Annotated in this window: 213 protein-coding genes, 2 tRNA genes and 4 pseudogenes (2 of these 219 running past the window's edge); 138 read left to right on the top strand and 81 right to left on the bottom strand. The window is 65.2% G+C overall.

The window, feature by feature from the left end; translation table 11 throughout:
* Both LKE06_RS31620 and LKE06_RS31615 read right to left on the bottom strand, forming a co-directional pair.
* Positions 1-698 carry the 5' portion of an LppP/LprE family lipoprotein gene (locus LKE06_RS31620; RefSeq protein WP_228003106.1) on the bottom strand. The gene continues 52 nt to the left of window position 1, outside the view, so the window shows 698 of its 750 coding nt (coding positions 1-698); it begins with the start codon at positions 696-698; its stop codon lies beyond the left edge, outside the window.
* 286 nt (positions 699-984) lie between these two features.
* Positions 985-1,494: a L,D-transpeptidase gene (locus LKE06_RS31615; protein ID WP_228003105.1), complete on the bottom strand. Its 510-nt coding sequence runs from the start codon at positions 1,492-1,494 to the stop codon at positions 985-987.
* A gap of 463 nt (positions 1,495-1,957) precedes the next feature.
* On the opposite strand from LKE06_RS31615, the gene LKE06_RS31610 reads away from it, so the two are divergent.
* The 11 genes from LKE06_RS31610 to LKE06_RS31560 all read left to right on the top strand — a co-directional run bounded on the left by LKE06_RS31610 (position 1,958) and on the right by LKE06_RS31560 (position 13,334).
* Positions 1,958-2,281, top strand: a complete 324-nt coding sequence (locus LKE06_RS31610; protein ID WP_228003104.1) for a hypothetical protein — start codon at positions 1,958-1,960, stop codon at positions 2,279-2,281.
* Entirely contained in the window at positions 2,278-3,633 is a 1,356-nt protein-coding gene (locus tag LKE06_RS31605; protein WP_228003103.1) for a hypothetical protein, read from the top strand. The genes LKE06_RS31610 and LKE06_RS31605 overlap by 4 nt, the downstream gene beginning before the upstream one ends.
* Before the next feature lie 142 nt (positions 3,634-3,775).
* Positions 3,776-4,696, top strand: a complete 921-nt coding sequence (locus tag LKE06_RS31600) for a DUF8176 domain-containing protein (RefSeq protein ID WP_228003102.1) — start codon at positions 3,776-3,778, stop codon at positions 4,694-4,696.
* Positions 4,697-4,903: 207 nt separating this feature from the next.
* Positions 4,904-6,421, top strand: a complete 1,518-nt coding sequence (locus LKE06_RS31595) for a hypothetical protein (RefSeq protein ID WP_228003101.1) — start codon at positions 4,904-4,906, stop codon at positions 6,419-6,421.
* A 174-nt stretch (positions 6,422-6,595) separates the two neighbouring features.
* Positions 6,596-7,081: a hypothetical protein gene (locus LKE06_RS31590; protein WP_228003100.1), complete on the top strand. Its 486-nt coding sequence runs from the start codon at positions 6,596-6,598 to the stop codon at positions 7,079-7,081.
* A gap of 129 nt (positions 7,082-7,210) precedes the next feature.
* A complete protein-coding gene (locus LKE06_RS31585; RefSeq protein ID WP_228003099.1) occupies positions 7,211-8,389 on the top strand; it encodes a cytochrome P450 in 1,179 nt (392 codons plus the stop codon).
* Between the two features lie 458 nt (positions 8,390-8,847).
* Positions 8,848-10,212 carry a glutamine synthetase family protein gene (locus tag LKE06_RS31580; protein WP_228003098.1) on the top strand — a complete coding sequence of 455 codons (1,365 nt, stop codon included), beginning with the start codon at positions 8,848-8,850 and terminating at the stop codon, positions 10,210-10,212.
* Entirely contained in the window at positions 10,193-10,969 is a 777-nt protein-coding gene (locus tag LKE06_RS31575; protein ID WP_228003097.1) for a gamma-glutamyl-gamma-aminobutyrate hydrolase family protein, read from the top strand. The genes LKE06_RS31580 and LKE06_RS31575 overlap by 20 nt, the downstream gene beginning before the upstream one ends.
* 4 nt (positions 10,970-10,973) lie before the next feature.
* Positions 10,974-12,335, top strand: a complete 1,362-nt coding sequence (locus LKE06_RS31570) for an aldehyde dehydrogenase family protein (RefSeq protein WP_228003096.1) — start codon at positions 10,974-10,976, stop codon at positions 12,333-12,335.
* Positions 12,336-12,347: 12 nt separating this feature from the next.
* Positions 12,348-13,112, top strand: coding sequence for a 3-oxoacyl-ACP reductase (locus LKE06_RS31565; RefSeq protein ID WP_228003095.1), 765 nt, complete (start codon positions 12,348-12,350; stop codon positions 13,110-13,112).
* 57 nt (positions 13,113-13,169) lie between these two features.
* The gene (locus LKE06_RS31560) at positions 13,170-13,334 is read left to right on the top strand and encodes a hypothetical protein (RefSeq protein WP_228003094.1); all 165 of its coding nucleotides are present in this window, start codon (positions 13,170-13,172) and stop codon (positions 13,332-13,334) included.
* Between the two features lie 23 nt (positions 13,335-13,357).
* Here LKE06_RS31560 and LKE06_RS31555 read toward each other — a convergent pair whose 3' ends face one another.
* Positions 13,358-13,747, bottom strand: coding sequence for an ankyrin repeat domain-containing protein (locus LKE06_RS31555; RefSeq protein WP_228003093.1), 390 nt, complete (start codon positions 13,745-13,747; stop codon positions 13,358-13,360).
* A gap of 523 nt (positions 13,748-14,270) precedes the next feature.
* Here LKE06_RS31555 and LKE06_RS31550 point away from each other — a divergent pair.
* The gene (locus LKE06_RS31550) at positions 14,271-15,542 is read left to right on the top strand and encodes an MFS transporter (RefSeq protein ID WP_228003291.1); all 1,272 of its coding nucleotides are present in this window, start codon (positions 14,271-14,273) and stop codon (positions 15,540-15,542) included.
* A gap of 7 nt (positions 15,543-15,549) precedes the next feature.
* Here LKE06_RS31550 and LKE06_RS31545 read toward each other — a convergent pair whose 3' ends face one another.
* The 4 genes and pseudogenes from LKE06_RS31545 to LKE06_RS31530 form a co-directional block, all read right to left on the bottom strand.
* Entirely contained in the window at positions 15,550-15,915 is a 366-nt protein-coding gene (locus LKE06_RS31545; RefSeq protein ID WP_228003092.1) for an SUKH-4 family immunity protein, read from the bottom strand.
* A 471-nt stretch (positions 15,916-16,386) separates the two neighbouring features.
* A pseudogene (locus LKE06_RS31540) lies at positions 16,387-17,487 on the bottom strand (transcription termination factor Rho, short form); the annotation flags it as partial.
* A 674-nt stretch (positions 17,488-18,161) separates the two neighbouring features.
* The gene (locus tag LKE06_RS31535; RefSeq protein WP_228003091.1) at positions 18,162-18,914 is read right to left on the bottom strand and encodes an SDR family oxidoreductase; all 753 of its coding nucleotides are present in this window, start codon (positions 18,912-18,914) and stop codon (positions 18,162-18,164) included.
* 82 nt (positions 18,915-18,996) lie between these two features.
* Positions 18,997-19,368 (bottom strand): Rv1352/Rv1906c domain-containing protein, encoded by a 372-nt coding sequence (locus tag LKE06_RS31530; protein ID WP_228003090.1) that lies wholly within the window; start codon positions 19,366-19,368, stop codon positions 18,997-18,999.
* A gap of 205 nt (positions 19,369-19,573) precedes the next feature.
* Between LKE06_RS31530 and LKE06_RS31525 the strand changes: the two genes are divergently transcribed.
* The 5 genes from LKE06_RS31525 to LKE06_RS31505 all read left to right on the top strand — a co-directional run bounded on the left by LKE06_RS31525 (position 19,574) and on the right by LKE06_RS31505 (position 24,708).
* Positions 19,574-20,149, top strand: a complete 576-nt coding sequence (locus tag LKE06_RS31525; protein ID WP_228003089.1) for a sigma-70 family RNA polymerase sigma factor — start codon at positions 19,574-19,576, stop codon at positions 20,147-20,149.
* A gap of 197 nt (positions 20,150-20,346) precedes the next feature.
* Complete coding sequence (locus LKE06_RS31520; RefSeq protein ID WP_228003088.1) at positions 20,347-21,660, top strand: N-acetylmuramoyl-L-alanine amidase; 1,314 nt, start codon at positions 20,347-20,349, stop codon at positions 21,658-21,660.
* 131 nt (positions 21,661-21,791) lie between these two features.
* Positions 21,792-23,114, top strand: a complete 1,323-nt coding sequence (locus LKE06_RS31515) for a serine hydrolase domain-containing protein (RefSeq protein WP_228003087.1) — start codon at positions 21,792-21,794, stop codon at positions 23,112-23,114.
* A 178-nt stretch (positions 23,115-23,292) separates the two neighbouring features.
* Complete coding sequence (locus LKE06_RS31510; RefSeq protein WP_228003086.1) at positions 23,293-24,318, top strand: CobW family GTP-binding protein; 1,026 nt, start codon at positions 23,293-23,295, stop codon at positions 24,316-24,318.
* 198 nt (positions 24,319-24,516) lie between these two features.
* Complete coding sequence (locus LKE06_RS31505; protein WP_228003085.1) at positions 24,517-24,708, top strand: hypothetical protein; 192 nt, start codon at positions 24,517-24,519, stop codon at positions 24,706-24,708.
* A gap of 6 nt (positions 24,709-24,714) precedes the next feature.
* Here LKE06_RS31505 and LKE06_RS31500 read toward each other — a convergent pair whose 3' ends face one another.
* The 4 genes from LKE06_RS31500 to LKE06_RS31485 form a co-directional block, all read right to left on the bottom strand.
* Complete coding sequence (locus LKE06_RS31500) at positions 24,715-25,716, bottom strand: AraC family transcriptional regulator ligand-binding domain-containing protein (RefSeq protein ID WP_228003084.1); 1,002 nt, start codon at positions 25,714-25,716, stop codon at positions 24,715-24,717.
* 114 nt (positions 25,717-25,830) lie between these two features.
* Positions 25,831-26,262, bottom strand: coding sequence for a molybdenum cofactor biosynthesis protein MoaE (locus LKE06_RS31495; RefSeq protein ID WP_228003083.1), 432 nt, complete (start codon positions 26,260-26,262; stop codon positions 25,831-25,833).
* Positions 26,255-27,316, bottom strand: a complete 1,062-nt coding sequence (moaCB, locus tag LKE06_RS31490) for a bifunctional molybdenum cofactor biosynthesis protein MoaC/MoaB (RefSeq protein WP_228003082.1) — start codon at positions 27,314-27,316, stop codon at positions 26,255-26,257. Before moaCB ends, LKE06_RS31495 begins: the two co-directional genes overlap by 8 nt.
* 100 nt (positions 27,317-27,416) lie before the next feature.
* A complete protein-coding gene (locus LKE06_RS31485) occupies positions 27,417-28,640 on the bottom strand; it encodes a molybdopterin molybdotransferase MoeA (protein WP_228003081.1) in 1,224 nt (407 codons plus the stop codon).
* A gap of 145 nt (positions 28,641-28,785) precedes the next feature.
* Between LKE06_RS31485 and moaA the strand changes: the two genes are divergently transcribed.
* Positions 28,786-29,844, top strand: coding sequence for a GTP 3',8-cyclase MoaA (gene moaA / locus LKE06_RS31480; RefSeq protein WP_228003080.1), 1,059 nt, complete (start codon positions 28,786-28,788; stop codon positions 29,842-29,844).
* Positions 29,837-30,079 carry a MoaD/ThiS family protein gene (locus tag LKE06_RS31475; protein WP_228003079.1) on the top strand — a complete coding sequence of 81 codons (243 nt, stop codon included), beginning with the start codon at positions 29,837-29,839 and terminating at the stop codon, positions 30,077-30,079. The genes moaA and LKE06_RS31475 overlap by 8 nt, the downstream gene beginning before the upstream one ends.
* Positions 30,080-30,115: 36 nt before the next feature.
* Here LKE06_RS31475 and nadE read toward each other — a convergent pair whose 3' ends face one another.
* Together nadE and LKE06_RS31465 are read right to left on the bottom strand one after the other, a co-directional pair.
* The gene (gene nadE, locus LKE06_RS31470) at positions 30,116-30,940 is read right to left on the bottom strand and encodes an NAD(+) synthase (protein ID WP_228003078.1); all 825 of its coding nucleotides are present in this window, start codon (positions 30,938-30,940) and stop codon (positions 30,116-30,118) included.
* Between the two features lie 6 nt (positions 30,941-30,946).
* Positions 30,947-31,582 carry a TetR/AcrR family transcriptional regulator gene (locus LKE06_RS31465; protein WP_228003290.1) on the bottom strand — a complete coding sequence of 212 codons (636 nt, stop codon included), beginning with the start codon at positions 31,580-31,582 and terminating at the stop codon, positions 30,947-30,949.
* A 129-nt stretch (positions 31,583-31,711) separates the two neighbouring features.
* Here LKE06_RS31465 and LKE06_RS31460 point away from each other — a divergent pair, with 129 nt between their 5' ends.
* From LKE06_RS31460 to mgtE, 6 genes are all read left to right on the top strand, one after another.
* Positions 31,712-32,281 (top strand): NAD(P)H-dependent oxidoreductase, encoded by a 570-nt coding sequence (locus tag LKE06_RS31460; protein ID WP_228003077.1) that lies wholly within the window; start codon positions 31,712-31,714, stop codon positions 32,279-32,281.
* A 446-nt stretch (positions 32,282-32,727) separates the two neighbouring features.
* Positions 32,728-32,961 carry a glutaredoxin-like protein NrdH gene (gene nrdH, locus LKE06_RS31455; RefSeq protein ID WP_228003076.1) on the top strand — a complete coding sequence of 78 codons (234 nt, stop codon included), beginning with the start codon at positions 32,728-32,730 and terminating at the stop codon, positions 32,959-32,961.
* A 51-nt stretch (positions 32,962-33,012) separates the two neighbouring features.
* On the top strand, positions 33,013-33,474 hold the full coding sequence (gene nrdI, locus LKE06_RS31450) for a class Ib ribonucleoside-diphosphate reductase assembly flavoprotein NrdI (protein WP_228003075.1): 462 nt from the start codon (positions 33,013-33,015) through the stop codon (positions 33,472-33,474).
* A 38-nt stretch (positions 33,475-33,512) separates the two neighbouring features.
* Positions 33,513-35,618 carry a class 1b ribonucleoside-diphosphate reductase subunit alpha gene (nrdE, locus tag LKE06_RS31445; RefSeq protein WP_228003074.1) on the top strand — a complete coding sequence of 702 codons (2,106 nt, stop codon included), beginning with the start codon at positions 33,513-33,515 and terminating at the stop codon, positions 35,616-35,618.
* A gap of 433 nt (positions 35,619-36,051) precedes the next feature.
* Entirely contained in the window at positions 36,052-36,225 is a 174-nt protein-coding gene (locus LKE06_RS31435) for a hypothetical protein (protein WP_228003073.1), read from the top strand.
* Between the two features lie 344 nt (positions 36,226-36,569).
* Positions 36,570-38,012, top strand: a complete 1,443-nt coding sequence (gene mgtE, locus LKE06_RS31430; RefSeq protein ID WP_228003072.1) for a magnesium transporter — start codon at positions 36,570-36,572, stop codon at positions 38,010-38,012.
* A 204-nt stretch (positions 38,013-38,216) separates the two neighbouring features.
* Here the strand turns inward: mgtE and nrdF are convergent, their stop codons facing one another.
* From nrdF to LKE06_RS31395, 7 genes and pseudogenes are all read right to left on the bottom strand, one after another.
* Positions 38,217-39,179, bottom strand: a complete 963-nt coding sequence (gene nrdF, locus LKE06_RS31425) for a class 1b ribonucleoside-diphosphate reductase subunit beta (protein ID WP_228003071.1) — start codon at positions 39,177-39,179, stop codon at positions 38,217-38,219.
* A gap of 324 nt (positions 39,180-39,503) precedes the next feature.
* Positions 39,504-39,629, bottom strand: a pseudogene (locus LKE06_RS31420) (transposase); the annotation flags it as partial.
* Between the two features lie 599 nt (positions 39,630-40,228).
* Positions 40,229-40,825 carry a hypothetical protein gene (locus LKE06_RS31415; RefSeq protein ID WP_228003070.1) on the bottom strand — a complete coding sequence of 199 codons (597 nt, stop codon included), beginning with the start codon at positions 40,823-40,825 and terminating at the stop codon, positions 40,229-40,231.
* Positions 40,826-41,184: 359 nt separating this feature from the next.
* Positions 41,185-41,898, bottom strand: a complete 714-nt coding sequence (locus tag LKE06_RS31410; RefSeq protein ID WP_228003069.1) for a helix-turn-helix transcriptional regulator — start codon at positions 41,896-41,898, stop codon at positions 41,185-41,187.
* A 72-nt stretch (positions 41,899-41,970) separates the two neighbouring features.
* Complete coding sequence (locus LKE06_RS31405) at positions 41,971-42,162, bottom strand: hypothetical protein (RefSeq protein ID WP_228003068.1); 192 nt, start codon at positions 42,160-42,162, stop codon at positions 41,971-41,973.
* A 378-nt stretch (positions 42,163-42,540) separates the two neighbouring features.
* Complete coding sequence (locus tag LKE06_RS31400) at positions 42,541-42,861, bottom strand: hypothetical protein (RefSeq protein WP_228003067.1); 321 nt, start codon at positions 42,859-42,861, stop codon at positions 42,541-42,543.
* Positions 42,861-43,109 (bottom strand): hypothetical protein, encoded by a 249-nt coding sequence (locus LKE06_RS31395; RefSeq protein ID WP_228003066.1) that lies wholly within the window; start codon positions 43,107-43,109, stop codon positions 42,861-42,863. The genes LKE06_RS31400 and LKE06_RS31395 overlap by 1 nt, the downstream gene beginning before the upstream one ends.
* Before the next feature lie 154 nt (positions 43,110-43,263).
* On the opposite strand from LKE06_RS31395, the gene LKE06_RS31390 reads away from it, so the two are divergent.
* Both LKE06_RS31390 and LKE06_RS31385 read left to right on the top strand, forming a co-directional pair.
* Entirely contained in the window at positions 43,264-44,169 is a 906-nt protein-coding gene (locus tag LKE06_RS31390; protein ID WP_228003065.1) for a helix-turn-helix domain-containing protein, read from the top strand.
* Positions 44,159-44,365 carry a DUF397 domain-containing protein gene (locus LKE06_RS31385; protein WP_228003289.1) on the top strand — a complete coding sequence of 69 codons (207 nt, stop codon included), beginning with the start codon at positions 44,159-44,161 and terminating at the stop codon, positions 44,363-44,365. The genes LKE06_RS31390 and LKE06_RS31385 overlap by 11 nt, the downstream gene beginning before the upstream one ends.
* Before the next feature lie 87 nt (positions 44,366-44,452).
* On the opposite strand, the gene LKE06_RS31380 is transcribed toward LKE06_RS31385, so the two are convergent.
* Together LKE06_RS31380 and LKE06_RS31375 are read right to left on the bottom strand one after the other, a co-directional pair.
* A complete protein-coding gene (locus LKE06_RS31380) occupies positions 44,453-45,499 on the bottom strand; it encodes an ABC transporter substrate-binding protein (RefSeq protein WP_228003288.1) in 1,047 nt (348 codons plus the stop codon).
* Between the two features lie 178 nt (positions 45,500-45,677).
* Entirely contained in the window at positions 45,678-46,484 is an 807-nt protein-coding gene (locus tag LKE06_RS31375) for a VOC family protein (protein ID WP_228003064.1), read from the bottom strand.
* 235 nt (positions 46,485-46,719) lie between these two features.
* On the opposite strand from LKE06_RS31375, the gene ctaD reads away from it, so the two are divergent.
* From ctaD to LKE06_RS31335, 8 genes are all read left to right on the top strand, one after another.
* The gene (ctaD, locus tag LKE06_RS31370) at positions 46,720-48,462 is read left to right on the top strand and encodes an aa3-type cytochrome oxidase subunit I (RefSeq protein ID WP_228003063.1); all 1,743 of its coding nucleotides are present in this window, start codon (positions 46,720-46,722) and stop codon (positions 48,460-48,462) included.
* Positions 48,463-48,726: 264 nt separating this feature from the next.
* The gene (gene serB, locus LKE06_RS31365) at positions 48,727-49,950 is read left to right on the top strand and encodes a phosphoserine phosphatase SerB (protein ID WP_372477453.1); all 1,224 of its coding nucleotides are present in this window, start codon (positions 48,727-48,729) and stop codon (positions 49,948-49,950) included.
* Between the two features lie 173 nt (positions 49,951-50,123).
* On the top strand, positions 50,124-50,891 hold the full coding sequence (locus LKE06_RS31360) for an aminoacyl-tRNA hydrolase (protein WP_228003062.1): 768 nt from the start codon (positions 50,124-50,126) through the stop codon (positions 50,889-50,891).
* Positions 50,892-51,133: 242 nt separating this feature from the next.
* Entirely contained in the window at positions 51,134-51,967 is an 834-nt protein-coding gene (locus LKE06_RS31355; RefSeq protein ID WP_228003061.1) for an ABC transporter ATP-binding protein, read from the top strand.
* A 219-nt stretch (positions 51,968-52,186) separates the two neighbouring features.
* Positions 52,187-52,957, top strand: coding sequence for an NUDIX hydrolase (locus tag LKE06_RS31350; protein ID WP_228003286.1), 771 nt, complete (start codon positions 52,187-52,189; stop codon positions 52,955-52,957).
* Between the two features lie 34 nt (positions 52,958-52,991).
* Positions 52,992-53,768 (top strand): enoyl-CoA hydratase-related protein, encoded by a 777-nt coding sequence (locus tag LKE06_RS31345; protein ID WP_228003060.1) that lies wholly within the window; start codon positions 52,992-52,994, stop codon positions 53,766-53,768.
* Positions 53,769-53,805: 37 nt separating this feature from the next.
* Complete coding sequence (locus tag LKE06_RS31340; RefSeq protein WP_228003059.1) at positions 53,806-54,783, top strand: class I SAM-dependent methyltransferase; 978 nt, start codon at positions 53,806-53,808, stop codon at positions 54,781-54,783.
* A complete protein-coding gene (locus tag LKE06_RS31335) occupies positions 54,783-55,949 on the top strand; it encodes a THUMP-like domain-containing protein (RefSeq protein ID WP_228003058.1) in 1,167 nt (388 codons plus the stop codon). Before LKE06_RS31340 ends, LKE06_RS31335 begins: the two co-directional genes overlap by 1 nt.
* Before the next feature lie 18 nt (positions 55,950-55,967).
* On the opposite strand, the gene LKE06_RS31330 is transcribed toward LKE06_RS31335, so the two are convergent.
* Positions 55,968-57,242 carry an outer membrane protein assembly factor BamB family protein gene (locus LKE06_RS31330; protein WP_228003057.1) on the bottom strand — a complete coding sequence of 425 codons (1,275 nt, stop codon included), beginning with the start codon at positions 57,240-57,242 and terminating at the stop codon, positions 55,968-55,970.
* A gap of 363 nt (positions 57,243-57,605) precedes the next feature.
* Here LKE06_RS31330 and LKE06_RS31325 point away from each other — a divergent pair, with 363 nt between their 5' ends.
* Both LKE06_RS31325 and LKE06_RS31320 read left to right on the top strand, forming a co-directional pair.
* Positions 57,606-58,355, top strand: coding sequence for an acyltransferase (locus LKE06_RS31325; protein WP_228003056.1), 750 nt, complete (start codon positions 57,606-57,608; stop codon positions 58,353-58,355).
* Positions 58,356-58,431: 76 nt separating this feature from the next.
* Positions 58,432-58,974, top strand: a complete 543-nt coding sequence (locus LKE06_RS31320) for a DUF1697 domain-containing protein (protein WP_228003055.1) — start codon at positions 58,432-58,434, stop codon at positions 58,972-58,974.
* Positions 58,975-58,979: 5 nt separating this feature from the next.
* Here LKE06_RS31320 and LKE06_RS31315 read toward each other — a convergent pair whose 3' ends face one another.
* From LKE06_RS31315 to LKE06_RS31305, 3 genes are read right to left on the bottom strand one after another with little or no spacing between them, the layout of a single operon-like run.
* Positions 58,980-60,242 (bottom strand): glycosyltransferase family 4 protein, encoded by a 1,263-nt coding sequence (locus LKE06_RS31315; RefSeq protein WP_228003054.1) that lies wholly within the window; start codon positions 60,240-60,242, stop codon positions 58,980-58,982.
* A complete protein-coding gene (locus tag LKE06_RS31310) occupies positions 60,239-61,843 on the bottom strand; it encodes a 1,4-alpha-glucan branching protein domain-containing protein (protein WP_228003053.1) in 1,605 nt (534 codons plus the stop codon). Before LKE06_RS31310 ends, LKE06_RS31315 begins: the two co-directional genes overlap by 4 nt.
* Entirely contained in the window at positions 61,836-62,654 is an 819-nt protein-coding gene (locus LKE06_RS31305; protein ID WP_228003052.1) for a class I SAM-dependent methyltransferase, read from the bottom strand. The genes LKE06_RS31310 and LKE06_RS31305 overlap by 8 nt, the downstream gene beginning before the upstream one ends.
* A gap of 216 nt (positions 62,655-62,870) precedes the next feature.
* Between LKE06_RS31305 and LKE06_RS31300 the strand changes: the two genes are divergently transcribed.
* Together LKE06_RS31300 and LKE06_RS31295 are read left to right on the top strand one after the other, a co-directional pair.
* Positions 62,871-63,656: an electron transfer flavoprotein subunit beta/FixA family protein gene (locus tag LKE06_RS31300; protein WP_228003051.1), complete on the top strand. Its 786-nt coding sequence runs from the start codon at positions 62,871-62,873 to the stop codon at positions 63,654-63,656.
* A gap of 108 nt (positions 63,657-63,764) precedes the next feature.
* Positions 63,765-64,721 (top strand): electron transfer flavoprotein subunit alpha/FixB family protein, encoded by a 957-nt coding sequence (locus tag LKE06_RS31295; RefSeq protein WP_228003050.1) that lies wholly within the window; start codon positions 63,765-63,767, stop codon positions 64,719-64,721.
* A gap of 280 nt (positions 64,722-65,001) precedes the next feature.
* Here the strand turns inward: LKE06_RS31295 and LKE06_RS31290 are convergent, their stop codons facing one another.
* On the bottom strand, positions 65,002-65,859 hold the full coding sequence (locus tag LKE06_RS31290) for a LysR family transcriptional regulator (protein WP_228003049.1): 858 nt from the start codon (positions 65,857-65,859) through the stop codon (positions 65,002-65,004).
* Between the two features lie 111 nt (positions 65,860-65,970).
* Here LKE06_RS31290 and LKE06_RS31285 point away from each other — a divergent pair, with 111 nt between their 5' ends.
* From LKE06_RS31285 to LKE06_RS31275, 3 genes are all read left to right on the top strand, one after another.
* Positions 65,971-67,242 (top strand): NAD(P)/FAD-dependent oxidoreductase, encoded by a 1,272-nt coding sequence (locus tag LKE06_RS31285; RefSeq protein WP_228003048.1) that lies wholly within the window; start codon positions 65,971-65,973, stop codon positions 67,240-67,242.
* A gap of 227 nt (positions 67,243-67,469) precedes the next feature.
* Entirely contained in the window at positions 67,470-68,297 is an 828-nt protein-coding gene (locus LKE06_RS31280) for a GNAT family N-acetyltransferase (protein WP_228003047.1), read from the top strand.
* A 5-nt stretch (positions 68,298-68,302) separates the two neighbouring features.
* Positions 68,303-69,319: a lysophospholipid acyltransferase family protein gene (locus tag LKE06_RS31275; protein ID WP_228003046.1), complete on the top strand. Its 1,017-nt coding sequence runs from the start codon at positions 68,303-68,305 to the stop codon at positions 69,317-69,319.
* Between the two features lie 202 nt (positions 69,320-69,521).
* Here the strand turns inward: LKE06_RS31275 and LKE06_RS31270 are convergent, their stop codons facing one another.
* From LKE06_RS31270 to LKE06_RS31245, 6 genes are all read right to left on the bottom strand, one after another.
* The gene (locus tag LKE06_RS31270; RefSeq protein WP_228003045.1) at positions 69,522-70,505 is read right to left on the bottom strand and encodes an NADPH:quinone oxidoreductase family protein; all 984 of its coding nucleotides are present in this window, start codon (positions 70,503-70,505) and stop codon (positions 69,522-69,524) included.
* A 203-nt stretch (positions 70,506-70,708) separates the two neighbouring features.
* Entirely contained in the window at positions 70,709-72,043 is a 1,335-nt protein-coding gene (locus LKE06_RS31265; RefSeq protein ID WP_228003044.1) for an MFS transporter, read from the bottom strand.
* A gap of 100 nt (positions 72,044-72,143) precedes the next feature.
* On the bottom strand, positions 72,144-72,365 hold the full coding sequence (locus LKE06_RS31260; protein ID WP_228003043.1) for an acyl-CoA carboxylase biotin carboxyl carrier protein subunit: 222 nt from the start codon (positions 72,363-72,365) through the stop codon (positions 72,144-72,146).
* A 5-nt stretch (positions 72,366-72,370) separates the two neighbouring features.
* The gene (locus LKE06_RS31255; RefSeq protein WP_228003042.1) at positions 72,371-73,747 is read right to left on the bottom strand and encodes an acetyl-CoA carboxylase biotin carboxylase subunit; all 1,377 of its coding nucleotides are present in this window, start codon (positions 73,745-73,747) and stop codon (positions 72,371-72,373) included.
* Positions 73,748-73,756: 9 nt separating this feature from the next.
* Positions 73,757-75,310, bottom strand: coding sequence for an acyl-CoA carboxylase subunit beta (locus LKE06_RS31250; protein ID WP_228003041.1), 1,554 nt, complete (start codon positions 75,308-75,310; stop codon positions 73,757-73,759).
* 50 nt (positions 75,311-75,360) lie between these two features.
* Positions 75,361-77,583, bottom strand: coding sequence for an acetate--CoA ligase family protein (locus tag LKE06_RS31245; RefSeq protein WP_228003040.1), 2,223 nt, complete (start codon positions 77,581-77,583; stop codon positions 75,361-75,363).
* 46 nt (positions 77,584-77,629) lie between these two features.
* Here LKE06_RS31245 and LKE06_RS31240 point away from each other — a divergent pair, with 46 nt between their 5' ends.
* From LKE06_RS31240 to LKE06_RS31225, 4 genes are all read left to right on the top strand, one after another.
* Complete coding sequence (locus LKE06_RS31240) at positions 77,630-78,763, top strand: SDR family NAD(P)-dependent oxidoreductase (protein WP_228003039.1); 1,134 nt, start codon at positions 77,630-77,632, stop codon at positions 78,761-78,763.
* A 316-nt stretch (positions 78,764-79,079) separates the two neighbouring features.
* Positions 79,080-80,306: a cytochrome P450 gene (locus LKE06_RS31235; protein WP_228003038.1), complete on the top strand. Its 1,227-nt coding sequence runs from the start codon at positions 79,080-79,082 to the stop codon at positions 80,304-80,306.
* Positions 80,307-80,388: 82 nt separating this feature from the next.
* Positions 80,389-80,589, top strand: a complete 201-nt coding sequence (locus LKE06_RS31230; protein ID WP_228003037.1) for a ferredoxin — start codon at positions 80,389-80,391, stop codon at positions 80,587-80,589.
* Between the two features lie 37 nt (positions 80,590-80,626).
* Positions 80,627-81,592 carry a PDR/VanB family oxidoreductase gene (locus LKE06_RS31225; protein WP_228003036.1) on the top strand — a complete coding sequence of 322 codons (966 nt, stop codon included), beginning with the start codon at positions 80,627-80,629 and terminating at the stop codon, positions 81,590-81,592.
* A 65-nt stretch (positions 81,593-81,657) separates the two neighbouring features.
* Here LKE06_RS31225 and LKE06_RS31220 read toward each other — a convergent pair whose 3' ends face one another.
* From LKE06_RS31220 to LKE06_RS31205, 4 genes are all read right to left on the bottom strand, one after another.
* On the bottom strand, positions 81,658-82,551 hold the full coding sequence (locus LKE06_RS31220) for a LysR family transcriptional regulator (protein ID WP_228003035.1): 894 nt from the start codon (positions 82,549-82,551) through the stop codon (positions 81,658-81,660).
* 192 nt (positions 82,552-82,743) lie between these two features.
* Positions 82,744-83,442: an SDR family NAD(P)-dependent oxidoreductase gene (locus LKE06_RS31215; protein WP_228003034.1), complete on the bottom strand. Its 699-nt coding sequence runs from the start codon at positions 83,440-83,442 to the stop codon at positions 82,744-82,746.
* Between the two features lie 12 nt (positions 83,443-83,454).
* On the bottom strand, positions 83,455-84,285 hold the full coding sequence (locus LKE06_RS31210; protein WP_228003033.1) for an ABC transporter permease: 831 nt from the start codon (positions 84,283-84,285) through the stop codon (positions 83,455-83,457).
* 110 nt (positions 84,286-84,395) lie between these two features.
* Positions 84,396-85,220, bottom strand: coding sequence for an SDR family NAD(P)-dependent oxidoreductase (locus LKE06_RS31205; protein ID WP_228003032.1), 825 nt, complete (start codon positions 85,218-85,220; stop codon positions 84,396-84,398).
* Between the two features lie 403 nt (positions 85,221-85,623).
* Between LKE06_RS31205 and LKE06_RS31200 the strand changes: the two genes are divergently transcribed.
* The 9 genes from LKE06_RS31200 (at position 85,624) to LKE06_RS31160 (ending at position 95,476) form a co-directional block, all read left to right on the top strand.
* Positions 85,624-86,784, top strand: coding sequence for an ABC transporter substrate-binding protein (locus LKE06_RS31200; protein ID WP_228003031.1), 1,161 nt, complete (start codon positions 85,624-85,626; stop codon positions 86,782-86,784).
* Positions 86,785-86,881: 97 nt separating this feature from the next.
* Entirely contained in the window at positions 86,882-87,667 is a 786-nt protein-coding gene (locus LKE06_RS31195) for an ABC transporter ATP-binding protein (RefSeq protein WP_228003030.1), read from the top strand.
* Between the two features lie 120 nt (positions 87,668-87,787).
* Positions 87,788-88,540 (top strand): alpha/beta fold hydrolase, encoded by a 753-nt coding sequence (locus LKE06_RS31190; protein ID WP_308188464.1) that lies wholly within the window; start codon positions 87,788-87,790, stop codon positions 88,538-88,540.
* A gap of 73 nt (positions 88,541-88,613) precedes the next feature.
* On the top strand, positions 88,614-90,572 hold the full coding sequence (locus tag LKE06_RS31185; protein WP_228003029.1) for a flavin-containing monooxygenase: 1,959 nt from the start codon (positions 88,614-88,616) through the stop codon (positions 90,570-90,572).
* Positions 90,573-90,593: 21 nt separating this feature from the next.
* Complete coding sequence (locus tag LKE06_RS31180) at positions 90,594-91,457, top strand: alpha/beta fold hydrolase (protein WP_228003028.1); 864 nt, start codon at positions 90,594-90,596, stop codon at positions 91,455-91,457.
* Positions 91,458-91,527: 70 nt separating this feature from the next.
* Entirely contained in the window at positions 91,528-92,358 is an 831-nt protein-coding gene (locus tag LKE06_RS31175; protein ID WP_228003027.1) for an SDR family NAD(P)-dependent oxidoreductase, read from the top strand.
* Between the two features lie 240 nt (positions 92,359-92,598).
* Complete coding sequence (locus LKE06_RS31170; RefSeq protein ID WP_228003284.1) at positions 92,599-93,705, top strand: Re/Si-specific NAD(P)(+) transhydrogenase subunit alpha; 1,107 nt, start codon at positions 92,599-92,601, stop codon at positions 93,703-93,705.
* Positions 93,705-94,049 carry an NAD(P) transhydrogenase subunit alpha part 2 gene (locus LKE06_RS31165; protein ID WP_228003026.1) on the top strand — a complete coding sequence of 115 codons (345 nt, stop codon included), beginning with the start codon at positions 93,705-93,707 and terminating at the stop codon, positions 94,047-94,049. Before LKE06_RS31170 ends, LKE06_RS31165 begins: the two co-directional genes overlap by 1 nt.
* A complete protein-coding gene (locus LKE06_RS31160) occupies positions 94,049-95,476 on the top strand; it encodes an NAD(P)(+) transhydrogenase (Re/Si-specific) subunit beta (protein WP_228003025.1) in 1,428 nt (475 codons plus the stop codon). Before LKE06_RS31165 ends, LKE06_RS31160 begins: the two co-directional genes overlap by 1 nt.
* Before the next feature lie 199 nt (positions 95,477-95,675).
* On the opposite strand, the gene LKE06_RS31155 is transcribed toward LKE06_RS31160, so the two are convergent.
* The 6 genes from LKE06_RS31155 to LKE06_RS31130 form a co-directional block, all read right to left on the bottom strand.
* Positions 95,676-96,698, bottom strand: a complete 1,023-nt coding sequence (locus LKE06_RS31155) for a hypothetical protein (RefSeq protein ID WP_228003024.1) — start codon at positions 96,696-96,698, stop codon at positions 95,676-95,678.
* Between the two features lie 5 nt (positions 96,699-96,703).
* The gene (locus LKE06_RS31150) at positions 96,704-98,461 is read right to left on the bottom strand and encodes a hypothetical protein (protein ID WP_228003023.1); all 1,758 of its coding nucleotides are present in this window, start codon (positions 98,459-98,461) and stop codon (positions 96,704-96,706) included.
* Positions 98,458-100,410: a type VII secretion target gene (locus LKE06_RS31145; protein ID WP_228003022.1), complete on the bottom strand. Its 1,953-nt coding sequence runs from the start codon at positions 100,408-100,410 to the stop codon at positions 98,458-98,460. The genes LKE06_RS31150 and LKE06_RS31145 overlap by 4 nt, the downstream gene beginning before the upstream one ends.
* 33 nt (positions 100,411-100,443) lie before the next feature.
* A complete protein-coding gene (locus LKE06_RS31140) occupies positions 100,444-100,833 on the bottom strand; it encodes a YbaB/EbfC family nucleoid-associated protein (protein ID WP_228003021.1) in 390 nt (129 codons plus the stop codon).
* A gap of 475 nt (positions 100,834-101,308) precedes the next feature.
* Positions 101,309-101,581, bottom strand: coding sequence for a replication-relaxation family protein (locus LKE06_RS33420; protein WP_228003283.1), 273 nt, complete (start codon positions 101,579-101,581; stop codon positions 101,309-101,311).
* Between the two features lie 39 nt (positions 101,582-101,620).
* Positions 101,621-102,532 carry an SMP-30/gluconolactonase/LRE family protein gene (locus LKE06_RS31130; RefSeq protein WP_228003020.1) on the bottom strand — a complete coding sequence of 304 codons (912 nt, stop codon included), beginning with the start codon at positions 102,530-102,532 and terminating at the stop codon, positions 101,621-101,623.
* Positions 102,533-102,671: 139 nt separating this feature from the next.
* On the opposite strand from LKE06_RS31130, the gene LKE06_RS31125 reads away from it, so the two are divergent.
* The gene (locus LKE06_RS31125; protein WP_228003019.1) at positions 102,672-103,163 is read left to right on the top strand and encodes a hypothetical protein; all 492 of its coding nucleotides are present in this window, start codon (positions 102,672-102,674) and stop codon (positions 103,161-103,163) included.
* Between the two features lie 254 nt (positions 103,164-103,417).
* Here the strand turns inward: LKE06_RS31125 and LKE06_RS31120 are convergent, their stop codons facing one another.
* Positions 103,418-104,023, bottom strand: coding sequence for a TetR/AcrR family transcriptional regulator (locus LKE06_RS31120; protein ID WP_228003018.1), 606 nt, complete (start codon positions 104,021-104,023; stop codon positions 103,418-103,420).
* 155 nt (positions 104,024-104,178) lie between these two features.
* On the opposite strand from LKE06_RS31120, the gene LKE06_RS31115 reads away from it, so the two are divergent.
* Positions 104,179-105,387 (top strand): FAD-dependent oxidoreductase, encoded by a 1,209-nt coding sequence (locus LKE06_RS31115; RefSeq protein ID WP_228003017.1) that lies wholly within the window; start codon positions 104,179-104,181, stop codon positions 105,385-105,387.
* 350 nt (positions 105,388-105,737) lie between these two features.
* Positions 105,738-106,226 carry a site-specific integrase gene (locus tag LKE06_RS31110; protein WP_228003016.1) on the top strand — a complete coding sequence of 163 codons (489 nt, stop codon included), beginning with the start codon at positions 105,738-105,740 and terminating at the stop codon, positions 106,224-106,226.
* 45 nt (positions 106,227-106,271) lie between these two features.
* On the opposite strand, the gene LKE06_RS31105 is transcribed toward LKE06_RS31110, so the two are convergent.
* Complete coding sequence (locus tag LKE06_RS31105) at positions 106,272-107,048, bottom strand: methyltransferase domain-containing protein (RefSeq protein ID WP_228003015.1); 777 nt, start codon at positions 107,046-107,048, stop codon at positions 106,272-106,274.
* 909 nt (positions 107,049-107,957) lie between these two features.
* On the opposite strand from LKE06_RS31105, the gene LKE06_RS31100 reads away from it, so the two are divergent.
* The 5 genes from LKE06_RS31100 (at position 107,958) to ligA (ending at position 113,771) form a co-directional block, all read left to right on the top strand.
* Positions 107,958-109,184: a cysteine desulfurase family protein gene (locus LKE06_RS31100; protein ID WP_228003014.1), complete on the top strand. Its 1,227-nt coding sequence runs from the start codon at positions 107,958-107,960 to the stop codon at positions 109,182-109,184.
* A gap of 1 nt (position 109,185) precedes the next feature.
* The gene (gene mnmA / locus LKE06_RS31095; protein ID WP_228003013.1) at positions 109,186-110,307 is read left to right on the top strand and encodes a tRNA 2-thiouridine(34) synthase MnmA; all 1,122 of its coding nucleotides are present in this window, start codon (positions 109,186-109,188) and stop codon (positions 110,305-110,307) included.
* Positions 110,304-110,459 (top strand): hypothetical protein, encoded by a 156-nt coding sequence (locus LKE06_RS31090; RefSeq protein ID WP_228003012.1) that lies wholly within the window; start codon positions 110,304-110,306, stop codon positions 110,457-110,459. Before mnmA ends, LKE06_RS31090 begins: the two co-directional genes overlap by 4 nt.
* On the top strand, positions 110,456-111,514 hold the full coding sequence (locus LKE06_RS31085) for a methionine synthase (RefSeq protein ID WP_228003011.1): 1,059 nt from the start codon (positions 110,456-110,458) through the stop codon (positions 111,512-111,514). Before LKE06_RS31090 ends, LKE06_RS31085 begins: the two co-directional genes overlap by 4 nt.
* Before the next feature lie 127 nt (positions 111,515-111,641).
* Entirely contained in the window at positions 111,642-113,771 is a 2,130-nt protein-coding gene (gene ligA / locus LKE06_RS31080) for an NAD-dependent DNA ligase LigA (protein ID WP_228003010.1), read from the top strand.
* Between the two features lie 41 nt (positions 113,772-113,812).
* Here ligA and LKE06_RS31075 read toward each other — a convergent pair whose 3' ends face one another.
* A complete protein-coding gene (locus LKE06_RS31075; RefSeq protein WP_228003009.1) occupies positions 113,813-114,175 on the bottom strand; it encodes a hypothetical protein in 363 nt (120 codons plus the stop codon).
* 296 nt (positions 114,176-114,471) lie between these two features.
* Between LKE06_RS31075 and LKE06_RS31070 the strand changes: the two genes are divergently transcribed.
* The 3 genes from LKE06_RS31070 (at position 114,472) to LKE06_RS31060 (ending at position 116,680) form a co-directional block, all read left to right on the top strand.
* Positions 114,472-115,698, top strand: a complete 1,227-nt coding sequence (locus LKE06_RS31070; RefSeq protein ID WP_228003008.1) for an AAA family ATPase — start codon at positions 114,472-114,474, stop codon at positions 115,696-115,698.
* Positions 115,699-115,791: 93 nt separating this feature from the next.
* A complete protein-coding gene (locus LKE06_RS31065) occupies positions 115,792-116,115 on the top strand; it encodes a hypothetical protein (RefSeq protein ID WP_228003007.1) in 324 nt (107 codons plus the stop codon).
* A gap of 58 nt (positions 116,116-116,173) precedes the next feature.
* Positions 116,174-116,680 carry a GNAT family N-acetyltransferase gene (locus LKE06_RS31060; protein ID WP_228003006.1) on the top strand — a complete coding sequence of 169 codons (507 nt, stop codon included), beginning with the start codon at positions 116,174-116,176 and terminating at the stop codon, positions 116,678-116,680.
* A gap of 20 nt (positions 116,681-116,700) precedes the next feature.
* Here the strand turns inward: LKE06_RS31060 and LKE06_RS31055 are convergent, their stop codons facing one another.
* A complete protein-coding gene (locus LKE06_RS31055; protein WP_228003005.1) occupies positions 116,701-117,351 on the bottom strand; it encodes an ACT domain-containing protein in 651 nt (216 codons plus the stop codon).
* A gap of 330 nt (positions 117,352-117,681) precedes the next feature.
* On the opposite strand from LKE06_RS31055, the gene gatC reads away from it, so the two are divergent.
* Both gatC and gatA read left to right on the top strand, forming a co-directional pair.
* Positions 117,682-117,981 (top strand): Asp-tRNA(Asn)/Glu-tRNA(Gln) amidotransferase subunit GatC, encoded by a 300-nt coding sequence (gatC, locus tag LKE06_RS31050; protein ID WP_228003004.1) that lies wholly within the window; start codon positions 117,682-117,684, stop codon positions 117,979-117,981.
* Positions 117,978-119,480 carry an Asp-tRNA(Asn)/Glu-tRNA(Gln) amidotransferase subunit GatA gene (gene gatA / locus LKE06_RS31045; RefSeq protein WP_228003003.1) on the top strand — a complete coding sequence of 501 codons (1,503 nt, stop codon included), beginning with the start codon at positions 117,978-117,980 and terminating at the stop codon, positions 119,478-119,480. Before gatC ends, gatA begins: the two co-directional genes overlap by 4 nt.
* A gap of 69 nt (positions 119,481-119,549) precedes the next feature.
* On the opposite strand, the gene LKE06_RS31040 is transcribed toward gatA, so the two are convergent.
* From LKE06_RS31040 to LKE06_RS31025, 4 genes are all read right to left on the bottom strand, one after another.
* Positions 119,550-119,777 carry a type II toxin-antitoxin system RelE family toxin gene (locus LKE06_RS31040; RefSeq protein ID WP_228003002.1) on the bottom strand — a complete coding sequence of 76 codons (228 nt, stop codon included), beginning with the start codon at positions 119,775-119,777 and terminating at the stop codon, positions 119,550-119,552.
* A gap of 74 nt (positions 119,778-119,851) precedes the next feature.
* Positions 119,852-120,295: an SRPBCC domain-containing protein gene (locus LKE06_RS31035; RefSeq protein ID WP_228003001.1), complete on the bottom strand. Its 444-nt coding sequence runs from the start codon at positions 120,293-120,295 to the stop codon at positions 119,852-119,854.
* Between the two features lie 46 nt (positions 120,296-120,341).
* The gene (locus LKE06_RS31030; protein ID WP_308188463.1) at positions 120,342-121,709 is read right to left on the bottom strand and encodes an alpha/beta-hydrolase family protein; all 1,368 of its coding nucleotides are present in this window, start codon (positions 121,707-121,709) and stop codon (positions 120,342-120,344) included.
* A 41-nt stretch (positions 121,710-121,750) separates the two neighbouring features.
* Positions 121,751-122,593: a hypothetical protein gene (locus LKE06_RS31025; protein WP_228003000.1), complete on the bottom strand. Its 843-nt coding sequence runs from the start codon at positions 122,591-122,593 to the stop codon at positions 121,751-121,753.
* A 167-nt stretch (positions 122,594-122,760) separates the two neighbouring features.
* Here LKE06_RS31025 and LKE06_RS31020 point away from each other — a divergent pair, with 167 nt between their 5' ends.
* Together LKE06_RS31020 and LKE06_RS31015 are read left to right on the top strand one after the other, a co-directional pair.
* Positions 122,761-123,975, top strand: coding sequence for a sensor histidine kinase (locus tag LKE06_RS31020; protein WP_228002999.1), 1,215 nt, complete (start codon positions 122,761-122,763; stop codon positions 123,973-123,975).
* A 29-nt stretch (positions 123,976-124,004) separates the two neighbouring features.
* Complete coding sequence (locus LKE06_RS31015; RefSeq protein ID WP_228002998.1) at positions 124,005-124,670, top strand: response regulator; 666 nt, start codon at positions 124,005-124,007, stop codon at positions 124,668-124,670.
* Between the two features lie 6 nt (positions 124,671-124,676).
* On the opposite strand, the gene LKE06_RS31010 is transcribed toward LKE06_RS31015, so the two are convergent.
* Complete coding sequence (locus tag LKE06_RS31010) at positions 124,677-125,564, bottom strand: serine hydrolase (RefSeq protein WP_228002997.1); 888 nt, start codon at positions 125,562-125,564, stop codon at positions 124,677-124,679.
* Between the two features lie 243 nt (positions 125,565-125,807).
* Here LKE06_RS31010 and LKE06_RS31005 point away from each other — a divergent pair, with 243 nt between their 5' ends.
* From LKE06_RS31005 to LKE06_RS30995, 3 genes and pseudogenes are all read left to right on the top strand, one after another.
* Positions 125,808-127,679, top strand: coding sequence for a serine/threonine-protein kinase (locus LKE06_RS31005; protein WP_228002996.1), 1,872 nt, complete (start codon positions 125,808-125,810; stop codon positions 127,677-127,679).
* Positions 127,680-127,746: 67 nt separating this feature from the next.
* Positions 127,747-127,943: pseudogene (locus LKE06_RS31000) on the top strand (response regulator transcription factor); the annotation flags it as partial.
* A gap of 73 nt (positions 127,944-128,016) precedes the next feature.
* Entirely contained in the window at positions 128,017-130,020 is a 2,004-nt protein-coding gene (locus LKE06_RS30995; protein ID WP_228002995.1) for a serine/threonine-protein kinase, read from the top strand.
* On the opposite strand, the gene LKE06_RS30990 is transcribed toward LKE06_RS30995, so the two are convergent.
* Positions 130,014-130,913: a serine/threonine-protein kinase gene (locus LKE06_RS30990; RefSeq protein WP_228002994.1), complete on the bottom strand. Its 900-nt coding sequence runs from the start codon at positions 130,911-130,913 to the stop codon at positions 130,014-130,016. The two genes, LKE06_RS30995 and LKE06_RS30990, sit on opposite strands and share 7 nt — an antisense overlap.
* 206 nt (positions 130,914-131,119) lie before the next feature.
* Here LKE06_RS30990 and LKE06_RS30985 point away from each other — a divergent pair, with 206 nt between their 5' ends.
* The 6 genes from LKE06_RS30985 to gatB all read left to right on the top strand — a co-directional run bounded on the left by LKE06_RS30985 (position 131,120) and on the right by gatB (position 138,502).
* Positions 131,120-131,749 (top strand): VOC family protein, encoded by a 630-nt coding sequence (locus tag LKE06_RS30985; protein WP_228002993.1) that lies wholly within the window; start codon positions 131,120-131,122, stop codon positions 131,747-131,749.
* A 957-nt stretch (positions 131,750-132,706) separates the two neighbouring features.
* Positions 132,707-133,630 (top strand): serine hydrolase, encoded by a 924-nt coding sequence (locus LKE06_RS30980; protein ID WP_228002992.1) that lies wholly within the window; start codon positions 132,707-132,709, stop codon positions 133,628-133,630.
* Between the two features lie 85 nt (positions 133,631-133,715).
* The gene (locus LKE06_RS30975; protein WP_228002991.1) at positions 133,716-134,750 is read left to right on the top strand and encodes an ATP-dependent 6-phosphofructokinase; all 1,035 of its coding nucleotides are present in this window, start codon (positions 133,716-133,718) and stop codon (positions 134,748-134,750) included.
* Between the two features lie 121 nt (positions 134,751-134,871).
* A complete protein-coding gene (locus tag LKE06_RS30970) occupies positions 134,872-135,309 on the top strand; it encodes a hypothetical protein (RefSeq protein WP_228002990.1) in 438 nt (145 codons plus the stop codon).
* Between the two features lie 236 nt (positions 135,310-135,545).
* Positions 135,546-136,931, top strand: a complete 1,386-nt coding sequence (locus tag LKE06_RS30965) for an alpha/beta hydrolase family protein (protein ID WP_228002989.1) — start codon at positions 135,546-135,548, stop codon at positions 136,929-136,931.
* A gap of 65 nt (positions 136,932-136,996) precedes the next feature.
* Positions 136,997-138,502, top strand: a complete 1,506-nt coding sequence (gene gatB, locus LKE06_RS30960) for an Asp-tRNA(Asn)/Glu-tRNA(Gln) amidotransferase subunit GatB (protein WP_228002988.1) — start codon at positions 136,997-136,999, stop codon at positions 138,500-138,502.
* A gap of 79 nt (positions 138,503-138,581) precedes the next feature.
* On the opposite strand, the gene LKE06_RS30955 is transcribed toward gatB, so the two are convergent.
* On the bottom strand, positions 138,582-139,691 hold the full coding sequence (locus LKE06_RS30955; protein ID WP_228002987.1) for a PQQ-dependent sugar dehydrogenase: 1,110 nt from the start codon (positions 139,689-139,691) through the stop codon (positions 138,582-138,584).
* Positions 139,692-139,999: 308 nt separating this feature from the next.
* On the opposite strand from LKE06_RS30955, the gene LKE06_RS30950 reads away from it, so the two are divergent.
* A complete protein-coding gene (locus LKE06_RS30950) occupies positions 140,000-140,719 on the top strand; it encodes a DoxX family protein (protein WP_255650036.1) in 720 nt (239 codons plus the stop codon).
* A 70-nt stretch (positions 140,720-140,789) separates the two neighbouring features.
* Here the strand turns inward: LKE06_RS30950 and ilvD are convergent, their stop codons facing one another.
* Complete coding sequence (ilvD, locus tag LKE06_RS30945) at positions 140,790-142,631, bottom strand: dihydroxy-acid dehydratase (RefSeq protein ID WP_228002985.1); 1,842 nt, start codon at positions 142,629-142,631, stop codon at positions 140,790-140,792.
* A gap of 288 nt (positions 142,632-142,919) precedes the next feature.
* The gene (locus LKE06_RS30940; RefSeq protein WP_228002984.1) at positions 142,920-143,591 is read right to left on the bottom strand and encodes a PH domain-containing protein; all 672 of its coding nucleotides are present in this window, start codon (positions 143,589-143,591) and stop codon (positions 142,920-142,922) included.
* A 337-nt stretch (positions 143,592-143,928) separates the two neighbouring features.
* Here LKE06_RS30940 and LKE06_RS30935 point away from each other — a divergent pair, with 337 nt between their 5' ends.
* The 4 genes from LKE06_RS30935 (at position 143,929) to LKE06_RS30920 (ending at position 148,636) form a co-directional block, all read left to right on the top strand.
* Positions 143,929-145,875, top strand: coding sequence for an acetolactate synthase large subunit (locus LKE06_RS30935; protein WP_228002983.1), 1,947 nt, complete (start codon positions 143,929-143,931; stop codon positions 145,873-145,875).
* Entirely contained in the window at positions 145,872-146,375 is a 504-nt protein-coding gene (gene ilvN / locus LKE06_RS30930) for an acetolactate synthase small subunit (RefSeq protein WP_228002982.1), read from the top strand. Before LKE06_RS30935 ends, ilvN begins: the two co-directional genes overlap by 4 nt.
* Positions 146,376-146,425: 50 nt before the next feature.
* Positions 146,426-147,427, top strand: coding sequence for a ketol-acid reductoisomerase (gene ilvC, locus LKE06_RS30925; RefSeq protein ID WP_228003281.1), 1,002 nt, complete (start codon positions 146,426-146,428; stop codon positions 147,425-147,427).
* Positions 147,428-147,592: 165 nt separating this feature from the next.
* Positions 147,593-148,636: an acyl-CoA thioesterase gene (locus LKE06_RS30920; protein ID WP_228002981.1), complete on the top strand. Its 1,044-nt coding sequence runs from the start codon at positions 147,593-147,595 to the stop codon at positions 148,634-148,636.
* 206 nt (positions 148,637-148,842) lie between these two features.
* Here the strand turns inward: LKE06_RS30920 and LKE06_RS30915 are convergent, their stop codons facing one another.
* The gene (locus tag LKE06_RS30915; RefSeq protein ID WP_228002980.1) at positions 148,843-149,166 is read right to left on the bottom strand and encodes a hypothetical protein; all 324 of its coding nucleotides are present in this window, start codon (positions 149,164-149,166) and stop codon (positions 148,843-148,845) included.
* Positions 149,167-149,416: 250 nt separating this feature from the next.
* On the opposite strand from LKE06_RS30915, the gene LKE06_RS32770 reads away from it, so the two are divergent.
* Together LKE06_RS32770 and LKE06_RS33415 are read left to right on the top strand one after the other, a co-directional pair.
* Complete coding sequence (locus LKE06_RS32770; RefSeq protein ID WP_255650035.1) at positions 149,417-149,542, top strand: hypothetical protein; 126 nt, start codon at positions 149,417-149,419, stop codon at positions 149,540-149,542.
* 82 nt (positions 149,543-149,624) lie between these two features.
* Entirely contained in the window at positions 149,625-149,852 is a 228-nt protein-coding gene (locus LKE06_RS33415; RefSeq protein WP_372477460.1) for a vWA domain-containing protein, read from the top strand.
* A gap of 166 nt (positions 149,853-150,018) precedes the next feature.
* Here LKE06_RS33415 and LKE06_RS30910 read toward each other — a convergent pair whose 3' ends face one another.
* Both LKE06_RS30910 and LKE06_RS33025 read right to left on the bottom strand, forming a co-directional pair.
* Positions 150,019-150,603, bottom strand: coding sequence for a TetR/AcrR family transcriptional regulator (locus LKE06_RS30910; RefSeq protein ID WP_228002979.1), 585 nt, complete (start codon positions 150,601-150,603; stop codon positions 150,019-150,021).
* Between the two features lie 207 nt (positions 150,604-150,810).
* Complete coding sequence (locus LKE06_RS33025; protein ID WP_228002978.1) at positions 150,811-151,758, bottom strand: HNH endonuclease signature motif containing protein; 948 nt, start codon at positions 151,756-151,758, stop codon at positions 150,811-150,813.
* 369 nt (positions 151,759-152,127) lie between these two features.
* Here LKE06_RS33025 and LKE06_RS30900 point away from each other — a divergent pair, with 369 nt between their 5' ends.
* Positions 152,128-154,173 carry a TerD family protein gene (locus tag LKE06_RS30900; RefSeq protein ID WP_228002977.1) on the top strand — a complete coding sequence of 682 codons (2,046 nt, stop codon included), beginning with the start codon at positions 152,128-152,130 and terminating at the stop codon, positions 154,171-154,173.
* A gap of 12 nt (positions 154,174-154,185) precedes the next feature.
* Here the strand turns inward: LKE06_RS30900 and LKE06_RS30895 are convergent, their stop codons facing one another.
* Complete coding sequence (locus tag LKE06_RS30895) at positions 154,186-154,524, bottom strand: winged helix-turn-helix transcriptional regulator (RefSeq protein WP_305082820.1); 339 nt, start codon at positions 154,522-154,524, stop codon at positions 154,186-154,188.
* A 225-nt stretch (positions 154,525-154,749) separates the two neighbouring features.
* On the opposite strand from LKE06_RS30895, the gene LKE06_RS30890 reads away from it, so the two are divergent.
* Positions 154,750-155,478 carry an SDR family NAD(P)-dependent oxidoreductase gene (locus LKE06_RS30890; protein ID WP_228002975.1) on the top strand — a complete coding sequence of 243 codons (729 nt, stop codon included), beginning with the start codon at positions 154,750-154,752 and terminating at the stop codon, positions 155,476-155,478.
* A 196-nt stretch (positions 155,479-155,674) separates the two neighbouring features.
* Here LKE06_RS30890 and LKE06_RS30885 read toward each other — a convergent pair whose 3' ends face one another.
* Together LKE06_RS30885 and LKE06_RS30880 are read right to left on the bottom strand one after the other, a co-directional pair.
* Positions 155,675-156,694 (bottom strand): Gfo/Idh/MocA family protein, encoded by a 1,020-nt coding sequence (locus LKE06_RS30885; protein ID WP_228002974.1) that lies wholly within the window; start codon positions 156,692-156,694, stop codon positions 155,675-155,677.
* A gap of 232 nt (positions 156,695-156,926) precedes the next feature.
* Positions 156,927-157,931, bottom strand: a complete 1,005-nt coding sequence (locus tag LKE06_RS30880) for a LacI family DNA-binding transcriptional regulator (RefSeq protein ID WP_228002973.1) — start codon at positions 157,929-157,931, stop codon at positions 156,927-156,929.
* A 256-nt stretch (positions 157,932-158,187) separates the two neighbouring features.
* Here LKE06_RS30880 and LKE06_RS30875 point away from each other — a divergent pair, with 256 nt between their 5' ends.
* The 8 genes from LKE06_RS30875 (at position 158,188) to iolD (ending at position 166,765) form a co-directional block, all read left to right on the top strand.
* The gene (locus LKE06_RS30875) at positions 158,188-159,141 is read left to right on the top strand and encodes a TIM barrel protein (RefSeq protein ID WP_228002972.1); all 954 of its coding nucleotides are present in this window, start codon (positions 158,188-158,190) and stop codon (positions 159,139-159,141) included.
* Positions 159,142-159,160: 19 nt separating this feature from the next.
* Positions 159,161-160,153: a sugar ABC transporter substrate-binding protein gene (locus tag LKE06_RS30870; protein ID WP_228002971.1), complete on the top strand. Its 993-nt coding sequence runs from the start codon at positions 159,161-159,163 to the stop codon at positions 160,151-160,153.
* A gap of 16 nt (positions 160,154-160,169) precedes the next feature.
* Positions 160,170-161,222, top strand: coding sequence for an ABC transporter permease (locus LKE06_RS30865; RefSeq protein ID WP_228002970.1), 1,053 nt, complete (start codon positions 160,170-160,172; stop codon positions 161,220-161,222).
* Positions 161,219-162,004 (top strand): ATP-binding cassette domain-containing protein, encoded by a 786-nt coding sequence (locus LKE06_RS30860; RefSeq protein WP_228002969.1) that lies wholly within the window; start codon positions 161,219-161,221, stop codon positions 162,002-162,004. The genes LKE06_RS30865 and LKE06_RS30860 overlap by 4 nt, the downstream gene beginning before the upstream one ends.
* On the top strand, positions 162,001-162,948 hold the full coding sequence (iolC, locus tag LKE06_RS30855; protein WP_228002968.1) for a 5-dehydro-2-deoxygluconokinase: 948 nt from the start codon (positions 162,001-162,003) through the stop codon (positions 162,946-162,948). The genes LKE06_RS30860 and iolC overlap by 4 nt, the downstream gene beginning before the upstream one ends.
* On the top strand, positions 162,939-163,832 hold the full coding sequence (locus LKE06_RS30850; RefSeq protein ID WP_228002967.1) for a Cgl0159 family (beta/alpha)8-fold protein: 894 nt from the start codon (positions 162,939-162,941) through the stop codon (positions 163,830-163,832). The genes iolC and LKE06_RS30850 overlap by 10 nt, the downstream gene beginning before the upstream one ends.
* Before the next feature lie 13 nt (positions 163,833-163,845).
* Positions 163,846-164,733 carry a 5-deoxy-glucuronate isomerase gene (gene iolB / locus LKE06_RS30845; RefSeq protein ID WP_228002966.1) on the top strand — a complete coding sequence of 296 codons (888 nt, stop codon included), beginning with the start codon at positions 163,846-163,848 and terminating at the stop codon, positions 164,731-164,733.
* Positions 164,734-164,917: 184 nt separating this feature from the next.
* Positions 164,918-166,765 (top strand): 3D-(3,5/4)-trihydroxycyclohexane-1,2-dione acylhydrolase (decyclizing), encoded by a 1,848-nt coding sequence (gene iolD, locus LKE06_RS30840; RefSeq protein WP_228002965.1) that lies wholly within the window; start codon positions 164,918-164,920, stop codon positions 166,763-166,765.
* Positions 166,766-166,972: 207 nt separating this feature from the next.
* Here iolD and LKE06_RS30835 read toward each other — a convergent pair whose 3' ends face one another.
* Positions 166,973-167,551, bottom strand: a complete 579-nt coding sequence (locus LKE06_RS30835) for a helix-turn-helix domain-containing protein (protein WP_228002964.1) — start codon at positions 167,549-167,551, stop codon at positions 166,973-166,975.
* A gap of 125 nt (positions 167,552-167,676) precedes the next feature.
* Between LKE06_RS30835 and LKE06_RS30830 the strand changes: the two genes are divergently transcribed.
* From LKE06_RS30830 to LKE06_RS30820, 3 genes are all read left to right on the top strand, one after another.
* Entirely contained in the window at positions 167,677-168,645 is a 969-nt protein-coding gene (locus LKE06_RS30830; RefSeq protein WP_228002963.1) for an NAD(P)/FAD-dependent oxidoreductase, read from the top strand.
* Positions 168,645-169,880 carry an MFS transporter gene (locus LKE06_RS30825; protein WP_228002962.1) on the top strand — a complete coding sequence of 412 codons (1,236 nt, stop codon included), beginning with the start codon at positions 168,645-168,647 and terminating at the stop codon, positions 169,878-169,880. Before LKE06_RS30830 ends, LKE06_RS30825 begins: the two co-directional genes overlap by 1 nt.
* A 265-nt stretch (positions 169,881-170,145) precedes the next feature.
* A complete protein-coding gene (locus LKE06_RS30820; RefSeq protein ID WP_040693519.1) occupies positions 170,146-170,349 on the top strand; it encodes a cold-shock protein in 204 nt (67 codons plus the stop codon).
* A 78-nt stretch (positions 170,350-170,427) separates the two neighbouring features.
* On the opposite strand, the gene LKE06_RS30815 is transcribed toward LKE06_RS30820, so the two are convergent.
* Positions 170,428-170,574 (bottom strand): hypothetical protein, encoded by a 147-nt coding sequence (locus LKE06_RS30815; RefSeq protein WP_228002961.1) that lies wholly within the window; start codon positions 170,572-170,574, stop codon positions 170,428-170,430.
* Between the two features lie 144 nt (positions 170,575-170,718).
* On the opposite strand from LKE06_RS30815, the gene LKE06_RS30810 reads away from it, so the two are divergent.
* A complete protein-coding gene (locus LKE06_RS30810; protein ID WP_228002960.1) occupies positions 170,719-171,264 on the top strand; it encodes a winged helix-turn-helix transcriptional regulator in 546 nt (181 codons plus the stop codon).
* Here LKE06_RS30810 and LKE06_RS30805 read toward each other — a convergent pair.
* Positions 171,261-171,545, bottom strand: coding sequence for a hypothetical protein (locus LKE06_RS30805; RefSeq protein WP_228002959.1), 285 nt, complete (start codon positions 171,543-171,545; stop codon positions 171,261-171,263). The genes LKE06_RS30810 and LKE06_RS30805 overlap by 4 nt on opposite strands.
* Positions 171,546-172,244: 699 nt before the next feature.
* Here LKE06_RS30805 and serA point away from each other — a divergent pair.
* Positions 172,245-173,843: a phosphoglycerate dehydrogenase gene (serA, locus tag LKE06_RS30800; protein ID WP_228002958.1), complete on the top strand. Its 1,599-nt coding sequence runs from the start codon at positions 172,245-172,247 to the stop codon at positions 173,841-173,843.
* Between the two features lie 295 nt (positions 173,844-174,138).
* The gene (locus LKE06_RS30795) at positions 174,139-175,146 is read left to right on the top strand and encodes a 3-isopropylmalate dehydrogenase (RefSeq protein ID WP_228003280.1); all 1,008 of its coding nucleotides are present in this window, start codon (positions 174,139-174,141) and stop codon (positions 175,144-175,146) included.
* A 272-nt stretch (positions 175,147-175,418) separates the two neighbouring features.
* Here LKE06_RS30795 and LKE06_RS30790 read toward each other — a convergent pair whose 3' ends face one another.
* Positions 175,419-176,561 carry an MFS transporter gene (locus LKE06_RS30790; protein WP_255650117.1) on the bottom strand — a complete coding sequence of 381 codons (1,143 nt, stop codon included), beginning with the start codon at positions 176,559-176,561 and terminating at the stop codon, positions 175,419-175,421.
* A gap of 375 nt (positions 176,562-176,936) precedes the next feature.
* On the opposite strand from LKE06_RS30790, the gene LKE06_RS30785 reads away from it, so the two are divergent.
* From LKE06_RS30785 to LKE06_RS30770, 4 genes are all read left to right on the top strand, one after another.
* Positions 176,937-177,713 carry a fumarylacetoacetate hydrolase family protein gene (locus LKE06_RS30785; protein ID WP_228002956.1) on the top strand — a complete coding sequence of 259 codons (777 nt, stop codon included), beginning with the start codon at positions 176,937-176,939 and terminating at the stop codon, positions 177,711-177,713.
* Positions 177,714-177,759: 46 nt separating this feature from the next.
* A complete protein-coding gene (gene gltX, locus LKE06_RS30780) occupies positions 177,760-179,232 on the top strand; it encodes a glutamate--tRNA ligase (protein ID WP_228002955.1) in 1,473 nt (490 codons plus the stop codon).
* 135 nt (positions 179,233-179,367) lie between these two features.
* Positions 179,368-179,439, top strand: a tRNA-Gln gene (locus tag LKE06_RS30775).
* Positions 179,440-179,604: 165 nt separating this feature from the next.
* Positions 179,605-179,677, top strand: a tRNA-Glu gene (locus tag LKE06_RS30770).
* Between the two features lie 118 nt (positions 179,678-179,795).
* On the opposite strand, the gene LKE06_RS30765 is transcribed toward LKE06_RS30770, so the two are convergent.
* The 3 genes from LKE06_RS30765 to LKE06_RS30755 form a co-directional block, all read right to left on the bottom strand.
* The gene (locus tag LKE06_RS30765) at positions 179,796-179,978 is read right to left on the bottom strand and encodes a DUF5302 domain-containing protein (protein WP_228002954.1); all 183 of its coding nucleotides are present in this window, start codon (positions 179,976-179,978) and stop codon (positions 179,796-179,798) included.
* Positions 179,979-180,151: 173 nt separating this feature from the next.
* The gene (locus LKE06_RS30760; protein ID WP_228002953.1) at positions 180,152-180,652 is read right to left on the bottom strand and encodes a PPOX class F420-dependent oxidoreductase; all 501 of its coding nucleotides are present in this window, start codon (positions 180,650-180,652) and stop codon (positions 180,152-180,154) included.
* 32 nt (positions 180,653-180,684) lie between these two features.
* Positions 180,685-181,386 carry an IclR family transcriptional regulator gene (locus tag LKE06_RS30755; protein WP_228002952.1) on the bottom strand — a complete coding sequence of 234 codons (702 nt, stop codon included), beginning with the start codon at positions 181,384-181,386 and terminating at the stop codon, positions 180,685-180,687.
* A 166-nt stretch (positions 181,387-181,552) separates the two neighbouring features.
* Here LKE06_RS30755 and leuC point away from each other — a divergent pair, with 166 nt between their 5' ends.
* The 3 genes from leuC to LKE06_RS30740 all read left to right on the top strand — a co-directional run bounded on the left by leuC (position 181,553) and on the right by LKE06_RS30740 (position 184,506).
* Positions 181,553-182,977, top strand: a complete 1,425-nt coding sequence (gene leuC / locus LKE06_RS30750; protein ID WP_228002951.1) for a 3-isopropylmalate dehydratase large subunit — start codon at positions 181,553-181,555, stop codon at positions 182,975-182,977.
* A gap of 107 nt (positions 182,978-183,084) precedes the next feature.
* The gene (gene leuD / locus LKE06_RS30745) at positions 183,085-183,693 is read left to right on the top strand and encodes a 3-isopropylmalate dehydratase small subunit (RefSeq protein ID WP_228003279.1); all 609 of its coding nucleotides are present in this window, start codon (positions 183,085-183,087) and stop codon (positions 183,691-183,693) included.
* A 156-nt stretch (positions 183,694-183,849) separates the two neighbouring features.
* Positions 183,850-184,506, top strand: coding sequence for an HU family DNA-binding protein (locus tag LKE06_RS30740; RefSeq protein WP_228002950.1), 657 nt, complete (start codon positions 183,850-183,852; stop codon positions 184,504-184,506).
* Positions 184,507-184,667: 161 nt separating this feature from the next.
* Here the strand turns inward: LKE06_RS30740 and LKE06_RS30735 are convergent, their stop codons facing one another.
* From LKE06_RS30735 to cofC, 3 genes and pseudogenes are all read right to left on the bottom strand, one after another.
* Positions 184,668-185,612 carry an NUDIX hydrolase gene (locus LKE06_RS30735; protein WP_228003278.1) on the bottom strand — a complete coding sequence of 315 codons (945 nt, stop codon included), beginning with the start codon at positions 185,610-185,612 and terminating at the stop codon, positions 184,668-184,670.
* A gap of 20 nt (positions 185,613-185,632) precedes the next feature.
* Positions 185,633-187,759 (bottom strand): annotated as a pseudogene (locus LKE06_RS30730) (RNA degradosome polyphosphate kinase); the annotation flags it as partial.
* A 162-nt stretch (positions 187,760-187,921) separates the two neighbouring features.
* On the bottom strand, positions 187,922-188,620 hold the full coding sequence (gene cofC, locus LKE06_RS30725) for a 2-phospho-L-lactate guanylyltransferase (protein ID WP_228002949.1): 699 nt from the start codon (positions 188,618-188,620) through the stop codon (positions 187,922-187,924).
* Positions 188,621-188,695: 75 nt separating this feature from the next.
* Here cofC and LKE06_RS30720 point away from each other — a divergent pair, with 75 nt between their 5' ends.
* The 3 genes from LKE06_RS30720 to LKE06_RS30710 all read left to right on the top strand — a co-directional run bounded on the left by LKE06_RS30720 (position 188,696) and on the right by LKE06_RS30710 (position 191,248).
* Positions 188,696-189,706 (top strand): NAD(P)H-dependent glycerol-3-phosphate dehydrogenase, encoded by a 1,011-nt coding sequence (locus tag LKE06_RS30720; RefSeq protein ID WP_228002948.1) that lies wholly within the window; start codon positions 188,696-188,698, stop codon positions 189,704-189,706.
* 96 nt (positions 189,707-189,802) lie between these two features.
* Positions 189,803-190,915: a D-alanine--D-alanine ligase family protein gene (locus tag LKE06_RS30715; RefSeq protein ID WP_228002947.1), complete on the top strand. Its 1,113-nt coding sequence runs from the start codon at positions 189,803-189,805 to the stop codon at positions 190,913-190,915.
* A gap of 33 nt (positions 190,916-190,948) precedes the next feature.
* A complete protein-coding gene (locus LKE06_RS30710; protein ID WP_228002946.1) occupies positions 190,949-191,248 on the top strand; it encodes a DUF6191 domain-containing protein in 300 nt (99 codons plus the stop codon).
* A 58-nt stretch (positions 191,249-191,306) separates the two neighbouring features.
* Here the strand turns inward: LKE06_RS30710 and LKE06_RS30705 are convergent, their stop codons facing one another.
* Positions 191,307-191,975 carry a DUF3515 domain-containing protein gene (locus tag LKE06_RS30705; RefSeq protein WP_228002945.1) on the bottom strand — a complete coding sequence of 223 codons (669 nt, stop codon included), beginning with the start codon at positions 191,973-191,975 and terminating at the stop codon, positions 191,307-191,309.
* 180 nt (positions 191,976-192,155) lie between these two features.
* Here LKE06_RS30705 and LKE06_RS30700 point away from each other — a divergent pair, with 180 nt between their 5' ends.
* From LKE06_RS30700 to LKE06_RS30685, 4 genes are read left to right on the top strand one after another with little or no spacing between them, the layout of a single operon-like run.
* Complete coding sequence (locus tag LKE06_RS30700) at positions 192,156-193,163, top strand: thiamine-phosphate kinase (RefSeq protein ID WP_228002944.1); 1,008 nt, start codon at positions 192,156-192,158, stop codon at positions 193,161-193,163.
* Positions 193,164-193,174: 11 nt separating this feature from the next.
* Positions 193,175-193,858 carry a uracil-DNA glycosylase gene (locus LKE06_RS30695; RefSeq protein ID WP_228002943.1) on the top strand — a complete coding sequence of 228 codons (684 nt, stop codon included), beginning with the start codon at positions 193,175-193,177 and terminating at the stop codon, positions 193,856-193,858.
* Positions 193,859-193,902: 44 nt separating this feature from the next.
* Positions 193,903-194,142, top strand: coding sequence for a hypothetical protein (locus tag LKE06_RS30690; RefSeq protein ID WP_228002942.1), 240 nt, complete (start codon positions 193,903-193,905; stop codon positions 194,140-194,142).
* 56 nt (positions 194,143-194,198) lie between these two features.
* Positions 194,199-195,065: an alpha/beta fold hydrolase gene (locus LKE06_RS30685; protein WP_228002941.1), complete on the top strand. Its 867-nt coding sequence runs from the start codon at positions 194,199-194,201 to the stop codon at positions 195,063-195,065.
* A gap of 18 nt (positions 195,066-195,083) precedes the next feature.
* Here the strand turns inward: LKE06_RS30685 and LKE06_RS30680 are convergent, their stop codons facing one another.
* The 3 genes from LKE06_RS30680 to rpmB form a co-directional block, all read right to left on the bottom strand.
* Positions 195,084-195,863, bottom strand: a complete 780-nt coding sequence (locus LKE06_RS30680) for an enoyl-CoA hydratase/isomerase family protein (RefSeq protein ID WP_228002940.1) — start codon at positions 195,861-195,863, stop codon at positions 195,084-195,086.
* Positions 195,864-195,944: 81 nt separating this feature from the next.
* Positions 195,945-196,454 (bottom strand): GNAT family N-acetyltransferase, encoded by a 510-nt coding sequence (locus tag LKE06_RS30675; protein ID WP_228002939.1) that lies wholly within the window; start codon positions 196,452-196,454, stop codon positions 195,945-195,947.
* Positions 196,455-196,529: 75 nt separating this feature from the next.
* A complete protein-coding gene (gene rpmB / locus LKE06_RS30670; protein WP_039799620.1) occupies positions 196,530-196,721 on the bottom strand; it encodes a 50S ribosomal protein L28 in 192 nt (63 codons plus the stop codon).
* 332 nt (positions 196,722-197,053) lie between these two features.
* Here rpmB and LKE06_RS30665 point away from each other — a divergent pair, with 332 nt between their 5' ends.
* Both LKE06_RS30665 and recG read left to right on the top strand, forming a co-directional pair.
* Entirely contained in the window at positions 197,054-198,886 is a 1,833-nt protein-coding gene (locus LKE06_RS30665) for a DAK2 domain-containing protein (RefSeq protein ID WP_228002938.1), read from the top strand.
* 4 nt (positions 198,887-198,890) lie between these two features.
* Positions 198,891-201,161, top strand: a complete 2,271-nt coding sequence (recG, locus tag LKE06_RS30660; protein WP_228002937.1) for an ATP-dependent DNA helicase RecG — start codon at positions 198,891-198,893, stop codon at positions 201,159-201,161.
* A 72-nt stretch (positions 201,162-201,233) separates the two neighbouring features.
* On the opposite strand, the gene LKE06_RS30655 is transcribed toward recG, so the two are convergent.
* Entirely contained in the window at positions 201,234-202,709 is a 1,476-nt protein-coding gene (locus tag LKE06_RS30655) for an MFS transporter (protein WP_308188459.1), read from the bottom strand.
* Between the two features lie 177 nt (positions 202,710-202,886).
* On the opposite strand from LKE06_RS30655, the gene sigJ reads away from it, so the two are divergent.
* Entirely contained in the window at positions 202,887-203,831 is a 945-nt protein-coding gene (gene sigJ / locus LKE06_RS30650) for an RNA polymerase sigma factor SigJ (RefSeq protein WP_228002936.1), read from the top strand.
* A 29-nt stretch (positions 203,832-203,860) separates the two neighbouring features.
* Here sigJ and LKE06_RS30645 read toward each other — a convergent pair whose 3' ends face one another.
* Positions 203,861-205,285: a short-chain fatty acyl-CoA regulator family protein gene (locus LKE06_RS30645; protein WP_228002935.1), complete on the bottom strand. Its 1,425-nt coding sequence runs from the start codon at positions 205,283-205,285 to the stop codon at positions 203,861-203,863.
* Between the two features lie 40 nt (positions 205,286-205,325).
* On the opposite strand from LKE06_RS30645, the gene LKE06_RS30640 reads away from it, so the two are divergent.
* Positions 205,326-205,574 (top strand): hypothetical protein, encoded by a 249-nt coding sequence (locus tag LKE06_RS30640; protein WP_228002934.1) that lies wholly within the window; start codon positions 205,326-205,328, stop codon positions 205,572-205,574.
* A gap of 56 nt (positions 205,575-205,630) precedes the next feature.
* Here LKE06_RS30640 and LKE06_RS30635 read toward each other — a convergent pair whose 3' ends face one another.
* Complete coding sequence (locus LKE06_RS30635; RefSeq protein ID WP_228002933.1) at positions 205,631-205,807, bottom strand: DUF1737 domain-containing protein; 177 nt, start codon at positions 205,805-205,807, stop codon at positions 205,631-205,633.
* 340 nt (positions 205,808-206,147) lie between these two features.
* Here LKE06_RS30635 and LKE06_RS30630 point away from each other — a divergent pair, with 340 nt between their 5' ends.
* Positions 206,148-206,519, top strand: coding sequence for a limonene-1,2-epoxide hydrolase family protein (locus LKE06_RS30630; RefSeq protein ID WP_228002932.1), 372 nt, complete (start codon positions 206,148-206,150; stop codon positions 206,517-206,519).
* Between the two features lie 24 nt (positions 206,520-206,543).
* On the opposite strand, the gene LKE06_RS30625 is transcribed toward LKE06_RS30630, so the two are convergent.
* Complete coding sequence (locus LKE06_RS30625) at positions 206,544-207,248, bottom strand: MerR family transcriptional regulator (RefSeq protein ID WP_228002931.1); 705 nt, start codon at positions 207,246-207,248, stop codon at positions 206,544-206,546.
* A gap of 390 nt (positions 207,249-207,638) precedes the next feature.
* Here LKE06_RS30625 and LKE06_RS30620 point away from each other — a divergent pair, with 390 nt between their 5' ends.
* The 9 genes from LKE06_RS30620 to LKE06_RS30580 all read left to right on the top strand — a co-directional run bounded on the left by LKE06_RS30620 (position 207,639) and on the right by LKE06_RS30580 (position 217,931).
* On the top strand, positions 207,639-207,971 hold the full coding sequence (locus LKE06_RS30620; protein ID WP_228002930.1) for a hypothetical protein: 333 nt from the start codon (positions 207,639-207,641) through the stop codon (positions 207,969-207,971).
* A gap of 53 nt (positions 207,972-208,024) precedes the next feature.
* On the top strand, positions 208,025-208,921 hold the full coding sequence (locus LKE06_RS30615) for an ROK family protein (protein WP_228002929.1): 897 nt from the start codon (positions 208,025-208,027) through the stop codon (positions 208,919-208,921).
* A 140-nt stretch (positions 208,922-209,061) separates the two neighbouring features.
* Positions 209,062-210,207, top strand: a complete 1,146-nt coding sequence (locus LKE06_RS30610) for a GAF domain-containing protein (protein WP_228002928.1) — start codon at positions 209,062-209,064, stop codon at positions 210,205-210,207.
* A gap of 68 nt (positions 210,208-210,275) precedes the next feature.
* A complete protein-coding gene (locus LKE06_RS30605) occupies positions 210,276-211,280 on the top strand; it encodes a conjugal transfer protein (protein ID WP_228002927.1) in 1,005 nt (334 codons plus the stop codon).
* A 19-nt stretch (positions 211,281-211,299) separates the two neighbouring features.
* Positions 211,300-211,560, top strand: a complete 261-nt coding sequence (locus tag LKE06_RS30600) for a hypothetical protein (RefSeq protein ID WP_228002926.1) — start codon at positions 211,300-211,302, stop codon at positions 211,558-211,560.
* On the top strand, positions 211,557-212,051 hold the full coding sequence (locus tag LKE06_RS30595; RefSeq protein ID WP_228002925.1) for a hypothetical protein: 495 nt from the start codon (positions 211,557-211,559) through the stop codon (positions 212,049-212,051). The genes LKE06_RS30600 and LKE06_RS30595 overlap by 4 nt, the downstream gene beginning before the upstream one ends.
* Positions 212,051-214,570: an ATP-binding protein gene (locus LKE06_RS30590; RefSeq protein WP_228002924.1), complete on the top strand. Its 2,520-nt coding sequence runs from the start codon at positions 212,051-212,053 to the stop codon at positions 214,568-214,570. Before LKE06_RS30595 ends, LKE06_RS30590 begins: the two co-directional genes overlap by 1 nt.
* A 101-nt stretch (positions 214,571-214,671) precedes the next feature.
* Complete coding sequence (locus LKE06_RS30585; protein ID WP_228002923.1) at positions 214,672-217,074, top strand: hypothetical protein; 2,403 nt, start codon at positions 214,672-214,674, stop codon at positions 217,072-217,074.
* 32 nt (positions 217,075-217,106) lie between these two features.
* Positions 217,107-217,931 carry a C40 family peptidase gene (locus tag LKE06_RS30580; protein ID WP_228002922.1) on the top strand — a complete coding sequence of 275 codons (825 nt, stop codon included), beginning with the start codon at positions 217,107-217,109 and terminating at the stop codon, positions 217,929-217,931.
* Between the two features lie 60 nt (positions 217,932-217,991).
* Here the strand turns inward: LKE06_RS30580 and LKE06_RS33020 are convergent, their stop codons facing one another.
* Positions 217,992-219,422 carry a DUF4226 domain-containing protein gene (locus tag LKE06_RS33020; protein WP_228002921.1) on the bottom strand — a complete coding sequence of 477 codons (1,431 nt, stop codon included), beginning with the start codon at positions 219,420-219,422 and terminating at the stop codon, positions 217,992-217,994.
* 923 nt (positions 219,423-220,345) lie between these two features.
* On the opposite strand from LKE06_RS33020, the gene LKE06_RS30570 reads away from it, so the two are divergent.
* From LKE06_RS30570 to LKE06_RS30535, 8 genes are all read left to right on the top strand, one after another.
* Positions 220,346-222,031 carry a hypothetical protein gene (locus LKE06_RS30570; RefSeq protein WP_228002920.1) on the top strand — a complete coding sequence of 562 codons (1,686 nt, stop codon included), beginning with the start codon at positions 220,346-220,348 and terminating at the stop codon, positions 222,029-222,031.
* Positions 222,032-222,063: 32 nt separating this feature from the next.
* A complete protein-coding gene (locus LKE06_RS30565) occupies positions 222,064-223,584 on the top strand; it encodes a PPE domain-containing protein (RefSeq protein WP_228002919.1) in 1,521 nt (506 codons plus the stop codon).
* Positions 223,581-223,922: a hypothetical protein gene (locus LKE06_RS30560; RefSeq protein WP_228002918.1), complete on the top strand. Its 342-nt coding sequence runs from the start codon at positions 223,581-223,583 to the stop codon at positions 223,920-223,922. Before LKE06_RS30565 ends, LKE06_RS30560 begins: the two co-directional genes overlap by 4 nt.
* A complete protein-coding gene (locus LKE06_RS30555) occupies positions 223,919-224,656 on the top strand; it encodes a hypothetical protein (protein ID WP_228002917.1) in 738 nt (245 codons plus the stop codon). The genes LKE06_RS30560 and LKE06_RS30555 overlap by 4 nt, the downstream gene beginning before the upstream one ends.
* Complete coding sequence (locus LKE06_RS30550) at positions 224,653-225,018, top strand: hypothetical protein (RefSeq protein ID WP_228002916.1); 366 nt, start codon at positions 224,653-224,655, stop codon at positions 225,016-225,018. The genes LKE06_RS30555 and LKE06_RS30550 overlap by 4 nt, the downstream gene beginning before the upstream one ends.
* 29 nt (positions 225,019-225,047) lie before the next feature.
* Positions 225,048-225,362: a hypothetical protein gene (locus tag LKE06_RS30545; RefSeq protein WP_228002915.1), complete on the top strand. Its 315-nt coding sequence runs from the start codon at positions 225,048-225,050 to the stop codon at positions 225,360-225,362.
* A 23-nt stretch (positions 225,363-225,385) separates the two neighbouring features.
* Positions 225,386-227,899, top strand: coding sequence for a hypothetical protein (locus tag LKE06_RS30540; RefSeq protein WP_228002914.1), 2,514 nt, complete (start codon positions 225,386-225,388; stop codon positions 227,897-227,899).
* Between the two features lie 150 nt (positions 227,900-228,049).
* A protein-coding gene (locus LKE06_RS30535) for a type VII secretion target (protein ID WP_228002913.1) crosses the window boundary here: on the top strand, positions 228,050-229,699 show its 5' portion. The gene runs 258 nt beyond the window's last position; 1,650 of the gene's 1,908 nt are visible here — the first part of the coding sequence; it begins with the start codon at positions 228,050-228,052; its stop codon lies off the right edge, out of view.

Raw genomic sequence — 229,699 nt, 5'->3', positions numbered from 1 at the left:
GTGAAGGTCACGACGCTCGGTCCCCCCTGCGGGCAGCACAGCGCGTCCTCGGGGCGCGCCCATTTGTACTGCGCGGACACCGTATTTCTGGTTTTTCCGATTACCTCGGTGTAGGCGTAGGGTTTTGCGCTCGCGGTCCCGAGATAGGTTCCGTCGGTGAAGAACAGTATGTGCGTTCCGGGATGGATTCCCGCCCATTCCACGGTCATCCACGACAGGACTCCGGAACAACCATCCGAAATCGCATCATTGCTCGCCCCTTGGATTTGCCATTGGCCGCCCCCGGGCGGCGTCCCCAAACTGGCGATCCCCGATTCGGCCAGTCCCGAATTCAAATCGAAGCACAATCCGTGCCCGCTGCCGGACGGATCCGCGACGGGCGATGGTTGCGGCTGATCGGTCGATGGGTTCGCGGGCGTCGATGCGTTCGCGGGCGCGGGTGTTTCCGGTTGCGCGGTAAGCGAATCGGATTGTGCGGTGGGCGCATCGGGCAGATTGCCACCGGCACCCGGCGGCTGTACGAACTGCGGCGCCTGGGGGTCACCCGCCGGTATCGAAGTAGCCGCGGCGCGCGACGAAGAGGGAGCCGTAGCAGTGGATGTGCCGGCGGCGTCGGACGTCGTATTCGAGCTGCACCCGGCCACGCTGATCACAACGCCTGCAGCGAGTGCGATCAAAGCCGAAGACTTGATATTCATAGTCCCCCCTTTTTGGAGTCGAAGTGGTGAGGAGCCGATCTGTCATCGTTTCCGGCGATGCGGGGATAACCGAATCCCGTGCCCGGAGCGGACGGATTGGACATCGGCGGCGATCCTGGTCGCGTTACAAGACCGCCGTCGAGGTCGACCGCCGCCACGATGGCCGCGCGGGCAGGCGCGGCCATCGCCGGTGCGCGGACGGGAATCCTTGCGGCCCAACGGGCATCGCGTTGGGTTCGGCGGCACCAACACTGCAACTATCCATGGGGGTGGACTACTTTTCAGGTCACTCCACTACTTCGAACACGTCGCCCGGCGACAGATAATCATAGGTTGCGCGGGCGCCGTCGGGTGTCATTCGGATACAGCCATGGGACTGTTCTTCGATCGGACCGATATGGGTAGCAATATCGCCGTTGAAGAAGACCGCATAACGCATCTCCGCGTTATGCATTGTGCTCCAGTGATATTCCTTTTTGAATGCGACGCGGAAGACGCCAGGCGGCGTTTCGTAGCCCGGCCGACCGTGCGAAATCGGGGTCGGGCCATAGGTGACTTTGCCGTCGTCCATGAGCCATAGTTCATTGGTCGAGAGCTGTATGCACGCCCGTGCCGCCGCCGAACACGGCGCGACGACCGGAGCTGGGGGAATAATCGCCGGAACACCCGGAATATCGGGGCCTCCCGGCCAAAGCGGTTCGGCCTGCGCCGGTGACATCGTGATCATTCCGGCTGCGGCGATACCGAAGAGTATTGCGAATCGGGCCGTCCAGTTTTGTAAACATCTGCTGCTCATAACGTTTCTGACCCCTATCCTTTGCCGGCACCCCGCGTATTCATTGTCAGGGTGATGGGACCGCATAGTGCGAATAAGCATAAGGCTCACCAGGAAGCGATAGTGATAGTTTGCCGATCTTGCTCACGGTCGTCGATTTCCGCTGAATAACCGGGTTTGCGGGCCGGTCGGGCGACGAGGTCCGCCGATGACACCGCCCGTTCGCGGTCCGCGGGCTACCGTTCCTCGGCGGCCCGCGCTCGCCGGGCAGCCTGATCGCCGCGAGGTTGGGTTCGGCGTCGTCTGTCGGTTAAGCTGCCCAAGTTCGATAGATCGCAGGTCAGACGCTCGCGTCCCCCGCAAAGGCTCTAGCTGAACAGGCTTCGTGTCGAGTAACGGGCGCGCGTCGTCCGGGCGCGAAGTAGGCTCGGTGTGTCGAATTGTGACGCGGCAGCGAAAGATTGGTTTTCCGTGAGGGGGAACAGTGGATGCGCTGAAGCTCGACCCGGCGGCGATGGCCGCCTACACCACCATCGCAGAGGCGGTGTCGCAACAGCTGGCCTCGGCGTCAGCGGTGGCGGCGGGCGCCATGAATCAAGAACAGTTGACCACTGATCTCGGGCTGATCGGCGCCGGATTCGCGGCACGGTTCACCGCGGCAGTGGCCGAACATTCGCAGGCGCTGTCCACTGCGGGGCAGCTGGTTTCCACCTATGGGCAGGTTCTGAGCGGTTACAGCGGCGAGGCGCAGCGTGTCGACGCCGACACCGCTGGTGCCGTCGGCAGGGCAGGGGAGGCGCTGGCATGAGGTCGCTCAGGACACTGACGGGTCTGCGGAGGCGAGCCGCCTCCACCCCGGCAACGACCGAAACCGTCGCTCCCGCGGCCATCGACCCGAACGTCGATCCGCCGATCGTGGCCGCCCTGGTGGCGCCGCTGCTCGAATTGCGATCCTCGCTCGGTACCGGTGTCGCGACACCGGATCGTGCGATAACCGGCGCCCTGTCCGCGGCGTCCACACAGGTGGCCGACACCGAGGGGTCGCATCGCGACGGACTGCACGCGCTGGAATCGACCTGGGAGTCCACCGGCGCCGATGCGGCGGTGCCCGCGCTGCGTACCACTCAGACCCAGATCGGCGATATCTCCGACCGCGGGCCGGCGTATCTGTCGGTGCTCGGTGACGCGCACGCCACCAGCGCCCGCGCGGCCAACAAGGTCGACCAGATCATCGCGGACTTCCGCCGGGATGCCCGCGAGATCATGGGCAACGCGTCGTCGGCACCGGATACCGACGCCGTCATCGCGCGAGGCACTCTGGCGCTGCGCGATGCCGTCACCACGGTCACCGCCGCACGCTCCGATATGGACGATCACACCCGGCGTCTGGACGAGATGGGTCCGCTCACCGTCACGACGCCCTCGGGCATCACGTCCAACCAATCCTCGTTCGGTACCAATGGCCAGTACCAGCCGGGTATCAACGGCCAGTACCCGCCGGCGGTGGCGAATCCGGGCGTCACCGGGCAACCGGTGGACCCGGTACTCGCGGCCCAGCTCCAGCTCCAGCAGCAGCTGATCTCCGCGGGGGTGAGCCTCGGTACCTCGGCCATCAGTGCCGGGGTTGACATCGGCACCCATCTGATCGACAAGATCGCCGAGGTCGGCACGCACGCCATGGATACCGTGGCCGCGTCCACCGACAAGGCCATGGACACCGCGATTCCCGAGCTCATCCACCCCGGTTCCACCACCGGAGGCGCGAATTCGGGCGGTGCGTCGGGCGGTACCTCGACCAGTCCAGGAGGATTGTTCGACTTCGGCGGCGGAACGAACAAGCCCTCGCCCCAGGGAACCGGGCCCGGTACGGTGATTCCGCCCGCTCAGAACGGTTCCGCCAACTCGGACACGCCCGATGTGCGACCGGTTCCAACACCGGCGCCCGCGCCTGCGGCCGAACCCGAACCTCCGAAACCCGCTGCGCCGCAAGCGGCGGGGCAGCCGGGCGTCACCGGTGGCATGGCGATGCCGCCGTCGGCGGGGACCGGCGAAAAGCCGCGCGGCGGTCAGCTCGGCGTGACCGTACCGACCGCGACCGAGAACCTGACCGAAACCGTTCCGGCCGCCGTCATCGGCGACTTCGGCGATGACACGCTCTGATTCCGACCGCTCCGGCCGAAACCAAGGTCAGAGCAATCCATTCGATACCGGCCTGCCCATGGTGCGGTTGCCCACCAAACCTCCGAAGCGGCGGCGACCCGGTCGCCGCTCATCGGGCCAACCCCGGGCCGTGGAGGTCGATATGCCCGAGCCACCACCGAATCTCGATGAACCGCCGAATTCCGCGCAGCCGTCCGGGGATTGGAAGCAGTGGCTCGACGCACCGAGCCCCGCGCCGGACCTGCCCACCCCCGCGGCCGCCGAGGACCATTACCCCAGCGATGACCGACTTCCGGAATTCGACGCCTACGACGAGTCCGGCCAACCGGCGCCCGAGCTCATCGACCGATCCGGTGGCAATGCCGTATCCCGGTTGCGCCAGCCACCGCGACAGCGGGATCAACCACTGCGCAACCGAACTCGCGCGAACCAATCGGGCCAGGGCAATCGTCTGGTCGCGGTGCTTATCGTGTTCGGTATCGCGGTCGCGATCGGTGCGGTCATTTTGGTCGCCGTCCGCACAACCGGCAAGCACGCGACACCGGCAGCGGACTCGCCACCCACACTGGTGCAGGTGGCTGGTCCGGCTACGTCCAGCACGTCCAGCTCGACCGCTTCGCCCAGTTCATCTGCTCCGGCGATCGATGTGCCAGGCAACGAGTTCTCAGCGGTCGCGACCCTCGACTGCGAGCAGAGCCGCACCTCGGATGTGGTGTCCGGCACCGACCCTGGCGGCACCACCGACGGCCCGTCGGCGATCCTCGCCTTCGAACGCGCCTACTACGTGCAACGTTCCGGTTTCGCGGCGCGGGCCGTGGTCGCCGACGACGCGGCTGTCCCGGCCGCCGAGCAGATCCAGCGCGGCATCGACCAGATTCCCGAGGGCACCCTCTACTGCGTACGGATCACCCGAACGGCTGTCGGCGGCGGTGACGGCCAGGGCCACTGGGAAGTCGGCCTGACCCAGCAATCTCCGGGCCGGGAACCGCAGACCTTCACCCAGTTGATCACCACCCGCACCACGGCGGTCCGGACGCTCATCACCGCTATCACCGCAGGCTGATCCGAAGGGCAAGAGCCGCACGGAAGTTGACCGTTTTGTTACATCTCGGTCCCTATCAAGGGTGTGTCGCCCGCGGCACGCCGAGATTTTCGCTGTCGTGGCGAACCAATAGTTTCGCTGGCAACGGTGTATCGACTATGAATGTGTGGTGCCGTTGCCCCGAGTGATCACTTGTCTGTCATCGAATCTCTCCCGCCAGGAGTCGAATTGACCATCGAGCATCCCATCGAGGACGAGGTCAAGCAGCTGGCGAGACGGGTCGAAAAGGCCCGTGGACGGCTTGCGTACCAGTTCGATCCCGCCCTGACCGAGGCGCTGTCCGAAGACGAGTTGCACGCCGAGCGTGACCTCGCCGAAAAAATCCGCGGACAGGAACGTGATCAGCGCTGGAAGCACGTGCAGGCCGCGGCCGCCGCATCCGATCGGGCCCGGCATACCACCGAAGCGATCGAGAAGGCCGACATCCGAGATCTATTGGTAGCCCGCAAGGCGATTGCCGCGCAGCGGCGGGAGTCCAGCCCACACGCCAAGCTGGCGTCACTGTATCGGCATAGAGCGTGGTCGCTGCGCGCGCTCGCTGCCGTGGTCGGGGCGGGCATGCTGTGGTCCGCGGTCAACGTCCAGCAGAATATCGCGCCTGGCGGGCCAGGGGATCCGCTCTACTGGTTCAGCTACCTCATCGAGTCGATGATCAGCGTGTGTCTGATCATCATCATGGTCGGCACGAACAAGGTGGCCGAGTGGGGCATCCTCGAGAGTCGCCGTCAGGTCGCGTTCGCCGAAATCGCTTTGCTGGCAGTGACAGTCAGCCTCAATACCTATCCGTATTTGCGTGACGGTAGCTGGTATGACGCGGCGGTGCACGCGGTCGCGCCGGTGATGATCGGCGTTGCCCTGCTCATCCATGACGCCGCGAGCGCGCGTTACGGGCATGCGATCGCCCAGGCCACCGAACAGGTTCGCGACCTCCCCGATCCGGCCGATCTCATTCGACGCTCGTTTCCGACGGTCGCCAGCTTTCGCGGTGCGCCGAAACCGGAATTCATGAAGGTGGGCACGCCCCCGGCCGCCCTGGAGTCCGCCAGCGGTGCCGAACAAAAACCGCTGGACGCGGAGACACACGTGACGCCGACAATCGAGCCGGTCGTGGAAAAACCGGTATCGGCCTTCGCGGTCCGGGTGAACCACTCCGAGGTCTCACCCAAGCGGGAGGAGCGATCCACGCCGTCGGTTGCGGTGGTGAAGGCATTCGATCACTCGGCCACGTCGTCCACGAGTTCCACGCGGCGTGAGGATCTCAGCATTGCCGACGCGCTCGCCTCGGTTGCCGCCAAAGCCGAGGAAGCCTCCAAAACCGACGCCGAGCTCGACACGTCGGTGACCGCCGCGAAGGCGAAGGCCGGGGCTCCAGCGTCGAATGGCTCGTCCAAAGCGACCACACGGTCGGCGGGCGCGGCGAAGGCCGAGAAGACCAGCGCGCCGGTCGATGTCGAAACTTCGAGCGCACCGTCCGTCGTGAGTGACACCAAAACCGTTAGTGCCGTTACCAAGGCGGCCAAGGAGAGCCCGGTCGTCTCATCCGAACCGGACATCGACTCCGTTGAGGTCGTTCGTGCCGGCGAGATCTACGACACCGGCCAGTTCCGCGTCGCCGAAATCCTCGAACAGGAACTCGCCGAACTGCAAGCCGAGCGGAGGCGTGCCCGCACGAGCAGGCCGCGGTGATCGCTGAAATGCCTTGCGGGATAGGCGAAATACGTGCTCACAATCCGTTCGGCGTCAGTTGTCCATAGTGGCGAACATGGTAGTGACTCTGTTGTAACCCCCCAATCGAACGCGATTGGCTTCCGCGTGTGAATATTGGTCGAAAGTCCTTGTCTTAGAAGGGAAATCGACCAAGTGGTCCAGTTTTGCAGAGCCGTCCTACTCGATGCGGGTCATACGCTGATCGGCTATCTGGACGCCTGCGTGAAGTTAAGACACCGCGCGTGGATCGGCGATGACTTCGTGCAAGGGGTCGAACGCCTGCTGTCCGTGCCGACCCGAGTGGTGTGGACCGGTCGGCAAGAACCCCTGTATGGCACGGCCGAAACTGTCGGCTCGCTGGTGGCGCCGCAGCGTGGATTCGTCGGCCAGTACCTGATCAACCACGACAAGCGCGTATACGTCGACAAGGCCACGGTGCTGGAGAACGGCGACCGCTATCGCATCCATCCGCTGCCGGTGCTCACCGCCGAAGGCCCGGTATACGGTGTGCGACTCGATGACGGACGGCTCAGTGGCAACACCGCATTGGCCGGTTCCTGGGCGCGTGACCGGATCTCGGTGAGTCCTGACGTGCCTACCGGGTTCGAGCAGCTGATATTCGATTTGGTGGCCAGCTAGCGCGGTACCGTGGCAGACGTCGGGTCCCGATTCTCGACGTCTGCGATCGTTTGTCGTCTACGGTCGATCGGGTCAGTCAGTTGTGGCACGGCGTGATGGTGACATCGCGCCGGTTCGAAAGGTCGCCCTATGCAGTTGCGTTACAGCCCCTACGATTTCGACGTTCACAACAACCCCTATCCGTACTACGCCGAACTCCGCGCGCAGGCGCCGGTCTTCCGCAATGAGACAGACGATTTCTGGGCGCTATCGCGACATGCGGATGTGCGTGCGGCGCTGCGTGATTCGGACCGATTCTCGAATCGGAACGGACTGCGAATGGAACCGGCCTTCTGGGGGCCACAGGCTGAACAGTTCTTCTCCTTCGTTGCCATGGATCCGCCCAAGCACACCCGGTTGCGTGGTTTGGTCATGCGCGCCTTCACCCCGCAGCGGGTGCAGGCGCTGCAACCGCGGCTGCGTGAGATCGCGCGCAACCTGCTCGAGCCACTCGTCGGCGCGGGTAGCTTCGATCTGATGGCCGATTTCGCGGGCCCCTTTCCGACAGAGGTGATTTCGGAGTTGGTCGGTGTGCCCGACGCCGACCGTGACATGGTCCGCAAGCTCGGTATGGAGATCATGTACTCCGACGAGGAGTCCACCGATCTGCGGCCCGAAGCGGTCCAAGCGATCGGTGCCCTGGTCGGCTATTACACCGAGCTGACCATCGAACGCGGAAAACAACGTCGCGACGACCTGCTCTCGGGTTTGCTCGACGCGGCCGACAGTGACGATCGGCTGACCCCCGAAGAGATTGTCGGCGTCCTGATCCTGCTGGTCGGTGCGGGTATCGAGACAGCGATGCTGACGCTGGGCAATACTTGGCACGCCGGATGGCAGCATCCCGAGCAGCGCAGCGCGGCCTTCGGCGGCCGGATCACCGACTGGATCGCGGAGTCGATGCGCTACGACCCGTCATCGCAGGGTTCGCTGCGGACAACGACCGAACCGGTCGAACTGCACGGCGTAACGATCCCCGCTGAGGCACGGGTATTGCTGCTGACCGGCTCGGCGAATCGTGATCCGGACGTCTTCGACAACCCGGACACCTTCGACCTGGATCGGGATACCGGCCCGTCGTTGGTTTTCGGCAGTGGCCGTCACCATTGCCTCGGCTCGAGCCTCGGACTGCTGGAATTGCGGGTCGCTCTCGAGGAGATCACCGGGCTGGTGTCCGACTACGACATCGATGCGGATCGGATACGCAGGATCCACTCGTCGAATAATCGCGGTTTCGCCGCGCTTCCGACCACCGTCGTCGCGCGCTGACGACGGGCGGGTCGCCGTCCCGTTGTTCACGGGGTCGAACAGTGAGCTGTCACACAAACAGGCTGTCCGGTTTCTCATGGGCGAGATGATCGCGGCGGCACGGATCCGTTGTCGGCCAGAGTGTTTCGAGATGAGCCGGACAGCGATGCCGACCCTGTCGCGACATTTTGTTCAAGTCAGTTGACCAATTGGCTCGATACATTGGTTATGGCCTTGGAAGAACACTTATTGAAGGAATCCGGTGAACATCATTGATTTCGGTTCGGCGGCGCTGAACCTCGCCAACGTCGTGACCTCTATCGCGTCCAACGTCACCTACCTCCTTCAGGCCTGGCACCTCATCCCCTAGCCGTCCAAGCCGTCGCAACCATTTCCCGAACGGCAGGATTGCGCGTCCGGACGCGCCGCGCCCCCTTTTCCTCTACCGTGGGCACGGATGATGCCGAGAGGGGTCGTGGATGCGTACGGGGATGTTGAGTCTGGCGCAATTGCGCGATCACGTCGAGGTGGGCGAGCTCGATACGGTGCTCGTCGTGATGACCGATATGCAGGGGCGCTTGCAGGGAAAGCGGTGCGCGGCACGGTATTTCCTGGACGAGGTCGTCGCGCATGCCACTGAGGCGTGCGACTATCTGCTCGCGGTCGATGTGGAGATGAACACCGTCGACGGTTACGCCACGTCGTCATGGGAGACCGGATACGGCGATCTGGTGCTGCGTCCCGATATGAGCACCTTGCGCCTGGTCCCATGGTTGCCGGGGACGGCGCTGGTGATCTGTGATATCGAGCAGGTGCGTCCGAAGGGCGCGCCGGTCGCGCCGTCGCCACGACAGGTACTGCGGGCACAGCTGGATCGGCTGGCCGAGCATGGGCTGCGCGCCTACGTCGGAACCGAGCTCGAATTCCTGGTCTTCGATGACAGCTACGAATCCGCGTGGCAGGCCGGGTATCGAGGTCTCACACCGGCCAATCAGTACAACGTCGACTATTCGATGCTCGGCACATCCCGAATCGAACCGCTGCTGCGGCGCATCCGCAACGAGATGTCCGGCGCGGGCCTGTACGTCGAGTCGGCGAAGGGCGAATGCAGTCCCGGGCAGCACGAAATCGCGTTCCGCTTCGACGAGGCGCTGATCACCTGCGACAACCACAGCATCTACAAAACCGGCGCCAAGGAGATCGCGGCACAGGAAGGCCGCAGCCTGTCCTTCATGGCGAAATACAATGAGCGCGAGGGTAATTCGTGTCATATCCATATCAGCCTTCGTGCCGAATCGGGTGAACCGGTATTCGCCGGTGCCGGCCAGGACGGAATCTCGTCGCTGCTGCGGCATTTCATCGCGGGGCAACTGGATTGTCTACGCGAGCTGACCTATTTTCTCGCCCCGAATATCAACTCCTACAAGCGGTTTGTCCCAGGTAGTTTCGCTCCTACCGTGCTGGCGTGGGGCCGCGACAACCGCACCTGCGCGCTTCGGCTGGTGGGGTCGGGGCCTTCGCTGCGCATGGAGAACCGGATACCTGGCGGCGATGTGAACCCCTATCTCGCAGTCGCGGCGACGATCGCCGCGGGCCTGCACGGCATCGAGCGCGGGTTGCCGTTGGAACCGGAGTTCCACGGAAACGCCTACCGGTCGCACCGTCCGCGCGTGCCCGCCACGCTGCGGGAGGCGGCCGATCTCTTCGGTGCGAGCAAACTCGCCCGGACGGCGTTCGGCGACGATGTGGTGGACCATTACCGGAATGCGGCGCGGGTCGAGTTGGAGGCTTTCGACGCCGCGGTCACCGATTGGGAACGGGTCCGTGGTTTCGAACGACTATGACGCTGTGGCGGCGAATGATGTCGGAGCTCGGCCGGTCATCGGTGTCTCGACCTATAGCGAGCCGACTCGATACGGACCGTGGCATGTGGACAGCGCGGTGCTACCGCGCAGTTACGTCGACATGGTGGAACGGGCAGGCGGGATTCCGGTGCTGCTGCCCCCGGTTGGGGCGGCCCGCCGGGAAGTCGTGGCACGACTCGACGGGTTGGTACTGGCCGGTGGCGCCGATATCGACCCGGTCCGCTATGGCGCGGCACGGGATGTCAGCACCCGCGAAACCCGTACGGAGCGCGATGAATTCGAGTTCGAACTCTTCGCGTTGGCGCGCGCCGCGGGCGTGCCGATCCTGGCGATCTGCCGTGGGCTGCAGTTGGTGAACATCGCATTCGGCGGCACGCTGATCCAGCATCTACCGGACCTACCGGGACGCGACGAGCACGTACGCGCTCCCGGGGTCTTCGGGATTACCCGGGTTTCGACCGAGCCCGGCAGTCGGGTAGCCGCGATAACGGGCCACGAACTGAAGGTGCACTGTCACCATCACCAGGCGATCGATGTACTCGGCGCCGGCTTGGTCGCGGTCGCGCACGCAGCGGACGGCACGATAGAGGCCGCCGAGACATCGTCGGGCCCGTTCCTGGTCGCGGTCCAATGGCACCCGGAGGCCGATTCGACCGATGATCGCCTGATGCGGGCGCTGGTCGAGGCGGCCGCAGCTCGTACCGAGCCGTGGAGCGCACCGAGCGAAGGGAGCTGATTCGATGACGACCGCACAGGTGGTCAACCCCGCGACCGAACAGATCGTGTCGGAGGTCGAATTATTCGGCGTGGCCGAGACCGATGCCGCGATCGAGCGCGCGCATCGAGCGGCCGCGGACTGGCGTGAGGTGGCGCCGGGGGACCGTGCCCGGTTGCTGCGCCGGTTCGCCGAGGCCGTCGACGCGAACCTGGAACGGCTGGCCCGCCTCGAGGTCGCCAATGCCGGGCACACCATCGGTAACGCCCGCTGGGAGGCGGGCAATGTCCGCGATGTGCTGCACTATGTCGCCGGCATACCGGAACGCCTGCTCGGCAGCCAGATTCCGGTGGCGGGCGGGGTGAACATCACCTTCCATGAGCCGCTCGGCGTCGTCGGCGTGATCGTGCCATGGAATTTCCCGATGCCGATCGCGGCCTGGGGTTTCGGTCCCGCGCTCGCCGCGGGAAATACGGTGGTGCTCAAGCCCGCCGAACTGACCCCGCTCACCGCGATCCGGCTCGGCGAGCTCGCGCTGGAAGCGGGACTTCCCGAGGGAGTCTTCCAGGTGCTGCCCGGAAAGGGATCGGTGGTGGGGCAGCGGTTCGTCACCCATCCCGCGGTACGGAAGGTGGTGTTCACCGGCTCCACCGAGGTCGGCAAGGCGATTATGGCGGGCTGCGCCCAGCAGGTGAAACGGGTGACGCTCGAATTGGGCGGCAAGAGCGCCAATATCGTGTTCGCCGACGCCGATGTGGAGCGCGCGGCCGCGACGGCGCCCTACGGCGTCTTCGACAATGCCGGTCAGGACTGCTGTGCTCGGTCACGAATCCTCGTGCAGCGCAGTATTTTCGACCGATTCCTGGAATTGCTGGAACCGGCCGTACGCGGGATTCGGGTGGGTGATCCCTCGGACGAGGCGACAGAGATGGGGCCGCTGATCTCGGCCGCGCACCGCGAGCGGGTTGCCGCGTTCGTGGAGCCGTCGACCGAGATCGCCTTCACCGGCACTCGTCGCGATGGTCCCGGATTTTGGTATCCGCCAACGGTTGTGCTGCCCGGCGCGCCGACCGAGCGAATACTCACCGAGGAGGTATTCGGGCCGGTGGTCGCGGTACTGCCGTTCGATGACGAGGCCGACGCGCTGCGCATCGCGAACGACTCCGAATACGGTCTGTCCGGCTCCATTTGGACCAGTGACGTCGGCCGCGCACTGCGGGTATCCCGCGGAGTCGAAGCCGGAAACCTGTCGGTGAATTCGCATTCGTCGGTACGGTATTGGACGCCGTTCGGCGGTTTCAAGCAGTCCGGTCTCGGCCGCGAGCTAGGCCCGGACGCCGCTCTCGCCTTCACCGAAACCAAGAACGTCTTCATTGCCGCGAGCTGAGGAGGAGATGCGTTGCAGCGCTTACAAGATCGGGTTGCCGTGGTCACCGGCGGCGGTAGCGGTATCGGTCTGGCCACCGTGCGCCGCTTCGCCGCGGAGGGCGCCACGGTAGTCGTCGCCGATATCGACGCCACCTCCGGCGCGGCCGCGGCCACCGAGGTCGGCGGTTTGTACGTGCAGGTCGACGTCACCGACGAGGCGCAGGTCGAGGCGCTGTTCCAGACGACTGTCGACACCTACGGTGGTCTGGACATCGCCTTCAACAATGCGGGAATCTCACCGCCGGAGGATGATTCGATCCTCACCACCGGCATCGATGCGTGGCGGCGTGTGCAGGAGGTGAACCTGACCTCGGTGTACCTGTGCAGCAAATACGCCATCGGCCACATGCTGGAGCGTGGCAAGGGCTCGGTGATCAACACGGCCTCGTTCGTCGCGGTCATGGGCGCGGCGACCTCGCAGGTGTCCTACACCGCCTCCAAAGGCGGCGTACTCGCGATGAGCCGCGAACTCGGAGTTCAGTTCGCTCGCAATGGAATTCGGGTCAACGCGCTGTGTCCCGGCCCCGTCAACACCCCGTTGTTGCAGGAGCTGTTCGCCAAGGATCCCGAGCGCGCCGCCCGCCGCCTGGTGCACATCCCGACCGGCCGATTCGCCGAACCCGATGAAATCGCCGCAGCCGTAGCGTTTCTCGCCAGCGACGACGCGTCGTTCATCACCGCCTCGCAGTTCCTGGTCGATGGCGGCATTTCCGGTGCCTACGTGACGCCGCTGTAGCGGCTGGTCGTGGCCGTAGGATTCGCTATTTGTCGTCGATGGGAGGAGGCTCGAAGAATGAGTCAGGAAGACGGGCAAGTACCCGGGCTGTTCAGTCACGACGCTGTCCAGGCGGAGGTCTCGGCCGTCGCCGAGGGAGACGGTGCGGATTTCCGCCCGGTCTTCAGTCGCTCGGACGGGTCCGGGCCGGGGGCGTACCTGCCCTCGGATGATCTGAAGTAGCGCACTTTCGCTGTTCGGCGCGCTCACGATGCGCCGAACAGCCTCAATAGTTCGGTCTTGCCGAACATTTCGGCGGCGTCGCGAGCCGACGGTGTGCCCGCGTCCGGATCCGCGCCCGCGGCAACCAGTGCCCGCACGATCTCGGTCTCGCCCTTGAACACGGCACCGGCCAATGGGGTTTGCCCCTTGTCGTTGGCCCGATCCGGTTCGGCGCCACGTGCCAGCAACGCCGCGACGGCGCCCTCATGCCCATGGTAAGCAGCCAGCATCAGCAGTGTGTCGCCCCGGTCATTGGTGAGATTCACCGGAACCCCGGCATCCACATACCCACCGAGCGCCTCCGCCTCCCCCCGCCGCGCCAACCCGAACACCTCAGCCGCCAGCTCAATAACCCGCTCATCATCATCACCCATCCACCATTCCTACTCGCTCAGGCGGTGAGTGGCACATCTTTGTGAGCTGTACCAGGCGTTTGCAGCAGTCATGTGCCACTCACCGCCGGGCGGGGTAGGTCAACATGCTCCGGTCGACGCGGCCCTCGCCCGCGAGGCCACCGAGGGCCTTGCCGCCATGCTCGCGCGACGCTGACACGTGCGATCCGAGTCGCGAACCGTCCGCAAGAGCCGTCGCCGGACCGAATATGGCGATGCGGACTCGAGCGGCGTTCAACCCCTCTCGAGGTTGGTGTGGTTAAGATCACATTGCGTTACGACGATGCAGGTGACGTCGAGCCTGTGAGTCGGGCATGGCGCGTCGTGGTTGTTTGCCTCGTGTCTCGAATGGGTAACGGTTGGTTTTATACCCTGCTTCAGGAATTTTTGGGGCAGGCGAATGGAAACGAATCGAGGGTCCGCGAACCGGGCTGGACAGGAGGCGCGTGTGTCGGATCGCAAATCGGGGTCTGTGCACTTGAAACGCTCGGTCGCCGCGTCCGCCATGGGCAATGCGACGGAGTGGTTCGACTACGGCGTCTACGCCGCGACGACCACATATCTCACCGCCGCCTTCTTTCCTGGCAGCTTCGGCACTCTCTTCACCATGCTCGGTTTCGCCGTCTCGTTCATGCTGCGCCCGCTGGGCGGCATGGTCTGGGGCCCGCTCGGTGACCGGCTGGGTCGAAAGGTCGTGCTGGCCACCACGATCCTGTTGATGGCGGCCGCCACCGGCGCCATCGGCATCCTGCCGACACATTCGCAGGTGGGCTGGCTCGCGCCGGTGCTGCTCATCGCGTTGCGAGTCGTGCAGGGCTTCTCCACCGGTGGTGAATATGGTGGCGCGGCAACATATCTGGCCGAAACCTGCTCCGACAAGAGGCGTGGTTTCTTCGGCAGCTTCCTGGAATTCGGCACTCTCGGCGGCTTCGTCGGTGGTTCGGCTGTGGTGCTGGCCTGTCAGCTCATGGTCGGTTCGGACGCGATGTACGACTGGGGCTGGCGCATTCCGTTCCTGATCGCGGTGCCGCTGGGCATGATCGGCTGGTACCTGCGCTCGCACCTCGACGAGTCCCCGGTCTTCACCGAGGTCGCCGAACACGAGCACCCCAAGGGCGGACTGCTCCAGGTGGTGACCACCTATCGGCGTGAGGTGCTTACGCTGGCCGGACTGGTCGTCGCGCTCAACGTCGTGAACTACACCCTGCTCACCTATCAGCCGACCTATCTGCAGAAGACCATCGGCATGGGAGAGTCCGCGACCACCGCCATGATGCTGATCGGTCAGGTGGTGATGATGCTCGTGCTGCCGTTCTTCGGCAGGCTGTCCGACACCGTCGGACGCCGCCCGATGTGGCTGTTCTCGCTGGTCGGTCTCGCGGTGTTCGCGCTGCCGATGTACTGGCTGATGGGTAAGGGAGCTGGGTGGGCCATTTTCGGCTTCATCGTCCTCGGCCTGCTGTATGTGCCGCAGCTGGCCACCATCAGCTCGACCTTCCCCGCGATCTTCCCCACCCATGTCCGCTATGCGGGATTCGCGTTGGGCTACAACGTCTCCACCGCGATCTTCGGTGGTACAGCCCCGCTGGTCAACGAGGCCGCGATCGAGGCGACCGGCTGGTCGCTGTTCCCCGCCGCGTATATGGTCGGCGCCTCCCTGGTAGGTCTGGTCGCCTGGCAGTACCTGCGCGAAACCGTGGGGACCTCGCTGCGCGGCACCGAGGTCCCCGACTCCAACAGTGGTGAGATCCCCGTCGTCACCAGGGCTGTGGCCTGATCGCCGGCTAGTCCTCTTCGGGCCAGTCGGGGTCGATGATCAGGCCGTCGGTGCGTAGCGCCTCGGCGTACAGCTCGGCGACCAGATCGGTGGGGTAACTGGGCCAAAAGGATACCGCCCCGGTGGCTTTGTCGATGACGTAGACAGAGCCACCGACGGTGGGCGGTGGCAGGGGCGTATGTGGATCGGTCCCGGGCGGCGGCAGGAAGATCGCGACAACCGTGAAGCCCGAGTCGAATTCGGTCAGCAGGTTCGTGATTCCCGGCTCCGCGTCGTCGGCGGTGGGCAGGTACTGGTCGGCGATGCGCTCGGCCTCGGTGAGATTCACCGGTGTGCTGGCTGCGGTGGGGTAGGCGTGGATATCCATGTCCATCAGGTGGGTCGGGGCGGCGGTTGGTCCGTCGGTTGTCTACTCGACGCGGCGTCACTGTAGTCGAGGTCAATCGAACCGGATAGTGGCAATCATCTGACGGGCCATGGGCTTCTGGGTCGGGTGTCGGACCGAAACTCGAGTTCTCCAGTGCGCATTCGCGCCGGCTCGGCGGCCTGCTCGCCTATGTCGCGTGGCTCGACTCATGGGCGCATGCCGCCGCAGTCGGGCTGGCCGCAATGTTCGCGCTGACGGCCACCGCCCATTTCCAGTCCCCGCGCCGCACCGCCCTGATCGCGATGGTGCCGGCGCGACTGCCCGGTCCGGCCGGGTGGGTCACCCTTACGGGTACATAGAACGCCCGGCGGCCCTGCCTCCCCCTCCGAAGGCAGGCCCTGCCGGGCGTGAAACAAACAATGCCTTCGACGGCTCGAGGACCCCTTAAAAGAGTCTTAAGGCCGAGATGAGCGCGGGTCAGTGGCGCGGGGTGTTGAGCGCGGCGAGGAACTCCGCGTTGGTGGGCGCTTGACGCAGGCCCTCGAGCAGTAGGTCGATGGCTTGCTGGCCATCGACCGCCGTGAGGGTCCGGCGCAGTAGGTGAGTGGCCGCCAATTCGTCTGCGGCAAGTAGCAATTCGTCCTTGCGGGTGCTGGAAGCAGCGATGTCGATGGCAGGGAAGACGCGTCGGCCCGCAGTAGCGCGATCGAGTTTGAGCTCGGCATTGCCGGTGCTCTTGTATTCCTCGAAGATCACCGTGTCGGCCAGCGATCCGGTCTCCACGAGAGCGGTGGCGACGATGGTGAGCGAGCCGCCGTTTTCGATATTGCGGGCAGCGCCGAGGAACTTCTTCGGTGGCGCGAGCGCGGCGGCGTCGACGCCACCGGAGAGCACACGGCCAGAGGACGGAGCGACGTTGTTGTACGCACGGGCCAGCCGTGTCAGTGAATCCAGCAGGACCACCACGTCGCGACCCATTTCGACCAGGCGTTTGGCGCGTTCGATGGCTAGTTCGGCCATCGCGATATGGTCGCGTGGCGGGCGGTCGAAGGTGGCGGCGGCGACGTCCGCAGGTACCGATCTGGCCAGATCGGTGACCTCCTCGGGGCGCTCGCCGACCAGCACCAGCATGAGTTCGCATTCCGGATGGTTCTTGGCGATACCGTGCGCGATCGCTTGCAGCACAGAGGTTTTGCCCGCCTTCGGCGGCGCGACGACGAGCGCGCGCTGCCCCTTGCCGATGGGCATGACGAGATCGGTGACACGGGTCGTCATAGCGTGCGGTTCGGTTTCCAGCCGCAGCCGCTGATTCGGGTAGATGGGTACGAGATCGGCGAAGTCCGGGCGAGATTTGGTGCGGCCCGGGTCCTGTCCGTTGATGCGCTCGATCTGGACCAGCGGGTCGAGCTTGTCGCCGCGTGCCGCCCGCGCGGCGGTGCCGATGATGAAATCGCCGCGCCGCAGGCCGTATTCGCGGATCAGGCGCGGTGGAACATGCGCATCGAGCGGACCGGGTAGATAGCCGTCGACGCGCAGCGTGGCGGCGCGGTTATCGGCGATGTCGAGGGTGCCGGTGACCGATCGACCGGTTTCGGATCGGTCGCCAGCTGTGGCGCTGTCGGGTGGTTGGGTAGGAAAAGTGTTGACGTTCATGGTGTTTCCTTCCAAATTTCGATATGGAGGTATGGCGAAGCGCCGAGACGAGTAGCGGCTGTGTGCGCTGCGGGCGAAGAACCCGTATTGCCTGCGGGCCGGTACATTCCGGCGGGCTGGGACTCATAGAGAAAATGGCTCCGGACGGCCGATTCGGCTGGACCAGAAGGGGGATCTCAGAATCTCTTGCGGGAGGTAGTCCTACATCCACAAGGGAGACACCAGCCAAGCTACCTGCTCGAAGGGCTGGGCGCAAGAAGGTGGTTCGCGGTGGCGGGCGCTGGAGGCCCGGCGGCGAGGTGGAGCGAATCACGCTGAATGAGGGTCGTGGGCCGAAATCGCCGGTGCCTCACGTTGGGCGCGACGCACCGGCGGTGAGGCACTGGCGATTGTGGCGCGGTCAGTTCAGAGTACGGCTTGGGTCTGAGTCACACGTGCGACGAGTTTGCCTGCGGCATCATGGATTTCGGTATCGACAACGATGAATGACCGACCGGCGTGCAACGAGCGACGACTGTGGCGAGAAGGAGTCATTATTCAGACATTTGGGTAATTCTCAGCATGGTCAAATGTGGCCCGGAACACTTCGGCGCGGAATTTCACGTGCTCATGCGTGTGACCACCGCGGCGGGCAAAAGCGGCAGCGCCAGGTCGATCAGTCGCCACGGCCATTGCGGCACGCACGCGCGGGTCTGTTCCCGCTCGATAGCGCGAACCATCGCGGTGACGCCTTTGTCCAGCGGCGCCACCATCCGCGCATCGCCTGCCTTGGCCGCCATATCGGTCGCGATGTACCCGGGCAGCAGGGTGGTAACGGCGATCGGCGACTTCGCCAGTTCCACCGCCAGCGCCTCACCCAGCGCGGCCAGTCCGGCCTTGCTCGCCGAGTACGCCGCCTTCTTTCCCGGAAGCCCGCGCACCGCGCTCATCGACGACACCAGCACCAGATGCCCGGCCCGTTTGGCGCGAAAGATCGCCAACGCCGCCTCGGCCTGCGCGAGCGCGCTGACGAAATTCGTCGTCGCCGTTGCGAGATTCGCGGCCGCGCGACCGCTGCCGATCACCGCGCCCTTGCCGATACCAGCGTTGACGATCACCCGATCGAGACCGCCGAGTTCATCGCGGAGCTCGCCGAAGGCTTCTGGGACCGCCGCGTGATCGTCGACATCCAGGCCACGGACCGCGACGGTGACCCCCGGATGTGCGGTGGCGAGTTCGTCGCGCAATGCCTCGAGCGCGTCGACCCGACGGGCGCACAACGCTAGATCTCGGCCTTTGGCCGCGAAGTCCCGCGCCATCGCCGCGCCGAGTCCGGTGCTCGCGCCGGTGATCAGAATCTTGCTTCTCGTCATGGGTGCGAACCCTATGCGCCAGATGTCAGCATCTCGTCGACACCGGGCGCTGGGCGGAAGAGTGACGGAGTGTGAAGCTGACTCAGCCGCCGAACGAACCGGTATTGGGGCGCGCCGGCGCCATCTGCCACGCTCCGCAGTTCACGGTCCTGAAGGCGACGTCGGTCGGCGCAATCTCGACGCGGACCGGAGTGTGCCGAGTGAAGTCGTTAACGATGATGTGGTGCTGGTCGGTTTCGTCGCCCTCGACTGTCCACAGCCGTCGCCAATCGCAGCCATTGGCCTGATCCGGGGTGCCAGGGGCTTCCCAGATGCCCGGCAGAATATCGACGCCGACCAGATAGAGACCGTCTTCCGGCATGGCGGTACCGGGTTGGGCGGCAGCGGCTCCCGCGCCCGCCAGGGCCACCGCGGAGGCCATGGCTCCCGCGATCATGAGCGTGCGTGCACGCATGGCGATTGCTCCTCGAATCATGCTCTCGCTGCCGGTGGGCAGCTGACCTGCGGAGATCCCCGAATCCCCGGGGAAGATCTACCAGAGTCGGCGCTGGAATTCCGCCGATTGCAGGATTTTCGTTATATCGGCAACAGGAAGTAACAATCTCGGTTATTTCGCCGTGGCTGTTGTCATCGTCCGGGGTCGCAGCGATATCCGTTGTATGAGAGGTACTCGGTCGGTTGCCGCTGTCGCCGCACGACCGCCCGCGTGCGCTGCGCGGTGCGCCGGCCTGTGCGCGGACGACGGCATCGCGAGCGTGTTCGCGGCCGATCGTGCGTTGCTGCACTGGCGTGCGCTGCGCAGGCTGGGTGATTCCGGACTGGCCGAACACGCGGTACAGGAGACATTGCTGCGGGCCTGGCGTTCGTGCGCGTCGTTCGACGAGCGCAAGGGGTCCATTCGAACCTGGCTGCTGGCAATTCAGCGCAACGTCATGACCGATATCTCGCGTGCTCGCGCCGTCCGGCCCGGTGATACCGGCTGGGACGAGGTCGCCGAACTCAGCGATATCCGCTATGCGAAGCCGGATTTCGTCGACGGCCTGATCAATGGGCTGTTGGTCGCGGATCTGCTGACCCGGCTGCCCGATTCGCAGCGCGAGGCGGTGGTCGAGGTGATCTTGCGCGATCGCGCGTATCAGGACGTGGCCGACGATATCGGCGTTCCCGTGGGCACGGTGAAGACTCGGGTGCACTACGCGCTGCGTTCCCTGCGCCGTTTGCCACTTGGTGCCTGAGTAGTCGCGGCACGTCCCCGCTGTAGTGCTGGTCAACACTTCGTTTTGTGCCTTGATCAGGCATGATCGCTCTCAATAATGATTACATTTCGGTAACGCGCCTTGCTTTGCTGATGTTCACGTTGCAAGAGTGAACTACTGGGTTTGGTGTTACTAATGGGAAGGGAGGGGTGCTCCGTTTCGGGGCGCCGACCGACATGAAGCCAAGCATCATCAGGGCCGGTTTGTGCTCCGCCGTTACGGCCGCGGCTGTAGTGACAGTCTCCGGGCTCGTCCCGGCCGCCGCGGTCCCCGATCCGGCGTCACCGGAAATGGCCACGAAGCTCGCAGGCAGGACGGTATTCCTCGACCCCGGCCATCAGGGGGCCAACCACTCCGAGAACCTGTCCCGGCAGGTGAACGACGGTCGCGGCGGCACCAAGGACTGCCAGACCACCGGTATGACCTCGCTCAACGGCGTGCCGGAGCACACCATCAACTGGAATGTCGCACAGCTGGTCAAGACCTCCTTGGAGAGTCTCGGTGCGAAGGTGGTGCTCAGCCGTGCCGACGATTCCGGCTGGGGCGGTTGCGTCGACGAGCGAGCGGAGGCCGCGAACCGCTCCGGCGCCGACGTGGCCGTGAGCATCCACGCCGATAGTGCGCCCGAGCAGTTCCGCGGGTTCCATATGATCGTGCCGCAGTTGCCGGTGCTCGATAACAAGGTCGATCAGGTTCAGTCCGGGCGGGGTCTGGTGGCCACGAAGTCGGTGCGCGACGCGTATACCAAGGAAGGCTTCCCGTCGGCGAACTACGCCGGTGTGCAGGACGGCCTGCAGACGCGGGCGGATATCGCGGGTCCGGCGCTGACTGCTGTGCCCGACGTATTCATCGAAATGGGCAACGGCGCCAATGCGGAAGACGCGGCGCAGCTCGAGAGCTCGGATGGGCAGCTGAAGCACGCGATCACGATTACCACCGGTCTGGTCGGGTATCTGCTCGGTGCGTCGTCGCCGGTCGGCCAGTCGGGCTCTGCCTCCGACCGTCCGGCCGCGGCCTTGCGGAACGACCCGCAGGTTCCGGCGGAGCCGCAGATGACCGCTGCGCCGCTGACTGTGCCGCAGGCTCAGCCGAGCCCGCAGCCGACCGTGCCGCAGGTTCAGCCGCTCCCGCAGCCGACCGCGCCGCAGGTTCAGCCGCTCCCGCAGCCGACCGCGCCGCAGGTTCAGCCGCTCCCGCAGCCGACCGCGCCGCAGGCTCAGCCGGCTCCCACCCCGAACACATCGCAGGCCGTTCCGGGTACGTCGAGTTCACCTCGGTCGCAGGCACTTCCGCAGTCGCAGACGTCGCCTCGGTCGCCGGGGCAGACGGCACCCAGCACTGAAGGCTCGTCGAGTGGCGTGGTCGGCACGGTGATGGCGATGCTGCTGCCGTTGGCGAAGTCGCTCGGCGTGGACAACACGATGATCACCTCGGAAATGATCAACCTTGCCTACACCTTGGCCAGTACGCTGCTCGGCCCGGCCAAGTAGTACCTGCACTACTGCCAATAAACGTCACCACCGTGTGCGGCGCGCCCCGATAACTTGGGGCGCGCCGTGCCGTAACCGGCGTGTGGTCGCATCCGATGTTCCGGATATATCCATCCGGAGTGGAGGGTGCTGTGCGCCGTCATCTGAAAACCTTTGCGGGGTACGCGATTACGGCCGTGGTGCTGTCAGTGGGCATCGCGATCCCCGGTGCCGCCCATGCCGAACCGGCGCACTGTGCGACCACCGACGGGCGAAAGCCGCAGACCGCGACCCCGGCGGAAGTGGGGCTCGACGCACCCGCACTGGATCAGGCGATGGCGCTGGCATCAGACCCGAGCCGACTCAATGTTCAGGTGTTTCGGAACAATTGCTTGATCGCCACCGGTCCGAGGAACGAGCAGACCGGCGGCGTCGCGTGGAATCTGTGGAGCGGCACCAAGAGTGTCGTATCAATGGTCGCGGGGATCGCGGTCGATGAAGGGCTACTGGATCTCGACAAGCCGATCGACGCCTATCTTCCGGCCGGGCTCGGTGACGCCGCGCATCGCTCGATCACCGTCCGGAATCTGCTCACCGAGTCATCCGGACTGCGGGTCGCGGTCGCGTCGGAGGGAATTACCGGACTGGTGCAATTCGACCCGAACGTGGTGGCGCAGGCGCTGGCCATGCCGATCGAAGCGCCGCAGGGCACCAATTGGCGCTACAGCCAGCGAGTGGTGGATCTCGTCGTCTACGTCGTGCAGCAGGCCGTCGGCGATGACTTCCAGTCATACACCCAGCGGAAGCTGTTCGACCCGTTGGGGATACCGCGAACCGACTACCACTGGGCCCGTGACAGAAGCGGCAACACCTATGGACACGCGCACCTGGTGCTGCCGCCGGACGATTTCGCCAAGCTCGGACTGTTGGTCGCCAACCACGGCAGCTGGAACGGAAACACAATCATCTCGACCGAATACCTCGCACAGGCGACCCGGCCGTCGGCGACCAATCCGTGTTACGGATTCCTCTTCGTGGTCAACGGGCCCGATTGCGCTTCGGAATTCCCCGGCCTGCCGTCGGACGCGGTGAGAATTTCGGGAATGATGCGCCAGGACAGCTTCATCGTGCCGAGCCTCGGATTGGTGGTCAATTGGACCGGCGTGACGGTTCCTGGCAGCGCCCCGAGCTTCCCACACGACGTGCTACGCGCCATCACCGCCGCCTTCCGCGACCCGACGCAACCCGACGCGGGCCCCTACGTGCCGCAATCCGATGTCAGCCTGGCCGATCCGATGATCTCGAATCCCGATGCCACCCTCGGTGCTCTCGGCTTCGGCCCGTGGGCTTACCCCGGCTGCGACGCGCTCGCCTGCCTCGGCAGGCCCATGGCGCCTCCATTCGGAAATTGGCCACCGGGCTGCTTCATCGTGGGATGTCTCGGCCCGGATCCCGCGACACCAGGCATCCGCTAACCGGACACTGTGCACAGCACTTCGGTAGCAGGTCCGGTCCAGAGCAGGGTGACGGCCTGTCGGGCACGCGATCTCGTGACGGACATCGGAAGGGGCGGACGAGGCTGACCCACTCACTCGAAAGTGGGCGAGGAGGGGGCGCGAATACCCGCCGTAGTAGGCGCGGCAAAATGGCACGGTGGCCGACCGGATTCCAGTTCTGATCGTCGCCGGGTTTCTCGGGTCCGGGAAGACGACGTTGCTCAATCACCTGCTGCGCAACAGTCGCGGTACGCGCGTCGGCGTGGTTGTCAACGATTTCGGGGCCATCAATATCGATTCGATGCTGGTAGCCGGGCAGGTCGACGCGATGGTGTCACTCGGCAATGGCTGTGTGTGCTGTGCGGTGGACGTCACCGAGTTGGATGAGTTGTTCGATCGGCTCGCCGACCCGCGCGCGCGGATCGACGTCATTGTGGTGGAGGCCAGTGGCCTCGCCGAACCGCGCAACCTGATTCGGATGGTGGTAGGCAGCGATAATCCGCGCATCCGCTACGGCGGTCTGGTCGAGGTGGTCGACGCCGAGCTGTTCCCGGCCAGCCGCGAACGACATCCCGAGCTGGCCACGCATTTGCGGATGGCGGATCTGGTGGTGCTCAACAAGGTTGATCGAGCGCCGTCTGCGGACCTGGACCGCTTGCGCCGAGAAATCACCGAGCTGATCGGGCAGGTACCGGTTTACGCGACCACGCACGGGCGCATCGACCCGGGACTGCTGTTCGATGAGCCGCTGCGCGAAAAGCCAAGGGTCGCCGAGCAATTGAGTTTCGATGTGCTACTGCTCGACCATGATCACCACGATCATCACCACCTGCACGATGATTACACCACCGTCTCCTTCACCAGCGAACAGGAGTTGGATCCACGGCTGCTGATCGGATTTCTGGAAGACCCGCCACCCGGACTGTTCCGCGCCAAAGGGTTCGCGGCCTTCGGTGTCGCGGAGGAACGCCGGAAGTTCGTGCTGCATATGGTCGGCCACCACATCGCATTCGAACCCCGTGCGTGGCGGCGCGGCGAACCACGCACCACCCAGCTGGTTCTCATCGGCGCCGGACTTCCCATCGACTCGGCACTACAACGCCTGCATGCCGCGGTGCACACGGAAACCGAACCGCTCGATCCCAAAACCATGCTCGGTGTCTGGCGCTACATCCCGCACTGACGAAAAGAAGTTGGCGCGTTCGCCACGAAGCTGGCGCGTTCGGTCCTTGCCGGTAGCGGTCCGCCGACGCGAGACTGGCTGATGTGCCAGCCGCGTCGGCACCCGTATGCATTGGAGCGAGACGGCCCGCGCGGCGTCGGTTCGACTGCAGCGGAACGTAATCGACCGTATCGCCTCTGCGACCGATTGGAGAGTTCGGTGTTCGAGACTCTGGAGAGTGCTACCGCATACGTAATCGCCGCGCTGGAGGCCAAGGGCACCGCGACGCGTGAGGACTTCGACGTACCCGCCATCGTGGCCGCGTCTCACAATATCGTTGGCAGCTGGGACTTCCGTGCGATCGAGAACGAGACGTTCTGGCGCATCGCCGCCAGCTACCTCAAGGCATAGACCGCCTTACGCGGGCTGGTCGGAGCGATGCATATTCGATGTGACAGACCAGCGGCGAGCCGCCCTGCGCATCGACGCCGCGTCCGCGTAGCCGAGAAGTTCGGCCTGCCGCGATCTACTCAACGTGCCCTCGACCTGAGCAAGCCGAGCGTTGCGCGCCCGAGTCAACTCCTGCCGCCACGTCGTGCCCGATTCCATCAGCCTGCGCTGCAGCGTCCGCGAACTGGTGGCCAGCCTGCGTGCCACTCGATCCAGCGACACCTCGCCGTCGGACAGTGCCTCGGCCACGGCTGCCGCGACCCGATCGGGCCAGGCGTTCGCGAGCGGTGGTGGGGGTTGGAGTGCCTCGGCCAGTGGCCGCAATACTCCGGCGAGTACCGGGTCGCTGCTGGTCAGGGGCAGGTCCATATCGGAAGCGCGGAACGTTATCGCGTCCACCGGGCAGTCGAATTCGATTGCGGCGGTGCCGAATACCTCACGGAATGCGTGCAGCTCGCGCGGCGCCCGCTGTCGCAGCGATACCCGCAGCGGGACCACCGGATGGTCGATGACCCGGCGTGCCCGGCTGAGCACCGCGCACAACCCCCACAACTGCGTCAGGTCCCGGCCGCGTCCCTCACCGGTGATCATGTCGAGGTAGAGGGTGACTTCCGCGTCGTTCTCCGTGATGAGTTCGAAGCGATGATTGGTGGTGACGGCGCTGACGTAGGGGCCGCAGGTCGCCAGGCCCGCCCCCAGTGTCGGTGCGGTGGAGAACAGGTAGTCGTAGAGGCCGAGGCTGGTCATTTGGTAGCGCCGCGCCACATTGAGCGCGACATTCGGATCGGCGAGCCCGTGTTCACCGAGTTCCCAAAGCCGCGTAAAGGTGGAACTCGGCAGATGCACGTCATCGACCGCCATCGTCCATTCGGGCACACCCGTCTCGCGAATCAACCGATCCCGATCCAGCCCGGCCGCGGCGAGCTGGGAGATCACGAATCTGTGCAGCAATACCTGATCGGTGCCCATGGTGTCCTCCTATCGCTTGGGTGGACGAGTTTCGTTGCGCCAGAACGCTATAGCGCCGAGGTGTTGATTCGCTATCGGAACCACGTGACGATGCGATAAACGCCGGGCGCGGTGTCAGCCGCAGGCATTCACCCATTCGGAAGGCCCGTCGGTGAACAGTTGCCGCTTCCAGATCGGGACCTCATGTTTTATCCGGTCCACCAACTCCGCGCAGGCCGCGAAGGCTTCGGCGCGGTGCGGGGCGGCGACCGCGACGACGATGGCGAGATCGCCGATGGTCAACGGTCCTATACGGTGCACAGCCGCGACCGGCAATCCCGACACGGCGGCTGACTCGGCGCAACATGTGCGCAGAAACTGCTCGGCTCTAGGATGCGCCGAGTACTCCAACGCGGAAACCGCCTGCCCACCGTCGTGATTGCGCACCTTGCCGGTGAACACCACGACCGCGCCGTGCTCTGGGCCACTCACCGCGGCCTCGACTTCGGCCGGATCCAGGGGCTGGTCGCTGATTCGCGCCAGCCGCACGATCGCCTCATCACTCATGGTTGCCGCCTCCGGCTACTTGCGCGAGCAGATGATCCAGGAGCGGTTCGAGGACGGTCATGCCGTCCTTCACCCCACCGGGAGAACCGGGCAGGTTCACGATCACCGTTCGGCCCGCCAAACCCGCGACACCACGACTGAGTGCGGCGAGCGGGAACTTCGCGGTGCCACGTTGCCGGACCGCCTCGGCGACCCCGGGGAGTTCGCGATCGATGACGGCCAGTGTTGCTTCCGGGGTCGAGTCGGTGGGGGACGCGCCGGTACCCCCGGTCGTGATGATCAATGCGGGTGCTAGGCGAAGCGCATCGGCCAAACCGATGGCGATCTCGGCGTCGGCGTACACCAGCGGGCCACGCACGGCGAAGCCGAGTCCGCCGAGCCAGTCCGCGAGAACAGGTCCGGTGGTGTCGGTCCTGGTGCCCGCCGCCGCGCCGGTCGAGGCGACCAGCACCACGCCCGATTTTGTTTGCGTGTCCGAAACGTGCTGCTGCGCTGAATATTTCGCGTCGTCTTGCACGGTTTCGGTGACATCGTCCGAGGTGTCGGCACTCGAAGCCGCGGTGATCGCGTCGGCGGATCCGGTCGCGGGGCGCTCCCAATGTCCGTGCTTTCCACCATCTTTGGTGAGCAAACGCACGCCGTTCAGCGTCGCGGCGGGGTCGACGGCCTTCACCATGTCGTGCAAGGTGAGTCCGGCGACGGCGACCGCGGTGAGCGCTTCCATCTCGACACCGGTGGGGCCCTTGGTTTTCGCGGTGGCCGCGATGATGATGGCGGTACCGGTGAAATCGAACTCCACCCGCACCGACGACAGCGCGAGTTGATGGCAGAGTGGAATGAGTTCCGAGGTCTTCTTCGCGCCTGCGATGCCCGCGATCCTCGCGGTGGACAGCACATCGGCCTTCGGCATGCCATCGGCGCGTACCAGTGCGACTACCTCGGCGGTGGTCTGCAGTTCCCCGGTCGCGACGGCGATCCGGGTGGTGTCTGCCTTCGCGCTCACATCGACCATGCGGGCACGACCCTCGTGGTCGACATGGGACAAATCACTCATGATGTCCACACTCGCACAGCCGTGTCCGAGCCGGTGCGCCAGACCTCCATGGACTCGAGCGCAGGCGGGCGGCGGTCGACATCGGCTGGAACACCGTGGTTCATCGGCTCGGCGCCGCGGATAGGGAACGGACGAGAACGGTCGCACCCGCCGGGATGGCGGTGCTCGTGGCGGGAAGGTCGATCAGTACATCGGCCCACGCCATCCCGGCAATCAGGTGTGAACCCGGGCCGGACGCCGCCGTCACGCCCGCGTGGGTGACCCGGCCACGCAGGAACTGGCGTCGACCGGCCGGTGACTTCACCGGCTCCAGCAGCGGCAACTCCCAAGTCTCGATCTCGGGCAGTCCGGCGAGGCGGCGCAGCAGCGGCCGGGCGAATACCTCGAACGACACGATGGTGCTGACCGGGTTGCCGGGAAAGCTCAGCACCGGAACTCCGTCGACAACGGTCAGGCCCTGTGGCCCGCCGGGTTGCACCGCGACCGAGCCGAACTGCCCGCCCAGCGGTTGTAATACCTCCTTGACCACCTCGAAGTCGCCCTTGGACACGCCACCGGAGGTGAAGACGACATCGGCGGATTCCGTTGCCGCATGGAGCAATCGGTGGAATTCGCCGGGATCGTCGGTGCTGTGCTCGACCCCGGCGACCAGCACACCGTTCGCGGTGAGTGCTGCGGCCAGCGCGATGCCGTTCGAGTTGTAGATCTGTCCCGGCCGTAGCGTCGAGCCCGCGGGAACGAGTTCGTCGCCGGTGGTGAGGATGGCCGCACGAATGGGTCGTGATACCGGTACTTCGGCCACCCCGACCGCGGCGAGTGCGGCGATGTGCCGGGGCGCGAGCCGGGTTCCGGCCGAAACCAGCAACTCACCCGTGCGCACGTCGGTCCCCGCTTCGCGCACGAATTCGCCTGCGCTACGGCCACGTTCGATCGTCACCGCGACGCTGTCGGAATGCGCGTCCTCCACCGGCACTACACAATCCGCGCCAGGCGGTATCGGTGCGCCCGTCATGACCTTCATCGCGGCGCCATCCGGCAGCGGTGTCGTCCCCGGGTTGCCCGCCGCGACAACACCGGCCAGTGGCAGCGTCACCGGGGCGACCACCACGGAGGCGGCGCGCACCGCGTACCCGTCCATGGCGGAGTTACGGAAGACCGGCAGATCGACCGGTGCGTGGACGTCTTCGGCGAGTTGCCTGCCGAGCGCGGCGGGTACCGCGGCGGATTCGGCCGGACGTGCCGCCAACGGCCGCAGCAGCTGTTGGATTGCGTCCCGGTGGTCGTCGACGGACCGAACCTGGGATGTGGCGGGCCGAGAGGTCATGCGGCCAGCCTAATAGCCGTGCTGCCACGGTTGGCTCGGACGAAGGTACGGCTCGCGACCGGCAAAGCGTGTCGGTTGTTGTCGATGGCGACGAGGACTGATGGCGACGAGGACTCATGCGGCGGCAACTTGTCATAATGGATCCGTGACGCTGGTCCAGATGGGGATTCCCGCCGTGCGGTCTGGGCGCCCATCGCTCGATGGACGCCCCGATACGCCGTTCTTGGTGGACCGATTCGGCCGCACGGCCCGTGATCTGCGCGTGTCGATAACCGAGAAATGTTCGTTGCGCTGCACCTATTGCATGCCCGAGGAGGGGCTGCCCGCGATCCCCACGCAGGAGTTGCTGACCGTCGATGAGATCGTGCGGCTCGTCGTGCTCGCGGTGCGCGAACTCGGGGTGCGCGAGGTGCGCTTCACCGGTGGCGAGCCGTTGCTACGGCGTGATCTGGAACGGATCATCGCGGGCTGTCATGAGCACGTGCCCGAGGTGCCGCTGGCCATGACGACCAACGGCGTCGGCCTCGCCCATCGCGCCCGTGGCCTCGCCGCGGCCGGGCTGAGCCGGGTCAACGTGTCGCTCGACACCGTGGATCGACTCGGCTTCGCACACCTGACTCGCCGTGATCGCCTCGACTCGGTCTTCGCGGGCATTCGCGCCGCGCGCGACGCCGGCTTGGCGCCGATGAAGGTGAACGCCGTGCTGATGCGCGAAACCCTGTCCGGCGCAGCCGATCTGCTGCGCTGGTGTCTGGACGAGGACTGCGAGTTGCGGTTCATCGAAGAGATGCCGCTCGACGCCGACCACGAATGGGCGCGCGCGAACATGGTCACCGCGGCCGAATTGCTCGAGGTGCTAGGCGCGCGTTTCGAACTCACCGAGGCCGGTCGACCGGACCCATCGGCCCCCGCCGAGACCTGGCTGGTTGACAGTGGCCCGGCGACGGTCGGCATCATCGCCACCGTCACCCGAAAATTCTGTGACAGCTGTGATCGCACCCGCCTGACCGCCGATGGCATGCTCCGTTCGTGCCTGTTCAGCGATCAGGAATTCGATGTACGCCAGGCGCTGCGCTCGGGCGCGGACGACGCGGATATCGCCGATATCTGGCGTGGCGCCATGTGGAATAAGTGGGCGGGTCACGGCATCGACGCCGCGGGCTTCGTCCCGCCGGAGCGGTCAATGGGAGCAATCGGTGGTTGAGATCCGCTACTTCGCCGCGATTGCCGACGCAGTCGGCAAGGACCGCGAGTCCCTGGACCTGCCCGCCGGCGCCACTGTCGCGGACCTGCGCACCACGCTCGCCGAATCCTACGGCCCCGACCTGGAGAAAATGCTGGCCGTCTGCGCCTACCTGATCGGCGACGAACTCACCCGCGACCCGACCGCGACCCTCACTGCGCGAGTGGACGTGCTGCCACCCTTCGCGGGCGGCTGACCTACCCGCGGCAGTGCGTGGAGAGCCGAAAAGCGTTCAGCTCCACCAAGTGTCGAGAGGAGTGACCGGCACCGCACGCTTGTGCCGCGTGTTCCGGTAGGTGGCCTCCAACTTCGTGGTGACCTCCGGCGTGACGTCCTTGCCTTCCAGGTAGTCATCGATCTCGCTGTAGCGCAGGCCGAGGGCTTCTTCGTCCGGTAGGGCCGGGCGGTCGTCCTCCAGGTCGGCGGTGGGAACCTTGGACCAGATACTGGACGGCGCACCGAGTTCCTGTAGTAGGGCCGCGCCCTGGCGCTTGGTCAGGCCGGTGAGTGGGGTGAGGTCGACGCCACCGTCGCCGTATTTGGTGAAGAATCCGGTTACCGCCTCCGCGGCGTGATCGGTGCCGACGACGAGCAGGTTTTCCTGCCCAGCGATGGCGTACTGGATCACCATGCGCTCGCGAGCCTTGATATTGCCGCGAACGAAGTCGCGCAGATCCGGCACATCGAGGCTGCGCGCGGTCTCGGCGGCAACCGCGTTGGCGCCCGGCCGGACGTTCACCGCCACCGAGCGGTCGGGTTGTACGAACTTCATCGCGATCCTGGCATCGACCTCGTCTGCCTGCACACCATAGGGCAGGCGCACCGCGATGAACTTGGCGTCGGTATTCTCGGCGCGCAGTTCCTCGGCGGCCAACTGACACAGTCGCCCGGCGAGCGCACTGTCCTGGCCGCCGCTGATCCCGAGGACGAATCCGGTTGCGGGAGTGGCGCGCAGGTAGTCCTTGAGGAACTCGACGCGGCGGCGCACCTCGAGCTTCGGTTCGATACTGGGTTGAACGCCGAGTTCGGCAATGATCTGTTCACGCAAGGACTGCATGGCAACTCACTGTACTGGCGAAGTCGGCGTGACTACACGCCGAACGAGAGCCTCCCAGTTGTCGCCGATTTGCTCACGGCGGTATCCGAGTACGTGCATCTGGTGCATGACCAACGCCGCCCCGAGCGCGGCCAGCAGGGTATCGGCGACAAGCGGAATCTCGCCGGTCACCTCCGCCTGCCGCAGCAGCATCGATACGTGCGTCTTCAGCAGCAGGTAGGGAGGTTCGGCGTAGCGGTCCCTGGCGGTGCCGATCTCGGCGGCGCGATGCAGTTCGCCCTCGACCTCGATATCGAGCAGCCTGGCCCGGCCGAAGGCGACCAGGCGTTGTACCGGCGGTGCGCCCGGCCCCAGCGGCGGCGGCCCGAACATAAAGCCCTCTTGGTACTTGTGTTCGGAATGGTCGAGCAGCGCTGTCAGCAGCCCGGCCCGGCTGCCGAACCGGCGGAATACAGTGCCTTTCCCGACACCGGCTCGCTTGGCCAGCGCGTCCATGGTGAGACCGTCGACGCCTTGTTCGCGCACCAATTGTTGCGCCGCGTCCAGCAGTAATCGCCGGTTGCGCGCGGCGTCAGCGCGTTCGGCGGGTTCGACGAATCCGGGCAGTGGCGCGCCGACGCCGAGCAGCGATCGTTTGGGCAGCGGTTCGTCCGACCGGGTCGTGTCGTAGCTCACAGGGATCTCGCCGTCTCGGGGAATTAAATCGGACCTTAGTCCGGTTGGTGTGTCATGGAAGTTCGGGACACCACATTCAGTACACCAGGAGTCGTTATGAGTCAGACCCGCATCCTCGCGCTCGTCGGTAGCCTTCGGGCCGCGTCCATTAATCGCCAGCTCGCCGAGGCCGCGGCGCAGACCGCGCCCGAAGGTGTCGAGGTCGCCATTTATGAGGGCCTCGGCGAGATTCCGTTCTACAACGAAGATCTCGACATTCCCGGTGCGGTGCCGGCCGCGGCTCAGGCGTTGCGTGACGCGGTCGCGGCGTCCGATGGCCTGCTGCTGGTGACCCCGGAATACAACGGAACCCTGTCGGCCGTGCTCAAGAACGCCATCGACTGGACATCCCGTCCGTATGGCACCGGTGCGCTGCAGGACCGACCGGTCGCGGTGGTGAGCGGTTCGATCAGTGCGAACGCGGCGCAGTGGGCGCACGGTGACGCGGTCAAGGCGCTGGGTGTCGCGGGCGCCAAGGTTGTCGAATCCGCACACCTGCACTTCGGCACGTTCGGTCAGCGTTTCGGTGAGGTGCATCCGCGTGAGGATGTCGAGGCGCTGACCCAGCTGGCTGCCACAGTGCACAAGCTGGTCGAGGCATCGCGCGGCGAATTGGTGTCGGCGTGAGCTCGACGCGCTGACCGGTGACCGTCCGACGGGCCGTCCGCACTCTGCTCGATCGGAGTGCGGACGGCCCGTTTTTGTGTGCGTCGCGGGGTTTGCTGGAAGAGAGCCGCTGCGCGAAATTGTGATCCATGACACGGTCGTGTCGGCTTGCGAATCGAGCGTCCTGGTACTTACCGCGTCGGAATTTCATCTTTGTGGTTCGCAACATGTCGTGTTGTATGAATCTGTCGGCCACTAGGTGTAGTGTCTGTCGTACTGGAAGACGATCTGAAGCTCGAGGCGAAACGCATCGGTGCGAACCGGCTGAGCAGGGCATTCGGGATCGGATCCAGGAGTTTGCGCAGCGTACGTCGGAGCATGCATCGCAAGCGACTGCTCACAGTCGCTCGAAACAACACTGCATACGGATCACAGGCTGTGGATCAGGCATAGGAGAGAGGGACTCAATGACCATCACCGTGTACACCAAGCCCGCTTGCGTCCAGTGCAACGCGACCTACAAGGCCCTCGACAAGGTCGGGGTCGATTACGAGGTCATCGATATCTCCGAGAACGACGAGGCGCGTGACTATGTCATGGCGCTGGGCTACCTGCAGGCGCCGGTTATCGTGGCCGGCGAGGATCACTGGTCCGGCTTCCGGCCCGACCGCATCAAGTCGCTCGCCACTGTCGCGGCCTGAGCCGCGTAGTTCGTTTCCGTTCATCCGAATGATGGAAGAAGGGAGCCGGCCATGTCCGAAACGGCAGCGCTGGTTTACTTCTCCAGCGCCTCGGAGAACACGCATCGCTTCGTCGAGAAGCTGGGTATCCCGGCGACTCGCATACCACTGCACTCCGCCGATTCGCTGCGCGTAGACGAGCCCTACGTGCTGATCGTCCCCACCTACGGGGGCGGTCGGCACGTTCTGGGTGGAAATAGATCCGACAAGGATTTCGTGCCTCGGCAAGTCGCCAAGTTCCTCAACGATCCGCACAATCGCGCCCTGCTGCGCGGTGTCGTCGCGGCGGGCAACACGAACTTCGGCGATACGTACTGCTATGCGGGAGAGGTGATCTCGCGCAAATGCGGGGTGCCGTACCTATATCGCTTCGAACTCATGGGAACTGCTGAGGACGTCGAGCGCGTCCGAGAGGGATTGGGATTGTTTTGGCAACAGCAACGACAGCACCGACCGGTAAAACGGCTCGCCTAGAGCAAACCACGGTTCGCGGAGCCGAGGCAGGCGAGGTCATGGACTATCACGCCCTCAACGCGATGCTGAACTTGTACGGTCCGAACGGCGAGATCCAGTTCGACAAGGACCGCGAGGCCGCACACCAATACTTCCTGCAGCACGTCAACCAGAACACGGTCTTCTTCCACAACCTGGACGAGAAGCTGGACTACCTGGTCAACGAAAACTATTACGAGGCCGAGGTTCTCGACCAGTACGGCCGCGGGTTCATCAAGCAGCTGTTCCAGCAGGCCTACGCTAAGAAGTTCCGTTTCCCCACCTTCCTCGGCGCGTTCAAGTACTACACCTCCTACACCCTCAAGACCTTCGACGGGAAGCGTTACCTGGAGCGGTTCGAGGACCGGGTCTGCATGGTGGCGCTGACTCTCGCGGCCGGAGACGAGGTACTCGCGAGCAAGCTGGTTGACGAGATCATCGACGGCCGCTTCCAGCCGGCCACCCCGACCTTTCTGAACTCGGGCAAGAAGCAGCGCGGCGAGCCGGTGTCATGCTTCCTTTTACGCATCGAGGACAATATGGAGTCCATCGGGCGGTCCATCAATTCCGCGCTGCAGTTGTCCAAGCGTGGTGGCGGAGTCGCGTTGCTGCTCAGCAACATTCGTGAGCACGGTGCGCCGATCAAGAAGATCGAGAACCAGTCCTCGGGTGTCATTCCGATCATGAAGCTGCTGGAGGATTCGTTCTCCTATGCCAACCAGCTCGGTGCGCGTCAGGGTGCGGGCGCGGTGTATCTGCACGCGCACCATCCCGATATTTACCGGTTCCTGGATACCAAGCGGGAGAACGCGGACGAGAAGATCCGCATCAAGACCCTCTCACTGGGTGTGGTGATCCCGGACATCACCTTCGAGCTGGCGAAGAAGAACGAGGACATGTACCTGTTCTCGCCGTACGACGTGGAACGCATCTACGGCAAGTCCTTCGCCGATATCGACGTCACCGAGAAGTACTACGAGATGGTCGACGACAAGCGGATCCGCAAGTCGAAGATCAAGGCGCGCGAGTTCTTCCAGACCGTCGCCGAGCTGCAGTTCGAATCCGGCTACCCCTACATCATGTTCGAGGACACGGTGAACCGGGCCAACCCGATCGCGGGCAAGATCACCCACTCGAACCTGTGCTCGGAGATCCTGCAGGTTTCCACGCCGTCGCTGTTCAACGATGATCTGTCCTATGCCAAGGTGGGCAAGGATATTTCGTGCAACCTCGGCTCGCTGAACATCGCCAAGACGATGGATTCACCCGATTTCGCGCAGACCATCGAGACCTCGATCCGGGCGCTGACCGCGGTGTCGGATCAGACGCACATCTACTCGGTGCCATCGATCGAGCAGGGCAACAACGAGTCTCACGCCATCGGCCTCGGCCAGATGAACCTGCACGGGTATCTGGCCCGCGAGCGGGTTCACTACGGTTCCGACGAGGGCGTCGACTTCACCAACATCTACTTCTATACGGTTGTCTACCATGCGATTCGGGCATCGAACCTGATCGCGAAAGAGCGCGGCAGCTACTTCGGTGGCTTCCCTGAATCCAAGTACGCCAGCGGCGAGTACTTCGACAAGTACACCGAGCAGGTGTGGGAGCCGAAAACCGAACGCGTGGCGCGGATCTTCGCCGATGCGGGCGTGCACATTCCGACCCAGGACGATTGGCGTGAGCTGAAATCCTCGGTGATGGAGCATGGCATCTACAACCAGAACCTGCAGGCGGTGCCGCCAACCGGTTCGATCTCCTACATCAACCACTCCACCAGTTCCATCCACCCGGTGGCGTCGAAGATCGAGATCCGCAAGGAAGGCAAGATCGGCCGCGTCTACTACCCGGCGCCCTACCTCGACAACGACAACCTCGAGTACTACGACGACGCGTACGAGATCGGTTACGAGAAGATCATCGACACCTACGCCGCGGCCACCCAGCATGTGGACCAGGGCCTGTCGCTGACGCTGTTCTTCAAGGACACGGCCTCCACCCGTGACCTGAACCGTGCGCAGATCTACGCCTGGCGCAAGGGCATCAAGACGCTCTACTACATCCGCCTGCGCCAAATGGCTTTGGAGGGAACCGAAGTCGAGGGTTGCGTTTCCTGCATGCTGTAGGCATGTTGCCGAGGGCGGTCTCCGTTGCGGAGGCCGCCCTTTTGCCGCGGTAACCAGGCTCCGATCGTCAGATCATCGCTGCGACCCGAAAGGGGATGTCCGGCGCGACGGAAGGCTGGTTATCGAGGGTTGTCAGTTCGATGCCGGAGGTGTCGTAGGCCGGCTCCGGAAATTGAAGATTGCGTAGCTCAGGCCGAGATCGCGGACCCGCGAGAGCTTTTCGCTGATCTGCTCGGGGGTGCCGACGGCGGCGCTGGTGCCGAAGAGGTCGCGTCCGCACCGCCGGGGTAATAGCTCGATGCCACGTGCGTCCAGCTGAGGTCACTGGGTGCCAGGTGGGCGGTGGTGCGGTTGTCCAGCCCGAGGCGACGAATGGCCGGCTGACGGCCGTGCGGACAAGGCGATCCACTGCGCCGAGCTAGGGATCACGCACATGATCGATGATCGGCTGGAGGTGCACCGCGGACTGCGCGGGCTCGTCTCGCACCTGTATCTGTTCGGCGTTCAATCCGAACCTGTCCCGTCATGGGTGGATCACGTACCCACTTGGAGCGATACGGAATTCGCCATAACCGCCATGCTGCCGGGCGAACCAGGGGAGCGGTAGACCGAGTCGGGGCACGCGGGGCATTGCCTTTGTTCCGCCAGGCGCGATCTCCGAGGTGCAACGCCCGTTGCGTGGATCGCGTCTGGTCGGCTGTGGCACCAAATGCGTGTATCCTACACAGGGACGCAATCGTGTCCGTATCCGTTTTCTGCAGTGGCGTGGATGCCTGGATCCGCGGCAGCGACCATGAGGAGGTGGGGTTGCGATGCGCAGCGAACCTCCGAGTCGAAGGCCGCGCGGCGCCGCCCTCTCGCCCTCTTAGCTAGTTCGCGACAGCAGAGGCCGGCGCCCGCGGTGTGAATCACGCACTTTCTCATTCACTCCCGCTCTGCTGAGGATCTCCCATGTCGCAGACCGAAGTTATCGAAGCGCGTCCAACGCTGCCCGAGGCGTGCCCGGATGTACCTATGTCGGATGCTCCCATGCCCGAAGTATCGGCCCTGCCCGAGACTTCGACACCCGAGCTCTCGTTGCCGGAGGCGATCGACGCCCACCGCGTCGACGTCGCGCTCGAATGGCTCGACAATCACCCACCGCACGTGATCGCCGATCAACTCGCCAGGATGGATGCCGTCCAGGCCGGGCTGGCCTTCCGGCTGCTCGACAAGGATCTGGCGCTGGCGGTATTCGAGGAACTCGAGCCCGTGGACCAGCAGCAGATCCTGCAAGGTCTGCGCGACCACACCTTTCGTGAACTCGTCGAGGAAATGGCTCCCGACGACCGTGCCAGAATGCTGCGCGAGGCACCGGCCAAGGTCGCAAAGAAGGTACTCGCCGGGCTGAGCCCCCGCGAACGGCGGATGACCGCCGCATTGCTCGGCTACCCCGAGGGCTCGGTCGGGCTGTATATGACGCCGGAAGTTGTTGCGCTGCCACGCAATCTGACCGTCGCTGCCGCGCTCCAGACAGTGCGAACCAAGGGCGCAAATGCCGAAACCGTCTACACACTGCCCGTGGTCGACGCGGGCAGGCGACTCACCGGCATTGTGGAACTGCGAGAACTGGTATTGAGCCGGCCGGACACGATGGTCGCCGAACTCGTTGTCACCGAACCGGCTTTCGTGCGCGCCACCGACTCGGCGGAAAAGGCCGCCCGGCTGATGCGCGAGACCAACGACCTCAACCTGCCGGTCGTCGACAGCGAGGACCGCCTGGTCGGGCTGCTCACCATAGACGACGCGGTCGAGGTCATCGAGGCCGCCGACAGCGAGGATGTGGCCAAGCAGGCCGGCTCCGCACCATGGGCCGGGCACTATATGGCCGCCGGGGTGATCCAGCTCGCCCGCTACCGCGCACTGTGGTTGCTGCTGTTGCTGTTCGCGGCGACTCTGACCGTCAGCGTCACCGACTTCTTCGAAGGCACGCTCCAGCAGGCGGCGAACCTGGCACTGTTCATTCCGCTGCTGATCGGGGCGGGTGGCAATGCGGGCGCTCAGGCGGCCACCGCGTGTGTGCGCGCTCTCGCCGTTGGTGAGGTGCGCGGGTCGGATCTGTTGAAGGTGATCTGGCGTGAATGTCGCGTCGGCCTGGTCCTCGGCGCGATGCTCGCCACCGCGGGAGTGATCATCGGCGCACTGTTCGTCGACCCGGGCACAGCCCTGGTCGTCGGCATCACACTCGTGCTGATCTGTGGCTGGGCGGCAACCATCGGCGGCACAATGCCCTTGCTGGCCAAGCGTTTCCGCATCGATCCCGCAGTGGTTTCGGCACCCATGGTTACCACCCTCGTCGACGCCACCGGCCTGATCATCTACTTCACCACGGCCAAACTGGTTCTCGGCATCTGAACATCGAATCTGCTGTTGCCCAAGGGATCCCGTACCGCAGGACATTGAGCCAACCCGGTCGAGACGGCTAATCGCATTGCCTGGATCGGGGCGCCGGATCGGAGTTGCGGATTCTGCAAAAGACCAACGGGGACAATTAGTTTCGCAGTGTGATGGAGCATGCGTTCCTGCCGCCACCGGAAATGGTGGCGGCAGGATGTGCGATCAGAACTCCCAGTCTTCGTCTTCGGTATTGACCGCCTTGCCGATGACGTAGCTGGAGCCCGAGCCGGAGAAGAAGTCGTGGTTCTCGTCGGCGTTGGGGGACAGGGCCGAGAGGATGGCCGGGTTCACGTCGGTCTCGTCCTTGGGGAACAGGCTCTCGTAGCCGAGGTTCATCAGCGCCTTGTTGGCGTTGTAGCGCAGGAACTTCTTGACGTCCTCGGTGAGGCCGACCTCGTCGTAGAGGTCCTGGGTGTAGTCGACCTCGTTGTCGTAGAGCTCGAAGAGCAGCTCGAAGGTGTAGTTCTTCAGCTCGTCGCGCTCGGCCTGGCTGACCAGTTCCAGGCCCTTCTGGTACTTGTAGCCGATGTAGTAGCCGTGCACGGCTTCGTCGCGGATGATCAGCCGGATCAGGTCGGCGGTGTTGGTGAGCTTGGCCCGGGAGGACCAATACATCGGCAGGTAGAAGCCGGAGTAGAACAGGAAGCTCTCCAGCAGGGTGGAGGCCACCTTGCGCTTGAGCGGATCTTCGCCGTTGTAGTAGCCGAGCACGATCTCGGCTTTGCGCTGCAGGTTGCGGTTCTCCTCCGACCACCGGAACGCGTCGTCGATCTCGCGGGTGGAACACAGTGTGGAGAAGATGGAGCTGTAGCTCTTGGCGTGCACCGACTCCATGAACGCGATGTTGGTGTATACCGCCTCTTCGTGCGGGGTCAGCGCGTCCGGGATCAGGCTGACCGCGCCGACGGTGCCCTGTATGGTGTCCAGCAGCGTCAAGCCGGTGAACACCCGCATGGTCAATTGCTTCTCGTCGGCGGTGAGGGTGTTCCATGACGGAATGTCATTGGACACCGGTACCTTTTCGGGCAGCCAGAAGTTGCCGGTCAGTCGGTCCCAAACCTCGGCATCCTTCTCGTCGGGCACCCGATTCCAGTTGATCGCCGACACCCGATCGATCAGTTTCATTCTGCCTCCACGCCCTTCCCGAGCACGCTGCCGTCACGGAATCGCTACCTACTGAACACTACTCCTTGTGGGTAACAACTCCAGCCAGCACAACACCTTGTGTTGCAGCGGTGTATATCACCTTGGCGCAGATACGCCTATGACCACCGCGTGCGCGCCCCATTCTCCGTCATACGTCTCAGGACCGGCGCAGCGGTCCCAGCGCGTGTCGTTCGATCGCCGAGGGTTTGCCCACGGCCGGGTGCGATCGACGTCGTGGTCGACCGGGGCGAGACCGATGGGGGCGAAAAGCCGGCTCTGGCCCACTTTCGATGATTTCGTGGGTCAGTCCGCCAGGAGCACGCGGGCGCGCAGGAGGTCGAAGTTGGCTCGGCCGTACCCGGTTCGCTTGATCATCTTGATGCGGTTGACGTTGCCTTCGACCGCGCCGCTGCTCCAGTCGAGGGTGAGTCAGTGTTTGTCGAGGATGCTGCCGCGTTTGCCGACCTCGGTCAGCAACTGCTCGGCGGTGGCGGCTCTGGCTTGGCGGCGCACAGTCGTGCGGGTGAGGTGCAGCGTCCGGCTGATCGCGCACTACCCACGACCACGACCCGGGTCTATAGCCGGAGATGCTGTGCCCCAACGGGATCGACACGCCCAAGATCATCGAAAGGGCTGCCGCTGTATGAGCAGAGCAGCCCTCGCCGCTCGATACCCTGTGGATACGCGCTGCTCAACCGCAGTCTTCCGGTGTGTCACCAGTGGGCCGAGACGCGCAGGTACAGGATGGACATCCGGATCTCAGCTGGATGCGCAACAGCCTCTGACCTGGGCAAAACGGTGTCGGCCGAACAGCTGAGTACGCCGCCGGGGTCACTCAACCGGATCCATTGTTTGCGCCCGTTTCGAGGTCCACGTCTTTGTGGACCGCTATCGGCGTCGTTGCCGGGCGGCTCAGGCGTCAAGCGCCTAAACCTCGATCGGGCAATCCGGTCGGAACATGGACAGTGTGCAGTCCGGACCGACCTCTCGCGGGGCAAGGCCTGAATGTCTTCGCGGCTATGCCCCGGTCATCCGATTCCTCGCCACCCCAAAGGCAATTGGAGGTGACGATTTCGGATTTGGTCCACCATTTCGGCGTAGCCTTCACGGGCTTCACTCAGGTGAAACCATGCTTGGTGCCGCTTTTCCTCTTCCTTTGCATGCAGCACTGTCCACCATGCCTCGGCGTAGGTCATTGCGATGCGGCTGATCACCTCACCCAGCGAGTGCGTATGCTTGCGGGCGCTTTTCGTACGCGGTATGTGACGTACCGCCCACGCATTGATCTGAGTAATAACCTCATCGATTCCTGCGTGAACGTGCTCGCAAGGATTGCTTCGTGGCGACAGCTCCGGGTCGAGCTTGAAAGGTATCAATTCGGCGTGCAGATCGCCGAGCGTTCGCGCCCAACCAACAAGTGGCGTTCTATCGGTAGAGCGGCCCGAGATCGCCTGAATCAGATGTCCGGGCTCCAATAAAGGCACCGCCTTGTGCAAAGGCTGCACGGCCAGTTGCGGCTGAGCCGCTGGCAACGCATCGGCACCATCAGTGCGCCCAAAGTCGAGTACCAATGGCGAGGCTGGAGGTGCCGATGAGCCGACAGGGTCGTGTGAAACCCAGGTCATTGTGGCCTCTTCGGACTCGATAGTGAATGGACAGTGCACTCAGCATGCCAGCCGTACCGCAGCTACCGGAATCGGTAAGTTGACCGATATGTGCGCCAACGGGTGCACCGAGGTGCGGAATGTGGCACGCCCGTGTTCATCCGCGCTCGGTAGCCGCCGATCGGGGCGGTTCGGGGCGCGTGGTTTGCGTGCACCGCGCGGCCGACCAGTCAGCACCCGACGATCCGGCGGGCGTGATGGCAGTGGCGCGTTGGGATCCGCGGAAATCCAGCCGATCTTCTTTACGGACACGGCCACGATATGCCGGGCCGGCAGCTGCCGATGACCGGTGCGGTACCCGGCTCGGCTTGCCGCCGGATCTATGGAGCGGGTTCGCCGTCCGGTAAGCGCCACTCCGGATTGACCAGGCCGAAGCTCACCGCTTGAAGCGCAGCCCGCACGCGGTTGCTCACACCCAGCTTGCTCAAGATATGTTCGACATGGGTCGCGACGGTACGCCGACTGACGAAAAGCTGTTCGGCGATCTCGGCGTTGCTCAGACCGGCGGCCAGGTGCCGAAGGATTTCGGTCTCCCTGGGTGAGAGGGATGCCAAGATCAGTTTGCGTTGAGCGCTGACTATGCCCGCGCAGACAGTGCGAACCTGGGGAAGCAGGTCGAGTGCGTCGCCAGGAAGGCGGTCGTCCTCGAGGCTGACGTGCAGTGTTCCAATGCCTATGCCGGACGTGTCGAGAAGAGCCATCGACGTACCCTGCTTGAATCCGTGAGGAAGCAGGAATTCCTGCGCGGTCACAGTGGAGCGAAAGTCCGGCGTGTTGTCCCAGTGGAACACTGTCGACGTATAGCTGGGAATCGTTAGAAAGGCCGGATCCGCCGGAATGAATTGCTCCAATGCATGTTGGACTACGGCATCCGGGTATTGGGAGTTGAGGAAAAGTAGTTCCTTACCGCTGTGTGGGTGTTGGTATGTGACCAGCGCGGCAGCGTATGGCATGCGGCGCTGTAAACGGCCCAACACCACCTCGGCGCGCTCGGAAGGAGAGATCGGCTCGGCCAAGAAGACGGAGTCCTCCATTCTTTCCACCTCCTCGATACGGCTACGACTACCCCGTCAGGGATCGCGCATACCATAATGATATTGATATTGTCAATCTCTTCTGGGGGTGCTCAACATGCTGCGGTTGAACATCGGCTGTCGGCCCAACTGGGGCAGCGTGAATCCGGCCGATTCGGCGGCGACTGCAAGTTCACCGCAGGCCACCAGCTGGCAGCCTGCCGCGGTCGCCAGGCTGTGCACTCGCGCGAATGTCACGTGCCGCGCCGACTCGGTGGTGGACATCAGCTCGGTGCACAGCGTCAGCAGCTCGCGTACCCCAAGAGATGCATGACCAAAGCACGGCAAGGTCCCACCGAGGGCGTGAACACGAAAACTAAAATGCTGAAACGGCAAATATTCGGCAGAGCCGGCATCGACCCCCTTACACCGCCGCGTCCTGCTCACCGAATAGCGCACCCGTCACCGAAAGTGCGCCAGAGCCGAAAACCCTTGGCAGTTTCGAGGAACGCGGCGAACTGCTACGTATGCACGCAGCTGAGGCCATCGCCAAGTATCTGAACGACAACATCCCGCATTACCGACTGGCGACCGGCCAATATTATTGCGACGACTATGATTCCGCGATCGTCAGTATCGATGGCAGCGCGACGATGTCGGACATCAGTGCCTGCGCGAGGATGCTGGGAGGTCCGAAGCATCCAGTAGGGCGGCCCAAAGGTCCTCGCGCAGTGCGTCCCACAGATCGAGGTGGCCGGGGAAGGCTTCGCGAACTGTTGCGAGATCCGGTGGTGTCGCGTCGTCGAATAGCACCACATCCGGCGCGGTGGCCGGCAGTACTTTTCTGTCCGGCCAGCGGTAGGCGGGTGTGGCGTCGGCGCGATTCTGGATGCGCAGAATGTGTGCGCCGCTGCGCAGCAGTCGCCAGATGGCTACTTTGCGGCCATCGGGAGATTCGGTGGTGCGCAAACGGTCTCGGCGCATTACTGTGCCTCCTGGTTGGTGCGCCCGGTGCCGGGGGAGTGGGCACCCCGGCACCGAGACGGTTCGGTGGGCGCGGGTTGGTGCGCCCATTCGTGTATGGCGTGGGCGTAGCGTTCGACGATGTCGGCCGGTGGCCCGACGTAGGCGGTTGGTGGACCGGTATTCGGGTTTCGTTGCGGCAGTTCCAGTTCCACTGCTGGCGGTGTGTCGGCAGTCTGCGCCTGGTGGAGTCGGATGTCCGATGGCATGGAGTAAGGGTGTGCCGAGTGCCTACGTTCGGCGGGGCAACATGATGACCCAGGGAAACTTGTGTGAATCCCCTGATCGTGTTGTGCAACGCCCTATATAGTCGGCGCATTCTGCAACATGCAAGAACCTCAGAATGCAACGGGAGGGGAGCGCGTGATTGACAACAACGAACCGGTGGGCGCGGGCAGTACGTTGCCTCGTCGGCAGCTCGGCCGATACCTGAAGGAAGCACGCGAGGGTGCGGGACTCACTCTGGAACAGGCCGCCTCGCTCATGGAATGGAACAAGTCCACCCTGAGCCGCTTGGAGCGCGGCCTGACCGAAAAGGTCAGGGTCCGAGATGCTTTGGCGCTGTGCGAGAACTACGGTCTCGACCAGGAAAAGGCTGTTGCGATCAAAGAGTTGGCTGCACAGGCCCCGGCTCGATCGTGGTGGCGAAGCTATGGGGATGTTATTGCGGCGAAGTTCAATACATACGTTGGATTGGAAGGTGGTGCCAGCGAACTGGCGATCTTTCAGCCCTTGATCGTTCCCGGCATCTTGCAAACCGCTGACTACGCGAGAACCCTTGATAGGCAGTACTTTCCGAATGAGTCCCCCGAAGAGCTGGAACGTCGCGTAGCTCTCCGAATACAACGGCAACATAGTGCTACCCGCCAACGCCGGCCTGTCCGTCTCTCGGTCGTGTTGCACGAAGCCGTGTTGCGCACGGTTGTCGGCGGGCGGTGCGTCATGGCTGCCCAGTTGCGTCACATTGCCGATTTGAGCACTCGCGAGAACGTTCAGGTTCGCATCCTGCCATTCCGCGCAGGATTTCCTACCGGCATCGTGGTGTCACAGTTCATCGTCATGACGTTTCCCAAGGACAGCAGGGGTAAGCCTGTCGAACCAACCATCGTGTTTGCCGAGAGCTTCACCGGGGACGTCTATCTTGAAGAGCCAGAGGACGTGCGCCGATGTCAACAGACGTTCCAAACGCTACTGGCCGCGACGCTGGACCGTCGCCCAAGCCGTGACCTGATCAGAGAGATAGCAAGGGAGTATGACTGTGAACGTTGACTGGACCGGGGCGCAGTGGTACAAATCCAGCCACAGTTCCGGGGGGAGCGAATGCGTCGAGGTCGCGTTCCTTGCCGGCGGCATGGTCGGTGTTCGGGATTCGAAGAATCCGACCGGCCCCGCGTTGGTGTTCACTGCCGGCGAGTGGGATGCCTTCACTGTCGGAGTGAACGGCAGCGAGTTCGAGCGGGGCTAGTTTCGGCGGGTATGCCGAAACCCCCTGACATTCAGGGGGTTTCGGGTTGCGGTGGGTGATCGATCCGCATTGTCGGCGGAGCGTGGCTCAGTCGGTGACGAAACCGTTGAGGGTGTTGCGGATGTCGGTGAGTAGGGCGCGGGCGGCGGTGAGGCCGTTGCCGTGCCAGATGGAGTCTTCGACGGCGAAGACTCGGTGGTCGGTGGCGGCGCCGAGATCTTTCCATTCGTCGGTGCGCAGCGTGGATTCGCCCTGCTTCTTGCCTGCTTCGCCGGCGAAGATGACGTAGATCAGGTCGCCTTCGGCCTTGGTGAGGTCGGCGGAAGTGATATCGAAGGATGTGCCGCGTTGGACGGTGGGGCGCTGGACGCCCGCGTCGCCGAGTACCTGACCGGCGAAGGTGTCGCTGCCCTGCGCCTGGATTTGGTCGGCGGTGAAACGGACGACCGAGGCCTGAGTTTGGTTGGCGGCGACCGTGTCACCGGTTTCGCGAGCCTCGGTGCGGTAGTTCTCCAAAGCGGTGGCGGCGGCGTTGCGGCGGCCGAGACCTGCTGCGAGACCGGTGAATTCGGCCTGCCAGCCGCTGCTGGTTCCGGCCAGGACGGTGGGGGCGATCGCTTGCAACGCCTCGAAACTCGCATTGCCCGCGGGCATGTCACCGATGATCACATCGGGGTGCAGCTCGGCGATCTTGGCGAGATCCGGTGCTGTGGCGCTGCCGATGTCGGGGATCTTGTTGACGCCGTAACCGAGATAGGCGGGGTGGGGAGCCGGTCCGTCGTCGGAGGTCGCGCCGACGACGCGCTCCCACAAACCCACGGCGCAGACGGCGTCGAGCGCCGAGGTGGTCAGCACGACGATGCGCTGCGGGTCGGCGGGCACCTGGGAAACGCCCGCCGCGTGGGTGACACTCTGGGGGCCGGTCGCCGAATCCGGCGCGCTCGGTAGCGGGCACGCCGTCGAGGTGTCACGTTCCAGTCCGACCACGCCCGCGCCCGCGATGTTCGTCGTGGTGCGCACGATCGAGCTCGCGTCGTCGGACTTGTTGGCGCAGCCCGCCACGAGGACGGCGGCGCACAGGGTGGCGACCGCAGCGCCGCGACGACCGCGCGCGGCGTATCGAGTGGAGCTCATGAGGTTTCGGGTGCGAACAAGGGCGCTCACCGGCATGCGGGTGAGGGTACATGCGCGGCCGGTAGTCGGGCAGCCCGGCCGGGAGGCGGAGTGATCGCGGTTCACCGCGACAGACATCCGCGCGGTTGGAGTGACCGCGCGGATGTGCTCTAGCCGTTTCGCCATGCGTGGACCGTGTTCAGACGGTATCTCCGCCGATGCTGAATCGGGCGCCCATCGGATCGGCGACCGAGACCATCCGGCCGTACGGCGAATTCATGGCGGGAACCAGAATCGTGCCACCCAACTCGGTGACCTTCGCGGCGGCCGCATCGACATCGTCGGCGCCGAAATACACCGTCCAGCCCGCAGGTGCGTCTTCGGGCAGGTGTGCGGAGGCGTCCATGACACCGCCGAGCATCGGACTGGTCGAGTGGATGGTGGTGTAGCGGAACTCCGGTGTGTCCGAGATCGTGAACGGGTCCTGCCAGCCGAATACGTCGCGATAGAAGGCCAGCGACTCGTCGTATTCGCGGGTGTGCAGCTCGAACCAGGATGGGATGCCCGCATGGTCGCTCCACTTACCACCCTCGACGATGCCGAGAGTTTCACAGCCGCCGAAGGTGCCGGACTGCCAGATGCCGACGCCCGCGCCGCCCACGTCGGCGAGGACCGCCATCGTGCCAAGATCGCCGACGTCCATGGGGGCTACGACCACCGCGCCGCCATGGGGCACGGCGGCGTCCGCGGTCGCCTTGGCGTCGTCGGAGGCGAGATAGACCGTCCACTGGTCGGGGCCATCGACGCCGCCGCCCGCCTTGCCCATCCCACCCGCGACGGGCTTGCCGTCCTTGCGGAAGATGATGTAGCCGCCGAACTCCTCACCCGCTCGCTCGGCGGTCCACCCGAAAAGCTCGCCGTAGAAGGCGATGGCGCGATCGGGGTCGGCGGTATAGAGGTCGACCCAGCGCGGATCGCCGGGCTTGATCGTCGTGTTGTCTGTCATGGTGGTCTCCTGGCTGAGGGTGGAAAACCTGTCACCGATACAGACGGGTGTCGCATGAAAGAATCATCGGTGCCGACCAACGAAATACGACACAGAGTAGGACCCGCGCGGACCGCCGCGGCAGCACGGTTTACGATTTCAGAAGCGCAAGCGAACCGTCGTCTGTCTCGGCACCGAGATCGATGCATGAAGCGGAGCCTGCGGAGCGACCTAAAGGCACCTTTCAGGAGGATCAGTGACTGCCGTAGAGCCAAAGCCAGTCCCTCAGTTGGAAGCGACTCGGCCGTATCCGGCTCGGACTGGGCCGAAGGGCTCGTTCCTCCACAAGATGGTCACCACCACCGACCCCAAGGTTCTCGGCACCATGTACCTGGTGACCGCGATGAGCTTCTTCCTCATCGGCGGTCTGATGGCGTTGCTGATGCGTGGCGAGCTGGCGCGGCCGGGCCTGCAGTTCCTGTCGCCGGAGCAGTTCAACCAGCTGTTCACCATGCACGGCACGATCATGCTGCTGTTCTACGCGACCGCGATCGTGTTCGGCTTCGCGAATATCGTGCTGCCGCTGCAGATCGGTGCCCCCGACGTCGCCTTCCCACGCCTCAACGCGTTCAGCTACTGGCTGTACCTGTTCGGCGGCACGATGGCGACCGCGGGCTTCATCACCCCCGGTGGCGCCGCGGACTTCGGCTGGACGGCGTACGTGCCACTGAGTGACATCCTGCATTCGCCGGGTGTGGGCTCCGACCTGTGGATCCTCGGCCTCGCCATATCCGGTCTCGGCACCATCCTCGGTGGCGTCAACATGCTGACCACCGTCGTCTGCCTGCGCGCGCCCGGTATGACCATGTTCCGGATGCCGATCTTCACCTGGAACATCGCCGTCACCAGCATCCTTATCCTGCTTGCCTTCCCGCTGCTTACCGCCGCGCTGTTCGGCCTTGCCTACGACCGTCACCTCGGCGGCCACATCTACGACCCGGCCACCGGCGGCATCCTGCTCTACCAACACTTGTTCTGGTTCTTCGGGCATCCCGAGGTGTACATCGTCGCGCTGCCGTTCTTCGGCATCGTCTCGGAGATCTTCCCGGTGTTCTCGCGTAAGCCGATCTTCGGCTACACCACGCTGGTCTACGCGACGCTGGGTATCGCGGCGTTGTCCATCGCGGTGTGGGCGCACCACATGTACGCGACCGGCGCCGTGCTGCTGCCGTACTTCTCGTTCATGACCTTCCTGATCGCGGTCCCGACCGGTGTGAAGTTCTTCAACTGGATCGGCACCATGTGGCGTGGTCAGCTGACATTCGAGACGCCGATGCTGTGGTCGGTCGGCTTCCTGGTGACGTTCCTCTTCGGTGGTCTTTCGGGTGTCATCCTGGCCAGCCCGCCACTGGACTTCCACGTCACCGACTCGTACTTCGTTGTCGCGCACTTCCACTACGTGCTCTTCGGCACCATCGTGTTCGCCACCTTCGCGGGTATCTACTTCTGGTTCCCGAAGATCACCGGCCGCATGATGGACGAGCGTCTCGGCAAGTGGCACTTCTGGACCACGCTCATCGGCTTCCACACCACCTTCCTGGTGCAGCACTGGCTGGGTGCCGAGGGCATGCCGCGTCGCTACGCCGACTACCTGCCGAGCGACGGTTTCACCATGCTGAACACGATCTCCACGATCGGCGCGTTCATCCTCGGCGCATCGATGCTGCCGTTCGTCTGGAACGTCTTCAAGAGCTTCCGCTACGGCGAGGTCGTCACCGTGGACGATCCGTGGGGCTACGGCAATTCGCTGGAATGGGCGACCTCCTGCCCGCCGCCGCGGCACAACTTCTACGAACTGCCGCGCATCCGGTCCGAGCGTCCCGCGTTCGAGCTGCACTACCCGCACATGGTGGAGCGGATGCGGGCCGAGGCGCACGTCGGCTGGGGTTCGGGCAAACACGCCACCGAGGTTCACGAAGGCGCCCTCACCAACAAGTAGGCGCCGCAACAACGTGGCAGCAACGAAGTAGCATTTGCGATGCGGAGTGTGCACCTGCTGGTGACCAGCGGGTGCACACTCGTTTGTGCAGACCATCCCGCACCAGCGGCGATGCACCCGGTAAGCGACAATGCGGTCAGCGCGACAACGTGGTCCCCAGCAGCGATGGCAGGGCCCGCGGCGCGAGCGACGGGCACGGAGACGGCGGCGGTGTGGACCATGGCGGGTCTGCCTCCGATCAGATACAGACTTGGAGCACATCAGTTGGCTGACACCACAGTCCTCGTCACCGTCACCGGCCCCGACCGGCCCGGTGTGACGTCCGTGCTGCTCGCGGCGATGTCGCGCCACCGGGTGAGCCTGCTGGACGTGGAGCAGGTCGTCATACGTGGCCGCTTGACGCTAGGGGTGCTCATCTCCTGCCCGAGTGACCCCGAGGCGCTGCAGGACGAGCTGGAAGAGGCGATGACCACTGTCGGCATGAATGTCGATGTGGAGGTCGACGCCGAGATCGGCAGGCAGCCGATGTCGACGCACGCGGTGGTGATCCTGGGGAGCCCGGTTACCGCGCGCGCGTTCAGCTCGGTGTCGCGGCAGCTCGCCACCATCGACGCCAATATCGACACCATCCGTGGTATCGCGGACTATCCGGTGACCGGTATGGAGCTTCTGGTGACCGCACCCGATACCGGCGCCGATACCGACTCGCGATTGCGGACGGCACTGGCCGAGGTCGCGGTGGCCGAGCAGGTCGATATCGCGGTGGAACGGGCGGGACTGGCGCGCCGCGCCAAGCGACTGATCGTGTTCGATGTCGACTCGACCCTCATCCAGGGCGAGGTGATCGAGATGCTCGCCGCGCATGCTGGCGTCGAGGACGAGGTACGCAAGGTGACCGAGGCCGCGATGCGTGGTGAGATCGACTTCGCGGAATCGCTGCGCCAACGGGTGGCGACACTCGAAGGGTTGGACGAATCGGTGATCGACGAGGTTGCCGACCGAATCGAGCTGACACCAGGGGCGCGCACCACCATTCGGACTTTGCGCCGCATCGGCTACCGCTGCGGCGTGGTCTCCGGCGGATTCCGTCAGGTCATCGAACCGCTCGCGCATGAGCTGGAACTCGATTTCGTGCAGGCCAACACCCTCGAGATCGAGAATGGCAAACTCACCGGCCGGGTGGTCGGTGAGATCGTCGACCGGGCCTTCAAAGCCACGGCGCTGCGCAAGTTCGCTGCCGAGGCCGGGGTGCCGATGGAGCAGACCGTGGCCGTCGGCGACGGTGCCAATGACATCGATATGCTCAACGCCGCCGGACTCGGTGTCGCCTTCAACGCCAAACCCGCGCTGCGTGAGGTGGCCGATACCGCGCTCTCGCAGCCCTATCTGGACGCGGTGCTGTTCATCCTCGGTGTCACCCGTGACGAGGTGGAGGCCGCCGACGCCCGTGACGGTGGCGTGCGGCGGGTGCCCCTCGTCGGACGCTGACGCGCCGCGGGCTCGTCAGCGACTCGCCTCGCGTATCGCATTCGTCTCGGTAGGCTGGCGGAGTTGATCTTTCGGCGATCGAGAGGCTGCTCGGCTGACGCTCGAATTCGCCCGGAGATAGGAGCCGGGCATCGAATCTGTGCGGAAGTTTTCGTCGACGCTCGAGGTGAATGATGACCGACACTCGCGATGACAGCGAAATAGTCCCGGATACGGCCGGATTCCAAGCCAGGCACGTGGAGCTCGCCGCTGGTTACGGCGGACTCGGCGACCCCGATGATCCCGCCATGGTGCAGGCCATGCAGATGGTGCTGCATATCCCGAAGCTCGACCCGCCGCGTCGCAGCGCACTACTCGAGGCGGCCGCCGCTGCGGCGGTCGCGTTGTGCCTTGACGAGCGAGTGGGCCCCGGCGGTGAGTGGGAACAGCGGTTCCTGACGTGGAAGCGTTCGCGGATCCGAAAGGTCGCACGCCGGGCGCGCGGCGCGCAATGGCTGGCCGCGAACGACGTGGACGGGGTGACTGTCGAGGTGGACGGTGCGCGGGCGCGTGCTTTCGTGCCGGGGCCGGTGGGTGCGATCGATCCACGGATCAAGCGCCTGCAAATCGGTGGCACCGATCTCGAGTATGACGATCCGGGGCAACCAGACCCCGATCTGCCTGTGCTGTGGGTGAATTCGGCGCTCGGTATGACGCTCGGCAAGGCCGCCGCTCAGGTGGGGCACGCGAGTATGTTGCTTGCGGGCGCGCTCTCGACGGAGCACGCCTATCGATGGTCGCGGTGCGAGTTCCGCTGTGCGGTACGGGAATCCGATTCGCAGCGGTGGGCCGGGCTGGTCGATCGGGTGACTCACGGCAGCGCGGTCGCGGTACGCGATGCCGGTTTCACCGAGGTGACACCGGGCTCGATGACCGTGATCGCGGTGCCGGGCCAAGAGTGAGTTCGTGCGGCGCCCGGACGATCCTCGGAGTTCGCTCGCTGATTGCCGATATCGGGCGCGATCCGTGCGGCGGCAGGTGATTCGCGCTCCGATATTCCGGTCGCCGGTCGACCTGACGCAAGATTGTCTGCGAGTGATTCGGTCGACCGTCGAAGTTACCGCCGGGTGTTGCCTTCGGAAGATTGCCAGGTCGTCGAAGCCGGTGTGGGGCGGTCGTACGAGCGCGGCGGTTTTGGGCAAAGATGGAGCCCGTGCCACAACCAGATCCCGATCTGCTCATCGATTTCACCGACGTGACCATCCGACGTTCGGGTCACACCCTCGTCGGTCCAGTCACCTGGCAGGTCGAGCTCGACGAACGCTGGGTTGTCCTCGGGCCCAACGGCGCGGGTAAGACCTCACTGTTGCGAATGGCCGCCGCCGAGGTGCATCCCACCTCGGGCATCGCTCACCTGCTCGGTGAGGTGATCGGCAAAACGAATGTCAGCGAGTTGCGCCCGCGCATCGGGTTGTCCTCGGCCGCGGTGGCCAGCCGCATCCCGCGCGACGAAAAGGTCAGCGACCTGGTGGTGTCCGCGGGCTATGCCGTGCTCGGCCGCTGGCGTGAACGCTACGAAGACCGCGACACCGATCGCGCCATCGACATGCTCGAAAGCCTCGGCGCGGAACATCTTTCCGATCGCACCTACAGCACGCTCTCCGAGGGCGAACGCAAACGGGTCCTCATCGCCCGAGCGTTGATGACCGACCCGGAGTTGCTGCTGCTCGATGAACCCGGTGCGGGGCTGGATCTCGGCGGCCGTGAGGAACTGGTGGAACGCCTGGGCGACCTGGCCGCCGACCCGGACGCACCCGCCATGGTGCTGGTCACCCATCACGTCGAGGAGATTCCTCCCGGCTTCACTCATGGTCTGCTGCTGAACGAGGGGTCGGTTGTCGCGCAGGGTTTGCTGCCGGATGTGCTGACCTCCGACAATCTGAGTAAGGCCTTCAGTCAATCGATTGCGCTCAATCGGGTTGACGGACGGTACTTTGCTCGTCGTTCTCGCAGGTTGGGTAGGCATCGATCTCGGTAGTGGGTGTATTCGGCCGCTGGCGTGGCGTGTCCGCGTGCGCGAACGTTCAGTGTTCGGTCGCGCCTCGCTTGGAAACTGGTGTCGTGGCGAGTGGGCGTGTGCATGGGGACGTGTGGCAGGCGGGGTTGGGGTGCAATTAGGGTGCAGAGTGTGAGTGAGATAAATGTGCCGGCCGACTCTCAGTCGCGAGTTCCGGTGGTCAAAGATGCCTCGACGGTCATGGTGGTGCGCGACAGTGCCGCTGGGCCCGAGGTGTTTTTGCAGCGCAGAGTTGGGGCGATGGCGTTCGCCGCTGGTATGACGGTCTTTCCCGGCGGCGGTGTCGATCCGTCCGATGGCACGGCCGATATCGACTGGGCTGGGCCCGAGCCGGCGTGGTGGGCCGCGAAATTCGGGACCACCGAGGTTCGTGCCAAGGCGTTGGTGGCCGCCGCGGTGCGTGAGACGTTCGAGGAATGCGGCGTGCTGCTGGCGGGGCCGACCGCTGACAGCGTTGTCTCCGATACGACCGGATATCGCGATGCCAGGGGTGCGCTGGAGCGCCGCGATGTGTCGCTCGCGGCTTTCTTGGCTGCGGAGAAGCTGGTGTTGCGCGCGGATCTGCTTCGGCCGTGGGCGAATTGGATCACCCCGGTCATCGAGCCGCGCCGTTACGACACCCGGTTCTTCGTCGCGGTCCTGCCCGAAGGACAGCTGGCCGACGGCGCGACCTCCGAGGCCGACGAGGTGCAGTGGCGTACTCCGGTCGAAGCGCTGGATCGGTGGCGCGCGGGCACCGACATCCTGCTGCCGCCGACGTGGTCGCAGCTGGTGGCGCTCGGCGAGTTCGCCAGCACCGCCGAGGTTCTCGCGGCCGAGGTGCGGATCGATCCGATCATGCCGGTGCTTTCGGATGGCGGGGGACGCCAGGTGCTGATGTTCCCGGACAATCAGCGCTACTTCGCCGATCTGCCGGATCAGGGTCGGCTGAAGGGATCCGTCCGCGAGTGAGGACGTCGACGGCGACCCGGTAGCGTGGCCTCCCATGGCCGAATTCGTGACCCTGGATCTGCCCGAGGGGGATGCCGCGCGCGGCGTGGCCGTCCTGCGGATCACCCGCCCGCCGATGAATCAACTCAACGTGCAGCTGGTGCGGGAACTGGCCGAGGCCGCCGATGTGGTCGCCGCTGATACGAGGGTCGCGGCGTTGATCGTCTACGGCGACGAGCGGGTGTTCTCGGCGGGCGACGATTTCGCCGAGCTGTCGGCGCTGGACGCGGACCAGGCGAGCGCGATGGCGGGTGACCTACAGGCGGCGCTCGGCTGCCTGGCCAGGGTGCCGCAACCGACTGTTGCCGCGATCAGCGGCTATTGCCTCGGCGGTGGGCTCGAGCTCGCGCTCGGGGCCGACCACCGCATCATCGGCGACAATGTCAAGCTCGGTCTACCGCAGATCAAGGCCGGGCTCATCCCGTTGGCGGGCATTCGCAGGCTGACGTTGCTCATCGGTCCCAGCGCGGCTAAGGATCTCGTGTACACCGGCCGTTTCGTGGAACCGGACGAGGCGCTGGCGCTCGGATTGGTCGACGAGGTGGTCGCACCGGACGATGTCTATGTCGCCGCGATGCGCTGGACGGGTCGGTTCACCAACGGTCCGGCGCGGGCGCTCGCGGCGGCGAAAGCGGTGTTCGAGGCGGGACCGCACGGCCTCGATCGCGCGAGGACCGAGTGGTCTGATTTATTCACTACCGAGGATCGCCTGATAGGAACAGGTTCTTATCAGGACAACGGTCCAGGGTCGGCCGAATTCGTGGGTCGATAGCTCGCCTCATCTGGGGATTTATGTAGGCTTGCCCACCATGACCGCACGTCCAGACGACCCCGCGCCGAACCCGCACGCCACCGAGGCCGAGGTCGAAGCAGCGCTCAAGGATACGAAGCTCGCCCAGGTGCTCTACCACGACTGGGAAGCCGAGACCTACGACGACAAATGGTCCATTTCCTATGACGAGCGCTGCATCGAATATGCGCGCGGTCGCTTCGACGCCGCTGTCGGCTCAGCCCCGCTGCCGTACGAGCGCGCTCTGGAATTGGGTTGTGGCACCGGCTTCTTCCTACTGAACCTCATGCAGTCGGGCGTCGCGAAATCGGGCTCGGTCACCGATCTGTCTCCTGGCATGGTGAAGGTCGCGCTGCGCAACGCCGAGCACCTCGGACTCGATGTAGACGGTCGCGTCGCCGACGCCGAGACCATCCCCTACGACGACGACACCTTCGATCTGGTGGTCGGGCACGCGGTGCTGCACCACATCCCCGATGTCGAACTCGCACTGAAGGAATGCCTGCGGGTACTCAAGCCGGGCGGGCGTTTGGTCTTCGCGGGCGAGCCGACCACCGCGGGCAACTTCTACGCTCGCTGGCTCGGTCGGATCACCTGGAAGGCCACCACCACCGTCACCAAGATTCCCGCGCTGGCAGGCTGGCGGCGTCCGCAGGCCGAGCTGGACGAGTCCTCACGCGCCGCGGCGCTGGAGGCGGTCGTCGATCTGCACACCTTCGATCCGCGTCAGCTGGAGGCCATGGCCTCCTCGGCGGGCGCCGTCGACGTGCAGGCGACCACCGAGGAATTCGCGGCCGCGCTGTGGGGCTGGCCGGTGCGTACCTTCGAGGCCGCGGTGCCAGAGGAGAAGCTCACCATGGGCTACCGGCTCGCGATGTACAAGGCATGGTTGCGGCTGAGCTGGTTGGACGAGAACGTTATGCGCCGCGTGGTGCCGCGTCAGTTCTTCTACAACGCCATGATCACCGGCGTGAAGCCGGGCGCCTCCGCCAAGTAGTGGGATACAGCTTCGGCCGTGACGATGTCGCCTTCCTCGGCAGCACTGCGGGCCATGCCGCGCTGACCGAGGTGGACCGGCTGGAGCTGACCTCCGCGACGCACCTACGCGATCTCGACCGGGTGCGTCGCGCGTATGGTGACCGCGCGGCGGCACTGGTCGAGACCGTGCGGCTGCGTCGCCGGGCGCGCGCCAAACTGGCCGACGCCAACGGGTGGCTGTTCACCGACGACGCACTGCAGCAGGCGACACCGACCCTGGTGGCACGCCATCGCGCCGCCCGCCTGGCCGGTCGCGCCGTGCACGACGTGACCTGCTCGATCGGCGCCGAACTCGGCGAACTGGCTCGGGTGAGTCCCGCCGTGATCGGTAGTGACCTGGACGACGTGCGGCTGTCGATGGCCGCGCACAATCTGGCCGGAACCCGGAATGTGTTGCTGGCCAAGGCAGATGCGCTGGTCTCATGTAGCACGGGCACGGTGGTGATCGCCGATCCCGCCCGGCGGGCGGATGGCCGCCGCACCCACGATCCGGCGAAACTGCAACCGCCGCTACCCGATCTGCTCGCCGCCTATCCTGGCCGCGATCTCGCCGTAAAGTGCGCTCCCGGACTGGATTTCGACCGACTCGACTGGGCCGGTGAGATCGAGGTGGTGTCGTTGGACGGTGCCGTTCGCGAGGCGTGCCTGTGGTCGCCCGGGCTGGCCGGAGGCGTCACCCGGCGTGCGACGGTGCTCAGCGGTAGCGGCGAATCCTGGAGTCTTACCGACACCGATCCGGCCGAGATCCCCGAACGGGATCCGGGGGAGTGGATCATCGACCCGGACGGCGCGGTGGTGCGGGCGGGGCTGGTGCGGCATTACGCCGCGAAACACGGTCTGTGGCAACTGGACCCGCGCATCGCCTATCTCACCGGTGACCGGGTGCCTGCCGGGCAGCGTGGCTTCCGTATCGTCGAGCGGCTCGAGTTCCGCGAGAAGAGCCTTCGCGCGCAACTGCGCAAGCACGACTGTGGAGCACTGGAGATTCTGGTGCGTGGCGTCGATATCGATCCGGACCAATTACGGCGCAAGCTGAAACCGAACGGCTCCCAGCCCTATTCGCTGGTTATCACCCGAATCGGGCGCACCGCAGCGGTATTCCTGTGCACCGCGCATATCGGATAGCTGCGGCGCTCGCGCCGACTACCGTTCAGGCTTGAACGTGAATACCTCGCCGATGCGAGTTGCCACGACGACCTCACCCTTGGCTCCGACGGACGTGCCGGTGGTGGTCCCCTCGGCGTCGGGCAGCACGTCGGAATCGACCGTCGCGCCCGTTTTGGTGTCGAAGGTGATGAGATTCAAGCCCTCGCCGATCGCGGCCGCGGTGTAGCCGGTGTCGCCCGCAGTCTGAACCGGAGTGCCACGCAGCACGAGATCCTTACGCTCCCAGACGGATTCGACGGAGTCGCCGTTATCGCGCAAGGCCAGCAGGTACCCTTCGTCGCCCGCGGGGATGATGAGGCCGTCGCTGTCGACCGAAATGCCGCCGCGCGGAGTCCATTCGAGCGCGTGCGTCCATTTCGTGTGGCCGTCGCCGGTGTCGAGCGCGATGAGCCTGCGGCTGTTGTCGCCGACGTAGACGGTGGCGCCGTCGGCGGACAGGGCCGGGCTCGTCGCGCTGCCGTCGGTGAGGATCTCCGCCCGCCACAGCTGCTCGATCTTCTTGTCGCCGTAGCGCAATGCGACCAGCGCGGAATTCCGCTCACCTGGCCTGCGTACCGTGACGAAGAAGCGGCCGGTCGACTCGTCGACGGCCGCGATATTCGCGACCGCGCACTGCGGTCCGCCGGTGACACAATCGTCGAGGCCTTCTTCGGAGGCCGGTCGGGTGAGGTTCGGGTTCTCCAGGAAATCCGGCTCGCCGAGCAGCTGCATGGTCGCGACCACCCGGTCACCGGTCTGGCGCGACAGCACGTCCAGCTGACCGGATTGGGTTACCGTCAGCACATTCCCGTCGCCGGTGAACTGCACCGACACCGGAACCCCGGCTACCGGTGTGCGCCAGCGCGGTTGTCCGAGATAGTTGAACGAGTTCACCGCGCCGTCGTCACCGAAGTACACGTTGGTACCGCCGTCGACGAGCGTCGGTGCCGAGATCGCGCTCGGGCCGGTCGGATTGCAGAAGCGCTTGCGGCCGCTGGACATCTGGAAGGAGAAAACCGTACAGGACGAGGTCCGGCCGGTGAGGAACATCTGTCCCTCGACGCCGATGGTCACCGGCTGCGCGATCGGACCGCCGATCGGCCGCGCCCAGTCCAGAGCCAGCTTGCGCGATCCGGTCACCGGGCTGGTTCCGCTGTTGCCACCATCGTGATAGGCGCCAGGCCATCCCGTGCCCGCGCCGACGGTGATGTCGTCGACATCGGTGCCACAACCGGCCAACGTCAGCGCGCCGACAGCGGCCAGCGATAGCATTGCTCGCCGCCGGACGGGTCGCCACCTGGAACTAGCCAGTACGCCGCCGCTTCGCACCTGCTGCTCTCCTGTCGTTTGGCCGGACGCACAAGACTGAAAGCGCGTCGAACCTCGCCCCGCTCAACACCCGGTCCGGGTGTCCGCGTACGGGTTCGGAGTCACTGTACGGGAGGGCCGCCGCCGGGTGTACGAGTCCCGGGCGGTCACCGCTTCCATCGACGGTGCAGGCAGATCGGTGGCCGGGCTCGCACTCGCTTGGCCTGGTACGGGCTCTGCGCGGCCCGGCTCTGACCGCGCCCGTTAGGCTCTATCTGTCGCGGCCGGGTCGGGCGGCGACCCGGAGGACCACGAAGGAGACCGTTCGTGACGAGCATGTGGGGCTCACCGTTGCGCTCGCGGTGGCGTGGATCGCGCCGCCGGGATCCGTTGCAGGCGCGATTTCTGACCCTGGCATCGCTGCGCTGGGTGCTCGCCAACCGGGCGTACACGCCCTGGTATCTGGTGCGCTACTACCGGCTGCTCAAATTCCGGCTGGCGAACCCGCACATCATATTGCGCGGCATGGTGTTCCTCGGCCGTGGTGTCGAGGTGCACGCGACACCCGAACTGGGCCGGATGGAAATCGGTCGCTGGGTGCACATCGGTGACGGCAACGCGATCCGCTGCCATGAGGGTTCGTTGCGCATCGGTGACAAGGTGGTCTTCGGTAAGGACAACGTCGTCAACACCTACCTCGATATCGAGATCGGTGAGTCGACGCTGGTCGCGGACTGGTGCTACATCTGCGACTTCGACCACCGCATGGACGACATCAATATGCCGATCAAGGATCAGGGCATCGTGAAGAGCCCGGTCCGTATCGGCCCCGATACCTGGATTGCCGCCAAGGTGACCGTGCTGCGCGAAACCCGGGTCGGGCGTGGCTGCGTTCTCGGCGCGCACGCCGTCGTCAAGGGCGAGATCCCCGACTACAGCATCGCCGTCGGCGCACCCGCCAAGGTCGTCAAGAACCGTAAGGACACCTGGGAGGCCGGTGCCGAGGAGCGTGCGAAATACGTTGCCGCGCTGGAAGATATCGAGCGTAAGAAGAACGGCGCCACCCAATCGGCGTGAGGTTCGCACCGACTTGCGCTCGACGTAGGGCCGGGCGAGCCGGTACCGGTAGGACGCGATCGGTACGGTCGGCCATATGAACAGGTACGCGGCGCTGCTGCGCGGGATCATGCCGGCCAACCCGAACATGAAGAACGACAAACTGCGTGCGGTGTTCGAGGGGCTCGGGTTCGCGAAGGTGGCGTCGGTGCTGTCGAGCGGTAACGTGGTTTTCCACAGCGCGGATACCGATGTTCCGAACCTGGAAGACCGCATTCAGGAAGCGCTGAACCGCGAGCTCGGAATACCCGGCGGCACCATCATCCGCGGCTACGAACAGCTGGTCGACCTGATCGATGCCGATCCGTTCGCCGACCTTACGCATTGCCGCGAAACCTATTTGACCGCGACCTTCCTCAAGCAGGTACCGCCGGACCTCACCGAAGACCTACTCCAGCACGCCGAAGCGGGTGTCCGCATCGTCGGCTATGACGCCGCGGCCCGCGTGGTTCTCTCGGTCATCGACAACCGCGAGCCGCGCACCCCGAACTTCATGGCCTGGATGGAGAAGACCTACAGCAAGGACATCACCACGCGCACGTGGCTGACGGTCCAGAAGGTCGTCAAGAAATTGGAGTGATCGGTTCAGACCGGCTGATTCGGATCGCGTTCGGGCAGTGGGCGTTCCACGATCGTGGGGCGGCCCATCGGATTGCGGACGCGACGCTTCGCGGACTGGTACACACCGATCGTCTCCGCGGCGACGACATCCCAGGCGAAGTCGGCGGTGAGCCGCTCGCGCGCGGCATAGGCGCGCTCCTGGGCGGCGGGGGGATCGTCGAGGACCGCGCGCACCGCCTCAACGAGGCCGTCGACGTCGGCGGGGGCGAAGGACGCGCCGGTTACGCCATCGACCACCAGTTCGCCAAGACCGCCCGCGGTCGAGGTGACCAGTGGGATGCCCGCCGCGGCCGCTTCGAGCGCGACGATGCCGAATGGTTCATAGCGGCTCGGCAGCACGATCGCGTCGGCGCCGTGCAACCAGCCGAGCAGTTCCTCATGGTCGAGCTGGCCGGCGAAGCTCACCGCGCGCGCCACCCGGTGCACCCGGGCCCGCTCCCGCAACCACTCGAACTGGGTACCGATGCCGGCGACGGTGAGTGTGGTACCGGGATGGGCGCGCCGAATCCGGGGCAGCGCCGCGATCGCGTCCTGCACGCCCTTCTCGTATTCCAGTCGCCCCACATACAGCAGCCGCGGCGGGCCGGTGCGCGGTGCGCGCGGACGGAATGTCCAGGCGCCGACGTCGATACCGTTGCGGATCACCCGCAGCGGAATTCGCTCGGGTCCATACAGCCGTTCGACCTCGTCCTGCATCGAGGCGGAACACGTGATGAGCGCGTCGGATTCGTTGGCCAGCCACCACTCGACCGAATGCACCTGCTTGTTGACCCGGCCGGAGACCCAGCCGCTGTGCCTGCCCGCCTCCGTAGCGTGCAGCGTCGTGACCAGCGGTACGTCGTAGTACTCGGCCAGCGCGATCGCGGGGTGGGCCACCAGCCAGTCGTGTGCGTGCACGACATCGGGCACCCAGCCGTCACCGATGCCCGGTTTACCGAGGCCGACACCAGCTCGCACCATCGCATGACCCATGGCCAGGGTCCAGGCGAGCATGTCGTCGCCGAAGTCGAAGCACGGCGGGTCCTCCGCGACCGCGACCACCAGTACGCCCTCGGCGATGAAGGAATGGGTGGGGTGGGTCGAGGAGTCGGTGCCGGTGGGACGGCGCGCAAGTACCACGACTTCGTTGCCCGCCGTGGCCAGCTCGGTCGCTAGGTGATGCACATGTCTGCCCAACCCGCCGACCACAACCGGCGGGTACTCCCACGACACCATCAAGATCTTCATGCATGCCCTTCTAAGGCCGAGCCTTCTGGAGCGGAGCCTTCGTCCGCGCGAGGTGGCGCCTCGGCGGGACCGCCGCCGGTCGCGAGCCGTCGGGCGTCCAAGCCGGGGAAGAGTCCGTCAGCCGCATCCCATCCTGCCGCCAATTGCCGTGCTTTGGCGACATGACCCGCGCCGACGGCGGCCGCGATCTCGCGCACGGCATGCGCGTGCTGGTGTGCGCGGTCGCGGGCGTAGCCCTCGGCGGAGTCCTTGCTGACCATGAATGCCCAGTCGCTGGACACCGTGAGGATGGCCTCCCGCAGCAACTGGTCGGCGACCTGGTCACGCACCGAATTCGTATCGGGGGCGGCCCGCATTTTATCGACGGTATCGAGCGTGAGCCGCACCACGTCGTCATTGAGTTCCACCAGGTCACGTACCTGATCTCCGGCCCAGACCCGCCAGTCCTTACCGGAGCCCCAGGACGAATCCGCCAGTGGAACCGGCTCGCCGACGAAGCCGCGCGCCATGGCATCGGCAAGCGTGCCGACATCGACGCCCGCCTCCGGCAACGCACGCAGTACCTGCTCGAGCCATTGCGGCCCCTCGTGCCACCAGTGGCCGAACAATTCGGTGTCGAAAGCCGCGACGACCAGGGCCGGGCGACCGATTCGCTCGTATTCACCGATGAGCCGTTCCCGCACCGTCCGCACGAAATCGTCAACATCGCCGGCCACGGCCGCGGCCGCCAGCCGCGGGTCATATGGGGCTTTGTCCGGGCCGGACACCGTCTTGCCGGTGACGCGGGACGGCTTGAGACCCGTCGCATGGTCATAGTGATGAAAGTCACGGTACGCGCCGTGTCCTGGGTAGCCGGACTTCGGTGACCAAACCCGGTAGCTCACTTGGAGATCGCGTCCGAAGGCCACCACATCGGATTCGCGAACCGGCCGTCCGAGGGTGGTGTCGCCGCGCAGCGCGGGCCCGTCGACCATGAAATGTGTCACACCGGCGGCGGCGTATCCGGTCTCCATGCCGGGGGTGTAGCCGCACTCCGGCGCCCAGATTCCGGTCGGTGTGTGGCCCCAGCGCCGGTGCGCGTCGGTCAGGCCCTCGTCGAGTTGGAAGGCACGCAGCCGTGGATCGAGCAGCGGTTGGAAAGGGTGGGCGAGCGGGCCGCCGAGTAGTTCTATCGTGCCTGCGTCGATGAACTCGCGCCAGACCGGGGAGCCGCCGTGTCGCCAGCGCTGCTCGAAGTCCGCGAGCGCCGCGGTCGCCAATTGGTGTTCGTGCTTTCCGAGCGCGATATTGCCCGCCATCGCGGCCTCGTCCGCGCGCAGCTGCCAATTGCCGAGCCAATGATGCATTCCGGCCAGACAGTGCGGATCGTCGAGCTGGGCCGCGAGGACCGGCGTTATGCCGAGGCTCAGCAGATGTGAACGGCCTTCGGCGGCAAGGTTTCTCAGTACTCGGGCGACGGGAAGGTAAGAGGCGGCCCAGGATTGGTAGAGCCATTCCTCGCCGACCGGCCAGCGGCCGTGGTGCGCCAGCCAGGGCAGATGTGAATGCAGGACCAGGGTGAACTGGCCCGGTACCGAACTTGCGGAGCGCCGATCAGACAATGGGTTTCACCGCGATGGCGACCAGGTCGAGGCTCGTGTCGATATCCGCCTCGATGAGCGCGAAATCGTCGATGCCGACGTCGGCGACGTCGGCGGTCAGCTCCGCGGGCCACGGCTCACCGGCCAGCGCCCGTTCGATCTGGGCGTCGATGAACGAGCCACCGTGCTTGGCGTCCAACGCTTTCAGGCTCGCGCCGTGCTGCACGCCGGTCATCAGTGTGACCTCGAATCCGGCGTCGACCAGCAGTTCGGTGAGTTCGGCCGCGTTGAGTTCCCTGGTGTGGAACGGGTTGAGCGGGGTGTCGCGACCAGGGGAGAACGTGATCCGATTGGGCGTGCTGATCAGCAGTTCGCCGCCGGGGCGCAGCACCCGCAGGCCTTCCCGGATGAACTGGCTCTGGTCCCAAAGATGTTCGATCACTTGGAAATTCACCACCACATCGACCGACTCGTCGTCGAGCGGGAGGGCGGCGAGATTGCCTTGGATCATCTCGACGCGCGGGTAGCGGGCGCGCACGTGCGCGACCGCGCCGGCGTCGTAGTCGAGGCCGATCACCTTGGTGGCCACTGCGGCGATCATGTTCGCGCCGTAGCCTTCGCCGGATCCGGCCTCCAGCACGGTCTTTCCCGCGCAGCGTTCCAGCAGGCGCGAGTACACGATCTCATGCCTGCGGAACCAGTAGTTCTCCTCGGCGATGCCGGGTACCGTGCGCTCGCCGGTCAACGGTAGCGGTTCGAGGGCGCTGGTGGCCGATTCGGGAGAAATGCTAGGTGGGTTGCCCACTGCGGGAGGGATCACAGCCTCGCTCATCGTACCGACGTTACTGGTAAGGAAATCGGGGTGATGCCTGCACCCTCGGCCCGGCGCACTGGGGTGCCCGGATGGGCTCGGCGAGAGGGCGCGCTTAAGTTACCTGCGAGTAACTTAATGTAAGGTAGTGTCACGCCCTGAGCTAATCAATGGACGTACGGCCCGCTCGTGCGACCACCACACCGTGCCCCCAGAACAGGAGGTCGACGAAGACCAATGCCGAATATCGTCGTACTCATCAAGCAGGTTCCCGACACCTGGTCCGAGCGCAAGCTGACCGATGGTGACTTCACGCTCGACCGCGAGGCCGCCGACGCCGTCCTCGACGAGATCAACGAGCGCGCCGTCGAAGAGGCGCTGCTGATCAAGGAGGCCCAGGGCGGCGAGGTCACCGTGCTGGCCGCCGGTCCGGACCGGGCTACCGAAGCTATCCGCAAGGCGCTGTCCATGGGTGCCGACAAGGCCATCCACGTCAACGACCCGGCCATCCACGGCTCCGACGCCGTGCAGACCGCCTATGTGCTGGCCGCCGCGCTTGGCCAGGTCGAGGGCGTCGAGTTGGTTATCGCCGGTAACGAGGCGACCGACGGTCGCGCCGGAGCCGTGCCCGCGATCATCGCGGAGTACATCGGTATCCCGCAGCTGACGCACTTGCGCAAGCTGGTCGTCGATGGCGAGCGGATCACCGGCGAGCGCGAGACCGACGAGGGCGTCTTCAAGCTGGAGGCCACCCTCCCGGCGATCGTCAGCGTCACCGAGAAGATCAACGAACCGCGCTTCCCCTCCTTCAAGGGCATCATGGCCGCGAAGAAGAAGGAAGTACAGACCCTCACGCTGGCCGACCTCGGCGTCGACCCGGCGACCGTCGGTGTCGCGAACGCGGGCACCGCCGTCACTGCGGCAACCCCGAAGCCGCCGCGCACCGCGGGCGAGAAGATCGCGGACGAGGGCGACGGCGGCACCAAGATCGCCCAGTACCTCGTCGGTCAGAAGATCATCTGATCCCGCTGCGCCAGTGCGGGACACCCGCACCCGGTGGGCGGAATGAGCCGCTACACGATTGTCGCTCATCCCGCCCTCCAGGCTGAGACTGCTTAGGAGAGAACACAAATGGCAGAAGTACTTGTGCTCGTCGAGCACGCCGACGGTGCGATCAAGAAGGTCAGCACCGAACTGCTCACCGCCGCCCGCGCCCTGGGTGAGCCGGCCGCCGTCGTGCTCGGCCCGGCCGGTACCGGCGAGAAACTGGCCGACGCGCTCGCCGCGGGCGGCGCCGCGAAGATTTACATCGCCGAATCCGACGATGTCGACAACTTCCTGGTGACCCCGAAGGTCGACGTGCTCGCCGCGCTGTCGGAGTCGGCCTCCCCGGCCGCCGTCATCGTCGCCGCCACCGCCGAGGGCAAGGAGGTGTCGGGTCGTCTTGCCGCCCGCATCGGCTCCGGCCTGCTGGTCGACGCCATCGATGTCAAGGCCGACGGCGCGGTCGTGCATTCCATCTTCGGTGGCGCGTTCACCGTCGACGCCAAGGCCACCGGCGACGTTCCGGTGATCTCGGTGCGCCCGGGTGCCATCGAGGCATCCGCGCAGGCCGGCGCGGGCGAGAAGGTGACCGTCGAGGTGCCGGCGCAGGAAGAGGGCGTTGTGCGCGTCGTCTCCCGGGAGCCGGTCGTCGGTGGCGACCGTCCGGAACTCACCGAGGCGAGCATCGTCGTTTCCGGTGGCCGTGGTGTCGGTTCCGCCGACAACTTCTCGGTCGTCGAGGCGCTCGCGGACTCGCTGGGTGCCGCCGTCGGCGCCTCGCGTGCCGCGGTCGACTCGGGCTACTACCCGGGCCAGTTCCAGGTCGGTCAGACCGGTAAGACGGTCTCCCCGCAGCTGTATGTCGCCCTCGGTATCTCCGGTGCGATCCAGCACCGTGCGGGCATGCAGACCTCGAAGACCATCGTCGCGGTCAACAAGGACGAAGAGGCCCCGATCTTCGAGATCGCGGACTACGGCATCGTGGGCGATCTGTTCAATGTCGCCCCGCAGCTGACCGAGGCGGTCAAGACGCACAAGGGTTAATTCCCTGCGCTGAGTGTGCGAACGGCCCCGGGCATGCCCGGGGCCGTTCGTGTTCCGGAAACTCTTGTCCCGCTTGCTGATGCGTCGACGCGGGCGGGATTTCTCGGTGTGGTGTGCCTTGCGGCGATCCTCCCGTTGCCGCTCTTGCTTGCCTGCCGTGGGTGTCTGGGGAGTGACGCAAAGGCTCCGGCCGAACAGTCGCTCACCCTGCGGACCGATATCGAGGGCGTCGCGGTCATTTGTCGTTTGTGCGCCGAATTCCGCAGGGACGCCGCCGATCTCAGCAGCGATGCAGACCCGACAGCAGGGTGCTGAGGATCGGAGAGCGGCGGGTGTCGCTGCGTAGCACGGCCGAGACGGGAATGCGTAGTCGATGCTCGGCGAGGCTCAGTGCGACCAAACCTTCGGTCGGGCTGTCGGCATACAGCACGGTCCAGGCTTCGGGGCGGTTGATCAGCTCCATGGTCGCGGTGTGATCCGGCGGAATCGGCGGCCCGTAGGTGGGACCGGCGGCCAGATCGGCGAACGCGGCCCGAATAACGTTGTGCAACAACACCTGTTCCTGCTCGGGCGGGAGTAGCAGGGGGTAGGCGCTGAGGTCGGCCAGCGTCACCTCCTCGCGCGTCGCCAGCGGATGGGCCGCAGAGGTGGCGATGACGAGATCCTCGACCCAGAGCTTTTCGACGGCGAGCCCCGGCTCGTCGACGCTGCCGCGAATGAGCGCGAGATCGCAGTCTCCGTCGGCCACCGCGGTGATGCGCTGGCGGAACGGCTTGATCACGAACTCGATCTCGGCGTCAGGGTGGGTGGCTCTCGCGCCCGCGATCGCCGACAGCGAGCGGGTGGCGAAGGACATGTTCGCCGCCAGCCGGATGCGGTGCCCGGAGGTGCGCACGGTGGCCCGAATCGCGGACTCCAGGCTGAGCATCTGTTTAGCCAGCGGCAGTAGCCGCATGGTCGCGTCGGTCGGCACGACAGCTCTGGTCGACCGTTCGAACAGTGGCACGCCGAGGTCACGTTCCAATCGGGCGATCTGATGACTGATCGCCGATTGGGAGATGTAACAGCGAACCGCCGCCCTGCTGAAACTCAGTTCCTCGCAGACGGCGACGAAGTAGGTGAGCTGGCGAAGCTCCACGTCATCTCCAATTCATGAGCAATCAAGATAAGAGTCATATGCATTATGCGCCTGAACACCTGAAATATCTTCGTTCCGAATAACGGTTGTTCATGACAGAAGGAGGAAGTCATGGAACAAGCAGACGTAGTCGTCGTTGGATCGGGATTCGGGGGGTTGGCCGCCGCTAAGCAACTGGCCAAATCGGGCATCAGCTACGTACTCATCTCGAGCACGCCGGAACATCTGTTTCAACCGCTGCTCTATCAGGTCGCGACCGGTGTGCTGGCCTCCGAGGAGATCGCGCCGCCGATCGCTACCGTGCTGCGGCGGCACAAGGAGGCCGACGTCCGGCTCGGCAAGGTGGTCGGCATCGAGCCTGACACGGCCGTACTCACCTACGAACACGAAGGGGTGCGCAGCCAGATCCGCTACGGGTCGTTGATCGCCGCCACCGGTGCCTCGCAGTCCTACTTCGGCCGCGACGATTTCGCCGACAAGACTTTCTCGCTCAAGACCATCGATGACGCGAAAGTGCTTCGCGCGCAGATCGAGCGCGTCTTCACCGAGGCTGCGGCGGCCGACGAGGAGACCCGCAACAGGCTGCTGAGCTTTGTGGTGGTCGGTGCGGGCGCGACCGGCGTCGAGGTTGCCGGTCAGCTGAAGGAACTCGCGAAAAGGCATTACCACCAGGAGGTTTCGGTGACCCTGGTGGAGGGCGCCGGTGCGGTGCTTCCGCCCTTCGGCGGCGGGCTGTCGGAGTATGCGAAGAAGTCGTTGACCGGCAGCGGTGTCGAGGTGCTGCTCAGCACGTTCGTCACCGATATCGAGCTCGGCAAGGTGACGGTCAAGGACAGCGATGGCGTCGAACGCGGCATCGCCGCGGAAACCGTCGTCTGGTCGGCAGGTGTGCAGGTGGGCGGATTCGCACAGCTGCTGGCCGAGGCAACCGGCTGCGAAACCGACCGGGCCGGAAGGCTTTTGATCAACCCCGACCTCACCGTCGGTGGCCACGCCGATATCTACGCCATCGGCGATATGACCTCGCTCAACGGCTACCCAGGACAGTCGCCGGTCGCCATGCAGGAGGGCAGGCACGCCGCCGACATCATCCGGCGCAAGAAGCGGCCCGGCACCCCGTTCAAATACTGGGACAAGGGCAGCATGGCGGTGATCAGCCGGTTCAGCGCGGTGGTCAAACTCAATGACCGCGTCACTTTCCGTGGCGTGATCGCCTGGTCGATGTGGCTCGCGGTGCATCTGATGTACCTGGTCGGCTTCCGCAACCGGTTCGCGGCGGTGGCATCGTGGTTGGTCGCGTTCATCGGCACCGGTCGTCCTGGTTTCGACGAGGTCGAGAAGGTTCCGGCTCCGGTATCGGCTGCCGAACGCGTGGCCGCCTGAACCGGCGGTGGCAGGGGCGTGCGCGGTGTCGCGCGCCCCGCAGCGTATTTCGGTCCGGTCGCGAGGTCGACAGACAGGCAAAAAGCGCGATTGGGATGCGGGGGCGGGAACGGGATTCGACAGGCCGGTGAACGTCAGGTGTGACGCTCATCTCGTTCATCGAACCGGCATATCCGCGACACTTCGAGGTTGCTCCTGCGCGGTTTCGGGCTGGCTTCATCAGCGATATGACTATTTCGTCCGTGTTGACAGCCCCGGCTCGACCGACGGACTCCGGGGTGGAACGGTCTCGGTATTCGTTGGTGGTCTCGTCCGATTCCGAGCACCGCACGGCGGCGCAGCGACTGCGCTACGAGGTGTTCGCCAACGAACCGGGATTCCGGATCCCCGACAACGGCACCGGTCTGGATGCCGACCGGTTCGACGACCACTGTGATCACCTGCTTGTCCGCGACGACGCGACGAGGGAATTCGTCGGCTGCTACCGAATGCTGCCGCCGGACAGGGTGATCGCGGCCGGTGGGTACTACACGTCCACCGAATTCGATCTCGCCCAACTGGATCCGGTGGGCAATCGGATCGTGGAAATGGGTCGCGCCTGTGTGGAGCCCGATCATCGCAACGGCTCGGTGCTCACCCTCATGTGGGCGGGCATCCTGCACTACATCCAGCTCACCGGATACAAATGGGTGATGGGCTGCGTGTCGGTGCCCATGCAGGACAGCGCCGCCGACCCGGCCGGGGTGAATGTGCGTGGCGTGCGAGACATGCTGCTCGGCGGGCACGGATCCGATCCCGAACGGCGGGCGCATCCGCACCGCCCGGTGATCGTCGACGGGCTGACGCTGGATGAGATGACACCGCCCGCGCGCCCGCAGCTGCCGCCGCTGCTGCGCGGGTATCTACGTCTCGGTGCGGAGATCTGTGGTGAACCCGCGCACGACCCCGATTTCGCGGTCGCCGACTTCGTCGCGCTGCTCGGTCTGGACACCATCAATACCCGCTACCTCAACCGGCTGCGCGATGCCGCGGCGACCTTCGACACAGGACGGTGAGGTTCATGGTCTTCGATGCTCCGCCCGCGCGGGCTGCCACACACGCGTGGATGCCGTCGAGTCCGTGCGGACCCGGCTGCATCGAGCCGATCGACGAGGTCGGCACGGCCAGGGTGGTCGGCCGACTGTTCGGCGTCGCCGGACTGCTGCTCAGCTTCCCGGTGGTCAATCTGGTCACCCCGCGCGGTAAACGTGAACTGCTACATCGTAGGTACGCGCGCACTCTGCTCAATTGCCTCGGGATGCGGCTGCGCGTCATCGACAACCGGGGCATCGACAACCGAACGATCGGCCGGAACGGTGTTGCCAGTGAGGGCGATACCGTCCCTGCCGGCTACGGCAACTCGGGTCGGTCCGGCATGCCGGGCGAGGGCGTGCTGGTCGTGGCGGGCCACGTCGGATGGACGGATATCGTCGCGCTGGCCGCGGTGCAGCCGCTCGGTTTCGTCGCGCGCGCGGACATGGTCGACTGGCCGGTGCTCGGCGCGCTGGCCCGGCTGATGCGGGTGATCCCGATCGAGCGGGAGCGGCTGCGTGAACTGCCCGACGTGGTGGCGCAACTCGGTGACCGGCTCGCGGGGGGCGAACGGATCGGTGTATTCCCCGAGGGCACCACCTGGTGTGGTCGCGCGTACGGCCGTATGCGTCCCGCGCTGTTCCAGGCGGCGGTCGACACCGGCACACCGGTCCAGCCGGTCCGGTTGCGGTACCTGGACCGGCATGGCGCGCAGTGCACGGTGCCCGGGTTCGTCGGGGTGGATACCTTCGAATCGTCCGCGGCACGGGTGCTGCGCGCACGCGGCATGATCGCCGAGGTGGTGCTCGAGCAGGTGCTGCAGCCCGGCCCGGATCGACGAGAGCTGGCCCGCCGCTGTGAGGCCGCGGTGCGCGGTACGGAGAGGTCGCGCCACGGCGCGCTCGACGCCACGCAGTGGATCGAGGCGGGGAATACGCGAGTGCGGGACCCATCGGTCGTTTCGGATCAGCCGAAGACGGTGCGGCGGCGCCCGATGCCCAGGTGAAAACAACAGCCATGCCTGCCCGCTACCCAGCGGGAAGGCGGAACGACTACACAGCGCCTGCGGTGAACGAATTCGTCACCGCAGGCGCTGTGTCCCTCACGCGATTGGTGCGACGACCCCTGGAATCCGCCAAGAGACGGTGGGACGCTTGCCAGGGAAGCGATTCGGTGACTGCTACTCGTTCACCGGACGTTCTGCGGGTTCAGGGATGGAATACCACCCGCCCGATGCTCACCCCGTCACCGAGTCTTGCGACACCGTCCGCGACATCGGCGAGAGCGAGGCGTTCGGTGATCAAAGGCTTGATCGCGCCGGCATCCGCCATCTTGGTCAACTCGTCGTGGCAGTCGTAGATCGCTTGCTGGTTGTATCGCTGGTACAACCCCCAGTGCAGCCCGATGATCGAGTAGTTCTTGATGAGGGCGTGGTTGAGGCCGGGCGTCGGGATCGTTCCACTGGCGAACCCGATCGTCAGGATCCGTCCCTCGAATGCGATGCACTTCGTCGACTTCGCGTAGGCGTCGCCGCCGACCGGATCGTAGATGACGTCGGCGCCGCGCCCGTCGGTGTATTCCTTGACGATCGCCACGAAGTCCTCGCTTCGGCGGTCGACCACCAGGTCGGCTCCCAGTTCTCGGCAGTACTCGGCCTTCTCGGGGCCGCCGACGACGCCGATCACCTTGGCACCTGCGGCCTTACCGAGTTGGACTGCGGTGCTGCCCACGCCGCCGGCCGCGGCGTGGACCAGCAGCGTCTCCCCGGGCCGCAACTGTGTCCGCCGATGAAGCGCGAACCAGCTCGTCTGATACCCGATGCTGAGCGCTGAGGCCTCGGCGTCGTCCAGCGAGTCCGGAGCGGGGTAGGCGTTCGCCTCGTCCATAACCGTCAGCTCCGCGAACGAGCCGTGGGGGAGTACCGGGTTGCCCACGACGCGGTCACCGACCGCGAATCGCGTGACGCTGTCCCCGGTCGCGACAATCTCGCCGCACAACTCGACGCCGGGCGTGAAAGGGAGCGGGGGCTTGATCTGGTACTCGCCGCGGCAGAGCAGGACGTCGGGGAAGTTCGCCGGCGCCGCGAGCACCCTCACCAACAGCTGTCCGGGACCGGCCGTCGGGTCCGCGACTTCATCGAGTCGTAGCACTTCCCTCGGATCGCCGAGTTCGTTGACACGCCATGCCTTCATTGTGTTTTCAGTCCTTTCCAAAAGATGCCGCGCGACTGACTTGTCGGCGAGCGTTAGATCCCTGCTTCATCGGATAGCGCTGCGGCCGGTACCTGATCGCGGTATTTGCGCAGTTCCTGCCCTGCGATCGGGCGCTTGTGCGCCTAGTCAGCAGGGGGCCGGGAAGTGGCGCGCGCGTCATCCGGGTACAACGTGTCGGTCGCTCAACGGTCGGTCCGATCCGCAGTCGCCCCGTCGAGAGCAGCGAGCTTGCGGAGACTAGCCGGGTAGCGGCGGCGTCCGATCGACAGGCATATGATGGCCGCGACGTAGACCAGCGGCGCCAACCGCAGCGCTCCCAAGAGTCCTACGCTGTCCGCAATCGCACCGATAGCGAACGGGCCCAATGCCATTCCGATCAAACTGTAGGCCAGCGTGAGGGTGCCGAACCCGGAGGCCCGAACCGACGGATGGGTGAGGTTGGCGACCATGGCTGTCATTGCTCCGGACGAGCCGGCTGCGAAGAAGGCGCCGATGCCGAGCAGGATCATCTGAGGTGCTCCGGGGGCCAACTGAAATCCCAGGAGCAGGGTGGCGACCGAAACCATGCAGTAAGCGATTGCGGACGTCCACTTTCGCGACGGATGCCGTCGACTCGAGCGGTCGGTGATGATTCCGCAGCAGATCATCCCGATGGCGATCAACAGCGAGAAGATCGATGCAGTCACCCCGGCCTTGCCCAGGTCCATGTCGTGGTATCGGTTGAAGTAGCTGGGCAGCCACGCCAACAGCACTGCGGCGACGAACATCTGGAGGCCACCGGTGAGGTAGGCGCAGATGACGGACGGGTTGGCGAACAGTGTCCGGAACGGGGCCTTGTATCCGTCCGCCGCCCCGCCGGATTCGAGGGATTCTTCCGTGTCATCCTTTCGATGACGGGTCATCCGCTTCTCGGTGACCAGGACCGAGAACATGGCAGCCAGGAGCAACCCGAGGATTGCCATGGCGGCGAAGGACCACCGCCACCCGAGATGAAGTGCGATGTAACCACCCAGTGCAACACCGATCACCGAACCGAAGGAGCCTGCGGCCTGGAAGGCCCCGCTGAGAGACGCTCGCATGTGTGGCGCGAACACGCTGAGGAGTACCGCGAGACCGACACTGCCGTATGCGGCCTCGCCGACACCGACGAGGAAACGCGCTGCAAGCATCTGGCCGTAGTTCATCGCTGCTGCGGACAGTAACGTCGCTATGCTCCAGAAGACCGCCATCAGCGTGACGCTCTTGATCCGACCCCAACGGTCCGCCAGGAGCGAAAGCGGCAGGGTCAGCACACCGACCATCACCGCGACTGCGCTGTTGAGTGAGGCGAGACGGGTATCGGACAAGTCCCATTCGGATTTGAGCAGTGGGAATATCGCGCTCAGAACCTGTCGAGACATGTAGTCCGACAACAACAATGCGAACACCATGGCGAAAACGATCCATGGGTAGATCCGTGACGCCCGGGACGACTTGGGGGACAGGGCATGAGGGGCCACAGTGGAATGCAGTGACACAGGCTTCTCCTCGGGTTTCGGATTCCGGTGCGACGCGATCACCAATTGACCAGACCCGGTGAGGGACTCGTCGTGCCCCGGAGGTGCGCGCGCTATCGATTCACTCCGAGGTGACGTCGATCAGCGGTTGCCCGAGTCCGACGTTGTCGCCCTCCTCCACATGAAGCGCGACAACCGTGCCGGCCTCGCCGTGGATGACGGGAATCTCCATCTTCATGGACTCGAGGATCATCAGTGGTTCGTCCGGGACGACCAGGTCGCCGACTGCGACGAGGATCTTCCACACATTTGCACTCATATCGGCCTGAACCGTCTCGGTCATGATGTTCACACTCCTGCTTGAACTTTCGAGTTTTCTCGACTGGCAATGGTGGCAACGATCGATGTGTCGTATCGCCCGGACGCGAACTCCTCAGAACGGACGAGTTTGCGCAGGAACGGCAGGTTGGTCACGATTCCGGTGACCTCGAACGCGTCCAGCGCCTGCTCCGCCGACATGACGGCCTCGGCGCGGTTCGGCGCTGTGACGCAGAGTTTGGCGAGCAGCGGGTCGAAGTGCGACGTCACGATCTGATCGGGCCCGTACCCGCTGTCGACTCGAATTCCCGGTCCCGATGGCGGCTGCCACTTCTCGATCGTTCCCGGTGCGGGGAAGAAACGGACCGGATCCTCGGCGCAGATGCGGAACTCGATCGAGTGGCCGCGTGGCGACACGTTCAGGTCTGCCGTGGTGCGGCCGGTCGCCGCGATGCTCAGCTGCTGCTCGACGAGGTCGATGTCGTAGGTCAGTTCGGTGACCGGGTGCTCGACCTGGATGCGGGTGTTCATCTCGAGGAAGACGAATTCTCCTGTGCTGGTGTCCAGCAAGAACTCGACCGTGCCGGCGTTCTCGTAACCCACGGCCTCCGCCGCGCGAACAGCAGCGTCACTGATTTGTGCCCGCACCATCTCGTCGAGGTGCGGCGCGGGGCATTCCTCGGCAACCTTCTGATGGCGTCGCTGCACCGAACAGTCCCGCTCGCCCAGGGCGATCACCCTGCCGTCCGACAGGCCGAGCACCTGAACCTCTACGTGTCGTGCCGAAGCGACGTACTTCTCCAGGAAGACCTTTCCGGAGCCGAAGCTGCGCTCTGCCATCGACTGGGTTCCGGCGAACATCTTGCGTAGCTGCTCGGCGTCCTGCGCGACGACCATCCCGATCCCGCCGCCGCCTGCTGCGGCCTTGAGCATGACCGGGAAGCCGATGGACCGGGCCTGGGTGACGGCATCGTCGACGGACGACAGGCCGTCGGCGGTGCCTCCACTGACCGGAACGTCGGCCGCAGCGACAGCATGGCGAGCTCGGACCTTGTCTCCCATGACCTCGATGACCTCGGGGGCCGGTCCGATCCAGAGCAGCCCGGCATCGACGACGGCCCTGGCGAACTGTGCGTTCTCGGCCAGGAACCCGTATCCGGGGTGAACCGCGGCCGCACCTGTCGCGAGCGCGGTCTCGATGATTCGTGCGCCATCGAGATAGGTCTCGAGCGGCTTTCCGCCCTCGAGACAGATCGCCCTGTCGGCCTCTCGAACGAAGGGAAGTTCTGCGTCGACGGGGTGGTACACGGCCACCGTCTCGACTCCGAGTCGGCGTGCGGTCTTGATGATCCTGCGGGCGATCTCGCCGCGATTGGCGATCAGCACGCTTGGTGGGTACTGCGTCATGTCATCACCTCAGTAGCTGGTCGGCCAGTTGCTCAACAGATGTTCACCGACACCGTTCGTGCGGTGGCGGAAGTTCGCGCGTAGCGCGTGGAGGACGAATTCGCGCGTGTCCACCGGATCGATCACTTCATGGACGCCATACACGCGTGCGATGTCGTACGCGGTGGACTCGCGGGCCATCTCCTCGTACCGTGCCTGGAACGTCTCGGGGTCGGATTCCGCGTCCACCCCGTAGACCACGCCGACCGCCGACCGAGGATCCATGAAACTGACCTCTGCGCTCCACCAGGCGGCAACCGCGTCAGCCGTTTCCGAGCCGCCCATATTCACGAAGGCCTGTCCGTAGTTCTTGCGGAGCATCACGGTGAATTTCGGGACGGTGACGAGGGAGAGGGCATTCATCCAGTTGATGACCTTGCCGGCGATCTTGTTCCGTTCCGCCTCCAGGCCGATGAGGAACCCCGGCTGGTCGACCAGGAACAGAATGGGGATGTTGTACGAGTCGCACAGCACCAGAAAGCTCGTGGCCTTGTCGCAGGCATCGGCGTCGATTGCACCGCCCTTGAACATCGGATTGTTCGCGATCACGCCGACGGTTCGGCCGCCGAAGCGGGTCAGTCCGGTGATCAGGCTCTTGCCGTACTGAGACTTCAACTCGAACAGGCTGTCGTCGTCCGCGATGCAGGAAATGACCTTCCGCATGTCGTAGACCTTCGACGGTGACGTCGGTACCAGCGTTCGCAACTCGTCCACACGCGAGCCGGACCCTGCGGGCACCGGAGCGAGCGGGGGAGCCTCTTGATTGTTCGCGGGCAGGTAGGACAGGAACTTCCGAACCAACCCGATCGCTTCTTCGTCGGTGTCAGCGACCGCGTCCGCGATACCGGTGATCTGGGCGTGCGTCTTCCAGCCGCCAAGTTCTTGCGCGTCTACGTCCTGGCCGGTTGCCCGGCTGACGAGACCCGGACTCGACACCGCCATGACCGCACCCTTGCGGAAGACCACGAAATCCGACGACACCGAGTGCCACGCGGCCGATCCGAACGAGTAACCGAAAACCGCAGACACCCAGGGGTTTTCGCGCCTTCTCAGGAACCGGGTGCGGTCGTTTCCGCTGCCCATTCCCATGCCGCCCATGACGTCCGGCATCCGGACGCCGGTCGACTCGGCCAGGTAGACGGCGGGTACGCCGGTGCGCAGCGCCAGGTCCTTCATGTGCTGCATCTTCTTGTTGCTCACCGAGCTGCTGGACGCACCCTTGACAGTGAAGTCGTAGGCGATGACGGCCGCTGGCCGACCCGAGATGTCACCGGTGCCGGTGATCTTGCCGTCGGCAGGAGTTCGATTGTGATCGGCGGGAACAGCCGACGTGGCGAACAGCCCCGACTCGCGGAACGTGCCGACGTCGAACAGCAACGCCACCCGCTCCCGCGCATTCAGCTGACCCGCATCCACGCGCTGCTTCAGCTTCTTCGGCCCGCCCATCGCGAGCGCGGCGTTGCGGCGCTCAGCGTGTCGTTCCTCGAGGGTGCTCGACTCCGCACCCACGCTGTCAATTGTCATGGTGTTGCCCTTTCCGGCCGATCGATAGGCATCCGAGCCTTGTTGCGAATTCACTGCGCGGCCGTGAGGCGGCGATGCCGCAGCAGAGCCCGCGCTGCGGACGCGGCGGCCTCGAGTTCGCGGTATGTCGGGATTCCGGCCTTCCGCGCCTCCTTCTCGTAAAGCGTGATCTGTGCATCTGTGTCGGGTTTGCCGTCCGACTTGAGAACCAGGATGTGGTGGCATCGGCGTGCGGCCGCGTCCCGCGCCCGCACGATCGCAGCGATGATCGCGGCCGGCACGTCTCCGTGCGTGGCGGCGAGATTTCTGACGATGATGCCGACGTTGAAGTGGGAAATCATCACCGAAGGATCGCTGTGGGCGAGGATGGTTCCCACGATCTTCTCCGCGATGGCCCCGCCCTCCACGGCGAGAGTGCCGGCCGGTGCGTCGATCGGGTTCGCCAGCCCGTTACCGGGAGGCAGACCGAGACCGTTGAGCTCGTCGATCGCGATCTGTGGTAGCGGCGGCGTCGCCAGGCCGACACGATCGAGGGCGTCTGCGGCGAGCACACTTGCACCACCGCCGTTTCCGAACAGCACCACGTCGCCGGCCGTTGCCTGCAACGATGGATCGGACAGGTCGAAGACGTGGAGCGCATCGACGAACTCGTTGAGCGTGTCGACGAGGACGGCACCTGCCTGCCTGGCGAGTGCGGGCCACAGCCGGTGATTGCCACTGAGCGCGCCGGTATGACTGTTCGCAGCACGTGCGCCGTCCGCCGTCCGTCCCCCTGCCAACAGGACAACCGGCTTGTCGGTAGCGCTGCCGTTCAGCACCTCGAGGATTTCCCTTCCAGCGGACAGGGATTCGAGATACAACCCGATGACCTTCGTTTCCGGATCGGCGAGAAAGTACTCGACCAGTTCCGCCGCCGACACGTCGGCACCGTTTCCGATGCTGATGACGCTGCGGAGTCCGACTCCGCGGGCCTCACCCAACCGCAGAATGTCGACGCTCAGCCCGCCGCTTTGCGACACCACCGATACGGAACCCGCAGCGGTCGGCGCCTCCGGAATGAAAGACAGTCGTCCCGGCGTGGAGTGGGTGCCCAGGCAGTTGGGGCCGATCACCCGAGTTCCCACCCTGCGCGCGGTGGCGACGAGTTCTCGTTCGAGTTCCACGCCCTCGTCGGTCTCGCCGAATCCACTCGAAACCACCTGCGCGAAGGCGACTCGGCCACCTCCTTCGGCCAGGGCCGGTGCGACGGAGGCGGCAGGCAGTGCGATGTACGCGTAGTCGACATCGCACTCGAGATCCGCTAATGACGGGATCGCCGGCAATCCCTCGATCGTGTCGGCGCTCGGATGGACTGGAATGATCTCACCCTCGAATCCGAACTGACGAAGGTTGCGGATGAAGAGATTCCCGCCGTTCGAACCCCGCCCGCTCGCGCCCAGCACAGCCACGGTGCGCGGCGCCAGCAGAGCTTCGAATCCCTTGCCGAACTGCCGAACTCCGGATACCGGCACCGATTCGTCGGCGCGAGCCGTGGCGGCAGCCGAAGACACGGGCCCCAGAACTAAGCGTGCGTCGACTGCCGCGGCGCCCGTCGGCGACACGATGATCGGATTGAGATCGATCTCGACCACGTCGTCGGGCATCGCGTCCAGGAGCCCGCCGGGCCCGGCCATGGCGTGCACAACGTCCACGAGGGCTTGGATGTCGGCGCGCTCGCCGCCCCGGGCGCCCTCCAGGAGCGCCTTTCCACGCAACTCCTCGAGCATGGCGCGGATCTGACGGCGTGTAAGCGGCGCGAGCCCGAACGAGACGTCCTCGAGGACCTCGACGAAGACACCTCCGAGACCCACCATCACAGCCCAACCGAGCCCCTCGGAACGAACAGCGCCGAGCACGACCTCTATGCCCTTCGGCACCATTTCCTCGACCAGGTAGCCGGTCGTGGTGTGGCCGAGTTCCGCAAGTCGACGCCGCATGTCCTCAGCGGCTTCGCCGAGTTCGTGAGCGTGCAAACCGAGCCGCACACCGCCGGCGTCGGACTTGTGGACGAGGGTCGGCGACACCGCCTTCAACACGAGCGGAGGGTTCAGGTCCGGCGGTACGGACGCAAGGTCCTCAGTACTGACACCACGGGGAACATTCACTCCGAATTGCCGAAGAAGGTTCTTCGCGGTCGCTTCGGGAAGAACCACGCCTCCCGCTGCGCGGGCCTCACCGATCGCCGCCAGGATCTGCGCGGCGATTGAAGTGGACTGCACCGAATCGACTGACAAGGAGGGCTCCCTTGCTCGAAAGATATGGACCGCGAGTGCCACGAATTTGGACCCGCACTCGCGTGAACCCAGTGTTGACCGAGATCACACTCCCAGGAAGCCCGAAGAACCTAACCCTGTGATATCCACTGCCTATCGGCTCCTCGAATACCCTTGCAGCCGAAGGAATCCGGATACCTCGATCACCATCGAACCGGAGCTTCCAGTGCGAGCAGCGCAAGAGCGCGGCAACTATCACAGTGATAGGAAGCCCGCGCAGCGCGACTTATTGACCGGCTCACTCGTCGGCACGACTATCGACGAGACCGTCGCCACACGATCGCGGAAGACGACGGCGGGCAGATCGTTCGATCCGACGAGGAGCAAGAACCGTCCGACGAACGCGGGAATTGATACCCAGCAAAGGACTTTCGACATGAGCAGTCGAGCAAGAACCACGCAGGACACGTTCGAACTTGCGGACAAGGTAGCGATCGTGACCGGGGGCGGTCGGGGAATCGGCCGCGCATGCGCGCTCGAGCTGGCCGGCGCGGGCGCACACATCGTCTTGATCTCGAGGACCACAACAGAATTGGACGCCGTCGCCGGTGAAGTGGAGGCGCTCGGCTCGAAGGCGCTCGCTCTCCCCTGTGACATCTCCGACTACGACGCGTGCAATGACATTGTCCACGAAGCCGTTTCCGCCTTCGGCCGCATCGATGTGCTCGTCAACAACGCCGGCACGGGCGCTCCGACCCCTGTCATGGATTCCGACCCTGCCGACTGGGCCGGCGTAATCGCCGTCAATTTGATCGGCCCGTACAACATGTCTCGTGCGGTCCTCCCGCATATGGTTGATACGGGTGGCGGTCGAATCATCATGATCGGGTCGGGTATGGGACATAGTCCCGCGGCCGGATTTTCCGCCTATGGGTCGTCCAAGGCCGGACTGAGCTACTTGATGAAGACTATTTCCGAAGAAGTGTGGGCGCACGGAATCGATGTGAACGAAGTTGTTCCCGGGCCTGTCGCCACCCGGCTCACAGCGGCCCTCGTCCAGGTGGGTGCAGCCCCTGAAGGTCTGCCGAGTGAGCGCGTGAAGTCGCCGACCGAAGTGGCGGAACTGGTTGGCTGGCTGGCGCGGCAACGCGTCGGCGGGCCTACGGGCCAGATCTTCAGCCTCGCACGTCGCGCGCTGTAACAGGCCAGGGTCTTGCCGCCTGCTATACCGCGACAAGTCCACCGCCAGGATCACGCTACCCACGAAAGATCGCGTGAGCTTCAACGGTGATAGCGAACAACTGTCTCCTGAATTCGATGAAACACGTTCCCGGAGAACGAATCCGGCGACGCGTGGTAGGCCTGCCCGCAGGTCGCCCGCCGCCGGCAGGGCAAGAGTGCGGAAGCTATCACTGCGATATGCGACTCCGCCCAGGAAGCGCCTTGACCGGATCACTCACCGACGCAAGTATCGAAGAGACCGTCGTCACACCAATCCCTGTCCGTGGAGGTAAGACATGACGTCATCCATTCCGGCCCCCGATTTTCCGGCATCCGAGCTCCCCAAGTATCCGATGCGGCGGCGTTGCCCCTTCCAGGTGCCCGCGGAGTACGAGGAACTGCGCAATACCAATCCCGTTGCTCAGGTTCGATTGTGGGACAACAGATCTGCGTCCCTCCTCACACGCTATGAAGACATCCGGGCGGTCCTGCGTTCCCCGGCAATCAGCTCGGATCCGAAACGACCGAACTTTCCCTTCCTCTCGGAGGCCGAGCGTGTCGGCAAGACGCAGGACGGGTCGTTCCAGCGGATGGACGGAGCGGAGCACAGTCGGCATCGTCGACTGATCATCCCGTTCTTCACGGTGCGTCGGATGGAGAACCTGCGCCCCATGGTGCGGGAACTGGTGCGGCAACTGCTCGAGGAGCTTGTCACCAAGCCCTCGCCGGTCGACTTCTTCCACGAGTTCGCGCTTGTCGTGTCCTCGACGGTGGCTTGCATGCTGTTGGGCGTCCCGTATCGAGATCATGAGTTCTTCCAGGTGCAGAGTGCCGTACGGATCGACCACACGGCGTCTACCGCGGAGGTCGAGGAAGCTACCGAGAAGTTGCTCGACTATCTCGGGGATCTGCTCGACGAGCGAACAGCGGACCCGCGAGACGACGTGATGAGCTTCATGGCCGAACAGGTGGCCAGCGGCGAGTTGACTCGCGACGAAGCCGTGATGGATGCGAATCTCCTCCTTCTCGGTGGTCACGAGACCACCGCGAACATGATCACGCTGGGAACGCTGGTCCTGCTCGAGAACCCGGAACAGTTGGCGCGCATGACTTCCAAGGAAGTGTCCGTCACCAACGCGGTCGAAGAACTACTCCGTTTCACCTCGATCACGCAGAGCAACGCGTCGCGCATCGCAACCGAGGACATTGAAGTAGGCGGTCACACGATTCCGGCCGGCGAAGGTGTCATCGCGGCGGTGTCCGCCGCAAACTGGGACGGGACGATCTTTCCCGAACCCGAGGTGCTGGACCTCGGCCGTAAGGAGGCCCGCCAGCACATGACGTTCGGTTACGGAGTGCATCAGTGCGTCGGTCAGGCGCTCGCCCGAATGGAGTTGGAGGTGGTGTTCGAGACCCTGTTCGACGTCATCCCGGGACTCCGGGTGGCCGCACCGGTGGATGAACTTCGGTTCAAGCACGACTCGGCGTTCTACGGACTCCACGAACTCCCGGTGACGTGGTAGCGGGCGAAACCGCAGGGGGTACGCGGCATTACTGATGAGGGAACGCCGCGAACAGTAGACATGATCAAAGAGCGGAGCAGTAGTGATTCGAGTTGTGGCCGATAAGAAGAAGTGCGTTGCGGCAGGGTTGTGTGTCGGCCGGGAGCCGGCAATATTCGACCAGGGTGCAGACGACGGTCTGGTGCTCGTTCTCCGGGACGATGTCACGGCGGAGGAACTCGAGGGAGTGGTCGAATCGGCGAGTATCTGCCCGTCCGGTGCGATCACGGTAATCGAGGACTGAGACGGAGCAGCCGAGCGTATGCGGGAAACAGACTTCGATGCGAAACCCATCTGAACTGAACGAGTCCATGGTGATCGTGCACCGCCGGACCGTACTGACCGACGAGATCGTCGAACTCGAACTTCGTAGGGCCGACGGCGTGGACCTACCGTGCTGGGACCCCGGATCGCATATCGAGGTCGTTTTGTCCGAGGACATGATTCGTCAGTACTCGCTCTGTGGCGACCCCGACGACCGGAGCTGCTGGAAGATCGCGGTTCTTCGTGAGGACGACGGCCGGGGAGGGTCGCGGCGGATCCACGAGGAGTGGCACGAGGGCATACACGTGGTGGTGCGAGGTCCTCGCAATCTCTTCCCTTTCCAACCGGCGCCGAACTACGTCTTCATTGCTGGCGGCATCGGTATCACGCCGATGTTGCCGATGATCTCGGCCGCGGTGAAGTCCGGATCGCAGTGGTCCCTGCACTACGGGGGCCGCTCCCTGTCGTCGATGGCATTCACCGATCGGGTCCTGGACATCGGCAGTGCCGACGCATGGCTCTACCCGCAAGATGAAGTGGGGCTCATCGATCTGGATTCGGCGCTGGCCGCGCCGGAATCGGAGACATTGGTCTACTGCTGCGGGCCCGAACCCCTGCTGACCGCAGTGGAAGACAGGTGCCGATCGTACTGGCCGTCCGACGCGCTGCACGTTGAACGCTTCGCACCGAAGGACACGGTCGAGAGCGCGAACGACGAGGCGTTCGAGGTCGAGCTCATCCAGAGCGGGGTGACAGTTACCGTCAATCCGGGTGAGAGCGTACTTTCCGCGGTCGAGGCCGTGGGCGTGCCGGTTCTGGCGTCGTGCTTGGAGGGCACGTGTGCTACGTGTGAGGTCACCGTCGTGGAAGGGGTTCCGGATCATCGGGATTCGGTGCTCAGTGAACGTGAGAGGGAAGCCAACAATACGATGATGATCTGCGTTTCGCGCTCCGTGAGTTCGCGTTTAGTGCTGGACCTCTAGCGGTCTTGCCCGGCCGTCGGCCACGAAAATCTCCGGTCTGAAGGCCTGCGGGGCGGTCACGAATGTCAGGTACCGGCTACCTGTTGGCGCATCAGTTTCAACAGCGTTTGGACGACAGGGCTGCGCATCTCGCCCTTGCGCACGACCACCGCCAGACGCGTCTCGGCCCACTCGGCCGAGACCGGCGACAGCATGACACCGTCACCACTGACGGTCGAGGGAGCCAAGCTGTTTGCGATCGCGATGCCCACTCCCGCCTTGACCATGCGGATGGAGGTCTCGGCGCTGTCGGTGAAGTAGACGGGACGAGTCTCGATGCCTTCGAGTAGTCGCTCGAACGCCGCGCGCAGGATGCTGTCCTTCGAGAAGAAGATCAGCGGTTGGCCGGCGAGGTCGGATGCCTGAACGGACTGCTGCGCGGCCAGTGGGCTCTCCTCCGGAATCACGAGGACGAGCCTGCCGGTGAGCAGATCGATGTACTGCAGGCTGTCGGCATCGCGATCGTCGTTCTTGAGTGTGCTCAGCAGACCCATGTCGAAGTGCCCGGTCGAGACCCCTTCTCGGACCGTGTCCGACCCGCCTTCGGTGACCTCGAAGCGGATGTTCGGGTGCTCGCGGTGCAGCAGCTTCACGACATTGGGAAGTACGGTCAGGCTGGCTGTGGATACCGCGGCCAGTCGGATGCTTCCGATCTTCAGATTGTCGATCGCACTGGCTTCCTGGCGTAGTGCGTTCTCTGCCCGAATCACCGCACGGGCGTGCGGGAGGATCCGTTCGGCCGCGTAGGTCGCCCGCACCCCGTGAGCTCCGCGGAGCACAAGAACGACACCCAGGTCCTCCTCCAGGCGTTGAACCTGGGTGGTGATCGTAGGCTGCGTGACGCCGACCTCCTTCGCAGCCTGTCGGAACGATCCGGTGCGCACCGCTGCCTCGAGATACCGTAACTGCTCGAATCTCATGGGAAGTGCCTCGTGTCATTCGCTGTGGTGGAAGGCCGTAATGCTGCGCCGACCCTGCCTGTGTGTCGTGGCACACAGTGGCGGGGCTGGCGTCAGGTTAGCGCCTGCCATATCGAAGCCGGCATCCGGGTGACGTCGACATCCAGTTGGTTGCTTGTTCAGATCGTTTGTGCGGTAGTCGGATGCGGGTGCTCAGCCGCGAATCGAGCCGCCGTCCACCACCAGGGTCTGGCCCGTCACGAACGACGCGCCATCGGAGAGCAGGAAGCGAACGGGCTCGACGAAATCGGAGGTGGAGGAGGCCCGTTTGATCGCCCGCGTGCTGATGTTGCTCTCCTCGGTCTGTGCGATAGAGGTGACGAGTGGCGTGATGACGAGCCCGGGTGCGATCACGTTGACCGTGATCTCCCGTTCCCCGAGTTCCTCGGCCAGGCACCGGGCGAACCCGATGACACCGGCCTTCGATGCGGCGTAGACCGCGGCGGCACCCGGACCCTTGAAGACGGTTCCGGAGGAGAAGAGGACGATCCGCCCGCTGTCCATGAGCAGCGGGAGCAAGGCCTGGGTGACGGCGAGGGTGCCATGCAGATTGACCTGGAGAAGGTGCTCCCAGGATGCACGGGGAGTCTGGGCGAAAGGCTCGAAGTGTGCGACGGCGGCACAGTGGACCAGTCCGCGGATGCGGGTGATCCCCTGTCCCCGCAGCTGCTCGGTGATCGCGTCGATGCCGTCGACGGTGGCGAGATCACCGAGCAGGTATGTCACACCGGGCGTCGGCCGGCTGGGGGTCTGTCGGTCGATCACGACGATCGGGTGCGTGCCGGCGAAGGCGTCGCACAGGGTGGAACCGATTCCGCTCGCGCCGCCGGTGATCACGATGGGTGGATTCATGGTCGCTACCCCTCACGCGCGCTTCTCGACGACCTTCTGGAACAGCGAGATTCCAGCGTCGAGCAGCATCGACATCAACCCCATGGCGAGGATCACGGCGAACGACTCCGCCACTTGGAAGTTGTTCGTCAGCGTCACCAGGCGCTGCCCCAATCCGGTGTAGGCGCCGACCATCTCGGAGAGCACCGCGCCGAGCACCGAGTACACCGCCGCGAGCCGTAGGCCGCCGACAATCGCCGGCAGCGCGCTCGGGAACTCGATCTTGACGAATCGCTGCCAGGGTGACATCGACATCGAGCGGGACAGCTGATCGATGTCGTGGTCGATGCCGCGCAGGGCGCTCGTCGTGTTGGTCAGCAGCACGAAGTACACCATGCTGGCGGCCACCAGCGCCTTCGGGACCATGCCCAGTCCGAACCACAGGATGAAGATGGGAGCGAGTGCAGGGCGGGGAAGGCTGTTGAGCAGGGTCACGAACGGCGCGACGGCGCGGTTCAACACCTCGCTCCGGGAGAGGATCACACCACTGAGCACACCGAGCGAGGCGCCGACCAGCAGGCCGAGCATGGCGCCGCTGATGGTGCTCTGCACGTCGACCCAGAAGGCGCGGTCGGTGAGTTGGTCGACGAACGCGCGTCCGACGTCCTCCGGGGACGAGATGAACAGCGGGTCGATGATGCCGCGGTGCGACGCGAGCGACCAGACACCGAGGAACAGGGCCAGCCAGAACACGCGCAGCGCCCAGATCGAGAAGAGTGCCTTGTGGCGGTCGCGGCGTTGTTCGGCGAAAATCCCGCGTTCCATGTCGAGGATTTCGGGCCTCGAATCTTGCGTAGTGGTCATCGTCATCTCCCTGGACTGAGAGTGGTAGTTCGCATCCCGTCCTCCGGGTGCGATCGGGCGAAACCGGCCGCAGCCCCGGGCTGCCGCCGACCGGGGTGGGAGTACGGGGGTCAGGCGTGCTCGGGCGCGTAGCGCGGAGGCATTTCGGACGGCGACGACGCCAGCGGACCGCCGGCGACGGTGAGGACCTCGCCGGTGATGTACGACGCGGCATCGGAGCATAGGAACATGCAGGCGTCGGCGATGTCTTTCGGAGTGCCGAGGCGGCCGAGCGGGATGTACGCCGCGACCTTGTCGGCGGTGTCCGCGGCCGCGAAGCGAGAGGCGTCGGTCAGAATTGCTCCCGGCGCGACACAGTTGACGCGGATGTTCTGCCCCGCCCACTCCCAGGCCATCGTCTGCGTCAGGGATACGATCCCTGCCTTTGCTGCCGCGTAGGCGCCGCGCTGGGGATGAGCATAGAAGCTCGACACCGAGCCGACGTTGACGATGACGCCCCCGTTCTGCGCGGCGAAGACCGGCCAGCACGCTTTCGCGCACTGAAATGCGCCGCCGAGGTTGGTCTCGATCGTTGCGTTCCAGGCGTTCGTGGAGAGCTCCTCCAGTCGCTTGGCGAAGTTGCCGCCGGCATTGTTGACCAGGATGTCGATGCGGCCGAACGCGTCCATCGCCGCTGCTGCGAGCTCCTGCGCGGTCTCCTCGGAGCGGATGTTGCCTGTGACGGTCACCGCCTCGCCGCCTAGAGCGCGGACCTGGTCTGCGACCGACTGGAGGCTCTCCGTGTCACGACCGTGCAGAACCACCTTGGCGCCCGCCCCGGCGAACGCCAGCGCAACGTGGGCGCCGATGCCACGGGAGGCGCCGGTGACGATGGCGATGCGGTCGGAGAAATCGTAACGGAGGGTGCCGGCGGGGGAGGTTGAGGACTGGGACATGGATGATCGTTCCTTCACTGATCCGACTGGTGGTCAGCCGTTCCCGCGGCCTCGCGCAATTTCGTCTGCGTCGCGCTCGGTGTGAGGGTTCCGCTCCGGCGGGGTGTGTCTCCCGAACCGAATCGACTGCTCCAAAAAGGCTGGGGCGCGTGTGGTCTGGAGCACAAGGGGTAGGCGCTTATCGGGGTGATAGCAGCCGCAACGCTCGAAATTCCTTGACGGACCTCCCGTGTCGCGTGAATATTCATGTAACGGAGGTCACATGCCGGTCGGGCCGGTACCGGCTCGCATGCCGACGGCAGCATCACCCGAACCTGTACTCCGGCAGTCTTTCTCATCAGATGATCCGTCATTCGCCGTGTTGTCGTCGATCGTCCCGTATTCCGAATCAGGAGCCACGGACATGAAGTTCCCCTTCGAACTGCCTCGATCCGCATATAGGTCCCCGGCGTCTGTCGGCGCCGGGAGGAGCCGCCGAGAGTTCCTGTCGATAGCCGGCGTCGGACTGGCGGCCGTCGGTGCCGGCGCATTCCTCGCGGGCTGTGCTGACAGCTCGGGGTCGACCCCGGCTCCTGGTGGATCCGGTGGTCTGGCGCCGGACGCCCTCGCGAACTCGACGAGATTCGTCGTGGCGACGGCTCCAGGCGACAACTTCCTCATCGACCAGGTGAACAAGGAACAGGGCCAGTTCGCCAGATACAACCTCGATGTACCGAAGCTGCTCGTCCCTTCGAGTGCGGTACAGGCCAATCAGCTGCTCGCGTCTGGTGCGATGGGCGGCTGCATGACCGACATCACGGTGGCGATCAGCGCTTTCGCCAACTCCACGCCGGGTCAGCGACCCGTCGTGGTGGGGTTGCGTGTTCCGGTGAACACCTACTCGGTCGTCGTAGGGAAGGGCTCGTGGCCTGGCGACAACGCATCCTTCCCAGAGAAGATGAATGCCCTGCGTGGTAAGCGAATCGGTGTAACCGCACTCGGTGCGGGCGCCGATCAGCAGCTTCTCATGGCGCTCGGCGCGGTGGGATTGTCGGAGCGGGACGTGACGAGAATTGGTGTCGGGCAGATCTCGCCGGCCATTGCCCAGCTCAAAGCCGATCGGATCGACGCGTATCTCAGCTACACCCGTGGCGCGAGTCTGGCGGTCGCGCATCAATCGGGCGGTGGCCTGTTCGTGAACTTCAGCGACGCGGACGTGCCGGAGGTGCTCAATCGGCAGCCGGTCGGGGCGATCGTGGTGCGGGAGGACTTCGCGACGTCCAGCCAGGACGTGGTGAGGGCCTGGCTCGCCGCGCAGGCGGACGGCATGACGTGGATCGCCGATCATGCGGACGACGCTGCCGCGCTTCTGAACAAGACCAGTTTCGACGGGAAGATGTCGGAGGTTGCCGTCGAGTCGGTCCGGTTCCTCAACGACACGGTTGGCCCCAGCACGAAGCCGATGTTCCAGGTGTCGCGCGAGCCGATCGAGCTGATGGTGAGCATCGCCGAGAAGCAGGGGCACATCACCCCGGGTGCGGTGCGTTACGAGGACCTGGTTCCGGACTACGCCCGGGCCAGGTGAGGCACTGCACCGCCGCCCGTCGCACACTCACGAGTCGAATGAGGAACTTCTCATGGCAACACTCACCAAATCTGTTGAAAACAATACTGATACGGGATTGTCCGTAGAGTTCGAGAACATCCATCACAGCTTCATCCATGGAGATCGTCCGGTACGGGCCCTGGAGAACTTCAACCTCTCCGTCCCTCCGTCCGAGTTCGTCAGCATCGTCGGCCCCTCGGGGTGCGGGAAGACCACGGCATTGTCGATGACAGGGGGTCTGGTTCGACCTCGGACCGGGGCCGTACGGCTCGACGGGGCCGAGATCACCTCCGTTCCCGAGGATGTCACCTTTCTTTTTGCCCGGGATGCCCTGCTGCCGTGGCGCAATGTGCGTGCCAACGTGGAACTCGGACTCGAGGTCCGCGGGATGGGGCGTGCGGAGCGTCGGAAACGTAGCGACGAGTGGCTGCATCGCGTCCGCCTCGAGGAGTTCGCCGACTCCGACATCACGCATCTGTCGCAAGGGATGCGACAGCGGGTGGCCATCGCGCGCACGCTCGCGCAGAGTCCGCGGGTGGTGCTCATGGACGAGCCGTTCGCTGCGCTGGATGCCCAGACCCGGGCCATCCAGCAGGAGGAGTTCCTCCGGCTGTGGGAGGCGGAACGACCCACGGTGCTCTTCGTGACGCACGACCTGGAGGAGGCGATCCTGCTGAGCGACCGGGTGCTACTGATGGCGAGTCGGCCCGGTCGGGTCGTGGCCGACATCCGAATCGAGCTGGAACGCCCACGGACACAGGAGATGCGGATCAGCTCCGACCTGTTTCACGGTTACTACCACCAGCTCTCCGGCCTTCTGAAGGACGCGGTGCGCGCCGCGGAGGAAGAGCGGGCTCGTTAGTGCCAGATGTGTATCTGCACAGTAGTTTTGGAAGGAGAACGACTGGTGATTCGCGGTCGAGTTCATACGGTTGACGGCACGCTGCTCAACTACAGGATGTTCGGACACGGAAGGCGTGTCGTGACGTGCCTGCATCCCCTCGCTCTCGACGGGTCTTGGTACGAGGAGTTGGCCGGCGAACTCGGCAACGGCAGACGTTACCTGTGCCCGGATTTTCGTGGACACGGTGGAACCGAGTACGGCGCAACCGAGATCACCCTCGACCTGCTCGCCGAAGATGTTGCTGCGCTGTGGCATCAGCTCGGGATCGAAACGAGCGCTGTTCTCGGCGTCTCCCTCGGCGGGATGGTGGCACAAGCGCTGGCCACGAGACATCGTGACAGTGTCGAGTCGCTGGTCTTGATGGGTACGACAGCGGCATTCGACGCGCAGGGCCGACAGCACACTGCGCACCGTGCCGCTGTTGCGCGCGGCGACGGCGGCATGGCGCAGCTCGTGGAGCCCACTCTGCAACGCTGGTTCGACGAGGACACAATTCGGGCGAACGGGCTGCTCGTCGAGCGGGCCCGGGCTTGTCTGAGGGCAACCGACGGGGGTGTGCACGGATCCGTCCTCGATGCGATGTGCGACCTCGACTATATTCAGTCCTCCTCTGAATGGAAGTCCCCCCCAACAACATTGGTGATCGGGGGCGAGGGTGATACCAGTGCGACTCCAGAGGTGATCAAGGCTCTGGCTGCCGCTGTTCCCGGGGCAGAGCTCCGGATGGTCGAGGGGGGCCATATGGCGGCGTTCGAGAATGTCGGACCGGTTGCCGGCGTGGTGAACGAATTCTATGAACGCCGACTGGGCGGGACCGAGCAGTCCAGCTGAAGGGAATTCCGCCTTCTAGTGTCGCGCGGCGAACCTGCGGCAGATGGTTGATAAAAGAAATCGGGAGATCGAGATGGACGAGAGTGCTGTAACTCTTCCCAGTGTTGAACAATTGCGAGAATTCATCGAGTATGCCGAGACCCCGGCACTACTCATGGTGGTTGCACATCTGACCGACGACACCGGAGTTCTGCGCGACGAGTGGCGACCCGACGCGACTCTTCTGCCTCAGGGGAATCTGGATGCTGAGACGGAAGTCGCTGTGCGACAGTACTGTCTGACACGACTCGAAGAGTTGGCGGCCAACGGAGCTTCGGTGCCGGCGCGCCCGAGTCGGCGCGTGCTCGACGCCATCGGCGCCTGGGGGCTCGGGGGTCTGGACGACGAGGTCGCCGCGCTACTCGACCAGGCACTCGTTCCCGACTACGAGGACCGACGCGCGCCCGACTGGACGCTCGAAAGTTTGTCCCCTGAAAGAGAATTTCGGGTTGCGATCATCGGAGCGGGAATCTCGGGCCTGCTCGCGGGGCTGCGGATGAAGCAGGCGAACATCCCCTTCGTCATCTACGAGAAGGGCGACGACGTTGGTGGGACCTGGTCCGAGAACACCTACCCCGACTGTCGGACGGATGTGCACAGCCACATCTATACCTACTCGATCTTCCCCTACGACTGGCCGTCCTACTTCTGCCGGCAGAGCGTGATCCTCGACTATCTGAGGGCTTTCGCACAGCACTTCGGCATCGACGAGCACATCAGCTTCGGCGTGGAGGTCACCGGCGCACACTGGGACGACGCGGCGAAGCACTGGGACGTCACGACGAAGGACGCGCACGGCGCGACGGACACCGGCGAATTCCAGTCGGTGATCAGTGCGGTGGGACAGCTCAACCATCCCAGCATCCCGAACATCCCGGGGATCGAGACCTTCGAGGGCCCGGCATTCCACTCTGCGGAATGGGACCACTCGGTTGACCTGACCGGCAAGCGCGTCATCGTGGTCGGTACTGGCGCCAGCGCACTCCAGTTCGGTCCGGCGGCAGCACAGGTCGCCGAGCAGGTGACGATTGTGCAGCGGACCCCGCCGTGGCTCATGCCGACCCCGGAACTGCGCCGCGACATCGACGAGGGGGAGCGGTGGTTGCTCCGGCGCCTTCCGTTGTATCGGGCGTACTACCGCTTCACGATCTTCCTGCCCCGGGTCATCGGCCAACTCGACGCCGCGACCGTCGATCCGCAGTTCCCGCCCACCGAGCGGGCCGTCTCCGGGCCCGGTGAGGAGATCCGCGAACAGCTGACGGCATATCTTCTCGACCAGATCGGTGAGGACGAGGCGCTCGTCGAGCACGTCGTGCCGAACTACCCCCCGGGTGCCAAGCGGATCATTCGGGACGACGGGACCTGGATCCGAACCCTCGAGCGGGACAACGTGAACATCGTCAAGGGTGGCGTGACCCGCGCCGACGCGAAGGGGATCTGGACCGACGCCGGCGACTACATCGAGGCGGACGTGATCCTCTTCGGGACCGGCTTCGCCGCGTCGGACTTCCTGAGCACGATCTCGGTGTCAGGTTCCGGTGGACGGGATCTGCACGAGACGTGGGACGGCGCCGCGGGCGCCTTCATGGGCCTCACGGTCCCCGGATTCCCCAACTTCTTCATGATGTACGGCCCGAACACCAACCTCGTCGTCCACGGAAACCTGGTCTTCTTCCTGGAGTGTCAGGCCGCATACCTCGTCAGTGCGATGAAGACGCTACTCGAAGGCGAACACGCCGCCATGGACCTTCGGCCCGAGGTCTACGACCGCTACCAGCGTGCGATGGACCAGGCGAACCGTCTCCGCGCCTGGGGATGGTCGGGGGTCAGCAGTTGGTACAAGGACGCCAAGGGGCGATCACCGATCATGTGGCCGTTCACCACCCGGGAGTACTGGGAGGGAACCAGCGAAGTGCGGCCGGAACACTACACATTCGAACCCAATACCCCGGACGTCAGGACCAGAGCCGAACTGTCGATACACGGTTCGTAAGTCATCAAACGAGAGGTTGACATGACAATCGAGAACATTGTCACGGTGGACGGCGCGGCTACGCGCTACCTGTCCGCGGGCACCCCGGGTAAGCCGGTAGTGGTGTTCCTGCACGACGGGGCGTGGGGTGGCAGCGCCGATGTGACGTGGGGTGACGTGATTCCCCTTGCCGCTGCCGACTATCACGTGATCGCCCCTGACCTGCTCGGGTTCGGCGGTACGGCGAAGACCGTGGCGCTGGACACCTCGCCGTTCGCCTTCCGGACCTCCCACCTGTTCCGGCTTCTCGACGAACTGGGCATCGATTCCCCGGTCCACCTTGTCGGGAACTCGTTCGGTGGTTCGATCGCGCTGCGCGCACTGACCGACTCGAAGTTCGTCGACCGCATCGCATCGGTGACGACCGTCAACGGAACCGGGGGACCGTGGAAGACCGAGACCATGGCGCAGCTCGGGGCCTTCGATGGCACCGTCGAGGACGTCCGCCGTCTCGTCGGACTGCTCTGTGACCCCTTCGACGAGTTCGAGGCGCAGGTCGCGCTGCGACACAAGTGGGCGACCCAGCCCGGGCACTACCAGTGCATGTTCGCACCGCACATCCCGGTGCCCGAGGCAGCACAGGTGGCTCGGCCGGCGGATCCCTACCCGGCGAACCTCACCGGCACGACCACGCCGGTCCTGCTCCTCGAGGGGGAGAACGACGTCCTGGTCGAAAGTGGTTGGGCCGCACGCATTGCCGAGTTCGCGCCGCACGCCCGTGTCGTGACGATGGCGGCCATGCACGCGCCGAACATCACTCATCCTGAACAGACGTGGCAGATCCTCGGCAGCTTCCTTGCCGAGGCTGTCTCGGCACCCGATCTGGTGGCCTCGCCGACGGCCTGACGACCGTGTAGCCCGCCCAGCAGATCTCGTCGGGCGTTTACGTAGAGCCGATCTCGAAAAGGGAATGATGATGTCCGAAGCATTTCGTGCCGATGAACCTCTGGCCGCATCCGAAGTCGCATACGACAGCCTGTTCCGGCTGGACGGAAAGCGGATCGTCGTGATCGGCGCGGGCGGCGGTATCGGTGAGTACACCAGCCGGGTGTTGGCCTCCATGGGAGCCGAGCTGGCGTGTGTCGACGTGGACGCGACGAGCGTGAAGTCGATCGGTGCGGCACTGAACGCTCCGTCGCTGTGTGCCGACGTGACGACTGAGTCCGGGGTCGCGGAGGTCGTGGCGTTCGTCGAGCGAGAGTTCGGCGACATCGACGGGTTTGTCGACGTGATCGGCAAGACGACGGCGAAGCCGTTGGCGGAGTTCACACTCGCGGACTGGGAGGACGATTTCCGGGTCAACACCCGGCACGCCTTCCTACTCGGCCAGCAGCTCGCGCCACTGGTCGCACACAACGGCGGTGGGTCCATCGTCTTCATCTCGAGCGTGTGGTCCCAGTACGCGAGCAAGGCGGCCCCGGGATACGGTCCGGCGAAAGCGGCCCTGAACATATGGGTCAAGCAGCTCGCAGAGCAGTACGGCCCGGCCGGCGTGCGGGTCAACTGCGTCGCGCCCGGATTCTTCCTGACAACGCGGATGGTCGAGAACCTCGATGCGGTCGGGGCCGACGCGGCGCGATCGATCACTCGGCAGCCGTTGCTCGAGCGGTTGGGGCAACCCTTCGAGGTGGCGGGAACTGTCGCGTTCCTGCTGACGCCGGCGGCCGGCTACATCACGGGAAGCATGATCCCGGTCGAGGGCGGTGCAACATCGCGAGATCCCTTGGGATTCGCTCAGGTGACCTGAGATCGGGCGACGGGTGATGTCCGCGAGCTGAATCCGGCCGCGACACCCCGCGTGGATGTTGCCACGCAGCGCACCGTCGTCGTCGATCGACGATGACGGTGCGCCGTATTTTGCCGTCTCGAGGAGAAAGACCACTTCGATCGTTGGGCTGACCGAATCTGATCGTTGACTCGGAAGTCTTTGTCCCCCATTGAATGTAGAGGTGCGAATGTGTGTTCAGACGATTCGTCGACAGATGTCGTGATTGCTAGTCGACCAGATGCGGTCCGTGTTGGTGTCGTTCGGGAGACGAACGACGGCGAGCGGCGGGTGGCGTTGGTGCCGAAGGTTGTGGCGTCGTTGTCCGCCAAAGGCGTCGACGTCGTGGTGGAGCTGGGGGCCGGCCTGGCTGCCCGGATTCCTGACGAGTTGTACGTCGAGGCGGGCGCCACCATCGGTGACGCGTGGTCCGCGGACATCGTGGCGAAGGTGGCCGCGCCGTCGATGGAGGAGATCGCGAAGCTGCGCCCGGGTTCGACTCTGATCGGCTTCCTGGCGCCCCGCAATGCGGACAACCGGATCGCGGACCTGCGGGCAGCCGGCGTGCGGGCCTTCGCGGTCGAGGCGATTCCGCGTATCTCGCGAGCACAGGTGATGGATGCGCTCTCGTCGCAGGCGAACGTGGCAGGTTACAAGGCTGTCCTGGTGGCGGCATCGGAGTCGACGCGGTATTTCCCGATGATGACCACCGCGGCGGGCACCGTGAAGCCGGCGAGCGTGCTGGTCCTCGGTGCCGGAGTCGCCGGTCTGCAGGCGCTGGCGACGGCCAGGCGTCTCGGTGGCCGCGTCACCGGTTACGACGTGCGTCCCGAGGTCGCGGATCAGGTTCGCTCCGTCGGTGCGCAGTGGCTTGACCTCGGCATCGACGCCGCGGGTGCGGGCGGGTATGCCCGCGAGCTGACCGAGGCCGAGCAGGCCGAGCAGCAGCGGGCGCTCGAGGACGCGATCAAGGGCTTCGACGTGGTCATCACGACGGCGCTGGTGCCGGGCCGTCCGGCGCCGCGCCTGGTGACCGCCGCCGCCGTGCAGGGCATGAAGCCAGGCAGTGTGGTCGTTGACCTGGCGGGCGAGACGGGCGGCAACTGCGAGCTGACCGAGCCCGGCCGCACCGTCGTCAAGCACGGTGTGACGATCTGCAGCCCGTTGAACCTGCCGGCGACGATGCCCGGGCACGCGTCCGAGCTGTATTCGAAGAACCTGCAGGCCGTTATCGAGCTGATGCTCGACGACAACGGCGCCCTAGCGCCGGACTTCGACGACGAGATCCTCGCCGCCGCCTGCGTCATCCGTGAGGAGGTGAACGCCTGATGTACACCGAACTGCTGGCGAACATCGCGATCCTGGTTCTGGCCGGGTTCGTGGGCTTCGCCGTCATCTCCAAGGTCCCTAATACGCTGCACACGCCGCTGATGTCGGGCACCAACGCCATCCACGGCATCGTTGTCCTCGGCGCGCTGGTCGTGCTCGGTCATCTACCCGGTGATGCCCCCTGGTCGATCAAGGTCATCCTGTTCGTCGCACTGGTGTTCGGCACCTTGAACGTCATCGGCGGCTTCGTCGTCACCGACCGCATGCTCGCGATGTTCAAGCCGAAGAAGGATGCCACTCGGCCCACCAAGCAGGCGGCCGAGACGAAAGGGGCTGACGCCTGATGGGTTACATCGTCTCGATCCTCTACATCGTCGCGTTCGCGATGTTCATCTACGGTCTGTCGGGTCTGACCGGCCCGAGGACCGCGGTCCGCGGCAACTACATCGCTTCTGTCGGCATGCTGATCGCCGTGGTCGCCGTTCTGATTGATGTCCGCGACACCGACAACTGGATCCTCATCGTCGCCGGTCTCGCGGTCGGTGTCGTCCTCGGTGTCCCGCCGGCGCTGTGCACGAAGATGACGTCGATGCCGCAGCTGGTGGCACTGTTCAACGGCGTCGGTGGCGGCACCGTCGCGCTCATCGCATGGGCCGAGTTCCTCAACTCCGACGGCTTCACCGCGGTCCAGACGGTGCCGTCGGCGCCGTTCATCGTCGGCTCGTTGTTCGCCGCGATTATCGGCTCGGTCTCGTTCTGGGGCTCACTGGTGGCGTTCGCGAAGCTACAGGAGTTGCTGAACAAGAACCTCGAGAAGAAGGTCGTTGCCTCGGCGAAGGCGTTCCAGCTGGCGAACATCATCCTCGCGATGGTCTCGATCGGCCTGGCCGTCTACATCGGTGTCAACGCCGACGGAGACCCGCAGTCGCCGTGGCTGATCGTCGGGCTGCTCGTCGCGGCCGGTGTCATGGGCCTGTTCGTGGTCCTGCCGATCGGCGGCGCCGACATGCCCGTGGTGATCTCGCTGCTCAACGCCCTGACCGGCCTCTCGGCCGCCGCGGCGGGTCTGGCGCTCAACAATCAGGCGATGATCGTCGCCGGCATGATCGTCGGCGCCTCGGGGTCGATCCTGACCAACCTGATGGCCAAGGCGATGAACCGGTCGATCCCGGCCATCATCTTCGGTTCCTTCGGCGGCGGTGACGCCGACGGCGGCACCGCCGCCGCATCGAGTGGTGGCACCGTCAAGGCCACCTCCGCGTCGGATGCGGCGATCCAGATGGCGTACGCGAACCAGATCATCGTCGTGCCCGGCTATGGTCTGGCGGTAGCGCAGGCCCAGCATGCGGTCAAGGAGATGGCGGCGCTGCTCGAGGACAATGGTGTCGAGGTCAAGTATGCGATCCACCCGGTTGCCGGTCGTATGCCCGGCCACATGAATGTCCTGCTCGCCGAGGCGGATGTCGAGTACGACGCGATGAAAGAAATGGACGACATCAACGGCGAGTTCTCGCGCACCGACGTCACCGTCGTCATCGGTGCCAACGACGTCACCAACCCCGCCGCCCGCGAGGACTCCGCCAGCCCGATCTACGGTATGCCGATCCTCAACGTCGACCAGTCCAAGTCCGTCATCGTCCTCAAGCGGTCGATGTCCTCCGGGTACGCCGGCATCGAAAACCCGCTGTTCACCGCCGACCAAACCTCCATGCTGTTCGGCGACGCGAAGAAGATGGTCTCCGAGATCACCGAGGAACTCAAGGCTCTGTAAGCCGTGTACCGGAACGATTTTGGCTTCTCCCGTTACCTTCTACGGCGTCCCGCATCGCGGGGCTGCGGTCGCCTCGTTCGGGATGACTTCCTGATGGCATTGCGGTCGTTGTCGCGTCAGCGGTCGTCGTCGTGACGGCCGCGATCGTGGCGCCCGTGGGTTCTGCCGGCGGGTGATCGAGCATCCGGTGGTGCCAGTGCTATGCGGCATCCCAGGTGGGTGCGCCGTAGACGTTGAGTTTGCCGATGCCGGTTTCGGGCGAAAAGCCGAGTCCGAGCGCCGAATAGGTCAATCTCGCCCCGCACGATTGCGCGGCATGGGCGAGGGCGTCAACGGCATGAGTGGTGCCGTGATGACGGGTCGCGAGTTCGCGTACCACCTCGGTCAGGTCATTGTTCGGGGTCGCGACCAGGGAGAGTGAGAATTCTGTTGTGCCCGCGCCGCGCGCACAACAGATCATGACGTCGTGCTGGTAGAGGGTGGCCGCGTCGACCCCACACCGAACGAACTCCGACAGCAATTCCCATGCCGCGTCGCCGAAATAGCGGACCAGTTTCATCGGCAGGGCGACGTCGTTGTACCTGGCCCTCGAGTAGATCTTGTGGTTCACCTCGCCGCGCGCGTTCACCTCGATCGCGGCAATAGCCGGCTTGAAGAGTGTGTCGTGGTCGGGTACGGCGGCCAATTCCGCGAATCCGGGCCATGCGCTGCGCAACCGGTGCAACGCCCCCGGCACGATCGTTGGATCGCCGTACAGCTTGAGACGGGCCGCATGATGTGGCGTTTCGGCGGGATGGACCAGCCCCAGCCATGTGGCGAACCCATGCCGCGCCGGAACTTTCGCCGGATCGGGATACAGCGTCTCGACGAAGGACTGGAACATGTCGGCGACATTGTCATCGCCGTTCGGCAACCAGGCGACGAGGTCCCGGATCGCGGCGATCTGAGCGGTGATGCGCGAGCCGAACTCCATCTCCTGCGTCGCGGTCTCCGTCGCATAGCGAAGCGTAGGCGAGAACTGCCCGCCGCGGCCGCTCACACTGGCTTCGAACGGAATACCGGAGACGGTCAGCGTGCTGGCCCGGCGTCCATCCGGCGCGTGCGAGTCGAGCTGTCGGCCACAGGCACGATCCAGTACGGCGCGGATGGTCCCGGGATCGCAGCACACCGTCAACCGCTCGGCCAGGTCGACGAGGAACTTCCCGGCCGCTGCGGTTGTCACCATCGTCAGACTTGCCCGGTGGCGGGGGCCGGGACTGCGGGCGGTGCGGGCGGGACGGACAGCTTCGGGATGGGGAGGGTGGGCAGTGCCGGCGGCGCTGCCTGGGGCGGTTCGGTTGCCGTCGGACCGCCGTTGGCGGGATCCGCCTGGGCGTCGCTGTTGTTGTCGGTGTTGACGGCAGGCGGGGCACCGGCGGGGGCAGGCGCGCTGACAGCGGGAGGCTGACCGGGGACGGCGGCCTGCTGAGCATCGACCGCAGGCGGTTGTTGTTGCTCCGCCTTTTCCTGCTTTTCCTGTTCGCGCTCTTCGCGCTCTTCCTTCGAGCGCTTTTCGTCATCCTGCTGCTGCTTGATTGCCTGAGCTACCGTGGGGATCACGGTTCCCGCCGCCATGATCAACGGCATCACCATGCCCATGATGTCCAAGCCCCCGCCTCCGCCCGCGGCAGAGCCTTGCCGCGCCCCGCCGCCGGGGTTCGTATTCTGTCCCGGGTCGCTGGACGTAGGGTCGGGTGTACTGGGTTTCGAGGGCTTATCGCCCAGGCTGTCCAGCGGGTCAGGGGGAGTGCTTGTCGTCGGAGTCTGATTACCCTCCGGGGCGCCGGAACCCTTGGGGGCGCCGGAACCTTGCGGGGCGCCAGAACCCTTGGGGGCGCCGGAACCTTTCGGGGCGCCGGAACCCTTGGGGTCGCCGGAACCTTTCGGTTTGCCGGAACCCTTGGGGTCGCCGGGATCACGCTTGTCGATTTTCCCGGCATTTTCCAGCAGTTCTTTTTCAGCTAGGTTGAACGCCTTTTCCCAGCTGGCCGTAGCGCTATTGATGTACTTGACGTAGTACTGCTGTTCGGTTTCGTCGGTCAGAACGAATGTGCCCGTCTTCTTGTCCTTCTCGTAGAGGACCGTCGCGGGGGCGCCGCCACTGCTGGTGCGCTGATAGTTGTCGTCCATGAGCTTGTCGCCGACACGGTTGGTGACGGCGAGATCGAGCTTGAACTTGAGGTGTTCGTTGAGCTCATCCTTGATGCGCAGGAATTTCTTGACCGTATCGGCACCCAGTAGCTTGGAGTCGTACGTATCGCTCTTGACGTCCTTGTTTTCTTCATCGTGTTTTTTCTTCTGGGCGGTCAGTCTGTCTTTTAGTTCCCCGTGCTTTTCTCGCACGGCGGACCAGCCGTCTACGTCACTGACCGAATCGCTCTCGATCAGATTGCTGAAATCGGGAGCGGCCTTCGGATTACCGGCGCCGAGCGTGTCCAGCTGCCACTGCATGGTGTACTCGGTATCCCTGATCAGAAGCTTCAGCGCCTCGCTTGCACCCTTTGGTTCCCATAAGTCGATAACCTTGAAGTGCTTTCCGTCCTCATCTTGCTCGCCGTTCCAGCCGAAACGTCCGTACTTCGGCTTTTCGGCCGCTTCCTCTTGCTTCCTTTTGGCCTCAATATAATCGTCCGGTTTGCCGGACTTGAATGCGTCGATGATGCCTTTGTATTTTTCTTTGTCGGCCTCCTTCATCTCGTCGGCTTTGTCTGTGAGCATATCGCTCAAATATTGTTTATTTTGGACGTTACCCTTACCGCCGGCGGCGGTGCTATGGCTGATGTCCTTGAGTTGTTTGAACGCATCCTCGAATTCCTTCGATCTCAATTTGGACAGCGCATTCAGCGAATCTTTGGCCTGGTCGTCCTGGAAGCCGAAGCCGCCGTTCCAGCTCCCCGGCTCGAAGTGTTTTTTGACCTTGCCGACGGCGTCGTCTACATCGCTCATCGTGCTCTCCTCTGCTCACTGAAGCGCTCGGACTCCGCCGGACCTCTCAATAACTCGGTGATGGACGGCGGCGGCCCGCCGAGAGCGTCGGAACTGACGCTGACGGCGGCGGTGCCGCGCCCACTGTCGACGTTCGAGACCGCCCGACCGGTGCCGGTCGCCTCGGCCGTTCGCATCGCCACCGCGCGTGCTGCCGGTGGGAACAGTGGGTGATCAACTATCTGGCCATAGTCGTAGAGCGCGTCACGCAGCGTCTGCCGGTCGGGTTCGCCACCGGCGAATAACAGCAGCAGTGCATCCGCGCGGCGCTGGAAAACCTTGTCGCGCAAGGCTTCCGTGGTCGGTGTGTCCGGGTGGGCATCGACGGAAACATACGACACATTCACCCGTCGTGACCGCAGTGCCGCCGCGGCCGTGTCATCGGCGGCGCGTAGCTGGCCCCACCAACCCGCCGGGATGGGCCGGCCGGAGTGCAGCGCATCGAGGATTTGCCGCCGCAGGGCGCGGTGGATGGCGGTCTCCCGATCGACGTCGGAGACGGCGGCTTGGACCCCCATATCCGCGGCCTGGGCCAGCTGGAGGCATTTGGCCCGAATATCGGTTTCGGGCACCGTCGACGCCTGCTGTAGCAACTCGTCCGAGCCGGCCAGCGCGAGTCGGTCGACCAGCCCGGTACCGGGCACGGTGAGGTCGACGGCGGACTCGGCGGCGGGCACCCAGTCCTCGATGGCGACATCGTGACCGAGGGTTGCGCGCAGACTGTCGGGGATGGCCGCGGACGACACCAGGGCGCTCAGCCGGACCTGATCGTTCCTGCTCCCCTTCGAGCCGAACTCGGCGAGCATCCGCGCCGGGTCGGTGGTGCCTTCCAATGCCGCGATGGCCTCCAGTGCCGCGGTGCCGATGTCCGGGTTCCACCGCCACGGCAGGGCGACCTCCGACGGCAGCAACAGCCCGGGGGGAATCCAGCCGCGTCCCTCGGTGGAGGTCAGGAAAATAACGGGTCCGAAGGATGTCCGCCACACCGCCACCGCCCATTCCGGACCGGGTGCCGAATCGGCAACGGCGACAAGGATTGCGGCGAGCAGCGTGCGGGCGAGTACCAGGTCGTCTTCGAGTCGATCGCCTACCACGAGCGGTGGTAGCGACCGCCTGTTCTCCGCCGCATGGACGGCTGCCACAAATGGGCCTGCCGACAGTGGTGCCGATGGTGCCGTGCCCGCGCCACCGGCCGCGACCGCCGCCGGGGCCAGGGCCGGGCCGGTCGGCAGTGGCGCGGCCATCATCCCATCGGTCACACCGGCGGCACTGTTCGTGTCGGCGCCGGTGGCTGTTGGCTCCGATATACCGAGGTCGGTCGGGTACTCGGACGCCGGGGTGGCTCCGGAGGGCGAGGTGTCGGAGAGGTGTGGCATCGACAGGACCGGCGGCGGTGCCGACGCGGCAGGGGGTAGTGGAACTTGGTCGGGGCGGCCGGTCCCGTCGGTTCTGCCCGTGGAGGGGTCCGGTGTGGTGGCGGCAGGCTGCCTCGGTTGGGGGTCGTTCGCGATCGGCGTATCCGGGCCGCCGGTATACACCGGCGCCACGGGATTCGCTGGTGCGGCGGGTGCGGGACTACCCGGCGGGGCCGTCTGGCCGAAATTACCGGTCTGCGTGATGTCGTGCCCGCCGTCGTCGTCCGAGCGCGCGAGTTCCGCTGCCGCCTTGATCAATTGGTCTCGCGCCCGCTCATGGGCGATGGCCTGGCGCTCCGCGCTGTCGTGACGCCTGTTGTAGTAATCCACCAGAGCCGACCGCACCGGCTCGGCAAGCGTGCCGTAGGTAGGTTCGAATTCGGCGAGCCAGGTATGCGGGATTTCACCCCACTTCCGGATTTTCGCGGCGGCCTCGTCGTGCTGCTCGGCGACTTTGAGCAGCTGAGGCGGCTCGAGATCCAGGTAGTTGGGCATGTTCTGTCGGTCCTCCCGCCGTTTATCCGGGAATTATTCTTCCGCCTTCCCAAAATTGGGGACCTGCCGGTTCGGTTCGGTCCTCGCCTGCCATTCCCGCATGGTCTCCTCGATCGGCCGCGGCAGATTGTCGGGGTCGTTCATGGCGATGTGGTACTGCCGCCGCGCGTCCGCGGTGCTCTCGGTGATGGCGGCCATGATGTCGGCGGCCAGTTCCTGATTGTCGAACCGATCACAGGTGCCGGGCGCCAGATAAAGGTCCCGCAGCCGGCCCTTCGCGTCGACCTCGGGGATAACCAGACCGCTCGGAGATGGGCGACGCGCGACGATCCCATCGGCCCGTTCCTGCACAGTGGCGATGCGGTGTTTCAACTCCCGCATCATGGCGTGTGCGGCTTTTACGTTCGGGTGGGGCTCTCTCATTCGTCCTCGTTCACTACGTCGGCAACGCCGTTTACGAGTGTGCGGCTGCGTCGAATGCCATGTGCCCTATCTCCTGCGACATCCTCGACCTCCGAACAACGTCGCCAGATCCTACTGGCGCGATGGCCGCGGCCGCGCTGATCGCGGTTTCCATGGTGGGGAAGGCCGGGCGAGCGCTCATCGCGGGACGCTTCGCCGCGCGGGCCACGGGAATACCGGAGGGTGGCCGGTGGGTTGCAAATCGTGGAAAGCGGGGGATACCCCGGCCTGGATTCCGTCGTTGACCTACGGAACCCGAAAAAACCCGTTTGTGCAGGTAGATCGATTCTGGTCGTCCTATGGCGGCTCGCCGTGTCCCATCATTTCCCAGCGTGACTCGGCGCTAAATCGTAGAAAAATCGTAAATCTGGGTCGGGCTGTTGTGTGTCCGGCAACGCAGCAGTCGATGATGCCAGCCGGAGCGTCGCCGGTCACATCACACGCTCAGCTCGTCCGTGACCGCCCAATGTCGCGATTCGAGGCCCTGGCCGGGGCCGGGCGGTGGTGCCGTGTCCGGTGGGTCGAGGCGGCCGTAGCCGTCGGGGCGGGCCAGATCTCCCCACAGTCGCGCGCAGCGGGTCGGGGACCACCAGGCGGTCAGGGTGCCCGGCCTGGGACGGGTGGCGAGGGTGGTGAACCAGTCGCCGACGCCGATGTCGTGGTCGAGGTGGAGGCTGTGCGCGAGGCGAGGGCGCGATCGTGGCGCCAGCGCAGCTCACTTGGTGAGACACCCGGGGTGGCAAGCGGCTCAGAAGCCCTGAACGGGAGCCAAGTCCATATCGGCCAGCGGGCGCAACCGACGAAGCGTGCCGTCGAAGGACGTGACATACAGGGCCGACCGGTCACCGTCTTCCGCGATGCGTACCGAGCTGGGCCCCGGCCAACCGGCGGGCAGTGCGGCGGTGATGGCGCAGCTTGCTCCTGTCTCCGGATCGACGCGGTGGATCGCACCGGCGAGGTGGGCGGCGACGTAAAGGTCGCCGTCCGCGCTTGCGGTCAGATCGTCGGGTCCGGCCAAGAGCCCGGGCAGCGTCGTCACCACGGTCCACCGATCCGGTGCATCCAGCGGAATCCGATAAACCTGTCCGGTGAACAGATCATCGGTATACACCACCCGATGATCCGGACTCAGCGCCAGCCCCTCCCCTCGCGGCACCGGCGACCAATTCGCGACGACTTCACCGGTGTCACGGTCATAGCGCGACACACCTCGCGACGGGCCGCCCTCGGTGCCCACCCATGTGGTCAGGAAATCCCCGTCGGGCAACCGCAGGAGTCCGTTCCCGGGAAAGTCGGACAACAGCGAAAATTCACCAGAATCGGTATCCAGCTGCCACAGTTTGCCGTCTGTGCGGGTGAGGACGTACAGGATTGTTCCGTCGAGCTGCAAACCGCCCGGAGCGGCCAGGTTTTCCAGAACGGTCCGCACCTGCCCGGAACCGTCGATGTGATAGACCTTCGTGTCTCCCGACACATAGAAGCCGCCCCGCCCATCGGGCTCGAGGTTCTCCAACTGCTCCAGACCCGAAGCGACAGTGTCGACTTGCCACTCGCCGCAATCCGTCAACGGTGAAGAAAACGCTGGAGCAGCGGAAGCAACTCCGGCCGCGGTCACCACCGCGAAGCACAACGCCCCAATACGCGTACGCGATATCCTCATCCCGGAAGCCTACGACGCTGCAGGGCCACGACGCTGGCCCCCAAAAACAAGGTCCTGCCGCGCCGAAAACGAACGCAAGGAATACACGCCGCGGCCCTCGAAGCTGGAGCCGTTCAAGCCGATCATCGATGCGATCCTGTTGGCGGATCTGGACGCCCCGCGTAAGCAACGCCACACCCTGACCCGGCTTTTTCAGCGGTTGATCGACGAGCACGGCATGTCCGAGGTGTCCTATCCGGTGGTGGGACGCTATGTGAGGCAACGCCGTCCGCAGATTCTTGCGGAGACCGGCCGCGCCCCGTCGAAGGTGTTCATCCCGCAAACCCACCGGCCAGGCGACGAGGCCGAGGTCGACTTCGGTGACGTCATGATCCGACTGCGCGGTGAGCTGGTCATCTGCTATTTGTTCTGTTTCCGGATGTCGTTTTCCGGCAAGGCAATTCATCGCGCGTCGCTGTCGGCGGGGCAAGGAGCGTTCTTCGAGGGACACCTACATGCGGTGCTGCGCCTCGGCGGAGTCCCGACCGGGAAAGTCCGCTACGACAACCTGCGCGCGGTGGTCGCTCAAGTTCTCGGGTTCACCCGCGCGAGGGTATCGACACCAAACTTGCCTGAGGGACTACATCGGTGAATCCCGACCCCTCGTCTTGCCACCCAGCAAGCAGGAAGACCTTGTTGGTCAACCGATTCGGACGGTTAACCAACACGCGATATGCGGCATGTGAGTGCATTTCAGCTGGCCTCATGATGACTGGAACGCCGCGCCGATAGCGCGCGATCGTTGCGCGGATCGAATGACCATTCGCCATCCGTCCGCTGGGGACGTGACCCTCGGCTGTGATGTCCTGAACGACACCGGGAATCGCGAGCGGTTCGGTGGTGTGGTCAGGCGCCGCCGTGCCTTGTGGAGTGCTTCGTCGTGTCTGTCCATCCGGCGTCGAGGAGGGCGAAGATTCGGTCGAGTGCCGACTCGGCGTCGTCTCGTCCGTAGACGAGGGTGACCGCTTCGAGGGCGAAGTGGGCCAGCGCCTGGCAGGCGGGGTCGTTCTCGGGTAGCCCGGTGTCGGCGTTGATCGCCGTTGTCAGGGCGTTCTCGTGGCGCAGCCACATGCGGCGAGCGTATTCGCGCAATGCCGGCGTGGTGTCGATCAGGCGACGGAAATCGGCGAAGCGCGGGTCTTCGCGGGCCTGTCGGGAGCGCTCGTCCCGCAGCAGCTGGCACAGTGCCTGCGGGATGGAGTGGCCGGTGGGACGCTCGCGGACAGCGGCGACGAGCGCTGTCTCACGCCCGGCGTCCTGATCAAAGACCAGTGCTTCCTTGCCGCCGGGGAAGTGCTTGAACAGCGTGGCCACCGAGACGTCGGCGGCGTCGGCGATTTCCCGCACGCCGACCGCGTCGTAGCCGCGCTCGAGGAACAGCCGCAGCGCCGCGTCGGCCAGGGCTTGGCGGTTCGCGGCCTTCTTGCGCTCGCGGCGCCCCGTCTCGGTCACGCCCCCAACCTAGCACTCGGGTAGAACAGACTTAAAAACAGAACCGATATACTTTTCGAACAGTTTCATCTACTCTGAGCGGGGTGAGGCCGTCCGGCCTACGCCCCTCGGTGAGAAGCACACCGCCCCAGCATGAGTAAAAAGGATTCACCCTCATGACCCCACCTCGCATCGCCATCGTCGGCGGCGGCCCCGCTGGCTTGATGTGCGCTCATATCCTGCAGGGATATGGCATGGAGCCAGCGGTGTACGACACGGACGCCGCCGTGGACGCCCGCGACCCGGGAGGGACACTGGATCTGCACGCCGACTCCGGCCAGATCGCGTTGGAGGACGCCGGGCTGATGGACGCGTTCCGGGCGTTGGCCCGGGTCGAGGGCCAAGCCAAAAGTCGCCGGGACCATCACGGCACCGTCTTGGCCGAGTTCACTCCCACCGAGGGTGACGAGGCGGCTCCCGAGATCGACCGCGGCCAACTGCGGACCATGCTCTACAAGCACCTGCGGCCCGGCACGGTCCGCTGGGGACACAAACTCGTGCACGCGACTCCGGTCGGCGGCGGGACGCACCGACTGGAGTTCGCCAACGGCGTCGGAACGGAAGCCGACCTCGTCATCGGAGCCGACGGCGCGTGGTCTCCGGTTCGTCGGCTGCTCACCGACGCGGTGCCGCGCTACCTCGGCGTCTGCTTTCTCGATGCCCGATTCGACGACGTGGACACCCACCACCCCGAGATCGCCGCGATCGTGGGTGAGGGCCACATGTTCTCCACCGACGGCAACGGCCGCGCGGTGATCGTCCAGCGCAACAGCAACGGCGTGGTCCGCGGCTACGTGGCCTTCCGTGCCGAACTCGACTGGCCTGTCAGGTCCGGCGTGGACCTCACCGACCGCAAGGCCGTCCGCTCCTACCTGTTGCGGGAGTTCAGCGGATGGTCCGCGGTCATGCGCCCGCTGATCACCGACAACGACGGCGACTACGTGCCGCGCAGCTTCTGGGCTCTGCCCGCTCCGCTGACCTGGGACCACATCCCCGGCGTGACTCTGATCGGTGACGCGGCCCACCTGATGGCGCCCTTCGGTGGTCACGGCACGAATCTCGCATTGCTCGATGGCGCGGAACTCGCACACGCCATCGAGAAGGGGAACAGTCTCGACGACGCGATCGCACGCTATGAGGCAGCGATGTTCCCGCGATCCGGGGAACTCGCCGTGAACTCGAACACCGCCCTCACGCGGTTTTTCGCCACGACGCCCCCGGACGTGCCGCACCTTCCCCCGGACCACGCGCGGGAACACCAGAACTACCAGACCAGGGCGGCGGAATACCGACGACAGCGAGCCGAAGACGAGCGGAGAAGTTAGGCCCTGTCTTGAAAGTGTTTGAGGGCGGGCGGGTGCCCGTCCGCGCCCGTGTCGGCCTGAGTGCCTGATGATGGGCTCGCGGACGTTGCCACACTGCAACGTCGAGCGGCTGCCTCGTGTGAGCCCGGTGACGAGATGGAACTGTTCCACGAGACCATCGCCGAGTACATGTGGGCTCGCGATGTCGCCGGTTTAACACCGGCGACGCTGCAGGCTGCCGTACGTCCGATGCTGGAGGTATGTGGGCACTACGGTTGCGCGCCGTGGCGGCTGACATCGCGGCGGCTGGACCAGTACTTCGCCGGCCCGGGCAAGCGCGGCCATGCGACGATGCGAAAGAAGATCGCCGCGTGGACCGGTATTTCGCGTTCCTCGAGCAGCGTTACGGCGGTGAGATCGCACGCCGGTTCGGGGTTGCGGTCGAGTCACCAGTCGACGCGTTCAACCGGCCGCGCCACCGCGGTGACTTCACCGTGCGGATCCCACCCTCACGGCGCGCGCTGACGGAGTTCTTCGGGATCTGGCGCGCGGAGTTACCGCGGGCCCGGAAGTATCCGGTCGCGGCCCGGGACTACGTGATGGCCAAGATCGCGTATCTGTCCGGGGTGCGGGCGAGCGAGTTGTGCTCGGTCGGCATGGGCGATGTGCATTGGGAGCGTGGCCAGTGGGGGCGGTTCGTCGTGGCGGGCAAAGGAGCTCATGGCTCGGGCCCGCGGGATCGGGAGGCGTTTCTGTTCGAGGAGGGCAGGGAGTTGCTGTGGTGGTATGTCGAGCAGGTACGGGGTGAGTTCGCCGACTCCACGCCCTCGGCGTCGACGAACTGCGCCACCTCCAGGTGATGCTCGGCTCGCATGTCTGTTGTCGGCCGGTGATGAACTGTGGGCTCACGGCTTTCGGGTGGCGGTTACGATGAACAGCGTCACCGATGCGAAAAACGGTTCGACGGCGAGTCCGCGGGTCCAGCTGTCGGCCTGTTGCTGTGTCAGGTGGCCGGCGTCGACGGCACGCTTACAGACTCGTTCGAAGCCGAGGACTCGGTCTGCGGTGCGGAGGTCGCGAAAGACGGTCGTGATCGGAAGTACGTCATTGATGTCGAAGCCGGATCGCAGGGCCAGGGCGGGCAGCTGCCGGCCGATCGTGCCGTTACGGACGGCGATGTCGGCGACGAAGCGGGTGTAGGCGCGCGACAGTTGCCGGTCGTGGTGGTCGACGACCAGGGTGTCCCAGTCCGGTTCGGCAAAGACGGCAGTGGCGTCAGGCCGCAGAATCCGGCGCGCCTCGTGTAACACCATCGCGGGTTCTGCCACATGCTGGAGCACACGATCCGTGCGCGCGCGGTCGGCGCTGCCATCGGCCAGGGCGAGCGCGTGAATATCGCCGTGGCACAGCTCGATTCGGGAGTCGGCTGAATGATCGGCGGATGCCTCGTCGAGGGCTGCGGCTTCGATGTCTATCCCGATGACGTGCCCGTCCGATCCGACCGCATCCGCGAGGACTGCCAGATCGGCACCCGGTCCGCATCCAAGGTCGACGACGGTATCGCCCGCTCGAACTCCGAGTTGTTCCAGTGCGATCGCCTTGTAGTGACGTCCGATATCAGAGTCGGCGAGACGGCGTAGGTAATCGTTCGGGCGACGGGTCTCGAACACGGCATCTTTCACCGGATCGAGACTACGCGCGGTGTAGTGCCGACAAACTTGTTCGCCACCAAACCCTTACAACAACACCACAGTATCCTCACATGTCGCATATCGGTCGTTTCAGGGCGCCGCGACCCGATATGCGCTGTGGTTGTTGAGACCGAACCCGTTGCCGCGAAGTGGATTACGGACACCTTCGCAGACGAGTTACTTCCCGCAGCATTACGAGAATCTGGGAACCCACCCGTTTCCGTCCCATTTCATTTCGATGGCCCAGCGGCCAGGCTCGTCCCGTGGCAGTCCTGCGCCGACCAGCATCGGCGCCGGCGCTGGCAACACAAGTTCAGCATATGTTCAGCGATCTGACAGCCATCTCCGATGTGCACCAGGCATGCACCCGTGATCAGCATCGGTGACCACCGTGTGGTCGGGGCCCGGAACGAAGTTCAGTTCGGTCGACGGTCCGATACGGATGCTCGACGGGAGCAGCTCGATGATTTGTCCGCGTTGTTCCTGGGCATGGTCGATCGATGCATCTGACCGGGAAGAGCAACGCCGTCGTGGTGATCTGCTCGGGCGCTGGGGGCCTCCACCGACCTGACTCGAACACGCAATGTTCACGCAACCCTCGAACTGGGCATCGGCCGATGCCGATCCATGGGTCGTGGTCGGACAGTGGCGCCGCTGGGTGGGCGCATCCAGCCCTGGGCGGTCCTGCGCCGCGACGTTCCGCTGCCGCGCGACCGTCGCATCTCCTGCCAGCGGGAGCCGCCCTTTTGCGCCGACGTCGGACCGGCTGCTCGGTAGTCAATCGACCGAATCCGGGAATGCGATAGGTGATACACGTGTTAGGAATCGTAGAGAAATCGTAGAAAGCAGGGGTGTACCCGCAAGATGCCCAGGTCAGCGGTGGGATAGGCTTTGTCGGTCATGAAGTCGGCTTATGCGGGTCCGTTCAACGGTGTGCCCAAGACGGTCTACCTCGATCATGCGGCGACCACACCGATGCTGCCCGCCGCCATCGAGGCGATGACGGCTGTCCTCGGCCTGACGGGTAATGCGTCGTCGCTGCACGGATCAGGGCGCGCGGCGCGGCGGATGCTGGAGGAGGCGCGCGAGTCGATCGCCACCGACCTGGGCGCCCGGCCTTCCGAGGTGATTTTCACGTCGGGCGGTACGGAGAGCGACAACCTGGCGATCAAGGGCATTTATTGGGCGCGTCGTGACGCCGATCCGCGGCGGACGCGGATCATCGCGGGTTCGACCGAACATCACGCGGTCATCGACACCGCCGAATGGCTCGAGCAGCACGAGGGCGCACAGGTGACCTGGCTTCCGGTGGACGCCGACGGTGTGGTGTCGCCGCGCGCGCTGCGTGCGGCGCTGGCCGAACACGTCGACGAGGTCGCGCTGGTGAGCATCATGTGGGCCAATAACGAGGTCGGCGCCATCCAGCCGATTCGTGAATTGAGCGCCGTGGCACAGGAATTCGGTGTGCCCATGCACAGTGACGCGATTCAGGCCGCGGCCCAGCTGCCGATCGACTTCGGTGCCAGCGGACTATCGGCGGCGAGCTTCGCTGGACACAAGGTGGGCGGCCCGCACGGTGTGGGGGTGCTGCTGCTCGGCAGGCAGGTGTCGTGCGTGCCGCTGTCGCACGGCGGCGGGCACGAGCGGGACCTGCGCTCCGGCACCTCCGACACCGCGTCGGCGGTGGGACTGGCCACCGCGCTGCGTCAGACCGTAACCGAATTGCCTACGCGCACCGCCGAATTGACCCGTTTGCGGGACGATCTGATCGAGGGTATCCGTGCTGTTGTGCCGCATTCCGTGCTCAACGGACCCGAGGACGAGCACCGGCTGCCGGGCAACGTGCACGTCACTTTCGCCGGTTGCGAAGGTGATTCGCTGCTGATGCTGCTGGACGCGGCCGGGATCGAGTGTTCGACCGGCTCGGCCTGTACCGCGGGCGTGGCGACGCCGAGTCATGTACTCATCGCCATGGGGGTCGAGCCGTGGCAGGCGCGCGGTTCACTGCGTTTTTCCATGGGGCACACCTCGACCCGCGCCGACGTCGACGCGTTGCTACAGGTTTTGCCCCAGGTTGTCGAGCGGGCCAGGGCCGCGGGCCTGGCCGGTGCGAAGGGAGGTGTCTGATATGCGAGTACTCGCCGCGATGAGTGGTGGCGTGGATTCGGCCGTAGCGGCGGCACGTGCCGTCGACGCTGGTCACGAGGTGGTCGGCGTGCATCTGGCGCTGTCGGCTACGCCGGGCACATTGCGCACCGGATCGCGTGGCTGTTGCTCGAAGGAGGACGCCGGTGACGCCCGGCGAGCCGCCGATGTGCTCGGAATCCCGTTCTATGTATGGGATTTCGCCGATCGCTTCAAGGAAGATGTGATCGACGATTTCGTGGCCGCCTACGCGGCGGGCGAGACGCCGAATCCGTGCCTGCGCTGCAACGAGAAGATCAAATTCTCCGCACTCGCCGACCGCGCGGTTGCCCTCGGCTTCGATGCCGTGGCCACCGGGCACTACGCCAGGCTCGATGACGGGGTGCTGCGCCGCGCCGTCGATGCCGACAAGGACCAGTCCTATGTGCTGGCCGTGCTGACCGCCCAACAGCTTTCGCGCGCGATGTTCCCGGTGGGCGACACCCCCAAGCCGCGGATTCGCGAAGAGGCCGCCGAGCGCGGCCTCGCGGTGGCGAACAAGCCTGACAGCCATGACATCTGCTTCATTCCCTCGGGTGACACCCGTGCCTTCCTCGGCGCGAAGATCGGCATCCGGCCCGGCGCACTCGTCGATGGCGAGGGGCAAGTGCTCGGGAACCATGAAGGCGTGCACGGGTTTACGATCGGACAGCGCAAGGGACTCGGGTTGCCGGGACCGGCCGCCGACGGCAAACCACGCTATGTCACCGACATCGATCCTGACTCCGGCACCGTTCGGGTCGGCTCGGCCGAGGACCTCGAGGTCTGGGGTGTGCGGGCCGATCGCGCCATCTGGACCTCCGGTGAAACGCCGAACGCGCCGATGGAGTGCGTCGTGCAGGTGCGTGCCCACGGTGGCCTGGCACCGGCGGTCTCCGAGGCGGTCGGTGCGGGGCTGACGGTGCGTCTGCGCGAACCGCTGACGGGTGTCGCGCGTGGCCAGGCCGTGGTGTTGTATCAGCCGGATGCCGAGGGCGACAAAGTGATCGGCAGCGGCACCATCAACGGGACGACGAGCGAGGTGCCGGAATCCGTGCGCGGCGCGGGTACAGGCGCCACCCGGTGACCGACGCCGTGCTCGCCGCGGCGGCAGCCCGGGTCTCGCCCGATCGGTTCGTGTGCGCTCCAGTGGTGATCGACTACCGTTCTATCGTCTCGGCCGATGCCGAGGTGCGGCGAATCAGCGGGCGCGAACCCGGTACGGGGGAGACAGCGTGAGTGAGACCGACCAGACCGACGTTGATCGGGCGGTGCGGATCCCCGGTGGCGTCGCTACAGCCGTCGGCTCCTGGCCCGGAACCGATCCGCGTGAGGCGGCGGCCACCATTGTCGGTGAGCTGCCGGGGCTCGCGCATTTGGTCGAATTGCCCGGGCGGGGTACGGGTTCGGACGTGATCGGCCGGGTATCGGCACTGCTGATCGACATGCGTTTCGATACGACAACGCGGGGTTATCGGCTGGCGTCGCGGCCGGGCGCGGTGTCGCGTCGGGCCCGGGATCTGCTGCGGGTGGATCTCGATGCGCTCGAAGAGGCTTGGGAAACATCGGGTTCGGCGGGCACGGGACGCATCGTCAAGGTGCAGGCCGCCGGTCCGCTGACGCTCGCCGCACAGGTGGAGCTGCCCGGCGGGCATCGAATCCTCACCGATTCCGGTGCGGTACGCGATGTTTCGGAATCACTCGCCGAGGGACTTGCCCAGCATGTGGCCGAGGTCAGGAGACGACTGGGCGCGGAAGTGGTTGTGCAGCTGGACGAACCGTCGCTGACTGCGGTACTGGACGGTGCGTTGCAAGGACCGAGCATTCTGAACACCATTCGCGCTATGCCGGAACCGGAGGCGCTCGCCGTGCTGGACGCCGTGGTCACCGCGCAGTCCGCGCCGGTACTCGTTCACAGCTGCGCAGAGCCGCCCGCGCTGGAGTTCCTTCGTAGTAGCACCGCCGCCGCGATCGGTTTCGACCTGGCCACCATCGGCACCCGCGAACTCGACAGCGTCGGCGAAATGCTCGACGCAGGAAAGCAATTGGTACTCGGCCTGGTCCCGGCCACACCGCGGGCGAAACCGGTAACCTGGCGCGACATCGCCGAGCCCGGCGTCCGCCTCATGGACCGCCTCGGCTTCCCCCGCACCACACTCGCCACCCAGATCCTGGTGGCACCCGCCTGCGGCCTGTCCGGTGCCGCACTGGAGTGGGCCCGCCAAGCCCTCCGCCTGTCCGCAGAGGTCGCCCGCGCCTACGCCGAAGAACCCGAATCCCTCACCTTCTCCTGACCACGCCGCGATTGACAGCCTGTGCACCGACGGTCGAGCCGATCACTCCCGACTAGTCGCCGGTACGGGCGGCGACGTGCGGGAATGTGGCGCTGGGATGTCGGTGGGCTGGACTAATGTGCGTTGGGTGAGTGACAGCGAGAGTGTGGCGGTCCCGGCTGCGGCGCAGCAGCGGGTGGAGTGGCAACAGCTGGCGGACGAGGTCCGTGAGCATCAGTTCCGCTACTACGTGCGCGATGCGCCGATCATTTCCGACGGCGAGTTCGACGCGTTGTTGCGGCAGCTACAGGCGCTGGAGGAGCGGCATCCGGATCTGCGGACGTCCGATTCGCCGACGCAGCTGGTCGGTGGCGGGTTCGCGACCGACTTCACCGCCGTCGACCATCTCGAGCGGATGCTGTCGCTGGACAATGTGTTCGATTTCGACGAGTTGCGTGTCTGGGCCGGCCGGGTCGAGGCCGAGACCGGGCCGGACCTGCACTACCTGTGCGAGGTGAAGATCGACGGTGTCGCGTTGAACCTCGTGTACGAAAAGGGCCGCCTGGTGCGTGGCGCGACCCGTGGTGACGGGCACACCGGCGAGGATGTCACTCTCAATGCCCGCACCATAGAGGACATCCCCGGTGAGTTGACGCCGAGCGACGAATTCCCGATCCCCGATCTGCTCGAAGTGCGGGGCGAGGTGTACTTCCGGCTCGAGGATTTCGAGACCCTCAACGCCGCCATCGTCGCGGAAGGTAAACCGCCGTACGCGAATCCGCGCAATACCGCGGCGGGCTCGCTGCGTCAGAAGGATCCGGCGGTGACCGCGCGCCGCAGGCTGCGGATGATTTGTCACGGCTTCGGGCGCATCGACGGATACACCCCGTCATCGCAGTACGAGGCGTACCGCGCGCTCGTGGCGTGGGGTCTGCCGGTGTCCGAGCACACCAAGCGGGTGCAGGGGATCGACGCGGTCATCGAGCGCGTCGTCTACTGGGGCGAGCACCGGCACGACATCGAGCACGAGATCGACGGACAGGTGATCAAGGTCGACGAGATGGCGTTGCAGCGCCGCCTCGGGTCGACATCGCGGGCGCCGCGCTGGGCGATCGCCTACAAATACCCGCCGGAAGAAGCCACGACAAAGCTGCTGAATGTCGAGGTGAACGTCGGTCGTACCGGTCGGGTCACCCCGTTCGCGGTGATGGAGCCGGTGTTCATCGCGGGTTCCACGGTCGCGATGGCGACGCTGCACAATGCTTCGGAAGTGAAGCGCAAGGGCGTGCTGATCGGCGATACCGTCACCATCCGCAAGGCCGGCGACGTGATCCCCGAGGTGCTCGGGCCTGTCGTGGACGCGCGGACCGGGGCGGAACGCGAATTCGTCATGCCGACGCATTGCCCGGAATGCGGAACCGAGCTGGCGCCCGCGAAGGAGGGCGACGCCGATATTCGCTGCCCGAATCAACAGTTCTGTCCGGCGCAACTGCGTGAGCGGGTGTTTCATGTTGCCGGGCGCGGCGCGTTCGATATCGAGTCGCTCGGCTACGAAGCCGCCGTCGACCTGCTCAAATCCGGGGCGATCACCGACGAGGGCGATCTGTTCGATCTCACCGAGCAGCGACTGCTCGCCACGACACTGTTCGCGAACAAGGATGGCAGTCTCTCGGCGAACGGCAAGCGGCTGCTGGAGAATCTCGACGCGGCCAAGGATCGTCCGCTGTGGCGGGTGTTGGTCGCATTGTCGATCCGGCATGTCGGCCCCACCGCCGCACGTGCGCTGGCATCGGAATTCGGCAGCCTGGATCGAATCCGAGCGGCATCGGCGGAGGAACTGGCCGCCGCCGACGGTGTCGGCCCGACCATCGTCGCCGCCCTGATGGAATGGTTCACCGTCGACTGGCATTGCGCGATCGTCGACAAATGGCGGGCCGCAGGCGTGCGGATGGAGGACGAGCGCGACGAATCCATCGAGCGCACCCTCGAAGGGCTCTCGATCGTGGTAACCGGTTCGCTGCAAGGGTTTTCCCGTGACGGCGCCAAGGAGGCCATCCTGATGCGCGGCGGCAAGGCGTCCGGTTCGGTCTCCAAGAAGACGGCGTTCGTGGTCATCGGTGAGTCCCCGGGAACGAAGGCAGCCAAGGCGGAGGAGCTGGGTGTGCCGATTCTCGACGAGGACGGCTTCCGGCTGTTACTGGAGGAAGGCCCGGCCGCGGCGACGCCGGGCGCGCAGGCAGCAGACACGGCGGCCGAGGACGCGGCAGCAAAGGAGTAGCACAGACCGTGCCTTGTTATTCGGGACGGGCGGCGCCGGGGTCAGGTAGGTGTGACGGTGACGGTGGCGTCGAGCTGACCAGGGATGTCGATGCGGCCACACTGACCGTTGCTGAGGTCGAGGTGGCGGTTGGCGGTCTTCGTCTTGGAGGTTTTGATGGTGGCGTCGACGGTGACGTTGACCGAGCCCACCGAGCACACCTTCGAGATCGCCGGGGATCCACCGAAGCTATAGGTGCCGCCACCCTGGCAGGTGTTGGTCTCGTTACTGAAGAAGATTCGTGCGGTGCCGTCCGGGCAGGGCGCTTCGGCGGCCGCCTGCGGGCCGAGCACGACCATCGACCCTATGGCGATGGCAGCGGTGATGGAGCTTCGGACTACCAAGCGCGCGACCGTCAGTTCCATCGTTACCATCCGTTCAAGGGCTTGCCTGCAATAACGCGACACGAGCAACCGTGGCGCCAGCATGCTAACGCGCGGTGTCGGCGCTCGCATACCGAATGTGCCGTTGAACTACCCTGAACCTGGGTGTCGCTCGGGCTGATTCGGTCCAGATTCGTCGTTATCCGTGCTGGTAGATGCCGTGCGTCGGTGATCGCCGCACTCGCCGCGCACGCTTGCGGGTGTGTCGCGTTTGTGGGGGTGGGCAGTCGCGGGCGTGGCGGCCACGAAAGGATGGCGTGATGCTGCGGAGTTTTCAGGTGACCAACCACAGATCGCTTGCCGACCGGCAGGAGTTGCGCTCGAGCCGGGGGAGCGGCCCGGTCGCGGTGCCGGTGACGGCGGTGTACGGTACCGCGGCGGCCGGTAAGACGAGCCTGATCGACGCGCTGGCGCAGATGCGGGACGCGGTATTGAATTCGGTGACCGGCTGGGATCCCTATGCGGGGCCGGTGCGCTTCCCGCATCTCGGAATCCCGAACCGGCCCACCGAATTCGTCGCGAGCTTCGTTGCCGAAGGGGTGCCTTATACCTATGGTTTCCAGCTGGACAACGCGGACGTCACGGCGGAATGGCTGCATGCCCATCCACGCTCGCGCAAGCGAATTGTGTTCGAGCGCAACGGGGACCAGATCAAGATCGGCCCGATGTTCGAGGCGGCACGATACGGCATCGCCGCGCTGATCCCGCTGGTGCGCCCGAATGCTTTGCTGCTCAGCCTGGCCGGGCAGATGTATGCCGAGGCGCTGGTGCCCGCCTACCGCTGGTTCTCCGCGATGCTCGAGGTGCAGCACGGTCCGGCGCAACCGAGCGCGATCGAGCATCGGCTCGGCAGCCATATTTCGGCATCGCCGGATCATGCGGCCCGGCTGCTGATGCTGCTGCGCACGGCCGATCTCGGCATCACCGACCTACTGATCGCGGAAAACGACCCGCTCTACGCTGACTATCTTCGGGAACTCGACGGCGACATCGGCGCCACCACCAAACAACTCGAGCTGTGCGCGTCCGCACCGGACGGCGCCGATAAATTGTTGCGGGACAAGGGGATTACCCAGGTCATGCTCGAACGCGAGCTGTCCAATCTGATGTCCGCCCGCGACGCCCTGTACGCCAGGATGGTGGCCCGCCGCGGCGTCGGCCTCGGCCTGGCACACACCGGTATCGACGCCATCTTCGGCATCACCGACGAATCCACCGCGACGCTCGCCATGCTGCGCCTGCTGCCGACCATGCTTGACGCACTCGACTCCGGCCGAGTGCTCGCGATCGACGATATCGGCGCCGATCTCCCCGCCGAGGATATCGACCGCCTGATCCAGCTCTTCCAGAATCCGGAAACCAATTCCCTTGGCGCGCAACTAATCTTCACCACGAACAACCGCACCCTGATCGATCGCGGCAACGGTCGCTCACAACGAACTCGAACCGCGGTCTGGCAGGTCCGCCGGACCGAGCACGGTGCCAGCGAACTGGCGGCGTTGTAGCGATCCGGGCTGGGGCCGCCGGCCACGACGTTCGTCGAGGTAAAGGCAGTGGCGCGCTCATCGACGCGGACGTGGCCCAATAGCATGGTGAGCATGCTGCAGTTCGGGATGCTGGTGATCATGGCCGTCGCCCTTGTCGGGTTGATCATGCTCTACGCGCGTGGGCGCCGGGGGATCAACCCCGCGCAGGCCGAAACCGGCTCGCTGTATCTCACCGGGGTGAGCCCACGGCCCGACGCCCCCGGCGAGCAGTTCGTGACCATTACCGGCAATCTGACGGGCCCGTCGGTTCCCAGTACCGTGGTCTACGGCCGCTTCGCCTGGGACGTGAACTCCTGGCCGGCCGTCGGCGACTATCTCACCGTCGTCTACCCGACCGGTAAACCGGAGCGCTTCCAGGTGGCCGGCCTCTCCTGAAGCTTCGCGAGCACGGGCATGGCCGGTCAGCGCGGGCCGAGTGGCAGGATTGGCGATTATGGACGCGATGGACGCCCGAGTTGTGGTTCGAACAGCCCGGCCAGATGAATATGACGCGGTCGGTGAGTTGACCGTGGAGGTTTACGTCGGTGAAGGCTATGTGCATCCCGACAGCCCCTATAGGGACGAGTTGGCCGACATCACCCACCGGGCGGCCAACGCGCAAATATTGGTGGCGGCGCACGGTGATCGGGTGATCGGGTCGCTGATGGTGGCACGGCCCGCCACCACCTACGCGGAGATCGCCCGACCCGATGAGCTGGAGTTCCGCATGCTCGCGGTATCGAAGACCGCACGTGGTCTCGGTGCCGCGACGGCGCTGGTTCGTACTGTAATCGAGATGGCGGTCGCGGAATCCTTTGCCGCAGTGGTCCTTACGACCATGCCGGCAATGGTGGACGCTCGCCGGATCTATGACAGGTTCGGTTTCGTGCCGGTACCGGAACGGGATTGGCGCACCGATGGGGGCGAATACCTCACCGTCCTGCGCTTGCCTATGTACTGAGGACCGGCGGAGATTCGCGTTCAGCCGAGGACGGTCGCGACGATGCCCGCCAGGTAGCCGAGCCGCGCCACCTCAGACGGCCGGAAGTCGGGGCCGCCCGGCCTGCCGAGCATCAGCACCTTGCCGGTGTTGCCGAGCGGCGCCGCGGCCAGCTTGGTGTCCATATCGGTCCAGATCTGCGGAACCCACTCCGCCTCGGGATCGAGTACCGAGGGCTTCTCCAGCGGCATCCACGGCGGCGAACCCGCTTGTGTTTCAGGCGCACCCGGACTGCCGACGACCCGGTAGGTGCCATGCGGGCCCATGTCGAGGATCGTGCTCCAGCCGACCCGAAGCACCTTGGGCACGCCGTCGACCAATACCTGTAGCCGGTCGTCACGTGCGCTGGCCACCCGATCGACGAGTTCGAGTTCGCGGTGGGTGTCGAGGATGCCGGAATACGGGCGAATGGAATCGACCCGCACGTCCCCGATTGATTCGGCCGCGGTGATCAAGGTGTCGGGCAGCGCACCTTGCAGCACCTCGACGACGAGATCGTCGACCGCGAAGCCGGCACCGCGCTCGACCACGTCCAGGGAAAGTATGTCGGCGCCGACCGAACCCAATGCGACTGCGAGGGCACCGAGGCTTCCCGGTCGATCTGGAAGTTGCACGCGGAGCAGATATGACACGCGCGTTCCTTTCCTAAGCGGCCGAGGTCATGTACGGATACCCGGGTCTGGCAATACTTACACCCCCGGGTCCGGGTTATCGACTCGAAGTCGTGTCAGTGATGAATGCCACTCGGCGATTTCATACTAACGCGGCGTGTCCCGCTAGTGCTCGGGGTGTGTCGTCGCGCGACCGACGTCTGCGTGGGAGGACTCGCATCGAGTCGGCCGGTGGCGCTCCCGGTCGCGCGCGGCCCGGCGGCGGGACTCCGGCCGGAGTGCCCCCGATCGCACCCATTAGGCTGTGGCTGGTCGATTCACCATGCTCAACATGCCGAAAGGGGTTCCGCGGTGCCCGCCATCTCCCGCGACGAGGTCGCACACCTCGCCCGGCTTTCCAGGCTCGCCCTGTCCGAGTCCGAACTCGATCAGTTCGCCGGTCAGCTGGATTCGATCCTGAGCCACGTGCGGACCATCTCCGAAGTCGCCGCCGCCGATGTTCCCCCCACCTCCTCGCCGAATCCGGCGACGAATGTGACGCGCCCCGATGAGGTCGTGCCGTGCCTGACTTCGGAGCAGGCGTTGTCCGGTGCTCCTGCCGTCGAAGAGCAGCGGTTCCTGGTGCCACAGATTTTGGGGGATGGCGAATGAGTTCAGCAGGTGGCCCCGATCTGACGACGCTGTCGGCGGCCGAGCTGGCGAGCAAGATCCATGGTCGTGAGGTGTCCTCGGTGGAGGTCACCCGGGCCCATCTCGATCGGATCGCGACGGCCGACGGTGAAATCAACGCGTTCCTGCACGTCGCGGCGGACCAGGCGCTGGCAACCGCGGCCGAGGTGGATGCCGCGCTGGCCGCGGGTAGCGCGCCCGCCTCACCGCTCGCGGGAGTTCCGTTGGCGCTCAAGGATGTTTTCACCACCACGGACATGCCGACCACCTGCGGCTCCAAGATCCTCGAGGGCTGGGTGTCGCCGTATGACGCGACGGTGACCAAGCGACTGCGTGACGCGGGGATTCCAATCCTCGGCAAAACCAATATGGACGAGTTCGCGATGGGTTCCTCCACCGAGAACTCCGCATACGGCCCGACCCGAAACCCCTGGGATACCAGTCGAATTCCCGGCGGCTCCGGTGGCGGTTCGGCGGCTGCGCTGGCCTCGAACCAGGCGCCACTGGCCATCGGCACCGACACGGGTGGGTCGATTCGCCAGCCTGCCGCGGTGACGGCCACGGTCGGTACCAAGCCGACCTACGGCACGGTGTCGCGCTACGGCTTGGTCGCGTGTGCGTCGTCGCTGGATCAGGGTGGGCCCTGTGGACGCACGGTGCTCGATGCCGCGCTGCTGCACGAGGTGATCGCCGGATACGACCCGCGCGATTCCACTTCGCGCGATGTGCCGGTGCCGCCGGTGGTTGCCGCCGCGCGGGCGGGTGCGCAGGGAGACTTGCGCGGTGTGAAAGTCGGTGTGGTGAAGGAACTTCACTCCGACAGCTACCAGCCGGGTGTGCTCGCCTCGTTCGATGCCGCGGTCGCCGTGCTGAAAGAACTCGGCGCGGAGATCGTCGAGGTCACCTGTCCGCACTTCGATTACGCGCTGTCCGCGTACTACCTGGTGATGCCGAGCGAGGTGTCCTCGAACCTGGCTCGCTTCGACGCCATGCGCTACGGCCTGCGGGTCGCCGACGACGGCAATCACAGTGCCGAGCAGGTCATGGCGGCGACCAGGGCCGCCGGGTTCGGCCCGGAAGTCAAGCGCCGCATCATGATCGGTACCTACGCGCTTTCGGCCGGTTACTACGACGCCTACTATGGCCAGGCGTTGAAGGTGCGCACGCTGATCACGCGCGACTTCGACAATGCCTACGAACAGGTCGATGTGCTCGTCTCGCCGACCAGCCCTTTCACGCCGTGGAAGCTGGGCGAAAAGGTCGACGATCCGCTGGCCATGTACCTGTCGGACCTGTGCACCTTGCCCACCAACATGGCAGGCCACCCCGCTATGTCGGTGCCGTCGGGGTTGAGCGGCGACGACGGCATGCCGGTCGGCCTCCAGATCATGGCCCCCGCACTGGCCGACGATCGCCTCTACCGAGTCGGCGCCGCCTACGAAGCAGCCCGCGGCGCCCTGCCCGCCGTACCCGGGAACTGAAGCCCTGACGCCTGACTGACCCCGCATGGCTGAAGCCCGGGGTCGGTCGGCGTTTTGCGATGTGCTGATTCAGGTCCGGTACGCGCCGTGACGGTGGGCCACATCGACAACGGTGACAACCATCCGTTTGTCATCGATCCGGTACAAAATCCGGTAGGTGCCTCGCCGAGCCGACCAACGGTCATCCAGCGGAGGCATGAGCCGCTTGCCGACCCGATACGGGTTGTCGACGAGCGGGCCTGCCATGAACTCGTACGCCGCGACTGCCACAGGCTCGGGGAGTCGTTCTGTCAACATGCGCCGGACCGTTGGTACGCGCCGTGAACGTCGCTGGTATGGGGAGACTGCCGCCGGAATGACCCGGATCGACGTCAGACGTGCAGGGATTCGGCCCGAGTGCGGATGCCCGCGGTCATGCCGGTGAAGCCGCGCTGGAGGTTCTTCCCGAGAATCGTGCTCACCACCGGCTGGAACCAGCCCGCGAGTTCGAAGTGGGACTCGTAGCGGGTTCGATCGCCGTCGAGCGCGGTGACTGTGTGTGAGCGCAGGCTGTGCAGAGCGCCCAGCGGGACCGGCTTCATCGCGTAGCTGAGCTCATGGCCGGGGGTGTGGCTGCGGATCCATTCGCGCTGGCGGCGCGGCGTGGAGCCCGACACCTGGACGAGCATATCGATCGGCTTGCCGGGAACGAGTGTGCTGCGGCATTCGGTAACGAAGGGGTTCCACTCGCCGTAGTGGGAGAAATCCGTGATCACCTGCCATACCAGGTCGACGGGAGCGTCGATGTCGACGGTGGCGTCGACGATAAAGGCCATGTGTGCAAACTAGAACATGTTGCAGCTTTGGGCAAGGGGCGGGTTATCAGCAGGTGCCGAGGGCCGTGCCCTGGTCGATGCCGTAGCGGTGGCCGTGACCGGCGGGGGCATTCAGTGCGCCGAGCAGATCGGCGCTCGTCTGCAGAAAGCTGACCACCGGAAGCCACTGTGGGACAGGCGCGTCCAGTCGCACGCCGATGAGGTCGGGGGCGCGCCACAGCAGCGCGGGCGACCAATGGACCACCGGATCGGAGCTATTGGCCAGGATCGTCGCTCCGGCGTGGTGGGCCTGGCCCGCAGGTGGGCCCGCCCAGAGCGTCGCGCAGGTCCGGCGGTCCTGATCGGCGTCGTCGGCGAAGATCGAGCTGCCGCCGAGGGCACCGAGGCTCTGGCCGTAGACGTACAGCTTGGGCAGGTGGCCCAGCCCTCGGAGGTGGTCCTCCACGGCGGTGAACAGTGCTCGCGCGTAGGAAACCGCCTCGTCGCGGTCGAAGAGGAAGGTCGCCCAGCTCGGCGCGTAGGAGTACTGCATGCCGACGAGGGCTACGTCGCCGCCGAAGCGCTGATAGAAGCCCTGCACCGCATCGGCGTCGATCCAACCCGACCCGGTCGGTATCGCGACCACAATATTGGACCGCTCGAATCCGCCCGCCCGCTCCAATTCCGAGATCGCAAGGGCCACCCGGGAATCCAGATCCGGTGCGGAGTCGAGGCCCACGTACACGCGAATCGGCCCGGCCGGCGACCCACTGACGAATTTGCGACCCTCCGCGCCAAGGGACGGCCAGCTGATCGCCGACTCGGCGCTGCCGGACCGTAGGAATGAAATCGGCTGCACCAAAGCGGGATCGATCGACGCACTGGCCGCCGCGTAGGCGTCGCGCCGCCAATCGACCAACGCCGGGATGCCGACAAGGTAGCCGGCCGTTGACGCGACCGTCGCGACGGCGATCATCCGAGACCACCCGAGCATGCGTTTGAACCAGCAGACGCCGCGTGCGATCGTGGCGCCCACACCGGCGATCAACACCACGCCGAGGGTGCAGCGCAACCAATAGTCGGGTGCGATCGGCGCGATCCCCATTGCCGCCCGCAACCCGTTCTGCCAGTGACCGGCGTGGGCCGCCGCGATGGCGATTGCCACCGCGGTCGCTGCCGATAAGGGCAGCCGCCAGCGGGCCAGCGGGCGATTGATATCGAAATCCCATCGCCCGGAAAGGAATCGAACCAGACCGGCGATACCGAGGGCCACCGTGACGAGCAACCCTGTGAGTGCGGCCTGTGTCACCGGGGTTCGGGGCAGTAGTCCGGGCATCAGCGAGACCAGCGTACCGGTTCCGACGGCGAGTGTGGTGCCGATGCGCGGCCGCGCCAATCCGCGAAACCGCATGGCGACGCGTGCTTTCCATCGCACCGGGGAGGGTACTGCGTCTCGCGCGGAAGGTCTGGACGTGATCATCGAGGAATACCCAGTGCTTCAGCGTGATTCGTTGTAGGCACGGCGGCGCGGGTACGGCGCGCTCGGGTGCGATCGGCGGACCGGCGAATGACGGGGAAAACACCCGCCACAGCCCCGGCGAGGCCGACCAGACCGCCGCCGATCATCAACCAGAGCCAACCGCCGAAGCTGCGGGCATTCTCGGAAGCCGTTGTGACCGTCAGTGTTTCGACGACCGGCGGACCGTAGTCCTGGCGCCTCGAGTTGAGGTCCACGAACGTGGTCGCGATGGAGGCCATGGTGTCGCAGCGGGTACGGGAGAAGGGGTCCTCGCGGGTCGCGCACGCCTCGTGCATGTGTTGTCCGAGGGTGGTGTCGAGCGCCTGGCGGGCCCAAGGGCCGAGCGGCGCATTGTGCCGATCGGCATAGCGCAGCAGGTCGTAGCCGAGATCGTGGGCCTTGCACGCGGTATCGAATTCGGCGGGCAGGGTGACCGGTGAGGAGCAGTCGCCGTTCGGGTTCGCCATCAGACCGTTGACGATGCCGGGTCGGTATCCGAGCATGGTGGTGAAGTCGTCGGGGAACGCGGCGTCCAGGCCGGGGCCCGTGGTGAGTTTGCCGACCGCGGCGGTCGCCGCGGCGTTCTGCATCGCGGACCGATCGGTCGTGACGGCATATGTTGCCGGTGCGAAGACGACTGTGGCGGCCATGGTGGTGAGCGCTGCGGCGGTCAGCGCCGCGCCGCGTCGATATCCCGAGCGTCGATGCTCCGAGGGGCTGATGCCCGATCGGCGCGAAACGTCGTCGGTGGCGGCCGCTGCTTCGGTGCCGGCCTGCCATGCGGTGGTCGGTGTGCTCATGGACAGTAACCGTATTGGCGGTCGTGCCGAGGTGCCTCCTGCCGTGGTGCGGTTCCCACGCCACGCCGCCGGGGGAGGTGCCGAATGGGCTAACACTCGGGTATCGGGTGCGAATTCACCCGTGGGTATGAGGACCGCGGCTGGCTCGGGTTTCTAGTCTCATAGGTATGAAGCAGAAAAGGCGTGCCGGGACGCGGGTGATGAACGCTCGGATGTGGTTCGACGTGTTCACGGTGATCGTGGCGAGCACCTTCATTGCGGTGGCATGGCCGACCCTGCACCTCACCCACGCGGTGCCGGTGGCGGTGCAGCCGTTCATCGCCGCGCTCGCCGCGTTCCCGATCCTGCTCGTTCGGATCAATCCCGCGCTCGGCTGGGCGATTTCGGCGGGTTCCGCGCTGATCATCGCGCTGGCGATACCGCATCAACCGCACAACGACATTCCGATCCAGGTCGTACACATCCTGTGCCTGTTCGCGCTGCTGTTCGCGGTGGCGGTGCGTGCGGCGGTGCCGATCATCGCCGTTGCCTGGGTCGCCACCTCACTGCTGCTCGGCACCACCATGGCCGATGGCGGCGGTGATCTCGCGAGTTCGGTATGGGGCTGGCCGATCGCGCTCGCGGCCGTGGTGTTGCTCGGGTTGCTGGTGCGCTGGTTGGTGCAGTCACGCCAGCAGTTGGTGCGCCAGGAAGAGCAGAACGAGGTCGAACGTGCGCGGCGCGCGATCCTCGAGGAAAAGGCGCGCATCGCTCGTGACCTGCACGATGTGGTGGCACACCACATGTCATTGGTGGTGGTGCAGGCGCAGACCGCACCGTACCGGGTCGAGGGGGTCACGCCCGCCGCGCGCGCGGAATTCGAATCCATCGGTGCCACGGCACGCGAGGCGTTGAACGAGATTCGCGGCATGCTCGGTGTGCTGCGCAGCGATGGTCAGCTGCCCGAGCACGCGCCGCAACCGAAGGCCACCGATGTGCTCAGCCTGTTCGAGGCTGCCCGCCGGGCCGGTGTGCTGATCGAATGGACGATCGACGGGCCTCTCGAGACGGTGCCGGAAGCCACGGGTCTCGCGCTGTACCGGATTGTGCAGGAGTCACTTTCGAACGCGTCCAGGCATGCGCCCGGTGCGCCGGTGACAGTCGACATCGTGTGCGGCGTCGACCTGTACCTGGTGGTCGGCAACGGGTTCGGTGCGCCGGGCGCCAGGCACGCAGACACCGGCGGCCACGGGATCACCGGAATGCGTGCGCGCGCACTGGCCGCCGGCGGCGAGATGAGTGCCACACCGCGGCCCGACGGTGGTTTCGAAGTACGAGCCCGGCTACCCCTGACGCCGGCCCCGATCCTCGACCCGTCCTTCGCGGGGATGGTCGACGGCTGAACCGACGCGGACCAGCTTAAGCTCACCTCGTGGCTATAACGGTTTTGATCGCCGACGATCAGGCGATGGTGCGCCAAGGTTTCGGGGCGTTGCTCGGTGCTCAGTCCGATATCAGTGTTGTCGGTGACGCGTCGGATGGGAAGATCGCGGTGGCAGAGGCCAAGCGGCTGCGACCCGACGTGGTGCTGATGGATGTGCGCATGCCGGAGATGAACGGTCTCGATGCCGCTCGCGCCATCCTGGCGGCGGGTTTCGAACCGCCGGTGCGGGTGCTGATGCTCACCACCTTCGATATCGACGACTACGTCTATGAGGCGCTCAGTCTCGGCGCGAGCGGATTCCTGCTCAAGGACGCGCCTGCCGAGGAACTGGTGCGCGCGGTCCGCGTGGTCGCCGACGGCCAGGCGTTGCTGGCGCCCACCGTCACTCGCAGATTGATCGCCGATGTCACGCGGCGCCGGAGCGCCAATCGTGCCAAGCCGACGCCCGCGCTCGGTTCGCTGACCCCGCGTGAACGTGAGGTGCTGGAGCTGATCGCGAAGGGGATGTCCAACACCGAGATCGCCACATCACTGTTCGTGGCCGAGCAGACCGTGAAAACCCATGTGTCCAAGGTGTTCTCGAAGCTCGATCTGCGCGACCGCGCACAGGCTGTCGTGCTCGCCTACGAATCCGGGCTGGTCACCCCGGGCTGATCGCGCTCAGCGGGGACACTTACCGCCGCGCAGGTCGTCGAGGTGATGGGAAATCAGCAGTGCGAGCCGGTCGAGCAGTGCGGTGGAGTCCTCGAACTCGCCCGAATCTGCCTGTGCCGCAAGGGCGATGGCGACGCTACCGGATTTGGTCGGCACCACGCCGAACTGCCTGACCAGGTAAACGCCGGTATCGTCGTCGGGGCCCCAGCCACCCTTGAACTCGGCGCCAGTGATCGAGCCGAGTCCCCAGCGCTGCTCCGGGGTGATCTGTTGCATCAACTCGGTGACGGCGGAAGCCTGCTCGAGGCACGGCAGCTTCGAGGCGAAACGAGCCTGGTTGGCCAGCGACCACTCGGTCGATCCGAAGGAGTTGTAATCCATCCTGGTTCGTGGTCCGGCCACGCCGGTCACCGAGTCGCCTGCCTCGTCCAGCACCTCCTGGACCGCCTTCGCGGCCTCGGGGCCGTCCCCGAGTGAATTCCAAAGCGCTTGGGCCGCACCGTTATCGGAGACGGTGATGGCCGCCTCAGCGTAGCCCTCGGCGACGACCGGATCGTGCCGCAGCGCCGCGATCGCGAGCGGCACCTTGATGGTGGACCAGGCGATACCGCTGGTCCAATCGCCGAAGATGGTCATCCGGCCGCCGCCGACAGGCATGATCGCCATCCCGACCTGACCTGGCAGTCTGGGCTGCAACTGGGTGAATTCGGCGGCCAGCGAATCCGGCAGTTTGACCGCTGGTCCGGGACGCCAGGAACCGGCGGGATCGACGGTGATCGTCGGTGCGCTCGCCGGGGCGTGTTTGTTCGGTATTAATCCGCAGGATGTCACCATGAGCAGCGTGACAAGGGCAGCACAGCGCAACACAACCCGACAAGCGGGAATCGAACTCAAAACCTCACCACCGCGTCTTCCCCACCACCACAACATGTGACCGTTGCTCGTCGGCGGTGCAAACTAACCGTCACACCCAAAGCTAGTCCGGTCGGTGACCGGACGTTGGCAGCACCGCCAGCGATGACGAGACGATGATGCCTGCAGACAGTTTCGCTGATTTTCACGGAGAATTCGAAACATCGTGGCCACAGGGCTACCCGCTAAGCTGACTGGCCTGTATTCACCTCGAAGGGGGTCGCGTTGCTGAACGACGGTGAGGTGTTCGCCGGGTTCACCATCGAGCGTCTGCTCGGGCAGGGCGGCATGGGATCGGTGTATCTGGCCCGGCACCCACGGCTGTCTCGGCAGACCGCGCTCAAGCTGCTCAGTCGCGAGCTGTTCACCGACGCCGAGGTGCGGGCCCGCTTCGAGCGGGAGGCCGATCTGGCCGCTCACCTCGACCATCCGAATATCGTCACCGTTTACGACCGTGGCTCCGAGGACGAGCAGCTGTGGATCTCGATGCAGTACGTCGACGGCGTTGATGCCGCCACGGTGAATCCGCTGACACTGCCGCCGGAGCGTGCGGTGCAGATCATCGAAGGTGTCGCGGACGCACTGGATTACGCGCACGGCATGGGCGTGCTGCACCGGGACGTGAAACCGGCGAATATCATGCTGGCGCGTTCGATCGGCGGGCACGGCGAGCGGGTATTTCTCGCCGATCTGGGCATCGCCAGGCTGCGTGAGGATTCCACGCACCTGACGCAGGTCGGCATGTTCACCGCGACGCTCGCCTACGCCTCGCCCGAGCAGATGACCGGCGCCCACCTCGACCATCACTCCGATCAATACTCGCTGGCCTGTGCGCTGTATTGGCTGTTCACCGGGATGGCTCCGTTCGATGCCCCCGATCCGAACGACATCATCCGTGGTCACCTCCAGCTCGCCGCGCCGCCCTTGAATACCAAACGGCCGGGTTTGAATCCGGCGCTGGACGTGGTGCTGGCCAAGGCCATGGCCAAACGTCCCGAGCAGCGCTTCGATTCGTGCTCCGCGTTCGCCGCCGCCGCCCGTCATGCCCTCACCGCGTCTGCGCCGCCGCGGCCGGGACCGGGTCCGGCCATCGTCGCGGTGCCGCCGCCGCTCCCGGCCGCCGGGTATCTCGCCCAGAGGGCGGCCGTGATCGCACCGCCAGTGAATTCGGCTGTCCCCGTGCAACCTTCGGCCTACTCGGGCCAGGGACTCGCGAATCACGTTGTAGCACAGCCGATCCCGGGTTCTGCGACGGTTGGGGCGGTGCAGCCGGTCGCGGCGCCGCAGCAGCCCAGGTATGGGGCACCGGCAGCGGCGAACCCCGTTGCCGCGCAGCCGTCTCCGTCGCCGGGCTATCCGCCTTCTCCGCCCCCAGGGCCGAATTTCGGTGGCCCGCACTCGATGCCATCGCGTGGGTCCTCGGGCGCGACGATGTGGATCGTCCTCGGGGTGGTGGCTGTCGTTGTCGTGCTACTCGCTGTTATCGCGCTGGTCGCCCTCGGATGGAGGTCGGGAGAGGACGCTGATGTGTCGTCCGGTGTGACCGCGCCGCTGACCGCCCCGTCGACACCCCCTGCGGATCCCCTGGCTGTGAGCCGCAGGGCGTTTCCCAACCTGCTGCCGCAGGGGACCGGCCCATTCGGTGACACCGCCTATCAGGACGCGGAATGTGTGTCCACCAAGCCCGCGAACGGTTTGCGAGTCAAAGATGAACCGCTGCAATCGAGCCGGTGGGTCGCGGCATGGGAGTGCAGTCGCGATGTCTCCGATACCAAGCATATGAACTACACGATCCTTGCCTACGACTCACCGGCGACCGCGCGGGCGGTCGTCGTCGCGTTACCGTCGAACACAGCGACACCGGGGCGCAAGAAGGACGCAACCCAGAACGCACATCTGTGGACCGTGCCCGACCCGCCCGGTTCGCTCACTCAGGACTATGAGACGGCAAAACTACTGGTCAGCTTCGAATCTGATCCCGCCCGATCCAGCTACCTGCTGTATGTGAGCTATCACGGCACCTCCGGCGACCCGCGGAATGCCCCGCCTTCGGCGCGGGACGCGGTGTCGGCATGGTGGTCTGCGGCGCCGCTGTAGTGGCCGCAGGCACGGACTCAGTCGACGGCCGGCGCCTCGACGATCGGCATCCGGGCCGCCGGTAAGACGAGAGTACGAGGTGCTCGAATTGATCGGCCGTGGACGCGTCGATTCGGAGATAGCCTGGGAACTCGGAATCTCTGAAGTAATCGTGAAAAGCCATGTGGGGCATATATTCGGCAAACTAGAGTTGCGCGATCGATCCGCCGCGATCGTGTTTGCGTTTGACCACGGGTGGTCTCGCCAGGAGAATCCACTGGTTGACGACATGCCCCGGTCGCGAATCAACGTGATTGCGGTGCGTGACCGCGACCCAGGAAAATGAGGAGATGACGGGGTGGACGGACCTGGTTGGAGAGTCGGAAGTCGGTTCGGCCCATACGAGCTGCGTTCGCTGCTCGGTAAGGGCGGCATGGGCGAGGTCTACGAGGCGTACGACACGGTGAAAGACCGGGTGGTGGCTGTCAAGCTCCTCTCGGAGGCACTCGCCCAGGATCCCGCGTATCAGCTGCGTTTCCGGCGTGAATCACAGGCCGCCGCGCGGCTGGCCGAGCCGCACATCATTCCGATCCACGACTGGGGCGTGATCGACAGTGTGCTGTTCATCGACATGCGTCTGGTGCCCGGCGTCGATCTGCGTGCGCTGCTGCGCGAACAGGGGCCGCTGAGCGCCGAACGAGCCGTCGCGATCGTCGAGCAAATCGCCGCGGGCCTGGATGCCGCGCACGCGGGCGGTCTGGTTCATCGCGATGTCAAGCCGGCCAACATCCTGGTCACCGATGCCGATTTCGCCTATCTCGTCGACTTCGGCATCGCCCATACCGAGGGCGACGCGGCGATGACACAGGTCGGTATGGCCGTCGGCTCCTATACCTATATGGCGCCGGAACGGTTCGATGTGGGTCCGGTGACCGGTCGCGCCGATATCTACTCGCTGGCCTGCGTGCTGCACGAATCGCTCACCGGAACAACGCCGTTCCCGGTCGCGAGCATGAGTGTGCTTGTCCGGGCGCATCTTTCCGAGCCACCGCCGCGTCCGAGCGTGCAGCGGGCGGGGATACCGCCCGCGCTCGATGAGGTGATCGCGCGTGGGATGGCCAAGGATCCAGCCGATCGTCATCCCACGGCGACCGACCTGGCGCGTGCCGCGAGGGCCGCGCTGAGCGCGGCGCCCGTAGCGAACACGCCGACATTCGTGGTGCGCGCACCCGATCCGGCGACCTTCGGTCAGACGGATCCGACCGTATTGCAGCGGCAGTCGGCGTTCATTCCGCCGGAAGCCACCGGCGAGTTCGTGATCACTCCTACCGATCCAACCGTGGTGACCGCCACCGAACTGTATTTCACGCCGCTACCCGACCAGCTGCCCAAGCCGTCCACGGCCGACGCGCAGCAGCCGCCGGTCCGGCCGTTCCCGGACGCGCATCTGTATCGGGAGGACCAGCAGTATTCGGGCGGGCAGTTGTATCCGGACGCGCAAGACCCCGGCGCACAGCAGTATTCGGATACGTACACACCGCCCGCGCCCGAAACGCGGCGCTACCCGGTGGCGCAGAACTACCCCGCGCCGTCGCGGAATAATCCGGCGCCGCAAGCATATTCGGATCCGCAACAGCATGAGCAGACCCAAAGGTATGCGCCGCAGCGGTATTCGGATGACGGGCCGGACTATCGAGGCGCGCCGTCGGGCCCCGCATTCCCGCCACCGCCCCAACCGCAGCATGTCGCCCGTGAATCCCGAGCCTCCGAGTACTCGGCTCGCGCCGACTACTCGGCGCCCGGCGAATATCAGGATGACGACTACTACGGGCCGGATCCATACGATCGGTCATCGAATCGTCGATCGGTCCTGACGCCGGTGCTGATCGGTCTCGCGGTTGTCGTAGCCATCGCCGTCGGCGGCGTGGTCGGCTGGCAGGTGCTCGGTTCCGGCGATACGACGACATCTGCGGCAGGCGGCGAATCCGGCGTCACCTCGACATCGACGGCTCGCCCTGGCGCGAATCCGGGTCCCGCCACCACCGCACCGACGACGTCCTCCGCGTCCACATCCTCGACTCCGGCCGCGCTCCCGGCCGGAGCCAGCCCGTGCTCCAATGGCCAGTCGGCTTCCGGGAACTACACGAGGGCCGCCACCGGCAGCGGTGTCACCAGTTGCCAATTCGCGGAGGCGGTACGCGAGGCATACGCCGAATCCGCCACCGCCAACGTTTCGCGCTCATCGCGTTCGGTCGTCGCGACCAGCCCGGTCACCGGCCGCACATACACGATGAACTGCGTCGCGGAAGGACAGGTCGTTACCTGCAGCGGCGGTGAGAACGCGGTGGTGTACGTCTACTGACGGGTGAATGCCGCGCTCAGACGGCTCAGTAGGGGAGCACGACGGCGTGTATCGATATCGTGAAGTACCTCGGTGAGCAGGCGGATCGGTTCGGTGCATGAGGCGTAGCGGGCGTCGGGGTCTTTTGCGAGCGAACGACGCAGGATCGCGTCGGCCTCGGGTGGGATCCAATGTTGGCGCGTGGAGATTTCGGGGGGTGGCTCGTACAGGTGGGCCTCAGCGATGGCCATCAAGTTCGCGCGGGGGAACGGTGTGCGGCCAGTGAGCAGCTCGATCGTCGAGCAGGCCAGCGCGTACTGGTCTGTCGCAGGGGACACAGTGCCTGCTCGCAGCAGTTCCGGCGCGGCATACGGTACCGATACGACGACGAAACCGTTGGTGGCCAGAGGCGGTTCGGGTCGGTGCAGCCACCGGGCCTGATCGAAGTCCGAGACTTTCACCGTCGCGGGCTCGTCGGACCCGACCAACAGGTTCGCCGGTTTGACATCGAGATGAACCACATCGTTCGCGTGCACGAAATCCAACCCCGCCGCGACATCGGCCAGTACCTGAAGCACCCGCCGCAGATCCGGACGTCGGTGCGGCATCCGCACCAACGTGGACCCCGACGCGCCCGCCACGTACTCGTGCGCCGACCACAGCCTGCCATCGGTTTCACCATGTGTGTATATCCGCACGATATTGGGGTGCCGCAGCGTGGACAGGATGTCGAACTCGTGCAGAAATCGCGCACGCGCCTCGGGTGACCGGCTGTCCTCGGGCCCCAGAATCTTCAGTGCTACCGGTTGCGACCGTTCCGGATCCTCAGCCAGATACACATCGCTGCTACCGCCATAGCCGAGCCGGGCCTGCACAACGAATCCAGCAAACTGGTCGTCCGGTTCGAGTAGCATCGCCTCACCGTAGTTCGCTGACATGGGTCATTGGCGGCGCAACCTCTCTCTGCTGGGAAACCAACGTGCGTTTCCGAGAGGAGGTAGCCAGCGACCGCGCGCCCAGCCGCACCACGGCGGGATACCGCCATACATGGCGAAACAGCGACCGAACCGATCAGGAATCGAGAAGCGCCGGTCACCGAGCAGTAAATAGCGTGACTGCCATGGACACCACTCAACAGATCTCTATCGAATCCGTCATCCTCGAGGTGCCCGACCCCACAGCCGCGGCGGCCTTCTACACCGCGGCGTTCGGTCTCGGCGACAAGGTGCGCGTGCGTGCCTCGGAGGCACCGACGACCGGCTTTCGTGGCTTCATACTGTCGCTCGTGGTTTCTGCGCCGAGCACCGTCGACAGCCTCATCGGCACCGCTCTCGACGCGGGCGCGACGACGCTGAAGCCGGCCAAGAAGAGTTTCTGGGGCTACGGCGGCGTCGTCCAGGCTCCGGACGGGGCGATCTGGAAGGTCGCGACGTCGTCGAAGAAGGACACCGGCCCGGCCACCAGGGAGGTCGACGACTTCGTGGTGCTGCTCGGGGTCGACGACGTCAAGGCGACAAAGCGGTTCTATGTCGAGCGCGGCCTGGCCGTGGCGAAGAGCTTCGGCAGCAAGTATGTCGAGTTCGATACTCCGTCGGATTCGGTCAAGCTGGCACTTTATGGGCGCCGTGCCGCCGCCAAGGATGCTGGTGTCCCCGCGGAGGGTACCGGGTCGCACCGGATCGTCATCGGCAGCGATGTCGGCCCTTTCGCCGACCCGGACGGGTTCGCATGGGAGGCCACCCCGGCCTGAGCCGATGGGTGACGTCGGGTTCCTTTGGTCGCTATCTCGGCGAAGCACTGCAAGCCTCGCTTGCCCGCAGTCGATCAAGTGGTCGAACTCAAAACTCAGACAACGGCATTGGTTCCGGCGCAGGTTTGAAGATTCCGGGTTGTGCAGTTGTTCAACGGGATTCGCATGAGGAGGCTTTAATTTCTCGACCGCGGGCATCGCGATTTCGGCCGAGGTTCATGAACGCTGCCGAAAAGGTAGTCGATTCGGCGGGCTCAGGCATGGTGAAATTGTTTCAGTGGACAAATCACTGATCAGCGGACATTCAGGCGTGACTGGACTCACTTATCGATCCGACGTAGGGGTGTGATATTTCGCACTGATAGAGGTAACTCTGACAATGAATTCCACATTATTGCTGCGCCGGTCGATGTGAATAGCCAGTCGGCGACGGTTTCGTTGTAGAGATTCCTTCCGTGATTCGAATGCAATTGCGATCGATGGTATTTGGAATCTCGGTCCTGCTTACCGAAACGTTGGGCGAGTCACGTTGTCGTCCAACGCGTTTGATCCACGCATCGCCGATCTGCCGCCGCAGCTCATCACGCCCCGTCCACAGCCGAGATCGTTCGATCGGGTGGGCAGTGGCGCGCCGGGGGTGGCATGCGCTGTCAGTTGCGTCGGCCACTCGTCGCGTCAAGTGGTTCGATGAATTTGTAGGCCATTGTCGCGGTGTGTCGTTCGCGTGCCGGAGCCGAGTGGGTTCGGCAGTTCGCTCCGGAAAACCGCCTGGTCCGAGTAGGTAAGAGTGTGGTGGCGGCGGACGAAACAGAATGGAATCCGTGGCCGGAAAGCGTCATTGGAGACGCCGGTGCGCGCGTCGGCAGGGTGGGCACGCGGCCCCAGGGCCAAGTACGGTGGCCGGACGCCGCATCGACAAGGTACCCATTGGAGCTCGCGATAAACATGCGCCAACACATGTCTGCTGACGGATCCCGGCGAATCCGAAACGTTTTCGGTTTCCGCGGGACCGTCGGCTCCCGAAAAGCTGTCGGTACAGCGATTCTGGCCGGGCTGCTCCTCGTCACCGCCTGTGGTACCGATTCCGGTGCCGACACCTCGGCACAATCCACCAGCGTTACCCAGGCCGCCGCGCGCACCGATCAACAGAACCTGTCGATGACGGTGCCCGGTACGCTGGCCGCCGACTTCGCCGAACTACAGACCGGCCTGCGCGGCCATATCGGTATGGCGATCATGCCGGTCGGCGGCGACCAGATGGTCACCTTCGGTGACTGGACCACCGGTCCTGCCTGGTCGACCATGAAGATTCCGCTGACCATCGCCGCGCTGCGTGCCAACTCGGTCAGCTCCAGCTACACCGTCTCCTCGGCCATCACCGCCTCCGATAACGCCGCCGCCGACACGCTGTGGCAGTCGCTGGGCACCGGCCAAGACGCGGCGAAGGCGGTGGAGGCGATACTGCGGCAGGGTGGCGACACCAAGACCACCGTGCCTGCCACCCGTGCCCGGGCCGAACATTCCGCTTTCGGTCAGGCGGATTGGGCGCTGAGCGAGCAGGTGCGATTCGCCTCCCGGCTGCCCTGTCTGCCGCAGACGGAGAATGTCACCAACCTGATGGCGCAGATCACGCCGAGTCAGCGGTGGGGCCTCGGCGAGTTCACCGGCGCCGAATTCAAGGGCGGATGGGGGCCGGATACGTCCGGGGACTACCTGGTGCGGCAGTTCGGCGTGATCCCGGTGCCCAATGGACAACTCGCGGTCGCGTTCGCGGCCCAACCCGATTCGGGCACGTTCTCCGACGGGATGGCGGTGCTGGACAAGCTGGCGACGCTGCTGTCGGAGCATCTGAACGAACTGTCCGGCGGCGCGTGCGAGTGACCTGAGCGCGACGATGACCCCCCGTAACCCAGGGTTCACGGGGGTGAGCCCTGACCCGCCCGCCGTGCGGGGCAAGATATCGACTATGCGCATCGGAGTCTTGACCGGAGGCGGAGACTGCCCAGGACTGAACGCGGTCATCCGCGCCGTCGTTCGCACCGCGAACGGACGATACGGAGACGTAATCGTCGGTTTCCAGGACGGCTGGCGCGGCCTGTTGGAAGACCGGAAGATTCCGATACACAACAACGACCGCACCGATCGGCTGCTCACCAAGGGCGGCACCATGCTCGGCACCGCGCGCACCAACCCGGACGTGCTGCGCGCCGGACTCGGACAGATCAAACAGACCCTCGACGACAACGGCATCGAAGCGCTCATCCCGATCGGCGGCGAGGGCACGCTGACGGCGGCGAGCTGGCTGTCCGACGAGGGCGTTCCGGTGGTCGGCGTCCCGAAGACGATCGATAACGACATCGATTGCACCGACGTCACTTTTGGCCACGACACCGCGTTGTCCATCGCCACCGAGGCGATCGACCGACTGCACACCACCGCGGAATCGCATCAGCGCGTCATGCTCGTCGAGGTGATGGGCCGCCATGCCGGATGGATCGCGATCCACGCGGGCATGGCCGCGGGTGCGCATCTGACCCTGGTGCCCGAGGTGCCCTTCGACGTCAGCGAGGTCTGCACCATGATCAAGCGTCGCTTCCAGCGCGGCGACAAGCACTTCATCTGTGTGGTCGCCGAGGGCGCGCACCCGGCACCCGATTCCGGATTCGCCCTGCGCGAGGGTGGCGTCGACGAGTTCGGGCACGAGCGCTTCACCGGCGTCGCGCAACAACTCGGTGTCGAAATCGAACGCCGCATCGGCAAAGAGGTTCGCACGACCGTGCTCGGCCACGTCCAGCGCGGCGGCAGCCCGACCCCCTACGACCGCGTGCTCGCCACCCGCTTCGGCCTGCACGCCGCCGAGGCCGTGCACGCCGGTCAGTTCGGGCAGATGGTCGCGCTGCACGGTACCGCCATCGACCTGGTCCCGCTGGCGGAAGCCACCAAACAGCTGAAGCGGGTCCCCGACGACCGTTACCGCGAAGCCGAGGCGTTCTTCGGCTGAGCAATCTGACGGTCCGCCTCGGCCGCAGATCGCTGCCCGCATAGATCACGACCGTCGCGCTGTCGGGATGCGAGTGCCGGCTTCCTGGCCGAATGGCGGCGGCCCAATTACATTGACCGGTATGGCACTCATCGAGATCGACGATCTGCCCACAGCCACGGCCGAGGTGTTTCGTCGTCGCGCACACACCGCTGGCATGGCGCCCGCCGCGTACCTGCGTCTGGAACTCATCGAGCGGGCTCGCCGGCGCGCACCGGTGGACGCGGTGGTGGAGTTCGTCGCGGCGAATGCCCCGGACCGCATGACCGTGGCCGACACCGACGCCGTCACATTTCTCGATGACCTGCCCGTCGATGTCATTGCGGTGTTCGTTCGCCGGGCCGCCGCCGAGGGACTACCGGTCGCCGAGTACATACGCCGCGACCTCACGGCACTGGCCCGCCGCACCGGCATCGATGACGTGATGGCGGAATTCCGCGAAGCACGGGAGCGCGACCCGAGCCTGAACATCGACATGGAAGCCGTTGCCGCAGCGGCTCGCTACGTCCGTGGTGCATGATCCGGGCGAGTTGAATCCGATCAGGCTGTGGACATCACGACCGCCGATCTGAAGCAGCTGGTGTCCCGGTTCCGTACTGAAGCCAGCGGCGCTGAGGTCGATGCCGTGCGGCGTGGACCGGCTCGACGACGCCAAACCCATGCTCGCGGGGCTGATTTCATAACCGCGGTGGTGAGGCGCAAACCGCCGCCTGACAATTCGGATGAACGCGGCGCTCGCCTCGGTACTGTGGCGGTATGCGCACAGGGCGAGTGACCGCGTTTGTTCTCTTGGTAATTGCCGCACTGGTGGTCGGGTGCTCGTCGGGTTCGGACTCGAACCCGCCGGAGCCGACGACCGGTGACTGGCACGGGGCCATCGAGATCCCGGGTAAGCCGATCGATCTGGGCGTCACCTTCACCGACAACGGTGCCGCCACCATCGATATCCCGATGCAGAGTGTGCACGCGGCACCGCTGAAGGATGTGAAAACCGATCGCACCGCGGTCGAATTCGCCATCGCCGATTTCCCGGGTGATCCGAAGTACCGAGGCACCTACGATTCCGGCACCGACAAGATCACCGGTGACTACACCCAGTCGGGGCAGAGTTTCCCGTTGACGCTGCAGCGGGGCAAGGTCGCCGAGCCGGTCCGCCCGCAGGAGCCGCAACCGCCGTTCCCGTACCAGTCCGACGAGGTCACCTACCGTAGCGGCGACATCACTATCGCGGGCACGTTGACCAAGCCGCAGGGCGACGGACGTTTCCCCGCGGTACTGATGATCACCGGCAGCGGACCGCAGGACCGCAATGAGGAAATCCTGGGCCACAAGTCGTTTCTGCTCATCGCCGATACCCTCACCCGCGCCGGTTACGCCGTGCTGCGGGTCGATGATCGTGGCGTCGGCGGCACGGGCGGCAAACTCGACGACGCGAATTACACCGATCTGGCCGACGATGCCGCGGCGGGCGTGAGCTTCCTGCGGGCCCGTCCCGATGTCGATCCGGCCCGGGTCGGATTGTTCGGGCACAGCGAGGGCGGGTACCTCGCGCCGCTGGTGGCATCACGTCCGGACAGCGGTGTCGCATTCGCCATCCTGATGGCCGGTCCGGCGGTGGTCGGCGCCGACGTGGTGGTGGAGCAGACCAAGCTCATCGGCGCGGCGGAGGGCACCCCGGCCGACGAACTCGACACCCAGGTCCGTGATACCGCCGACCTGATGGCGCTGGTACGCACCGGGGATATCGCGGGCGCCAAGGAACTGGCGCACCGCCAGAACGCCGCGGCCCCGGAGAACAAGCGCGCCAAGGATTCCGATATCGACGCCCAGTTCACGCCGTATTTCGCGGCACTGGTCGGCTATGACCCGGCACCCGCGCTGCAGGCCATGCGTGTCCCGGTGCTGGCCTTCTACGGCGGCAAAGACCTGCAGGTCCCCGCCGCTCAAAACGAACAGCCGATGCGCACGAACCTGTCTGCCGATCCCGACGCGACCGTCCTCACCTTCCCTGGCCTCAACCACCTCATGCAGCCCACCGAGACCGGTAAACCCAGCGAGTACAGCACCATCGAAACCACCACCTCACCCGAGGTGCTCAGCTACATCACCACCTGGCTGACCCAGCGCTTCCCGGCGAAATAGCGGCCGCCGAGGTGGCGTCGTAACCCTGGGAGCCCGGCCGCGAGCGGGTGAATAGACTAATCGCCATGAGCGCACCCACGGTCGAGCTGATGGATTATGCCGATGTCCTTTCGCGGTACGAGCCGGTGCTCGGCATGGAGGTCCACGTCGAGCTGAACACGGCGACCAAGATGTTCTGCGGTTGCCCCACCGAGTTCGGCGCGGAGCCCAATACCCAGGTGTGCCCGGTCTGCCTCGGACTGCCCGGTTCGCTGCCGGTGGTGAACGTGAAGGCCGTCGAGTCGGCGATCCGGATCGGGCTCGCGCTGAACTGTTCGATCACCCCGTGCGGCCGGTTCGCGCGCAAGAATTACTTCTACCCCGACCAGCCGAAGAACTACCAGATCAGCCAGTACGACGAGCCGATCGCCACCAACGGTCACCTCGAGGTTGTCCTCGATGACGGCAGCATCTTCCGGGTCGAAATCGAACGCGCCCACATGGAGGAGGACACCGGCAAGTCGTTGCATGTCGGCGGTGCGACCGGACGTATCCACGGCGCGAGTCACTCGCTGCTGGACTACAACCGCGCGGGTGTGCCGCTGATCGAGATCGTCACCAAGCCGATCACCGGCGCCGGTGATCGCGCGCCAGAGGTGGCCCGCGCCTACGTCACCGCGCTACGTGAGGTACTCCAGTCGTTGAGCGTCTCCGACGTGAAAATGGAGCAGGGCTCGCTGCGCTGTGATGCCAACGTCTCGCTGATGCCCGTCGGGGCCACCGAATTCGGCACCCGCACCGAAACCAAGAACGTGAACTCGCTCAAGAGCGTCGAGGTCGCGGTCCGCTACGAGATGCGCCGCCAGGGCGCGGTGCTCGCCGACGGCGGCACCGTCGTGCAGGAGACCAGGCACTTTCACGAGGCCGACGGCTCCACCTCGCCGGGCCGGGTCAAGGAAACCGCCGAAGACTACCGCTACTTCCCGGAGCCGGATCTGGAACCCGTTGCGCCCGAGGCGGACTGGGTGGAGCAACTGCGCACGACCATCCCCGAATATCCGTGGTTGCGCCGCGCCCGCATCCAGGCCGACTGGGAGCTGTCCAACGAGGTGATGCGCGACCTGGTCAACGCGGGCGCGCTCGACCTCATCATCGCCACCGTCGACGCGGGCGCCCCGCCCAACGAGGCGCGCTCATGGTGGGTCGCCTACCTCACCGAGAAGGCCAAGGAGCGCGAGGTTTCGCTGGCCGAGTTGCCGATCACCCCGGGCCAGGTGGCCGAGGTGATCAAGCTCGTCGAGGCGAAAACGGTGAACAACAAGGTCGCCAAGCAGGTCGTCGACTTCGTGCTCGAAGGCGCGGGCGGCCCCGCTGAGATCGTCGAGGCCAAGGGCCTCGGCATGGTCAGCGATGACAGCGCGCTGCAAGCCGAGGTGGAGAAGGCCCTTGCCGCCAACCCCGATATCGCCGAACGAATCCGCTCGGGCAAGGTGCAGGCCGCGGGCAAGATCGTCGGCGATGTCATGAAGGCCACTCGCGGCCAGGCCGACGCCGCCCGCGTTCGCGAACTGGTCCTCGCCGCCTGCGGCTGAAACCGCTACGCCGATCCCGGACGGACACAATCGAATCGGGTCGCGGCACCGGTCAGGCGCCGCGACCCGAACCGGCGAATCAGTCCACTCCGCCGCCACCCTTGGGCGGTGGAATCTGCAACACCCGATCATCGAATGGCCCCGGTTCGCTGCCCTCATCCTTGTTGACGGTGGCCACCCAGATGGTGCCGTCACCACCTGAGGCGGCACCACCGAGCCGCCCGTACTTGTCCTGCGCGAACAGCGTCGGCGCCGTGGTCACCGCGTGCGTGTCCTGATCGGCGGTGACGATCGCCAGCGCCTTCCCGTCGGACAACGCGACCGCGACGCCGTCGATGCCTGCCGCGCAGCCCGCGACCCCGGGCCGGTCGGGCCACGTCCACGCGGTGGTGACCGAACCGTCCGGTGCAAGGCGCTGCAACCGATCCTCGGTCGCGGTGCGATCGGTGATCCAGACGGTGTCCTTACCGTCGCTGCAGATATCGCCCGCGGTACCGATGCCGGAGGTCACCACCTGCGAGGTGGCTCCCGGCGCCGGTGCGTCGATCCGCAGCACCTTGCCCGCCAACGACGACGGCGACGAGGCCGCGCCGGGATTGCCCGCGTCACCGGTCAGCACCAGCAGCTGGTCACCGGAGAACTCCAGCGCGCCGTGATTCCCGGTGGCGCCCTTCGGAATTCCGGTCAGAATGTCCTTCGGTGACCCGCCGTCGGCGATACGGACCACCCGATTGTCGCTCGGCGTGGTGATGTAGGCGTAGATCAGTCCGTCCTCGTGATAGGTCGGCGAGAGCGCGATGTCGGTAATGCCACCGTCTCCGGACCCGTCCACGTCGACCCTCGCGACCTCGATCGGTGGCGGTTGCGGCGCGCTCGGATCGACCGGCACCGCCTTGAAGATGATGCCGGTGCGTCGCTCGGCGACCAACGCGCCGTCACCGACCGCGACCACCCCGCCGGTCGAATCCAGACACGTGGTCACCACATTCGGATCCGGATCGATACACGGCCCGGTCGGACGGGCACCCGGGGTCGGCGTTTGCTTCGGCGGCTTCGGGTCCGCGGGATTGACGGTCGGTTCGGGCGTGAACGGGCTGGACGCGGAATCGTCGAACCGAGCACATCCGGCCAGTAGGACCGAGCCGAGTACCAAGCTCAGAGCAACACGGCCCGCGGCAACCAAATTCATAGTTCAGACGTTACGGAAACAGCGTCCGGCGCGCCCCTCCTGGGTGGGTATCGCCCTCCCGAAAACTCCGAAGACGGACACGCCGCCCAAGGTTTGGACTGCGCGTCCATGGGTAATGGGGCATAGGCTGTTGAGCCGTGAGCGAGAAGCCGAAAGACTCATCCACGGGCTCGACGCCGGTCGGCAGCAGTTCATCGCCGTCCACGGCAGAGCAGTCGGCGGTGTCGACGACCGGTCGCGGAGTAAGCAGCCCGTTTGATTCGCCAACCCAGCAATTTCCCGCAGTGGGTCGATCGAAGGGGCCTGAGTTGACCAAGGACGTACCGCGTACCGACGAAGAACTCGGGCTCGACCCTGGCCCCGAGGTGCCGACGGTGGGCGAGGGCGCGACCGCGACCGCGACCGCGACCGAAGCCGCCCCCACCTACGCCTACGCGAGCATCCCACCCGCCGCCAGCCAGCTGGGTGACTCGGGCCGTGGACTACGCCGCCGCAACGGCGACCGTCGCGGCACCCTCGATTTAGGACTGTTCGTGCTGCGCCTGATCGTCGGCGGCACCTTCATCTACCACGGTCTGCAAAAGCTCACCGGATGGTTCGAGGGTCCCGGCCTCGACGGCACACGCGACATGATGGCGGACGGAGGCTGGGATCACCCGACGCTGTCCACCGTCCTGGTCATCGGTGGCGAGGTCGGAGGCGGTGTGCTGCTGGTGCTCGGCCTGGCCACCCCGTTCGCGGCAGGCGCGGTGCTGGCGACGATCCTCGACGCGTGGATGTGGAAGCAGGGCATGGTTCCCGGCTTCCAGTACAAGGTCGCCGGCGGGGTCGAACTGGAGAGCATCCTCGCGGGCGTCGCCGCTGTCATCATCCTGACCGGCCCCGGCCGCTGGGCCTTCGACCGCAACCGCGGCTGGGCCACCCGCCCGTCCTACGGTTCCTTCGTGATCGCGATACTCGCGGTCGCCGCCGCGGTGGGCACGTGGTTCTGGCTGCACGGCGGTAACCCCCTCGTCGGCATGCAGTGAATGAGTGCTGAATTAACAAAAATGGCGTCCCCCGAATTGGATTAGGGGGACGCCATTTTCGTTGGGTTGGTTACGGCACGTGGCGGACGGCGCCCTTGTCGGCGGAGGTGGCCAGGGCGGCGTAGGCGCGCAGGGCGGTTGTGACGGGGCGGACGCGGTTGGCCGGCTGCCAGGGGCGTTCGGACGCTTCCATTTTCGCGCGGCGCTCGGCCAGCACGGCGTCATCGACCAGCACCTCGAGTGTGCGGGTGGCGACGTCGATGCGGATCTGGTCGCCGTTCTCGATCAGGCCGACCGCACCGCCGCTCGCGGCCTCGGGGGACATGTGGCCGATCGACAGGCCCGAGGTACCGCCGGAGAAGCGGCCATCGGTGATCAGCGCGCACACCTTGCCCAGACCCGCGCCCTTCAGGAAGGCGGTGGGGTGCAACATTTCCTGCATGCCCGGCCCGCCCTTGGGACCCTCGTAACGGACCACGATCACATCACCCGGCTTGATCTTCTTGCCGAGGATCGCCGAGACCGCCTCCTCCTGGGATTCCACAACTACCGCGGGACCCTGGAACGAGAACAGTTCCTCGTCGATACCCGCGGTTTTGAGGACGGCGCCGTCGAGGGCGATGTTGCCCCGCAACACCACCAGGCCGCCCTCCTGGGTGTAGGCATGCTCGAGGTCGTGGATGCAGCCGCCCTCGGCGTCGGTATCCAGCGACGACCACCGGTTGTTCGTGGAGAACGGCTCGGTGGTGCGCACCCCGCCCGGCGCGGCGTGGAACAGTTCGATGGCTTCCTCGGATGCCTTGCCGGAGCGGATATCCCAGGTGTCGAGCCACTCGTCGAAGCTTTTGGTGTGCACCGTGGAGACGTCGGTCTCCAGCAGCCCGGCACGGCGAAGTTCGCCGAGGATCGCGGGGATGCCACCGGCCCGGTGCACGTCTTCCATGTGGTAGTCGGAGTTGGGGGAGACCTTCGACAGCGTCGGCACCCGCCGACTGGTCTCCTCGATGCTGTGCAGATCGAAGTCGATCTCACCCTCCTGGGCGGCGGCAAGGGTGTGCAGCACCGTATTGGTAGACCCGCCCATCGCCACGTCCAGGGCCATAGCATTGCGGAATGCCTTGGCATTGGCCACATTCCGGGGCAGCACCGAGGCGTCGTCCTCGCGGTACCACCGGTTGGCGATATCGACGATCACGGTGCCCGCCCGCTCGAACAACGCGTGCCGCGCGGCGTGCGTGGCCAGCGTGGAGCCATTACCCGGCAGTGCGAGACCGAGCGCTTCGGTGAGGCAGTTCATCGAGTTAGCGGTGAACATGCCCGAGCAGGAGCCACAGGTCGGACACGCGCTGCGTTCGACCTCGCTGAGCCCCTCCTCGCTGACGTTCGTGTTCGCGCTGGCGGAGATCGCGGTGATCAGATCGGTCGGCGCCTGCGCCACGCCACCGACGACCACGGCCTTACCGGCCTCCATCGGACCGCCGGAAACGAACACCGCCGGGATATTCAGGCGCATCGCGGCATTGAGCATGCCGGGAGTGATCTTGTCGCAGTTGGAGATGCACACCAGCGCGTCGGCGGTGTGCGCATTTGCCATGTACTCGACGGAGTCGGCGATGATCTCGCGCGAGGGCAGCGAGTAGAGCATGCCGCCATGGCCCATGGCGATGCCGTCGTCGACGGCGATGGTGTGGAATTCGCGTGGCACGCCGCCCGCGGCGCGGACCGCGTCGGCGACGATCTCGCCGACGTTCTTGAGATGCACGTGACCCGGCACGAACTGCGTGTAGGAGTTCGCGATGGCGACAATCGGCTTACCGAAGTCGTTGTCGGTCATACCGGTGGCGCGCCAGAGTGCGCGGGCGCCTGCGGCATTGCGGCCGATGGTTGTAGTGCGTGAACGAAGCGGTGGCATGTAAGAGTCCTCGGGAGGTCGCGGGGGCTGATGTGCGACTGTGCAGAGTTTCCTCGGCGTCTTAACGTTACTCCCGGGGGAGTTGGGGCCTATGGGCGGTCATCGGCGGCTGGTGGCCATCGACGCCGTGTTCTCGGCAGCAGCCCTGATTCGAGGATGTGTTGCCGCGTTTGGTGACGTCGGCGCGGACAGTGTCATCGGTTGTGTCGGTTCCGGCACTGTCGGCAATCCCGGGTCCGGTGGCCGCGTGGGAGTTCTGCCACCCGAATATTCCTAGCGACCGATGGCCTAGGTGTCGGTTTCTCGTGTCTGGGCCGCGCCGTTCGACTCGGTCTCATGATTCGCGTCGGTCACAGCCTTCGCTTCGGCTTGCTCCGACCCAGCTTGCTCCGACCCAGCTTGCTCCGACCCGGCCTGTTCCGACCCGGCCTGTTCCGACTCCGCTTCGGCACGCCGCTGCTCGTACTCCCGGTCCTCGGCCTCTTGCGCCGCCGCGAACAGATCAGGGATCCGGCCGCCCGACGCCGCGATCAGATCACGCAGCCGGTCGTAGCTGACGGCGGGAAGTTTCACGTCCTTGTCGTCGGTGAGATGCGCGCGCACGAAACCACGCTTCGGGATGCGCACCCCGGCGATCTGCGACCAATCGAGGTGGCGCGACCGGAAGATCGTCCGCAAATCCAGCCCCTCCTGGGAGATGGTGGTTCGCGTGCGAGCGACCCACACGACCGCTACCACCGGGATCAACAGCAGCCACCAGAGCGCGACGGGCCAGCCGACAAACGGGAAGAACACGCAGAACAGCAGCACCAACACGCCGAGGTAGGCCAGCTGCGGAATGCGGATGACCTGCGCCGTCGCCTGCGGCCGGGATGGGTCCGAGGAGCCACCCGTATCCGATCCCGCGGCGGGCGTGTGGGACGATTTAGCCGGTGGCACGGACTGATGCGGTGATGACACACCACCATCCTCGCATCATGGTGAACGGACTCGAGCACCCGCTCTGTCCCACATAATGGGACTTGTTTGACTGATCGGCTCGCGCACACATACCGTCATGCGCGTGAATCGAAACGAGTTGCTCGTACTCGGCCGGCGCGTCCAGCGTTGAGGCTGACTACCTGAGTCGAATACGTCAGCTCGCGCGCGACGCGCCACCCTCGAACAGCATTGTGCTGTCGGGGGCTTTTTTGTGTTCGGACTATAGACCGTTCCGGACGACGGCGCGACGCATGCACCGCGTGCACAGCCAGTGTTGTCCGGGGTCAGAACGACAATCAGTGAGGAAACCAAGACGGTGAGCGCACCAACCGCCCGGCCAGGGCCCTCGACCCGCAGGCCGTCGCCTGCGGCCAATCAGCCGGCATCGCCCGCCGGCACTTCGACGAGCGCGGCCAACCGCCGCCAGGTCCCGCCCGAGCGGGTCACCGGCGCGCAGTCCGTCGTCCGTTCGCTCGAGGAGCTCGGTGTCGACACCATATTCGGCATTCCCGGCGGCGCGGTTCTCCCGGTCTACGACCCGCTGTTCGATTCGGTCAAGGTCCGGCACGTGCTGGTGCGTCATGAGCAGGGCGCGGGTCACGCCGCGACCGGATACGCGCAGGCTACCGGCAAGGTCGGTGTGTGCATGGCCACCTCGGGTCCCGGCGCGACCAATCTGGTCACCCCGATCGCCGACGCGCAGATGGACTCGGTCCCGATCGTCGCCATCACCGGCCAGGTCGGCCGCAGCCTGATCGGCACGGACGCCTTCCAGGAAGCCGACATCTCCGGCATCACCATGCCGATCACCAAGCACAACTTCCTCATCACCGAGGGCATCGACATTCCGCGCATTTTGGCCGAGGCGTTCTACCTGGCCGCCAGCGGTCGCCCGGGCGCGGTGCTCGTCGACATCCCGAAGGACGTGCTGCAGAACAACACCACCTTCACCTGGCCGCCGGAAATGCGGCTGCCCGGCTACCGCCCGGTCACCAAGCCGCACGGCAAGCAGGTGCGCGAGGCCGCCCGGATGATCATGGAAGCCAAGCAGCCGGTGCTCTATGTCGGTGGTGGCGTGATCAAGGCCGACGCCTCGCCCGAGCTGCTGGAGCTGGCCGAACTGACCGGCATCCCGGTGGTCACCACCCTGATGGCGCGCGGCGCGTTCCCTGACAGCCACACGCTCAACATGGGTATGCCCGGTATGCATGGCACCGTGGGCGCGGTTGCGGCGTTGCAGCGTTCGGACCTGCTGATCACTCTCGGCGCCCGTTTCGACGACCGCGTCACCGGCCAGCTCGACTCCTTCGCGCCGGGCGCCAAGGTCATCCACGCCGATATCGACCCGGCCGAGATCGGCAAGAACCGGCACGCCGATGTCCCGATCGTCGGTGACTGCCGTGAGGTGATCGCCGAGCTGATCGAGACGTTGAAGTCCGATCCCACTACTACCGCGGCCCCGCTGCTCGACCTCACCGAGTGGTGGAAGTACCTGAACAACGCCCGCGACAACTACCCATTGGGCTGGAGCACGCCGAGCGATGGTTCGCTCTCGCCGGAGTTCGTCATCGAGACGCTGGGCAGGTTGGCCGGACCCGACGCGATCTACTGTGCCGGTGTCGGTCAGCACCAGATGTGGGCGGCGCAGTTCATCAAGTACGAAAAGCCGCGCACCTGGCTGAATTCCGGTGGTCTCGGCACCATGGGCTACGCGGTCCCGGCCGCCATGGGAGCCAAGATGGGCGCCCCTGATACCGAGGTGTGGGCGGTCGACGGTGACGGCTGCTTCCAGATGACCAACCAGGAGCTGGCCACCTGCGCGGTGGAGGGCGTCCCGATCAAGGTCGCGCTGATCAATAACGGCAACCTGGGCATGGTCCGCCAGTGGCAGACCCTGTTCTACGAACAGCGCTACTCCAACACCGATCTCGGCACCCACACCCTGCGCATCCCGGACTTCGTCAAACTCGCCGAAGCCCTTGGCTGCCATGGCATCCGGGTCGAGCGCGAAGAGGATGTCGAGGCCGCGATTCGAGAGGCGCAGTCCATCAACGACCGCCCCGTGGTGATCGACTTCATCGTCGGCAAGGATGCCCAGGTGTGGCCGATGGTCGCCGCCGGCACCAGCAACGACGAGATCATGGCCGCGCGCGGCATCCGCCCGCTGTTCGACGAGGACGAGTCGGCCGCCGAGCCTGCGGTGATCCACGAAGCCATGGCGCGCGAGCAGTCGGCTCAGGATAAGGACGAGGAGCAGGCATGAGTACAACGCACACCCTCAGCGTGCTGGTGGAAGACAAGCCCGGTGTGCTGGCGCGGGTCGCGGCACTGTTCTCCCGCCGCGGCTTCAATATCGAGTCGCTGGCGGTCGGTGGCACCGAGATCAAGGAGATCTCGCGGATGACCATCGTCGTCACCGTCGACGATCTGCCACTCGAGCAGGTCACCAAGCAGCTCAACAAGCTGATCAACGTCATCAAGATCGTCGAGCAGGACTCCGACGCCTCGGTGGCTCGTGAGCTGATCCTGGTCAAGGTGCGCGCCGATGCCAGCGTGCGTACCCAGGTGATCGAGGCCGTTACGCTCTTCCGGGCGAAGGTCATCGACGTGTCCCCGGACGCGCTCACCGTCGAGGCGACCGGAACCCGGTCCAAGCTCGACGCGCTGCTGCGCATGCTCGAACCGTACGGAATCCGCGAGATCGTGCAGTCCGGGGTGGTGGCCGTGGGACGTGGTCCCAAGTCGATCACGGCGACCCGCTAACTTTTCATAACCGAATTCTCAGAAGGGAACTAATAACAGTGGCAGTCGAGATGTTCTACGACGACGACGCCGACCTGTCGATCATCCAGGGTCGCAAGGTCGCTGTCATCGGCTACGGTAGCCAGGGGCACGCACACTCGCTGAGCCTGCGCGACTCCGGTGTCGAGGTCCGCGTCGGTCTCGCCGAGGGGTCGAAGTCGCGTCCGAAGGCCGAAGAGGCCGGACTGACCGTCGGCACCCCCGCCGAGGTCTCCGAGTGGGCCGACGTGATCATGGTGCTGGCCCCCGACACCGCGCAGGCGTCGATCTTCACCAATGACATCGAGCCCAACCTGAAGGACGGCGACGCGCTGTTCTTCGGCCACGGCCTCAACATCCACTTCGGTCTGATCAAGGCTCCGGCCAACGTCACCGTCTCGATGGTCGCGCCGAAGGGCCCCGGCCACCTGGTGCGTCGTCAGTTCGTCGACGGCAAGGGCGTTCCGGCGCTGATCGCCGTGGACCAGGACCCGAAGGGTGACGGCCAGGCGCTGGCGCTGTCCTACGCCAAGGGCATCGGTGGCACCCGCGCGGGCGTCATCAAGACCACCTTCAAGGAAGAGACCGAGACCGACCTGTTCGGTGAGCAGGCCGTTCTCTGTGGTGGTACCGAAGAGCTGGTCAAGACCGGTTTCGAGGTCATGGTCGAGGCCGGCTACGCGCCCGAGATGGCCTACTTCGAGGTGCTGCACGAGCTGAAGCTCATCGTCGACCTCATGTACGAGGGCGGCATCGCCCGCATGAACTACTCGGTGTCCGACACCGCCGAATTCGGCGGCTACCTCTCGGGCCCGCGCGTCATCGACGCCGACACCAAGAAGCGCATGCAGGACATCCTCAAGGACATCCAGGACGGCAGCTTCGTCAAGCGTCTCGTCGCGAACGTCGAGGGCGGCAACAAGGAGCTCGAGGGGCTGCGCAAGGCCAACGCCGAGCACCCCATCGAGGTCACCGGCGCCAAGCTGCGCGGCCTGATGAGCTGGGTCGACCGGCCGATCACCGAAACCGCGTAACACGCACGAATACCACGGTGGCCCATCCCGATTCGTCGGGGTGGGCCACCGTCGTATCTGGGGGCGATTACTCGCCCGTAGCGGCGCGGATGCCTATTGTCCTCGGAGACAACGGAGTCGGAACCGTGCATCCGCACATCGCCTACCCGAACAGATCGGTAAGCCGTGACCACTCCACCCCTTGTCTCCGACTCCGTGCCGAGCCCCGCATCGGCAGGCCGACGCTCCGAGGCGATCCATCGTTTTCTTGTCAAGCCCGTCGATGCCGGTATCGCGGGATCTGTCGACGGTGGCAAGCTTCTCGAGTGGATCGACAAGGTCGCCTACGCTGCCGCGGCCCAGTGGAGTGGCCGTTACTGCGTCACCGCCTATGTGGGCAACATTCATCTCGACCGGCCGATCGCGGTTGGTGAGCTGGTGGAGTTGCATGCGAATCTCGTGCACACCGGCCGTACCAGCATGCACATCCTCATCAGCGTCTATTCGACCGATCCCACCCGGATGAAGCCGGTGCAGACGGCGCAATGTCTGACGATCTTCGTCGCGGTCGACGCCGACAAGCAGACCGTGGAAGTTCCGCAGTGGAATCCGAACACAATTCTCGAGCTGCAACGGCATCGACAGGCGCGGGCCAGAGTCTCGGTACGCAAGCGGATCGAGGAGTCCATGGCCGCTCAGCATTACACCGCCGTGGGCACCGCGCCGAGCGCCACACTGCGATTCCTGGCGGCGCCATCGGATATCAACTGGGGCGGCAAGGTGCACGGCGGCCGCACGATGCAGTGGATCGACGACGCCGCCTACGTTTGCGGCGTCGATTGGGCTGGGCAGCATGTCATTACGTCATACTTCGGCGGTATTCGCTTCTACCGGCCGATCGTCATCGGCCACATTGTCGAGGTCACCGCTCGGCTGATCCACACTGGGCCGCGCAGCATGCATATCAGCGTGCATGTGACATCCACCGACACCCACTCCGACAATCCGGCGCTCGCCGCGCATGGCCTCGCGGTTGTCGTGGCGGTCGAGGGTAGTGGAAAGGCGCGGCCGGTGCGGCAATGGGAGCCACTGTCCGAGGAAGACCGGTCGCTCGACGCGCATGCCCGCCACCTCATCGAGTTGCGCGCCCAGGTCGAGCCGTTCACATCGGCCTGCGACATTCCCGCCGACGCCGAGCCCAGCCACTTCCGTGCACACATGCCGAATTGAGCCGATCGAAACCACCTGCGCCCTGGGCTGATAACGCACGCACGGCCCGTTGGTGACGGGCCGTGCGGCAGGCAATGAATCAGCGCGCCCAGCGAATGAGGCTGCGGTCAGGCGAATAGCCGACGCGGTGTCCAAACGGGCGGAACCCCCGACAGCGACCGACACGGAGTGGTGTTGTGGCCCCTGATGTCCCGCCTGATTGCGGACTAGCTGCTACCGAACAGGCCGTGTGGCAGCAGGTGGCGAGGGAAGCCTCGCGGGTCGTGCCAGCGACCGCGATCGCAATCGTCCCAGCGCCCGTCGCTGTGATTCCAGTCGTCCTGCGGGCCGCGACGATCACAATTCCAGTCGTCATTGCGGTCGTGGTTTCGCGGGTGGTGCCGGACTTCGGTAATGGCCGGGCCATTGGCTGCCGAATCAGCCGAGGCCGGGACCGCCAACGCGGCCAATGGAACTGCGACAAACGCGCCGGCGACGGCCACTCGGGCCAGCCTCCGGCCGGGAGTGGTCGACTTTGCTGTCGAAGACACCATGGATCCTTTCTCTCTTGCGGTGAACCGCGCGTTCACCATCCCTCGGGGAGGGGCTGCACGTTCCCCACTCTGCCGCAGTTCGGCCGAAAGGCAATGGGGCTAACCCCATTACGGAGAATGTTCATCCTTTGGTATGAGGCGACCCCTAGTCCGCTGGTATCACGAGTCAGGGTCCATTCCGGGACGGCATTTCGGACGCGAATGTGACGCACCGGTCACCGAACGAGGACCTTCTGGACTGTTACCGATGAGTAAGTACTTTGGCCCGGTGGACAAGGTGCTCACCGAGCTAGGCGGATACAGGGGAGCGGGCACCGGGCAGAGCGACGGCCCTGTCACCACCGCATCCGGCGCGGCTGGTCCCCGTACCTGACCATGAAAACGATACGCCCAGAAGAACTTACCGACCGCCTCATCGCCGGAATGAGGCGCCACTGGGCGGTCCCTGAACCTCCCTGCTAATCCTCGGCGACGCCCGAACCAGCCGCGCCTACCCGAATCTGGTTGCGCTGCAAGCGATGTGCGACCGAGCCAAGCGCGCCGATTGGCTCAAACCGGAGCCTTCCGGGTCCTGGTCCATGAGTGACTCCGCCGCGCAGGTGTACGCCGAGTGCGTCACAATGCACGAGTGCCGCAACGTCGAGCAACTCGCTGAGGTCATAGCCCGCCTCCCACCGATGTGACCTTTTACGCCGGGACCGGGACGTAAGTTCCATCAGTGGCACATGGCTGCGGCAAACATCGAGAAGCCCCTCCAAGGTGTGCCACTCGCGGTCCCTCGGGCTGCGGATGGCCGCGCTTGCGGAGCGACGTAGCAATCTGAGTGAGAGATCGGCATTAAGGTGTCGACTACCGATTCGGGCAGCGGGGGAGGAATAGCGGCATGACCGTGTCGACCACTGCTTCGGGTGTCGGCAGTGACGCCACCGCCTCGGCTGGACTGAGCTGTCGCTGTAAGGCTCGTTGGTGGGCGGCCCCGACCAGCAGCAGTGCGGCTGCTCGCAGATCTACCGTTTCGGCGACGCGCTCACCGGCCTGCGGTTCCGATAGGTGTGCAACGACAGCATCCACCGCCCGGTGCGGTCCCAAATCCAATTCGCGACTGCGTTCGGCATACTTGGCACGAAGCTCGGCATCCGACTGTACCGCCGCCATAACCGGAATTGCATCCAGGAAAAACCCCTCGAGCGCCTCAACGATCGCGATTAGGCCGGCTCGCAAGCCATGGTCACTATCGACTGCACCCAACACATCTTTGACCGGCCGCAAATGCTGCTGAATCACCGCCTGCAGTAGTCCGATTCGATCTCCGAAGTGATAGAAGATGCTCGACTCGGCGACACCCGCCCGCTTCGCCACCTCCTTGGTCGACAACCGAGCCACCGCGGACTCGGTCAAAATCTGCTGCGCAGCAACAACAACCGACTCCCGCACCCCACTCGGCGGCCGTCCACACAAAACGGCCTACACAGCGGAGAGCGTCCTCAGCTCGCAGCTTGAAACTCGGAGAAGCGCACCAGGAGCCGTTCCGGTGGGGGATGGTCTACGCGTCGACGCGGCAGCGTCAATGTTCACTCGGCCCGGGATGATCTTTCGGTCTCGTGAGCTTTGCGGGTCGCGGAAACCAGTTCGACTGCACACCTACCCAGCCCGAAACTCCTGCCAGTGCAGGCGCAGCCATTCTCGTTGCTTCGGATTCGGTTTGATGCCGAACGGGCGTCCGTGTAGTTCGCCGTAGAGCGGGTAACTGCGAACATCAGGGCATACGTCGATGGCGTCTGCACCGTCGACTGCGATCAGTCCGCGATCGAATAGGCTGTGCAGATCCCGTCGGAGAAGGACGCCGCCGTGCGGGTCGTGTTGTCCGACCGTTGCATAGCTATAGAGATGGCAGGCTTCCAGAGCCGGTTCTGGAACTGGTCCGGAGAACACACATTCTGCTCCGAACTTTCGCAGCAGCGCCGCACGAAAGCTGTTCTGCCCGAGCCTAACCCGCACTGGTCTTGTGATGTGACCTCCGATCAGTTGCGCTGCCGTTGCTTCCAGGGGTGTCAGTGGATCACCCAGCCCACTACTGCGGATGGCCATGGCGAAGTCGTTCCATCTGAGCTCGCGAATGCTGTTCTGGGACTTGGGCATGACGCAAAGCGCGCGCAGTTCGCCAGCTGTCAGGGAGCCCGGCAACTCGACCCACGATTGGCCATGATCCGATCGGAACGTGTCGACCTCGGTTTCCTCGTACTCGGGTTCCTCGAAGGTGGCTTTGCAGTTGTAGCAGCGGTAGGTGGGACTCATCGTCGTTCGTCGTTCGATGTTGGTGCGCTCGCAGTTTGGGCAGCGCGCGATCGGCTTATTACCACGCCCCGGCTTGATTGCCTCGATTACGGAGATTCCGATCAACTCCGCTTCGTCCCATACCGCAATGACGTCTCCAGCCCTGACCTGTCGCCAGTTCGGAACCCGGCTGTCCCAGCTGTAGTGCGTCGCGGCATCATCGTCGTACTTGTTCTCGTTGCCCAGCCTGCGATAGTCCGTCTTCAACAACACCAGCCATGCTCTACGGCCGGCTTGATCCTCGAGACCAGTCACGTCGCTGTTCCTATCGCCGCGACCGACGTGCCGAAGCCGAAGGTGTGAAACGCACATCAGTCGTATCGGTCAACGGTACATCGAGGTGGCCGGCTCCGCTTCGACTCTCAGCGCTGGACGTGCGGTTGCTTCGGCGTCCTTGATCTGCGAACTTCGGTGCCGAATCGTGAGTAAGGTCGCTGCCGGAGTGACCCCTGATCGACGCACGTACCTCACATCCCCGCACCCTGTAACAGCAGTACCGTCCCGCCCGAAAACCACTGCATCGCCGTCGATGTGCGGTGGTCAGGTGATACGGGGTGGCTGCTGGTTCGGCTGAACCGGATCTGTCTGTGACTGTGCGTGCCGAATCGTCGAAGGGGAGACGCTATGTCGTATCCGATCCTGTCCAAGGGGCAGAATGTCCCGCTGCCGGGTGATGTGGTTCGCATTGATGTGGTGATCGGGTGGACAGAGTCGGAGGTCGAAGTCGATGCGTCCGCGCTGCTGCTGGGGGCTGATGGAAAGGTTGGCTCCGACCAGGATTTCGTCTTCTATAACCAGCCGGCGTCCGCGGACGGATCGGTGCGGTTCCTAGGCAGTAGCGCAACCGAAGAGGGCGCGCAGGCTCGGATCGCGATCGAGTTATCGGCCGTTCCGGATAATGTCCACACGGTGGCGCTCGTCGGCAGTGTCGGTGCCGGAACCTTTGGGGATCTCGGCAAACTCGCGCTTCGCGTCGTAGACGGAGTGGGGCATTCCCTGGCTGAGTACGTCACCGCCGACGCCTCCACCGAGTCGGCATTCGTCTTCGGCGAGGTGTACCGCCGTGGTGGCGAGTGGAAGGTCCGCGCGGTAGGGCAGGGCTGGGACTCCGGGTTGGCAGGCCTGGCAACAGATTTCGGTGTCGACATCGACAGTGATCCGGACTCCGAACCGACCGGCGAGTCACTCGACGCGGCACCGGCGAGCGATCCGGAACATGTCGTCGCAGCGGTTGTCGACTCCGCTGACATCGCCGCGCCGGACCGACCGCGCGAACAGCCCGCCGAATCGATTGCCGGGACGCCGGTCCGGCCCCGGGGTGTACGCACCGCCAAGCAGGTGGCGAAGAAGGCCAAGCCGATGGTGTTCAAGCTCGCAGAGCTCGACACCTGGCAGCCCGCTCGGCTGTTCTCGGTATTCGGGGTCGGCGCCGGGGAGGAACAGGAGAAGCGTGCCACGTCGGCCCTGATCGCCACGATGCAGGTTGTGCGTCCGTTTGCGCGGGCGCTGTGTGCCCGGATGGGCGCTCCAGCAGGAGCTTTCGAGGGCTATGTCGAGGTGCAGTACGAGCGGGGTGAGTCGAAGGTCATCCCGGACGCGGTGCTCAAGGTGGTGCGGGGTAATCGGGTGTGGACCGGTCTGCTCGAAGTCAAGACCGGCAACAGCAAGCTCAAACGCGATCAGCTCGAGAGCTATCTCGACGTTGCTCGGCGGAAGAAGTACGACGTGGTGGTCAGCCTGTCGAACGATGTGCCTGCCGGCCCCGGTGAGCTGCCCGTCGAGGTCGATCGCCGAAAGATCGCCAAGGTCGCACTCCGGCACCTGTCGTGGGCGGAGGTGGCGCATGAGGCGCGAATGTTGCTCTCGCACGGCGGTATCGACAACGACCTGCACGCTTGGATTCTCGGTGAGTTCCTGCGTTATCTCGACCACCCCCGGTCAGGGGCAACCGAGTTCGTCGACATGGGACGGCACTGGGTTGCCGTCCGTGACGCGGTGACGGCAGGGACTTTGCGCGCGGGCGACCAGAAAGCTCTGCTCGTCGCCGACACGTGGGTGTCGTTGTCACGGCACCTCGCATTGCGTTTGACCGCCGAACTCGGGGTGACGGTCAAACATGTTCTGTCTCGGCGGCATTACACCGATCCGGCCGCCCGTAGTGCAGCTGTCGCGGAGCGACTGGCGTCCGACGGAACGTTCGAGGCGGTATTGCGGATCCCCGGCACCGTGGGTGATCTGGTCGTCTGCGCGGACGTGCGAACCAACAAGATTCGCTGCCGCACCACGCTCGACGCACCGACCGAAGGGACCTCGGCGCGTCGGTTGTCGTGGTTGCTCAAACAGCTCGAGGACGCGCCTGGCAACGTTCAAGTCGAAGTGGTGTTCTCAGAGCGGGGCAACGAAGTATGCGAACACCTCGATACGGTGCGCACTGATCCCAAAGCGCTGACAGGCGGGCGTGCCGGTGTGATCGTGTCCTTCGCGTTGGAGCAGACCTTCCCCATGGGCAATCGGCGATCGGGGACCGCGGCGAGCTTCGTTGCGAGTGTGACGTCTGCGGCCGACGCGTTCTATGGATCGGTGGTGCAGCCACTGCGCGGCTGGGTGCCGCCGGCACCGAAGCAACCCGAAGTACCGCAGGCTGATGTCGTGGTGGGCGCCGACGACTAGCAATGTGACGGTTCAGCTCGGTAGTCGTGGCGGGTGGGTGGTGTCGTAGCGGCATCGGTTGTCGTTGATCTCGTGTCGGTGCGCGTTGGCCCAATCGGCGAGGGCCGCAACGGAATCCAGCAGTGTCGTGCCGAGCGAGGTGAGGGCGTAGTCGACGCGTGGCGGGACGGCGGGATGGGCGGTGCGGCTGAGTAGGCCATCGCGTTCGAGTTGCCGAAGGGTCAGGGTGAGCATGCGTTGCGAAATGCCGGTGACCGCGCGGTGTAGTTCGCCGAAGCGCAGAGTCCTGTCGCGCAGCTGGCCGATGACCAGGATGCTCCACTTGTCGCCGATCAGGGCGAGGATCTGCAGGACCTGCCGGCATGCTTGCTCATCCGACTCGTACTCGGTGGCGTCTGCAGGCGGGTTAGGTGCGGCGTGCGAGGTGTTGTGGCGGGCCAATAGTTACCTCCGTGTACGTCACCGACATAAATGTGCCGTCTTGTGGTCGACAGCCTAGTAACAAATCATGTTGTTACATACAAAGAGTAACTATCCAGGCACGCCGTAATAGCCGTGGCCGGAGAGGACATCGCGGTGACGAAGACGCTCGCCATTATCGGGGCCGGCCCTGGGCTGGGGATGGGCGTGGCCCGGATATTCGGTCGCCACGGCTTCCGGGTAGGGCTGATCGCTCGAAACCAGGACAGGCTGGAGAACTTGGCAGGCGAGTTGGCCGAGCAGGGCATCACCGCCGTCGCGTTCCCCGCCGACATCCGCGACCGTGACGCTCTGGCCGCCGCCCTTACCTCGGCCGAGGGCGAATTGGGGCCGGTCGATGTGCTGGAGTACAGCCCAAGCCCAACCGGACCGATCACCAATGCCGCGCAGACTACGGCCGCCTCCGCCGCCGCGCAGTTCGAGTTGCACGTACTCGGAGCGGTGACGGCCGTGCGAACCGTGCTGCCGGGCATGCTGGCCCGCGGCGAGGGGACTGTATTGCTGACCACCGGGGTGTCCTCTACCGTCCCCGCGCCGTTTCTGGCCAACGTGGGCCTGGCCATGGCCGGTCTGCGCAATTGGGCACACACGCTGCATGCCGAACTCCACCCTCGCGGGATCCACGTGGCGACCGTGACCATCGCCTCCGGCATCATCCCCGGCGACGCTGTGGCAGACCCCGACGTTATCGGCGCGCGCTACTACGACCTGTACCGGCGGTGCGACCGCGCAGAAGAGGTCATCGGCGACCTCGACGCGTTCCGCGCCCTCGTTGCCGAGCGGATCGGCACGCACGGTAGATCGGCTACGTCAGCGACTGGATAGCGGCCCGTTCGCCCAGTCGTTCGACAAAGCGGGAAGAGAGCGCGGTCGCGGACGATCGTGACCAGGTGCGGCGCGCGTTTCCGGTGCTGGTCGGCCTCGATCATCTTGTCGGCCACGGTGATCCGGCCGCACGGGAGTAGGTCATTTGGTGACTTTCGTGCGGAAAGATGATCGGTCGGTGGCCGAGAATCTCGGGTCAGCGGCGGGCTCTCACGACTGCCACAGGGCGTCGCTCGTGACGCGAAAGTTCGCACGCCTCAGCAATATCGAACGCCGCCAAGGCATCAGCGACAGTGCAAGGATTGGCGAGATCGCCGCTGATGACTGATAGGAAAGCTGCCAGTTCGTCGGTGTACGCGTGCCGGAAGCGTTCCATGAAGTTGGGGTATACGGGGAGAAGCGAAGGGGGGTAGTCGGGTTCTGCCGAGGTCAGTGGAGCGCGGTCGTCGAGGCCGACTATCGCGTTTCCTCGGGAGCCGAGAACCTCGAGCCGTACGTCGTACCCCGCGCCGTTATAGCGGGAGAGCGAAACTGTTGCCAGCGCACCATCATCCAGCGTCAACAACACTGCGGCGGTGTCGACGTCGCCCGCGTCGGCGAAGAACTGTTCACCTCGGTTCGCGCCGGTGGCGTAGACCTCGACGACCTCGCGTCCGGTCACCCAGCGGATGATGTCGAAGTCATGAACCCCGCAGTCGCGGAAGATGCCGCCGGAGTGGGGGATGTATTCGGCGGGTGGAGGTGTGGGGTCGAGGGTGGTGGCGCGCAGGGTGTGGAGCCAGCCGAGGTTGCCGGAGGTGATGGCGGCTCGGGCGGCTCGGTAGCCGGCGTCGAAGCGGCGTTGGAAGCCGATTTGTACTGGGATGGGGGAGTTTTGGATGTGGTCGATTACGGCGAGGGTGCCTTGGATGTCGGCGGCTACCGGCTTTTCGCAGAAGACGGGGATGGCGCGGTCTACGGCTCGGGTGATGAGTTCGGGGTGGGAGTCGGTGGCGGTGGCGATGACCAGGCCGTCGATATCGGAGGCCAGGAGGGTGTCGATGTCGGGTACGACCTCGAGGCCGAGCTTCGCGGCGACACCACGGGCGCGTTCGGCGTCGGCGTCGGCGACGATGACGCGGCCGACGTCAGGCAGGTTCTTCAGGGTTTCGGCGTGTGCGGAACCGATTCGTCCAGTGCCGGCCAGGCCGACTGTGACGGTGTTATCGGATGGCATCGAACTCTCCTTCTGGTGGTGAGCTGGACCAGTAGTGGGTGTAGGCGGCTCGAGTTGGTGTGGCCCAGTGCGTTTCGGCGGTTCGGACGTGACAGCGGCAGGTCGTCGAGTTGACCGGGGCGCGCGCCGGGGCGAGGGGATCGAGCGGATCTGAGCTCCGGCCGTTTTGCGTATTTCGAGGATCTGAATGAAAGCGATACTGACGATGGCTATTTCGGTTGGTGAACGAGATTCAGCCTGCGGGCGCGGCCGTCGTGGAGCGGACGACCAGGGACGGTTGTAGTCTGCGGCGCACCGGGTCGGTGCGTTTATCGCGGAGGCGTTCGACGAGTGCTTCTATTGCCAGTCGGCCCATTTGGGTGCGTGGTTGGTCGATGGTGGTCAGTGCGACGTGGCGTAGCGCGGCCAGGGACGTGTTGTCGTAGCCGATGACGGAAACATCCTGTGGCACACGTAATCCCGCCTCTTGCAGCGCGGACATGGCACCGACGGCGTTGAAGTCGTTGCCGCACACCAGTGCGGTCGGAAAGTTGTCGCGGGAGAATAGATTCAGCAGTTTGTGAACGGCCGCGATGCCCGCGGAATCGGTGTGCTCGCTCTCGATGATCATCGGCTCGAGGCGGTGTCGCGTCATGGCGGCGCGGTAGCCGCGGCGGCGCGCGGCGGAGGTGAAGGCGGCGCCGCCGTCGAGGTGCACGATGCGACGATGGCCTAGGTCGGCGAGGTGATCGACGGCCAGCGTGGCACCGATTTCGCCGTCGTCATTGACGGTGTCGACGTCGGGGATGGTAGAGCTGCGGGAGATCAGCACGACCGGACTCTGTTGTGTCGCATCGCGAATCGCGGCGGCGGGCAGCACAGGGGAGAGCAGGACGATGCCGCCGGGGCGGAAGGAGAGCAGGCTTTCCAGTGCGGTCCGTTCACGGGCGACGCTGCGGCGGCCGGTATTGAGGATCAGCTCGAGTCCGGCGTCCTGTGCGGCGGCGTCCATGCCGTCTACGACGTCGGCGAAGAAGGCGTTGCGCAGGTCGGAGACCATGACGCCGACGATGTTGGAGGTCCGGCTGGCCAGTGACCGCGCCATGATGTGTGGTTGGTAGCCAAGGTCTTTCGCGGCCTCGAGCACCGCACGGCGGCGATGATCGCTCACCTTGGGTGACTCGCGCATGACGAGAGAGACCAAGGCGCGTGAGACGCCGGCGCGTGCGGCGACATCCTCCATGGTCGGTCGCGTCATGTCGCCTCCGTTCCGTATTCCGTCATCCCGCCGTGTCGGACGTTACAAGGTTGCGGCGCCTGAATCAATAGAGCGCTCTAATCGGACATTTTTCATCACTACTTCGCGGTTCATCGAACCTGGGTGTGGCTATATTTGCAGGTTGAAGCATTAAAACAGGCACCGGTGCAGTACTTGACACGATATGACCTACGTTACATAGTTGGAGCGCTCCAACTATGCGGAGCGCAACCGTCGATAGGTCGGAGAAGTCCCGATGACCGAACCTCGCCACCCATTGCGTATCGCGGCGGCGCCGATCTCCTGGGGAGTCTGCGAAGTCCCCGGCTGGGGTCGTGTGCTCGACTCGCACACCGTCTTGACCGAGATGGTCGCCCTGGGAATCTCCGCGATGGAACTCGGGCCGCCCGAGTACCTACCGCGCGATCCAGTCGAATTGCGCTCGCTGCTCGACGAATTCGGCATACGCGCGATCGGCGGGTTCCTGGCACTCCCGTTGCACCTGGACGCTCGCCCTGCCATCCAGACCGCAAGACGAACCGCTGCCTTGTTCGCCGCGACCGGTGCCGAGGCGCTTATCCTCGCGGCAGCGACCGGGCTCGACGGATACGACACCCGACCGCCACTGGTCGATGCCGACTGGCACATCCTCATCGAAACCGCCGCCGCTATCCGCGATGTCGCTGCCGAATATGGTCTGCGGACCACCCTGCACCCGCATGTCGGAACCTATGTCGAGACCGAGCCGGAAGTGCGACGTTTTCTCGCCGATTCCGATCTGGATATCTGTCTCGACACCGGCCATCTACTCATCGGCGGCACCGACCCGGTACTCCTGGCGCGGCAGTATCCCGACCGGATCGGGCACATTCATCTGAAGGACGTCCGCAGCACTCTCGCGAATGAAGTACGCGAGGGCGCAATCGAATACAGCGAGGCGGTCCGCCGCGGGTTATATGTTCCGCTCGGTGCGGGCGACGTGGATGTCGAGGCACTGGTGCGCAGCGTGCACGCGGCCGGATACCGCGGCTGGTACGTCCTCGAACAGGACACCGCCCTCCCCATGGACGCGCACTCCGACCCGGATACGGCTGTCGACTCGGACACGAACCCAGACGTGGCTGCCGCGTGGCTGCCGAGTCGTGACGCCTTACAAAGTCTGCGATACCTGGCGGACGTCGGTTCCGCGCTGACCTCGGCTCGAATCTAGTTGGGAAGTGATGACAACGATGTCTCTCAGAGCGCACCGGCCCGGACGGTGGCAGCGGATTGTGCCGTGGTTGGCGGTGACCGCCGTCCTCGCCGCCTGTAGCGGACCGGGTACCGATGCCCCGGTCTCGACCCAATCACCGGTCGTCGCAGGCAAATTGAGTTCGGTGGCGGTGGTCACCCATGGTAGCCCCGGCGATGCGTTCTGGAATGTCGTCAAGAATGGCGCCGAGCAGGCGGGTAAAGACCTCGGTGTCACAGTCGAATACAACTCTTCCGGCGATCCCGGACAACAAGCCAAGCTGATCGACAATGCCGTCGCACAGGGTGTGGACGGCCTGGTCGTGTCGATGGCCAATCCAGAGGCGCTACGGCCTTCCGTGGAAAAGGCAGTGGCAGCGGGCATTCCGGTGGTGACGATCAATTCCGGCGAGAGTGACAGCGCGAAGTTCGGCGCGATCGGCCACGTCGGGCAGAGCGAATCACTGGCCGGGCAGTCGGCGGGTAAGCGCCTGGCCGACGCGGGCCGCAAGAAATTGCTCTGCGTGATTCACGAGGCGGGCAATATCGGCGCCAACCAGCGTTGTGAGGGCGCCACCAAGGCATTCGGTAATGGGACAACACTTCAAGTGGACATCAACAACCCGACCGACGCGCAGTCCCGGATCAAGGGCGCGTTGGAAGCGGACAAGTCCATCGACGCGGTACTCACGCTGAATTCACAGGTCGCCGCGCGTGCGGTGGACGCGGTGAAGGAATCGCAGTCCGCCGCCACCGTCGCGACGTTCGATCTCAATTCCGATGTGGTCGACGCGATTCGGGCGGGCAGGCTGGTATTCGCGGTGGACCAACAGCAGTACGAACAGGGCTACCTGCCGGTGGTGATGCTGCAGCTGTATCGGGCGAACCTGAACTCCGTCGGTGGTGGCGCATCGGTGCAGACGGGTCCGGCATTCGTCGACAAGGACAACGTCGATGCCGTCGCCGCGCTCGTGGCACAGGGCACGCGGTAGGTCAGGAGTAGATGACATGAGCACTGCCACAAAAACTTCCGAGACCACGCAGGCGAATGCGCCGGACGGCCCCTCGCTGTTGCAGCGGCTGATGGTCCGACCGGAGATCGGTGCGCTACTCGGAGCGATGCTGGTCTTCGCGTTCTTCTCGATCATCACCGACCGGTTCCTGAGCCCATTGGGCATCGCGACCTGGCTTGACGATTCCTCGACGCTGGGCATCATGGCGGTCGCGGTGGCGGTGTTGATGATCGGCGGCGAGTTCGATCTGTCGGCAGGGGTGATGACCGCGTCCACGGCCTTGGTGACCGCGTTGCTCGCGGTGAACGGGGGTTGGAATGTCTGGGCGGCACTGTTGGTTTCGCTGGTGTTCGCGCTGGCCGTCGGTGCGTTCAATGGCTGGTTGGTAATGCGAACGGGGTTACCGAGTTTCATCGTCACGCTAGGCACTTTCCTTGCGCTGCAAGGTCTCAACCTCGGTGTCACACGGCTGGTCACCGGAACCGTTCAGGTGTCCGGCATTCGTAGTGCTGATGGCTACAACTCGGCCGGCTGGGTATTCGCGTCGACGTTGAATATCGGTGACACGCATTTGCAGGCATCGGTCGTGTGGTGGGTGGTGCTGACCGTGATCGCCGCGGTTGTGCTGGTACGCACCAAGTTCGGCAACTGGATATTCGCGGTCGGTGGCTCACTGCCGAGCGCCCGCGCCGTCGGTGTGCCCGCGGACCGGACGAAGATCGTGCTGTTCATGACGACCGCGTTCGCGGGCTGGGTCGTCGGTTCGTGCGGCATCCTGCGTTTCGCGAGTGTGCAGGCGAATCAAGGTGTGGGGCTGGAGCTGCACTACATCATTGCGGCGGTGGTCGGTGGGTGCCTGCTGACCGGTGGCTTCGGTTCGGCCGTCGGGGCCGCGATCGGAGCGCTGATCTTCGGTATGGCGCGTCAGGGCATTGTGTTCGCCCGATGGGACAGCGACTGGTTCATGCTGTTCCTCGGCGTGCTGTTGCTGGCCGCGGTGCTGGTCAACAATAGATTCCAGAAGCGAGCCGAGAGGGTACGCCGATGACTACTCCATTGATCGAAGCGATCGATATCGGTAAGAGCTACGGCGGTGTGGTCGCATTGCGGGACGTCACCACGGTCGTGAACGCGGGACAGGTAACCTGCATCCTCGGCGACAACGGTGCGGGCAAATCGACGCTGATCAAGATTCTGGCCGGCGTGCACCAGTATGATCGCGGCGAACTGCGGATCGATGGCGCGGCGACCCGATTTTTCTCTCCCCGAGAGGCTTTGGATCGTGGCATCGCGACGGTATATCAGGATCTCGCTGTCGTGCCGCTGATGAGTGTGTGGCGGAACTTCGTCCTCGGCTCCGAGCCGACCTTCGGTTACGGTCCATTCCGGCTGCTCGATCGTGGCAAGGGACGTGAGATCGCGCGACATGCCCTGGAGGATATGGGGATCGAAATCCACGACATGGAGCAGCCGGTCGGCACACTGTCGGGCGGCCAGCGACAGTGCGTGGCCATCGCCCGCGCCGTCCATTACGGCGCGAAGGTGTTGATTCTCGACGAACCGACCGCGGCACTGGGTGTGAAGCAGGCCGGCGTGGTGCTGAAGTATGTCATCCAGGCTCGCGACCGTGGGCTCGGTGTCGTGCTCATCACTCACAATCCGCACCACGCGTATCCGGTCGGCGACCGGTTCCTGCTGCTCAAACGCGGTGCGATGCTGGGTTCCTACGAGAAGTCGGAGATCGATGTCCAGGAGTTGACGCGCCAAATGGCGGGCGGCGCGGAATTAGACGCGCTGCAGCACGAACTCCAGCGAGTGGTGACGTCATGAGAGATGCCGGGGGTTTGGAAGCTCTGACGATCGGTCGAGTCGGCGTCGATCTGTACCCGCAGCAGAGCGGCGTCGGGCTGGCCGAGGTCGAGACGTTCGTCAAGTTCCTGGGTGGCACCGCGACCAACGTCGCGGTCGCCGCCGCCCGACTCGGCAGGCGCTCGGCCGTGCTCACCAAGGTCGGGCCCGACGGCTTCGGTGATTTCGTGCGGAACGCGCTGGATGGTTTCGGCGTCTCATCGCGCTACGTCACGACCGCGCCGAATCTGCTGACCCCGGTGGTCTTTTGCGAACTCTCGCCGCCCAGCGACCCGCCGTTGCTGTTCTATCGGGCACCGATCGCTCCGGATCTCACCATTGCCGAGGACGAGATACCTTGGGACATAGTTGATTCCGTGCCGCTGCTCTGGGTCACCGGTACCGGTGTGAGCGCCGAGCCCGCGCGCTCTACCCAGCGCAGTGTTCTCGAACGACGCGCTCGCCGTGGACATACCGTGCTGGATCTGGACTATCGGCCGATGTTCTGGCCGGACGAGTCCACCGCACGTACCGAGATCAGTTGGATGCTCGATTACGTGAATGTGGTGGTAGGCAACCGAACCGAGGCCAAGGTGGCCGTCGGCACCGCCGACCCGGATCTGGCGGCCGACCGCCTGTTGGCGCGCGGCGTCCGGCTGGCGGTCATCAAACGTGGTGCCGACGGCGTCCTCGTAGCCACCGAACAGGGTCGCTGGTCGGTGCCACCGTGCCGGGTCGAGGTGGTGTGCGGGCTAGGCGCGGGCGACGGATTCGGCGGTGCCCTCATCCACGGTTTGCTCTCGGATTGGGAGCCCGAACGGATCGCCACCTACGCGAACGCCGCGGGTGCGCTGGTCGCCTCGCGTCTCGCCTGCGCCGACGCGATGCCGACCAGCACCGAAATCGAGGAGGTGCTGTGTATCTGACCGATGAGCGCTGGCTGGAACTGTTGCGCGTGCGGGTAACCGACCCGGCCGCCATCGAGCGCGCCTACGCCAAGCGGCGTCGTCGACCGACCCTGCTGTCGGGCACCGAGACCCTCTTCCTCGTCGCCGCCGACCATCCCGCGCGCGGCGCGCTCGGTGTCGGCTCCGATCTGACGGCCATGGCGGATCGACGCACCCTGCTGGAGCGACTGCTGGTCGCACTGGCGCACCCGGCGGTGGACGGCGTTCTCGGTTCCCCGGATGTGGTGGAGGAACTGCTGCTCCTGGACGCATTGGACGACAAGATCGTTATCGGCTCGATGAACCGCGGCGGCCTGGCCGGTGCCGAATGGGAAATCGACGACCGCTTCACCGGATACGACGCTGACGCACTGGTCCGATTCCGCCTCGACGGCGGCAAAATGCTGCTGCGCCTGGTGGATGCCGATGCGGGCACCATTCCGACACTGCACGCTTGCGCCCAGGCTGTCTCCGAATTGGCCGCGCACGAACTGATGGCCATGGTCGAACCGTTGCCCTATCACCGCGACCACTCCGGCGCGCTGGTGATGAGCCGGGACGCGCCCGCGCTGGCGCGCGCGATCACGGTAGCGTCGGGTCTCGGTGTCACCTCCGCGTACACCTGGCTGAAAATCCCCGCACCAGAAGACTTTTCGGTCCTGGATGCGACGACACTGCCGGTCGTGGTTCTCGGTGGCACCCCATCCGGCGACCCCGCCGCTGACCTCGCCGCCTGGGGTGTCGCAATGAGTCACGATGTCGTGCGCGGCCTGGTGATCGGCCGATCCCTCCTGTACCCGCCCGACGGTGACGTAGCAACCGCAGTAGACGCCGCCGCCCAAATGCTGCGGGAGGCTCGATGATGGGGGTGTGGCGGTGAGGTTGCTGCGTGCGGCTGGGACGTTGGCCGACGGGCTGGATCCGGTGCTACTCGATGCCGAACGGGCTGGGTGGAGTTATGCCGGGCTGCGTGTACTGCGGTTGGGGGCGGGGGAGACGCGAATGGTTCGCACCGGAGAGTACGAGGCTTTCGTGCTGCCTCTCGCCGGTGCGTGCACGGTGCGGGTGGATGGGCTGGAGTTCGAATTGGCCGGGCGGGATTCGGTTTTCGCTCGTGTCACCGACTTCGTCTATGTGCCGCGTGACGCCGAAGTCGAGTTGTCGACGGTCGGCGGGCTCGAGGTCGCGCTGCCGATGGCGCGGTGCGCGAATCGGCTCGAGCCGAAATACGGTCCAGCCGAGAAGGTTCCGGTCGAGGTGCGTGGTGCCGGGCCTGCGACACGGCAGGTCACCAACTTCGGGGTGCCCGGAATCTGGGACCACGCCGACAAACTCAACGCCTGCGAACTGATCACCCCGGACGGCAACTGGTCCTCCTATCCGCCGCACAAGCATGACGAGGCCGGTGTGTGCGAGGTGATCAACGAGGAGATCTACTACTTCCGCATCGCCGGGCGCGACGGAATCACTACGTCGAGAATGGGTTTCGGCATGCACCGTACCTACACCGTCGACGGAACGCTGGATGAGAACGTGGCCGTCCGCGACGGCGACGTCTTCCTGGTGCCACACGGCTACCACGGGCCCTGCATCGCCGCACCGGGCTATCCGATGTACTACCTCAACGTGCTGGCAGGCCCAGCGCCGGAACGTTCGATGGCCTTCTGCGACGACCCGACCCACAGTTGGGTGCGCGACAGCTGGGCCGACCAACCGCTCGACCCGCGCTGTCCGGTCACCGACCATAACGGCCGCTGCTCATGAATCGTGGATGCGGTACCAGCCAGTGCGCAGCCTCGATCACGAGGGGCATTCCTATGAATCCGATTGTGGGGCAATCGCAATGGTGTCCTTGGTCTTCGCGTAGTCATGGCGTGATTGTCGAAATGGCTGGTGGTCGGCCGAACGGCTCACCTGACAAGGGGGCTCACATCGAAAGGTGGCACGCATGAGGTTGACCACGGCGCAGGCATTGGTGGCATGGCTGATCGCCCAGTGTTCGGAGACCATCGACGGCCGCGAAGTTCCCTTGTTTCCCGCTGTTTTCGCGATCTTCGGACACGGCAATGTGCTGGGTCTCGGTACGGCTTTGCATGAGCGTCGCGACGAGATTCCGGTGTGGCGAGGACATACCGAGCAAGGGATGGCCCTCGCCGCCGTCGGTCTGGCCAAGGCCACTGCGCGGCGTCAGGTCGGTGTCGCTACCTCGTCGATCGGTCCCGGCGCGTTGAACATGGTGACCGCCGCGGGGGTCGCGCACGCGAATCGCCTTCCGCTGCTGCTTGTTCCGGGCGACACCTTCACGAGTCGCGCGCCCGATCCCGTCCTGCAACAGGTCGAACACTTCGACGATCCCACCCGCACCGTCAACGACGCGTTCCGCTCGGTGAGTCGGTATTTCGACCGGATCACTCGCCCCGAACAGCTGATTGCCACGCTTCCTCAGGTCGCGCGAGTGCTGACCGACGCCGCGGATGCCGGGCCCGTCACGCTGGCACTGCCGCAGGACGTCCAGGCCGAAATCGCCGACTTTCCTGGGGAATTGTTCGAACCGGTCGTGCATCGGCTCATCCGCCCCCGCGCCGACGATCGTGCCATTGCCGATGCTGCCGCTACATTACGTGCGTCGACCCGGCCGCTGCTGGTGCTCGGCGGCGGCGTCCGGTACTCCGGTGCGGGCACCCGTGCTATCGAATTCGCCGAGCGCCACGGTATGCCAATCGTGGAGACCACCGCCGGACGCACTCTCGTCCCACATTCGCACCCGTTGTACGCGGGCCCGCTGGGTGTTACCGGCGCGGCCTCCGCGAACACATTGGCGGGCGAAGCCGACCTGGTACTCGCGGTTGGCACGCGACTGCAGGACTTCACCACCGCGTCGTGGACGGTATTCGCACCTGACGTCACGCTGGTCATGATCAATGCCGCCCGCTTCGATGCCGTCAAGCACGGCGCCCTCGCGGTTGTCGGCGACGCGGACGCGGCACTCGCGGATCTGGCGGCGCATCTCGCCGCCACCGGCCAGGATTGGCGAGCCGATGTCGACTGGTCGACTCGTGCGAGCCGGACGCGCACGGCATGGGACGCCCACATCGATTCGCTGCGTGCCCCCACCGGAGGAGCCCCCACATACGCCCAAGTGGTCGGCATCGTCAACGAGCTGAGCGATCCGGGCGACTACGTCATGACGGCGTCGGGCGGCCTGCCAGGTGAGCTGGTCGGTGGCTGGCGGGCGTCCGGCGGCGCGCCAACGATGGATGTCGAGTACGGATTCTCCTGTATGGGTTACGAACTCGCGGGTGCGTGGGGTGCGGCAATGGCGCACACCGACGGCCTGGTGACCACCATGCTCGGCGACGGTTCCTATCTGATGCTGAATTCGGAGCTGTTCTCGGCGTCCTTCGCCGGACACCCGTTTGTCGCGGTCGTCTGCGATAACGACGGCTACGCGGTGATCGCGCGGTTGCAGGAAGGCCAGGGCGGCGAGCCGTTCAACAACTTCTACGCCGATTGCCGAACCAACCACACCGAACCGCCCCGTGTCGATTTCGCGAGCCACGCAACCGCATTGGGTTGCGTTACATTCACCGCCACCGATCTCACCGAATTCCGCGCCGCCTACGCCCACGCCCGCGTCGCCGCCCGTGCCGAGTCCCGACCGGCCGTGCTCGTGGTCCGCACCCGGCCCGCCGCCTGGACGGAGGCCGGAGCCTGGTGGGAAGTCGGTGTCCCCGAACACCTTTCAGGCTGGGCCGCCTACCAGGAAGCGAAGTCACGACAACTGCGCTACCTGTAGAGCCACCCGCATCGGCCGCTGTCACGCACCGTCATCCGGACAGCCGCAACGATCCCACCCGCCATCTCGATCGCTGTCGGCGACGCCGACAACGCATCGGAGGCCGCGGGTCGACCTCGACGCCGTTCGCACGAGGTCTCGGTCTTCCTGATCGGCTGATTCGTCGAGGTCGGCCCGACGCCCCGATGCTGACACGTGCCTTCTGCCTCAATGTTGTGTGGTGCGGAGGTGGATCCGCTCGCCCTGCTTTCCGAAGAGGCTGAGTAGTTCGACGCTGCCACGTCCTGCGGCGCCGAACCAGTGCGGAATCTGGCAGTCGAATTCGGCTGCTTCGCCAACTCCCATGATGAAGTCGTGGTCGCCCAGTTTTACGCGGAGTTGTCCGCGCAGTACGTAGAGCCATTCATAGCCCGTGTGGGTCCGAAGGTAGGGCTGTTCGTCGTGCGACGGAATGGTCATCTTGTATGCGCGTGGTTCGCCCTGATGTCGTGACAACGGGATCAGGACGCGGCCGTCTTTTTTAGTGGGCTGCTGCGGCACGCGCGGATCGAGTATCCGGGGCGCGGAGACGATCTCGTCGAGGGGGATGCCCAGTGCTGCGGTAATCGGTAGCAGGAGTTCGAGGCTCGGCTTGCGCTGCGCTGATTCCAGCCGCGACAGCGTGCTGGTCGAGATGCCGGTGGCTCGTGCGAGGTCGGCCAGACTGAGGCCCTTCTTCTCGCGGACATGCCGCAGGCGAGGAGCGATCTGTTCGATCACGGCACCGACGCTCGGTTGCTCGTTCATGACACGCAGTCAACCAAATGTGTCCCGGAATCAGCAACAGTAGTTGTCGATATCGGTTGACGGTCGCGATCCTGTGAGCGGAGGTGATCCGAATGGACGCGAGAACGTTTTCAACTGATGGATCGGTGTCAGAGGTGTTGTGGGACACGGTCATCGTCGGCGGTGGAGCCACCGGATTGTCGGCCGGGGTCGTGCTCGCGAGGGCACAGTTCGCCACCCTGGTCGTTGATGGTGGTGCGCCGAGGAACGGGCGGGCCGACCACATGCACGGGTATCTGACCCGCGATGGCATGCGTCCGAGCGAGTTTGTTCTCAGCGGGCAAGCCGAGCTGACCCGTTACGGCGGGACGCTGGTGCGGGCATCGGTGACCGGCGCGCGCCGCGCATCCGACGGCACGTTCGAGCTGTGCGTCGACGGCGACCGCGTCGTGCGTGCTCGGTCGGTGCTGGTGGCAACCGGATCGGCCGACGAGCTGCCAGACATCCCGGGCCTGGCCGAGCGGTGGGCATCCGAGGTGCACCACTGCCCCCACTGCCATGGTTATGAAGTGCGGGGGCGAACCATCGCCGTAATCGGTAGCGCGATGGGGGCGGTGTCGAGCCATCTTGCCGCGCTGATGCGCCGCTACAGCTCGCATGTGACGTTCTGTGTCAACGGCATCGAAGTCAGCGTCGCCGAGCGGCAGCGCCTCACGGCCTACGGCGTGCGCCTGATCGACGTGGGCGTGACGCGGGTGGTGACCAGCGCGGACGCCGCGGGCGATCACGCGGTCACCATCGAACTCGACAACGGCGCGGCAGTCCGGTGTGCGGCCATCTTCGTGGCACCGCGTCCAGTGCCCCACGACGCGATCCTCGCCGCACTGGGTGCGGCCAGGGACCCCGTGAGCGGACTCGTCGCCGTCGACTCCGGAGGTGCGACGAGTTGCGCCGGGGTCTGGGCGGCCGGGAATGTGGTCAACCCGCGTGCCCAGGTAATCGCCGCCGCGGGCGCGGGTTCAACCGCCGCCGTCAGCATGACCGGCTGGCTGCTCGATCGGGAGCTGTCCGCTGCTGTCTCGGCGGGCCTGCTTGATGTCAGGGGCGTCAACTGATGGCCGACACCGACACGCGGAGGTCCCGAGTCAGTCGCTCCGAACGGCTGCCCATCGGTGTGTACCTGCTGGGTTTCAGCCTGTTCGCGATGGGAACCGCGGAATTCCTGCTGGCAGGCGTACTGCCCGCGGTCGCCACCGACCTCGATACCTCGCTCTCCGCAACAGGTTTCTTGATCACGGCATTCGCGCTGGGAGTCGTACTCGGCGGCCCGCCCCTGGCAGTGCTGAGCCTGCGCTGGCCTCGCCGCACCACGCTGGTGGTAACCCAGGGCGTCTTCGCGGCCGGCGTCGCCGTCGGACTGGTCGGCAATTACCAGATCTTGCTGATCACCAGGATGATTTCGGGGATCGCCTACGCGGGCTTCTTCGCTGTCGCGTCGGTGACCGCGATCAGCCTGGTGACGCCGGACCGCAACGCCCGCGCCGCTGGAATCGTGGTCAGTGGCCTCAGCGTGGCAATGATCGCCGGTGGTCCCGCCGGCACGCTGCTCAGCCATTTCATCGAATGGCGCGGCGGCTTCTGGGTCGTGGTGGCATTGACGGTCGCCGGGATCATCGGCTGTCGCTTCGGACTTCCCGCCGACGACGCGGACGCCAACACGACTACCGGGCCGAGTGTGTCGCGCGAGCTCGCCATGATGCGGAAACCGATGCTCTGGTGCGTCTACGCAATCACGGTCCTCACCACCGCGGCGTACATGATCACGTTCAACTACCTGGCGGCGATGCTCGCCGACATCACCGCTGTCCCCGCAGTCTGGATCCCGGCGGTTCTCGCGCTCTTCGGTGTCGGGGCCTTCATCGGATTGTCGATCGGCGGCCGTGTCTCCGATCGGCGCCCTCACCTCGCGCTACTCGCCGGCGCATCGGCGATCGTGATCCTTTCGGTCGTCCTGGTTGTCGTAATGCCTCTGGTTTGGGCAGCGGTGCCTGCGATATTCCTGCTCGGCATCGCCGCTTTCGTGCTGAATCCGGCCATCTACGCCCGCGTCTTCGCGATCGCGGCCGATGCCCCGACCCTCGCCGGTGCCACCACGGTGTCGGCTTTCCAACTGGGCATCAGCATCACCCCCGTTCTAGCTGCCGCCACGCTCACTCGAGGGGCTGCCCTTACGTCGGTGTGCTTTATCGGAGCCGGACTTGCCGCGGCCGTTGTCCCGCTGATTCTCCGCGACCGGGCACGGCAGCCGCGTGCAACGGAGCGCGCGGCGGTTGCCGCGGATCCGTACTGAGGGTCAAGACCGAGATCGTTGTGCGACCGCAATATGGCGATCGGGTGGGCGCCGGTTTGTTGCCAGCGCCCGCCGTCAGCGCCGATTCCGGGGTCTGGTTCCGCGCCCGGATTCGTGACCGTCGCGCCCTGGGAACGTCGGTTTGCTCACAGTGGGGGGTGTCAGATGTGGAGTAATTCGTCGGATGATGGCATTGTTGACGGCGAGACCGGGCTTATCAAAGTGATCTACTCGGCTCGCCTACAGGAAGTAAGAAGTAAAGAACATGGCTCAAGGCAGTGTGAAGTGGTTCAACAGCGAAAAGGGCTTCGGCTTTATCGCTCAAGACGGAGGCGGCCCTGACGTCTTCGTGCATTACTCGGCCGTTTCCGGCTCGGGTTTCCGGTCCCTCGAAGAGGGCCAGCGCGTGGAGTTCGAGATCGGCCAGGGCCAGAAGGGTCCGCAGGCCCAGGACGTCCGCGCTATCTGATCAAGCGTGACTTCTGAGAGGCCCGCACCCGGCAGGGGATGCGGGCCTCTTGCCATATCCGGGGGAAGATTTCGTCGTTCAAGAGACCTTGGCGAACTGTGCGTGCGTGACCGGAGGGGAACTGACCACCGACGTGCACTCGTATCCGGGCAACGTTCCCGGATCGTCGTAGGGTCGCTCGCCCGCGCCGAGCAGGATGGGACGATCGGCCCGAACGTGTTGCACCCCATGATGGTTGCGCCGATGCCGACATCGCCCGCCGGGAGGAAGCGAGGAAGCGAGGTTATGTACGCGTAGCTTCGGCACAGTCAACTCGTTGTCATCTGATTGCTCTATGCAATCACTTGCTCATGCGATAATCGCAACCAGTTGTATATTGCAATCGGCAGTTCGAAGAAGTTCGCCGAGGAGGAACACCGCATGCGCGACGAGGGACGCTCGGGTTGTCCGATCAACGCGACAATCGAGGTGATCGGGGATCGATGGACACTGCTGGTGCTGCGTGACGTCATGTTCGGCAATCGCCGGTACTTCCGGGAACTGCTGGCCGGGTCGGAGGAGGGAATCGCCTCGAATATCCTGTCCGACAGGTTGAAGCGGCTGGTCGCGGCGGGCCTGCTCAGTCGGGCGGATGCCCGTCCCGGTCAGAAGGCCGAGTATCGGCTGACCGAACCCGCCATTCAGTTGGTGCCGATCATGGCCCAGCTCGGCTCATGGGGCCTGCGACATCGGCCGACCACGAAACAGCTGCGCGTTCGTGCCGAGTTGCTCGAGGCCGGTGGGTCGGAACTATGGGCGGAGTTCATGGACGAACTGCGCGAGTCGCATCTCGCAATCCCACGTCCCGATCACGGCGGACCGAGCGCCACCGAGCGACTCGCGCGGGCGTACGAGGAAGCTATGGCCGAGGCTTAGTTTCGCGGCCGTGCATCGGCCAGTGCGGCGCCACTGCCCATTTCGCGCGTACGTGACTCGAGCTCGGTCAATTCGTCAACGGCCGCAACCGAATTCGCGGGCACCTCGCATTGCTCCATCGACGTCGGTAGGTGCATCGGCGCGGCGGCGGTGGTGGGATGCTCACGCACCGCGAGTGCTCTCCTGTGAGGTCGCCATGCGTTGATCCACATGACGCCATCCGCGCTGCGAACCGATACCGCGACCTTGGACGCGGCCAACTCGTGTCTGCTCGCGTTCATCGCACATGATCGGGCCGGGTTCGGCGGCCCGCTGATGGCGACCGGGTTGGCGATCGGTCGGAAATCAGCGTGCTGCCGGGTCTCCGGTGCGCACCGCGTTTATACGGTCAATTCAATTTATCCTCAGACTCCTTTCAGCTTTCTCTTAACAACTCGAAGTATTGATCCTTCGCTGAAGTAATTAGAGGAATCGAAAATTGGCCACGACCTATTAGGGCATGTTGCCGCTGATCAGGGCATATATGGACGGTTGTCCAGCTCACCTTTGATGGCCGATGTAGTCTGCGTCACAATTGCTCCGAATTTTGTAACCGGATTTGTTCCGGCCTCGATAGGCCACATGTCAGCCAGTTCTTCTGGAGTGTTTTTTCAATGAGAGGTAATCATGATCCCCGTTATCATCGACACCGGTAGCGCCGCTCTGGACGGTCTCTTCAGCACTGTGGGCGCGGCCCTGCACGGTATCCTCAGCACCCTGTGGACCGGCTCGTTCGGCGGCTGAGTACGAATGACGGTCGCCTGATTCGACCTCCAACCGGTCCCGGATGCCTAACGGCACCGGGACCGGTTGCGTTCGTATCGGCCCCTCGGGTCGCACTGACGTCACTCGCCCACCGGGTGGTAGGCCGTGGTGAATCCTCGCCCACTAAGCTGAGCGGCGGTAATTGCCGATCCCTTTCTCCCCAGGAGTACTCCACCGTGAGCCAAGCAGGCCGCCCTGTTGTTCTGATCGCCGACAAGCTCGCCCAGTCGACCGTCGACGCGCTTGGCGACGGTGTCGAGGTCCGCTGGGTCGACGGCCCCGATCGCCCCGCGCTACTCGCGGCCGTCGCCGACGCCGACGCACTGCTGGTTCGCTCGGCGACCACCGTCGACGCGGAAGTGCTCGATGCGGGCAAGAACCTGAAGATCATCGCCCGCGCCGGCGTCGGCCTCGACAATGTCGATGTGCCCGCGGCGACCGAGCGTGGCGTCATGGTCGTCAACGCGCCCACCTCGAACATCCACACCGCCGCCGAGCACGCGGTCACTCTGCTGCTTGCCGCCGCGCGGCAGATCCCGGCCGCCGATGCGACCCTGCGCGAGCACACCTGGCAGCGCAGCAAGTTCAATGGTGTCGAGATCTTCGACAAGACCGTCGGTGTCGTCGGTCTCGGCCGCATCGGTCAGCTGTTCGCCGCCCGCCTCGCCGCCTTCGAAACCAAGATCGTCGCGTATGACCCCTATGTGTCGCCTGCCCGCGCCGCACAGCTCGGCATCGAGTTGTTGCCGCTGGACGAGCTGCTCGAGCGCGCCGACCTGATCTCGGTGCACCTGCCGAAGACCCCCGAGACCAAGGGCATCATCGGCAAGGAGGCCATCGCCAAGACCAAGCCGGGCGTCATCATTGTCAACGCCGCGCGCGGCGGGCTGATCGACGAGACCGCGCTCGCCGACGCCATCAAGTCCGGACACGTGCGGGCCGCCGGCCTGGACGTGTACGAAACCGAGCCGTGCACCGATAGTCCGCTGTTCGAGCTGCCGCAGGTCGTCGTCACCCCGCACCTCGGTGCCTCGACCTCGGAGGCTCAGGACCGCGCGGGCACCGATGTCGCGAAGTCGGTGCTGCTCGCCCTGGCCGGTGAGTTCGTGCCGGGCGCGGTGAACGTCACCGGTGGTGCGGTGGGTGATTCCGTCGCGCCGTGGCTGGATATCGTGCGCAAGCAGGGCGCCCTGCTCGGTGCCCTGTCCAACGAGCTGCCGGTCAGCGTCGAGGTGCAGGTGCGCGGCGAGCTGGCCTCCGAAGAGGTTGCGGTGCTGGAGCTTTCGGCACTGCGTGGGGTCTTCTCGGCACTGGTCGAAGACCAGGTCACCTTCGTGAACGCGCCGGCGCTCGCCAAGGACCGTGGCATCACCGCCCAGGTGACCACCGTGTCGGAGAGCCCGAGCCATCGCAGCGTGGTCGATCTGCGCGCGGTGTTCGGCGATGGCAGCACGCTGAATGTGGCGGGCACGCTGACCGAGCCGCAGCAGGTCCAGAAGATCGTCAACATCAATGGCCGCAACTACGACCTGCGCGCCGAGGGCCTCAACCTGGCCGTCCTGAATTACGAGGACAAGCCGGGCGCGCTCGGCAAAATCGGCACCAAGCTCGGCGAGGCGGGGATCGACATTCTCGCCGCCCAGTTGAGCCAGGACGTCGACAAGGAAGGCGCCACGGTGGTGCTGCGGGTCAACCGTGACGTGCGTGCCGACGTGCAGGCCGCCATCGTCGAGGCTGTCGGCGCCGCGAAGGTCGTGCTCGTCGACCTGATCTGACCGATCGGCGGGACGTCGTCACGGGTCGTTCACGAATTCTGTTGCGCGCCGCCACCTTTGGTGGCGGCGCGCAACAGGCGTGATGAGTGCGGAGACGGTGACGTCGCCGAGTGATCACGAACGAGCTTCGCGCGACACGCCCGACGACGGACCGGTGCGGCCCACCAAGTACGGTGACGGTGCTGCTGTCCGCCCCGGACCCGCGCAGACATCCGAATACCAGGGCGGGTGCGCACAGCTCGTCATGAACCCGGCATTGCCGGTGACCGGCAATACGGAACGGAGCATTGTTGTCATGAAGCTTGCTGTCATCCCCGGTGACGGAATCGGTCCCGAGGTCATCGCCGAGGCGCTCAAGGTGCTCGACGTCGTGGTGCCCGGGGTCGAGAAGACCGAATACGACCTCGGTGCCAAGCGTTATCACGCGACCGGTGAGATCCTCCCGGAATCGGTGCTGCCGGAGTTGAAGCAGCATGAGGCGATCCTGCTCGGCGCGATCGGTGACCCGTCGGTGCCGAGCGGTGTGCTGGAGCGTGGCCTGCTGCTGCGCACCCGTTTCGCGCTGGACCATCACGTGAACCTGCGGCCTTCGAAGCTGTACCCGGGTGTCACCAGCCCGCTGTCGGGCAACCCCGACATCGACTTCGTGGTCGTGCGCGAGGGCACCGAGGGGCCCTACACCGGCACCGGCGGCGCCATCCGCGTTGATACCCCGCATGAGGTCGCGACCGAGGTCAGCACCAATACCCGTTTCGGCATCGAGCGCGTCGTGCGCTACGCCTTCGCCAAGGCGCAGGCCCGTCGCAAGCACCTCACTCTGGTGCACAAGACCAATGTGCTGACCTTCGCCGGTTCGCTGTGGCAGCGCACGGTGAGTGAGGTCGGCGCCGAGTTCCCCGACATCGAGATCGCATACCAGCACATCGATGCCGCCACCATTCACATGGTCAACGATCCGGGCCGCTTCGATGTGATCGTTACCGACAACCTGTTCGGCGACATCATCACCGACCTCGCCGCCGCGGTCAGCGGTGGTATCGGCCTGGCCGCCAGCGGCAATATCGATGCCTCCGGCACCAACCCCAGCATGTTCGAGCCGGTGCACGGCAGCGCGCCTGACATCGCGGGCCAGTCCAAGGCCGACCCGACCGCGGCGATCCTTTCGGTCTCGTTGCTGCTCAACCATCTCGGCAATACCGATGCCGCCACCCGCATCGAGTCCGCGGTCGCGAAGGACCTGGTCTCGCGCGCCGGCACCGCCTCCACTGTCGAGGTCGGCGACCGCATCGCCGCCGCCGTCTGATTCGGTCGCGGTAGAACGAACGAAGGCCAACTCGCAAGCGGACTGAGCGAGCAGCCCGTATGCGGCAGCGCTGCTCCACGCACCGAACTTCGAGTTGGTGTGGGGACAAGCCGGTTCTCTCGAATTCTGACGTCACGGTCGCCGGGATCTCGGAAGGCTTTGTGTCCGAGGGTATCCGACATCCGTGACTGACCGAACGACCCCGGCCGCGTGAGCGTGGCCGGGGTCGAAGCGAATCATTGGGTAGCGCCGCCCAGGATGTGAGCGCAAGGTCAATACTGTTGGGTTGCTCGACTGGTAGGGACCAAGGGGACTGCCGCGACCGCTGATATCGCGGCCGCCAAGTAGGCTGCCGGAAACCCGGTGGCAGTGATCAGGGCGCCGAAAACCGGTGGGATGGCGGCCATTGCGAGGTTTTGGCCGGTGTTCTGGATGCCGAGACCGCGACCGCTCCAGTGGGGGCCCGCGATTTCGGCGACGGCGGTGAAGGCCAGGCCATTATCGGAGACGGTGATGACCGACGCGGCGATCAGAAGCGGGATGGCGGCCCACCACGCGTGCGTCCAGGCGGCGAAAGCCAGTGCAGCCATGGAGATTACGGCCGCGATCGCGACTGTGCGCAGCGGGCCCAGCCGACTGCCGATCCGATCCGACCAGTGGCCCGCGCCGATTCTGCCGAAGGCGCCCAGGATTTGGGTCGCGGTGACCAGGAGTCCGGCGGCGGGCAGTGACCAGCCGACGTCGCGGTGCAGCCACAGCAGCGCGAAGGTCCACACCGTTCCCTGTGGGACGCACAGTAATACGGACACCGCGTGGATGCGCCACAGTGTGGATACGCCGCGATACGGGTTGGCTCGATCGGCGGCCTTGCCTTCGGGGCGCGGTGGGTCGACGACCCAGATCAGGCAGCCGATCGCGGCGATGCCAGCCATGATCGCAGGAACCAGGATTGCCGCCGAAACCCCTTGTGCCGCAGCGACGGCGGGAATCGCCAGCGCGCCGACGCCGACACCGAGCGGCTGCGCGGTCTGCCGGATCCCCATGGCCAGCCCGCGCCGATGCGGCGGGAACCAGCCGACGATGACCCGCCCGCTCGCGCCATTGGTACTCGCCGCACCGATGCCGCCCAGAAACAACAGGACGCCGAGGGCGATGTGGTTCGACGCGGTAGCGGCGGAAATACCCGCCACCAACATCAGCAACGGGCCGCCGACCAGCACCTTCCGCTCGCCGATGCGGTCGACGACATAACCCCAGGCGATCAGGGTGCACACCAGCCCGACAGTCGGCATCGCTACCAACAGTCCGGCCGTCGCCAGCGGCATGCCACCCGCGGTCAGCGCCGGCAGCAGGAAGGGGACCCCGTGGATGAAAACCGCGCTGGAGGACTGTGCGAACACACCGAGACCGAGCATCGACCGCCGTCGAACCTCACGAACCTCTGTCACGGCCGCCACAACGTCACCTCAGAATCTCATAATATGAGAACATGTTCCCACTGTGTGAATTACGAGACCTACCGTACACCCGCCGCGCAAGCTGATTTCCCCAAGAGCTGTCCATCGAGTCACACCGAACAACGCCGTGCAGGCACCCCAACTCCTCTGTATGTCTTCTGGCATGGCCCGCCTCGGGTCTGGACTGACGGAGCGGAGGAGCGAAGCGGAGGAGCGGAGGAGGGAAGACCCGAGGTTACGAGGGCCACGCCTCGCGGCGCGGAGCGTCGCCATTCAACACAGCTCACGAGGGCCGCGCCTCGCCGCGCCCGCGCGGCCAAATACACTGCTCGCATGCGTCTAGGTCGAGTTGCCAGTCCCGATGGGGTCGCTTTCGTCAGCATTGAGGGAGCGGGAAGCGACACCGTCGCCAAGGAAATTGCGGAGCATCCGTTCGGTACGCCGACGTTCACCGGGCGGAGTTGGCCGCTGGCCGATGTTCGCCTGCTCGCACCGATCCTGGCGAGCAAGGTGGTGTGCATCGGTAAGAACTATGCCGCGCACGCGGCCGAGATGGGCGGGTCCGCGCCTACCGATCCGGTGATCTTCCTCAAGCCGAGCACTTCGATCATCGGCCCGAATGCGCCGATCGTCTTGCCGCCCAGTTCCTCTCAGGTCGATTACGAGGGCGAGCTGGCCGTGGTGATCGGTCGCCCGTGCAAGGATGTGTCGGCCGCTCGCGCCCTCGATGTGGTGCTCGGTTACACCGCCGCCAACGACGTGACCGCCCGCGATCAGCAGCGCCACGACGGTCAATGGACACGCGGAAAAGGCTACGACACGTTCTGCCCGCTCGGCCCATGGATCGAAACATCCCTGGACCCATCGGATCTGGAGATCGTCACGGAGCTGGAAGGTGAGGTTCGGCAGCGTAGCCGCACTTCGCTTCTGCTACATGATATTCCGAAGCTGATCGAGTGGGTGAGCGCCGTAATGACATTGCTGCCGGGCGATGTCATTCTCACCGGAACCCCTGAAGGCGTCGGTCCGATGCAGTCCGGGCAGAACGTGTCTGTGACCGTTGAAGGTATCGGTACGCTCACCAATCCTGTTGCCGCTAAACGCCACTAGCGACTGCTCGCCGGTCGCTCGAAACAACCTGTATCGAAAGGGAGCCATGACTGAAGTACGGGTCCGCTTCTGCCCGTCACCCACCGGGACACCGCATGTCGGCCTGATTCGGACCGCGCTGTTCAACTGGGCGTACGCGCGCCATGTCGGCGGCAAGTTCGTATTCCGTATCGAAGATACCGACGCCGCACGGGATTCCGAGGATTCCTACCGTGCAATTCTGGATGCTTTGCGCTGGCTCGGCCTCACCTGGGACGAGGGGCCGGAAGTCGGCGGCCCCTATGGGCCGTACCGGCAGTCGCAGCGACGGGATTTGCACCTCGACGTGGTGCGGAAATTGCTGGACGCCGGAGAAGCGTACGAATCCTTTTCTACGCCAGAGGAAGTCGAGCAGCGTCATCGCGCCGCGGGGCGTGATCCGAAGCTCGGTTACGACAACTACGACCGAGATCTGACACCGGAGGCGATCGAGGCGTACCGCGATGCCGGTCGGCCCGCAGTAATACGGCTTCGGATGCCCGACGAGGACATCACATGGCAGGATTTGGTGCGCGGTGAGACCAAGTTCAAGCCGGGTAGTGTGCCGGACTACGCCCTCACCCGTGGTAGCGGTGACCCGCTCTACACGCTGGTCAATCCGGTCGATGACGCGTTGATGAAGATTACCCATGTGCTGCGTGGCGAGGACCTGCTCTCCTCGACGCCGCGACAGATTGCTCTCTATGGTGCGCTGCGCCGAATCGGCGTCGCGGATTTCACCCCGGAGTTCGGTCATCTGCCGTTCGTGATGGGGCAGGGCAACAAGAAGTTGTCCAAGCGCGATCCGGAGTCGAATCTGTTCGTTCACCGCGATCGGGGATTCATTCCGGAGGGTTTGCTGAATTATCTCGCGTTACTCGGCTGGAGCATCGCGGATGATCACGATGTGTTCTCGATGGCCGAGATGGTCGCCGCCTTTGATATTTCGAAAGTTAATTCGAATCCGGCCCGTTTCGACCAGAAGAAGGCGGATGCGATCAACGCCGAACATATCCGGTTGCTGGAGTCGGGTGATTTCACCCACAGACTGCGTGAGTACCTGACCGAACACAACCACATCGGCGCTGAAATCGACGAGAAGTCGTTTGCTGCGGCTGCGGAACTGGTGCAGACCAGGATCGTGGTTTTGGCCGATGCGTGGGACCTGTTGCGTTTTCTGTTTGCGCCCGCCGAAGATTTCGCGATTGATCCCGCCGCGGGTGCGAAGAATCTCGGTCCCGAGGCCACTCCGGTATTGCAGGCGGCTGTCGCGGCGCTGGAGTCATTGCCGGAATGGAATACCGCCGCCATCGAGGATGTGCTCAAAAGTGCGCTGATCGACGATCTGGGGCTCAAACCGCGTAAGGCGTTCGCGCCGGTGCGGGTCGCGGTGACCGGTTCGCACATCAGCCCGCCGCTGTATGAGTCGCTGGAACTGCTCGGTCGCGGGACCACGCTGGAGCGGTTGCGGTCGGCGCGGGAATGGGCCGCAACGGTCTGACGACGGCCGCGAGAGCCAAAAACCGGTCTCTGACCAGGCGATTTGTAGTTAACCGGGCGCTGTTTGGTACTCTCTTTCTCGGCCAGGAACACGGCCTCGGAGTCAGCCAGACACGAGGCCGAGCGCCCGGTGCATTGGGGTATGGTGTAATTGGCAACACAGCTGATTCTGGTTCAGCCATTCTAGGTTCGAGTCCTGGTACCCCAGCGGAGATTGTTGTCGACCTCGGTTCGCGGCCGAAAGATCAACAGCAACCGGCGATTTGGTCGCCGAGCTTCGGCCGGTTAAGCTAGCCGAGCTTCCTCTGATCGGAAGATCATTACGATCTCGAGATCACACGGATGATCACCACGAAAGTGGGGGATCAGTCCTGGCCCCGTCGTCTAGCGGCCTAGGACGCCGCCCTCTCAAGGCGGTAGCGCGGGTTCGAATCCCGTCGGGGCTACAACTTGTCAAAGGCTCACGCTCACAAGAGCGTGAGCCTTTCTCGTTTTCGGGGACGCTCTGACATGGCGAAGGCCCTCCGGTCCGGTGTCCGGAGGGCCTTGCTCGTATCTGCGGGTCTATCCGCTCTTGCGTCGGAACTCGCGCTTGTGGCTGGCGTTGCCGTGTGCGGACGATGCCTTCGATCGTCCGTCCAAGTGATCGGCCGCGCGGGCAGAGTTCTGGTTCTTGCGTTCCAGCGCCTCCTTGAACTTGCGCTTCACCTCTTCGGCACTGCTGTTGGAACTATCTGCTTCCGCCATCGCATGCTCCTCGTCGTCGCGGCCGCGCCCGGCCCCGTGCGGGGTGCCCGGCGGGTGGATGGTGCGCGGCCGATTCTTGTCGAACGTTTCGACGCTAACGTGCCCGCGTCGCCTTGTCAGGCAGATTTCGCGCCGTTCGGTGGGATTCCGAGCGGAAGGCCCGCCCCGGTTATTCAGTCGAGCGCGTGCGCGGTGGTGCCACCGACCGGCATCGCCGGCAGGCCGAGCTTGCGGTGGTCCCAGCTGCGCAGCCGGTCGGCCACCACACGGATCGCGACCCGCTTGTGCAGCATCTGCTCGACGAAAGGGCGGACCTCTTCGCTGTAGGGACCGGTGTAGCGCTCCCACACGCTGACGCCCACCGCGTACAGCCGGTCCGGATCGTCGATGATCTCGGCGTGGCCTTCGATGGAGACGCCGCGCAGGGTGTCGTAGGTTTCGCCCGCTTCGATCATGCAGGTGACGCGCGGGTCGCGGCGCAGGTTGACGGCCTTCTGTGACTTGGCCTTGGTTTCGAACCACAGCTCGCCGTCGATCAGCCCGTACCACATGGCGATCAAATGCGGCGTGCCCTTCGGGCCGATGGTGGCGAGGGTCGCGATGCGGCTGCGCGTCAGGAAATCGGTGACCTCGGTGTCGGACATCACGATCTGTGCCCGTTGGTTTGCTCCCATGGGCCAACTGTAGTGAGTGCCACTAGAACCTGTTACAGGCGCTTGTGTATCGCTTCCGCGGCGGCGACCAGGTCGGCAGCCCAACGCGCGCCGGGTCGCCTGCCCATGCGATCGATGGGGCCCGATACGGATACCGCCGCAATCACAGTGCCTGCCGCGTCGCGCACCGGAGCGGAGACGCTCGCGACGCCGCTGGCGCGTTCGGCAGCGCTCTGAGCCCAGCCACGCTTGCGTACCTCGGCCAGCGCGCGCTCGCCGAATACCGCGTCGGCGAGAATCGTGCGTTGCAGTTCCGAATCGGCCCACGTGAGCAACACCTTGGCCGCGGATCCCGCGGTGAGTGGCAGCCGGGAGCCGATCGGGACGGTATCGCGCAGGCCGACGGTCGGCTCGAGTGCGGCGACGCAGACCCTCGCATTGCCGTCGCGGCAGTAGATCTGCACGCTTTCGCCGGTGATCTCGCGCAGCCGGGGCAGAATTGCCGCCGCGGCCTCGTGCAGCGGATCGGAGGCGCCCGTGGCGAGCTCGGCAAGTGCGGGGCCGGGGCGCCACAGGCCGTTGTTGTCGCGGGCCAGCAGGCGGTGTACCTCGAGGCCGACGGCCAGGCGGTGGGCGGTCGCGCGTGGCAGGCCGGTGCGGGTGCAGAGGTCGTTGAGACCGCAAGGATGCTCCACGACGGCGTACAACACCGACACCGCTTTGTCGAGGACGCCGATACCGCTATGCTGTCTCATAGAACGATACTAGCGTCTCGGATAGTGAGATTGCCAATGCTGGTGGATTCCGGTGTCGGCCGCTCGCGGATATCCGGTCGGCGCTATCTGCAAACTTTTATGCAACCGGCGCCGCGCTCTCAGCCCAGATCGCGGACCGGATGCTCGTCGGAAAGGGTGATCCATAATGGCCGACCGCGCACGCACGCTGGCCGAGAAGGTATGGGAACAACACGTCGTCGCTCGCGGCGAGGGCGAAGGCGCTTCGCGTGAGCCGGATCTGATCTACATCGATCTGCATCTCGTGCATGAGGTGACCAGTCCGCAGGCCTTCGACGGGCTCCGCGCGGCCGGTCGGCCGGTGCGCAGGCCCGATCTGACCATCGCGACCGAGGATCACAACGTCCCGACGACCGACATCGATAAGCCGATCGCCGACCCGATTTCGCGCACCCAGGTGGAAACGCTGCGACGTAATTGCGCGGAATTCGGTGTGCGACTGCATCGGATGGGTGATCTGGATCAGGGCATCGTGCACGTCGTAGGGCCGCAGCTGGGTCTGACCCAGCCCGGCACCACCGTGGTGTGCGGCGATAGCCATACCTCCACGCACGGCGCATTCGGCGCGCTGGCAATGGGTATCGGTACCAGCGAGGTCGAACACGTCCTTGCTACCCAGACGCTCTCGCTGCGCCCATTCAAGACCATGGCGATCACCGTCGACGGGCAATTGCCGGACGGTGTCACTAGTAAGGACCTGATTCTCGCCGTCATTGCCGAGATCGGCACCGGCGGCGGTCAGGGCTACGTGCTCGAGTATCGCGGCGATGCGATCCGCGCCATGTCGATGGAAGCGCGAATGACCATCTGCAACATGTCCATCGAGGCGGGCGCAAGGGCCGGCATGATCGCGCCGGATGAAACAACCTACGAATTCCTGAAGGGCCGCCCGCACGCGCCGCAGGGAGCCGACTGGGATGCCGCAGTGGCCGCCTGGGATGGGCTTCGGACCGATGAGGGCGCGACTTTCGATGCCGAGGTTCACATCGACGCGAATGCACTGACGCCGTTCGTCACCTGGGGCACCAACCCAGGACAGGGTTCGCCGCTGGGGGATGTCGTGCCCGATCCGGCGCGGATTGCCGATGAGACGGCTCGCGAGTCCGCGGAGAAAGCGTTGCGATACATGGATTTGGAGCCGGGAACTCCACTTCGGGAGGTGGCGATCGACACGGTATTCGTCGGTTCGTGCACCAACGGGCGCATCGAGGATTTGCGTTCGGTGGCCGCGATTTTGAAGGGACGCAAGGTCGCCGATGGTGTCCGAATGTTGGTTGTACCGGGCTCGATGCGAGTTCGCGCGCAAGCGGAAAAAGAAGGACTGGGCGAGATTTTCACCGCGGCGGGCGCCGAATGGCGTCAAGCCGGTTGCTCTATGTGCTTGGGAATGAATCCGGATCAGCTGGAACCGGGGCAGCGTTGCGCGTCGACATCGAACCGCAACTTCGAGGGTAGGCAGGGCAAAGGTGGCCGCACGCACCTGGTTTCTCCGCTCGTAGCGGCCGCGACGGCAGTCCGAGGCACCCTCGCGGCGCCCGCGGACCTGAACTGACCTACCGCGGGGAAGTTCCCGCACAAGCTGTTCCGAATCCCATCGCGTCGGTTCGAATCAATACCGATGGCAGTCCAAATCGCCTTATGACCCAGGAGAATCAAGTAATGGAAGCCTTCACCGTGCACAAGGGGATCGGTGTCCCGCTGCGCCGTTCCAATGTCGACACAGATCAGATCATTCCGGCTGTGTATCTGAAGCGTGTGACCCGAACGGGATTCGAGGACGGCTTGTTCGCCGCATGGCGATCTGACTCGGACTTCATTCTCAACACTGAGCCCTACAACCGTGGCAGTGTGTTGGTGGCCGGACCGGATTTCGGTACCGGATCCTCACGTGAGCATGCCGTTTGGGCCCTGTCGGACTTCGGTTTTCGGGTTGTCATCTCCGCACGCTTCGCGGACATCTTCCGTGGTAATGCGGGCAAGGGTGGGCTTCTTGCCGCGCAGATGTCACAGAACGATGTCGAAATGCTCTGGAAGTTGCTCGAGGAACAGCCCGGGCTGGAATTGGTTGTAGACCTCGAAGCGCGCACGGTGACAGCCGGAACCGCTGTGTTGCCGTTTGATATTGATGACTACACCAGGTGGCGTCTGCTGGAAGGTTTGGACGACATCGGGCTCACGCTACGGCGCAGTGACGCCATCGACGAGTTCGAAAAGGCAAGGCCAAGTTGGAAACCCGCCACCCTTCCAGCGCATATTTCGCAAGCGTAATCACCCAGCGTAGATAGCTGTGCACCCCTTGGAGTGGTAGCTGGACGTGTGCTAAACCACATGAATTTTGGCGTGGCACATAGACTCTTGTCCAAACTGGGTTTACCGTGGTACCTAGTCGGTCCGACGACGGGCCATTAGTCTGCGGAGGATTCAATGAACAAGGCGGAACTGATCGACGTTCTGACCGAAAAGTTGGGTACGGACAGGCGCACGGCCACCGCGGCAGTCGAGCACGTGGTCGACACCATCGTGCGCGCGGTGCACAAGGGTCAGAGCGTCACAATCACCGGATTCGGTGTGTTCGAACAGCGTAAGCGTGCGGCTCGGGTTGCGCGGAATCCGCGCACCGGTGAAACCGTCAAGGTGAAGCCCACTTCGGTGCCCGCATTCCGGCCGGGCGCTCAATTCAAGGCAGTGATTGCCGGTAAGCAGAAGCTCACCGCAAGCGGTCCCGCCGTGAAGCGCGGCGCGAATGCGCCGGTGGCAGCGACGAAGACGGCGGCGAAGAAGGCCGCCAAGAAGGCGGCCGCGAAGAAGGCCGCCGCCAAGAAGACGGCTCCAGCGAAGAAGGCGCCCGCCAAGAAGGCCCCGGCGAAGACCACGGCCCGTAAGGCGCCCGCGACCAAGGCGGCAGTGCGGAAGGCTCCCGCGAAGGCCGCAGCGGTCAAGAAGGCCCCAGCCAAGAAGGCGCCTGCGAAGAAGGTGACGGCGGCCAAGAAGACCACTGCGGCCAAGAAGACCACGGCAGCGAAGAAGGCCCCCGCCAAGAAGACCACAGCGAAGAAGGCTCCCGCCCGTCGCGGGCGCTGACGCGGAGGTGTGGCGTCGTCAAACGACGCTGTGCTGCCCGGTGATTGGGCGTTGACGGCCCGATCGCTCTCTCCTACCGGCTCGAAACGGCCCCGGGGTTCGCCCCCGGGGCCATTTCGGTGCTTCGCGCGGTCCGTCTGCTGCCGTGGCGCTCAACACCGTCAGGATTTGACGACGGCGCCCGAGAGCGAGCGGTCGAGATGGTCGGCGGCAACCAGCTTTCCAGCCGCGAACGACAGCACCCATACGCTGCCTTTGCGGTTGCGCGCGGACGGCAGTGTGATGCCGTCGCGCTGTGCCCACCAGCCGAGCAGGTCGGGAATTACCTTGCCCTGACTGCACAGCACCGGCACCGAACGATCCGATACGAGCTCGCGTACGCGCTTATGGGCGGCGTCCGGCGCTGCGGCATAACCATTTTCGGAGAACAGCGGCTCGAGGACGATGTCCGCGCCGAGTTTCTGTGCCAACGGCATCACCGTCTGGACACAGCGCGAAGGCGGAGCGGAGTAGATCTCGGATGCGCCGAATGCCAATAGATTTGGCACCAGGGCCTGCGCCTGGTGCTGTCCGGCCCGCTCCAGCGGGCGTTCGTCGTCCGGGCCGTTGAATCGGTCCCTGCGGCCCGCCTTCGAGTGCCGTACCAGCAGCAATGAGCCGGTGTCAGCGGGCAGCCTGGTAAACGCGCGTACCACCTGCCGGTCCATGGGGTAGGACAATTGGTCCATCACTCGGTCGAGCGGGTACCAGTTCAGTAGGTCGACCTCGGAATTGGCGGCGAATTCACCACCGGCGACCTCGGCGGCCCAATAGTCGACGCGCTTCAGTTTCCGGTGTCCTGGAACCGGATACGTCACATGGCCGAGATAGCGGCCGAGGCGGCAGTCCAGGCCGGTCTCTTCCCGCACCTCGCGCACTGCGGCCAGCACCGGTGTTTCGCCAGGGTCGAGTTTGCCCTTGGGCAGCGACCAATCCTGATACTTAGGGCGATGGACGACGGCGATCTCGATGACGCCCGAATCCGCGGACGAACGTCGCCATAACACCGCCCCGGCGGCGTGAATGTTCGCTGTTACCCGGGGATCCCAGATCGGGCCCCCATCCATCTCGTATCCCGTAGCCCCGGTCACGGCTGGTCCGGCCTCCGCAGTCGCATGAGGAACTGTTGGTGGTCTCTAACCTGTTCGCCGTCCCTGCCCGTCTGTTCCGGCCAGGCGTGCCAACTGCCATCGGCCTGTAGAACCCAGCAGCGGGTCATCGGATCCAGAGCGGAATCGAATACCCCGCTCATTTGCTCGGTGAGTCGTGGATCCTTCACCTGGGCCATGACTTCCACGCGGCGGTCGAGGTTGCGGTGCATCATGTCGGCACTGCCGATCCAGTACTGATCCTGCGCCTGAAAGTGCATGATTCGCGAATGTTCCAGGAAGCGGCCGAGAATCGAGCGAACCTCGATATTATCGCTCATCCCTGGAACGCCGGGGCGCAGCCCGCAGATACCGCGCACCACGATCTGGACCGGTACGCCGGCTTGGGAGGCGCGATAGAGCGCGTCGATGATCTGCTCATCGACAATTGCATTGGCTTTCAGTCGAATTCGGGCAGGGACGCCTTGCTGGGCGAGCTCGGTTTCGCGTTGGATTCGTTCGATGATTCCGGCGCGAACCCCCTGCGGCGCCACAAGTAAGTTGCGGTAGTTGGCTTTTCGTGAGTAACCGGTCAGCGAATTGAACAAATCGGTCAGATCGGCGCCGATTTCCGGTGCGGCGGTGAGTAATCCGACGTCCTCGTACAGGCGCGCGGTCTTCGGGTTGTAGTTGCCGGTGCCGATGTGGCAATAGCGGCGGATGGTGGCGCCCTCACGCCGCACCACCAGGCAGGTCTTGCAGTGGGTCTTGAGGCCGATGAGGCCGTACACGACGTGCACGCCGGCCTGTTCCAGCGCGCGCGCCCATTTGATGTTGGCCTGCTCGTCGAAGCGTGCCTTGATCTCGACCAGCGCGACGACCTGTTTGCCCGCCTCCGCGGCATCGATGAGCGCGTTCACGATGGGGGAGTCGCCGGAGGTGCGGTACAGGGTCTGCTTGATCGCCAGCACCTGCGGGTCGGCGGCGGCCTGCTCGATGAACCGCTGCACGCTGGTGGAGAACGAGTCGTAGGGGTGGTGCACCAGCACGTCACCCTCTCGCAGCGCCGCGAAGACATTGCGCGGGGTCTCCCGCTCGCCGAAGGCGGCAGGGGTGGCCGGGACATACGGTGCGTCCTTGAGGTTCGGCCGATCGACGCCATACACCTGCCACAGGCACGACAGGTCGAGCAGGCCGGGCACCTGGATGACATCGCCCGCGTCGACTTCGAGCTCCCGCAACAGCAGATCGAGCATGTGCTCGGTCATATCGTCGGAAACCTCCAGCCGCACCGGCGAACCGAAGCGCCGCCGCGCGAGTTCGCGCTCCAGGGCCTGCAGCAGGTCCTCATCGCGATCCTCATCGACCTCGAAGTCGGCGTTGCGGGTGATCCGGAACGCGTGGTGCTCGACCACCTTCATACCGGGGAACAGCTGGTCGAGATGGGCCGCGATCAGCTCCTCCATCGGCAGGAACGCCGCGATCGGAGTGCCGGAGTCGGTGCGCCGTACACGGACGAACCGGTCGACGTTATCGGGCACCTTAACCCTGGCGAAGTGTTCGCCGCCGGTGGCGGAATCCTTCACCGTCACCGCGAGATTCAGGCTCAGGCCGCTGATGTACGGGAACGGGTGGGCGGGGTCGACCGCGAGCGGGGTGAGTACCGGGAAGACCTGATCCTGGAAATGTCCCGAAAGACGCTGGCGCTCATCATCGTCCAGATCGTTCCAGTCGATGATGTCGATGCCCTCGCTGGTCAGCGTGGGCAGCACGGAATCGAGGAAGACCCGGGCATGCCGATCGGCGATCTCCTGGGCCCGTGCCGCGATGAGCTCCAATTGTTCGGTGGGCGAGCGGCCATCCGCCGAACGCACCGACAGCCCGGTCTCGGCGCGGCGCTTCAGGCCGGCGACGCGAACCATGTAGAACTCGTCGAGATTCGACGCGAAGATCGCCAAGAATTTCGCGCGCTCCAGCAACGGCAGCGACTCGTCCTCGGCGAGGGCCAGCACCCTGGCGTTGAAGTCGAGCCAGCTCAGTTCGCGGTTCAGGTAGCGATCGCGTGGCAACCGCTCCATCGTGGACTCTTCCGGCAGCGGTGTCGCGGCGGGCGGTGGCGTGGGAAGTAACTTCTGGTCGCCGACGCTCGGCTCCGACATGCGCGATGCGCGCTGATATACGGTTCGCTCGCTTCGCTCACTCACGCCGAATATCATCCCTTACCCAGTCGGCTGTGCGCAGGTCGACACCACGATTGACGTGAGTATCACGTCGAGTGTGGCGACTATTTAGCATACGTTCGGAACGTGCTCATGAACACGTTCGGGCCACCCGATGTCGTGCAGCACAGCTCGGGTGGAATCACCGGCGCCGAGGGTGACGGCACAGCTCAGATCGGCCGCGGTGTCGACATCCAATCGCAGCCCCGGCCAGATCCCGGTCAAATCAACCGCGCCCGAGGCGATATGCCTGCGCGCGGAGTCGGGTCCGAATCGGGGATCAAGCGGTGCGGTGGTGTCTCGGACAAATAGCGCGGCGGTACCGCTACCGGCGTGGTCGACCACAACCGAACGTCGTCCGAGCGGTGCGGTGGCCAGCATGTCCGACAGTTCCTCCGGGCGCAGCGCGGGCAGATCCGCCTGCAAAGCCAGCAGTTCGATCGGGCCGTGCCGCTCACGCAGGGCCGTGGCAGCGGAGGTCAGGGCGGTATTGAGGCCATCCGGGGCGGCGGGGTCGACCCGGCCGCGATACGGCTCCGGATGCACTGTGGTGCCGAGCGTGTGAGCCAGGTTTGTGACCGTCGGATCGGGGGTGACCACGGTGACCGACGCGATCTGCGGCACCGCGACAGCGGCGGTCACAGTATCGGCGAGCATGGCAAGCACCAGCCGCGCCCGATGCTCCGGGCGCAGCCGGTCGGCCAGGCGGCTCTTGGCCGTATCGAGGTTCTTCACCGCGATGACGGCGTGCACGGCGTGCGGACGCATGCGTCAATCCTTCCTTAAACACACCGGATCCGGGGTATCGGGTGCGGTGCCCATCCGGGATGGCATATTGGGCTGATGACGAGGGCGGCAGTAATGGGAGCGGGATCATGGGGGACCGCATTCGCGAAGGTGTTGGCGGAAGCGGGAACCGACGTCACGATCTGGGCCAGGCGGCCCGAGGTGGCCGAAGCATTGACGACCGACCATCGCAATCCGTTCTACCTGCCCGATGTGCAACTGCCCCCGGTGACGGCTACCCATGATCCCGCACGGGCCATCGATGGCGCCGAAATCGTGGTACTCGCGGTGCCGTCGCAGTCGCTGCGCGGAAATCTCGAACAATGGAACGACGCCATCGGCACGGCGCTGTCCGATCACAACGCGACGTTGTTGAGTGTGGCCAAGGGGATCGAGACCGGAACCCTCCTGCGAATGAGCGAGGTGATCGCTCAGGTCAGCGGCGCCGACGAGAGCCGAATCGCGGTGTTGTCGGGTCCGAACCTGGCCGGGGAGGTCGCCGCACGTCAGCCCGCGGCGACCGTGATCGCCTGCACCGACGCCGCGCGTGCGGTCGCGGTGCAGCAGGCCAGCGCGACCGGATACTTCCGGCCCTACACCAACACCGATGTGATCGGGTGCGAGATCGGCGGTGCGTGCAAGAACGTCATCGCACTGGCGTGCGGGATCGCGGCGGGAATGGGCTTGGGCGACAACTCGATCGCCAGCCTGATCACCCGTGGACTGGCCGAGATCATTCGGCTCGGTGTCGCGCTCGGCGCCCAGCCGGTCACCCTCGCGGGTCTGGCCGGCGTCGGTGACCTGGTGGCGACGTGCACGTCGCCACTGTCACGCAATCGGTCCTTCGGGTATGTCCTCGGCGCGGGCGGGTCGATGGAGTCCGCCCAGGATGCCACTCATGGGCAGGTCGCCGAGGGTGTGAAATCCTGCACATCCATTCGTGCGCTGGCCGCCGCGCACGATGTGGAGATGCCGCTGACCGACGGGGTACATCAGGTGTGCCACGAAGGCGTTTCGGTCAGTGCGGCGGTCGGCACGTTGCTCGGTCGCCGGATCAAACCGGAATAATCCATGCCTGGCCGCGATAGGCACGTAGCGCCCTGACCTCGAAGGTGTCCAGGGCAGAAGGTTAGGGAAACCGTTACAACGGGTACGGTTCGGTTCATGACGAACCGGATCAGGGTGGCTGTGGTGTTCGGCGGGCGCAGCAACGAGCACGCCGTGTCGTGTGTGTCGGCCGGCAGCGTGCTGCGCAACCTGGATCCGGAACGGTACGAGGCGGTTCCTATCGGCATAACCCGCGAGGGCAGCTGGGTGCTCGGCTCGTCCGATATCGCGGCGCTCGGATTCCAGGGGAATTCCGAGGGCGATACGGCGCTGCCGTCGGTGGACAGCGCGGGCACCGCGCTGGTACTGGCCGCCGACCCGAGCCGGTCCGGTGCGCTGGTGGCGCTCGACGATCCCGGTGCCGCATTGGGTTCGGTCGATGTGGTTTTCCCGGTCCTGCATGGTCCTTTCGGTGAGGACGGCACGCTGCAGGGCATGCTCGAGCTGACCGGTATTCCGTACGTGGGACCGGGCGTGCTGGCCAGCGCGGCGGGTATGGACAAGGAATTCACGAAGAAGCTGCTCGCGGCGGAAGGACTGCCGATCGGCCTTCAGGTGGTGTTGCGGCCGGGAACCAGCACGGTGAGTGAGGACGACCGGGTGCGGCTGGGGTTGCCCGCGTTCGTCAAGCCCGCGCGCGGTGGCTCCTCTATCGGAATTACCAAGATCACCAATTGGAGTGAGCTGGACACGGCCATCGCGGCGGCCCGCGCGCATGATCCGAAGGTGATCGTGGAGGCAGGCATCGTGGGTCGTGAAGTCGAGTGCGGTGTGCTGGAATTCCCGGATGGCCGGGTCGAGGCCAGCGTGGTTGCCGAGATCAGGATGCCTGAAACAGCGTCCGACGCCCCCGAGTTCTATGACTTCGACACCAAATATCTCGACGACGTCTGCGAATTCGACGTCCCGGCGAAGCTGGACGACGACATATCCGACCGTGTCAGGGAACTTGCCGTGCGCGCCTTCCGCGCCCTCGACTGCGAGGGCCTGGCCCGCGTCGACTTCTTCGTCACCGAGGACGGTCCGGTGATCAACGAAATCAACACCATGCCCGGCTTCACCTCGATTTCCATGTACCCACGTATGTGGGAGGCGGCTGGTGTCGATTATGCGGGTTTGGTGTCGACGCTGATCGATACGGCGATCGCGAGGGGCACCGGGCTGCGCTAGCCGATTCGTGGGGCGCGCCGGTAGTCTCGAATCATGCTCGTGGCCGTGACGATTCCGGGGTTGGCACTACTGCTTGTCGCGCTCGCCTTCACCGAGATGACGTGGCGGAAGGTGACCGGCAAGGCGTTGGTGCCCTGGATGCGTGGGACCGATCGACCGATTTCGGCGGTTGGTTTCGAGCAGTTCGACGCCGTGTTCGCGGCCGGGCGGCACCACGAATTCGCCCAGCAGCAGTCCACACTGATGCATCGAGAAAATCCCGGGGATGGTGCGCCCGGTGGGATCGATGTGGATTTGACCGCCAGTAAGGCGACGGTCCAGCATCGGGACTGAAACATGCTGCGGCAGTGGGGAAGACGTGTGCCCCGAACCGTTCTGTGGCTATCGACGGTCAGTTCGGCAGCGGACCCGGGTCGATGGCTTGCGCTGGAAGGTTCGCGGTGATGGTGTCCGAAACCTCTTGTAGGGGAGTCGGACCGGAGCCGTCGGGCACGGTCAGGGCGATGTAGGTTTCGCGGTCGACGGCGAACCAGGTGCTCGCCTTGCTTGCCGGATCTCTGGCCTCGAACCATTGGACGCCGTTCACGATTTGCAGCGCGGAGGCGCGATTGAATTCCAGCGGGCGGTCCAGGCCGCAGCGCAGCACGATCGGGTCGCCGCCGTCGGCGTGCTGCCAGGCGCGGGTGGCGGGCGGGGTGGGCTCGACGAGTTGGGACTTCGTGTAGTCGCCGAGGTCGGCGGGCAGTGCCGGGAGCAGGGCGGTGCAGGCCGGACCGGTCGCGGCTGGTGCGGGCACCGGGCCGAGTACCAGGGGTTCTCGTTCGGTAGGGGCTCGGTGCGCGAGGATCGCGGCAACTAGTACGGCCACGATCAGGACTACCGGCAAGGCGACCGCCGTGGCGATGAGTGCCGGTGAATAGCTGCTGGACGGGGCGGCGGATTCGGCGGAGCTCGCTTCGGTGTCGCCGCCGGTCGACGCGGAATCTGCGGCGGCCTGCGCTGAGGTGCCCTCCGATGAATCGGGCTTCGATGAATCGGGCTCCGACGAATCTGCCGCCATCTTTACCGGTCCTTCCAGGTCGGGTCGGTGCCAGTCGGCGTGCCGCGGCTTGTCTGTCGCGGGTGCTACGCACCGGCCCAGTAGTACTCGATTGCCCTGGTAAGAGTACCGTCGTGGCGATTCCAGCCAGCACGACGTCGGGAAGGGCCGGTCATCAGCGAGAGTACGGGGCCCAAGACGGTGGGTGAGCTGGGGGAGTTCGCGCTCATCGAGCGAATCAACGCCGGCCGGGTGCAGGCGGCGGGGGTGCTACTCGGTCCAGGAGATGATGCCGCATTAGTGGCGGCTCCGGATGGTCGTTTCGTGGTGACCACCGACATGCTGGTGCAGGGTCGGCATTTCCGGATCGACTGGTCGAGTCCACACGACATCGGGCGCAAGGCCATCGCGCAGAACGCCGCCGATGTGGTGGCGATGGGTGCGGTGCCGACCGCGTTCGTGGTCGCGCTCGGTTGCCCGGCCGATACCCCGATCGATGTGGTTGACGGGTTGAGCGCTGGAATGTGGGCCGAAGCCGCTCGAGCGGGTGGTTCTATCGCGGGCGGTGACCTGGTTCGCAGCCCGGAGATCGTTATTTCGGTGACAGCCTTCGGTGATCTGCGCGGCCGGGCGCCGATCACCAGAGCGGGTGCGCGAGTGGGCGATACGGTGGCGGTCGCGGGGCGTCTCGGCTGGTCCGCGGCGGGACTGGAGGTGCTCTCCTCCGGTATCGAGCGTTCCGATGCGTACACGGATGTGCTTGCGGCCCACCGGTTTCCGCAGCCGCCATACGCGTCGGTGCTGGACCACCTGGTCGACTCTTCCGCGATAACCGCGCCGGCCGGTCCGGTAGAAGTGCCGACCGCGCTCACCGATGTCTCCGACGGTCTGCTCGCCGATCTCGGCCATATCGCCGAGGCGTCCGGTGTCGGCATCGATCTCTCCCGCGCGGCATTGCGCGACCCGGCATTGGAGACGGTCGCCGAACACCTGGATACCGATGCGGCGCAATGGATTCTGACCGGCGGCGAGGACCACGCGTTCGCCGCGACCTGGCCGCCGGAGGCGAATCTGCCTGTGGGCTGGGTACCGATCGGCCGGGTGCGGGCAGGTCACGGCGTTACGGTGGACGGCGTCCGGCGTCCGGGGCGCGGCGGCTGGGAATCGTTCGGTGGGGCGGACTCGGTGGCCGGGCCGGAGACCCGATAGGTTGTCCGGTCATGGGCGCGAAACCATTGACGGAAATCATGGATCCTGGTTGGGCGAAAGCTCTGGAGCCGGTTGCGGAACAGATCTCGGTCATGGGTGATTTCCTGCGCGCGGAGAACGCCGCCGGCCGCGGTTACCTACCGGCCGGTGAGAACGTGCTGCGTGCTTTCCAGCGTCCGTTCGACGCGGTGCGGGTGCTGGTCGTCGGCCAGGATCCGTACCCGACGCCCGGGCACGCGATGGGACTGAGTTTCTCTGTCGCGCCCGATGTTTCGCCGGTCCCGCGCAGTCTCGCCAATATCTTCAGCGAATACAACAAGGACCTCGGGCACCCGACACCGTCGTGTGGCGACCTGAGCCCCTGGTCGGATCAGGGTGTGCTGATGCTGAACCGAGTTCTGACCGTTACGCCTCGGGAGCCCGCCTCGCATCGCGGCAAAGGCTGGGAAGCGGTGACAGAGCAGGCAATTCGTGCGCTTGTCGCACGGGACGAGCCGCTGGTCGCCATTCTGTGGGGTAAAGACGCGTCGACCTTGAAGCCCACGCTGTCCGCGGCGGAGGTGCCCTTCATCGAGTCCGTGCATCCGTCGCCGCTATCGGCGTCGCGCGGTTTCTTCGGCTCTCGTCCGTTCTCCCGGGTGAACGAACTGCTGGACGAACTCGGCGCCGAGCCGGTGGACTGGCGCCTGCCCTGAACGCTCGACCCCCATCAAGAATAGAGAATCACATGAGGAGCACTATGCACAACAAGACTGTTCGCGGCGCTCTGCGCGGCACCATCGCCACGCTGGCCCTGTGTGCCGCGCTGGCAGGCGGCGCGACCGTCGCCGGGGCGGCACCGCTGCCGCTCGAGCCCGCCACCGAGTCGTCCTCGGCTCCGGTTGCCGAGGAATTCACCTCCACCGGGTCCTCCACCATTTCCGCCTCGGTCAACGCCAAGATCGCGTGCCTGGCGATGAGGTTGTCGCTGTCGTGCTGACAGCCGATTCGTGAGCCTCGCGCAGCCGCCGCGTTGCGCTGTGCGATCCTCAGATCGTGAGTAATGCGAACAATCTTCTCGATCCGGTCAGGCTCCGGTTGGTTGGTTCAGGTGGGGTCGTACTGGTCGCCGACCAGTACGGTCCCATCGACGGCCCGCTCGTGGTGTTCCTGCACGGGGGTGGGCAGACCCGGCACTCGTGGAAGCAGACGGGCGCGAAGCTGGCTGCCGCCGGGATGCGGGTGGTCACCGTGGACGCACGCGGTCACGGTGACAGCCAGTGGGCGCCCGATGCCGACTACCGGCGCGAGACCATGGTCGATGATCTGGTGTCGGTGTTGGAGCAGCTCGGCGCCCCCGCGGTCGTGGTCGGCGCTAGCATGGGCGGGATCACCGGGCTGCTCACCACCACCGTCGACGGTGGTGAGGCTATTCGCGCACTCGTGCTCGTCGATATCGTCGCCCGGCCCGAGTCCGAGGGTGTCGCGCGGGTCATCGACTTCCTCGGCAAACATCGCGACGGTTTCGACACCGTCGACCAGGCCGCCGACGCGGTCGCCGAATACATGCCGCATCGGCCCCGGCCCAAGAGTTCCGACGGCCTGCTGCGGAATCTGCGGGAACGAGACGGACGCTGGTACTGGCATTGGGATCCCAGCATGCTCGCCAATGGTGTCGAGGACCCGACGGATAAGGCCGATCAGCTAGAGGCCGCCGCACGTAAGTTGACGATCCCCGTCCTGCTGGTGCGCGGTACCAAATCCGATGTGGTGAGCGCCGAGGGGGCCGCCGCGTTCCTGGAGCTGGTGCCGCACGCCGAGCTCGTCGAGATCGGCGGAGCGGCCCATACAGCGGCCGGTGACGACAACGATTCCTTCACCGACGCGGTGGCACGATTCGTACTGGAGACCCGGTCGCGGTGACAGCGGGCCGTGGATCGGTCATGTGTAGTCGGGTCGGCGCTTCTCGACGAAGGCGTTGACACCCTCGATGCCCGCAGCACTGTCAACGGCGGCGGTGATCGCATCGCGTTCGTGATCGAGTTGATCGCTGAGCGTCGACGAAATCGACTGCGCCAGTAGCGATTTGATGCTCGCGTAGGTGGATCGTGGTCCGGTGGCGAGGGTTCGGGCGAGTTCGCCCGCCTCGGCTCGCACCTCGTCATCGGCGACCAGCCTGCTGAGAATTCCGAGCCGCACCGCCTCATCGGCATCGAGAACGGTGTCGGTGAGCAGGATTTCACGAGCGCGGCCGATGCCGACCAGACGCGGTAGCGTCCACGACATCCCACCGTCCGGGCTCAGTCCGATTCCCGGATATGCCGGACGTAGTTTGGTAGCCGGGCCGCCGATAGCGATATCCGCCGTGCAGACCAGGCTCATGCCCGCGCCCGCCGCCCAGCCTCGCACCGCCGCGATGACCGGCACCGTGGTCGCGTCCAGTGCGCGCACGAAATCGTGCAGATCTGTTGCGAGACTGTGGATATGTGCGGCGCGGTCCTCAGCGGCCGCGAAACCGCGCACGTTGCCTCCCGCGCAGAAGTTGGCGCCCGTACCCGTCAGCAGCACCGCGCCCACCTCGGGGCCGAGTGCCCGCAGCGCTGCCGCCCCGGCGTTGATGCCCGCGAAATCCATCGAGGTGCCGTTGGCCGCGGTGGCGATGATGATCTGCAGTACACCATCGACGATGGTGACGTACTCGGTCTGCTCGGTGGAGGTCATGGTCATTCACCCTATCGCGCCCCCGACGCGGATGAACCGTGGCGGCGACGACTACCGAGAGGTCAAGTGCCGCCGACGGACTCACAGGTGTGCGCGGTCCGGGGATCGCACCATTCTGATTTCCATCGCGGGAGTGAATGCTTCGACTCGGCGGGTGCCATCGGGTTCGAACCCATATTTGCGATAGAAGGCCCGCGCGCGCGGGTTTTCCTCGAACACCCATAGCGAATATGCCTGCGCGGGATCCAGAGCGGCGCGCATGAGCTCATGTGCGACACCCGTGCCGTACCAGGACTCGCGCACGTACATGGCGCTGAGCTCCATCGGTGTCGCAGGTTGCTGGTCACGGGTCGGACCCGAACCGGCGAAGCCGATCACGCTGTCATCGACGAGCGCCACGAAGGTGTGTCCCGAGTTTTCGACCCGAAGCCGTTCCCACTGCTGGGCCCGTCGTTCGACGTCGAAGGCGGCGAGCACGTGGGCGGGCACGAGATCCCGATATGCTTCGCGCCAGCAGGCGATATGACACTCGGCGAGGCTGTGGGTGTGCTCGGCGGCGAGTGGGGAGATGCGCCACGGATTCGGATTCATCTCGACCATATCTATGACAACGCCCCGGAACACCCAAAGGGTGCCGGGGCGTGCGTCGGTTGTGGTGCGGCCTAATCAGCCGCGAGCAACCTTGCCTGCCTTCAAGCAGGAGGTGCACACGTTCATGCGGCGGGTGTTACCCGGCGCAACCTGGGCGCGAACGGTCTGGATGTTCGGGTTCCAGCGACGGTTGGTACGCCGGTGCGAGTGCGAGACCGACTTCCCGAAGCCGGGGCCCTTGGCGCAGACGTCGCAGACGGCAGCCATAGTCGCGAACTCCTTCATGTCATGGTGTGGACCGCTGCTTTGCGGCAGCAGGCCCGGAAACAAGGTCTTATGCCCTGCCGACTGATGTCGGCCAGCGCAAACCGGTCGACGGCCGCGCGAGGCAACCCTGCAAGGTTAACCGCCGGGTCCCCGATCCGCCAAACCGGGTCCGTTCGCGGATACGTGACGCGGACCAGCGAACCTCGGCCGGCGTAGTGATCCACCAGGCCCGAATCGACTGTCGCCCACGCCCGCTAACCTGGCGGACGGTAGTGGTGCGCGACGGTACGAATGGACGCGGAAAGAGGTGGCGGTGCCCGGGAGTGCGGGACATGACGAGCGATAGCCGGACTTTCGTCCGCCCGAGCGCTCTGGACGGTGCGGCGCTGCTGCGCTGGGGCCGCGCCTGCCTCGAGGGGCTGGAACGCAGGCGCGAGGAGATCAACACGCTCAATGTCTTCCCGATCGCGGACGCCGATACCGGAACCAACATGCTGGCGACCATGCGCGCGGCGATGCAGGCCGCGGAGACGGTACGGATTGCCACGACCGGTGAGCCTTCCGTGAGCAAGCTATCGGCGCATGATGTCGCCGCCGCGATGTCGCGGGGCGCGACGCTCGGCGCCCGTGGCAACTCCGGGATCATTCTGTCGCAGGTATTGCGCGGTATCGCGGAAGCGGTGATCGGCGGACCACTGACCGGGCCCACCCTGCGTCACGCGTTGGCCAGGGCGTCGGCCCTGGTGCGCGAAGGGCTCAGTGTGCCGGTCGAGGGGACCATACTGACTGTCCTGGATCGTGCGGCGGATTGCGCGGGCGCCTGCCCGGATCTGTCGCTGGCGGAGGTGGCGGTGGCGGCTGCCGAAGGCGCCGCGAAGGCGCTGGGCGATACCCCGGCGCAACTCGGAGTCCTGCGTGCGGCGGGGGTGGTGGACGCGGGAGCGCGCGGGTTGGTGGTGCTGCTGGACAGCCTGGTTTCGGTCACTCTGGGGCAGACACCCGAACGGCCCGCGTATGTGCGTGACACCGACACCTTGCCGACTCGATCGCAATCCCCGATCGTGTCCGCCGCGCCCGGCCATCAGGTGGAATCCGCACCCCATTTCGAAGTGATGTACCTGCTGGAGCACACCGATGGCCTGCGCGTTACCCGGTTGCGAGACACCCTGGCCGAACTGGGGGATTCGGTGGTCGTTGTCGGTGACGGCACCGGATCCTGGTCGGCCCATGTGCACTGTGTCGACGCGGGCGCAGCGGTGGAGGCCGGGCTGGCCGCCGGAACGTTGAGTGATATTCGAATCGAGAGCTTCGTGGTCACCGCGCGTCCAGACTCGATCCACCCGGACGCCTACACCGATGCGCACACAAAATCCGTCGAGCAGACCCGATCCCTCACACCGAAGGTGGGCGTCGCGCGTGCCTATTCGGCTGGACAGACCGGTTCGGCGGTAGTCGCCGCCGAAGCGGTGGCGGGCACCTCGCTCTCGGAGGACGCCGCGGATCGTCCCGCGGATCGCGGGGTGCTGGCCGTTGCGGCGGGCGCGGGCGCCGCGGCGTTGTTCGAAGCGGCGGGAGCGGTCGTGCTCGGTGGTGATGACGCGGTGTCGAGTGCCGCGCTGCTGGCCGCTATCCGGCAACTGCCCCATCGGGAGGTGCTGGTGCTGCCCAATGGCGCGCTGCCCGCGCATGAACTGGTCGCCGTCGGTGTCGCGGCTCGTGACGCGAACCGCGACGTCCTGTTGCTGCCCAGCGGATCCATGGTGCAGGGCCTGGCGGCGCTGGCCGTGCACGATCGCGGACGGATCGCCGTCGACGACGGCTTCGCGATGTCGGAGGCGGCGGCGGCCACCCGATGGGGTTCGCTGCGCGCCGCCACCGAGCGCGCGCTCACCATGGTCGGTACCTGCGAACCCGGTGACGGGCTCGGATTGGTCGGCAACGATGTGGTAGTTATCGACCGGGATGTGCGGACGGCGGGACTGACCCTGCTGGATCGAATGCTGGGTTTCGGTGGCGAATTGGTGACGTTGTTGATGGGTGCGACGGCGCCCGCCGGTCTGGCCGGCGAGCTGGCCGAACATATCGCGCAAGGGTTCGCGGGTGTCGAGGTCGCCGTGTATTCCGGTGGGCAGCACGGAGATCTGGTGCAGATAGGGGTGGAATAGAACCATGGCGACACTGAGCGATCGGCTCGACCACCTGCTCGGCGTGAAAGCGGCCGAGCCGCTCGCCGATGCCTTCGACATGCACACCGTCGAGGATCTGTTGCGGCACTACCCTTTGCGCTACGCCACCCAGGGGCAGCCACTTACCCAGGAGGAACCCGAGGAGGGCGCGCATATCACCGTGATCGGCCGGGTGACGAAAACCGAACTGCGGCCGATGAAGAACCGTAGGGGCCGCCTGCTGAAGGTGGTGCTCGATACCGGCTCGGCGCGTCCGATCGAGATCACCTTCTTCAACGGTGACAAGGTGAGTTACCTTGTCCACGAAGGTGTCCGGGCGATGATGTCGGGAACCGTGCACTGGTGGCGGCCGGATCGCTGGAACCTCTCGCACCCGGACTATCTGATCCTGCCGGAGAAGGGCGACGGCTCGGTCGAGAATTTGACCTCGGTGCGCGGCGGCGGTGCGCTGCGCGGTTTGGCACAGAGCGCGAAAGGTGCTGGGGGCGTGGATGTCTCGTTCTTCGAGCGGGAGTACATTCCGGTGTACCCGGCGACCGCCAAGGTGCAGAGCTGGGATCTGCTGGCCTGTATCCGGCAGGTGCTCGATCAGCTCGACCCGATGGATGACCCACTGCCGGAGCGTATTCGGGCCGATCGCGAGCTGATGCAGGTCTCCGACGCACTGCGATTGATTCACCTGCCCGAAGGCAAGTCCGATATCGAACAGGCAAGGCAGCGGCTGCGTTTCGATGAGGCGCTGGCGCTGCAACTGGTGCTGGCGCAGCGGCGTCGCGATGCCGAAGGCCGCGCCGCGAAGCCGTGCCCGCCACGGCCGGACGGTATCGCCGCTGTTTTCGATACGAGGCTGCCCTTCGAATTGACCGAGGGACAGCAGCAGGTTATCTCGGAGATCTCGGTCGACCTGTCGCGTAGCCATCCCATGCACCGCCTGCTACAGGGCGAGGTCGGGTCGGGCAAGACGATCGTCGCGCTGCACGCGATGCTGCAGGTGGTCGACGCCGGCCAGCAGTGTGCGCTGCTCGCGCCGACGGAAGTTCTTGCCGCCCAGCATTATCGGTCGCTGCGTGGGATGCTCGGCGATCTCGGTACCGCCGGTGAGCTCGGAGCCGCCGAGCAGGCCACCAAGGTGGTGCTGGTGACCGGTTCGATGTCGGCGAGCGCCAAGAAGGCGGCGCTGCTGGACGCGGTGACCGGCGAGGCGGGCATCGTCATCGGCACACACGCGCTGATTCAGGACGCGGTGGAGTTCTTCGACCTGGGCATGGTCGTCGTCGACGAGCAGCACCGATTCGGTGTCGAACAACGGGATGCGCTGCGCGCCAAGGCGAAAGCGGGCGCGAGTCCGCACCTACTTGTGATGACCGCGACGCCGATCCCGCGGACCATCGCGATGACGACCCTCGGCGATCTGGAGACCTCAACCCTCACCCAGCTGCCGCGTGGTCGTTCGCCGATCGTGTCGAAAGTTGTGCCGCGCAAACAACATCCGAAGTGGGTGGACCGCGCTTGGGAACGAATCCTGGAAGAAGTGCAGGCCGGACGCCAGGCATATGTCGTCTGCTCCCGGATCGGCACGGATGAGGAGAACGGCTCCGGCAAGGGCGGCAAGAAAGCCGCGGAGACGGAGAAGGAGGGCCCGACCACCCAGGCCGCAGTCGAGGTATTCGAGACGCTGAGCACCGGCGCGCTCGCGAGCGTCCGGGTCGGGCTGCTGCACGGCCGGCTCCCGTCGGACGAAAAAGATCAGGTGATGCGCGCTTTCAACGACGGCGATATCGATGTGCTCGTCTGCACCACCGTCGTCGAGGTCGGCGTTGATGTCCCGAACGCGACCGTAATGGTCATCCTCGACGCCGACCGTTTCGGCGTCAGCCAACTGCACCAGTTACGCGGTCGTATCGGCCGAGGCGAACACCCCGGCCTGTGCCTACTGATCACCGACGCGAATCCGGCAGGTACGGCGATGGCCCGGCTGAATGCGGTCGCGGCCACCACCGACGGCTTCGAACTCGCCGTCCTCGACCTGCGACAACGCCGGGAAGGCGACGTGCTCGGCGCGGCTCAATCCGGTACCACCAGCTCGCTGCGCCTGCTCTCGCTGCTGGATGATCTGGAAGTGATCACCGCCGCCCAGCAGCAGGCTCGCGAGCTGGTCGAATCCGATCCGGGGCTGAAGAACCATCCGGCCTTGGCCCAAATGATGCACGCCGCCGTCAACACCGATCGCCTCGAGTACCTCGCGAAGTCCTGAAGAACGCGCGAATGCGTCGGCACGGATCGCTATTGACGAATCCGCGCCGGCGCCAGGTGATCGCGGATCCGGCTATCCAGCGTTGGTGACCGGAGTATGCGGCGCGATTGTCTCGGTAGCGTCGGAGGCTGTTTCTCCGTGTGAATTCGCGGCCCGCAGTCCGGCGACGGCGGCGAGTACGCAGACGATTCCGCCGAGGAGCAGTGCGCGCTGGAAGCCGGCGGTCATGGCGTCGGCAGGCATTGCGCCGCCCGCGAGTCGAGCATTCGTGTGCGAGGTCGCGATCGCGGTCAGTACGGCGAGTCCCAGTGCGCCACCCAGCTGTTGGCCGGTGTTCAGCAGCGCGGCGGCCAGCCCGGCCTGTTCCCCGGGCACCCCGGCATTGGCGGCGGTGGTGTTGGCGACGAGTGCGGCGCCCGCGCCGACCGACATGACGAGCATGCCGGGCAGTACGTCGGTGATGTACGAACCGTCGGTGGGCATTCGGGACACCCAAATGATGCCGAGACCCGCGATCAGGGCGCCACCGACGATGACTGCTCTGGTGCCGGTCTTCGCGAATATCTTCGCTCCGATACCGGCGGCGATACCGATGGTGAGGCTCACTGGCAGGTAGGCGTTGCCGGTCTCGAATTCGCTGTAGCCGAGCACCGACTGCATATAGAGGGTGACGAAGAAGAACATCGACAGCATGCCGGCGGCGAGGATCAGGTGGGTGACATTCGTCGCGGCGAGTCCCTTGATCCGGAAAATCGACAGCGGGACCAGGGGATTGTCGGTGCGCTTCTCGTTGACCACGAACGCGACAAGCAGCGCGACGGACACGCCGAGGGTGACGATGATGTGGACATCGCCCCACCCGTGCTCGGGAGCCTTCACCAGTCCATACACCAGCAGCATCAGCCCGCCGGTGGCCAGTGCGGTGCCGAAAACGTCGAAACCACCACGGATCTCGTTGCGCCGATCGTTGGGCACCAGCATCGGGATCACGGCGAGCACGAGGACACACACCGGGGTGTTGACGTAGAAGACCCAGCGCCAGCCCGGTCCCTCGGTGAGCACCCCGCCGAGGAAAACGCCTGCCGCCGAGGCAAGTCCGGCGGTACCGCCCCATACGCTGAGCGCGGTGGTGCGGTCGGAACCCTCGCGGAAGCTGGTGGTGAGAATCGACAGCGCGGCGGGCAGCATCAGCGCGGCGCCGACACCCTGCACCGCGCGTGCTCCGATCAGTATCGCGCTGGTGTCGGCTAGCCCGCCGACGGCGGCCGCGATGCCGACGATCATCGTGCCGACCACCAGGATCCGCCGCCGCCCGAGCAGGTCGGCCAGTCTGCCGCCGAGCAGCATCAAGCCACCGTAGGTCAACAGGTAGCCGCTGGTGATCCACTGCAGGGTCGACATCGACAACCCGAGCTCGCGCTGAATCGTCGGCAGCGCGACATTGACGATCGAACCGTCCACGAAGTCGAGAAAGGCGACTAGGCACAGCAGTGCGAGCATGAGCTTGCCGCGGCGGGTCGCGAGGAACGATTCGGTAGGTGAACTCACTGTGAAGTCCTTGTCTCTCGCCCGGACGGGTTTCGTCCGTTGCCATTCGAGACACCGGGGGCCGCGCCGGACGTGACATTGTCACCGCTGATCGAGAGACGGATCACACTCGCAGCGTGCGGTGTCACATTCCGTGGCACCATCTCGCTCCTATGTTGGACACCACGAGGAGGACAGATGACCGAGATCGCCGCGCAGCGCCCGACCCGGGAATTCGCCGAGCATCGAGAACTGCTGTTCTCGATGGTCTACAACATGCTCGGCAGTGTCGCCGACACCGAGGACGTGCTGCAGGAAACCTGGCTGTCGTGGGTGGCGCGCAGTCGCGGCGACGCGGCCGAAATCGCCCATCCGCGTGCGTATCTGGTGCGTATCGCGGTCAACAAGGCGCTGGATCGGCGCGATGTCATTCTGCGCAGGCGCGAGACGTATATCGGTCCGTGGCTGCCCGAACCATTGGCCACCGCCGACCCGGCGCTGCGCGAGGAAACCGACGCCGCCGATCCGGCTCTGCGCGCGGAGTCGGTGTCCATGGCGATGTTGGTCGTGCTGGAGACATTGACGCCGCTGGAGCGGGCAGTGTTCGTGCTACATGAGGTGTTCGGGTACCCGTACGGGGAGATCGCGGGCATTCTCGGTCGTGAAACCGACGCGGTCCGGCAGATGGCGCACCGAGCCCGCGAACACGTCCAGGCCCGCCGTCCCCGCTATCAGGCGGATCCCCAGACGCAGCGGCGAGTCACCGAGAAGTTCCTGGCCGCGCAGCAGGGCGGTGATGTGACCGCGTTGCTCGAGCTGCTGGCACCAGAGGTGACGTTAGTGTCCGACGCCGGAGGCAAGGGACGCGCGGCGCTGCGACCGATCTACGGGCCCGACAAGATCGCTCGACTCATCACCAGCCCGACAGTGATCAGCAGCGTTCCGGATATCGGCATCCGCTACGAGTGGGTCAATAGTGATCCCTGCGTGGTGGTTCTCTCCGACGGCGCGCCCTTCGCCGTCGTCGTCCTCGACATCGATCCCATGAACGAGCGGATTCGTGGCATCTACGCCGTACGCAACCCCGATAAGCTCACCCATCTCGTCGAGTCTCGGCCGCAAGACGACGCTCGCGCCGAATGACCCGTCATCGGTGAGCGAACGGTGGGCCACTACTCGCGGACCGCGCGTGGGTAGGGGAGATCGGTGCTGGTGTGTTCGATGACGTCCAGGGACGCGCCGATCTGGGGGAAAGCGCGTTGCGGGCAGCTCGGTCGCTCGCAGATCTTGCAGCCCGTGCCGATGGGCACCGCTGCGGCCGGGTTGTCGAGCTGCAAACCGGTGGAATACACCAAGCGGTCGGCGTATTCGATGTCGCAGCCGAGGCCGATCGCGAAATTCTTTGTCGCCGTACCGAATTCGTGTGGGACGGTCATGCTGGTTCGAGCGATCCACAGGTAGCGGCGGCCATCGGGCATAGTGGCGATCTGAGTCAGAATTCGGCCCGGGTTGGCGAAGGCTTCGTGCACTACCCATAGCGGGCAACTTCCGCCCACCCGAGAGAAGTGGAATGCGGTGGCGGACTGGCGTTTCGAAATATTGCCCGCTCGGTCGGTGCGGACCAGGAAGAACGGCACCCCGCGCTGGCTCTGCCGTTGCAGGGTGGTCAACCGATGGCAGATCGTTTCGAATCCGACCTCGAAACGCAGGCTCAGCAGATCGACGTCATAGCGCAGCTCCTCGGCCGAGCGCAGAAAACGGCCGTAGGGCAGGACCAGCGCACCGGCAAAGTAATTGGCCAGCCCGACCCGTGCCAAGGTACGGGATTCGCCGGTGAGTGAGGGGGTTTCGGCGAGGATCGCGTCCAAGTCCCGCCCGAACAGCAGGAAGCCGAGGGTTGTGGCGATCTGGAAGGCGCGTTGACCGGGCCGCAAGCGGCGCGCCAGGGTGAGGGTGCGGCTGTCGGGATCGTAATGCCGCTTGGGGATGGACGGATCCGCGCCGTCACCGCGCACCAAAACTGTTACCCCGGCGCGTTCTTCGGCGACACGGGCAAGTTGACGATCGAGCGAGCCGATGGTGAGCCCGCATTCCTCGAAGAGTTGTTCGGCGGCGTGGTCGAGCTGCGGTATGTGATTGTGGTGGTCGTAGAAGAAGTCCCGCACATCCTCATACGGCAGGGGAGCGCCGGGCGTGCCGGCGGGCGCGGCGACGCGGGCGGAGAAAAGATCGAGCTGGTCGGTGGCGGCGCGTAGCCGTCGATGCATCGCGACGACGATTCGCGCGACCTCGGGTAGTCGTGTCGCCAGCTCCTCGACCTCGGTCAGTGGCGCGCTGTCGCCGCCCGCGGCATCGACCAGTACCTCATGTAGGTCGGAGACCAGCCTGGCATCGGAGTCGGCGGCGAAGAACTGCACGTCGAGATCGAAGGTGGAGTTGAGTTTCAACAGCACCGGAATGGTGAGTGGTCGCTGGTCGCGCTCGAGTTGATTGAGGTAGCTGGGCGAGAGGTCGAGGGATTTCGCCAGCGCCGCCTGGGTCATCCGCCGTTCCTCGCGCAGCCGCCGCAGCCGAGCGCCCGCGTACATCTTGCGCACCCGCAAGATCGTAGCGGCTCGAATTCGCAAACATCGCACAATGCGCAGTTCTCGCCCGCATATCTGCGCCGATGCGAGGCATTTCGCGTCGAACCCGCTCTGCGTAGCGTGCGAAGCACGGGCATTTTGGAAAGCGGCCGCCGATCTGGTCGAGGTGAACGCGGAAGTCCCGGATTCAGTCGTCAACCGGATCAGCGACAACGCTGCGGCTGCCCTGGTTCGCCGCCGGATCGTCGCCGCTCGCGCACAGCCGTATGGGCCGCATGCCATACCGGATGAGATCTTCTGATGGCGCAGATCCGGGGGGCTGCGCTACGGCGCTGTGTGCCCGATGGGGATTCGTGCTCAGTACGGGCCCCATACAAGTGCCTGCGCGGCAATCACATTCGTGCCGTTGTAAGTGACGGCGGGCGGGCCCTGCAACCGATAGCCCTGGTCGAGCAGGCTGCTGACGCGCTCGCAGAACGTCGCGTCATCGACGCCGGTGATCAATCGGTAGCGCAGGGGTTCGTCGTCGGTCATGCCGTCAGTTTAAGGGGGTGCCTACGATGACACCGCTGATTGCGGCGGTGGCAAGCGGGTTGCCATGCCAGAGAGGGCTGGTCGTCGGAATGGTTGCGCGCCAAGCTATCCAGTAATCAGAAGGGTGATGGGATTCGAGTATCGTGTCCGCAAGAGCGTTGACTCCCGGATGCCGACGATGCGTGCCGCAGCGGGACCTGCTGGTCAGCGGTGGTGTCCGCCGGTGAGCGCGAGGGGGATCCAGCCGATACGGCGGCCGAACCAAGCAACCGTTTGGTGTAATTGGGTAATCGAACGAGCGATGCGAACCGCGCGTCTGCCTGAGAAAGTGAGCCCGCGAATGCCGAGTCCCGACGAAATCGTCCGCGCCATGTGTCAGAGCTGGTCGGATCCCGACCCGGACACCATCAGCGCCTACTTTGCCGAAGACGCCATTTACCACAACATTCCGATGGAACCCATCCACGGCCGTACCGCTATCCGCGACTTCATCGCCGGGTTCCTGACAACCTTCGACGCCATCGACTTCGACATCCACCATCAGGTGACCAACGGCAGCATCGTGATGAACGAACGCACCGATCATCTGCGCGGCAACGGCAAGGACACCCCACTCCCGGTTGTCGGCGTCTTCGAGGTCGCCGACGGGGTCATCACCGCGTGGCGCGACTACTTCGATATGGCGACCGTCAACCGGGCATTCGGACTCTGAACACCGCGCCCGGCCACCCGCTCACTACTCGGAAGGCTGTGGTGTGGTGGGTAATTCGAAGTGCTTGGCGAATGCCTCATCGATCAGTTCGGAGGCCGCCCGGGTGACGATCAGCCGGGCAATGGCCAGATCGGTCTCCAGCCTGGCACGATCCTTCGGAGTCCTGGCGGACTGCTCGTAGGTCTGCCCGGCCAGCCGGTAGAACAACTCGGTGGCGAACTGGTCGGCGATCCGATTGCAGTCCGTTTTGAGCCGCTCGACCAGATGAAAGGTGTCGGGCACCGGCAATCCGGAGTCCGACAGCCGAGTTGCCAAATCGCAGCACCGTGGATTGGTGACCCGGTAGGTCTCGAGCGGGTCGTCGCTGGTGGCGATGGCTCGTTTCGCGTACTCCGGAAGCTCGGGGTAGGTCGTCTCATCCGGTTCGGCGACTGCCGCGACCGGTGATTCGGTGCTGTCCTGATTACTGACGCCCAGTACGTCCGCGAGTCCGTCACCACGATCCCAGGCTTCCAGCAGCTCCCGGATTCCGTTCAGCTTCATACCGCGACCGAGCAGTCGGCTGATGGTCTGCAACCGGTCGAGATGATCCGACCCGTAGTACCCGATCCGCCCTCGTACCTCGGGTGAGGGCAGCAGCCCTCGTTCGTGGTACACGCGAACGCTGCGCACGGTGGTGTCGGCTGCCCGTGCCAGTTCATCGATGGTGAAATTTGATTCTGCAGCCATGTTTACCAGGAAACCATATTCGGGGCCCCCTCGAAAATGGACCGTTCTATAACGCGCCGTCAAAAAACGGTATCGCAGCATTGCGGTCGTGTCAACGGGCCGTTACTTAGCGGCGAAAATGGTTGCCTCAACGACAACGGCAAGCTAACGTGCGATGACCAGTTGTTCACAGCTGGGTTCCGGGGACTGTTGAGCAGCCCTGATGACCTTCCGATCCATGGGACACGCCTCTCTAGATTTCGGCGTCCCTCGGCATCCCCGGAGATAGCTATGAGCATTACGCGGATCCTTCCAGCGCGCACGGAATCCTCTGTGCCAGTGAAGATGTCACCGATTCAACCCAAATCGGCACAACGGCCCCCGTGCGCGGACAGTCCCGACCACTGGGACATGGATGCGGGCACACCCGAGTCCTGGCGCGCCGCTGTCACCACCTGCCGGGCCTGCCCGTTGCTGGCGCAATGCGAGCAACTCGTCGAGATGCTGATCGGTCGCGGAGACGCCCCCCGGGCGATGATCTGGGCGGGGGTGGCCTATGACAACACCGGGAATGTCGTCGAGAATCTCGATCGGCATCGCATAATGCCGACCGATCACAAGCGGCCCATGCAGATCATCCGCAACGGTCCACGCGAGTTCCATTCCGCACCGGCGATTACGGCGCCACGCAGGCACCTGGTGCTGGGTCGAGCATTGAAACCGACTGGTACCGCAGGGGTATGACCTATGCTGCGCGGACTGTTGGCGACGAACTTCTGTGTGATGGTGGGTAATTCATGACTGTGCTGGCGCTCCAGATCGGTGATTCGGAATTCGCGGCGGGCCGTGTCGACGGACCGGAGGATGCCGACGACGAAATTGTGCGGATTCCGGTGCCGGCCCGGGGCGCGTGGGACGCGTGCCGAAACCTGCTGCTAGAGGTCGCCGCCGGTGACGAGGTCACCGCCATCGGGATCGCCTCGTCGGGGCCGATCGACATGGCGGCCGGGGTGATCGCGCCGGCCGAAATCACGGAGTGGCGAGCCGGCTTCACCATTGTCGACGCGGCGTCGAAGGCGTTCCCTGCCGCGAAGGTCAGTCTCGCTCTCGACGGAGCATGTCTGGCCATGGCCGAACACACCGCTGGTGGTTCGGTGGACGCTATGGACGCGCTGGCGCTCGTGGTGTCGGATCGGATAGTCGGCGGCGTGCTGGTGGGCGGCTTGACGGTCGTCGGCCGGACCGGAAATTCCGGAAACATCGGGCACATGGTCGTGGCCGGTTCCGATGAACGTTGCACGTGTGGGGGACGGGGCTGTCTCGAAACGGTCGCCGGTGGCGCCGCGATTCTGCGCTGGGCGAAGTCCGAGGGCTGGGTGGGGCCGTCGCTGGCCGCGCTGGTGGCGGCGGCCAAGGTGGGTGAGGATATTCCTAGTGCGGCGGTCGGGCGGGCCGGTACCGCCCTCGGTCAGGCGATCGCGTCCACGGCCGCGCTGCTGGACCTGGATCTGGTCGTGCTCGGCGGTGTGGTCGCCGATGCCGGTCCGGCGCTGTGGAAACCGCTCGGTGACGCGGTCGCGACGCACGCTCGGCTCAGCTATCTTCCCGGACTCCGCGTCATCCCTTCGCCGCTCGAAGATGTCGGCGTGATGCTCGGAGCTGGACTATTCGCAATGGCGTTGCGGGAGTTGTGATCTGGGGCGGAAGGGTCGTCGGATAGCCTTCAGGGCCGTGCTGACCGCTTGATTGCGCCGCTAAACAACGGTACATTGCCTATGTCACAGGATGTCTCATCTGGGTCACGCCCGGAAGAACGGCTGGTATGGGCAGTGCGATGCGAAGTGAAGCAGTGATTCCGTGGGTGACGATCGAGACATTGACGCCCGACGTCATGTCCGTTGCGTCGGTGGGGGATACACCGCGAGACTTCGCGGGCTGGCAGCGCGTGCTGCAACGTGTGTTGTCGAAAACACCTGCCCTCTATGACAGTCTGACCACCGCCACCCTGACCGAGGTCATTCAATCGGCTCGCGACCAGGCCGAAGAGGTCGATCTGGCGATATCGACCAGTGTCGGGCAGCACCGGCTGCTGCTGCGGCCGGTCTTGGGGCCCGCCGGTGATGTGCACGCGGTCCGGCTGTGGCTGGGGCCTGCCGATGCGGCGGTGCCCGAGCCGAGTCCTGCGGTCGGCGTCATCTGGGAGCTCGGTAGCCAGACCATTGAACAGCCCACCGGAATCACCCGGCTTGCGGGGAGCTCGGCCGAGCAGTATGTGCCCAGAATGTCCATTGCCGAGTTGTTTCACCGGGTTTCGACTTTTGACAGGCATGCCGAGGTGCTCGACCTCCTCTACAGTCCGCAGGCCGGTGAGAAACTGCAATTCGATACGACCTTGGCGCACGGTCCCGCGGGTTCCGGGCGGTGGCGGGTCACCATGCGTGCGCGTGACGACGATCGGACGCGCGGTGCGTGGTGGCTGATCGAGGACATCACCTCCGAAGCAGTGCCCTCGGCGTGGCCGACGCTGGAACGAATCGGGCTGCGGGAGGCCCATCGCCGCGCCGGCACACATCTGGCCGTCATCCAGCTCGAGCACACCAGCATTTCCCACTGGCTCACCGATCCGGCGCCGTGGGTTCGGTGGGATTACCTGTTTCGGCCGGTCGATGTATTCCATGCCGATGATCGGGCACGTCTGCGGGAACTCAGTGGCAGACTGCAAACCGGCGACAGCGTCGGGGTCACAGTGCGGGCACTCGATTACGGCGGTGGCTACACGCCGACGTCGCTGCTGCTGTATCCATATCCCGGATACTCGAGCAGGCCGCTGGCGATCGCGCAACTTGTTCGCGTCGGGATCGACGTGCCGATGCTGGAACCGCGCGAGATCGTCGAGCCGCGACGGCCGAGTGCCCCCATCGGCTACGACGATCAGCTGCGGCACTGGCTGGCGGGCCGGATGAAGCGAACCCCGGCGTAGCACAGCCGTTCCCACTGATGGGAATGAAGCGACGGCTGTGACCGATGCCGCTCTCTACCATTTCGAGAGTGAGGACAGCGGTTCGCGGACAAGCAGATTCGAGTGAAGCATTGCTTCGCCGGATGGCTGCTCGCCGTCGTCGCGACAACGTCCTGGTCGCGGTGCTGGCAGTGTTCGCGGTGCTGGGCGGTGGGCACGCCATCCTCAGTCTGTTCGCCTCGGACCCACCGGGACCCTCCGATGACACCACGACAACAATCGTCGGGCACGCGGAATTGGCCGGGTCTTTTGCCGAACAGTTCGTGGTCACCTACCTGAGTGCCACAGCGGGACAACAAGAACGCATCGGCGAGTACGTCAGCGCGGGACAGCAGTCCGCACTGCCATCGACGGCTCGGCAGGTGTCGGATCCCTCGGTCGTCTACGTTTCGCGCGAGAAGTCTGCCGGTGGTCTCGATGTGTGGGCCGTTACGGTGTCGGTGCGCGTCGGCAAAGCCGGCGCCACCACGGATGAAGCACGTCAATTCTATCGCGTGGCAGTGTCATTGACCGAGGGCCGGCTGCGGGCGTTGTCGCTTCCCGCGCTGGTGCAGCCACCTGCCCGCGGTCCCGATCTGGCCCTGGCCTACCGTTCGCCGTGTGGGACCGACACCCCGTTGTCGCAGGTGGCGGCGGGCTTCCTCAGCGCGCTACTGGCCGGCTCCGGTGACGTGGTTCGCTATACCGCGCAGGACGCCGGAATTGTGGCGCTGCAGCCCGCACCGTTCAGCAATGTGGAGCTGGTATCGATCTCGTCGGACGACGCCAGCTGCGGCGCCGGCAACGGGCCCGCACGGATACTGGCCACCGTCAACCCGAAGTCCGAGAGCGGTACCGCCGCGACGCTGGCCTACCCGTTGACGATGGTCCGCACCAGCGGGCAGTGGCAGGTGCGGTCGATCGATTCGATTCCCGCCCTGTCGAATCCGCTGGCCATCGTCGGTGACGGCGACGCCCACAGCAGCGGTACTCCCGGCACCTCCACAGCGCCGCCGACCACGTCCGTGCAGATTCCGCCGGCCAAACAGAACTAATCCGAGAAGAGGCAGCCTGATGGGAAATCTGAGCACCATCCTTTACGGCGTACTTATCTTTATGCGCTGGGCGGGTTTGATCCTCATCACGATTATCAGCATGGGTGTGCTGATTTCCGAGGCGGCCAAATCGAAACTGTCACCGGCCAAGATCCTCGGCGTCACCGGATCGGCGATCCTTGCCGCACTGATGTTCTGGATGCTGCCGACATTGATCAATTTCGCGCGCTCGGACGCGACGATTATCGTTCCCGATAACCCGATCGGCGGATATCGGTGAGCCAGGTGATCAAGGTCTTCACACCGATCAAACGGGTGCCGACCATGATCGGCAAGGCGCAGAACGGTCAGAAGCTCCCTTTCGGGCCCTACACGTTGCCGCAAATGGCGGGCGGAGTGGTCCTGATCACGGTGTCGTCGGTATGTGCCATGACCTTGCCGGTCAACCCCGCGGTCACCTTCATCACCGGGCTCGCGGTGACGGTGGCCGTCGTCTTTGCTTTGGGGCTGGTGCCCTATACCGGGGTTCGGATGACCTCACGTGCGCTATGGATGGGGCGGCTGATCGTGTCTCGTAAACCGGTATCCGCCTCCGGTATGCCGATCAACTCCGAGTCGGCGCGGCAAACCATGTATATCGACGAAAGCGTGGTCCTGGTGCTGCCCGATCCGCCGATGCCCAATCGGTCGAAGCGGCGCCGGCCCGACGGTGTCGAACTGCTCGAGGTAATCGGGAACAGCCGCAATGCGGCATCGGAACGGCGTCGCTGATGGCTTTCGAAAGAGACCTACAGCCCACTGCCGCGATCCGCGGACATCTCCAATTCACACATTCGGGATTGGTTACTGCCACATATTTCATCAATCCGCTCGGCTACGGGTTACGGAAGGCCAGCGACAAACATGATGTGCGGCAGGCCCATCATGCGATGATCAACAGCCTGCCGGACGGTTCGTTGCTGCTGGGCATTCAGGCACGTTTGAATATTTTGGATGTACTGACCAAGATGGTCGAGGGCGTCGATCTCGACGAGTGCGAAGATTATGCGGACGAGGTCGTCGCGTCCTATGAGCGGGTTCGGTCGATCGTGCCGCAGACTCGCATCTTTCTCCTGTCGATTCCGGTCGGCGCCGCCAACTCGGGTATTTCCGCGCTGTCGCGGATGTGGCGCGGCAGTACCGCCACGATCGATGCGACGGCGATTTCGCGGGCCGAGCTGGATGGTTACAACGACAAAGCAAAAGAAATCTTGTCGCGTATCGGCGGTGACTTCGATCCGGTTCCGGTGCCCGCCTCCATGTTCCAGTGGATGTGGGAACACTATCTGTCGCGTGGTGCGGCAGATGATCCGGTCGCGCCGACCCAGGCCGGTGTTCTGGATGACGTGACCGCGGCGGTGTTCCGTGCCGCGGCGCTCGACGAGGGGGCGCAGTCCGAAAGCGGCCGTCGCGTCCGGCCGTCATTCGTTCCGGTCATCAAGGTGGTGCAGCCGGATTTCCCCTACCAACCGTCATATCAGGCGATGCTCACGCCGCATTCGTTTCCCTACTCGGGAATGAGTTTCCCCGGAAACAGTGAGTTCCTGAACGTCCTCGACAATGTCGAAAATGTCAGTGTCGACTGGGGCATGCGGATTTCGACCAAGCCCGCTGACCAGGTACTCAAGAATAATGAGTTGAACCTGCGTCGGCTCGGTGAGCAAATGGATCAGCGTGACCAGGAGGTATCCTTCGCGCAGAACACACTGACATCCAAGGCGCAGATGCTGGGTGAATACAACCAGCATTTCGAGGTCAATAGTGGCGAGTCGGAAATCTCGTTCACGACCGTGATCGCCGTCGGCGGGCCGTCGCGCGACGTGACGCTGGACGCGGTGAACTCGCTGAAGCGCCGCTACAAGCGTTTCCAGGTCGAGCTGATCGCTCCGGTCGGCACGCAGGTGGACCTGTGGTCGATGCTGATTCCCGGTAGTCCGCCGCGCCGGGCATTCGACGACTTCGCGCACATCGTGCCCTCGGATATGTGGGCCGGTTTTGTGCCGTTCACCTCCAGCCAGATCGGCGACGACAGCGGTCCGGTAATCGGTGTCAATCTGCTGTCGGGGCAGTTCGAGCCGATCCATTTCGGGATTATGGAGGCGGCCCTGCATGATCTGTCCGCATCATTCGCGGTCACCGGGGAACTCGGGTCGGGCAAGTCGTACTTCCTGAAACTCATGGCGGTGCTCGTCCACGATATGGGCGGGCAGTTCCTGGCCATCGACCGCAGTCAGGTCGGTGAGTGGGAGCACTTCGCCACCGCCATCGATAAGGCCGTCATCATCGACCTGGCGAATCCGACCGTGTCGCTGGATCCGCTTCGCCTATTCGATCCGCGGATCGCAGGCGAGCGGGCCCTGGATTCGATCCTGCCATTGCTCGACCTTTCGCCCACCTCGGGCGCGGGGGCCTTGGCGAGTAATCTGCTCTCGCCAAAAGGCATTGCCATGCACAATATTCGGAGCCTGCTCGATCTGGTCCATGTGGTCAGAAGCCTGTGTGACGGCCCGGCCAATGGACCGGAATACGCGGATCTGGCGGCCCGCCTCGGCACCATCGTCGAGCGAATGCCGGTGCTCTTCGATCCGTCCCTGCGACCCTTGCGTCTCGATGCCGCCGCCACCGTGGTGCGTAGCCACAATCTCGCGTTGCCGACGGCGGAGGAACTCATTACGCCGCACCTCTACAGCCGCCTTCCGCTGACCAAGCGCCTCGGCACCGCACTGTATGAATTGGTCGGTGTCGCCGCCCGTGAGGCATTCCTCAGCGACAACGGCAGATTCGGATTGCTCGTCGGTGATGAGGCGCATCATTTCACCCAGACACAGGTTGGCTCTGCGGTGACCTCCGACTTCAGCCGGGATGGCCGTAAGCATCTCGCTGCGATCGGCCTCGCCTCGCATGATCCCGCGACAGACTTCCAAGGTGCGGCGCACAATCTCATTCCCAATCGGTTCATCTTCCGGCAGCGCGACGAAACCCTGGCTCGTAACAGTCTGGAGTGGCTCGGCGTCGACCTGGAGGAAACGCCGTTTCTGCTGCAAGTACTGCGAGAGGAGACCTCGCCGCCGGTCGGTTCCGGCCGGCAGGTGCCAGAGGAACGCCGCGGCGAGATGTTCATGCGTGACGCTCTCAATAGGATCGGCCGCGGCAAGGTACTCGGTCCGGCCCGCCTCGATCGAGCCGCGGCGATTACCAGCACACCGAGCAGCGCCCGTACGGCGCTCGCTTCGAGAAAGCCCCTGCCGTGACCGACCGCGGCGGTAGAAGGTCCTGGACGACATGGGAATTGGCGTTCTGGGACCCCTCGCGCTGGCAGCGTCGGGCGATATCGAGGCGCTGTCGTGATTGGGTGCACGCGACCCGCGCCCGTCGCTGGACCGTGTGGATTCTGGGGCTCATTTTCCTGCTCGCGGTGTTTCCCGGCATTCTCGGCGCCATAGCGACCGCGGCGACCGACACCGACCCTTCCGGGGCCTCGGTCAATCACGTGCTGAGCGGGATGCGCGTGAAGGATACCGACGGTGTCGACGTCGCGAACTATGTGATCGCCTTGAACCACGGTAGCCTTTTCAATCCCGAATATGTTCCGCTGGCGATGGGGATCGGGTTCATATTCGCCGGGTGGATAGTAATCGGGACCGGCGGCATATGGTTTATCGGATATGTGTTCAGTTTTCAATGGCTCGATATATTCGCGGGGGCATTGACAGGTGCGGCGCACGGTCTGGTCGAGGTAATCGCTACCCCGATATTGCTGGTCACGTCCGTGACGATCGGCGCGACGGTCGTCGGTGTATTCATAGTGCGCGGACATCATGCGAAAGCGGCCGCGCAAGTGGCGACGATGTTTGTCGTTGCGATTGTCGGTCCAATTTTTCTGGCCGAACCATTGGCGGAAGCGCTGTCGTCGGATGGACTGCTCGCGCAGGGGCGCAATGTGGGCATCTCGATCGCAGCGGGTTTGAATGGGGACTCGCAACCGAACCCCGGGCAATACATCACGACAATGCAGGCGGAAATGGCGGATGTCTTCCTCCGTCGCCCATTGCAGGTGTGGAATTTCGGGCATGTGGTCGATACGAATCCGGCCTGCCGGGCGGCGTGGACAGCGGGCGCGATGGCCGCTGACGAGGGCTTGATCAAGAAGGGGATGGATCAGTGTAACGATAGTGTCGCATATGCGGCCACGAAAAAGCCGACTTTCGGTCAGCTCGGCGCCGGCTTATTTTTGCTGGTTTTCGATCTCATGTTGCTGTACTGGGCGTGGAAATTGATCATGATTCCGGCAGCGGCATTGGACTGCATTTATCACGGAATTATGTCAATTCTCGGTTTCGCTGCGGGCGGGTTCATATACGGTCCTACGCAGACCTACCTGATCAAGAATATGGCGGACAGCGCCATAGCCGCATTTAAAATGGGTGCATTCACCGCCGCGTTCGGTTTCTATATGCTCGTGCTCCGCAAATTGTTCGAACAGGCGGGCGATCAGGTTATACCGGTGTTCTTTATTGTGTTGGTCTTCCAGTACGTCGCGATCAAGCAGACGGATCGGATGAACGCCGGGCTCAGTAGAGCTAATGAATTCCTAGGGAACAAGGTTGCGCTCGTTGCGCAGGGGCGTAGTGGTTACGGCGCCGGTAGCGGCGGGACCGCATTGGGGATGGGAACGGGTGGTGGGGCTGCTGCTCCTCATCGCACAATCACTCAGAATCCATTGATGTCCAGTGCTATTGCGTTGAACATGTTGGGTAACACCCTGGGTGCCGAAATGCTTACCGGGCGCCGGAATCCAATGAGGCCGCACGCCAGAGATGAAGAGCGGGCGTGGCTCAACGAACTGCAATATAAAACCGATCCTTTGCATGCTCGTGCGGGGATGCAGTCTGTGTATAAATGGCGCGTCTTGTCTCAGGGTCTCACCGACGCATATACGAATTGGGGCGGTGTCGACACTTATTTGGGGGCGGAAGCGGCTATACGGAGTGTTGACAGAGCGACCGGCGGTACCCTTGATCTTTGGGGTGCGGTCAGTGGTTCGAACTGGACTAATATGCCCATAATGACAAGGACGAACGATGCCTACCAGAGGGCGTTAAAGAATTCGAGCGACGGTTCGTTTTCGTATAAACATCTCGGATTCTATTCCGCTGCGGCGCGTCAGGCGCTCAACCTGTCCGAGAGAATCGGAAACGGTGAACAGCTGCACCACGAAGCAGCGGCCGCGCTGGTCACTATGCAAGGCGTCGGACATATGTATCGTGAGGCTAACACAAATACAGTTACCCTCAGAGATGGTCCGGAGTCCAGGTTCTTCGAGAGGTATCAGAGAGAAGGTCTTGAAACGGGTGATACCGACAGGAGAAGGGAAATGCTAAGAGCGCTGCACCGGCGCGCTATTGGTGACGAATTTACTGACCAAGACAGGGAATTATTCGCAAACCATGGATTGTCGTCTGTCAGCACAGACGGTGCGGGACGTATCGAGATGGCGGTACGAAATCATGTATCGTCCGAGGTCTATAATAGAACCAACCACCTCGTGACTGATGTCGAAAACCGGGACGCTTTCCGTTCCATGCGCCACGCAGCTAATATTGCCACCGAGGCCGACGCTTTATTGTCCGGTAAGACAGAAATACAACAAATTGTCGCGCCGATCGGCGATAGGCGGAGAGGTCGCGTGTCCCCCAATATGGGACCGGTTGCGCGTTTGCTGCGGCCTGCTCCCGGGCATGACGGACCCAGGTAGCCGTTATGCTCCGTCGCGTCGCTATTCTCTCAATGATCCCGACCTGGCTGGTGCTCGCCGTCGGTGCCGTCGCGGTCGGCGGCGTTCTCCTGTTCGCGGTGCTGTTCGGTAGTGCCTCGGGCGCGTCGGTCGCCAGCGATTTCCTCTACCAGTGCGATACCAATGTTGGTCCGAACCCGGCCGCCGATGCGGTACTCCCGCGCCCTGGTCTCGATGCCAAGGTGAGTCCGGCACCGGCACCGACAGCCAATCCCTATGCGGGAGCACCGATCGAACCAGAAAATGAATGGCAACGTGCCTGCCTCAACTCGCTGACCGCGCCGTACCAGCTGCCGCCGGTGAACACCCTCAACAGCGGATACGCGGTCGAGTGTGCGCGTGCGGCGGCACAAGCAGCGCTGGCGGCCGCCGATGCGGCCGCTATCGGGGCCGATCCCGCGAATCTGGCCGGTGGCATTATTGCCGCGGCGTCAGCCGGGTCGATGACCGGACGCTGCGAATTATCGCCCGGGGGTGCGCCCTCGGCAGCTGCGCCGTCATCGGATTCGGGTGCGGTCGGCCAGTCGTGCGCGAAGACGGCGGACCCGGGCGGCGGATCGGTCCCCGGGGTGCTTCCCAACACCACCGCGGCGCAAGCGTTGTGTGGGCAGCGGGTCGACATATCCGCAGTGTCCGCCGGTGACCTGGTCTTCTGGGGCTACCGGGAGGACCGGAACTACGTGCCGTCGAATGTCGGCGTCGCGGTCGACACCACCGAACTCATAACCATCAACCCGGCCACCGGCCGGGTTGTGCAACAGTCGATTCCGACCTCGCCGGACGTGCGAGTCAGGCGGGTGCTGCCCGGCGGGCCGTGACCGGCTCGGCGAACCTGCGGATGTTCGGTTGTGCGGGCTACTTCCGGCCGGTGGATCGCATCAGGTCCAACGGGACGCACGGAAGTTGCTCGGCAACGGGACCTGGCCGATCGGAACTCCGGTGCGAGATGCCGCAATACACACGCCGTTACCCATGTACATGACGACGTGGGTGGGTTTGCCCGAGGAATCGAACGACGAGGCCGGGAAGATCAGATCGCCGGGTTGAATATCTGCGGGGTTCACCTTGGGCAGCTGGGCGTACTGCTCCTGGGATGTTCGAGGGATGGTGACCCCTACTGCCCGTGCCGCGTGCCGCATCAGGCCGGAGCAGTCGAACCCATTGGGCCCCTCCCCGCCCCACACGTACGGTTTGCCGGTTTGCGCGACGGCGGCGGCGATCGCCCGCCCCGCCGCCGAGTTCGGTGTGGCGCTTCCGGAGCTGCCGGAAACCTCCACGCCCGCAATGTTGTAGAGGTATTGATTGGTGAGCCCGTTGATCGCGGCGGCGGTGTCGGTGGAATTGGCCTGTCCCGCCGAGGCGATGGCGTGGGCCTTTTGCAGTGCGGCGGTGAGGATTTGGTGAACCTTGTACTGGCCCTGTTTGGTGTACGCCTGCGGGCCGAGTTCGGCGAGCGCGACATTGACCTCGCGCAGTAGCGCGCTGATGGCTTTCTTATCGACCTTGTGATTACCGGCTAGGCGCGTGGTGTAGTTGGCGAGCTGATTATCGAGTGTATTGAACGCGGTGGCGGCATTGCGCTGGAAAAGGCGGCGCGCCTTGATGGCGGTGGCGGTGGAGCCGGAGCCGGGGGTGACGCCGAGTTCATCACGCATGGCCTTCACCTCGGGATCGGTGGTGTCACCACCGCCGTAGACCTCGGCCAGGGTCTTCAACGCTTGCAGCGCGCGCAGCGCTTCGGGCGTCAAGCCACTCGCGGGGGAGGCGTCCGTTTCGGGGGTAGCGCCACCTCCGCCGCCCTGGCCGGCGAGACCGGCGAGCGCGGAGGCGATCATCGGCAGGGCGCTCACTGCCATCGTCCCCGCCATAGCGGCGGCAGGCAGCAGCTGAGTGATCTTGTCCGGATCTATCAGCGGTGCGGGGGGCTCGGGCGCGGGGGGCGGCGGCGCTGGGGCGGGAGCATTTGCCGGCGGGGCGGGCGAAGTGGGTGGACTAGGTGGCGCGGTAGCGGGCGGGGCCTGCTGTCCTGGTGCGGCGCCGGCCGGTGGTGTCGCGGTATTCGGCGCGGCACCGGGCTGATTGCCCTTGCCCGGTGCGCCGGTCACGTTCTGGCTGGGCGCGGTGACTCCCGGCTGTTGCGTCGGCGCGGCCGGGTCGGCCGGCTGCCCGGGTTGAACCGACCGGGGCCGACCGCGCTGGTGCTCCGGATTGCTCGACCACGGCGTTGCGGAACCCGGTGTATCGCCACCCTCGGCAGGTCCATCGACCTCGACATCCGATTCCGGCGGCCACATTTCGGTACTTGTCACGATCCGCCCTCCGGTATCGGATCCGCACTGGGGATGGCGGTCTCGGCGCTCGCAAGTGTGGGGAGCGGGTAACGGATGTTCATCCGGTCCTTCCTCGTCCATCGGTCACCGGCGGCTGGAAGCGAAAGGCGGCCACAATAATTCGTGCACGTCAGTGTAGTTCTGCGTAGTCGAGGCAATCAGGTTCCACCAGGATGACGGTTCCCATTGTTGGGAATCGCAGACACTGAGTGGGTTCGGAAGCGCTATCCGCGTACTGGCTGGTAATGCCACTCGACTCGGTGCGTGCTGGCCCAGGCCGAGGGTGTCCAGAACCGCGGCCTCGATCGAAAGGTGGACTGATCGTCATGGTTCTCTGGGTCGGTGCGAGCTGCCGTGTGGACGGCCATGCCGAGGGGTTGATCATGGTCGCGATGCAAGGTCGGACTGAGCGGACTCGTTGCGAAGGTGGAGCGTTCTGATGTCCTGGTGGAGGAAGACCCTTGGCGGTGTTGTTGCTTTTGCGGCTCCCGCGGTTGGTGCGGCTCTCATCCCCGGTTTCGGTGGGGTGCTCGGTGGCGTGGTCGGCAGTATGGCCGCTGGTTGGATCAGCGGCGATTCGCATAGTTGGGGTGATACCTGGAAGAGCGGTTTGGCGGGTGCGATAGGTGGCGGAACGGGTCATGCTGCTGGCACATTCGCCGGGAGGTTCGTTGGGCGAATGCTGAACCGTATGCTCGGGAGGACCGGCACCCCCGCAGATGTCGCGATACACAATATGAGGATGTATGGCAGTGGGGTCGGAGCGGGTATAGGTGGTCTATTGGGCCACTTTGCTGCGTCTAGCATGTCGAGCTCCCCCGCTAAACCGACGTCGGTAGCGAAGATACCGGTCACCGAAATCAAGCCTTCTCCGGCGACTGCCGAGGTCTGAGGAGTATTTCGTGGCTGTAAAAATAGCTCCGATGATGATGCCGGACCTCGAGAAGATCAAGAAAGAATGTCCGGAATACGAATTCAGCCCTTCATTGAACCTATCCTTCCAGCCGTTGATAGATACATTTGCAAAGTATTTCACCAGCTACGGTGAAGATGAGAAAGGCGACCCGCCCGAGATGCCGCCACCCCCGGAAGTCACGGAAAGTGCGGAGTTGGCCGGTATAGCGGAGTATGCGAAGCTCCGGAAGCGGATGAAAGACAGCGGCGATCAGATATACAAATCCAGCAAAGATATCATTAAAGACATTCGAAGTTCTGGCGATAAAGGTGACCAGGCGAAGTCCAGGATTAATACCGTAATAGACAGTGTTACCGGCGCCGCGTCGACGCCGCCGCCGCCGCCGATGAGCGAGACCGAGCACATAATGACCTTCATGGCGGAGGCGTACGAGGCAGGCGCCGCTGAATGGCAAAATGCCAGCGATGACCAGAAAGGCCCAAAAGCCGGCATCGAATCGAAGATGGCCGACATGGAAGCGCTGATCAGCAAAATGGACAAGAAAAACCAAGCTGGTCTCAACGATGCCATGAAAAAATTGCAGACGCAGATCAAGGGGGCGGCGCCTCCTGATCTCACGCAGAAGGGACCGGGCAGCCCCGACGGCAGGCTGACGTCCACGATCCCCGACATCAAAACACGGCCCACGGCGCTGGACGATCTGGACGACACAAATAAAAATCCGCAGCTGAACCCCCGTACTTCCCAGGCCGACGACAAGCTGTCGAATGCCCTCGACCGGATCGGGCCGAAAGACCCGAGCGCACCGCAGATCACGCCACCGGCCGCCGCCGGTCTGGGCGGGATGATGGGTGGCGGGATGGGTATGGGTATGGACCCATCCATATTGTCGATGATCGCCGCGAACCAGGCTCAGCGCGGTATGGCCGACCGGGATCTCGAGGGCCGGCGCGCCGAGCTCGATCCGAGTCGCTACGACCAGCCGCGCGCTGTCGTCCCACCGATGGTGACCGCGCCGCCCGCTCAGGCCCAAGCCGCCGCGGCGCCCGCGGCCGCGGCTGCGGCCGCGAACCAGGCAGCGGCGCAATCGGTCTCCGCCCCGGCGCAGTCCACCACATCGCCGGTCACGGCGCCCCCTGGCCGGGTGCCCGATGAGGACGGACGCATCGATTATCCGTTCCCCGATGGTCGTACCCAGAAGGTGTCACCGGTCGTCGCCCAGGCGTTGGACGCGGCCTTCGACAATAAGAGCGGTACCGATGCGCGGGGCGCGTACGAGAAGACAACGGCCAAGTGGAAGAGCTCCAAGGACGCCAACAGCGTCAAGGACATCGGGGAGGCGGTCGATCCGTACAAGCCGCTCATAACCGGTGATATCGGCGTCTGGGAGAATCGCTGCGCGGTGCTTGTCGTCTTCCCTCCCGAGGAAGGTGGCGCAGATGGTGGCACACTCGAGGCCATTGTCGACGGTGTGCAGACCTCGATTGTCGGTAAGACGGATGCGGGGGAGACGATGTCCGACTCCGATGGTGACTTGGGTGCGTTCATGGGATTCGCCCGTCCGCCCGGCATCGAAATGACCGCGCCGGCAGGCGGAACGGATTCCGCCGTGCCGGTTTCGGACGACCAGTCCGTGGGCATGGCGGTGCCGGCTGCCGCGCCCGCGGGCTGATCGTGAGAACCGTTTGGTGAGAGGAGTCGGTGATGGGGCTGAATGTTGATCCGCACGAACTCGTCGGTGCCGCAAAGAAACTCGCCGGGATGGCGCATCAGACCGGGATGGTGCTGCCCCGCGGCTGGGTTGTGCCCGCGGGCGCTGATCCGATATCGGCGGCGGCGGTGCCACACCTCAATGGTGAGGTGACGAAACTGATCAACGGGGTCATCGACACCATCAACAAGATCCAGGACACCGCATACAAGGTCGGGGCCGCGGCCGCCGAATACACCGAGACCGATGATGAGGGCGCCCGTAAGGTCGGCGGTGGGGGCGGTGAGATTGTCCCCAACCCGATCGGCACGGTGACACCGCTCGGGCCGCGAGTACCACCGGATCTTCGATTCCCCGCCGCCGGTGCGGCGGTGGACCCACTGACATTCGCGGAGGGACTGCATAACGGTCCCGGTCCCGGTGCCGCGACCGGATTCGCCGACGCGGTAAGGAAATTCAGCGCCGACGCGTACACCGCGGCGACGACCGGGGTGGGGGATGTGTCGCAGTTGATGCGGAACTGGACCCCGGTGGGCTCGAAGGCGGCCGGTGAACTCGACCGGCATCGAGGCCGGATGGATGAGCTGGGCCGTGGCTTGGGGAAACTGGCCGACGGTATCGAGGGCTACAGCAACGCATTTCGGGCGGCGAAGGCCAAGCACCCGACGCCGCAGGAGATCAAGGCCGCGCGCAAGGAGCTCCTCGCCGCGATTCACTCGAAGAACAAGCCCGCGATCACCCGTGCGCTGTACAAGTTCAACGAACAGAACGAGCGTTCGACGACGACGATCGCCGACTACTCCTCCGAAGTCGGCGCAAAAGTCCCCGCGGACAAGGATGCGACCGCTGGGCAGGGCACCGGCGGCGGTACCGGTGCCGCCGCGGGGGCGGGCCAGGGCGCAGGCGACACCAGCATGCTCACCTCGATGCTGCCCATGCTGATGAGTGGGATGCAGGGCATGCAGAGCATGCAGCAGAACCAGGGCATGGACGAATACATCGACGGCGCCGACGATTACAGCTACGGCGATTATGGAGATCTCGGAATTCCGAGCGGTTTCGGCGGTGGTGGAGGTGGCGGTGGTGGTGGCGACTACGGAGTACCGGCCGGCCTGAGCTCGGAGATATCCAAGAGTCAGGAATTCGTCGCGAGTGCCATGCCGATGGTTGGCGCGGCGAGCAGCCTGGCCAGTGGTTCGCCGTTGCCTCGCGCCTCGGTGATCGAACCGCTCAACACGGCGTCGGGAGCCGCGGCCGGAGCAGCCGGCCGAGGTGGTTCGCCGATGATGCCATACATGCCGATGTCACCGGGAATGGGTGGTCCGGGCGGTGCGGGCGGTGGCGGCGACCGCAGCCGGGTGGTGGCCTGGCATCCCGACCGGCTGATGTACGTCGACAACACGCCGCATACGGATTTGGTGATCGGTGAACGGCCCACCATCGCACCGACTGTGACGCCGCCGACGCCAGCCCCGGCAAATCAGAGCCCGTCCCAACCCGGAGGTACCGCATGACAATTCACCCCGACGTGCAGGCGGCGCTGGACGCCGCGCGCGACCTACGCCACCAACTCGCCGAAATGCGCGAGAAGATCGACGGCATCCGGGCCCGGCGGCCCTCGCCGAGTGGCGCGGTCATCCCCGAGGTCGACTCGATGGGGCGGCTGACCGATCTCTATCTAGCCCCGGGCACCACCTCCCGGCTCACCGGCGCGGAACTGGTCACCGAGATCATGTCGGCGATCAAGGAGAGCACTGCCGACGCCGCGCGCCAGTACCAGGTTGTCATGAATCCGCCGGAGGAGGCGGAAGCGCCCGAGGCGACTACCGCCGCGGCGGGACAATCATCATGACCGAACCCGTGCCGGAGGTCACTGTCACCGATACGGTCCGCTGGCTGCACGACGAGGGGCTGGTGCGCCTGGTCGGTGTGGCCGAGCAGGCGGCCGAGACGATTGTCGCGTACACGATCGATGTGGCGACCGGAACCGTGAGTGCGTATCCGCTCACCAAACCCAACGGCGGTGCGGATGCCATGTCCTTCGCGGCCGATGATCTACCGCATCCGGTCGGCACCGCCAAGCGGCTGGTGATCGTGGGCGTCACCAGCTCGGCTTCGCTGCTCGTAGTGGATCTCGCCGCTACCCTTGCCATTTCGATCAATGCCGACCATCCGGCGCGGACCGCCCGTTCCTGGGTGATGCAGTTGATGCTCAATCCGGAGATCACCATCACCACCAATAGCCCGGATGTGGCGATAGGCACGAGCCCGCGATTGCGGCAGAGCTTCATTCCCGGCGGCGGCGCGATGCTCGTGAATGTCGATGACACGCGACCGCCCGTCACCGCGATCACACTCAATCCGTCCACCGACGGGCCCGACTACCTCGATGTCGCCGCTGACGGCACCGGCGAGCTGTATCTCGGCGCGCGTTTCTGGTCACTGAGCCAGGTCATGCGTATCGAGGACGACGCGTGGACCGCGCTCGGCGCACGGCTGGCAGCCGCCCCGGACGATCCGGGCACCGATAGCGAATACTCGACCAGATCCCAACCCGCTCAGCAACTCTCGGAGAGCACCCGATGACCGACACATACCCGAGCGATATCGACGACTACGACCCGGACGAATCCGGTGCCGCCGAACCGAACTGGTCGGCAATGATCTACGAGGTGCTCAACCCCGAGCACACCGTGGGCGTCGCCTGCGACCGCGACGGCGAGATTGTCGGCCTGCACATCACCGACGACGCGTGCGAAAACGGCGACGCCTGGCTTGCCGCCGAGATTTTGCGGGTCGCCCGCCTGGCGCACGCGAAGTCGCGAGTGGGACTGCGAGCGGAGATGGAGTATAAGGGGTCGCGTCCATACACGATCGATTCCTTCGACCTGCCGACGGAGGCTTCCTACCGGGCCATGGAACTCGCTGAATTCGGTCGAACCGCCTGACCGCAGCACCGACACGTCGAGGAGCCGATATGGGTGATCAACTGGACATCGACAGCCACCACGAGGTGCTCGCCGCGGCGAACAAAGTGCTGCACGGTCACGATGACCGCCACCGGCAAATCGCCGAGGCGGTGCGGAATCTTGTCGTGTCGAGCGCGCCGGGATCGGAACTCGATCGCCGCCTGAAAGACAAGCTCGACTGGGTTCTGCATGCCTTCGCCGAGGCGTTGACGGTCAGCGGCGCGGGTGCGCAGTCGACGTTCGAGCAGGTGTTGACCGCGTTGAACGCGTACTTCGACGCGGATATCGCCGGTGGCGCCTCGGTACGCCGCACTGAGGTCTAGACACCGATGGAGAACCGATAGCAGTGGATGCCGAGCGCAACAGCCCGTACTGGGATGCGATCGTCGGGGATAATTGGCCGACGATCGCACCTGCCGAGTGGCGTGCGCTCGAACACACGGCTCGTGATGCCGCTGCCGTCATCGACATCGTCGATGACGAAAGCAGGCGCCGCGCGTTCGACGACCATGTGCGCGCCAGCGCCGGCCTGCAACCCGCCAAGGAGGACATGCGCCGCCAGAGCCGCGACCCGCAGGCGTTCGCGGACGCGCTCGATGCCGCCGCCGATACCTTCGGCGACTTCGCGAACCTGGTGTACCGCACCAGGAATCAGATACTCGACATCGTGGATCGAGCCACCGGGAAGGCCCAGTCCGCGCAGCGGTCCGCCGATGAGGAGAAGGAAGAATCCGACGCCGAGGCCGCTCGGGCCCGGATACCCGGCATCCTCGGTGCGGCCCGGCGCGAAGTCGAGGACGTGGTGCATGCCGCCATGGCTGCGATCAGCCCGCAAAACCTGCGGCCCCTGGACCGCATAGGCCACAAGCTCGGCGTTCGGCCGCCGTGGCCGACCAGTCATCGAGACGAGCCGAATGTAGCCCCGCACCGGCATCACTCGTGGATCGACCGGCTGCAACGAGACTTGCCCGACCCGCGCCACCTCGGTGATGGGTTGCGGCGCCGCATGGTGGACGACGGTCTTCTCATGGGTGTGCCGTTGGAAGAGTTGGTACGCGTATTCGGGCCGGAGCCAATTTCCGCACAACCGATGTCGCCGGACGCCGACACCGGTGTGGTGCCCGGCGGGGGTGGGGCCGGCGACGCGGCGCTGGTCGCGCGACCGGTGCCTGCCGCTCCGGCCGCGCATAACGGCGCCCCGGCGGGGGCGGAGAGTCCGCCGCCGAATCCCGACGATCATCTCGGGGCTGTCGCGGCGGGCTCGCCGTCGCGGCAGCAGCCCATGGCAACCGGGCACGCCGCCGGTATCCGGCAGGATGGCGTCGACAACGGTGATGTTCCCGAAATAGCGGGTGTCGCGGCACGGTCGGGAACCGATGATCTTTCGGCGACGGCCGCCGACCCGAATCATGCCGGCGCTCTGCCTGATTCGCTGACCGTGGCAAACGAGGCCGTCACCCAGGCGGCCGCGATGCAAGCGGCGGCCATGGCATCGACGCTGCCGATGGGTATGCCCCCGACCGGCGCATCCGTCGCCCCGACCGCCGCCACCACTGCCACCGCCGCGTCCGTGTCCGCGTCCGCGTCCGCGCCGGGGTCGGTGTCGGCGCCGCCGAGCCAGGCACGTCCCACGGCCACGCCCTTCGAATCGAGAGGGGGCGCGGAGCCACCGAAGGGGCCGATCACCTCGGCGGCAGCGTCGGCGTCGGCGAATGTCGCAGGACCGGTCGGCAAGCCGCAGGCGGTGACGCGCACGGAAGGGCAGAAGGACAACGCCGGCACGGAGCACGATCACGACCGCGGCAATGCGATTCGTGATGTGGTCGGCGCCGCGATGACATCCGCCGCCGCCCCGTCGTTCGTGCTCGGCGACCGCGTCGACGGCGATCTGGTGCTGGCCCGAACCATCCTGTCCAGCCTGCTCGCGGCGGTCGAGGAGGCGGCGATCGGTGTCGGCTGGGCGGTGTCGGTCATGCGGCACTCGACCGGACTCGGCGCGTTCGTCACCTCGAACGAGGGCCGGGGCTGGTTGCCTGCCGGGCTGTATCTGCCCCGCGAAGTGTCCATTCCTTGGGTGTGGGAGGTTGCCGACGAAGCGGGTTGGGAGGGACTGGCCGACCCGGCGCGCGTCCTCGCGGAATTCGCCATAGCCTGGGGCCGCAAATCGGGAGCCGGTTTGTCGGCGCTGGTGTCCTCGGAGCCGCTCGATCCGAGCCTGCGTCAGCAACTGCGGGATGTGCCGATGGCAGGAGAGATCGCTGCCTCGGCGGCAATGGATTTCAGCCGGCCGGCATCGGGGCGCGTCGATCGGCTCGGCCTGGTCGGAGCACCCGCACTGCTGGAACGCGCGACCGCGCTTCCCGATTCGGAGATCGGCGCGCGCTGTGTGAATTTGGCGATCGACGCGCACGTCCGCGTCGGCAAAGGAGAGCTGGGATCCCCGGAAGCACTGGGTGCGCCGCGGCTACGCCAGCGGATCCTCACCACGATTCGTCGCGGGCAGGTGGTGTCTGAGGACTTGTGGGCGGAGCTGCGGGACACCGACGACCTGGTCGCGGCGTCGACGCTCGCACGTCGGGTGGACGTCTCCGGTGTAGCGCTCGGCGAGCTTCGATCCGAACGTGTCGATGGACGCTCCGCATCCGAGCTGACGGCCGTGCGCGGCATGATGTTCGAACGGCGTTGCGATGAACTTGTGCTATTGCTGGAGAATTCGCCGTCGCGACAGGTTCTCCGGGATGTTACGTACGCGCACGCCCAAATAGTCGGGCACCCGTCTTTCACCGTTCCCGAGCAGCCCGGCCAGGCTGCCGGCCGTGTCGCTCGTCGTCCGACTATCACCGCCGGTCCGCCGTCGTAATCCTGGATCGGGAATGTGCCAGTGACTGAAATAGGTGGTTCAACAGTCGAATTCGTGTGAATGCGGTCTCCTCGGCGCCCACCTGAGATTCCCAGTGGTGGGAACGATCGACAATGATGAGGTCGTCGGTGGGAAGGGATCTGATCAAGCATGCCGAACAGCACGGAAATCGAAGCTGCGGTGCTGCGTCAGTTGGCACTCCAGCACATCGAGGCCGGGAAGCGAATCAGTGACTGGGGTCAGCCGCCCACCGATTGGCTCGAAACCTTCATACCCACCTACGGCACGATCGCCGCGCCGGTCCACCAGGCGCTCACGGAGTACTACGACGCCAGGCATCGCGCGGCGGAAGCATTGGCCAACGAACATTTCCGCACCGCGGACCAGTTGCGAGACGCGGCAGACACTTACGAAGCTACCGACGACGAAAACGGGCGCAACATTCTGCGGGCCGGCGGCTTGCTGGACGATCCGAACACGCATCCGGCGCCCGTGCCGGTCGGCGGTCACACGCCTCCCGACCAACCGGCGACGCAGGTCACTCCGCCACCGGGAGGCCCGCCGCCCGGTGGCCCGCCGAGTGGTCCTACCTCGGCCGGCCCCGACGGAACCGGTGTCACGCCCACGACAACGCAACCGAATGGGCCGGTCACCGGCGGACCCAGCGTTCCTCATGCCCCCTCCGAGATTCCCGGCGCGACCGCACCGAATACCCAGCACGCCGCGCCGACCGGAGCATCGGGCAGCAGTGGTGCGTCCGCGCCGTCGTCGTCGATGCCCGGCATGACGCCGCCGCCGGTGACCACGCCGCCGTCGGTGAGCGCCACGCCGCCACCCATCCAGGTCGCCTCGGACGAGCGCGCACCGAGTGCCCAGCCCGCTGGCGCGTCCGGCGGCGCGGACGCGATGCCGATGGCAACCCCGTTCGCCGCGGCGGTTGCCGCCGCGAAGAACAAGCAGGCCGAACCGGCCTATGTCGTCGGTAACGCCGAGAACGATGACCTGGTGCTCGCCAGGACATTGCTTGCCAGTGTGCTTGCGGCGGTGGAGTCTCCAGTGGGGATGTCCTGGGCGGTTTCGGTGATGCGTGGTCCGGGTGGTGCCGGTGTCTTCATCACCTCCAATGAGGGGCGCGGATGGCTGCCGCCGCGACTGTTCCTGCCGCGCGAGGTGTCCTCGCCGTGGCTGTGGGACGAGCTGCTCGGTGCCGACACCGAAGGCGCCGCGTCGCCGTGGGAAGGTGTATCCGATCCCGCGCGCATCCTCGCCGAGTTCGGCCTGGCGTGGGGAGCGAAGGCGAATGCCCAACTCTCGGCGCTCGTTTCGTCGGGACCGATCGATTCTGGTTTGCGTTCACGGTTCAGCGATGTCGCGATGGAAGGACTCGTCGGCCCGACTTACGACGTCGACCTGCGCGAGTTCACACCCGACACCGCCGACCGCCTCGGGCTGACCGGATCCATCACGGCGCTGGAACACGTTTCGGCACTGCCTGATTCGCAGGTTCGCGCGCGCACCGTGGAGCTGGCGTCGGATGCGCACGCCCAGGTCGGCCGGTCCGTGCAGCCGTCGGCGCACACCGTGGAATCACGGCAACTTCGCGAACGAATCCTGGCCAAGGTGCAGGCGGGCGAGGCGGTGTCACGTCAAATGTGGGACGAATTGCGTGACGCGGACGACCTCTTGTCCGCATCGATGCTGTCGCAACGGGTCGATGTCGGCCGGGTGGAATTCGGGCAGTTACGGGTCGACACCGAGGTTTCGGCGTTGCGCACGATGGTGTTCGAACGCCGCTGCAAC

The sequence above is a fragment of the Nocardia australiensis genome, from assembly GCF_020733705.1.
GTDB lineage: Bacteria > Actinomycetota > Actinomycetes > Mycobacteriales > Mycobacteriaceae > Nocardia > Nocardia australiensis.
Note: the sequence above shows the minus strand (reverse complement) of the source record. Positions and strands in the feature narration are given on the sequence as shown.

Coding starts and splice junctions, on each gene's coding strand:
- LKE06_RS31615 (WP_228003105.1), bottom strand. CDS start 1,494: ATGAGCAGCAGATGTTTACAAAACTGGACGGCCCGATTCGCAATACTC.
- LKE06_RS31605 (WP_228003103.1), top strand. CDS start 2,278: ATGAGGTCGCTCAGGACACTGACGGGTCTGCGGAGGCGAGCCGCCTCC.
- LKE06_RS31600 (WP_228003102.1), top strand. CDS start 3,776: ATGCCCGAGCCACCACCGAATCTCGATGAACCGCCGAATTCCGCGCAG.
- LKE06_RS31585 (WP_228003099.1), top strand. CDS start 7,211: ATGCAGTTGCGTTACAGCCCCTACGATTTCGACGTTCACAACAACCCC.
- LKE06_RS31580 (WP_228003098.1), top strand. CDS start 8,848: ATGCGTACGGGGATGTTGAGTCTGGCGCAATTGCGCGATCACGTCGAG.
- LKE06_RS31570 (WP_228003096.1), top strand. CDS start 10,974: ATGACGACCGCACAGGTGGTCAACCCCGCGACCGAACAGATCGTGTCG.
- LKE06_RS31560 (WP_228003094.1), top strand. CDS start 13,170: ATGAGTCAGGAAGACGGGCAAGTACCCGGGCTGTTCAGTCACGACGCT.
- LKE06_RS31555 (WP_228003093.1), bottom strand. CDS start 13,747: ATGGGTGATGATGATGAGCGGGTTATTGAGCTGGCGGCTGAGGTGTTC.
- LKE06_RS31550 (WP_228003291.1), top strand. CDS start 14,271: ATGGGCAATGCGACGGAGTGGTTCGACTACGGCGTCTACGCCGCGACG.
- LKE06_RS31545 (WP_228003092.1), bottom strand. CDS start 15,915: ATGGACATGGATATCCACGCCTACCCCACCGCAGCCAGCACACCGGTG.
- LKE06_RS31535 (WP_228003091.1), bottom strand. CDS start 18,914: ATGACGAGAAGCAAGATTCTGATCACCGGCGCGAGCACCGGACTCGGC.
- LKE06_RS31530 (WP_228003090.1), bottom strand. CDS start 19,368: ATGCGTGCACGCACGCTCATGATCGCGGGAGCCATGGCCTCCGCGGTG.
- LKE06_RS31525 (WP_228003089.1), top strand. CDS start 19,574: ATGAGAGGTACTCGGTCGGTTGCCGCTGTCGCCGCACGACCGCCCGCG.
- LKE06_RS31520 (WP_228003088.1), top strand. CDS start 20,347: ATGAAGCCAAGCATCATCAGGGCCGGTTTGTGCTCCGCCGTTACGGCC.
- LKE06_RS31500 (WP_228003084.1), bottom strand. CDS start 25,716: ATGGGCACCGATCAGGTATTGCTGCACAGATTCGTGATCTCCCAGCTC.
- LKE06_RS31495 (WP_228003083.1), bottom strand. CDS start 26,262: ATGAGTGATGAGGCGATCGTGCGGCTGGCGCGAATCAGCGACCAGCCC.
- moaCB (WP_228003082.1), bottom strand. CDS start 27,316: ATGAGTGATTTGTCCCATGTCGACCACGAGGGTCGTGCCCGCATGGTC.
- LKE06_RS31485 (WP_228003081.1), bottom strand. CDS start 28,640: ATGACCTCTCGGCCCGCCACATCCCAGGTTCGGTCCGTCGACGACCAC.
- nadE (WP_228003078.1), bottom strand. CDS start 30,940: ATGCAGTCCTTGCGTGAACAGATCATTGCCGAACTCGGCGTTCAACCC.
- LKE06_RS31460 (WP_228003077.1), top strand. CDS start 31,712: ATGAGTCAGACCCGCATCCTCGCGCTCGTCGGTAGCCTTCGGGCCGCG.
- nrdH (WP_228003076.1), top strand. CDS start 32,728: ATGACCATCACCGTGTACACCAAGCCCGCTTGCGTCCAGTGCAACGCG.
- nrdI (WP_228003075.1), top strand. CDS start 33,013: ATGTCCGAAACGGCAGCGCTGGTTTACTTCTCCAGCGCCTCGGAGAAC.
- nrdE (WP_228003074.1), top strand. CDS start 33,513: ATGGACTATCACGCCCTCAACGCGATGCTGAACTTGTACGGTCCGAAC.
- LKE06_RS31435 (WP_228003073.1), top strand. CDS start 36,052: ATGATCGATGATCGGCTGGAGGTGCACCGCGGACTGCGCGGGCTCGTC.
- mgtE (WP_228003072.1), top strand. CDS start 36,570: ATGTCGCAGACCGAAGTTATCGAAGCGCGTCCAACGCTGCCCGAGGCG.
- nrdF (WP_228003071.1), bottom strand. CDS start 39,179: ATGAAACTGATCGATCGGGTGTCGGCGATCAACTGGAATCGGGTGCCC.
- LKE06_RS31415 (WP_228003070.1), bottom strand. CDS start 40,825: ATGACCTGGGTTTCACACGACCCTGTCGGCTCATCGGCACCTCCAGCC.
- LKE06_RS31410 (WP_228003069.1), bottom strand. CDS start 41,898: ATGGAGGACTCCGTCTTCTTGGCCGAGCCGATCTCTCCTTCCGAGCGC.
- LKE06_RS31405 (WP_228003068.1), bottom strand. CDS start 42,162: ATGTCCACCACCGAGTCGGCGCGGCACGTGACATTCGCGCGAGTGCAC.
- LKE06_RS31400 (WP_228003067.1), bottom strand. CDS start 42,861: ATGCGCCGAGACCGTTTGCGCACCACCGAATCTCCCGATGGCCGCAAA.
- LKE06_RS31395 (WP_228003066.1), bottom strand. CDS start 43,109: ATGCCATCGGACATCCGACTCCACCAGGCGCAGACTGCCGACACACCG.
- LKE06_RS31380 (WP_228003288.1), bottom strand. CDS start 45,499: ATGAGCTCCACTCGATACGCCGCGCGCGGTCGTCGCGGCGCTGCGGTC.
- LKE06_RS31375 (WP_228003064.1), bottom strand. CDS start 46,484: ATGACAGACAACACGACGATCAAGCCCGGCGATCCGCGCTGGGTCGAC.
- LKE06_RS31360 (WP_228003062.1), top strand. CDS start 50,124: ATGACCGACACTCGCGATGACAGCGAAATAGTCCCGGATACGGCCGGA.
- LKE06_RS31355 (WP_228003061.1), top strand. CDS start 51,134: ATGGAGCCCGTGCCACAACCAGATCCCGATCTGCTCATCGATTTCACC.
- LKE06_RS31350 (WP_228003286.1), top strand. CDS start 52,187: ATGGTGGTGCGCGACAGTGCCGCTGGGCCCGAGGTGTTTTTGCAGCGC.
- LKE06_RS31345 (WP_228003060.1), top strand. CDS start 52,992: ATGGCCGAATTCGTGACCCTGGATCTGCCCGAGGGGGATGCCGCGCGC.
- LKE06_RS31340 (WP_228003059.1), top strand. CDS start 53,806: ATGACCGCACGTCCAGACGACCCCGCGCCGAACCCGCACGCCACCGAG.
- LKE06_RS31330 (WP_228003057.1), bottom strand. CDS start 57,242: ATGCTATCGCTGGCCGCTGTCGGCGCGCTGACGTTGGCCGGTTGTGGC.
- LKE06_RS31320 (WP_228003055.1), top strand. CDS start 58,432: ATGAACAGGTACGCGGCGCTGCTGCGCGGGATCATGCCGGCCAACCCG.
- LKE06_RS31315 (WP_228003054.1), bottom strand. CDS start 60,242: ATGAAGATCTTGATGGTGTCGTGGGAGTACCCGCCGGTTGTGGTCGGC.
- LKE06_RS31305 (WP_228003052.1), bottom strand. CDS start 62,654: ATGAGCGAGGCTGTGATCCCTCCCGCAGTGGGCAACCCACCTAGCATT.
- LKE06_RS31300 (WP_228003051.1), top strand. CDS start 62,871: ATGCCGAATATCGTCGTACTCATCAAGCAGGTTCCCGACACCTGGTCC.
- LKE06_RS31295 (WP_228003050.1), top strand. CDS start 63,765: ATGGCAGAAGTACTTGTGCTCGTCGAGCACGCCGACGGTGCGATCAAG.
- LKE06_RS31285 (WP_228003048.1), top strand. CDS start 65,971: ATGGAACAAGCAGACGTAGTCGTCGTTGGATCGGGATTCGGGGGGTTG.
- LKE06_RS31280 (WP_228003047.1), top strand. CDS start 67,470: ATGACTATTTCGTCCGTGTTGACAGCCCCGGCTCGACCGACGGACTCC.
- LKE06_RS31275 (WP_228003046.1), top strand. CDS start 68,303: ATGGTCTTCGATGCTCCGCCCGCGCGGGCTGCCACACACGCGTGGATG.
- LKE06_RS31270 (WP_228003045.1), bottom strand. CDS start 70,505: ATGAAGGCATGGCGTGTCAACGAACTCGGCGATCCGAGGGAAGTGCTA.
- LKE06_RS31260 (WP_228003043.1), bottom strand. CDS start 72,365: ATGACCGAGACGGTTCAGGCCGATATGAGTGCAAATGTGTGGAAGATC.
- LKE06_RS31255 (WP_228003042.1), bottom strand. CDS start 73,747: ATGACGCAGTACCCACCAAGCGTGCTGATCGCCAATCGCGGCGAGATC.
- LKE06_RS31250 (WP_228003041.1), bottom strand. CDS start 75,310: ATGACAATTGACAGCGTGGGTGCGGAGTCGAGCACCCTCGAGGAACGA.
- LKE06_RS31235 (WP_228003038.1), top strand. CDS start 79,080: ATGACGTCATCCATTCCGGCCCCCGATTTTCCGGCATCCGAGCTCCCC.
- LKE06_RS31225 (WP_228003036.1), top strand. CDS start 80,627: ATGCGAAACCCATCTGAACTGAACGAGTCCATGGTGATCGTGCACCGC.
- LKE06_RS31220 (WP_228003035.1), bottom strand. CDS start 82,551: ATGAGATTCGAGCAGTTACGGTATCTCGAGGCAGCGGTGCGCACCGGA.
- LKE06_RS31215 (WP_228003034.1), bottom strand. CDS start 83,442: ATGAATCCACCCATCGTGATCACCGGCGGCGCGAGCGGAATCGGTTCC.
- LKE06_RS31210 (WP_228003033.1), bottom strand. CDS start 84,285: ATGACCACTACGCAAGATTCGAGGCCCGAAATCCTCGACATGGAACGC.
- LKE06_RS31205 (WP_228003032.1), bottom strand. CDS start 85,220: ATGTCCCAGTCCTCAACCTCCCCCGCCGGCACCCTCCGTTACGATTTC.
- LKE06_RS31200 (WP_228003031.1), top strand. CDS start 85,624: ATGAAGTTCCCCTTCGAACTGCCTCGATCCGCATATAGGTCCCCGGCG.
- LKE06_RS31185 (WP_228003029.1), top strand. CDS start 88,614: ATGGACGAGAGTGCTGTAACTCTTCCCAGTGTTGAACAATTGCGAGAA.
- LKE06_RS31180 (WP_228003028.1), top strand. CDS start 90,594: ATGACAATCGAGAACATTGTCACGGTGGACGGCGCGGCTACGCGCTAC.
- LKE06_RS31175 (WP_228003027.1), top strand. CDS start 91,528: ATGTCCGAAGCATTTCGTGCCGATGAACCTCTGGCCGCATCCGAAGTC.
- LKE06_RS31165 (WP_228003026.1), top strand. CDS start 93,705: ATGTACACCGAACTGCTGGCGAACATCGCGATCCTGGTTCTGGCCGGG.
- LKE06_RS31160 (WP_228003025.1), top strand. CDS start 94,049: ATGGGTTACATCGTCTCGATCCTCTACATCGTCGCGTTCGCGATGTTC.
- LKE06_RS31150 (WP_228003023.1), bottom strand. CDS start 98,461: ATGAGCGATGTAGACGACGCCGTCGGCAAGGTCAAAAAACACTTCGAG.
- LKE06_RS31145 (WP_228003022.1), bottom strand. CDS start 100,410: ATGCCCAACTACCTGGATCTCGAGCCGCCTCAGCTGCTCAAAGTCGCC.
- LKE06_RS31140 (WP_228003021.1), bottom strand. CDS start 100,833: ATGAGAGAGCCCCACCCGAACGTAAAAGCCGCACACGCCATGATGCGG.
- LKE06_RS31130 (WP_228003020.1), bottom strand. CDS start 102,532: ATGAGGATATCGCGTACGCGTATTGGGGCGTTGTGCTTCGCGGTGGTG.
- LKE06_RS31115 (WP_228003017.1), top strand. CDS start 104,179: ATGACCCCACCTCGCATCGCCATCGTCGGCGGCGGCCCCGCTGGCTTG.
- LKE06_RS31100 (WP_228003014.1), top strand. CDS start 107,958: ATGAAGTCGGCTTATGCGGGTCCGTTCAACGGTGTGCCCAAGACGGTC.
- mnmA (WP_228003013.1), top strand. CDS start 109,186: ATGCGAGTACTCGCCGCGATGAGTGGTGGCGTGGATTCGGCCGTAGCG.
- LKE06_RS31075 (WP_228003009.1), bottom strand. CDS start 114,175: ATGGAACTGACGGTCGCGCGCTTGGTAGTCCGAAGCTCCATCACCGCT.
- LKE06_RS31065 (WP_228003007.1), top strand. CDS start 115,792: ATGCTGCAGTTCGGGATGCTGGTGATCATGGCCGTCGCCCTTGTCGGG.
- LKE06_RS31060 (WP_228003006.1), top strand. CDS start 116,174: ATGGACGCGATGGACGCCCGAGTTGTGGTTCGAACAGCCCGGCCAGAT.
- gatA (WP_228003003.1), top strand. CDS start 117,978: ATGAGTTCAGCAGGTGGCCCCGATCTGACGACGCTGTCGGCGGCCGAG.
- LKE06_RS31040 (WP_228003002.1), bottom strand. CDS start 119,777: ATGTTGACAGAACGACTCCCCGAGCCTGTGGCAGTCGCGGCGTACGAG.
- LKE06_RS31035 (WP_228003001.1), bottom strand. CDS start 120,295: ATGGCCTTTATCGTCGACGCCACCGTCGACATCGACGCTCCCGTCGAC.
- LKE06_RS31025 (WP_228003000.1), bottom strand. CDS start 122,593: ATGAGCACACCGACCACCGCATGGCAGGCCGGCACCGAAGCAGCGGCC.
- LKE06_RS31020 (WP_228002999.1), top strand. CDS start 122,761: ATGAAGCAGAAAAGGCGTGCCGGGACGCGGGTGATGAACGCTCGGATG.
- LKE06_RS30990 (WP_228002994.1), bottom strand. CDS start 130,913: ATGCTACTCGAACCGGACGACCAGTTTGCTGGATTCGTTGTGCAGGCC.
- LKE06_RS30985 (WP_228002993.1), top strand. CDS start 131,120: ATGGACACCACTCAACAGATCTCTATCGAATCCGTCATCCTCGAGGTG.
- LKE06_RS30980 (WP_228002992.1), top strand. CDS start 132,707: ATGTCTGCTGACGGATCCCGGCGAATCCGAAACGTTTTCGGTTTCCGC.
- LKE06_RS30975 (WP_228002991.1), top strand. CDS start 133,716: ATGCGCATCGGAGTCTTGACCGGAGGCGGAGACTGCCCAGGACTGAAC.
- LKE06_RS30970 (WP_228002990.1), top strand. CDS start 134,872: ATGGCACTCATCGAGATCGACGATCTGCCCACAGCCACGGCCGAGGTG.
- LKE06_RS30965 (WP_228002989.1), top strand. CDS start 135,546: ATGCGCACAGGGCGAGTGACCGCGTTTGTTCTCTTGGTAATTGCCGCA.
- gatB (WP_228002988.1), top strand. CDS start 136,997: ATGAGCGCACCCACGGTCGAGCTGATGGATTATGCCGATGTCCTTTCG.
- LKE06_RS30955 (WP_228002987.1), bottom strand. CDS start 139,691: ATGAATTTGGTTGCCGCGGGCCGTGTTGCTCTGAGCTTGGTACTCGGC.
- ilvD (WP_228002985.1), bottom strand. CDS start 142,631: ATGCCACCGCTTCGTTCACGCACTACAACCATCGGCCGCAATGCCGCA.
- ilvN (WP_228002982.1), top strand. CDS start 145,872: ATGAGTACAACGCACACCCTCAGCGTGCTGGTGGAAGACAAGCCCGGT.
- ilvC (WP_228003281.1), top strand. CDS start 146,426: ATGTTCTACGACGACGACGCCGACCTGTCGATCATCCAGGGTCGCAAG.
- LKE06_RS32770 (WP_255650035.1), top strand. CDS start 149,417: ATGAGTAAGTACTTTGGCCCGGTGGACAAGGTGCTCACCGAGCTAGGC.
- LKE06_RS30900 (WP_228002977.1), top strand. CDS start 152,128: ATGTCGTATCCGATCCTGTCCAAGGGGCAGAATGTCCCGCTGCCGGGT.
- LKE06_RS30885 (WP_228002974.1), bottom strand. CDS start 156,694: ATGCCATCCGATAACACCGTCACAGTCGGCCTGGCCGGCACTGGACGA.
- LKE06_RS30880 (WP_228002973.1), bottom strand. CDS start 157,931: ATGACGCGACCGACCATGGAGGATGTCGCCGCACGCGCCGGCGTCTCA.
- LKE06_RS30875 (WP_228002972.1), top strand. CDS start 158,188: ATGACCGAACCTCGCCACCCATTGCGTATCGCGGCGGCGCCGATCTCC.
- LKE06_RS30870 (WP_228002971.1), top strand. CDS start 159,161: ATGTCTCTCAGAGCGCACCGGCCCGGACGGTGGCAGCGGATTGTGCCG.
- LKE06_RS30865 (WP_228002970.1), top strand. CDS start 160,170: ATGAGCACTGCCACAAAAACTTCCGAGACCACGCAGGCGAATGCGCCG.
- LKE06_RS30860 (WP_228002969.1), top strand. CDS start 161,219: ATGACTACTCCATTGATCGAAGCGATCGATATCGGTAAGAGCTACGGC.
- iolC (WP_228002968.1), top strand. CDS start 162,001: ATGAGAGATGCCGGGGGTTTGGAAGCTCTGACGATCGGTCGAGTCGGC.
- iolD (WP_228002965.1), top strand. CDS start 164,918: ATGAGGTTGACCACGGCGCAGGCATTGGTGGCATGGCTGATCGCCCAG.
- LKE06_RS30835 (WP_228002964.1), bottom strand. CDS start 167,551: ATGAACGAGCAACCGAGCGTCGGTGCCGTGATCGAACAGATCGCTCCT.
- LKE06_RS30825 (WP_228002962.1), top strand. CDS start 168,645: ATGGCCGACACCGACACGCGGAGGTCCCGAGTCAGTCGCTCCGAACGG.
- LKE06_RS30820 (WP_040693519.1), top strand. CDS start 170,146: ATGGCTCAAGGCAGTGTGAAGTGGTTCAACAGCGAAAAGGGCTTCGGC.
- LKE06_RS30805 (WP_228002959.1), bottom strand. CDS start 171,545: ATGAACGCGAGCAGACACGAGTTGGCCGCGTCCAAGGTCGCGGTATCG.
- LKE06_RS30795 (WP_228003280.1), top strand. CDS start 174,139: ATGAAGCTTGCTGTCATCCCCGGTGACGGAATCGGTCCCGAGGTCATC.
- LKE06_RS30790 (WP_255650117.1), bottom strand. CDS start 176,561: ATGCTCGGTCTCGGTGTGTTCGCACAGTCCTCCAGCGCGGTTTTCATC.
- LKE06_RS30785 (WP_228002956.1), top strand. CDS start 176,937: ATGCGTCTAGGTCGAGTTGCCAGTCCCGATGGGGTCGCTTTCGTCAGC.
- gltX (WP_228002955.1), top strand. CDS start 177,760: ATGACTGAAGTACGGGTCCGCTTCTGCCCGTCACCCACCGGGACACCG.
- LKE06_RS30765 (WP_228002954.1), bottom strand. CDS start 179,978: ATGGCGGAAGCAGATAGTTCCAACAGCAGTGCCGAAGAGGTGAAGCGC.
- LKE06_RS30760 (WP_228002953.1), bottom strand. CDS start 180,652: ATGGGAGCAAACCAACGGGCACAGATCGTGATGTCCGACACCGAGGTC.
- LKE06_RS30755 (WP_228002952.1), bottom strand. CDS start 181,386: ATGAGACAGCATAGCGGTATCGGCGTCCTCGACAAAGCGGTGTCGGTG.
- leuC (WP_228002951.1), top strand. CDS start 181,553: ATGGCCGACCGCGCACGCACGCTGGCCGAGAAGGTATGGGAACAACAC.
- leuD (WP_228003279.1), top strand. CDS start 183,085: ATGGAAGCCTTCACCGTGCACAAGGGGATCGGTGTCCCGCTGCGCCGT.
- LKE06_RS30740 (WP_228002950.1), top strand. CDS start 183,850: ATGAACAAGGCGGAACTGATCGACGTTCTGACCGAAAAGTTGGGTACG.
- LKE06_RS30735 (WP_228003278.1), bottom strand. CDS start 185,612: ATGGATGGGGGCCCGATCTGGGATCCCCGGGTAACAGCGAACATTCAC.
- cofC (WP_228002949.1), bottom strand. CDS start 188,620: ATGCGTCCGCACGCCGTGCACGCCGTCATCGCGGTGAAGAACCTCGAT.
- LKE06_RS30720 (WP_228002948.1), top strand. CDS start 188,696: ATGACGAGGGCGGCAGTAATGGGAGCGGGATCATGGGGGACCGCATTC.
- LKE06_RS30715 (WP_228002947.1), top strand. CDS start 189,803: ATGACGAACCGGATCAGGGTGGCTGTGGTGTTCGGCGGGCGCAGCAAC.
- LKE06_RS30710 (WP_228002946.1), top strand. CDS start 190,949: ATGCTCGTGGCCGTGACGATTCCGGGGTTGGCACTACTGCTTGTCGCG.
- LKE06_RS30705 (WP_228002945.1), bottom strand. CDS start 191,975: ATGGCGGCAGATTCGTCGGAGCCCGATTCATCGAAGCCCGATTCATCG.
- LKE06_RS30695 (WP_228002943.1), top strand. CDS start 193,175: ATGGGCGCGAAACCATTGACGGAAATCATGGATCCTGGTTGGGCGAAA.
- LKE06_RS30690 (WP_228002942.1), top strand. CDS start 193,903: ATGCACAACAAGACTGTTCGCGGCGCTCTGCGCGGCACCATCGCCACG.
- LKE06_RS30680 (WP_228002940.1), bottom strand. CDS start 195,863: ATGACCTCCACCGAGCAGACCGAGTACGTCACCATCGTCGATGGTGTA.
- LKE06_RS30675 (WP_228002939.1), bottom strand. CDS start 196,454: ATGAATCCGAATCCGTGGCGCATCTCCCCACTCGCCGCCGAGCACACC.
- rpmB (WP_039799620.1), bottom strand. CDS start 196,721: ATGGCTGCCGTCTGCGACGTCTGCGCCAAGGGCCCCGGCTTCGGGAAG.
- LKE06_RS30665 (WP_228002938.1), top strand. CDS start 197,054: ATGACGAGCGATAGCCGGACTTTCGTCCGCCCGAGCGCTCTGGACGGT.
- recG (WP_228002937.1), top strand. CDS start 198,891: ATGGCGACACTGAGCGATCGGCTCGACCACCTGCTCGGCGTGAAAGCG.
- sigJ (WP_228002936.1), top strand. CDS start 202,887: ATGACCGAGATCGCCGCGCAGCGCCCGACCCGGGAATTCGCCGAGCAT.
- LKE06_RS30640 (WP_228002934.1), top strand. CDS start 205,326: ATGCGCAGTTCTCGCCCGCATATCTGCGCCGATGCGAGGCATTTCGCG.
- LKE06_RS30635 (WP_228002933.1), bottom strand. CDS start 205,807: ATGACCGACGACGAACCCCTGCGCTACCGATTGATCACCGGCGTCGAT.
- LKE06_RS30630 (WP_228002932.1), top strand. CDS start 206,148: ATGCCGAGTCCCGACGAAATCGTCCGCGCCATGTGTCAGAGCTGGTCG.
- LKE06_RS30625 (WP_228002931.1), bottom strand. CDS start 207,248: ATGGCTGCAGAATCAAATTTCACCATCGATGAACTGGCACGGGCAGCC.
- LKE06_RS30620 (WP_228002930.1), top strand. CDS start 207,639: ATGGATGCGGGCACACCCGAGTCCTGGCGCGCCGCTGTCACCACCTGC.
- LKE06_RS30615 (WP_228002929.1), top strand. CDS start 208,025: ATGACTGTGCTGGCGCTCCAGATCGGTGATTCGGAATTCGCGGCGGGC.
- LKE06_RS30610 (WP_228002928.1), top strand. CDS start 209,062: ATGCGAAGTGAAGCAGTGATTCCGTGGGTGACGATCGAGACATTGACG.
- LKE06_RS30600 (WP_228002926.1), top strand. CDS start 211,300: ATGGGAAATCTGAGCACCATCCTTTACGGCGTACTTATCTTTATGCGC.
- LKE06_RS30590 (WP_228002924.1), top strand. CDS start 212,051: ATGGCTTTCGAAAGAGACCTACAGCCCACTGCCGCGATCCGCGGACAT.
- LKE06_RS30580 (WP_228002922.1), top strand. CDS start 217,107: ATGATCCCGACCTGGCTGGTGCTCGCCGTCGGTGCCGTCGCGGTCGGC.
- LKE06_RS30565 (WP_228002919.1), top strand. CDS start 222,064: ATGGGGCTGAATGTTGATCCGCACGAACTCGTCGGTGCCGCAAAGAAA.
- LKE06_RS30560 (WP_228002918.1), top strand. CDS start 223,581: ATGACAATTCACCCCGACGTGCAGGCGGCGCTGGACGCCGCGCGCGAC.
- LKE06_RS30555 (WP_228002917.1), top strand. CDS start 223,919: ATGACCGAACCCGTGCCGGAGGTCACTGTCACCGATACGGTCCGCTGG.
- LKE06_RS30550 (WP_228002916.1), top strand. CDS start 224,653: ATGACCGACACATACCCGAGCGATATCGACGACTACGACCCGGACGAA.
- LKE06_RS30545 (WP_228002915.1), top strand. CDS start 225,048: ATGGGTGATCAACTGGACATCGACAGCCACCACGAGGTGCTCGCCGCG.